Source organism: Colwellia asteriadis, assembly GCF_039523295.1.
GTDB lineage: Bacteria > Pseudomonadota > Gammaproteobacteria > Enterobacterales > Alteromonadaceae > Colwellia > Colwellia asteriadis.
Window position 1 is genome coordinate 524,757 of record NZ_BAAAFA010000001.1, and the last position, 217,295, is coordinate 742,051.

Annotated in this window: 183 protein-coding genes, 5 tRNA genes, 2 rRNA genes, 1 pseudogene and 1 riboswitch (1 of these 192 only partly in view); of the genes and pseudogenes, 62 read left to right on the forward strand and 129 right to left on the reverse strand. The window is 38.2% G+C overall.

What is annotated here, in order from left to right; genetic code table 11:
• Nucleotides 1-1,173, reverse strand: partial view of a methyl-accepting chemotaxis protein gene (locus ABD005_RS02175; protein ID WP_343814464.1) — the 5' portion only. The gene continues 687 nt to the left of window position 1, outside the view; only the first 1,173 of its 1,860 coding nucleotides appear in the window; the start codon lies at nucleotides 1,171-1,173; its stop codon lies beyond the left edge, outside the window.
• Between the two features lie 283 nt (nucleotides 1,174-1,456).
• Complete coding sequence (locus tag ABD005_RS02180) at nucleotides 1,457-3,457, reverse strand: putative bifunctional diguanylate cyclase/phosphodiesterase (RefSeq protein ID WP_343814467.1); 2,001 nt, start codon at nucleotides 3,455-3,457, stop codon at nucleotides 1,457-1,459.
• Nucleotides 3,458-3,641: 184 nt separating this feature from the next.
• Between ABD005_RS02180 and rraA the strand changes: the two genes are divergently transcribed.
• Complete coding sequence (gene rraA / locus ABD005_RS02185) at nucleotides 3,642-4,127, forward strand: ribonuclease E activity regulator RraA (RefSeq protein WP_215980199.1); 486 nt, start codon at nucleotides 3,642-3,644, stop codon at nucleotides 4,125-4,127.
• Nucleotides 4,128-4,171: 44 nt separating this feature from the next.
• On the opposite strand, the gene ABD005_RS02190 is transcribed toward rraA, so the two are convergent.
• From ABD005_RS02190 to ABD005_RS02200, 3 genes are all read right to left on the reverse strand, one after another.
• Entirely contained in the window at nucleotides 4,172-5,746 is a 1,575-nt protein-coding gene (locus ABD005_RS02190) for an EAL domain-containing protein (protein ID WP_343814470.1), read from the reverse strand.
• Nucleotides 5,747-5,910: 164 nt separating this feature from the next.
• On the reverse strand, nucleotides 5,911-6,438 hold the full coding sequence (locus ABD005_RS02195; RefSeq protein ID WP_215980197.1) for a hypothetical protein: 528 nt from the start codon (nucleotides 6,436-6,438) through the stop codon (nucleotides 5,911-5,913).
• Between the two features lie 19 nt (nucleotides 6,439-6,457).
• On the reverse strand, nucleotides 6,458-8,194 hold the full coding sequence (locus ABD005_RS02200) for a tetratricopeptide repeat protein (RefSeq protein WP_343814474.1): 1,737 nt from the start codon (nucleotides 8,192-8,194) through the stop codon (nucleotides 6,458-6,460).
• A 296-nt stretch (nucleotides 8,195-8,490) separates the two neighbouring features.
• A riboswitch (cyclic di-GMP riboswitch) is annotated at nucleotides 8,491-8,573 on the forward strand.
• A gap of 251 nt (nucleotides 8,574-8,824) precedes the next feature.
• Between ABD005_RS02200 and ABD005_RS02205 the strand changes: the two genes are divergently transcribed.
• The gene (locus tag ABD005_RS02205) at nucleotides 8,825-9,802 is read left to right on the forward strand and encodes a GGDEF domain-containing protein (protein WP_343814477.1); all 978 of its coding nucleotides are present in this window, start codon (nucleotides 8,825-8,827) and stop codon (nucleotides 9,800-9,802) included.
• Nucleotides 9,803-9,846: 44 nt separating this feature from the next.
• On the opposite strand, the gene orn is transcribed toward ABD005_RS02205, so the two are convergent.
• Nucleotides 9,847-10,392, reverse strand: coding sequence for an oligoribonuclease (gene orn / locus ABD005_RS02210; RefSeq protein ID WP_343814480.1), 546 nt, complete (start codon nucleotides 10,390-10,392; stop codon nucleotides 9,847-9,849).
• 99 nt (nucleotides 10,393-10,491) lie between these two features.
• On the opposite strand from orn, the gene rsgA reads away from it, so the two are divergent.
• From rsgA to ABD005_RS02235, 5 genes are all read left to right on the forward strand, one after another.
• Entirely contained in the window at nucleotides 10,492-11,550 is a 1,059-nt protein-coding gene (rsgA, locus tag ABD005_RS02215; RefSeq protein WP_343814483.1) for a small ribosomal subunit biogenesis GTPase RsgA, read from the forward strand.
• Between the two features lie 30 nt (nucleotides 11,551-11,580).
• Nucleotides 11,581-12,453 carry an archaetidylserine decarboxylase gene (gene asd, locus ABD005_RS02220; RefSeq protein ID WP_215980333.1) on the forward strand — a complete coding sequence of 291 codons (873 nt, stop codon included), beginning with the start codon at nucleotides 11,581-11,583 and terminating at the stop codon, nucleotides 12,451-12,453.
• 188 nt (nucleotides 12,454-12,641) lie between these two features.
• Nucleotides 12,642-13,022: a BlaI/MecI/CopY family transcriptional regulator gene (locus ABD005_RS02225; RefSeq protein ID WP_215980192.1), complete on the forward strand. Its 381-nt coding sequence runs from the start codon at nucleotides 12,642-12,644 to the stop codon at nucleotides 13,020-13,022.
• A 9-nt stretch (nucleotides 13,023-13,031) separates the two neighbouring features.
• Nucleotides 13,032-15,143, forward strand: a complete 2,112-nt coding sequence (locus ABD005_RS02230; protein ID WP_343814487.1) for a M56 family metallopeptidase — start codon at nucleotides 13,032-13,034, stop codon at nucleotides 15,141-15,143.
• A 132-nt stretch (nucleotides 15,144-15,275) separates the two neighbouring features.
• On the forward strand, nucleotides 15,276-16,280 hold the full coding sequence (locus tag ABD005_RS02235; protein WP_343814490.1) for an alpha/beta fold hydrolase: 1,005 nt from the start codon (nucleotides 15,276-15,278) through the stop codon (nucleotides 16,278-16,280).
• On the opposite strand, the gene ABD005_RS02240 is transcribed toward ABD005_RS02235, so the two are convergent.
• Nucleotides 16,277-17,182: a cation diffusion facilitator family transporter gene (locus tag ABD005_RS02240; protein WP_343814493.1), complete on the reverse strand. Its 906-nt coding sequence runs from the start codon at nucleotides 17,180-17,182 to the stop codon at nucleotides 16,277-16,279. The genes ABD005_RS02235 and ABD005_RS02240 overlap by 4 nt on opposite strands.
• Nucleotides 17,183-17,271: 89 nt before the next feature.
• Here ABD005_RS02240 and trmL point away from each other — a divergent pair, with 89 nt between their 5' ends.
• On the forward strand, nucleotides 17,272-17,736 hold the full coding sequence (trmL, locus tag ABD005_RS02245) for a tRNA (uridine(34)/cytosine(34)/5-carboxymethylaminomethyluridine(34)-2'-O)-methyltransferase TrmL (RefSeq protein WP_343814495.1): 465 nt from the start codon (nucleotides 17,272-17,274) through the stop codon (nucleotides 17,734-17,736).
• 228 nt (nucleotides 17,737-17,964) lie between these two features.
• On the opposite strand, the gene gpsA is transcribed toward trmL, so the two are convergent.
• The 4 genes from gpsA to ABD005_RS02265 form a co-directional block, all read right to left on the reverse strand.
• Nucleotides 17,965-18,969 (reverse strand): NAD(P)H-dependent glycerol-3-phosphate dehydrogenase, encoded by a 1,005-nt coding sequence (gene gpsA / locus ABD005_RS02250; protein ID WP_343814497.1) that lies wholly within the window; start codon nucleotides 18,967-18,969, stop codon nucleotides 17,965-17,967.
• Between the two features lie 42 nt (nucleotides 18,970-19,011).
• On the reverse strand, nucleotides 19,012-19,506 hold the full coding sequence (gene secB / locus ABD005_RS02255; protein ID WP_343814500.1) for a protein-export chaperone SecB: 495 nt from the start codon (nucleotides 19,504-19,506) through the stop codon (nucleotides 19,012-19,014).
• 106 nt (nucleotides 19,507-19,612) lie between these two features.
• A complete protein-coding gene (gene grxC / locus ABD005_RS02260) occupies nucleotides 19,613-19,873 on the reverse strand; it encodes a glutaredoxin 3 (RefSeq protein ID WP_343814503.1) in 261 nt (86 codons plus the stop codon).
• A gap of 75 nt (nucleotides 19,874-19,948) precedes the next feature.
• Nucleotides 19,949-20,377, reverse strand: a complete 429-nt coding sequence (locus ABD005_RS02265; protein WP_343814506.1) for a rhodanese-like domain-containing protein — start codon at nucleotides 20,375-20,377, stop codon at nucleotides 19,949-19,951.
• Between the two features lie 208 nt (nucleotides 20,378-20,585).
• Between ABD005_RS02265 and gpmI the strand changes: the two genes are divergently transcribed.
• From gpmI to ABD005_RS02280, 3 genes are all read left to right on the forward strand, one after another.
• Nucleotides 20,586-22,139, forward strand: coding sequence for a 2,3-bisphosphoglycerate-independent phosphoglycerate mutase (gene gpmI, locus ABD005_RS02270; RefSeq protein ID WP_343814509.1), 1,554 nt, complete (start codon nucleotides 20,586-20,588; stop codon nucleotides 22,137-22,139).
• Nucleotides 22,140-22,278: 139 nt separating this feature from the next.
• Nucleotides 22,279-23,379, forward strand: coding sequence for a murein hydrolase activator EnvC family protein (locus tag ABD005_RS02275; RefSeq protein ID WP_343814512.1), 1,101 nt, complete (start codon nucleotides 22,279-22,281; stop codon nucleotides 23,377-23,379).
• A 139-nt stretch (nucleotides 23,380-23,518) separates the two neighbouring features.
• Nucleotides 23,519-24,283, forward strand: coding sequence for a divergent polysaccharide deacetylase family protein (locus ABD005_RS02280; protein WP_343814515.1), 765 nt, complete (start codon nucleotides 23,519-23,521; stop codon nucleotides 24,281-24,283).
• A 38-nt stretch (nucleotides 24,284-24,321) separates the two neighbouring features.
• On the opposite strand, the gene ABD005_RS02285 is transcribed toward ABD005_RS02280, so the two are convergent.
• Nucleotides 24,322-25,095 (reverse strand): S1 family peptidase, encoded by a 774-nt coding sequence (locus tag ABD005_RS02285; protein WP_343814518.1) that lies wholly within the window; start codon nucleotides 25,093-25,095, stop codon nucleotides 24,322-24,324.
• Nucleotides 25,096-25,254: 159 nt separating this feature from the next.
• Here ABD005_RS02285 and ABD005_RS02290 point away from each other — a divergent pair, with 159 nt between their 5' ends.
• From ABD005_RS02290 to ABD005_RS02315, 6 genes are all read left to right on the forward strand, one after another.
• Nucleotides 25,255-26,073 (forward strand): patatin-like phospholipase family protein, encoded by an 819-nt coding sequence (locus ABD005_RS02290; RefSeq protein WP_215980181.1) that lies wholly within the window; start codon nucleotides 25,255-25,257, stop codon nucleotides 26,071-26,073.
• A gap of 110 nt (nucleotides 26,074-26,183) precedes the next feature.
• On the forward strand, nucleotides 26,184-28,187 hold the full coding sequence (locus tag ABD005_RS02295; protein ID WP_215980180.1) for a tetratricopeptide repeat-containing sensor histidine kinase: 2,004 nt from the start codon (nucleotides 26,184-26,186) through the stop codon (nucleotides 28,185-28,187).
• 158 nt (nucleotides 28,188-28,345) lie between these two features.
• The gene (locus ABD005_RS02300) at nucleotides 28,346-29,989 is read left to right on the forward strand and encodes an acyl-CoA ligase (AMP-forming), exosortase A system-associated (RefSeq protein WP_343814522.1); all 1,644 of its coding nucleotides are present in this window, start codon (nucleotides 28,346-28,348) and stop codon (nucleotides 29,987-29,989) included.
• Between the two features lie 35 nt (nucleotides 29,990-30,024).
• Nucleotides 30,025-31,284 carry a pyridoxal-dependent decarboxylase, exosortase A system-associated gene (locus ABD005_RS02305; RefSeq protein ID WP_343814524.1) on the forward strand — a complete coding sequence of 420 codons (1,260 nt, stop codon included), beginning with the start codon at nucleotides 30,025-30,027 and terminating at the stop codon, nucleotides 31,282-31,284.
• A gap of 174 nt (nucleotides 31,285-31,458) precedes the next feature.
• The gene (locus ABD005_RS02310; RefSeq protein WP_215980177.1) at nucleotides 31,459-32,286 is read left to right on the forward strand and encodes a PEP-CTERM/exosortase system-associated acyltransferase; all 828 of its coding nucleotides are present in this window, start codon (nucleotides 31,459-31,461) and stop codon (nucleotides 32,284-32,286) included.
• A gap of 22 nt (nucleotides 32,287-32,308) precedes the next feature.
• Nucleotides 32,309-33,982, forward strand: coding sequence for an FAD-binding protein (locus ABD005_RS02315; protein WP_343814527.1), 1,674 nt, complete (start codon nucleotides 32,309-32,311; stop codon nucleotides 33,980-33,982).
• A gap of 324 nt (nucleotides 33,983-34,306) precedes the next feature.
• Here ABD005_RS02315 and murA read toward each other — a convergent pair whose 3' ends face one another.
• The 7 genes from murA to mlaF all read right to left on the reverse strand — a co-directional run bounded on the left by murA (nucleotide 34,307) and on the right by mlaF (nucleotide 39,216).
• On the reverse strand, nucleotides 34,307-35,572 hold the full coding sequence (gene murA, locus ABD005_RS02320) for a UDP-N-acetylglucosamine 1-carboxyvinyltransferase (protein ID WP_215980175.1): 1,266 nt from the start codon (nucleotides 35,570-35,572) through the stop codon (nucleotides 34,307-34,309).
• Between the two features lie 58 nt (nucleotides 35,573-35,630).
• On the reverse strand, nucleotides 35,631-35,897 hold the full coding sequence (locus ABD005_RS02325; protein ID WP_215980174.1) for a BolA family protein: 267 nt from the start codon (nucleotides 35,895-35,897) through the stop codon (nucleotides 35,631-35,633).
• A gap of 25 nt (nucleotides 35,898-35,922) precedes the next feature.
• Complete coding sequence (locus ABD005_RS02330) at nucleotides 35,923-36,228, reverse strand: STAS domain-containing protein (protein ID WP_343814532.1); 306 nt, start codon at nucleotides 36,226-36,228, stop codon at nucleotides 35,923-35,925.
• A gap of 3 nt (nucleotides 36,229-36,231) precedes the next feature.
• Nucleotides 36,232-36,999, reverse strand: coding sequence for an MlaC/ttg2D family ABC transporter substrate-binding protein (locus tag ABD005_RS02335; protein WP_343814535.1), 768 nt, complete (start codon nucleotides 36,997-36,999; stop codon nucleotides 36,232-36,234).
• Complete coding sequence (gene mlaD / locus ABD005_RS02340; protein ID WP_215980171.1) at nucleotides 36,992-37,465, reverse strand: outer membrane lipid asymmetry maintenance protein MlaD; 474 nt, start codon at nucleotides 37,463-37,465, stop codon at nucleotides 36,992-36,994. Before mlaD ends, ABD005_RS02335 begins: the two co-directional genes overlap by 8 nt.
• Nucleotides 37,466-37,606: 141 nt before the next feature.
• Entirely contained in the window at nucleotides 37,607-38,386 is a 780-nt protein-coding gene (gene mlaE, locus ABD005_RS02345; RefSeq protein ID WP_215980170.1) for a lipid asymmetry maintenance ABC transporter permease subunit MlaE, read from the reverse strand.
• Nucleotides 38,383-39,216: a phospholipid ABC transporter ATP-binding protein MlaF gene (gene mlaF / locus ABD005_RS02350; RefSeq protein ID WP_343814541.1), complete on the reverse strand. Its 834-nt coding sequence runs from the start codon at nucleotides 39,214-39,216 to the stop codon at nucleotides 38,383-38,385. Before mlaF ends, mlaE begins: the two co-directional genes overlap by 4 nt.
• A gap of 334 nt (nucleotides 39,217-39,550) precedes the next feature.
• On the opposite strand from mlaF, the gene ABD005_RS02355 reads away from it, so the two are divergent.
• The 12 genes from ABD005_RS02355 (at nucleotide 39,551) to mgtE (ending at nucleotide 49,260) form a co-directional block, all read left to right on the forward strand.
• Nucleotides 39,551-40,522 carry a calcium/sodium antiporter gene (locus ABD005_RS02355; protein WP_343814544.1) on the forward strand — a complete coding sequence of 324 codons (972 nt, stop codon included), beginning with the start codon at nucleotides 39,551-39,553 and terminating at the stop codon, nucleotides 40,520-40,522.
• 74 nt (nucleotides 40,523-40,596) lie between these two features.
• Nucleotides 40,597-41,562: a KpsF/GutQ family sugar-phosphate isomerase gene (locus tag ABD005_RS02360; protein WP_343814547.1), complete on the forward strand. Its 966-nt coding sequence runs from the start codon at nucleotides 40,597-40,599 to the stop codon at nucleotides 41,560-41,562.
• Nucleotides 41,563-42,108 (forward strand): 3-deoxy-manno-octulosonate-8-phosphatase KdsC, encoded by a 546-nt coding sequence (kdsC, locus tag ABD005_RS02365; RefSeq protein ID WP_215980166.1) that lies wholly within the window; start codon nucleotides 41,563-41,565, stop codon nucleotides 42,106-42,108.
• Nucleotides 42,105-42,671, forward strand: a complete 567-nt coding sequence (gene lptC, locus ABD005_RS02370; protein ID WP_215980165.1) for an LPS export ABC transporter periplasmic protein LptC — start codon at nucleotides 42,105-42,107, stop codon at nucleotides 42,669-42,671. Before kdsC ends, lptC begins: the two co-directional genes overlap by 4 nt.
• Nucleotides 42,664-43,314 carry a lipopolysaccharide transport periplasmic protein LptA gene (gene lptA / locus ABD005_RS02375; RefSeq protein ID WP_343814552.1) on the forward strand — a complete coding sequence of 217 codons (651 nt, stop codon included), beginning with the start codon at nucleotides 42,664-42,666 and terminating at the stop codon, nucleotides 43,312-43,314. Before lptC ends, lptA begins: the two co-directional genes overlap by 8 nt.
• Nucleotides 43,301-44,035 carry an LPS export ABC transporter ATP-binding protein gene (lptB, locus tag ABD005_RS02380; RefSeq protein ID WP_425544876.1) on the forward strand — a complete coding sequence of 245 codons (735 nt, stop codon included), beginning with the start codon at nucleotides 43,301-43,303 and terminating at the stop codon, nucleotides 44,033-44,035. The genes lptA and lptB overlap by 14 nt, the downstream gene beginning before the upstream one ends.
• Before the next feature lie 96 nt (nucleotides 44,036-44,131).
• Nucleotides 44,132-45,646, forward strand: coding sequence for an RNA polymerase factor sigma-54 (locus ABD005_RS02385; protein WP_215980162.1), 1,515 nt, complete (start codon nucleotides 44,132-44,134; stop codon nucleotides 45,644-45,646).
• Nucleotides 45,647-45,671: 25 nt separating this feature from the next.
• Nucleotides 45,672-45,959 carry a ribosome hibernation promoting factor gene (gene hpf, locus ABD005_RS02390; protein ID WP_215980161.1) on the forward strand — a complete coding sequence of 96 codons (288 nt, stop codon included), beginning with the start codon at nucleotides 45,672-45,674 and terminating at the stop codon, nucleotides 45,957-45,959.
• A gap of 88 nt (nucleotides 45,960-46,047) precedes the next feature.
• Nucleotides 46,048-46,500 (forward strand): PTS IIA-like nitrogen regulatory protein PtsN, encoded by a 453-nt coding sequence (gene ptsN / locus ABD005_RS02395; RefSeq protein WP_215980160.1) that lies wholly within the window; start codon nucleotides 46,048-46,050, stop codon nucleotides 46,498-46,500.
• A gap of 29 nt (nucleotides 46,501-46,529) precedes the next feature.
• Nucleotides 46,530-47,384 carry an RNase adapter RapZ gene (gene rapZ / locus ABD005_RS02400; RefSeq protein WP_215980159.1) on the forward strand — a complete coding sequence of 285 codons (855 nt, stop codon included), beginning with the start codon at nucleotides 46,530-46,532 and terminating at the stop codon, nucleotides 47,382-47,384.
• A gap of 67 nt (nucleotides 47,385-47,451) precedes the next feature.
• Nucleotides 47,452-47,727: an HPr family phosphocarrier protein gene (locus ABD005_RS02405; RefSeq protein ID WP_215980158.1), complete on the forward strand. Its 276-nt coding sequence runs from the start codon at nucleotides 47,452-47,454 to the stop codon at nucleotides 47,725-47,727.
• 174 nt (nucleotides 47,728-47,901) lie between these two features.
• Nucleotides 47,902-49,260, forward strand: a complete 1,359-nt coding sequence (mgtE, locus tag ABD005_RS02410) for a magnesium transporter (RefSeq protein ID WP_343814560.1) — start codon at nucleotides 47,902-47,904, stop codon at nucleotides 49,258-49,260.
• Nucleotides 49,261-49,577: 317 nt separating this feature from the next.
• Here the strand turns inward: mgtE and pmbA are convergent, their stop codons facing one another.
• On the reverse strand, nucleotides 49,578-50,939 hold the full coding sequence (gene pmbA, locus ABD005_RS02415; RefSeq protein WP_215979496.1) for a metalloprotease PmbA: 1,362 nt from the start codon (nucleotides 50,937-50,939) through the stop codon (nucleotides 49,578-49,580).
• Nucleotides 50,940-51,083: 144 nt separating this feature from the next.
• On the opposite strand from pmbA, the gene yjgA reads away from it, so the two are divergent.
• Nucleotides 51,084-51,596 carry a ribosome biogenesis factor YjgA gene (yjgA, locus tag ABD005_RS02420; RefSeq protein ID WP_215979497.1) on the forward strand — a complete coding sequence of 171 codons (513 nt, stop codon included), beginning with the start codon at nucleotides 51,084-51,086 and terminating at the stop codon, nucleotides 51,594-51,596.
• Nucleotides 51,597-51,655: 59 nt separating this feature from the next.
• Nucleotides 51,656-54,676: a M6 family metalloprotease domain-containing protein gene (locus tag ABD005_RS02425; RefSeq protein ID WP_343814563.1), complete on the forward strand. Its 3,021-nt coding sequence runs from the start codon at nucleotides 51,656-51,658 to the stop codon at nucleotides 54,674-54,676.
• A gap of 174 nt (nucleotides 54,677-54,850) precedes the next feature.
• Here ABD005_RS02425 and tldD read toward each other — a convergent pair whose 3' ends face one another.
• The 25 genes from tldD to ABD005_RS02550 form a co-directional block, all read right to left on the reverse strand.
• Nucleotides 54,851-56,290: a metalloprotease TldD gene (gene tldD / locus ABD005_RS02430; protein WP_215979499.1), complete on the reverse strand. Its 1,440-nt coding sequence runs from the start codon at nucleotides 56,288-56,290 to the stop codon at nucleotides 54,851-54,853.
• A gap of 329 nt (nucleotides 56,291-56,619) precedes the next feature.
• Entirely contained in the window at nucleotides 56,620-57,507 is an 888-nt protein-coding gene (locus ABD005_RS02435) for a carbon-nitrogen hydrolase family protein (protein ID WP_343814565.1), read from the reverse strand.
• Nucleotides 57,500-61,564, reverse strand: a complete 4,065-nt coding sequence (locus ABD005_RS02440) for a YhdP family protein (protein ID WP_343814567.1) — start codon at nucleotides 61,562-61,564, stop codon at nucleotides 57,500-57,502. The genes ABD005_RS02435 and ABD005_RS02440 overlap by 8 nt, the downstream gene beginning before the upstream one ends.
• Before the next feature lie 77 nt (nucleotides 61,565-61,641).
• Nucleotides 61,642-63,099 carry a ribonuclease G gene (rng, locus tag ABD005_RS02445; protein ID WP_215978411.1) on the reverse strand — a complete coding sequence of 486 codons (1,458 nt, stop codon included), beginning with the start codon at nucleotides 63,097-63,099 and terminating at the stop codon, nucleotides 61,642-61,644.
• A gap of 142 nt (nucleotides 63,100-63,241) precedes the next feature.
• Complete coding sequence (locus ABD005_RS02450; RefSeq protein ID WP_343814570.1) at nucleotides 63,242-63,844, reverse strand: Maf family protein; 603 nt, start codon at nucleotides 63,842-63,844, stop codon at nucleotides 63,242-63,244.
• A 29-nt stretch (nucleotides 63,845-63,873) separates the two neighbouring features.
• Complete coding sequence (gene mreD / locus ABD005_RS02455) at nucleotides 63,874-64,353, reverse strand: rod shape-determining protein MreD (RefSeq protein WP_343814572.1); 480 nt, start codon at nucleotides 64,351-64,353, stop codon at nucleotides 63,874-63,876.
• Entirely contained in the window at nucleotides 64,353-65,225 is an 873-nt protein-coding gene (mreC, locus tag ABD005_RS02460; protein ID WP_215978408.1) for a rod shape-determining protein MreC, read from the reverse strand. The genes mreD and mreC overlap by 1 nt, the downstream gene beginning before the upstream one ends.
• A 41-nt stretch (nucleotides 65,226-65,266) precedes the next feature.
• Nucleotides 65,267-66,310 carry a rod shape-determining protein gene (locus ABD005_RS02465; RefSeq protein WP_215978407.1) on the reverse strand — a complete coding sequence of 348 codons (1,044 nt, stop codon included), beginning with the start codon at nucleotides 66,308-66,310 and terminating at the stop codon, nucleotides 65,267-65,269.
• 244 nt (nucleotides 66,311-66,554) lie between these two features.
• Nucleotides 66,555-70,811 (reverse strand): DUF6701 domain-containing protein, encoded by a 4,257-nt coding sequence (locus ABD005_RS02470; RefSeq protein ID WP_343814576.1) that lies wholly within the window; start codon nucleotides 70,809-70,811, stop codon nucleotides 66,555-66,557.
• Nucleotides 70,812-71,300 carry a pilus assembly PilX family protein gene (locus ABD005_RS02475; protein WP_343814578.1) on the reverse strand — a complete coding sequence of 163 codons (489 nt, stop codon included), beginning with the start codon at nucleotides 71,298-71,300 and terminating at the stop codon, nucleotides 70,812-70,814. It abuts the gene before it with no gap.
• Between the two features lie 31 nt (nucleotides 71,301-71,331).
• A complete protein-coding gene (locus ABD005_RS02480) occupies nucleotides 71,332-72,216 on the reverse strand; it encodes a PilW family protein (protein WP_343814580.1) in 885 nt (294 codons plus the stop codon).
• Entirely contained in the window at nucleotides 72,216-72,791 is a 576-nt protein-coding gene (locus ABD005_RS02485) for a prepilin-type N-terminal cleavage/methylation domain-containing protein (protein ID WP_343814582.1), read from the reverse strand. Before ABD005_RS02485 ends, ABD005_RS02480 begins: the two co-directional genes overlap by 1 nt.
• Nucleotides 72,781-73,278, reverse strand: coding sequence for a type II secretion system protein (locus ABD005_RS02490; protein WP_343814584.1), 498 nt, complete (start codon nucleotides 73,276-73,278; stop codon nucleotides 72,781-72,783). The genes ABD005_RS02485 and ABD005_RS02490 overlap by 11 nt, the downstream gene beginning before the upstream one ends.
• 61 nt (nucleotides 73,279-73,339) lie before the next feature.
• Nucleotides 73,340-73,840, reverse strand: coding sequence for a type II secretion system protein (locus ABD005_RS02495; protein ID WP_215978401.1), 501 nt, complete (start codon nucleotides 73,838-73,840; stop codon nucleotides 73,340-73,342).
• Between the two features lie 133 nt (nucleotides 73,841-73,973).
• Nucleotides 73,974-74,585: a type II secretion system protein gene (locus ABD005_RS02500; RefSeq protein ID WP_252738717.1), complete on the reverse strand. Its 612-nt coding sequence runs from the start codon at nucleotides 74,583-74,585 to the stop codon at nucleotides 73,974-73,976.
• A gap of 215 nt (nucleotides 74,586-74,800) precedes the next feature.
• The gene (locus tag ABD005_RS02505) at nucleotides 74,801-75,331 is read right to left on the reverse strand and encodes a hypothetical protein (protein WP_343814589.1); all 531 of its coding nucleotides are present in this window, start codon (nucleotides 75,329-75,331) and stop codon (nucleotides 74,801-74,803) included.
• Nucleotides 75,332-75,391: 60 nt separating this feature from the next.
• Nucleotides 75,392-76,636 (reverse strand): type II secretion system F family protein, encoded by a 1,245-nt coding sequence (locus tag ABD005_RS02510; protein ID WP_343814591.1) that lies wholly within the window; start codon nucleotides 76,634-76,636, stop codon nucleotides 75,392-75,394.
• Between the two features lie 29 nt (nucleotides 76,637-76,665).
• Nucleotides 76,666-78,381, reverse strand: a complete 1,716-nt coding sequence (locus tag ABD005_RS02515) for a GspE/PulE family protein (RefSeq protein WP_215978397.1) — start codon at nucleotides 78,379-78,381, stop codon at nucleotides 76,666-76,668.
• A 4-nt stretch (nucleotides 78,382-78,385) separates the two neighbouring features.
• Nucleotides 78,386-79,510, reverse strand: a complete 1,125-nt coding sequence (locus ABD005_RS02520) for a tetratricopeptide repeat protein (protein ID WP_343814594.1) — start codon at nucleotides 79,508-79,510, stop codon at nucleotides 78,386-78,388.
• Entirely contained in the window at nucleotides 79,507-80,427 is a 921-nt protein-coding gene (locus tag ABD005_RS02525; RefSeq protein WP_343814596.1) for an ExeA family protein, read from the reverse strand. Before ABD005_RS02525 ends, ABD005_RS02520 begins: the two co-directional genes overlap by 4 nt.
• Before the next feature lie 109 nt (nucleotides 80,428-80,536).
• Nucleotides 80,537-82,255 carry a pilus (MSHA type) biogenesis protein MshL gene (gene mshL, locus ABD005_RS02530; protein ID WP_343814598.1) on the reverse strand — a complete coding sequence of 573 codons (1,719 nt, stop codon included), beginning with the start codon at nucleotides 82,253-82,255 and terminating at the stop codon, nucleotides 80,537-80,539.
• 52 nt (nucleotides 82,256-82,307) lie between these two features.
• Nucleotides 82,308-82,619, reverse strand: a complete 312-nt coding sequence (locus tag ABD005_RS02535) for a hypothetical protein (protein ID WP_343814600.1) — start codon at nucleotides 82,617-82,619, stop codon at nucleotides 82,308-82,310.
• The gene (locus ABD005_RS02540; protein WP_343814602.1) at nucleotides 82,612-83,343 is read right to left on the reverse strand and encodes a hypothetical protein; all 732 of its coding nucleotides are present in this window, start codon (nucleotides 83,341-83,343) and stop codon (nucleotides 82,612-82,614) included. Before ABD005_RS02540 ends, ABD005_RS02535 begins: the two co-directional genes overlap by 8 nt.
• Nucleotides 83,343-83,945, reverse strand: coding sequence for a PilN domain-containing protein (locus ABD005_RS02545; protein ID WP_215978391.1), 603 nt, complete (start codon nucleotides 83,943-83,945; stop codon nucleotides 83,343-83,345). The genes ABD005_RS02540 and ABD005_RS02545 overlap by 1 nt, the downstream gene beginning before the upstream one ends.
• A complete protein-coding gene (locus ABD005_RS02550) occupies nucleotides 83,945-84,961 on the reverse strand; it encodes a hypothetical protein (RefSeq protein ID WP_343814605.1) in 1,017 nt (338 codons plus the stop codon). Before ABD005_RS02550 ends, ABD005_RS02545 begins: the two co-directional genes overlap by 1 nt.
• Nucleotides 84,962-85,109: 148 nt before the next feature.
• Between ABD005_RS02550 and ABD005_RS02555 the strand changes: the two genes are divergently transcribed.
• On the forward strand, nucleotides 85,110-86,072 hold the full coding sequence (locus ABD005_RS02555) for a 1-aminocyclopropane-1-carboxylate deaminase/D-cysteine desulfhydrase (protein ID WP_343814607.1): 963 nt from the start codon (nucleotides 85,110-85,112) through the stop codon (nucleotides 86,070-86,072).
• A 21-nt stretch (nucleotides 86,073-86,093) separates the two neighbouring features.
• Here ABD005_RS02555 and ABD005_RS02560 read toward each other — a convergent pair whose 3' ends face one another.
• The 12 genes from ABD005_RS02560 to gspC form a co-directional block, all read right to left on the reverse strand.
• Entirely contained in the window at nucleotides 86,094-86,852 is a 759-nt protein-coding gene (locus ABD005_RS02560) for a type II secretion system protein N (RefSeq protein ID WP_343814609.1), read from the reverse strand.
• 88 nt (nucleotides 86,853-86,940) lie between these two features.
• Nucleotides 86,941-87,411 carry a type II secretion system protein GspM gene (gene gspM, locus ABD005_RS02565; RefSeq protein WP_215978387.1) on the reverse strand — a complete coding sequence of 157 codons (471 nt, stop codon included), beginning with the start codon at nucleotides 87,409-87,411 and terminating at the stop codon, nucleotides 86,941-86,943.
• 90 nt (nucleotides 87,412-87,501) lie between these two features.
• The gene (gene gspL, locus ABD005_RS02570) at nucleotides 87,502-88,782 is read right to left on the reverse strand and encodes a type II secretion system protein GspL (protein ID WP_343814611.1); all 1,281 of its coding nucleotides are present in this window, start codon (nucleotides 88,780-88,782) and stop codon (nucleotides 87,502-87,504) included.
• Entirely contained in the window at nucleotides 88,782-89,828 is a 1,047-nt protein-coding gene (gene gspK, locus ABD005_RS02575; protein ID WP_343814613.1) for a type II secretion system minor pseudopilin GspK, read from the reverse strand. Before gspK ends, gspL begins: the two co-directional genes overlap by 1 nt.
• A complete protein-coding gene (gspJ, locus tag ABD005_RS02580; RefSeq protein ID WP_343814615.1) occupies nucleotides 89,825-90,517 on the reverse strand; it encodes a type II secretion system minor pseudopilin GspJ in 693 nt (230 codons plus the stop codon). Before gspJ ends, gspK begins: the two co-directional genes overlap by 4 nt.
• A complete protein-coding gene (gene gspI / locus ABD005_RS02585) occupies nucleotides 90,518-90,910 on the reverse strand; it encodes a type II secretion system minor pseudopilin GspI (RefSeq protein ID WP_215978384.1) in 393 nt (130 codons plus the stop codon).
• Nucleotides 90,903-91,532 (reverse strand): type II secretion system minor pseudopilin GspH, encoded by a 630-nt coding sequence (gene gspH / locus ABD005_RS02590; RefSeq protein WP_343814618.1) that lies wholly within the window; start codon nucleotides 91,530-91,532, stop codon nucleotides 90,903-90,905. The genes gspI and gspH overlap by 8 nt, the downstream gene beginning before the upstream one ends.
• Nucleotides 91,533-91,574: 42 nt before the next feature.
• Nucleotides 91,575-92,006, reverse strand: a complete 432-nt coding sequence (gene gspG, locus ABD005_RS02595) for a type II secretion system major pseudopilin GspG (protein WP_215978383.1) — start codon at nucleotides 92,004-92,006, stop codon at nucleotides 91,575-91,577.
• 89 nt (nucleotides 92,007-92,095) lie between these two features.
• Nucleotides 92,096-93,328 carry a type II secretion system inner membrane protein GspF gene (gene gspF / locus ABD005_RS02600; RefSeq protein WP_343814621.1) on the reverse strand — a complete coding sequence of 411 codons (1,233 nt, stop codon included), beginning with the start codon at nucleotides 93,326-93,328 and terminating at the stop codon, nucleotides 92,096-92,098.
• Nucleotides 93,329-93,343: 15 nt separating this feature from the next.
• A complete protein-coding gene (gene gspE, locus ABD005_RS02605; protein ID WP_425544877.1) occupies nucleotides 93,344-94,972 on the reverse strand; it encodes a type II secretion system ATPase GspE in 1,629 nt (542 codons plus the stop codon).
• Nucleotides 94,972-97,071, reverse strand: coding sequence for a type II secretion system secretin GspD (gene gspD, locus ABD005_RS02610; protein WP_343814623.1), 2,100 nt, complete (start codon nucleotides 97,069-97,071; stop codon nucleotides 94,972-94,974). The genes gspE and gspD overlap by 1 nt, the downstream gene beginning before the upstream one ends.
• A 90-nt stretch (nucleotides 97,072-97,161) precedes the next feature.
• On the reverse strand, nucleotides 97,162-98,085 hold the full coding sequence (gspC, locus tag ABD005_RS02615) for a type II secretion system protein GspC (RefSeq protein WP_215978380.1): 924 nt from the start codon (nucleotides 98,083-98,085) through the stop codon (nucleotides 97,162-97,164).
• 314 nt (nucleotides 98,086-98,399) lie between these two features.
• On the opposite strand from gspC, the gene ABD005_RS02620 reads away from it, so the two are divergent.
• The 4 genes from ABD005_RS02620 to ABD005_RS02635 all read left to right on the forward strand — a co-directional run bounded on the left by ABD005_RS02620 (nucleotide 98,400) and on the right by ABD005_RS02635 (nucleotide 103,831).
• Nucleotides 98,400-98,810, forward strand: a complete 411-nt coding sequence (locus ABD005_RS02620) for a S4 domain-containing protein (RefSeq protein WP_343814626.1) — start codon at nucleotides 98,400-98,402, stop codon at nucleotides 98,808-98,810.
• 4 nt (nucleotides 98,811-98,814) lie between these two features.
• Complete coding sequence (gene hslO / locus ABD005_RS02625; RefSeq protein WP_215978378.1) at nucleotides 98,815-99,681, forward strand: Hsp33 family molecular chaperone HslO; 867 nt, start codon at nucleotides 98,815-98,817, stop codon at nucleotides 99,679-99,681.
• 350 nt (nucleotides 99,682-100,031) lie between these two features.
• On the forward strand, nucleotides 100,032-101,642 hold the full coding sequence (gene pckA, locus ABD005_RS02630) for a phosphoenolpyruvate carboxykinase (ATP) (RefSeq protein WP_215978377.1): 1,611 nt from the start codon (nucleotides 100,032-100,034) through the stop codon (nucleotides 101,640-101,642).
• Nucleotides 101,643-101,866: 224 nt separating this feature from the next.
• Entirely contained in the window at nucleotides 101,867-103,831 is a 1,965-nt protein-coding gene (locus ABD005_RS02635) for an alpha/beta hydrolase family protein (protein WP_343814629.1), read from the forward strand.
• 164 nt (nucleotides 103,832-103,995) lie between these two features.
• Here ABD005_RS02635 and envZ read toward each other — a convergent pair whose 3' ends face one another.
• The 3 genes from envZ to ABD005_RS02650 form a co-directional block, all read right to left on the reverse strand.
• On the reverse strand, nucleotides 103,996-105,309 hold the full coding sequence (envZ, locus tag ABD005_RS02640) for a two-component system sensor histidine kinase EnvZ (RefSeq protein WP_343814632.1): 1,314 nt from the start codon (nucleotides 105,307-105,309) through the stop codon (nucleotides 103,996-103,998).
• Between the two features lie 80 nt (nucleotides 105,310-105,389).
• Nucleotides 105,390-106,112 (reverse strand): osmolarity response regulator transcription factor OmpR, encoded by a 723-nt coding sequence (gene ompR, locus ABD005_RS02645; protein WP_215978374.1) that lies wholly within the window; start codon nucleotides 106,110-106,112, stop codon nucleotides 105,390-105,392.
• A gap of 213 nt (nucleotides 106,113-106,325) precedes the next feature.
• Entirely contained in the window at nucleotides 106,326-106,826 is a 501-nt protein-coding gene (locus ABD005_RS02650; protein WP_215978373.1) for a hypothetical protein, read from the reverse strand.
• A 101-nt stretch (nucleotides 106,827-106,927) separates the two neighbouring features.
• Here ABD005_RS02650 and ABD005_RS02655 point away from each other — a divergent pair, with 101 nt between their 5' ends.
• A complete protein-coding gene (locus ABD005_RS02655; RefSeq protein ID WP_215978372.1) occupies nucleotides 106,928-107,404 on the forward strand; it encodes a TlpA disulfide reductase family protein in 477 nt (158 codons plus the stop codon).
• Between the two features lie 79 nt (nucleotides 107,405-107,483).
• Here the strand turns inward: ABD005_RS02655 and ABD005_RS02660 are convergent, their stop codons facing one another.
• The 4 genes from ABD005_RS02660 to ABD005_RS02675 form a co-directional block, all read right to left on the reverse strand.
• A complete protein-coding gene (locus ABD005_RS02660; protein WP_215978371.1) occupies nucleotides 107,484-108,359 on the reverse strand; it encodes an ROK family protein in 876 nt (291 codons plus the stop codon).
• 321 nt (nucleotides 108,360-108,680) lie between these two features.
• On the reverse strand, nucleotides 108,681-111,383 hold the full coding sequence (locus ABD005_RS02665; protein WP_343814641.1) for a family 20 glycosylhydrolase: 2,703 nt from the start codon (nucleotides 111,381-111,383) through the stop codon (nucleotides 108,681-108,683).
• 31 nt (nucleotides 111,384-111,414) lie between these two features.
• Nucleotides 111,415-112,692, reverse strand: coding sequence for an MFS transporter (locus tag ABD005_RS02670; RefSeq protein WP_343814643.1), 1,278 nt, complete (start codon nucleotides 112,690-112,692; stop codon nucleotides 111,415-111,417).
• A gap of 365 nt (nucleotides 112,693-113,057) precedes the next feature.
• Nucleotides 113,058-113,894, reverse strand: coding sequence for a mechanosensitive ion channel family protein (locus ABD005_RS02675; protein WP_215978368.1), 837 nt, complete (start codon nucleotides 113,892-113,894; stop codon nucleotides 113,058-113,060).
• A 151-nt stretch (nucleotides 113,895-114,045) separates the two neighbouring features.
• Here ABD005_RS02675 and ABD005_RS02680 point away from each other — a divergent pair, with 151 nt between their 5' ends.
• On the forward strand, nucleotides 114,046-116,514 hold the full coding sequence (locus ABD005_RS02680) for a DUF748 domain-containing protein (protein WP_343814647.1): 2,469 nt from the start codon (nucleotides 114,046-114,048) through the stop codon (nucleotides 116,512-116,514).
• On the opposite strand, the pseudogene ABD005_RS02685 reads toward ABD005_RS02680, so the two are convergent.
• Nucleotides 116,511-116,690, reverse strand: a pseudogene (locus ABD005_RS02685) (hypothetical protein); the annotation flags it as partial. The gene ABD005_RS02680 and the pseudogene ABD005_RS02685 sit on opposite strands and share 4 nt — an antisense overlap.
• 70 nt (nucleotides 116,691-116,760) lie before the next feature.
• Between ABD005_RS02685 and ABD005_RS02690 the strand changes: the two are divergent.
• The 4 genes from ABD005_RS02690 (at nucleotide 116,761) to ABD005_RS02705 (ending at nucleotide 120,919) form a co-directional block, all read left to right on the forward strand.
• Nucleotides 116,761-117,426, forward strand: coding sequence for a potassium channel family protein (locus tag ABD005_RS02690; protein WP_343814867.1), 666 nt, complete (start codon nucleotides 116,761-116,763; stop codon nucleotides 117,424-117,426).
• Between the two features lie 61 nt (nucleotides 117,427-117,487).
• On the forward strand, nucleotides 117,488-118,597 hold the full coding sequence (locus tag ABD005_RS02695) for an AI-2E family transporter (protein WP_343814649.1): 1,110 nt from the start codon (nucleotides 117,488-117,490) through the stop codon (nucleotides 118,595-118,597).
• 26 nt (nucleotides 118,598-118,623) lie between these two features.
• A complete protein-coding gene (locus tag ABD005_RS02700) occupies nucleotides 118,624-119,757 on the forward strand; it encodes an HlyD family secretion protein (RefSeq protein WP_343814652.1) in 1,134 nt (377 codons plus the stop codon).
• A gap of 49 nt (nucleotides 119,758-119,806) precedes the next feature.
• Nucleotides 119,807-120,919 (forward strand): DUF2955 domain-containing protein, encoded by a 1,113-nt coding sequence (locus ABD005_RS02705; protein ID WP_343814654.1) that lies wholly within the window; start codon nucleotides 119,807-119,809, stop codon nucleotides 120,917-120,919.
• 114 nt (nucleotides 120,920-121,033) lie between these two features.
• Here ABD005_RS02705 and ABD005_RS02710 read toward each other — a convergent pair whose 3' ends face one another.
• Genes ABD005_RS02710 through ABD005_RS02725 form a run of 4 tightly spaced genes read right to left on the reverse strand, consistent with a single transcriptional unit; the run spans nucleotide 121,034 to nucleotide 126,489 of the window.
• Nucleotides 121,034-123,055 (reverse strand): glycoside hydrolase family 3 protein, encoded by a 2,022-nt coding sequence (locus ABD005_RS02710; RefSeq protein ID WP_343814657.1) that lies wholly within the window; start codon nucleotides 123,053-123,055, stop codon nucleotides 121,034-121,036.
• A gap of 9 nt (nucleotides 123,056-123,064) precedes the next feature.
• A complete protein-coding gene (elbB, locus tag ABD005_RS02715; protein WP_343814660.1) occupies nucleotides 123,065-123,715 on the reverse strand; it encodes an isoprenoid biosynthesis glyoxalase ElbB in 651 nt (216 codons plus the stop codon).
• 24 nt (nucleotides 123,716-123,739) lie between these two features.
• Nucleotides 123,740-124,972, reverse strand: coding sequence for a multidrug effflux MFS transporter (locus tag ABD005_RS02720; protein WP_343814663.1), 1,233 nt, complete (start codon nucleotides 124,970-124,972; stop codon nucleotides 123,740-123,742).
• Complete coding sequence (locus tag ABD005_RS02725; RefSeq protein WP_343814666.1) at nucleotides 124,969-126,489, reverse strand: aminotransferase-like domain-containing protein; 1,521 nt, start codon at nucleotides 126,487-126,489, stop codon at nucleotides 124,969-124,971. Before ABD005_RS02725 ends, ABD005_RS02720 begins: the two co-directional genes overlap by 4 nt.
• Before the next feature lie 120 nt (nucleotides 126,490-126,609).
• Between ABD005_RS02725 and ABD005_RS02730 the strand changes: the two genes are divergently transcribed.
• Nucleotides 126,610-127,566: a DMT family transporter gene (locus tag ABD005_RS02730; protein ID WP_343814670.1), complete on the forward strand. Its 957-nt coding sequence runs from the start codon at nucleotides 126,610-126,612 to the stop codon at nucleotides 127,564-127,566.
• A 53-nt stretch (nucleotides 127,567-127,619) separates the two neighbouring features.
• Here ABD005_RS02730 and ABD005_RS02735 read toward each other — a convergent pair whose 3' ends face one another.
• Nucleotides 127,620-130,106, reverse strand: a complete 2,487-nt coding sequence (locus tag ABD005_RS02735) for a zinc-dependent metalloprotease (RefSeq protein ID WP_343814673.1) — start codon at nucleotides 130,104-130,106, stop codon at nucleotides 127,620-127,622.
• 246 nt (nucleotides 130,107-130,352) lie between these two features.
• Between ABD005_RS02735 and ABD005_RS02740 the strand changes: the two genes are divergently transcribed.
• Nucleotides 130,353-131,321 (forward strand): class 1 fructose-bisphosphatase, encoded by a 969-nt coding sequence (locus ABD005_RS02740; protein WP_343814676.1) that lies wholly within the window; start codon nucleotides 130,353-130,355, stop codon nucleotides 131,319-131,321.
• 97 nt (nucleotides 131,322-131,418) lie between these two features.
• Here the strand turns inward: ABD005_RS02740 and ABD005_RS02745 are convergent, their stop codons facing one another.
• From ABD005_RS02745 to ABD005_RS02760, 4 genes are read right to left on the reverse strand one after another with little or no spacing between them, the layout of a single operon-like run.
• A complete protein-coding gene (locus ABD005_RS02745; protein ID WP_343814679.1) occupies nucleotides 131,419-133,821 on the reverse strand; it encodes an ABC transporter permease in 2,403 nt (800 codons plus the stop codon).
• 2 nt (nucleotides 133,822-133,823) lie between these two features.
• Nucleotides 133,824-134,558: an ABC transporter ATP-binding protein gene (locus ABD005_RS02750; RefSeq protein ID WP_343814682.1), complete on the reverse strand. Its 735-nt coding sequence runs from the start codon at nucleotides 134,556-134,558 to the stop codon at nucleotides 133,824-133,826.
• 1 nt (nucleotide 134,559) lies between these two features.
• Entirely contained in the window at nucleotides 134,560-135,345 is a 786-nt protein-coding gene (locus tag ABD005_RS02755; RefSeq protein WP_343814685.1) for an efflux RND transporter periplasmic adaptor subunit, read from the reverse strand.
• Between the two features lie 6 nt (nucleotides 135,346-135,351).
• The gene (locus ABD005_RS02760; RefSeq protein WP_343814688.1) at nucleotides 135,352-135,786 is read right to left on the reverse strand and encodes an efflux RND transporter periplasmic adaptor subunit; all 435 of its coding nucleotides are present in this window, start codon (nucleotides 135,784-135,786) and stop codon (nucleotides 135,352-135,354) included.
• Between the two features lie 249 nt (nucleotides 135,787-136,035).
• Here ABD005_RS02760 and ABD005_RS02765 point away from each other — a divergent pair, with 249 nt between their 5' ends.
• Nucleotides 136,036-136,590: a winged helix-turn-helix domain-containing protein gene (locus ABD005_RS02765; RefSeq protein WP_343814691.1), complete on the forward strand. Its 555-nt coding sequence runs from the start codon at nucleotides 136,036-136,038 to the stop codon at nucleotides 136,588-136,590.
• A gap of 143 nt (nucleotides 136,591-136,733) precedes the next feature.
• A complete protein-coding gene (locus tag ABD005_RS02770; RefSeq protein ID WP_343814694.1) occupies nucleotides 136,734-137,654 on the forward strand; it encodes a manganese-dependent inorganic pyrophosphatase in 921 nt (306 codons plus the stop codon).
• Nucleotides 137,655-137,734: 80 nt separating this feature from the next.
• Here the strand turns inward: ABD005_RS02770 and ABD005_RS02775 are convergent, their stop codons facing one another.
• From ABD005_RS02775 to ABD005_RS02785, 3 genes are all read right to left on the reverse strand, one after another.
• Nucleotides 137,735-137,944 carry a DUF3565 domain-containing protein gene (locus tag ABD005_RS02775; RefSeq protein WP_215978346.1) on the reverse strand — a complete coding sequence of 70 codons (210 nt, stop codon included), beginning with the start codon at nucleotides 137,942-137,944 and terminating at the stop codon, nucleotides 137,735-137,737.
• 14 nt (nucleotides 137,945-137,958) lie between these two features.
• Nucleotides 137,959-139,482 carry an FG-GAP repeat domain-containing protein gene (locus tag ABD005_RS02780; RefSeq protein WP_343814699.1) on the reverse strand — a complete coding sequence of 508 codons (1,524 nt, stop codon included), beginning with the start codon at nucleotides 139,480-139,482 and terminating at the stop codon, nucleotides 137,959-137,961.
• Nucleotides 139,483-139,617: 135 nt separating this feature from the next.
• Entirely contained in the window at nucleotides 139,618-143,088 is a 3,471-nt protein-coding gene (locus tag ABD005_RS02785) for a hybrid sensor histidine kinase/response regulator (RefSeq protein ID WP_343814702.1), read from the reverse strand.
• Nucleotides 143,089-143,256: 168 nt separating this feature from the next.
• Between ABD005_RS02785 and ABD005_RS02790 the strand changes: the two genes are divergently transcribed.
• The 5 genes from ABD005_RS02790 (at nucleotide 143,257) to ABD005_RS02810 (ending at nucleotide 147,863) form a co-directional block, all read left to right on the forward strand.
• Nucleotides 143,257-145,449 (forward strand): TonB-dependent receptor, encoded by a 2,193-nt coding sequence (locus ABD005_RS02790; RefSeq protein WP_343814705.1) that lies wholly within the window; start codon nucleotides 143,257-143,259, stop codon nucleotides 145,447-145,449.
• Nucleotides 145,450-145,538: 89 nt separating this feature from the next.
• The gene (locus ABD005_RS02795) at nucleotides 145,539-145,805 is read left to right on the forward strand and encodes a hypothetical protein (protein ID WP_343814708.1); all 267 of its coding nucleotides are present in this window, start codon (nucleotides 145,539-145,541) and stop codon (nucleotides 145,803-145,805) included.
• Nucleotides 145,805-146,572, forward strand: a complete 768-nt coding sequence (pnuC, locus tag ABD005_RS02800; protein ID WP_343814711.1) for a nicotinamide riboside transporter PnuC — start codon at nucleotides 145,805-145,807, stop codon at nucleotides 146,570-146,572. The genes ABD005_RS02795 and pnuC overlap by 1 nt, the downstream gene beginning before the upstream one ends.
• On the forward strand, nucleotides 146,553-147,509 hold the full coding sequence (locus ABD005_RS02805) for a phosphotransferase (RefSeq protein ID WP_343814714.1): 957 nt from the start codon (nucleotides 146,553-146,555) through the stop codon (nucleotides 147,507-147,509). The genes pnuC and ABD005_RS02805 overlap by 20 nt, the downstream gene beginning before the upstream one ends.
• A gap of 123 nt (nucleotides 147,510-147,632) precedes the next feature.
• Nucleotides 147,633-147,863 (forward strand): glutaredoxin family protein, encoded by a 231-nt coding sequence (locus ABD005_RS02810; RefSeq protein WP_343814717.1) that lies wholly within the window; start codon nucleotides 147,633-147,635, stop codon nucleotides 147,861-147,863.
• A 55-nt stretch (nucleotides 147,864-147,918) separates the two neighbouring features.
• Here the strand turns inward: ABD005_RS02810 and ABD005_RS02815 are convergent, their stop codons facing one another.
• From ABD005_RS02815 to ABD005_RS02830, 4 genes are all read right to left on the reverse strand, one after another.
• On the reverse strand, nucleotides 147,919-148,446 hold the full coding sequence (locus ABD005_RS02815; protein ID WP_343814720.1) for a hypothetical protein: 528 nt from the start codon (nucleotides 148,444-148,446) through the stop codon (nucleotides 147,919-147,921).
• A 167-nt stretch (nucleotides 148,447-148,613) separates the two neighbouring features.
• Nucleotides 148,614-149,054, reverse strand: a complete 441-nt coding sequence (locus tag ABD005_RS02820) for a hypothetical protein (protein WP_343814723.1) — start codon at nucleotides 149,052-149,054, stop codon at nucleotides 148,614-148,616.
• 177 nt (nucleotides 149,055-149,231) lie between these two features.
• Entirely contained in the window at nucleotides 149,232-150,968 is a 1,737-nt protein-coding gene (locus tag ABD005_RS02825) for a sodium:solute symporter family protein (RefSeq protein ID WP_215978779.1), read from the reverse strand.
• 3 nt (nucleotides 150,969-150,971) lie between these two features.
• Entirely contained in the window at nucleotides 150,972-151,223 is a 252-nt protein-coding gene (locus ABD005_RS02830; protein ID WP_215978778.1) for a DUF4212 domain-containing protein, read from the reverse strand.
• Between the two features lie 510 nt (nucleotides 151,224-151,733).
• On the opposite strand from ABD005_RS02830, the gene ABD005_RS02835 reads away from it, so the two are divergent.
• On the forward strand, nucleotides 151,734-153,587 hold the full coding sequence (locus tag ABD005_RS02835; protein WP_343814728.1) for a putative nucleotidyltransferase substrate binding domain-containing protein: 1,854 nt from the start codon (nucleotides 151,734-151,736) through the stop codon (nucleotides 153,585-153,587).
• 39 nt (nucleotides 153,588-153,626) lie between these two features.
• A complete protein-coding gene (locus tag ABD005_RS02840) occupies nucleotides 153,627-154,328 on the forward strand; it encodes an exonuclease domain-containing protein (protein WP_343814731.1) in 702 nt (233 codons plus the stop codon).
• A 313-nt stretch (nucleotides 154,329-154,641) separates the two neighbouring features.
• Here ABD005_RS02840 and fadA read toward each other — a convergent pair whose 3' ends face one another.
• The 3 genes from fadA to ABD005_RS02855 form a co-directional block, all read right to left on the reverse strand.
• Complete coding sequence (fadA, locus tag ABD005_RS02845) at nucleotides 154,642-155,805, reverse strand: acetyl-CoA C-acyltransferase FadA (RefSeq protein ID WP_215978775.1); 1,164 nt, start codon at nucleotides 155,803-155,805, stop codon at nucleotides 154,642-154,644.
• Between the two features lie 16 nt (nucleotides 155,806-155,821).
• Entirely contained in the window at nucleotides 155,822-158,005 is a 2,184-nt protein-coding gene (fadB, locus tag ABD005_RS02850; protein WP_343814734.1) for a fatty acid oxidation complex subunit alpha FadB, read from the reverse strand.
• 325 nt (nucleotides 158,006-158,330) lie between these two features.
• The gene (locus tag ABD005_RS02855; protein ID WP_343814737.1) at nucleotides 158,331-160,553 is read right to left on the reverse strand and encodes a bifunctional diguanylate cyclase/phosphodiesterase; all 2,223 of its coding nucleotides are present in this window, start codon (nucleotides 160,551-160,553) and stop codon (nucleotides 158,331-158,333) included.
• Nucleotides 160,554-160,789: 236 nt separating this feature from the next.
• Here ABD005_RS02855 and ABD005_RS02860 point away from each other — a divergent pair, with 236 nt between their 5' ends.
• The gene (locus ABD005_RS02860) at nucleotides 160,790-161,683 is read left to right on the forward strand and encodes a TIGR03899 family protein (RefSeq protein WP_343814740.1); all 894 of its coding nucleotides are present in this window, start codon (nucleotides 160,790-160,792) and stop codon (nucleotides 161,681-161,683) included.
• Nucleotides 161,684-161,723: 40 nt separating this feature from the next.
• On the opposite strand, the gene ABD005_RS02865 is transcribed toward ABD005_RS02860, so the two are convergent.
• Genes ABD005_RS02865 through ABD005_RS02875 form a run of 3 tightly spaced genes read right to left on the reverse strand, consistent with a single transcriptional unit; the run spans nucleotide 161,724 to nucleotide 166,034 of the window.
• Complete coding sequence (locus ABD005_RS02865) at nucleotides 161,724-162,479, reverse strand: phosphoadenylyl-sulfate reductase (RefSeq protein ID WP_215978771.1); 756 nt, start codon at nucleotides 162,477-162,479, stop codon at nucleotides 161,724-161,726.
• Complete coding sequence (gene cysI / locus ABD005_RS02870) at nucleotides 162,472-164,205, reverse strand: assimilatory sulfite reductase (NADPH) hemoprotein subunit (RefSeq protein WP_343814744.1); 1,734 nt, start codon at nucleotides 164,203-164,205, stop codon at nucleotides 162,472-162,474. The genes ABD005_RS02865 and cysI overlap by 8 nt, the downstream gene beginning before the upstream one ends.
• The gene (locus tag ABD005_RS02875; protein WP_343814747.1) at nucleotides 164,205-166,034 is read right to left on the reverse strand and encodes an assimilatory sulfite reductase (NADPH) flavoprotein subunit; all 1,830 of its coding nucleotides are present in this window, start codon (nucleotides 166,032-166,034) and stop codon (nucleotides 164,205-164,207) included. The genes cysI and ABD005_RS02875 overlap by 1 nt, the downstream gene beginning before the upstream one ends.
• 111 nt (nucleotides 166,035-166,145) lie before the next feature.
• On the opposite strand from ABD005_RS02875, the gene ABD005_RS02880 reads away from it, so the two are divergent.
• Nucleotides 166,146-166,868, forward strand: coding sequence for a lytic transglycosylase domain-containing protein (locus tag ABD005_RS02880; RefSeq protein WP_343814750.1), 723 nt, complete (start codon nucleotides 166,146-166,148; stop codon nucleotides 166,866-166,868).
• 66 nt (nucleotides 166,869-166,934) lie between these two features.
• Here the strand turns inward: ABD005_RS02880 and ABD005_RS02885 are convergent, their stop codons facing one another.
• The 3 genes from ABD005_RS02885 to ABD005_RS02895 are packed head-to-tail and all read right to left on the reverse strand — an operon-like array spanning nucleotide 166,935 to nucleotide 169,174.
• Entirely contained in the window at nucleotides 166,935-167,690 is a 756-nt protein-coding gene (locus ABD005_RS02885; protein ID WP_215978767.1) for a TIGR04219 family outer membrane beta-barrel protein, read from the reverse strand.
• 4 nt (nucleotides 167,691-167,694) lie between these two features.
• Nucleotides 167,695-168,690 (reverse strand): DUF2333 family protein, encoded by a 996-nt coding sequence (locus ABD005_RS02890; RefSeq protein WP_343814753.1) that lies wholly within the window; start codon nucleotides 168,688-168,690, stop codon nucleotides 167,695-167,697.
• 31 nt (nucleotides 168,691-168,721) lie between these two features.
• Nucleotides 168,722-169,174 carry a copper chaperone PCu(A)C gene (locus tag ABD005_RS02895; RefSeq protein ID WP_343814756.1) on the reverse strand — a complete coding sequence of 151 codons (453 nt, stop codon included), beginning with the start codon at nucleotides 169,172-169,174 and terminating at the stop codon, nucleotides 168,722-168,724.
• A gap of 85 nt (nucleotides 169,175-169,259) precedes the next feature.
• On the opposite strand from ABD005_RS02895, the gene ABD005_RS02900 reads away from it, so the two are divergent.
• Nucleotides 169,260-169,997, forward strand: coding sequence for an enoyl-CoA hydratase-related protein (locus ABD005_RS02900; RefSeq protein WP_343814759.1), 738 nt, complete (start codon nucleotides 169,260-169,262; stop codon nucleotides 169,995-169,997).
• Nucleotides 169,998-170,009: 12 nt separating this feature from the next.
• Here the strand turns inward: ABD005_RS02900 and ABD005_RS02905 are convergent, their stop codons facing one another.
• From ABD005_RS02905 to ABD005_RS02940, 8 genes are all read right to left on the reverse strand, one after another.
• Nucleotides 170,010-170,351, reverse strand: coding sequence for a hypothetical protein (locus ABD005_RS02905; protein WP_215978763.1), 342 nt, complete (start codon nucleotides 170,349-170,351; stop codon nucleotides 170,010-170,012).
• 82 nt (nucleotides 170,352-170,433) lie between these two features.
• Nucleotides 170,434-170,664, reverse strand: coding sequence for a PspC domain-containing protein (locus ABD005_RS02910; protein WP_343814764.1), 231 nt, complete (start codon nucleotides 170,662-170,664; stop codon nucleotides 170,434-170,436).
• 113 nt (nucleotides 170,665-170,777) lie between these two features.
• Nucleotides 170,778-171,440 (reverse strand): phage shock protein PspA, encoded by a 663-nt coding sequence (pspA, locus tag ABD005_RS02915; RefSeq protein ID WP_343814767.1) that lies wholly within the window; start codon nucleotides 171,438-171,440, stop codon nucleotides 170,778-170,780.
• 276 nt (nucleotides 171,441-171,716) lie between these two features.
• Nucleotides 171,717-172,076: a hypothetical protein gene (locus ABD005_RS02920; RefSeq protein ID WP_215978760.1), complete on the reverse strand. Its 360-nt coding sequence runs from the start codon at nucleotides 172,074-172,076 to the stop codon at nucleotides 171,717-171,719.
• Nucleotides 172,077-173,142: 1,066 nt separating this feature from the next.
• Nucleotides 173,143-174,138, reverse strand: coding sequence for a tRNA dihydrouridine(20/20a) synthase DusA (gene dusA / locus ABD005_RS02925; protein ID WP_343814769.1), 996 nt, complete (start codon nucleotides 174,136-174,138; stop codon nucleotides 173,143-173,145).
• A 439-nt stretch (nucleotides 174,139-174,577) separates the two neighbouring features.
• Nucleotides 174,578-175,690, reverse strand: a complete 1,113-nt coding sequence (locus tag ABD005_RS02930) for a hypothetical protein (protein WP_343814772.1) — start codon at nucleotides 175,688-175,690, stop codon at nucleotides 174,578-174,580.
• A gap of 301 nt (nucleotides 175,691-175,991) precedes the next feature.
• On the reverse strand, nucleotides 175,992-177,362 hold the full coding sequence (locus tag ABD005_RS02935) for a hypothetical protein (protein ID WP_343814775.1): 1,371 nt from the start codon (nucleotides 177,360-177,362) through the stop codon (nucleotides 175,992-175,994).
• A 102-nt stretch (nucleotides 177,363-177,464) separates the two neighbouring features.
• The gene (locus ABD005_RS02940; protein ID WP_343814778.1) at nucleotides 177,465-178,541 is read right to left on the reverse strand and encodes an acyltransferase family protein; all 1,077 of its coding nucleotides are present in this window, start codon (nucleotides 178,539-178,541) and stop codon (nucleotides 177,465-177,467) included.
• A 224-nt stretch (nucleotides 178,542-178,765) separates the two neighbouring features.
• Here ABD005_RS02940 and zur point away from each other — a divergent pair, with 224 nt between their 5' ends.
• Both zur and ABD005_RS02950 read left to right on the forward strand, forming a co-directional pair.
• Nucleotides 178,766-179,212, forward strand: coding sequence for a zinc uptake transcriptional repressor Zur (zur, locus tag ABD005_RS02945; protein ID WP_215978752.1), 447 nt, complete (start codon nucleotides 178,766-178,768; stop codon nucleotides 179,210-179,212).
• Nucleotides 179,213-179,548: 336 nt separating this feature from the next.
• The gene (locus ABD005_RS02950; protein ID WP_215978751.1) at nucleotides 179,549-180,013 is read left to right on the forward strand and encodes a chemotaxis protein CheX; all 465 of its coding nucleotides are present in this window, start codon (nucleotides 179,549-179,551) and stop codon (nucleotides 180,011-180,013) included.
• Between the two features lie 125 nt (nucleotides 180,014-180,138).
• Here ABD005_RS02950 and ABD005_RS02955 read toward each other — a convergent pair whose 3' ends face one another.
• The 5 genes from ABD005_RS02955 to ABD005_RS02975 all read right to left on the reverse strand — a co-directional run bounded on the left by ABD005_RS02955 (nucleotide 180,139) and on the right by ABD005_RS02975 (nucleotide 185,276).
• Nucleotides 180,139-180,774, reverse strand: a complete 636-nt coding sequence (locus ABD005_RS02955; RefSeq protein WP_343814782.1) for a flavin prenyltransferase UbiX — start codon at nucleotides 180,772-180,774, stop codon at nucleotides 180,139-180,141.
• A gap of 74 nt (nucleotides 180,775-180,848) precedes the next feature.
• A complete protein-coding gene (def, locus tag ABD005_RS02960; RefSeq protein WP_343814785.1) occupies nucleotides 180,849-181,349 on the reverse strand; it encodes a peptide deformylase in 501 nt (166 codons plus the stop codon).
• A 52-nt stretch (nucleotides 181,350-181,401) separates the two neighbouring features.
• Complete coding sequence (gene mpl, locus ABD005_RS02965; RefSeq protein ID WP_343814787.1) at nucleotides 181,402-182,802, reverse strand: UDP-N-acetylmuramate:L-alanyl-gamma-D-glutamyl-meso-diaminopimelate ligase; 1,401 nt, start codon at nucleotides 182,800-182,802, stop codon at nucleotides 181,402-181,404.
• A gap of 201 nt (nucleotides 182,803-183,003) precedes the next feature.
• A complete protein-coding gene (locus ABD005_RS02970; protein WP_343814789.1) occupies nucleotides 183,004-184,068 on the reverse strand; it encodes a DUF481 domain-containing protein in 1,065 nt (354 codons plus the stop codon).
• A gap of 83 nt (nucleotides 184,069-184,151) precedes the next feature.
• Entirely contained in the window at nucleotides 184,152-185,276 is a 1,125-nt protein-coding gene (locus tag ABD005_RS02975; protein WP_343814791.1) for a DUF481 domain-containing protein, read from the reverse strand.
• Between the two features lie 471 nt (nucleotides 185,277-185,747).
• Here ABD005_RS02975 and glnA point away from each other — a divergent pair, with 471 nt between their 5' ends.
• The 4 genes from glnA (at nucleotide 185,748) to glnG (ending at nucleotide 190,565) form a co-directional block, all read left to right on the forward strand.
• Nucleotides 185,748-187,154 carry a glutamate--ammonia ligase gene (gene glnA, locus ABD005_RS02980; protein ID WP_215978745.1) on the forward strand — a complete coding sequence of 469 codons (1,407 nt, stop codon included), beginning with the start codon at nucleotides 185,748-185,750 and terminating at the stop codon, nucleotides 187,152-187,154.
• Between the two features lie 185 nt (nucleotides 187,155-187,339).
• Nucleotides 187,340-187,861: a DUF4124 domain-containing protein gene (locus ABD005_RS02985; RefSeq protein WP_343814794.1), complete on the forward strand. Its 522-nt coding sequence runs from the start codon at nucleotides 187,340-187,342 to the stop codon at nucleotides 187,859-187,861.
• Nucleotides 187,862-188,046: 185 nt separating this feature from the next.
• Nucleotides 188,047-189,156 (forward strand): nitrogen regulation protein NR(II), encoded by a 1,110-nt coding sequence (glnL, locus tag ABD005_RS02990; RefSeq protein ID WP_215978743.1) that lies wholly within the window; start codon nucleotides 188,047-188,049, stop codon nucleotides 189,154-189,156.
• A gap of 2 nt (nucleotides 189,157-189,158) precedes the next feature.
• Complete coding sequence (gene glnG, locus ABD005_RS02995) at nucleotides 189,159-190,565, forward strand: nitrogen regulation protein NR(I) (RefSeq protein ID WP_343814798.1); 1,407 nt, start codon at nucleotides 189,159-189,161, stop codon at nucleotides 190,563-190,565.
• Between the two features lie 34 nt (nucleotides 190,566-190,599).
• Here the strand turns inward: glnG and ABD005_RS03000 are convergent, their stop codons facing one another.
• The 26 genes from ABD005_RS03000 to ABD005_RS03125 form a co-directional block, all read right to left on the reverse strand.
• Nucleotides 190,600-190,989 (reverse strand): MerC domain-containing protein, encoded by a 390-nt coding sequence (locus tag ABD005_RS03000; protein ID WP_215978741.1) that lies wholly within the window; start codon nucleotides 190,987-190,989, stop codon nucleotides 190,600-190,602.
• Nucleotides 190,990-191,097: 108 nt separating this feature from the next.
• Nucleotides 191,098-192,087, reverse strand: a complete 990-nt coding sequence (gene epmA / locus ABD005_RS03005) for an elongation factor P--(R)-beta-lysine ligase (RefSeq protein WP_343814802.1) — start codon at nucleotides 192,085-192,087, stop codon at nucleotides 191,098-191,100.
• A 164-nt stretch (nucleotides 192,088-192,251) separates the two neighbouring features.
• Nucleotides 192,252-193,436, reverse strand: coding sequence for an elongation factor Tu (gene tuf, locus ABD005_RS03010; protein WP_343814806.1), 1,185 nt, complete (start codon nucleotides 193,434-193,436; stop codon nucleotides 192,252-192,254).
• A gap of 100 nt (nucleotides 193,437-193,536) precedes the next feature.
• Nucleotides 193,537-195,636: an elongation factor G gene (gene fusA, locus ABD005_RS03015; RefSeq protein ID WP_215980496.1), complete on the reverse strand. Its 2,100-nt coding sequence runs from the start codon at nucleotides 195,634-195,636 to the stop codon at nucleotides 193,537-193,539.
• A gap of 212 nt (nucleotides 195,637-195,848) precedes the next feature.
• Nucleotides 195,849-196,322: a 30S ribosomal protein S7 gene (gene rpsG, locus ABD005_RS03020; RefSeq protein ID WP_215980495.1), complete on the reverse strand. Its 474-nt coding sequence runs from the start codon at nucleotides 196,320-196,322 to the stop codon at nucleotides 195,849-195,851.
• A gap of 115 nt (nucleotides 196,323-196,437) precedes the next feature.
• The gene (gene rpsL, locus ABD005_RS03025) at nucleotides 196,438-196,812 is read right to left on the reverse strand and encodes a 30S ribosomal protein S12 (protein WP_011045492.1); all 375 of its coding nucleotides are present in this window, start codon (nucleotides 196,810-196,812) and stop codon (nucleotides 196,438-196,440) included.
• A 220-nt stretch (nucleotides 196,813-197,032) separates the two neighbouring features.
• Nucleotides 197,033-201,262, reverse strand: a complete 4,230-nt coding sequence (gene rpoC, locus ABD005_RS03030; RefSeq protein ID WP_343814815.1) for a DNA-directed RNA polymerase subunit beta' — start codon at nucleotides 201,260-201,262, stop codon at nucleotides 197,033-197,035.
• 101 nt (nucleotides 201,263-201,363) lie between these two features.
• The gene (gene rpoB, locus ABD005_RS03035) at nucleotides 201,364-205,392 is read right to left on the reverse strand and encodes a DNA-directed RNA polymerase subunit beta (RefSeq protein WP_215980493.1); all 4,029 of its coding nucleotides are present in this window, start codon (nucleotides 205,390-205,392) and stop codon (nucleotides 201,364-201,366) included.
• 240 nt (nucleotides 205,393-205,632) lie between these two features.
• Entirely contained in the window at nucleotides 205,633-206,001 is a 369-nt protein-coding gene (gene rplL / locus ABD005_RS03040) for a 50S ribosomal protein L7/L12 (RefSeq protein WP_215980492.1), read from the reverse strand.
• 151 nt (nucleotides 206,002-206,152) lie between these two features.
• Nucleotides 206,153-206,647 carry a 50S ribosomal protein L10 gene (rplJ, locus tag ABD005_RS03045; RefSeq protein WP_215980491.1) on the reverse strand — a complete coding sequence of 165 codons (495 nt, stop codon included), beginning with the start codon at nucleotides 206,645-206,647 and terminating at the stop codon, nucleotides 206,153-206,155.
• A gap of 304 nt (nucleotides 206,648-206,951) precedes the next feature.
• The gene (rplA, locus tag ABD005_RS03050; protein ID WP_215980490.1) at nucleotides 206,952-207,650 is read right to left on the reverse strand and encodes a 50S ribosomal protein L1; all 699 of its coding nucleotides are present in this window, start codon (nucleotides 207,648-207,650) and stop codon (nucleotides 206,952-206,954) included.
• Nucleotides 207,651-207,653: 3 nt separating this feature from the next.
• On the reverse strand, nucleotides 207,654-208,082 hold the full coding sequence (gene rplK / locus ABD005_RS03055) for a 50S ribosomal protein L11 (protein ID WP_215980489.1): 429 nt from the start codon (nucleotides 208,080-208,082) through the stop codon (nucleotides 207,654-207,656).
• Nucleotides 208,083-208,269: 187 nt separating this feature from the next.
• Entirely contained in the window at nucleotides 208,270-209,139 is an 870-nt protein-coding gene (locus ABD005_RS03060; RefSeq protein WP_215980488.1) for an AraC family transcriptional regulator, read from the reverse strand.
• A gap of 675 nt (nucleotides 209,140-209,814) precedes the next feature.
• Nucleotides 209,815-210,417: a transcription termination/antitermination protein NusG gene (gene nusG / locus ABD005_RS03065; protein WP_215980487.1), complete on the reverse strand. Its 603-nt coding sequence runs from the start codon at nucleotides 210,415-210,417 to the stop codon at nucleotides 209,815-209,817.
• Nucleotides 210,418-210,419: 2 nt separating this feature from the next.
• On the reverse strand, nucleotides 210,420-210,800 hold the full coding sequence (gene secE, locus ABD005_RS03070; protein ID WP_215980486.1) for a preprotein translocase subunit SecE: 381 nt from the start codon (nucleotides 210,798-210,800) through the stop codon (nucleotides 210,420-210,422).
• A gap of 86 nt (nucleotides 210,801-210,886) precedes the next feature.
• A tRNA-Trp gene (locus ABD005_RS03075) sits at nucleotides 210,887-210,963 on the reverse strand.
• 303 nt (nucleotides 210,964-211,266) lie between these two features.
• A complete protein-coding gene (gene tuf, locus ABD005_RS03080; protein WP_343814806.1) occupies nucleotides 211,267-212,451 on the reverse strand; it encodes an elongation factor Tu in 1,185 nt (394 codons plus the stop codon).
• A gap of 84 nt (nucleotides 212,452-212,535) precedes the next feature.
• Nucleotides 212,536-212,611 (reverse strand) — tRNA-Thr (locus ABD005_RS03085).
• A 16-nt stretch (nucleotides 212,612-212,627) separates the two neighbouring features.
• Nucleotides 212,628-212,702: transfer RNA gene (locus ABD005_RS03090), tRNA-Gly, on the reverse strand.
• Nucleotides 212,703-212,768: 66 nt separating this feature from the next.
• Nucleotides 212,769-212,853 (reverse strand) — tRNA-Tyr (locus ABD005_RS03095).
• Between the two features lie 60 nt (nucleotides 212,854-212,913).
• A tRNA-Thr gene (locus ABD005_RS03100) sits at nucleotides 212,914-212,989 on the reverse strand.
• 157 nt (nucleotides 212,990-213,146) lie between these two features.
• Entirely contained in the window at nucleotides 213,147-213,890 is a 744-nt protein-coding gene (locus ABD005_RS03105; protein WP_343814823.1) for a type III pantothenate kinase, read from the reverse strand.
• Nucleotides 213,887-214,909, reverse strand: coding sequence for a bifunctional biotin--[acetyl-CoA-carboxylase] ligase/biotin operon repressor BirA (birA, locus tag ABD005_RS03110; protein WP_343814826.1), 1,023 nt, complete (start codon nucleotides 214,907-214,909; stop codon nucleotides 213,887-213,889). The genes ABD005_RS03105 and birA overlap by 4 nt, the downstream gene beginning before the upstream one ends.
• The gene (gene murB, locus ABD005_RS03115; RefSeq protein WP_343814829.1) at nucleotides 214,902-215,960 is read right to left on the reverse strand and encodes a UDP-N-acetylmuramate dehydrogenase; all 1,059 of its coding nucleotides are present in this window, start codon (nucleotides 215,958-215,960) and stop codon (nucleotides 214,902-214,904) included. The genes birA and murB overlap by 8 nt, the downstream gene beginning before the upstream one ends.
• Before the next feature lie 952 nt (nucleotides 215,961-216,912).
• Nucleotides 216,913-217,027: ribosomal RNA gene (gene rrf, locus ABD005_RS03120) — 5S ribosomal RNA — on the reverse strand.
• A 161-nt stretch (nucleotides 217,028-217,188) separates the two neighbouring features.
• A 23S ribosomal RNA gene (locus ABD005_RS03125) occupies nucleotides 217,189-217,295 on the reverse strand; the annotation flags it as partial.

Consider the following 217,295-nt stretch of genomic DNA (forward strand, 5'->3'; position numbering starts at 1 on the left):
GTCAACCGTAGCAACCATTTCAGTGACCGCAGTTGCCACTAAATCAGTTTGTTGCATTTGGGTTTCAACGCCCGAGTTGGCATTAAAAATATTATTCGTTAAGCTATCTGTTGCCGCATTTAAGGTAGTAACTGACTCATTAACTTGCAGAATAAGTGTTCTAAAGCTATTAAGCATTTGATTAAATACCGTCGCCATATCCGATAGCTCGTCATTACCTCTAACGTCTACTTCAATACCTAGGTTATTCGTTTTGGCAATATCGCTCATCGTATGCTGTAGCGTACTAATGCGCTCTAAAATACTTTTCCCTACTAACCAAGCAAAAACTAACGCTATAACTAATACAACTAAAAATAGGCTGTAAGCTAATAAGTTAATAAATTTAACGTCATCAGCAACAATTTCATCGCTCTTTTTCATTAACGCTGGCAATGTTGCATTGACTTGATTGACACTTTCGGTCATTTCAGCCAAAAGCCCCATTTCTTTATGATAACCGAGGTTTTTTTGTAATTCAGCTAAATCGCCAAAAGCATTTTTATAGTTTGTTAATAGGGTATTAAGTTGTTGCTTTTTGCCTGATGAAAAGTCACTCTGTTGAATATTGCTAGCTAAAACAGCTACATTATTATTTAACCTACCAACATATTTTTCATCAAGGCGTAACATAAAGTCTTTTTCATTACGTCTAAGCTGCAACATGCCACTTAACAATAAATTATTATCATCACCAAGCAATGATTCAATATTGTGTACTGCCGCTCTAAGTTTGCCATACAAACCGTCCTTGGGATCTAAGCCTATGCGCTTTTGCATTTCAACTACTTCTTCAAATGCTGCATCATACTCATCCAACTCTTTACGCAATGTTTTAATTTCAGGCAGTACTAGGCCTATTGAAGTGAAGTCACCATCAAGTTTAGCAACTTCTGTATTTAGCCTCTCAATACGTTTGGTAAATAATTCCGCATAAGCAACATCTTTATGATTAATAAAGTCATTACCATTAGCTCTAAGCTCGAGTACTGAGGCACTGACTCTACCAATATCTTCGGCAATAGTAATGTCTTTTTGTAAGCCATTACTGGCGTAAGTTAATAACAGCAACATGAGCGTTAACGCAAAAACCAAAATAACGGAGTTTGCGATAAGTTTATGTTTAATAAGCATATAGTGACAACCTTAGTGTACAGATGAGTGTAATATTCCTAATAAAAAGAACAACTAATTACCATGTTCCTTGTGTATTAGCTTTTTATTTTTACGTTTAAATAGGGGTTTACAAATCTAGCTAAGCTTAAGCTGTGAAGCGTAACTATATATGTTCCAATAGTTATTATAGCCCTATATCGACCAGCGCCACTTTTTTATGAGTTTTTTTTATAATTAAGTTAATTTAATAGATTAAGAGAAAGGTAATATAGAGGCGTCAATGTAAAGTCACTATAAACGACTATTTCTTAGTTAAATGTCGAACTAATTCCGCCTCAGAAATAGGCTTGCTAATAAAATAGCCTTGTACTGCATCACAACCTAAGTTACGTAATATATTAAGTTGCTCAATAGCTTCTACACCTTCAGCTAAAACCCGCTTCCCTAGACCATGTGAAAGATCGACCATTGATTTTACAATAGTCAAGTCAGAATCATTAGTTGCAACCTCTGCAATAAAACTGCGATCTATTTTAATTTTATCGATAGGTAGTTTTCTTAAATAAGCCAGCGAAGAATAACCGGTACCAAAGTCATCTATAGAAACCTTAATACCCATACTTTGCAGTTTCACTATACTATTCATTGCTCTCTCAATATCAGTCATAACAACATTCTCTGTTATTTCTAATTCGATGTACTTAGAGGGGATTTTATGTTCTTCGAGTAGCTTTTGAATATTAGCCACTAATTGCACATCTTGAAACTCAACAGCGGTTATATTAATAGCAATGGCGACGCGACGCTTACAAAGATCGAACAAGCGAGCACTTATTTGGCAGGCTTTAGTTAAAATATAATTATCAAACTCGTTATGCATGCCTAATGCTTCAATATCATCAAGAAAGTCTGCTGGCATTAAAAATCCTCGCTCAGGGTGTTGCCAACGAACCAAAGCTTCAACGCCTTCAAGTTTATTCGTAAACAAGTTAAGTTGCGGCTGAAAGTGCAGTACAAACTCGTCATTTTTTAAAGCAGAAAGTAAAGCAGCTTTCATTAACAATAAGCGACGACCTTGGGCCTGCATGCCGCCCTCAAAACCGACGGTAGTTATGTCATTAGTTTCTGCATGATGTAAAGCTAAATTAGCTTTTTGCAATAAATCTTCAGCATTAACAGCATCAATTGGATAACAACAATACCCGATGCTTGTTTGAATATTGACTTTATTTTGTTCAAAGCGGTAGGAGCGCTCAATAAGTTCATGAATATGCTGAGCAGCTCTATCAATATGTGATTGCTGCTCAAACTCAATCACAAACATAAATGAATCACCACTCAAGCGACCAACAGCAACGGGCAAAAATACGCTTGAATTTAAACGTGCAGCAATCTCGCCTAGAATATAATCTCCGACTTTCAAACCATAAGTATCATTAATAAATTTAAATTGCTTAATATCAATTAAGAAAACCGCAAGCTTATTATTTTTTTTATGCTCGCTAGCAAAACTACTTATTTTTTCGGATAACTTAGCCATGACTTGTGTTCGGTTTAATGCCCCGGTAAGTGAGTCATGCTCACCTAGGTATTGTGCCCGATTAATTGCATTTAATGCTGATAATCGTTCAGCACCTTGCATCCAAACTAATAAAGTAAAGCCAAGAATGCTCTCTGCAGCAACATTAAAGAAAACTAAAAACGCTTCAAAAGTGGGAAACCATAGATCTGTTAATGCAACAATAGAAATAAAGGAGTAAAACAAATACCGAAAACCGACAATAAAGAAAAACCACATTAAAATTCTATTCGACAAATGGCTATTTTTATCAAATAAAAGTAATGTCGCTAAAGCGAAAAATATGCAACCGAAAATAAAACTAGGCAGACTTACTGTTAAATAAAAATGATTGAAAGAGTCCGTATGCTCTACTGTTACCAATAACACACTAAAAGCAAAAATAAACACAATAAAGCTGCAGGTTTGTTTAAAAGACAGTACTTTTTTATTTTTGGCGCTTAACACACCTAACGTTAAATAAAATAAGAAACCAAACAGTAAACTTAAATGTAAGGTTTCAATAATAACTAACCCTACATCAACCTCTAGGGTATGAGGTATATGCAGAACAATAGCCTTCAAGAAGTATGTTGCTGTAAGTGATACTAAACTTATTAGCCAGTAACCCACATATTGACGTTTAAATGTACGGTAATACATAAAAAACACGAACGATAAAATAGAGAATACAACAGCTTGTGTTGTAAATAGAAAGGTTCGTTCGGTGAGGTGTTCAATCATAAATAACCTAGCGTTATAAAACGACATTTATATAAATACAAAAAACATTTGATAAAACGGTCTTTATTAAAGAGTGTTTCACCTTTGAATTCAAGTAACCTCCTGCCTATATAATGTGTTTCCTTTTCACTATAAATAGATATACTGGTAACTAATTTATAGTGTTACTTTAAAGGGATAAATTATGTATTACAACACTTCTGAGCTTTGCGACTTTTATGGTGACTTGGTAGATGTAATTGACCCTATTTTCTGTAACTACGGGGGAAAAAGCTCTTTTGGTGGTCAAGTGGTCACCATAAAATGTTTCGAAAGTACCGGTATTGTTAAACAGTTAACAAATATAGATGGTACTGGAAAAGTGCTTGTCATTGATGGTGGCGGATCGACTAGACGCGCTCTTATAGATGCAAGTATTGCGCAGTGCGCTGCACATAATCATTGGCAAGGTATTATTTGCTATGGCAGTGTTCGCGATGTAGACACGATAGAGCTTATAGATATAGGTATCCAAGCTATCGCTGCGATTCCTGTTGGTGCTAATGAAGATGAAATAGGCGAAACCGATGTAGCAATCAATTTTGCAGGTGTGACTGTTTTACCTGACGATTATATTTATGCTGACAATACTGGCATTGTACTATCGCCAGACCCTCTAGATATTAAGTAAGTTAACCGTAGTAACTGCTCCTTAGTTACTACTTTCAATATTACCTAGTGATTTTTATACCATTTTTCCAGCCAAAGCTCTACTTCATCTAATGCAATGCCGGGACTAATAATGTTTCCTTGAACATACTTCCCACCCATTGTAGAGAATGCATCGGCTGCATCTCGCTTATCAATATCAGTACCAATTAACGGTAGCTTCATTGTACGTGTAAGTGTTATTAATGCATGAGTAATTGCTTTATCTACTCTGTTTTCACTATCATTTGTTAATTGCTGACAGTTAATTTTAATTTGATGAATAGCCATTTTTCGAATATAACGCAAAGCTTGATAGCTACCTGAAAAGTCGGTAATAGCAATAGTAATATCAAGAGACTTTAATTGATTGATAATACTTCTAGCGCGGTCAATATCTTCAAGTAGTACATTCTCATTCAGTTCAACAATTAAGTAGCGCCCTGAAATATTATAATGCTTAATTTGTAGTTCAATATAATCGACCAAGTCAGGTTGAAATAAACAGTTACTAGGGAGGCTAATTGATATTGGCTGCTTATGATTATTTTTTTGCAAAACAGCTAAAGTCAAAAACGCATACTTCAACATTTGCTTAGCAAGTATATACATTTCACCGCTATGCTTCGCCAGCAAGGTAAAATCTTCAAGTTCAAGTGGCGTAGTGGATTGTAACTCATACCAATGCACTCGTAACTGAAAGCCTAATATACTGTTATCATCAATATTCACTTGTGGCTGAATATACCAATGAAGCTTTTCATCAAGAACATCGCTTCTCAATTGTTCCATACGTGCCAACTGATGCTGTGTATGACGTAGTTTTTCGTTATTAAAGTATCGAATATTTTGCTGAGAGCTTGAAGCATCTAACAACGCATCTCCAGCATGTGCAACGACCTCATGAGCGGTATTACCGTTTTTTTGATGTAGTGCAACCCCAAAAGCAAGTTCAAAGTTTAATGAAAAGCTTTTAAAACTCATAGCCTCAGGAACACTCTTAGTTAACTGAACACAAATCTCATTAATAACGCTCTTATCATCATATTTATTACCAGCTAAATTAATCACCACTAAAAAGTTTAAGCCTTGTAAACGAGCAATACGTACAGGCTCTCCGACACTTGAAAAGCTCAACAACGCTTCATTATTAGCGACGCTCAACTGTAGGCAGTACGCTAACTGCAGTAATAACAAGTCAGAATTATGATGACCTAATAACGTATTAGCTTGTTCAAAATTTATAGGTTTCAGCACAATGGCAGCTAGCGGTTTATTCTTATTTTGAGTTATCGCTTGTTCGAAAACTTGTAAAGCAGACTGCGCGGTAGGTAAATTAGTTACCGTATCCAATGAAGATATCTCTGTCGTTTTTTTTGTGATTATTTCCGTTTTACTACCACCCTTAACTGAGTTAAATAGCTTTAAGCTTAGCCACCAACAAATATAACTACTAAAAAGTAGTACACTTAAATAAACGAAAATAGAAGTCGGCGTTAATGACAAGCCATCACGGTATAACTGTACAAATAAAAATGACAGCCCTGATGTCACGACAATAATGGACAATAAAAAGACTACTCTAATGTTAAAACGACTCATATTTAACAACTACCTATAAACCAGCTTATGAGGGGAGTATCATAAGCGTACTAAATATACAGCGAAGCTATACTCCTAAACTATACCTTTAAGCTATACCTCTAAATTATTCAGGGCAAGCATATTTATCTATTTTTTTATAGCTTAAACAAGCAACCAAAATTCTACTTGGTAATAGCAGCCCCTTTAGCCGTAATTAACGCTTTATCGGCATTAGTTAATAATAAATTAACTAAGTGAAGGTAACCGTTTAAATTGTCACTTGACCAAAAACGTTTAAGTGAGGTGTCACTGGTTACCATCCATGCGATAAACTGTTTAAAAGCATAAGGGTCATGACTATCAAAACATTTTTGGCTGATTTTTTTTAGTCGACCTTTACCTTTTAAGCAGTCCCTAAAAATAATGCTGTAGTTATTAATCAATGGACTAATCAAGTCCAGGTGCTTTATCAGATCTTTATCATCATATTGCTCCGCTTGTGCCTTCATAGTAAGTAACCTAGCCTTAATAAACTCTTCATAGCGCGATGCAATAACCGCCATTGAGTCTTGCATCGCTTTGCTTTCTTTACGAGTTTGACTGTTCTCTCTTTGCTGAGTAATTAATAAACGTTGCAGTTTTTCGGAACGTATCGAGAAAAAAATACTGACGCCAATAAAAATTGCAGTGATGATTAATATAAAAAACATTAAAATACCTTAGGTTATTCTACGATTGTGATTTTGCTTTAGCTGTATCAGTTAATTTTGCAAGGAAACTAAAAGGGTCTATATCCTTAAAAGTAGGTGAATCAAGTTTGAATTTTATCATTAACGAGAAATCGCCCAAGCTACCAAAAAATAATGAGTTTAAGGCTTCAACTAACTTTTCAGCTTTACCAGAGACATCTAACTCACTTTGATGCTCAAACAATAAAAGGTACTCACCTTCATTCAATACACCAGCAAATTCAAATTCGGCTAATTGTTCTTGAATAATACTAACCATGATCCCCTTAACTTCAGCAACTTGCTTTTTATTAAATGTGAAAACTAACTCTTGCCAATTTTCAATGGAGATATAACACACTGAAAGCGGATACTGAAATTTTCTCGCTTTTTGATAGGCCTCTTGATAATACAACTTAGTTTTTTGTGCGTTAGTAATAATACGGTATTCATCTAACTCTTCATAAGCTTTTTCGGCCTTATTCGCGCGCAACCTGAAATAGTAAATTAACGCGCCAAAGGCAAATAACATAAGCAAGCTTAATAGTATAAGAATAATCGTATGTTGCTTATGATACTTGCGCTGAAATGAGGTAATCATTTCACTATTTCCCGCAAGCTTAATCGCTAACTTCTTTCCCTTACCAAGAGAGTCTTTCTTTAGAGCTTGCGTTAGCGTCTGATTGTAAAAATAGTGAGTGTACTTTGCTTCTTTTTTCTTATTCTCAAACTTAAACCACAAGAGCTGACTATGCTTTTGTGCTATCAAATAGGCTTGTTGATAATCACCTTGGTCAAAATACATTTCTGCTAGCATCCGGTAAAATCCAACATACTCTAAAGAAATATCTTCACCTTTTAATAAAGACAAAACATTTAGCAGTATATCGTAAGCTTTATCTTTCTCCTGTAGACTCATCTTGATACTAGCTAAAGCGACTAAGGTTTCAATGTATTCGGTAATAACATCGTTGTTTTTAAAGGTTTCTGCAGCTTGAGTAAATGCCCTATCGGCTTCTTCAAATTGTTGTAATTTAAAAAAACTTAAACCTACACCTTTATCAGCCAGTGCAACTCCTATAGACTTTTTCCTCTGTTGAGCATACTTTTTTGCTTCCCAAAAAGCACTGTAAGCATCATCAAAGCGTTGTAAATATAAATATGCATACCCAATATAAAGATAAGTTTGGTCAATATTTTCTTTTTTATTTAAATCAAAACGTAATTTAAGAACTTTTAATTGTATCGTTAATGCCGTTTGGTAATCGCCTAAATAATGATAAGCCGTAGCTAAAATAGTAAACAATTCAATATGCTCGATAGAGACACTTCTTTTATCAACGGTTTTATCGAGTAGCATTAAGTCAGCAAGTGCTTGCTCATATTGCCCTAACATAGCGAACGCAACACTACGATAACTCAACGCCAGCAGTTTATACTGCTCATGGGATTCACCTAGAGTAAGGGCTACTAAATCTTCTGCTATATTAAGTAATTGTTGGAATTGTTTTTTAGCCATATGCACATTAGCTAGCTTAAGTAATAGCGCAAGCCTAACTTTCTGATCTTCTAGATCTACATTTAATCCCGATTGCACATAAGTAAAAGCCTTATCTATCTCATTCTTGTTACTCGTTACAATAGCAAGTAGTAAATATAATTTAGCGAGAATATCACCAGAGTAATACTGAGAATAAGGAAGAATCTGTTGCGCTATTTTCTCTACCTTTTCATACATTATAGCTTCATGGTCGAGGTAATATAACTGCTCCACCTGAATTGTTAAGATCTCTATTTTTTTACTCGACAAACCTTTCAGGTTCGCCTCGTTTGCCCCACAGAAATATGGAGCTCCTAATAAAATAAACAGTAAAAAAATTCTATACATAATTTAAAATATAAAAACAATCAGTTACCTTAGCTTTCACATAAAAAAACTAAAATGTTACTTTATTTTTACTTTATTCCTTTTTGTTATCAATATTTTATATTTACATTCACTCATTTTTATCTATAATGAGCGTAAGCTTCAATGCTTAACAAGGGCAAACTTAGTGAAAGCTAAGGACGCAAAGTTACCGGTCTAATGGGAAACCTATGATAGCGGAACTGCAAAATTTAGATATAGTGGGGGCTTATCTTCATCTTTTAGTTCTCTATCAATTTCTTCCGTTAACTTTGCGTGCCCTCTCTCTTTCTTTAAAATATTAGCATTTAAATAAAATTACTATTAAATGGATTAACGTTATGTTACTAATCCCATTTGATTATCTCACTGTACCGTATAACTCCTCCGATAGAGATAATAATTAAGCTACTTAGCTTGCTTAATTTGTAATGATAAAAATGCATAGAAGTGAATAAATAAATGAAGTATCACGACTCTATTGAAACCGCCGACAAAATTATGCGCTTGGTGGTTGCTCAACTCAAAAAGTGGCAACTTGCGATTAACCCAATTAATTATGCTGTTGTTTATGAGTATTATAAAAAGTCCAATGCACAACTCACCGCTGCTATTGAAAAAGAGCTATTAGTAAATGAAAGTTTGAATGGTTTCTTTATGGAGAACCTCTATAAAGAAACAGTGCTTGAAAAAAGTGAATTCAGAGAAGAAATTCTTACAGACCTCAGTACGTTAATTAACGACTCTCATCATAATCAGCAAGAACTAACAAGCTCCTCTATAGCGTTAATACACACTCTCGAAAAAAACATTACACAACTTTCATCTTCAGAGCCAAATAACGTTAAAAATGCAATTAGCTCATTAACAACAGCGACTGAAGACTTCAAAGCACAAATACTACATTTATCAAAGCAGTTAGAATGCCACCAAGAAGACAGCCAAAGACTCTCCGCAGAGCTCACTCAAGCACGCCATCAAATTAACTTAGACAAGGTAACCGGTTTATTTAACAAAAAAGCAATTAGTAGCCATATATCTGCATGGCAACAACAGTATACGCCGTGCAATATCGCCGCCATTTCGATTAAGATAGAAGAGTTCAATAAGATAGAACGTGACTTTGGCGTACTATTTTCTGATGTAATACTCACCAAAATAGCGCATAAGATCGCAAGTTATATACACGACAGTGGGTTACCTGTGCGCTTTAATTACGATGAATTTATATTATTATTACCACAGGCTTCGCATCAAACAGCGACAGAAATCGGCACAAAAATAACCCAAAGTATACGAAAAATGCGCTTTGTCAGTATAAAGTCAGATATTAAATTACCACAAATTAATAGCCAATTTAGCGTTAATCATATGGAGGAAGGTGAGAATATTGACGACTTTTTAAAAAAGACAAAAATTGAATCAACCCTAGCAACCTAATTACCCCCTTTAATTTAGCGATAACTGATTGCTAGGCAATTAACCTACTCTTTAAAGAAAAATTCTCGATAAGTTTTTAATTCAGCAATAGATTCTTTAATATCATCTAACGCTAAATGAGCGCCTGTTTTAACAACTTTATCTAACACTTCAGGCTTCCAGCGTCTTGCTAGTTCTTTAATTGTGCTAACATCAATATTTCTGTAATGAAAAAACTCTTCAAAATCAGGCATGTACTTATGCGCAAAACGCCTATCTTGACCAATACTATTACCACACATTGGCGACTTACCTGCTGGCACCCACTTTTTGACAAAAGCTAACGTTTCTTGAGTTGCTTGAGCTAGGCTCACATCACTGTCTTTGCAACGTTGAGTTAATCCCGATTTGCCATGTTGCTCAATACACCAAGGATTCATGTTATCTAAAACACTATCAGTTTGATGAATAGCAAAAACAGGACCTTGCGCTAAAATATTTAACTGACTATCTGTAACGATGGTCGCTATTTCCAAAATTACGTCTTCTGCAGGCTCGAGTCCTGTCATTTCTAAATCAAGCCAAATTAAATTACTATCGCTACAGGTCATAAAGTTCCCTTAAAAAATGCACGAGCATTCATATATAATTGTTAGTATAATACGTCAGAAATACGTTGGATCAAATAAAAAATCATATGAATTACTCCCGTGGCTAAGGCCAAAAAACTGACTAAAGGTCAGCAAAGGCGCATCCGAGCCAATCATGATAAAAAATTACAGAGTAAAACGCCGTCTAAAAAAGATAAAGTTCAGTGGCAAGATGATGACTTAGGCGCCGCTCAATCAGGCGTTATTGTAAGCCGTTTTGGTCAACATGCTGATGTTGAGTGTACGCAAGGCAACATATATCGTTGTAACTTACGTCGTTCAATAACGTCTTTAGTTTGTGGTGATAAGGTTTTGTGGCGACTAGGGAAAGAAACCCAACATAGCATTACAGGGGTTATTGAAGCCGTTCATGAAAGAGGGTCGGTGTTAAGTCGCCCAGATGTTTACGATGGCGTAAAACCTATTGCGGCAAATATCAGTCAAATTCTAATTGTCTCTTCAGTGCTACCTGCATTTAATAGTGACATTATTGACCGCTATTTAGTCGCCGCCGAACAAACAGGGATAACTCCTGTTATTGTACTCAATAAAATAGACTTATTAGATAGTATTTCACAAGAAGAGCAGAACGCGATTACAGAGCAGTTAAATATTTATCGTGATATTGGCTATCAAATATTATTTGCGAGCAGCCAATCACGTGATGGAATTAGTGAGTTAAGAGAACAGCTAGCTGAGCATACTAGTATTTTTGTAGGTCAATCAGGCGTTGGTAAATCAACGCTAGTTAATGCACTCATGCCTAACCTTGGGGTGTTAACACAAGAAGTTTCTCAAAACTCAGGGTTAGGACAACACACAACTACTGTTGCCCGTTTATACCACTTTAGTGAAGGGGGTGATTTAATAGACTCCCCTGGTATTAGGGAGTTTGGTTTATGGCACTTAACTCCTGAACAGGTCTGTAATGGCTTTATTGAATTTGAACCTTATATTGGCTTATGTAAGTTTCGCGACTGTAAACATCAAGCCGATCCCGGTTGTGCCCTTATTGCAGCAAGTACCGAGCAAAAAATTTCCGATAAACGTCTAGCAAGCTTTCAACGAATTTTAGCTAGTTTAGATGAAAATAAATTAACCTCACGTTTTAATGATTAAGGAAACCCAGTGTCTTCAGAAAATAGTTTAATGGACAAAGTTAAAATCACCTTGCAATACCTTATGCCAAAGCACGCAATTTCTCGCCTAACGGGAAAGTTTGCCGCCGCAAAAATGGGTTGGCTCACCACCTTTGCTATAAGCAAGTTTATTAAGGCTTACGGTATTAATATGCAAGAAGCTAAACTGAAAAATGCCAGTGACTTTGCCAGCTTCAATGACTTTTTTACACGAGAGCTAGCCGACGGAGCTCGTACAATCGAAGCCGGTTCAAACTTATGTTACCCCGTTGATGGTGCCATTAGTCAACAAGGAGATATTGTTGACGGTCAACTGATTCAAGCAAAGGGCTTTAATTACAGTCTCACTTCTTTATTGGGTGGTGACGCTCGTACTTCAGCACCTTTTCAAGGAGGAAAATTCTCCTGTATTTATTTAGCCCCAAAAGATTACCACCGCATACATATGCCAATGGACGCAACATTACGTGAAATGATCTATGTTCCTGGTGAGTTGTTTTCAGTAAACCCACTAACAGCGAGAAATGTTCCTGATCTTTTTGCACGCAATGAACGTGTAGTAGCCATTTTCGATACTGAATTTGGTGAACTTGCTATGGTATTAGTTGGAGCAACTATAGTTGCTAGCATTGAAACAACATGGGCAGGTACTATCACCCCACCGGCAGGTAAAGATATTTTTAGGTGGCAATACCCTAAAAGTGGCATCAATACCATCAGCTTCAAAAAAGGGGATGAAATGGGTCGCTTCAAACTAGGCTCAACCGTTGTTTGTGCTTTTTCTCCTAATATGCTGGAAGAGTTTACACCTGAAGCGGGTCCTGGTACTACAACTCGCCTGGGTGAGCCTTACGCTATGTTGAAGTCTCTTGATACACAATAGACTAAGATTATAAAAAGGTTGCTCATTTAATCTACACAAGATACGATTAAGTTCGTATTTTGTGTTTTTTATGAAATATTTATTATATTTCGTAAAAATACCAAGAGAAAAGTACGTTTAAGAGTAAAACTATACAACATACACTTATAGCTATACGCCTGATATTAATTTAAATGAAGGAATACTAAATGGTCAATGCACGTCCTGCAGCAAAGCCAACAGAAGCAGAGTTAACATTATTAAATGTATTGTGGAAAATGGGTCCTGCAACGGTTAGACAAGTTCACGATGAAGTTAGTAACTACCAGAAAACAGGCTACACTACTGTATTAAAGATATTGCAAATTATGCATGAAAAAGCTTTAGTGATACGTGATGAAAGTAATCGTGCTCATGTATATGCTGCAGCTAATAGCGAAACACACACACAGTCCTCATTAATTAAAGACCTTATTAGTAAAGCATTTGGTGGCTCAACCTCTAAATTAGTCATGCGCGCTATTGATGACTCCACCAGCGCTAAAGAAATCAATGATATTCGTCAGCTTTTAGACTCTTTGGATAAATAAACGACTATTATGCTAGCGCCATTATTTAACACACCAATTTTATATAGCTTAGCGTTAACTTTGCTGCATTTTCTGTGGCAAGGGTTATTGATCGCGGCTATTGTAAAGTTTGTATTGTTATTTATTGATAAAAGCAGACCCCAAATACGCTATGTTTTATGTGCAGCGGCAATGCTAGCCAATTTATGTACAGCAATTATTACTTTTAATATTATATTGCCAACGAGTGACTTATTAAATAGTAGCACTCCCTCATTGGCATTAAACAACCTGACTGCCGATATAGAGTTAACTTCATCGTTATCAGGTTATCAAGAGTTACTGCCGTCATTATTAGCTTACGTGTTGCCATATCTGTCTTTGGCTTGGTTAGCTATCATACTTGTGCTAACGGTTAAATTGTTAATTGAAATACGTAATGTAAATCTATTGCCACAACACGCTAGTAAATTGCCAGAAAAACAATTACAGCGTCGATTTATCGAGTTAAGTCAGCAAGTTAAATTAACCAGAATACCTACATTGCTTATCTCTATGAAAGCCGAAGTTCCTATGGCTATTGGTATATTTAAACCTGTTGTACTGATTCCAGTCACTATGGTAACAGGGTTATCCCCTGCACAACTTGAAATGTTACTGTTACATGAGCTTGCTCATATTCGCAGACATGATTACTTAGTTAACTTTTTACAGACCATTATTGAACTGTTATTTTTCTTTCATCCTAGCGTTCACTGGCTCGCAAAAAATATGCGAAATGAGCGAGAGTATTGCAGTGATGATATTGCAGTCAAACATTGTGGCGACCCCATCGCTTATGCGCATACACTAACCGATACCGCAACACTATGCCTTCATCAACACACGATCCCTAATATGGCTATGGCGGCTTCTGGTGGTGATTTAAAAGAAAGGGTGGTACGTTTAGTTGATCATCACTGCGCCCCAAAAAATCATATTGGCAAATGGTTTGCAGCCATGACCCTACTATTATTTATTGCAATATTTTTTATACAGCAATTGTTTGCAAGTAATTATTCTCCACGTTGGGTTTATCACCTACCATGGCAAGCTCAACATTTAGCCTCTACAGAGAGCCCTTATATCGCAAGTCTTGAGAGTAGCTTAGACGACAGTATTATCACTACAGACTCTATAGCACAGCAATTATTACTAGGACCAGGTGATAGTGCACATCAAAAGCAAGAACAGAGCCCGAGTATTGAAACTAGCTTAACAATCTCTAGCACTAGTGTTGATAGTGTTGATAGTGTTGATAGTGTTGATAGTGTTGCAACGGATGTTATATCTACTAATGATATAGTAGGCACTGATTTAGTTGCAAATACACTATCTCGTAGTGATAAAACAATTAAAGTCTTCAATACCAACTTGGGTAATCAGAGTATAAGTACAGATAACTTATTAGCCACTAAGCAAAGTTTAGATCATGAATACGCTATTAATGATCTTGATTTAGCAGTAAATCTTTCTTCAATCAAGCAGTTACCAAAAGAATTAAAAGTGGAATTAAAAGCAGAAAAAGTAACTCAAATATTACCCCGACAAACATTGTTAGCTGAGTCTCAAGGAGAGACTACTTACCTTAACAACCAGCAGGAAAATAACACTCTTTTAGTAAAATCGGCTAAGCCTATTAAGACACAAAAGAATGAAGTAGCAAATAAAGTTGAGCGTATAAGCGAAAATATTAGCCTAGATAATATTATTTCAACCGAGCCTTATCAAAGTTATGAGCTAGCACTTACTCAAAGAGAAGAAAAACCTATAGAGCGTAAATTTAAACAATCAAGTACAGTACAGCACAGTATTAGTAGTGCCCAACGCAAATATGAAGCTAAGCAGCTCACTTCTGTAGATCCTGTTTATCCTAGCTTAGCTAAACGTAAAGGAATAGAAATAGAAGTAAAGGTACGCTTCACTATAGATCGCAATGGCGAAGTGAAAGACATTAATTTTTCACAACAAAGTCGTCTAAATTATTTTAAAAGTGCAATTCGTACCGCGATGAGACAATGGCGTTTCATGCCAGCAAAAGTAGATAATAAAGTAGTAGAAAGCCAAATGTCCAAGATATTCTCGTTCAGTTTACAAGGTTAACTTAACTGATTTATGCTCGCAGGTAAGACAAATAACCTAGTAAGGCTAACCTGTTACTTAGCTATATTTACGCTAATAAACACAGCTTTTGCTCGTAGTACATTAACAGAAATTAGCATTGGAAACAGTACGATGAACAATACCCGCAGCTTTTCCCAAGAATCATCACTTAAGCAAAAAATCACTAATGAAATTGCGGAATTCTGGCAGCAGGGCACATTTTCTTCTTTTAAAGGAGCGAAAAAAACTCGTATTAATTACGCTTATTTTGCTACTTCTCCTCAGCAAAAGTGCCTAATTATTGTTAACGGACGTAATGAAAGTTACTTAAAGTACCAAGAATTAAGTTATGATCTTACTCGGCAAGGGTTTCAAGTTTTTCTATTTGACCACCGTGGTCAAGGCTTATCAGAACGATTATTAAAATCAGAATATAAAGGTTATGTAGAGAGCTTTCAGGATTATGTCAATGATCTGAATGGCTTTATTGATAACGTGGTCACACCACACTGTCAAAGTAAGCCTTATTTATTAGCGCACTCTATGGGTGGTGCTATTGCAGCTCGTTTTATGCAAGACTATCCTGAAAAAATACAAGCCTCAGTTTTAAGTGCTCCTATGCTAGGGTTTAATACCGGAGCGGCGCCCAATGTTATTGCAAGAGGCTTAATAAAAGCACTTAACGGCTTCAACCGACTTGTTGATGATACACCTTGGTATTTAATAAGCCAGCAAGATTACCAAGTAGCAAAGTTTGCTGATAATGAGTTAACTCAGTCAAAAGTACGCTTTAAAATATTCACTGAACTGCAGGAAGAAAACCCAGAAATTCAATTAGGAGGGGTAACCTTGCAATGGTTAGTTGAGGGAATTAACGCGCAAAAAGCTATTTTTTCAAACATAACTGCGTTAACTACACCCACTATAGTATTACAAGCTGGTGAGGATACTGTTATAGATAACGCCTCGCAAGATTATTTTTGCCAAAAGCTGCATACAGTTCACCCGCAATCATGCCCTACAAGTAAGCCAGTATTAATCGAAGGTGCACGACATGAGCTTTTCTTCGAAAAAGATATCTATCGTAATGAAACATTAAACACGTTATTAGACTGGTTTGAGCTGCACTCTCATTAGATAACGCTATGGTTTACCGTTGAGCTAGGATCATGGTGAATAAAAACCTCACAAGGTGCTAAACGCTTACATATCTCTTTTTCAATTGCTTCACCAATACTATGTGCCTCTAATAATGATAACTCATCGGCTAACTCTAAATGAAACTGAATAAAACGTTGTACACCCGCTTGTCGAGTTCTTAAGTCATGTATACCCAAGGCTTTGTTATGAGAAGCAACAACTGCTTTGATTTGCGCTAATTCATCCTCACTTAATTCTGTATCCATTAATTGTTTAACACTTTGTAATACAATTTTTCCAGCGCCGACAAATAAGTATAAAGCAATAATAATCGTAAAAATACCATCAGCATACAGCCAGATCCCTTGACTTAAAATAATAGCTACTAAAACGCCAAAATTAAGTAATAGGTCTGATTGGTAGTGTAAAGCATCGCCACTAATAATAATGGACCCCGTTTTTTTTATCACAAAGCGCTGAAATATAACCAATGCTAACGTTAACGCTATCGAGATAATTGTCACCCAAATAGCGACTTCACCTTGCATAATAACTTGCGGATTAATAACACGAGAAATGCCACTAAAAACAAGCAAAATAGCAGATCCAAGTACAAATGCAGCTTGTACTAGTCCAGCTAAACTTTCAGCTTTACCGTGGCCAAAAGTATGCTCTTTATCGGCAGGTGCCAATGCAAAACGCAAAATAACAATATTCATTAATGATGCGAACAAGTCTAATAATGAATCAGTTGTTGAAGCAAGAATCGCAGTAGAGTCGGTAACTAGCCACGCGTATAACTTTATTAGTACTAATAATAAAGCAACACTAGTCGATACTATCGCAGCCATTCGTACCCATAGCGCATAATCATTATTCTTTTTTGTCTGATTGACCACAATTCCTCCCTGCTCTAAATAAACTATCGACTGTAACTCATAACTATTACTGGTTATAATAGCAAAAATTTATCAGAGCCATTATTGTTATGCTAGATGTAGTTCTTTTTCAACCACAAATCCCACCCAATACCGGTAATATTATTCGTCTCTGCGCAAACTCAGGCTTTAGACTACACCTAATTGAACCATTAGGTTTTGATTTAGACGATAAAAAGTTACGTCGAGCAGGTTTAGATTATCATGAATTTGCCGCAATACAGCGCCACGAAAGCTACGATGCATTTATTGAGAGTGAAAAGCCTCAACGTGTTTTAGCCATAACCACTAAAACTAACAATTACTATGGTGATGTGAAGTTCACTAAAGGAGATTACTTACTTTTTGGCTCTGAAACTAGTGGATTACCTGAAGAAGTTCGGTCTAAAATCCCTGATGAAGATAAGATACGCATCCCTATGCTTGAAGGGAGTCGCAGTATGAACTTGTCAAATGCTACCGCAGTGATTGTTTATGATGCATGGCGACAATTAGGCTTTCCTAATGCAGTCTAAATAACCTGAGCTTGGCTTAAGGGATTTAATAGCAAGTCTATTGCAAGTAAACCCAACGTGGTTAATGATGAATATAACCTCTTGAAATAATTTTATTATCCTGAGTTCTGGCTAATAGCCTATACCAAAGCGTATAACTTTTAATTAAAAAGCAGAAATAAAAAAAGCTAAATAGAACCATAATATATCGTCTTATTTAGCTTTTTTATAAGTTGTTTTTATAACGGACTATTCAAACTTCCTGTCTCTAGAAAGCAAGTTTGCGGCTGCGATTTTAGCATCACAACCTCGATAGAGTACTTCATAAACTTGTTCAACGATTGGCATTTCTACACCAACTCGTTGAGCAAGCATATAAACTTCTTTGGTATTGCGATAACCTTCAACAACCTGGCCAATTTCTGATATGGCTTGCTCAACTTCATCACCCTTACCTAGTGCTAAACCAAATCGACGGTTGCGGGATTGATTATCAGTACATGTTAAGACTAAATCACCTAAGCCAGCCATCCCCATAAACGTTGACGCTTGAGCATCTAAGGCTAATCCTAAACGGGTCATTTCAGCCAAACCACGGGTAATTAATGCAGTTCTTGCATTGGCACCAAAGCCGATACCATCAGCAATACCCGCTGCAATAGCAATAACATTTTTAACTGCACCACCAAGCTGCACACCAATAAAATCATTATTCGAATAAACTCGAAAACGTTTTTCACAATGCAACAAATCAGACAACTCTGCGACAAAAACATCATCAGTTGATGATAATGAAATTGCGGTGGGTAAGCCTGAGGCCATTTCTTTGGCGAAAGTAGGCCCAGATAAGACAGCGAGGGCAATATCCTGCCCTAAAATATCGCGAGCAACCGTGTGCAATAATGCTCCGGTATTTGGATCAAGTCCTTTAGTTGCCCAAGCAATACGGCTGTTACTATTTAACATTGGCGCTATTTGTTTAAGCATATCGCCAAAGGCATGACTCGGCACAACAACAAGAATGTTATTACTCGCCTGTACCGCTGATGTTAAATCAGCTTCAACCAATAAGCTTTCAGGAAAAGGGCAACCACCAAGATATTTAACATTCTCTCTGGCGTGACTCATCGCTACCGCATGTTCTCGATCGCGCCCCCACAATAGTGTTTTATGACCATTTCGAGCTAAACAAATAGCCAAAGCCGTACCATAAGAGCCAGCGCCGAGTACGGTTATATCTGCAGAAAGGGTCATTAATACTACCTAATTATCACTTGTGAAATAAATTAAAAACGATTAATGCGTTTCGCTACTTTCAGGTACTTGCGCCTGCGCTGCACGTTGCTGCATATATGAAGCAAATAAACTATCAAAATTAACCGGCGTTAAGTTAAATTGCGGGAAAGAACCACGATTAACCATACTCGCGATAGCTTCACGCGCATAAGGGAATAACGTTGCTGGACAGAATGCACCAACAGTATGTGCTAATTGTGCTTCAGGTAAATTACCAATAGTAAAGATACCTGCTTGCTGCACTTCAGCTAAGAAAGCTGTTTTTCCTTCAACAATCGCAGTGACGGTTACCGAAAGTATCACTTCATAAATACCTTCAGATAGTTGAGTTGAACGCGTATCTAAATCTAACTTGATCTCAGGCTTCCATTCTGCTTGAAAAATAGCTGGTGAATTAGGCGTTTCAAATGATATATCTTTGGTGTAAATACGCTGAATAGCAAATTCTGCTGTTGGTGTTTCTTCGTTTGATACTGCTTGGTTCTCGTCTGACATGATAATTCCTATTTTTTATATAATTTTTTGCTTGGCTCGCATAAGCCATAACAACTAAAAATTAAAAATAACAGTGAGCTAATGACTCACTGTTAGATAACATTTATTAAGGTGTAGTAAGTAGTGTATCGAGCTGCTGTTTAGCATCTAATGCGACTAAATCATCACAGCCTCCGATGTGTTTATCGCCAATAAAAATTTGTGGTACTGTATAGGCACCTTGACTTCGCTCAATCATTACGCTGCGTAATGAAGGGTTATCATCTATTTTTATTTCATTAAAACTAACTGACTTTTGTTTTAATAACGCAATAGCATGACTACAGTATGGGCAGTATGCTTTGGTATAAATCTCTACTTTCGCCATTGTTCTCACCTCAATTTTTTATAACAAGACTCTTAGTGCATATTGCAGCTATAGTAGAGTTTTATTTATTAGCTTTCATTTTTTGGTTAGTGGTAAGCCGGCGCTAGTCCATGAGTTCATGCCGCCTTTTAAAATACTAACGCGTTCAAAACCTGCCTTTGATAAATCATTAGCAACTTTAACAGCGCTTAATCCAGCACTACATATTACAATGATGGGCTTGTCTTTTTTATTTTCAAGGCTAGCGAAACCGTTTTTAGTAATTTTTTCATTAGATAAACTAACAGCATCAAGAATATGATTAGCTTTAAAGTCTTTATCTGTACGTATATCTAAAGCAATACCTTCTTCTCTGTTCATTAAAAATGTCAAATCTTGTGGGCTAATTTGCTTAATCGGTGACATTTTCATGCGAATAGTTGTCACAATAATCATCACAACAAGTGCAACCCAGATAGCACTTAACATGCCGTTATTGCCCGCAAAAGTAATTAATTCATCCATTGTTTAGTAACCATTATTATTAATAATTTTAATCGGCATATTATACCCAAGTCTTTTAGAAATGCGAGCTTAACCCTTTATTGAAAATTTAGTAACTCACTATGGAATATTTCTCCTGTAAATCCTTAGTGAATATCCCGAAATGACTGTGTACAATAGTTATTCAACAGACCCTAAAGTAATTCAGCATTCAGTGATAGGAAACAACATGGCACATAAAAAATCTATGGTTCTAATGATATTAGATGGTTGGGGATACAGAGAAGACTCAAGCTCTAACGCCATATTGAGCGCTAACACGCCAGTATTAGATAATTTAAAAGCTAATTATCCTAACATGCTGATAAACACTTCAGGTATGGCTGTTGGCTTGCCTGATGGACAAATGGGCAACTCTGAAGTTGGTCATGTTAATTTAGGTGCAGGTCGTACGGTTTACCAAGACTTTACTCGCATTACTAAATCAATTGCAGATGGGGAGTTTTCTCAAAACCCTACTCTATGCCAAGCAGTAGACTCGGCAGTAGCAAATGACAAAGCCGTCCACATATTCGGTTTATTATCACCTGGTGGTGTACACAGCCACGAAGATCATATTTTTGCGATGATAGAGCTTGCTCAACAACGTGGTGCAAGCAAAGTTTATTTGCACGCATTTTTAGACGGCAGAGATACTCCACCGCGCAGTGCCAAGTCCTCATTAGAAAAAGCACAACAAAAATTTGTAGAGCTGTTCCCTAATGGCAATGGACAAATCGCTTCAATTATTGGTCGATACTTTGCAATGGATAGAGACCAACGTTGGGATCGCGTTGAAGCTGCCTATAACTTGATGGTAAGCGGTGAAGGACTTCACCAATACGATAATGCTCTTACCGCATTAGCTGACGCTTACCAACGAGATGAAAATGATGAGTTTGTTGGTGCCAGTGCTATTACTCAGCCAAATGGAGAAACCGTGCAAATTAACGATGGTGATTCGCTAATTTTTATGAATTTCAGAGCTGACAGAGCGCGTCAATTTAGCCGTTGCTTTACCGAAGACAACTTTGACGGTTTTACCCGTAAAAAAATACCTAACATCGCTAATTTTGTCATGTTAACTCAATACTCTGCTGACATAGATGCCCCGAGTGCTTTCGAACCAGCCGCATTAAATAATGTTATGGGTGAATGGTTAGCTAAACATAATAAAACGCAATTACGTATTTCTGAAACTGAAAAATACGCTCACGTTACCTTTTTCTTTAGTGGTGGTAAAGAAGACACCTTTGATGGTGAAGAACGTATTTTAATCCCATCGCCTAACGTCGCCACCTATGACTTACAACCAGAAATGAACTCAACTTTGTTAACCGATAAACTAGTTGAAGCAATTCACAGTGGTAAGTATGACTTTATTGTTTGTAATTACCCGAATGGCGATATGGTCGGACATACAGGTAGTTTTGATGCAGCGGTTAAAGCTTGTGAAGCCGTAGACACTTGTATTGGTCGCGTTGTTGATGCCTTACAACAAACTGGTGGTGAGTGTTTAATCACTGCTGATCATGGTAATGCAGAACAAATGTTAGATGAAGTATCAGGTCAAGCTCACACTGCACACACTTGTGAACCTGTACCTTTAATTTACGTTGGCAGAAGTGCAGTTCCCGAAGCCACAGGCACACTTAGTGATATATCACCAAGCATTTTACACTTAATGGGCATAGAGCAGCCGGTAGAAATGACAGGGAGAGTATTAATGCCATTAACTAAGTGATATATTTGTTTTTTAACAATTAAATTACCTCATCTTAGTTATGGCACTATTGACTAGTCTGCAATTTATTAGCAAAAGACGTTTTATAAATCATTACTTATTACTAGGCTTAGCTTTAATTAGCCTGGTAATAAGTCACTTGTCTTACGCTAAAGGTGAGCAAAGTAACGATTATCAAGAAAGTCAGCAAAAGAACAAAGCCAAGCTCAGTGATATTCAACAAGCTATCGCCAAGCAAGAATCTAACATTTATGACACCAATAAGAAAAGATCCGCTTTAGAGTTGCAGCTAAAAAATGATGATTTAGCCATTGCCAGTACCGCAAAAAAAATTAATGATATTGAAACACAATTATCAACAACCCAAGAAAAAATCACTGAACTTGCTAAAGAGAAAAAGCAACTCACCCAAGATAAAATTCACCAAGAAAGTTTACTCGCACAACAACTCCGTTCAGCTTATACCACAGGGCAACACGACTACTTAAAGTTACTTTTAAACCAAGAGCAAAGTGAAAAGATACAGCGCACGATTAGTTATTATCAATATTTTAATAAAGCGCGTATCACTGAAATTGAGCAATTTGAAAGTACCATCATCGAGCTGCAAAAAGTCACGCACCAACATCAAGAAAAAATTGAGCAGTTACAAGTATTAAAAGACAAACAACTGACACAAAGTAAACAGTTAAAAGAGCGAAAAAGTCAGCGTAGCGATACCTTAAGCAAGCTCAGTAAATCACTATTATCAAGCCAACAGCAGCTAGCCAAACTTAAAATGGAGGAAAGTAATTTAAACCTTGCCTTACAAAAGCTAGCCAAACAAATTCAAGCTGAAGCCGATCTCGTTGGCTTAAGTAAGCTAAAAAACAAACTATCTTGGCCTGTTAAGGGAAGAATGCTGCATCGCTTTGGTAGCAATAAACAAGGCTATTTAAAATGGAAAGGCGTTTTATTATCTGCTCCTGTGGGTAGGCAAGTACAAACTATTCACAGCGGTACTATTTTATTTTCAGACTGGCTTAAAGGCTACGGGTTACTTACTGTTATTGACCATGGTGATGGCTATATGAGTCTTTATGCGCACAATCAAGCTTTACTTAAGTCTGTGGGTGATCGCGTAGAAACGGGTGAACCCATTGCCCTTGTAGGACAAAGTGGCGGGCAAGATCAAACAGGGTTATATTTTGAAATACGCCATCGTGGCGAAGCAGTAAACCCAAAACTTTGGTGTAAATAAGCGCCAATATATTCTAAGTAACCTAAACAAGTAAACCAAGCCAGTTATATTACATAACAACAAAATCAATATAATACGCTTCAATCGGCTATATTTTATTGTTACTCTATAACTATTATAAAAATAAGTATTCTAAGCCGTGATAAAAAAATTCTTAATTGCCCTATCGATTTCTTTTAGTATTATATATTGCCCGTTCTTATCTGCTGAAACAGTGAAAGTTGCCATAGTTATTGATGATATGGGTTATCGGTACACCGACGAAAAAGCACTCTCGTTACCCGGTAATGTAACTTATGCAATGCTCCCTCATACTACTTATGGTAAAAAGCTGGCAATAAAGGCAAATGAGCAAAAAAATGACGTTATTATCCATATTCCTATGGAAGCAAATAATAGAAAATATCTAGGGCCAGGGGCTATCACTAGCGCAATGAATGAACAAGCGGTTCACAAAAGCCTAACCGAGTCATTTAATGATATACCTTTTGCTATTGGTATTAATAACCATATGGGTAGTTACTTAACTAAACTTTATAAACCTATGACTTGGACGATGAGTTTTCTAAAAGAGCGAGATTTATTATTTTTAGACAGTAAAACCAGCCCTAGCTCTCAAGCAGTAAAAGCAGCTGTCGATATTGGTGTTCCTGTTAACTCGCGCCATGTATTTTTAGACAATGAATTAACCGACGAATATATTACTAAGCAATTTCAACATCTTATTCGTTACGCTAAAAAGCAAAAGTTTGCGATTGCGATTGCTCATCCTCACCCAGAGACAGTAAGCGCACTCACCAAACTCATTCCTACCTTAAAGCAGAATAATATTGAGTTGGTACCTTTATCAAGCTTATACCCTGCTAAAAAGCTCACCGGCTCTGAGCTAGTAGCAAGTGACTAATAATGTGTACACCGAGCAAAGCGTATTATACATTCACATTAAAGATTAATTTTTTGCTCACGTAAAATTTTTCGTAAATACTTCACAGGTATAGCATAAGTAATGCCACTAGGTTTACTGATCACCGCTTCTTTAGTCTCTTGTACAAACACTTTGTTTATAATGGCAACTACTTGACCTGTTTTCATATCGTACATCGCACTACCACTATTGCCGGGGTAAGCAGTAGCGTCTAACTGGTAAATTAAATAAGGGTTACGCATACTCTTGAGCATTTTCAAACTTAACTGCCCTGCTGATGGTGCAGGAATCACTGTGGGAGTTAAACTGGCAATAATACCGCGATGCGTTACCGGATATAAGCCTAATACTGCACCAATGGGAAACCCTGTAAAAGCAATATAGCTACCATCAGGATAAAACTCGTCAGCAGCGAGTGTCATTGCGGGTAATGGACTCCCTGATAGCTTTAACACCGCAAGATCATAAAGGCTGGAAGTAATTACAATTTCAGCTTTTCTAACGTTAGCTTCTTTACCAGAGCCAATAAATACTGCCATTTCTTGTCGTAAACTCTCATCTAGCATATCAGGCAGTACATGAGCATTAGTGACCACATAAGTACCATCGCCTATAACAAAGCCCGTTCCCCTTAAAATATTCTGTGGGCGACTGGTTGGTGTATGTATACCAATACCTACAACAGAAAGCTTATTTTTCGCGACAACATTAACAAAGTTATCATTTGCCTGACTGCTATAACTCACAATAAATAAACTTAAAAGAACAACAATACGATTAAAGAGTTTCATAATATTCCTTGAATACTCGTGTTAATAGAAAGTATTAATAATTTAGCCTACCTAGCTCAGAATAAATACACAATATCTTTCGCAAAAAACCAAACATTAGCCATACTTAATTGAATAAAATAAAAGACACCTATAGTCTCATACCGAATAGGAAGCTAAATGACTAAAGCGATAGTACCTATTTTTGCTGGCGGTGGTACACGCCTGCCTGCTCATTTAGGGGTATTAAAAGCACTAGAGTTACTTGATGTTCCTTTTAAGGATTTAGTTGGCGTATCAGGGGGGAGTATTATCTCCAGTTTTTATGCCGCTGGCATGCCAATTAATCAAATTAAAAACATTGCCTTAAAAACTAATTATCAGCAATTTAGAGAGTTCTCACTACTCAAGCTAATACGTCACGGCGGTTTAAGCTCTGGCGATGCCTTTGAGCGTTGGGTTGATAGTCACTTAGAAGGGAAAACCTTTTCTCAGTTAGAAAAAAAACTACACATAGTGGCAACGGATGTCACTAACGGTAAACCCGTTATTTTTAATGCCGATTTAACTCCTGACATGAAAGTATCAACGGCAGTACGCTTTTCCATGTCAATTCCCCTCGTGTTTAGTTTTAAACCTTTTGGTAAACGGATTATGGTCGATGGGAGTATTTTATCTGAAGATGCTTTGCATAGAGACTGGGATAACAAAGGTACCCCCGTTTTATGCTTTCGTTTACGTGGCGAGCACGAATACGATCATTTAAAGGTTAATGGTTTTTTCCCCATTTATAACTACGTAACATTATTAATTCGCACCTTTATGACAACAATTTCTCGTGAGTATATTAATGAAAGTTTTTGGCATAACACCATTGTTATTAATATTGGTGAACACTCTGCCGTTGACTTTAAAATGACCAAAGAACAAAAACATGAGCTTTATAAAATAGGATTTCAAACCGCTATGGAAATTATCCCCATTAAAATCGCACATTAAACTTACTGCCTATGTATTTTTTAAAAGATTATCGTTGTAATACGTCACGACACATAACGTACGTTTGTATATTTTTATTGTATTCCTTAGCAAGTGTACAGCAAACCGCTTTGAGCAATGAAGCGCCTCTTTATACAGATGAGTATTTAGCCTTAAAGAAAATATTAATATCAGACCCTAGCAAAGCATTAACTCAGGCTAACTATTTGCTTGAACAAAAAAACACCGTTCATCAAACTCTTAATTTATTAGAAATCAAAGTTTACTCTTATTTATATACTAATAAATATTCCGAGGCTTTTGCTGTTATAGAAGAAATAGCAAACGTCGTTAAAAATAATCCATCGCCATTAGCTCAATGGAAACTGCACTATATTCAAGGAACCAGTTACTGGCACACCGAGCAAGGTAATCAAGCCATTAAGCATTACGCAAAAGCTTATGACTTTATTAAACCCCATCAAAACTATACATACGAGCGCGCCAACACCGAAAATGCGCTTGGCTATATTTCTGTTAAGTTGGGCTTTTATAAAGAAGCTATCCCTTATTTAACTGATTCACTCAACTTTAATAAGAAACGCAATGATCCTATATATTTAGGCCAGGCCTATAACAATTTAGGGGAAGCTTATTTTGGCTTAGAACAATATGAGAAAGCAGCAGAATTACATCAACAAGCCTTAGCAATAAGACTTAAAAACAAGTTAACTTTCCACTCTTCCTACTCGTACCATAATTTAGGGCTTATTTACAAAGTAAAAAATGAGCCTGAAAAGGCTCAGCTGAGCTTACTTAAAGCGATAGAAATAAGAAAAGAGAACCATTTTATTAAAGGGCTACTCGCCAGCCAACTAGAGCTAGCGAAATTATATAATGAAACCGAGCAAGACAAAGCAAGTGAAGACTTATTATTAGATATTATTCTTATCGCCGAAAAAGAAAAAAAATACACAACCCTCGCAGAGGCTTATAAATTACAAACACAACGCTATGAGAAACGTAAACAATTTAAAGAAGCTTTTCATGCCTTGCACAACTACCAAAATATACTCGCCAAAATACAGCTGAATATTAATGATGCAGAGTTAACCAGCTACATCACAAAGCTAAGTACTGTAACCAAAAACTTAGATATTTTATCTTTAAATAAAGCCAACGAGATTAAACAGTTAAAAATAAATAATGTTGAGCAGCGTAGCACTCTTATTATTATTTTCGGCAGTATAATCGTTATTATTTTGAGCGTTTTTCTGGGGTTATTACATAGCCGACGTAAAAAAATACAAAATATAAACACAAACCTATCAATCACGTTAGAAAATCTACGCACTACGCAAGCAAAGTTAATTGAGTCTGAAAAAATGTCCGCATTAACCATTCTTGTTTCAGGTGTTGCACATAAAATAAACACGCCGCTAGGGAATAGCGTCACGGCAATTTCCCATATAGCATATATGACTAAAAACCTTTCTCTACAGGTTGAAGCTAACCAGATCACTAAAAACACGTTCACAGAGTTTATTACCACATTAGAGCAAAGCTGCAACTTAGCATTGAATAATATGAACACTGCTGCTGAGTTAGTCAGCCACTTTAAGCTGCTATCAACCCAACTCGCTGGAGACAAAAAAGAGAAGTTTAATATATTAACGCAATTACAAAGTCAGGGTGAGGCTATAGCAACTAACCTACTTACTCATCAAGATGAAGTAAATATACATGGCGATAATATAAGCATAGAAGGCTACCCTACCGCATTGCAGAAAGTGTTAGAGCATTTAATCAATAATTCACGAGAACATGGCCAACAAGAGGGGAAAAATCTTATTATTGATATTGCCGTAAAGCATAAAAACGCTCCGAAAGCGCACACTGAGCATTTAGAGATAACCTATCAAGATAATGGCAAGGGCATTGATAAGTATTTAATGGGTAAAGTATTCGATCCATTTTATACTACTCAAATGGGTGGTCATAATATCGGTTTAGGCTTAAGTGTGGTTTATAATTTAGTCGTTCAACTAATGCAAGGAACAATTAGCTGTGAAGAGTCTGACGCTGGCACTACCCTTTTTAAAATAACACTACCAATCACAATTACAGACGCCTAGTTCAACTTAACTGCAAACAATCACTGATGTCTGCTCAATAGCGTTGTTAAAATACCGCAGCCAAGGTATATTGCTTCATTATTATTAACTGATTAACCTCTTAATTGGGTTAATTAACGCATTGTTAATACGTAGTAAGAAATTTATCTGGACGTAAAATGACTACTCTCGTACACCAACTCATCAGTAATTCTGCAAAAAAAACACCTAATAGCATCGCATTACAACAAAAAGATCAGCAGCTTACTTATCAAGAATTAAACTCTCATATAAGCAGCGTGGCTAATGTTTATAAGTCGCTGAATGTAAAAGCAGGTGATCGTATCGGTATTTATTTAGCCAAAAATTTTTATAATGTCGAAGCGATGTTTGCTTGTAGTCAAGCTAATGCGGTCTTTGTGCCTATTAATCCAGTGTTAAAAGCCCCACAAGTTCAGCACATTATTAACGACTGTCAAATATCAGTGCTGGTTACAAATATTGCACGCTTCACAGCATTACAAGAGATACTCATTGCGCTAAAAAGTATTAAACACATTATTATTACCGACTTAAACGATAATAATATAAAAAAGGTTGATAGCATTGATGGAGTTAAAATTCATTGCTGGCGTAATTTAGCCCAACAGAATACCACTGATACGCACGAACTAACCACACAGGGGTTAACCTCAAATAACTCAACTATATTAGCCCCATCAGAGCAATTAGCCGCTATTTTATATAGCTCAGGTAGCACCGGTAAACCTAAAGGTATTATGCTTAGCCATAAAAATCTGATTTTGGGCGCTCAATCCGTAAGTAAATACTTAGAAAACACCGAAGAAGACAGACTGTTAGCTGTATTACCGCTAAGTTTTGACTATGGTTTAAACCAATTAACTACCATGTTTCTAGTGGGCGGGCGCTGTGTTTTGTTAGATTACTTGTTTGCTAATGACGTACTTAAAGCTGTCGCGAAGTATAAAATTACAGGTCTTGCAGGCGTGCCACCGTTATGGGCACAACTTATAAAGACTAAGTGGCATGAATACTCAACCCAATCATTAAGATATTTCACAAACTCTGGTGGGGTATTACCCGTAGTGGTTATTAAACAGCTACGATCATACCTACCTCAAGCTAAACCTTATTTAATGTATGGGTTAACAGAGGCTTTTCGCTCAACTTATTTATCACCCGATGAAATTGATAATAAAACTGGCTCTATGGGAAAAGCAATCCCTAATGCCGAAGTGTTAGTATTAAGGCCTGATGGTAGTGAATGTGAAGTTAATGAAGTTGGTGAATTAGTGCATATTGGCCCGTTAGTTAGTTTAGGTTATTGGCAAAATATTGAGGCAACTAAACAGCGCTTTAAAGCGACTCCCTCACTTGCCATTAATTGCGAAAAATCACCACTAGCGGTTTATTCCGGTGACTTCGTTAAACGTGATGCTGATGGTTTTTTATATTTTATTGCCCGCCAAGATGAAATGATAAAAACCTCTGGCTATCGTGTTAGTCCAAGTGAAGTAGAAGAAGTTATTTTACAACAAGCTAATATTAACGAGGTCGTTGTTTTAGGCATTCAAGACAAAGAATTAGGCCAAGCTATTATTGCTGTACTATCGCTCCTTGATAATAGTCCACTTGACGAAAATAAAGTAATTGAGCGCACATTACAGCAGCATTGTAGTTTATCATTAGCAAATTATATGGTGCCCAAGAAGTTCATAATACTCGATAGTTTACCTAAAAATGCTAATGGCAAGCTTGACCGTAATTTACTTAAACAACAGTATGACAATACTTCTCAGTAAGTTAATAACATCACAGAGCGTTATAGAGATAAACAATGATAAAAAATAGCGAAAAACTAACGGAAGCCAGAGCCATTCCTAAACAGTTCAAGCATGATAATAATAAACTACTACTTGGTGGCTTAAGTTTGACCAATATTGAATTATTACTCGGTAGTACTCCTTATTATGCTTATGACAAACAAATCATTACCGAAAAAGTAGCCTCGTTAAAAGCCGCTCTACCTAGCGATATAACCTTGCATTACGCGATAAAAGCCAATCCTTATCAACCGATTGTTAATTTACTTGCTCAACAAGTAAGTGGCTTTGATGTTGCATCTAAAAAGGAGATGTTACTAGCACTACAAACCGGTATGCCTGCAAACAACATTAGCTTTGCTGGCCCAGGAAAAACAATCGCAGACATTAGCGCAGCCATTATCGCAGGAGTTACCCTACACGTAGAATCACCCACGGAAATAAGTCGAGTAGCAAATACTGCGCAACAACTTTCACTAAGAGCAAATATAGCAATTAGGGTTAACCCTGAGTTTGAATTAAAGCACTCTGGTATGAAAATGTCTGGTGGTGCTAAACCTTTTGGTATTGATGAAGAAGCACTACCTGAATTAATTCCTCAATTACCTTTTGAGCATATCAACTTACGCGGCTTCCATATTTATTCAGGTTCACAAAACCTTAACGCTGACGCGATATTATCAACGCAACAACAAACATTATCCTTAGCAACGAAACTCATCACATTAGCACAACAATATAACCCGACAAAAATTGATTATATTAATATGGGGGGCGGCTTAGGTATTCCTTACTTTAAGAATGAAAAACCTTTAGATATAGAGTACCTTGGCAATCAACTTACAACGATACTCAAATCATTTAAATCGAAATTTGCCGATGTTGAGGTGATTCTCGAATTAGGTCGTTATCTAGTAGGTGATGCTGGTATTTATGTCACGAAAGTTATTGATAAAAAAGTATCTCGTGGCACAAGCTATTTAGTTTGTGATGGCGGCTTACATCATCATTTAGCTAATTCAGGTAATTTTGGTCAGGTTATTCGTAAGAATTACCCTGTTGCTATAGGTAACAAGCTTGCAGGAGATGAACGAGAACAAGTTTCGATTGTCGGCCCATTATGTACACCGTTAGATATTTTGGCAGATAAGGTCACCTTACCCACAGCAACAATTGATGATTATGTGGTGGTATTTCAATCGGGAGCCTATGGCGCATCAGCAAGCCCAAAAGACTTTCTAAGCCAACCTGAGCTTAAAGAGGTTCTGCTATAAGCTGCACTTCAGTCATTCAAGGAGTTAAAAATATATTAATTGAGGGTTATTCAAAGTATCGGACTATAATTATACCAATACGCTTTTAATGTGAACGCACATAGTGCAATATTCGAGCAGACCTTAGGTCAAATAATCGTTTGTCATTATTTACTTAAACAATATGGAAGACTAATGAACTGGAATAAACGTTTACTTAACACCCCAATTATTGGTGATATCACCAAAAAAATTGTTTCGATAAAAGCAAGCAGGGAAGCGCATAGCATTTCAGATCATTTTACTCAATTTTTACAACCTCACATAGCCGTTAATCAAACGTTAAAAGAAGAAGCATTTAAAATTAGACACAACGTTTACTGCGAAGAACTTGCATTTGAAGATATTAAGCCAGACGGCCAAGAAAAAGATGAGTTCGACGAACAGTCAATTTTCTCATTAATTAAGCACAAGCCAACAGACACTTTTACCAGCTGCGTTCGTTTAGTCACCTCACAAAAGCCGGGTCAATTACTACCTATTGAAAAATATTGTTTGCACTCTATAACCAATACCAACCTGAGCCCTGAGCGTTTTAACCGTAATGAAATCGCTGAAATATCACGGCTGGCGGTTAAGTCAGATTTCAGACGCCGTAAAGCCGATCACTATAAAGGCTCCGCAACTGGGGTTATCAGCGAAGTAAGCTATTCAGAAACAGAGTTACGTTGCTTCCCTTTTATCGCTATTGGTTTATATATGGCTGCCGCCACTATGGGGATGAACACAGGGATAAGGCACGTTTACGTGATGATGGAGCCAAGATTAGCAAGAAGCATGCGCTTTATTGGTATTGCTTTTGAACAACTAGGCCCTCCTGTTGACTATCATGGCTTACGCGCCCCTTATTATATTAATCCAGAGATATTTATGAAAAACTTGTCTCCTGGCTTTAAAAGCCTATACACAACCATAGAGAAAGATATAAAAAAACAGCTTAAGCAGTTAGAGCTACTTAAATAATCTAATAAGAAGATCATAGCAAATGAACACTGCATTATTAGCGCTAATCCAAGAAAAACTATCTATAGATTCAACATTGTCTGCCGACAGCACCGTTATTTCACAGTACCTTCAAGGAACCGAAGGGTTGGATAACTTCTCAGAAAAAAAACGACAAATGTTGGCAGTTATTATCATCAAAAAATCCTCTGAGATTAAAGTGCTACTTGATTTAGCAAACCATTACGCTAAAGATGAGGCTTTACGTTTCTCTCTATACCCAGTAAGCACTGGAAATAACTGGGGTTACGGCACATCTCAACCTGCCGGGAAAGGCGAAAATATAATAATACTTGATCTCAGTCAGCTAACTAGAATTATAGATTTTGATGCTGAACTTGGTTTAATTACACTTGAACCCGGCGTTACCCAACAACAGCTCAGTGACTACTTAATTTCGCTTGACGATAGTTACATGGTACCAGTAACAGGAGCTGGGCCAGACTGTTCAATACTGTCAAATGCATTAGAACGAGGTTATGGTATTACCCCTTATACTGACCATTTTAGTGCGGTCACCAGTATTCAAGGTTATTGGGCAAATGGCAGCCCTTTTCAATCTGCGGTCAATGAACTTGACCAATCTCAAGAGCAGTTTGTTGATAAAACATTTAAATGGGGTGTAGGCCCATATTTAGATGGCTTATTTACTCAGTCAAACTTAGGCGTAGTTAGTCAAATGACACTTCGTTTAGCGAAGAAAAAACCCGATTTCACTTCTTTTTTCATCCAGCTAAACGATGACAATCAACTTGAAGATGTTGTTCCTCTGATAAGGCAAGTACTGCAAGATTACGAAGGTATTGTCGGCTCAATTAATTTAATGGATAAGCGACGTATTTTGTCGATGTTTGCCACAAACCCAAATGGCGAAGATACACATAGTGTTATGCATCAAAAAGATATTCTCCGACTAGGCAAAGAATTACAAGCACCGTGCTGGACTATTGTCGGCACTATTTACGGCAGTAAAGCGGTGGTTAGTGCCGTAAAACGTGAGATAAACGCCCTCTTCAAAAACCTTCCTTGTAAACGTGTTTATTCAAATAGTTTGCTGATTACCTGTGCCAATAAAGTAATATCGGCATTACCTCAGTGGTTAATTGAAAAAGTCGCCCCTTTAAAGGTTATTAGTGAGCAACTAAACTCCTTCAACAAGGGGAAAGAGATCATGCTGGGTAAGCCAAATAAAGTCGCCTTAAAACTTGCTTATTGGCGACACCCACAGGCATCATCATTTGATAAAGCGGCATTATCGCCTAGCAAAGATGGTTGCGGACTGCTTTGGTACGCTCCTTTAATTACAATGAAAGCAGGAAAAATGCGTGAATTTGTTGATTTTATTCGTGATACTTGCCCTAAGTATAATATCGAGCCTTTTATAACATTTACTAATTTACGACATGATTGTGTTGATAGTACCATTCCAATAGTCTTTGACTTAAGCAACCCTCAAGCGGTTAGCGATGCACATAACTGCTTAAAAGACTTAGTAGAAAACGGCTTAAAAAAAGGCTTTGTGCCTTATCGTTTAAATATAGATCAACAGCAATGGTTGCTAAATAAAGAGACACCTTTTTGGCAAACCGTTAATGCTATCAAAGAAGCTCTTGATCCCAACCACATATTAAGTAAAGGGCGCTACAACCCTCGCTAGTTAACCTGAGCTCGGCTTAACAAATGTTTCTCTAGCAACTACTTTTCCTAACTTCTTCGTTAAATTTACTTGCAATAGGCTAGCTATTGACGCGAAATTTGCCTTGAATTAAGAAAAACTATCAAGCTAGAGACTCATAAAAGTAGTTTTTTCTTATATTTCAATTTGTTAAATATCTCTTAAACCGAGTTCAGGTTAGTTAACCTAAACTCAACTTTTTTGTTTTAAAAAGTATAAAAAAGCCCGATTAACGAGAGTTAATCGGGCGATAAATATTATTTTTTAACCTAAATTTAGCTAATAAACGTTAAGTATTATTTAAAGCTAACTTTCAACTTGAATACGGGTAATGTTTGCACCTAATGCTTGTAATTTATCTTCAATTCGTAAATAGCCACGATCGATATGATAAATTCTATCAACTTGTGTTGGCGTTTTAGCAACTAAGCCGGCAATAACTAAACTTGCAGAAGCGCGTAAATCAGTGGCCATAACTTGTGCGCCATTTAGGCTTTCAACGCCTTTAACAATCGCTGTATTACCTTCTAATGAAATATTGGCTCCCATACGCTGTAATTCAGGGGCATGCATAAAGCGATTTTCAAAAATGGTTTCTATAACTGTCGCCGTACCTTGAGCTAAAACGTTCATCGTCATAAACTGTGCTTGCATATCAGTAGGAAACGCTGGGTGCGGTGCTGTTCTAATATTCACAGCTTTAGCAGGTCCTGACATGATTAGTTCAATCCAGTCATCGCCCGTATTAATTGTAGCGCCAGCTTCTTGTAACTTACTTAATACCGCTTCTAATGCACTAGGGTCAGTATTTAAACATTTGATATGACCTTGCGTTACTGCCGCAGCAACTAAAAAAGTTCCTGTTTCAATACGATCAGGCATAACACGATAAGCACTGCCATTTAGCTCACTAACACCTTCAATTGTTAAGGTATCGGTACCTGCACCGGTAATTTTAGCGCCCATACTAATAAGACAGTTAGCTAAATCAACAATTTCAGGCTCACGTGCTGCATTTTCAATAATAGTAGTGCCTTCAGCTAACGCTGCAGCCATCATTAAGTTTTCAGTACCGGTAACACTAACCGTGTCCATAAAGATATTAGCACCATTTAAGCGCCCATCTTTTTTAGCGACAATATAGCCATTTTCAACATCAATATCGGCACCCATGGCTTTAAGACCTTGAATGTGCAAATCAACTGGTCTAGCGCCAATGGCACAACCACCCGGTAACGAAACTTCAGCATGTCCCATACGAGCGAGTAATGGACCAAGCACAAGAATTGAAGCACGCATCGTTTTAACTAAATCGTAAGGTGCACGACATAAATCAATAGTACTGGCGTCAATCGAAAGTTCATCGTCAGCTAACCACTGTGTTTTAGCGCCTAACTGCGTAAGCAGTTTAACCGTGGTTAAAATGTCATTTAACTGCGGAACATTACTAAAAACTATTGGTGTTTTTGACAATAATGCCGACATTAAAATAGGAAGAGCTGCGTTTTTTGCTCCCGAAATAACCACTTCACCTTGAAGAGGCGTACCACCAATAACTTTAAATGCTTCCAAAATAAATCACTACTTTCTTTTAAAACTAAAATTAAATCAACGAAGTAAACTCAACAGCTTATAAGCTATTAAACATTTTATCTCGTTGCCACTGCGCTTTGTTGTATGTTTTCACTGAAACAGCATGCACGCTACCGTCTTTAATTAACTCAGCTAAAGGCTTTAATACCGCTTGTTGGCGCTTAACTCGACTTAAGTCATCAAACATATCACTTACAGCGATAATACGACATTGCGAACCATCAAATTTTACTTGTATTTCATCAAGTTCGAGTGCTTCAGTTACACGTTGCTTAATTAGTACTTCTACTTCACTTATTTCCAAGCGAATTCTCCTACATTATTCTGTGTTATTCGCTTACGGTTACCGGCAATAGACCGTTAACGCCGCTTAACGCTATTAGTTTGTATAATTTTTCGGGGAAATGCATAAAGGTTATTTCACACGAGTGTGCGATGCTTTGTTCAAGCAAATAAAATAACCAAGCAAGACCTGCAGTATCAACTTTAGTGACGGCGCTTAAGTCTACCGTAACATGATCAAACGAAAAGCAGTTAGAATAATTGTTCTTGTTAATAAGAGCAAGGCTATGGCGACTTAATTCACCATTAATCGATAATACTTTATCTGCAATTGTTAAATTAACACTACTCACATGCTAACCTTTTTCATCATTAAAGCTATCAACCACAGCGTCTTTATCTGCGCCGTCTTTGAAGACAATGTTACGTTCACTTTTCTTTTTTAATAGCTCAGTAACGTAGGCTAACCCTTTTTGCCTAATAATACTGCCAAGCTCTGCTTGTTTAGAGTCGAGTAAGCTTACACCTTCTGCAATCATATCAAATGCTTGCCATGTATCGTCTTTAGTGTTTCTTCGCACTTTAAAAGAAACATCAATATCATCACGCCCGGGCATAATGACACGCGTATTAACAGCAATAATTTTATTATCTTTAAAGTCTCTCTCACGTTCAAAAATAACTTGCTGATTATCATAGAGTGTAAAAACTTGCGCGTAAGAAGTAATTAGGTACTCCTTAAAAACAGGGACAAATTCACTGCGCTCTTCTTTAGTGGTATTTCTTAAGTGCTGTCCTACTACTTTAAACGCTGAATATTGATAATTCACATAAGGCATCAACTCTTCACGAACAATATCTTTAAGAATATTAGGATTTTTTCTAATATTTTCTTGTTCATCAGCAAAGCGTTTAAAGGTAAGGCTTGCTACTTCTTCAATCATTTTGTAAGGATTTTTTTGATCAACAAGATTTGCACTAGCGCTTTGGCTTGTTGCTTCTTCTGCTTGCCCACCTATTGCAAACACTTGGCTACTATAACTTACTGATGTTAGTGCTATTGCACAAAGAATGCTCTTTAATGTCATTGCTTTACTCACTGTATTGCTTACCATGTTATTCATCACCACTTCCTTGGCTAAATAAAAATTGACCTATTAACTCTTCTAAAACTAATGCAGGTTTAGTGTCTTCAATAAAGTCACCTGGTTTTAATGTATCTAAAGACTCATCAACAAAGCCTGGCTGAATCCCTAAATATTGTTCACCTAATAACCCTGAAGTTAAAATAGCCACTGAAGTTGCTTCAGAAAAGTTATTATATTGCGTATAAATATCTAATGTAACGACGGGAGTATAATCATCATTCGCTAATGATATTTTGCTCACTCGCCCTACTACAACGCCACCAACCTTAATTGGTGAGCGTACTTTCAGACCACCAATATTATCAAACTTTGCTTGAAGTTGGTAAGTTTCCCCTCCTCCTGAAATACCCGTGTTAGCCACTTTCAGTGATAACATTAATAAGGCAAGAATCCCTAACGCTACAAATATTCCAACTAATAACTCTGTTTTTTTCGACACCATGTCTTCACCAACGCCTTAATTACCTATAAATGACAAATTAATAATAGTAGCCAACTGATATAAGGTAACGGGGGTTACATTACTGTAGCTATACTATTGAACTTAAACTAACCTATTTAACCTCTTTATTTTTAAAAGGGCTTACCTTGCAAACATTAACGCCGTTAAAATAAAGTCTAAACATAAAACTAATAAAGATGACTGCACAACCGTTGAGGTCGTTGCTCTGCTAATACCTTCTGATGTTGGTTCACAATCGTAGCCTTTATATACCGCTATCCAAGTAACCACGAAAGCAAAAACCACACTCTTAATCACACCATTAAGAATATCTTTTTGGAAATCGACCTGCCCTTGCATTACCGACCAAAAGGTACCGCCGTCAACACCTAACCAGTCAACACCAACTAAATGCGCCCCTAAAATACCAACCATAGAAAAAATGGCAGCAAGTAAAGGTAGTGCAATAAAGCCAGCCCAAAAACGTGGCGCTATAACACGTCTTAGCGGGTCAACCGCCATCATTTCTAAACTTGATAATTGCTCAGTAGCTTTCATTAGGCCAATTTCAGCCGTAAGTGCGGAGCCTGCTCTACCCGCAAATAAAAGCGCCGCAACCACAGGACCTAATTCACGTAATAAAGAAAGCGCGACCATAGGTCCCAAACTTGCTTCAGCACCATAGCCCACTAAAATGGTATAACCTTGTAACGCTAAGACCATGCCAATGAATGCCCCTGACACGATGATGATCAATAGTGACATTACACCAACACTGTGTAATTGCTGAATTAATAAGGGGGTTCCTTTCTTAAAGTTTGGCACATGCATTAACGCAGAAACCAATAGCATTACTGCTCGCCCTAAACCACTGATAACGCCCAGCGTATTTCGACCAAGTTGCTGTATTTGCGTTATCATTTAGCACCTCCAGCACTACTTGGTTTAATGAGTTCATCTTTATAATTTGGCGCGTCGTAATGAAACGGCACAGCTCCGTCAGCTTCACCACGAACAAATTGCTGCACTAAAGGAGAAGTTGCTTGGCGAATTTGCTCTGGCGTTCCATGACCAATAATTTTTTTATCCGCAATAATATAAATATAATCAGCGATACTCATCACTTCGGGTACGTCGTGCGAGACAACAACCGACGTTAGACCAAGCGCATCATTAAGAGAGCGAATTAAACGTACAATTACCCCCATTGAAATCGGGTCTTGGCCAGCAAAAGGTTCATCATATAAAATTAATTCAGGATCTAAAGCAATGGCGCGCGCTAAGGCAACCCTTCGAGCCATGCCACCTGAAAGTTCACTTGGCTGCAAGTGTTTGGCACCACGCAACCCTACGGCCTCTAGCTTCATTAAAACAATTTTTTCAATTAAGTATTCTGGTAAATTACAATGTTCGCGAATAGGGAAAGCAATATTATCGTAAACACTCATGTCGGTGAATAGCGCACCACTTTGAAATAACATACTCATACGTTTACGTACTTCGTAGAGATCATTACGTGATAATTTGGGAATATTATGTTCAGCAAAATAAATATTGCCTGAGTCAGGTTTTATTTGCCCGCCAATCAAACGTAGCAGTGTCGTTTTTCCGATACCACTAGGCCCCATAATGGCAGTAACTTTTCCAGTAGGGATAGACAAACTAATATTATCGTAAATAACACGTTCACCTCGTTTAAAGGTAAGGTTTTCGATTTGTACTAATTTTTCAGGCTGTTCAGAATTGGGCATTTAATTAACATCAATGTTGTTTAATTTATTCGCTATAAGCTGTGTTTTGTTAAAGACACGGGAACAGCAATAAAAATTCTTCAGAATATCCATTGATTTTACCTGAGCGGCGGCAATTGTTCATTAGAAAAAGTAAGCTAAAGGACAATTTAATGTAAGATTAGCGGCCTAAATTGTAAGAAAATGATCATTTATTACTTTTATTTTACATTAGCTAGCGAGTTAATTGCGTAAAACAGCAGCAATCTGCTTTTTTTTTTCTTCATCGGGCATTATTTGCTTTTGTTTTAGTTCACAACCAGCGACAATTTAACCTTACGAAAGTGGAGTTATCATGTTAGAACAAATTATTATTTTATTACTTGCCCTTGTTGCACTTGTTTGGAGTGCAGACAAATTTGTATTTGGCGCTTCTTCATTAGCGAGAAACTTGGGCGTTTCGCCTATGATTATCGGTTTAACCATTGTAGCTATGGGATCATCAGCACCTGAAATGATGGTAGCGGCAACAGCTTCTTTGCAAGGTAATGTTGATACCGCTATTGGTAACGCTATTGGCTCAAACATTACCAATATTGCATTAGTATTAGGGGTTACCGCGTTATTAAAACCATTAACGGTTTCATCTCAAACCGTTAAACGAGAAATTCCACTCATATTAGGCGTTACCGCGCTCGCTTATTATGTGCTTTATGATCAACACTTTAGTTTTATTGAAGGGGTCATTTTAGTTATTGGCTTTGCCATTTACATTCTTGCGCTACTGTTTATTACCCTACAAAAAACCAAAGATAAGCCCAGTGATGATCCTTTAATTTTAGAAGCAGAAAAAGATGTACCACCTGCTGCACCGCTAAAATCATCAATATTTTGGCTAGTTATCGGTATGGTAGTATTGCCATTAAGTGCAGGTTATTTAGTTGAATCCTCGGTATTTATTGCCAAAGAGTTTGGCATTAGCGATTTAGTTATCGGACTTACTATTATTGCTATTGGTACTAGCTTGCCTGAACTTGCTGCCTGCATTGCCAGTATCATTAAAAAAGAAGACGACTTAGCACTAGGAAATATTATTGGCTCCAATATTTTTAATATTTTAGCCGTATTACCAATTGCAGCACTCATTGCACCAGGAGACATCGACCCGTTAGCAACAACACGTGACGCGCCTTACATGCTTGGTGTAACTTTGTTACTCTTTATTTTATGTTTTAGCCGTAAGTTAGGTTACTTTAGAATAACCCGTGGTAAAGGGGCTTTATTATTAATCAGTTTCGCGGCTTATCAAGTGCTACTATTTAATTAAAAAGTATCGCTAACTGTACAAGCCACCTTAACAGAATCACTATTAACGGATCAGCAGGTATTAATCGAGCTAACATGCAAAATTTTAAACAATTAGCAAAAAATGTGATCAATATAGAACAGCAAGCGATTACTGAATTATTACAATACATTAATGATGATTTTGAACTTGCCTGCCAACTAATGTATCACTGTAAAGGTCGTGTTATTGTTATTGGTATGGGTAAGTCTGGGCATATTGGCGGGAAAATAGCAGCAACATTAGCCAGCACGGGCACTCCCGCTTTTTTTGTTCACCCAGGTGAAGCCAGCCATGGTGATTTAGGTATGATTACTAGCGACGACGTAGTGTTAACTATTTCAAATTCGGGTGAAACCGTTGAAGTACTCGCAATTATTCCCGTAATTAAACGTATTGGTGCCAAGCTTATTTCTATGACGGGTAATGCAGATTCAACTCTCGCTAAATTAGCCGACACTCATATTTGTATTAAAGTAAGTACCGAAGCATGCCCACTTGGCTTAGCGCCAACATCAAGTACCACAGCAACCTTAGTAATGGGCGACGCACTTGCCGTCGCTTTACTCAATGCCCGAGGATTTACCGCTGATGATTTTGCTTTATCACACCCTGGTGGCAGTTTAGGTAAGCGTTTATTACTCCGCCTTGAAGATATTATGCATCAAGAAGAACGTATTCCTGTGGTTGCCGATACTGCCTTTATTAAAGATGCACTGGTAGAAATGTCGCTCAAAGGTCTTGGTATGACCGCCGTTGTTAATAAAAATAATGTCCTAACAGGATTGTTTACCGACGGTGACTTACGCCGTATTCTTGATGAAGAAGTGAATATCCATCACGATACTATTGCTAGCGTTATGACCCAAAAACCTCGTACAGCTCATGCTGATATGTTAGCTGCGCAAGCGTTAAAGGTAATGGAAGATAATAAAATTAATGGTTTAATTGTCGTCAATGAATTAAATCAACCAATTGGTGCAATGAACATGCATGACTTATTAAAATCAGGAGTGCTGTAATTGAATACTCTATATGGCGAAGTTAACAGTCACACTCTAGCACAAGCTAAAAACATAAAACTATTAGTGTGCGATGTCGATGGAGTTTTTTCTGATGGCCGTATTTACTTAGGTAATGATGGTGAAGAACTAAAAGCTTTTCACACCAAAGACGGCTTAGGCATAAAGTCACTTGGTAGTTCTGGTGTAGCCGTAGCAATAATTACCGGCCGCAATTCAGCTATCGTAAAAAACCGTATGACGGCTTTAAATGTTAAACATATTATTCAAGGGCAAGAAGATAAATTACCCGCGTTAACCGCTCTTGCAACTGAACTTAATTTACCGTTAACGCAAATAGCTTACATTGGTGACGATGTACCTGATATTGCCTGTATTAACGCGGTAGGATTAGGCATAGCTGTACAAGACGCTCACCCTTTAACACTACAAGCTGCAAATTACATAACATTTACACGCGGTGGCTTTGGCGCAGTAAGAGAAGTATGTGATTTAATCATGCAAAGTCAAAACACCTTAACATGTGTTACGGGCGCTAGTGTATGAATAGGTTAAACAGCCTAGCCTTTTTTATTTTAGTATTAAGTGCCACTATATATGGCATTATCGTTTGGAAAGGAGAACTTGTTCAACCAGACGATATTATTGATAGTGAAGAAACACCTGACTTTATTGCCGAGGCTTTAAAAAGTAATATCTACACTGACTTAGGGAAATTATCTCATACCATTGAGGCAGATCGTATGGAGCATTATTCAAAGCAAGAATTAACACGCTTTGAGTTACCCAATTATACGTTATACCCTAAAAGTAGTAAGGCACCTTGGAAAGCGAGTGCAAAAGAAGCAATATTATATAAAAATAACCGAGTCGTGTTGAACCACCGTGTTCGCTTAAAATCAACCGAACAAGATAGTTTAATAGAAGAAGTTCATTGTAAGTATTTAGAGCTAGACTTAAATACAAATATTATTAGTTCAGATCAAACCGTTGTAATAATCGGTAAAGATTTTACCATGTATGGTTCTGGACTGATTATCGATTTAAACACTAAACAGATGACGCTAACTGAACATGTACGTACCCTTTATAAGAAAAATCATGAATAAAAAATTTAATACGCCACTTAGCTTATTACTTGGTAGCGCTTTGTTTTTCACAGCGTCACTTAACGTAGTTTATGCTGCCAAAAAAGACTTAAATCAAGAGATCACCGTTGACTCTAAAAAAACAGCTGCCGATTTAAAAAATAAAATAGCGAGTTACTTAGGTAGTGTAAGTATCAGACAAGGCTCTATTTTGATTTCTGCAGACTTAGTACAAGTTTTTAGTAACAAAGATGAAAACAGCGATGAAAAGTCTGATGTCTATTTAGCTAAAGGCTCTCCCGCTTTATTTCAGCAAGAGCTTGAAGATGGCAGCTTAATTAGCTTACAAGCCGATGAAATAAAATATCAACCAAGCTTAAATATAATTACTGTGGCAGGAAATGCCGTAGTAAAACAAGCAGGTAGCGAAGTTAGCGGCAGCAAAATTATTTATAATACATTAAGTGAGAAACTTGAAGCCGAAAGTAATAATAACGAAACAGTCACCACCATATTACAGCCAACCTTACTGAAAAAACAAAAAGCACTAAAAGATAAAGCTAAAAGCGACCTTGATAAAGAGCCAAAGACAGTCAGTGAGACTACTGAGCAAGCACCTGAAGAAGCGACTAAAGAAGAAGGTGACTCAAGTGTCGAAGGTTAATACATTAGTTGCTAGTGGACTTGCTAAGTCATACAAAGACCGACAAGTTGTTAAAGATGTTAGCTTAGCCGTCAGTACAGGGCAAATTGTTGGCTTACTTGGACCTAACGGAGCAGGAAAAACCACTTCTTTTTACATGATAGTAGGGCTTGTACCTAACGATGATGGGCAAATAATACTTAACGACCAAGACGTTACATTATCGCCTATGCATGAAAGAGCAAGACAAGGTATCGGTTACTTACCACAAGAGGCATCAATTTTTCGCAAGCTTTCAGTAACTGATAACATCATGGCTATTTTACAAATACGCAAAGAGTTAAACGAACAACAGCGCCTAGAAAAACTAGAGCACTTATTAGAAGAGTTCAATATTTGTCATATTCGCGATAACTTGGGCATGAGTTTATCTGGTGGTGAGCGTCGACGCGTAGAAATAGCACGAGCATTAGCCGCCGATCCACAATTTATTTTACTTGATGAGCCTTTTGCCGGTGTAGATCCGATTTCAGTTGGCGACATTAAAAAAATCATCATACACTTAAAGCAACGAGGAATTGGTGTATTAATAACTGATCATAACGTACGTGAAACGTTAGATGTGTGTGAACATGCTTATATTGTTAGTCATGGTGAAATTATCGCTCAAGGTGATGCGGATCAAATTCTTGCCAATCAAAAAGTAAGAGATGTATACCTTGGCGAACAATTCACGCTATAGTTATAGCATCAATCCGAATCGTAGAAAAACGTGTTCAATGGGTTATTGGTCACATCATAACCATTAAAAATAATAACAGGAAACCACATAACATCGATGCGCCCTACATTACAGCTCCGTATTGGACAACAGTTAACCATGACGCCACAATTGCAGCAAGCTATCAAGCTCCTGCAATTATCAACGTTAGAGTTACAACAAGAAATTCAAGAAGTGCTAGAGAGCAACCCATTATTAGAAATTGACGAAAGCAGCCAAAGCGATAGCAACGACGAAAAAAATAGTTTAGAAGATGCATTCTCTGCAAACTCTAATGATGCACAAAGTGATAATAACAGCAGTGATGGTAGTGAAGACCAACAGGCTAATATTGACGAAATAAGTACTAGTGAAGCGCTAGAGAAAAGTGATATTCCTGAAGAATTGAATATTGATACTACTTGGGAAGAAAGTTACAGCGCAGGCGTTTCTAATACAGGAGCTGTGAGCAGCGCAAGTGAAGATTACACTTACCAAGGAGAAACGACCGACTCAATTCAAGGTCATTTGTTATGGCAAATGGAATTAACCCCTTTTTCAGATACCGACCGCACTATTGCAACCGCCATTATTGAAGCGGTAGATGACGCTGGCTACTTAACGGTTTCCTCAGAAGATATTCTAGAAAGTGTTGGTATTGAAGACGTCGAATTAGATGAAGTTGAAGCAGTATTAAAACGCATCAATATGTTTGATCCTGTCGGCGTAGCAGCACGCTCAATACCTGAGTGTTTACTCATTCAATTAAACCAGTTTGATAAAAACACTCCTTATTTAGCTGAAAGTAAGAAAATTATTAGCGAGCATATTGATTTACTTGGCAATAGAGATTACCGCCAATTAATGCGCAAAACGAAATTAAAAGAAGATCAATTACGTGAAGTAATGCGCTTAATTCAGAGCTTAAACCCTCGACCAGGTGATGCGGTTATTACTGGCGATGATCAGTATGTTATTCCTGATGTTTCCGTTGAGAAAAAAAATGGTCGTTGGGTGGTTGAACTAAATTCAGATACCGCACCTAAGCTCAGCATAAATCAGCAATATGCTGCAATGAGCAAGAGTATGAAGTCCTCTACTGATGGGCAATTCATTCGTGCCAATTTACAAGATGCAAAATGGTTTATAAAAAGTTTAGAATCGCGCAATGATACTTTATTAAAAGTTTCGAACTGTATTGTACAACGCCAGCAAGGCTTTTTAGAGCATGGTCCAGAAGCTATGCGTCCAATGGTTCTGAACGATATTGCCGAAGCCGTTGAAATGCATGAGTCAACCATTTCACGTGTTACCACGCAAAAATACATGCACACCCCTCGTGGTATTTTTGAGCTTAAATACTTCTTTTCAAGCCATGTCAGTACTGAGAATGGTGGAGAGTGTTCTTCTACAGCAATAAGATCGCTAATCAAGAAACTTATTTTGGCAGAAACACCTGCTAAACCGTTGAGTGATAGTAAAATGGCTGACTTATTAGCCGAACAAGGTATTAACGTTGCAAGACGCACAATAGCTAAATATAGAGAGTCATTATCTATTCCTCCTTCAAATCAACGAAAAAGCTTACTTTAAGTAACTCATCAAAAGGATAACGCTTATGCAAATCAATCTTACCGGTCACCATGTCGACATTACTGATGCGCTTCGTGAGTATGTAAATACTAAGTTTACTAAGCTAGAGCGACATTTTGATCAAATAAATAACTCTCATGTTATCTTAACCGTTGAAAAGCTTGAACAAAAAGCAGAGGCAAACCTTCATATAAAAGGCGGTGAAGTATTCGCTTCGGCTATTAATACTGACATGTATGCCGCGATTGATACTTTAGTTGATAAGCTAGATAGGCAAATTCTTAAACACAAAGGTAAAGCAGCGCAACATTAATTCGACAAAAGTCGCGTAGCATAAAGCCTTAAATCACCTTAATATAAGAGCCCAATCTATGGGCTCTTCCACTTACTTTTAGCAATTTATGAAATTATCAGAGATTTTAACCCTCGACTGTACCTTATGTGCAATAAAAACCACCAGTAAAAAGCGAATTTTAGAAGAGATTTGCCAATTAGCCGCTAATAAGGTTACCGAGCTCGATCAAGACGAACTACTCGATAGTTTGCTTGATAGAGAAAAAATGGGTAGCACAGGTATCGGAAATGGCATAGCGATACCTCATGGTCGTTTGCCAAATAGCAGTAAAGCGGTGGCGGTACTAGTTACAACCGAAAACGCCATTGACTTTGATGCTATTGACAACCGCAGTGTCGATGTTTTTATCAGTCTATTTGTTCCTGAAGATAGCTGCCAAGAGCACCTTAATACGCTACAAAGTATTGCTAAATTATTTAGTGATAAAAAGGTCATAAAGAATGTCCGTAAGTGCACTAGCAACCAAGAACTGTTCGATGTTATTCAACAAGCAAGTTAAACGCTAATGAGTTGTGGGGAAAGCGTAAAATGAAATTAATTATCGTCAGTGGCCGCTCAGGATCAGGTAAATCGGTTGCGCTAAGAGTGCTTGAAGATTTAGGTTATTATTGCGTTGATAACATACCGGTAAACTTATTACCGGCCTTAACTCATACCGTAATTAACGATTATGAAACTGTTGCGGTTAGTTTAGATGTACGTAATTTACCGAAAGATCCACAAGATATTCCAGAAATAATCGCGTACTTACCCAAAGCGGTTGACGTAACCACTTTATTTCTTGATGCTGATGATAACGATTTAATTCGCCGCTTCAGTGAAACCCGTCGTCTTCACCCACTGATTAAAGAAAACTTAGCACTAGATCAAGCAATTACCTTAGAGAAAAAATTACTCGAACCAATTTCAGTGAGTGCTGATTTATACATTAATACCAGTCAATTATCTCCACACCAACTAGCTGACTTAGTAAGGGAGCGCATTTTAGGTAAGAAAACCGGTACTATGGTACTTGTTTTTCAATCCTTTGGCTTTAAACATGGCATCCCCGTTGATGCTGATTATGTATTTGATGCACGATTTTTGCCGAACCCTTTTTGGGAAAAAAATTTAAAAGAGCACACAGGTCAAAACCAAGAGGTGAAAGACTTTCTAGCAAGTCAGCCCATAGTCACTAAGTTTGTTTGGCAAATAAATAGCTTTATGATGACCTGGTTACCACACTTAGAGCGCAATAATCGTAGCTATGTCACCATAGCAATAGGTTGTACCGGTGGTAAACATCGTTCAGTGTATATTGCAGAATTATTAGCAAAAAACTTCCGCAAAGAGCGTGATGATGTACAAACTCATCACCGAGATATCGACGTAAAATCAACCTAAATAGGCCAGCTTTAGCTATGGTTAGCAAGAAATAGCGACATTAATCATTGAGTAATAAGGAAGATTTATGACCACTCACCAACAAACCGTCACTATTTGTAATAAACTAGGTTTACATGCAAGAGCCGCAACCAAACTCGCCCAATTAAGTCAAAAATTTAGTGCTGATATCACCTTAGAATTAAATCAGAAAGAAGCGAATGCAAACAGTATTATGGCGTTGATGTTACTCGCTGGCGGAAAAGGTAAGTCGGTTAATATAACCGCAACAGGTGATGATGCAGAGCTTGCTTTAGCAGAAATATGCCAGCTAATATCTGATAAATTTGACGAAGATGAATAAGCTAAGCCACAAATTTTATTGCATAATTTATAATAAATAATCACAGAATAGCTGATAAAAACACTACGTTACGATAAACTTAGTACAACTTCCAAGGAGACCTTCCCACAACTAAATATTCGCTTTAGTTAAAGCGATACCTTAAGACCGCTAGAACTAACGAGCAGGGCCGCTATGCCAGAGATATCAGAGCAAGATTACAGTCAAAAAAAATTACAGCAAGTTAATGAAGCATTAGGTAGCGGCATGTTTGTTTATGTTCGCAAACTTTTGCAACATATGCCCGCTTATGACCTCGCTCTGATATTAGAATCTTCAACCACTAAGAGCCGCCCTGTATTATGGCAACTTATCGACCCAGACTTTCACGGCGAGGTACTCGAAGAACTTAACGAAGAAGTACGAAAAGGTATTCTTAAAAGCATGCAGCCCGAAAAGCTTGCTGCTGTTGCCGAAGGCATGGACGTAGATGATCTTGCTGAAGTACTACGTACACTACCTGATGCTGTATTTAAGCAAGTTTTAAATTCGATGGACTCCCAAGATCGGAGTCGAGTTGAAGCAGCACTCTCATACGAAGAAGATACCGCTGGCGGTATTATGAATACCGATACAATCACCTTACGTCCTGATGTAAGCGTTGATGTAGTATTACGTTATTTACGCCTTAAAGGCGAGCTACCTGAGTCTACCGACTCCTTCTATGTTGTTAATCGAGATAATCGCTTTATTGGCGCAGTGTCTTTAGCGGCTCTTGTTACCGCTAAGGCTAATGTAATTATAAAAACCTTAATTAATGCCGAAATTGAAGCGGTACAAGCCGATATGCACGAGCAAGATGTTGCCCAATTATTTGAGCGACACGATTGGTTTTCAGCGCCGGTCATTGATGAAGAAGGGCATCTATTAGGTCGTATCACCATTGATGATGTGGTTGATATTATTCGTGAAAATGCCGAGCACTCAATGATGAGTATGGCAGGTTTAGATGATGAGGCCGACACCTTTGCGCCCGTTATTAAAAGTACTAAACAACGCTCATTATGGCTTGGCGTTAACCTGATTACTGCACTACTTGCGGTTGCAGTTACCAGCATGTTTGAAGGGGTTTTTCAACAACTCGCCATTTTAGCGGTACTGAATTCTTTGGTGCCAAGCATGGGTGGTGTTGCTGGTAACCAAACCCTAACACTTGTTATACGCGGTATGGCACTTGGTCATGTCGGTGGTAGTAACGCCAGAGCATTACTAAATAAAGAGGTTGCTATTGGCTTTTTAAATGGCATTATTTGGGCAGTGCTGATTGCCAGTGTAGTGGCGATTTGGAAACAAGATTTAATGCTAGGCGGCGTTATCGCCTTTGCGATGTTAATGAATATGACAGCGGCTGGTTTGGCTGGGGTTGCTATTCCGCTACTGTTAAAGCGGATGAATATAGATCCAGCCTTAGCGGGAAGTGTAATTATTACCACGGTTACCGATGTTGTTGGTATTTTTGCCTTTTTAGGGACTGCCACCTTGTTTTTAGTGTAAACAGCCGTAAGCATTAGCTACTGCTTTATCTTAACCAACCAGAGTTCGGCTTAACAAATGTTTCTCTAGCAGCTACTTTTCCTAGCTTCTTCGTCAAATTTACTTGCAATGGGCCAGCTATTGACGCGAAGTTTGCCTTGCTTATCATATAAAAAGAAGAAAAACTATCAATCCAGCGATTCAGAAAAGTAATTTTTGCTGATATTTCAACTTGTTAAATATCTATTAAACCGAGTTCAGATTAACTAAAAACGCCGATGATATGAGACTGTCATCGGCGTTTTACTATGTTTTTTCTCTATTATCAGTGTCTGGAGTTAATGACCTGCTATTTGCATTTCATCAATTAAAATAGAACCGGTTTTAATGCTGCCACGGTTATCCACATCAGAGCCAACAGCCACAATGCCTTTAAACATTTGCGCTAAATTACCCGCAATAGTGATCTCACTCACTGGATAAGCTATTTCACCATTTTCAACCCAAAACCCTGCCGCGCCACGTGAGTAATCACCATTAACGACGTTAACACCTTGGCCCATTAATTCAGTAACTAGTAAACCTGTGCCTAAGGTTTTAAGCATGGCATCGAAATCTCCTGAATGGCCTTGCGCTTCAACCAACCAATTATGAATACCACCAGCATGACCTGTAGTTTGCAAACCTAACTTACGGGCAGAGTAGCTCGTTAATAAATACGTTTGTAGTGCACCTTGCGTGATAATTTCTCTGTCGATAGTTGCAACACCTTCGCTATCAAAAGAGCTACTTGCCAAACCTTTGGCGATATGAGGACGCTCACTAATATTTAAAAACTTCGGGAAAACATCATCCCCTAAGGCATCCAGTAAAAATGACGATTTACGATATAAGTTACCGCCACTAATTGCGGAAATAAAATGTCCCCAAACAGTATTCGCAATATCAGCTCTAAATAATACGGGTACTTTAGCCGTTGCAATTTGTTGACCATTTAAACGTGAAAGCACTTCTTGTGAAGCCTCGATACCGATATTTTTCGCACTATTAAGTAATGAAAAATCGCGGTTTACGCTATAAGCATAGTCGCGTTGCATATCTTCACCGTCACTAGCAATAACAACACAACTTAAGCTATGACGTGTACTTTTATAGCCGACTAATTGGCCGTGACTATTACCATAAACCTTAAAGCCTGCAAAGCTATCTAAACTCGCGCCATCTGAATTAGTAATTCTTTTATCTACCGATAAAGCACTATGCTCACACTCTTTAGCGATTTCAATAGCTTCTTCAGTAGTTAGCGCTTTAGGATGATATAAATCTAAATCTTGTGGTGACATTGCTAATAATGATTTATCAGCTAAACCAGAGCAACTATCAACAGAAGTGTATTTGGCAATATTAACCGCTGCCTGTACCGTTTTAGTTAATGCCGCTTCTGATAAATCAGCCGTAGAAGCACTACCCTTTCTACCTTGCTGATAAACAGTAATACCTAAACCGCCATCATTGGTAAATTCAACATTTTCAACTTCACCCATACGCGTACTAACACTTAAGCCTTCTTGACGACTCATTGCCACTTCGGCGCCATCTGCACCTAACGATTCAGCTAACTCAAGTACTTTGGCAACTCTAAGCTTTACCTCGTGAAGTTTTTGGCTTAATTGATCATCAGATTTATTGGCTTTAGTCATATTAATATCTACTTTCTCTCGGCTTAATTTCAACTTTCGCTTAGTAATAACTAGCGTTATTCAACACTTAGTTACTGCTTTAGAATAATGAAAATTTAATGGTATAATAAGGGTAATTTATTATTAATTGTATTAAGCGTTATTATGCCCCAGTCAGTCAATGAGATCGATGAATTAGAAGAAGAATTAAAAAGTAAAACCGAAATAAAGCGTGAAATGCATAAATTGCAAGACTTTGCTCAAAGCTTAGTTGAAATGTCTAAGCACCAGCGCAGTCGGTTACCTTTAAGTGATGATTTAAAAGATGCCATGGTGCTTGCTGATAAAATCACTAACAAGCATGAAGCATTACGTCGTCATATTCGTCATATTGCCAAAATATTATTAGAAACAGATTTAGAGCCTATTCATCATGCTATTGAAGTGATGGCAAACAAACATCAACAAGAAACCGCTAAGTTTGTTTACTTAGAAACTCTTAGAGATGAGTTAATTGACAATGGCAACGACGCTGTAGAGCAAGCATTAACTGAGTTTTCCTCAATGGAACGACAAAAGTTAAAACAATTAGTACGTCATGCTGCCAAAGAAAAGAAAGCTGAGAAAATAGGCAAGCATTACAAAAATTTATTTGCTTACCTTAAAGAACATAGCTAAAAATTACAACGCTCCCAATGTTCTAAGGGAGTATAGACAGACTATAAGGAACCATGCTGTTGAACTTATCTCACACTATTAGAGCGATATTTATCGCTCTTTCACTTATTTCGTTTTCTGTATTCGCTTTACAGCCTCCGACTAAAGCGCAATTAGAACGCTATAAACAGCAAGGTACTTTACAAGAGAGAATTAGCAAAGCCAAAGGCTTTGCTAATGACCAAGTAAACCCTAATTTATTACAGTCAAAACACGCTAGCATTGGCCAAAGTAATACCAAGAATATAGGCGCTGCCACAAGTATTACTCCTTGGAAAAATGGTTTTGGTAGTAGCGGCACCCAGAAAACTTTTACGTTACTATTAGCTTTTTCAGATGCATTACCTCCTGAACATCAATCTGCTGATGTGATTTATAATCATATCTACGGCGATGGCGACCCTGATCGTTTTCCTAATGAGAGTTTAACAAACTTCTATTACCGTTCATCTTATGAACAACTTGAAATTACTGGTGAAGTACTCGATTGGTATATTACCCCTTACACTCGCGATGAAGTTACAGGTGAGGCCGATGTTATCAAAGAAGCCCTGCGTTATTATGAACAGCAAGGTGTCGACTTTAGCCAATATGATAATGATAACGATGGCATTATTGACTATTTTTCTGTTATTTGGACCGGTGAAGTTGGTGAGTGGGCAAGTCAATGGTGGGGTCATCAAACCAAAATTTACGATGACAGCTTTATTTTATCAGGCAAAACTCTAGCTACCTATTCATGGCAATGGCTAAGTCATAACAATGCTACTGATGACTTTGATCCTCAAGTATTAATTCACGAAACAGGTCATGCCTTAGGCTTACCTGATTATTACGATTACGACAGCTCAGTAGGGGCTCCTATCGAGTTTCCTGTCTCAGATATGATGCGTAATAACTTAGGTGATCATAATGCTTTTTCAAAATTTTTACTCGGTTGGATTGAGCCAACATTTATCGGCACAGGCCAACAGAGTATTAGCTTAAAACCGTCAAGCACAAGCAAAGATGCCTTAATGATAATGCCGGGGTTAACTGCAGAAAATGCCTTAAGTGAGTACTTTGTTGTTCAGCACCGTGATAAACAAGGCAACGATAAGCATATGTCTGGTGAAGGGCTACTTATTTGGCACGTTGATGCCAATATTAAATACAACAACTTTGAATTTGATAACAGCTACACTGCGCATAATTTAATTCGATTATTGTCTGCTGATGAATTTGACTATTACCAACCTGGCCATGAACTGACCTCTTTATCAACACCAAGCAGCCAAGGCTATAAAACAAGTAACTCAGCTGTAGAGATAACGGCTATTGAAAAAAGCGCTAACATCATTAATTTATCTGCCGCGATTGTTAATACGCCTTTGGTTAGTTTATCAGGCATAAAAAACTTAGAAGCATTAAGCGAAAACAATACCATTACTGCAAATATTGATTCTACTGAACCTATCACTAACGTAAAATTTTTCATTAATGGTCAATTAATCGAAGAAGACACACAAGCTCCTTATCAAATGGACTTTAGCAAAGCAGATATCAGCGTTAGTACTGTTGATATTCTCGTTGAAGCATATACAGCAACGGCAAAAGGCAGCGCGAGTATTTCAGCATTAAACCTTCAATATAATGAGGGATTAGTGGTGGTCAATTTAGCAACTGACACAAGCTTATCTTCAGTGTTAGAGCGCTTCACTATACCAACATTAAGCTTAAATGATATTCCCATGGTTTCACCAACTAATACACCAGCAATGTTTATTAGTGCTCACAATACTCAGCCATTATCAGATGAGCAATTTAGCCGCTTAACCAACTATGTGAACGCTGGTGGCCACCTCTATTTTGAAAATAGTGAATGGTTTTGGAACAGAGACTTACATAACCAGCAATGGCAAAATTTTGGTATTGAGGCGACCTGGCAGTTTTCACAAAATGTCGCCACAATATATGGCGCTGAAAATTCAATTGTTAGCGGCGTAACTATGTCAACTCCTGACAGCTATTTCATTTTCCATGAGCTGGTTCATAGCGATAATAACCCTACCAATAATAGTTTATGGTTTATTCAACGTGCTAATACTTTTGATATTAGTAATACAGTAACTAAAACCATTGCACAGGCTAATGTTATGGTGAGTACAGGCATGTTTGCTTGGCTACCTACGCACTTACAAGTTAAAGTAATGAGTCAGTATTTAGCCTATTTTGAAGTAGACAATAGCATTGAACCTGTTTCTATTACTATTGCTAATATTGACGGTAGTATTCAAACTGAGCGCCATACAGATATTACCTTTTCGATCGAACGATCATACGATAATGGCGAAGAGTCAGTTGTTAATTTAGATGTTGTGTCAGAAAATGCCGTAATTGGCCAAGATTACATAGCGCTAACACAAAACCAAGTTACGTTTTTAGCGGGCGAGTTAATAAAAAGTGTCACACTGACTATTCAAGATGACTTTTTAGCTGATGGCGACAAAGCGTTATATTTATCGATTTCAGGCCAAGATGTTATCAGCGAAGATACTGAAAAAACGAATGCCTACCTTTTCATTCAAGATAATGAATTTCGAGGTAAAGTACAGTTTAGTCAAAGCAACACCTCAATTAATGAAGACGATGGAACCTATGAATTTACCGTTGAGCGTATTGACGGTGTAGATGATGAAATAACCTTTAGCATAGCAACCCATGATGGCAGTGCTATTGAGGGACAGGATTACCACGGCATTAATGAAGAAATAATAATGCCAGCTAATTTTGCATCACACACCTTCGTGTTAACGCTTATCGACAACAGTATTTATGAAGCCAATAAAAACTTCACCATATCATTAACCAGTGAGCACTTAGTTGGCGAGGAACAAAACTTGGCGGTAACTATAGTGAATGACGACGATCAACCAATAGCAACAAAGCCAGCAAGCACTCAAAGCAGCTCCTCAGGTGGCTCAAGCAACATCGCCTACTTATTATTAATAATGCTCATCTATAGACAGCGCACATTATTGAAAACCTGGCTTCGCTGTTAATGCTACATTAACAATCAGGCAAATAAAAAGGGAAATAGTAACCACTATTTCCCTTTTCTCTATGTAAGGCGGGTTTAGGGGGCAATAGCAAGTTTATTGCACATAAATCCAACGCAGTTAGTAATAAAAATAATCACTTGGGATAAATTTATTATCCCGAGTTCAGCTTAAATATTACTGCGTACCACCAATAGTCATTTCATCAATTTTTAAACTAGGTTGACCAACGCCCACAGGAACGCTTTGACCATCTTTACCACAAATACCAACACCTGCGTCTAATTTTAAATCATTACCGACCATGCTGACTTTTTTCATTGCTTCAGGACCACTACCAATTAAGGTTGCCCCTTTTACTGGTGAGGTAATTTCACCATTTTCAATTAAATAAGCTTCAGAGCTAGTAAAGACAAATTTACCTGATGTAATATCCACCTGACCACCAGCGAAGTTTGGTGCGTAAATGCCTTTTTTAACCGACTTAATAATATCTGCTGGATCTGACTCACCTGCCAACATATACGTATTAGTCATACGTGGCATAGGTAAATGAGCATAAGACTCTCGACGACCATTACCCGTAGGTTTTACTCCCATGAGTGATGCGTTATGCTTATCTTGCATGTAACCTTTTAAAATGCCCTTCTCAATCAGCATATTATATTGCGCAGGCGTGCCTTCATCATCAATCGTTAATGAGCCTCGACGATTAGCTAAGGTGCCATCATCAACAATAGTACATAATTCAGAAGCAACCTGTTGACCTACTTTACCAGAAAAAGCAGATGACCCTTTACGGTTGAAGTCTCCTTCTAAACCATGCCCAACTGCTTCATGTAACAATACACCTGGCCAGCCAGCTCCTAGAACGACAGGAAAGCTGCCTGCTGGCGCATCAATGGCCACTAAATTAACTAATGCTTGGCGTACCGCTTCTTCAGCGTAAGCTAAATATCGAGCTTTGTTGTTTTCTACTTCAAAAAAATAACTGTAATCGGTTCTGGCACCACCGCCTGCACTAGCACGCTCGCGCTTACCATTAGCTTCTACCAATACGGAACAATTTAAACGTACTAACGGGCGAATATCGGTACCATAAGTACCGTCGGTTGCAACAACTAGTACCTCTTCATAAACCCCAGATAAGCTGGCGATAACTTGAGTTACTCGGCTATCAACTTGACGAGCATGGGCTTCTACTTCGTGCAATAAACTAATTTTTTGCTCTTGGGTTAAACTACCTAGCGGTTCGACTGATTGGTACATTTTTATTGGTGATTGGCGCGAAAAAGCTTTAACACTTGCTCCTTGGCCACTATCAGCAATGCCTTTTGCAGCATCAGCAGCTTTTTGCAAAGCCAGCGGAGAAATATCATCAGAGTAAGCAAAACCAGTTTTCTCACCCGAAATAGCTCGTACACCAACACCGCGCTCAATATTATAAGAGCCTTCTTTAACAATACCGTCTTCTAGCACCCAGGATTCATGCTGGCTTGATTGAAAATAAAAATCAGCAAAATCAACTTGTCGCCCCATCATGCTAGCTAAGGTATTGGTTAGTATTTCATCATCAATTTTACTATTAGCTAATAAGGCTTGTTCAACATTATTCATTAGGTATTAACTCGACTTGTATGCTTATTATGTATTTCACCTGAGCTCGGCTTAACAAATTTTTCTCTAGCTGCTACTTTTCCTAATTTCTTCGTTAAATTTACTTGCAATAGGCCAGCTATTGACGCGAAATTTGTCTTGCTTATCATATGAAAAGAAGAAAAGCTATTAAGCTAGAGATTCAGAAAAATAATTTTTGCTGATATTTCAATTTGTTAAATATCTATTAAACCGAGTTCAGGTTATTTAGGTAACTATCTTTATGCCTTTTTACGTGTTCTTTATCCGCTATAGACTTACTTTACAGTGTGTTTATTAGTTTGCACGCATCACTTTGATAAGGGCGACTTTAATGGCATGCGTTGACGAATATCAGCAAGGTGCGCTGGATCATATACTGCACTAATAAAGCCCTCTCCCTGCGCTAAGCAAGTAAGAATATCACCCCATGGACTAATAATCATTGAATGTCCCCATGTTTTTCTACCATTTTCATGAGTACCTTCTTGCCCTGCTGCAATAATATACATTTGATTTTCTATTGCCCTTGCTTGTAATAAGGTTTGCCAATGTGCTTCACCCGTGACTTGAGTAAAAGCACTCGGTACCGTAATCACGTTGGCACCTTGTTGACTTAATTTTTGAAATAACTGAGGAAAGCGCAAATCAAAACAAACCGTTAAACCAATATTTACTAAGGGAGTTTTAACAATACTAATATTACTATCGTTAATAGCTCCGGCTTGGGTATAACGCGACTCGCAATAGCTTTGCGTATTATCAGTTACTTCTACATCAAATAAATGAATTTTATCATATTGCCCAAGCTGTTCACCTAGTGGTGAGAAAACACAGCTACTGTTGGTAAACTTATCATTTTTAGAGCCCAATATTGGAATAGTGCCAGCCACCAAGTACACTTGAAATTGTTTAGCTAACTTTGCTAATTGCTGATGTAAATACTGATTATCGGCAGTTTTTTGCGCTAAATTGAGCTGTTCGCTATCTTTAGCGCCAAACAGTAAACAACATTCAGGCAGTACTACAATATGTTGGTGATTTTGTGAGTCAGAAGCTAATTGCTGCTCAGTTAACTGGCTCAGCTGCTTAGCAATACTTTGTAAGTTAATCTCAACATCAGTACACGATGATAACTGTATTGCCGAGAGTAATACTTGGCTATTGGGTTGATCTTGCATAGTAGAGGTATTAACCATTCAGTTTCTCAGTGCTAAGACTATTAGCCTCTTGCTGTTGTTTATTTTTCTGTAGCGATTTATCGTGAAGTGGTGATTTATACTGTTTTAAATGCGGTGCTTCATTATTTGGTAAGTTTATATTGTGCTGGTTTTCCAATTGCTGCTTATCATTTGGTGGAGTACTGTTACCTTGATAATCAGCGGTATCAACCATATCCGCTTTATCACCGCCAACACTGACATCTTTCATTTTACGATCAATCATTTTAAAGTCAGGCTCATTAACCGTTCCTGTTAATGCAAAATTAAACTCTGACACTACTTGCGACTTAATGACTTGGTCTATAGCAACCCCTGCCAAAAAGGTCACGGGGTTTAACGTTACAATCCACGCCATAACGGGCAAACTTGAACTCAAGTTCGGCTTATATGACATATTATAGTTTAGCTCGCCGTTAATTAAGTGAGTGTTTCCTGTCATTAACAGATTACCCGCAGTGCCATCCATTTGGGTATTATTGGTATATAACACGCCTTCTCTCACCTGATAGTCACCTTTAATGCTGCTATAAAACATACCGTCACTAAATATATCTCGAAAATCTAACGTCAGTTTTCTCACCAAAGATTGTAAACTTAACACAGAAAAAATACGGGCTTTGTCTGGTACATCGGCTAAATAGCCATCATCTAGTTTTGCCTGAAACTTACCATTAAGCTGTGCTAAGTCAAATTGATGAACCCCGCCTTGCCAATCTAAATTAAACTCCATTTTACCGCCGCTATCACGAATAATAGAGTCGTACCCCAACGCGCTTAGTTCGTGTTCAACACTATTTATAGCCATTTCACCTACAATAGTGGTTTGTGAAATATCGCTATTTTTAAGCCATGTTAAGGCGAAGTTTATATTGGCTTGCTCTCGTTTAGCAGTAAAATCAGGTATTTTCAGCACATCACCATCACGCTCAAGCGTAAAGTCAACTTTGCCTAAATTAAGCAACCCTATTTGACAACGATCACAGTGCAGCTTAATCGGCGGCATATTAGCAAAAACACCATCATCATAATGCTCATCGTCAAAAGAGTTTTCGATCGTTGCTAAGCTGCCAGCAACAGTAGCAATATCACTTAGGTTCTCATTCTTTGGCTGTTGGTTAAGGTGAATAAACTCAGCATTTACTTCAATACCTTGTTCAAGCCAATCAGGATAAAATTTCACTTGGCTGCGTGTTTCTTTGGCATTTAGCTGTAATAGCCACCAATCTTGTTTATCTAAGAGGTTAAAACTTACGTTATGTAATTTTTGTCCTAAAACATCAAGCTCTGCAACGGTACCTCTAATACGCTCAGGAGCTGATAGTAGGGGTTGGTAGTTTGCTGATGGGTCTCTTTTATTATCATTAATACTATTAAGAACATCACTAATAAAAGGTTGCCAGCTTGCAATATCGGCTTGATCTAACTTAGTGGTAATATGAAAGCCATCCATAGGTAACAACATAGTATCGTCACCTACCACTAGGTGTGCACGAGAAAAAGCGCTAGTGTCGTGATCTAGAACCCCAAAAAAGCTAAGTTGTTCATTATAATCGACTGCGATTTGTGACTTGTCTAATTGTCCACTCACCTGAGCAGTAAAGTTTTTGGTAGTGGTCAGATTTTTATGGTAAGGGGCAGGTAAATCAAGCGCCGTGTTAGTCAAATCTGATTTCAGATTGAAGTCATATGAAAAGCCCCCTTGATTGTGCTGATGGAGCGATAACTTCCCCTGCCAGTCTATATCACCACTTAGATATTTCGTGAGTGATTCAGGTATATGCTGTTGCCATGCTTTGGGTTGCCAGTGTGCCGACAGCATGATATCAGTATCATAATAATCAGGCTTATTTGCACCTGTCACCGCAATATTCAGCGGTAGATCTTGCCATGTTAATGATAATGCTTCGGTATTAATTTTATCGTTAACAAAAGTTAACTGGCCAACAATATTGTGCAGTGATATTTCTGGTGCGGCGAGCTTCATACTATTATTTGAAAAGTTAATTAAGCCACTTGCAACAACGTCATCCAGTGCATTTAACGGTAACATTAACTCAAACTGTCCTGAAATATCACCACTAACTCCAAGATAGCTTAAGGCACTACCAACACTATCTTTTAAGGGGCTCTGCGTAATTAGCTGGTTAACATGCTTTGCGGCAACTGAACTAATAGGTGCATCTACCGTAAGCACTTGCTTGTGGGCTAAATCATTAATGCCAACTTTAACGCCTTCTACATCAAGCCCACTTAGGCTTCCTTCTCTTCCTGTAATTAACATAGCATTATTAGTGAAATTTAAATTGGCGGCAAAGTTAGTTATTGCTGGCCATTGCTCGGCAAATTTAAAAGTACTATTTGTTAACTCGGCATCAACGACAAAAATTCCGCTACCGTCTGTGTATGGAAAACTTTTTAAAGGCCCATTAAGTAAAACTTGTGCCTGTGTTAACTGCCCAGCAATAATAGCGTTATTCAAGTAACTAACGAGATCCTCGCTCATGATTGATAATGGTAAGTACTTACCTACCATACCGGCATCACCATCACTAACATTAGCTAATAAAGCCATAGTGACACCCTCATTTTGAGGAGCGGTAACACGCACTTGTGCTGAAAGATTAATCGCACTAGAAACAAAGTCCAATTGATTAACCTGTAATGACCAACCTACATCACTAAAGTCGATATTAGCCTGTGCCGTTAACGTTTTATAAGGGAAAGGAGCAACAAAATGCTCCGCAAAATCTAAAGAACCTTGCTCTGCTAATAGGTTTACTGTCAAATAATTATCAACAAAACTTAAATCACCTGAAACATTATCAAGCCCTGGAATACCTTGACTAAAATGATTAGAGACGCCAGAAAAATCGCTATAAAGCGAAAGCCCTCCTTGGGAGTACTTTATAAAAACATCGTCTAAACTACCGACTAAAGCTAACTTCTCTAATAAGGCATGTTGATTTTTATCTTGTAAAAATAAGGGAGGTAAATGACTAAATAGCGCTAAATCAATACTTGAAAGGTGTGCACTAAAACTATCTCCTTGTTTCGCGAGGTTTATTTTTATCTCTTGCGTTACCTCGTCATTGATATGCATAACAAGCGGTGTGCTGAATAAGTCGAAATGATCTTTTGTTGAGCCTCTACTCAATAATAGCTGCCCTTTTTCAAAGGTCAGAGTTTTATCGCCTGTTTCAAGCAACCAACTGATAGTGCTATCGCCTAACTCAACCTGTAAACTGTTTAACGTACTACGTTCTACGTTAAGCCAAGCAGAAAAGTTAATATCTGTTGCTGCTTTTTCACCTTCTAATGCTAATACTTTGTTTAACCATGGCGTAATATCAATATGATTCGCTTGTAAATACAGCGGCCCCGTTAAATTATTAATATTATCACCTTGCAAGTTAACCTTTACTTGTAAGTTATTACTACTTAAGCCATTAACTACCACCGTACCTTCAGCCTGGTGACGATCATCTTCATTTGACCAATTAAGTTTATTAATATGAAAATGGCGGTCTTTTTTATCGTCTCGAACAATAATTTGACTATTACGTAAAGAGAATTGGTTAATACGATTTAGAAAAAGGTTCGCTATGATTTCAAAATTATGATTACTTGCATCAGCAGAAGAGCTTTCTTGCAACAATTTCTGGTCAAAAACAGCATGAGCACCCGACAATACTAAATTATCGGAAATGAGTCGCCCTGTAGTAACCGAACGCCAAAAATCAATTTGCACAGCTAACTCTGTAATTTTAAATTGTGCTTGCTCACTATCAAGTACAATTACATCGCCAACTAATAAGGTAGGGCCTACTCCTTGCCAAGTCATTGCTAACGAACCGATCGTTAGCTTAGTTTGGTTTTGATTGTTAATATAATTTTGAAAGTCCTCTTTGTAATGAGGGACATAGGGAAGGAATAAACGAAAAGCACTGATCAACACAGCCACTAATACCACCAAAACGGCAACGGCTTTATAAAGTCGGTTTAACCAACGGTTGGATGTGCGAGCAATACTCATGAAACGGTGTACTTTCCTCTAATTTTTTCTGTATTGTGGATAATCACAACATCTAATAGCATTATAACCTCATATCGCTACATCATCACGACATCAAATTGTTCTTGATTATACATGGTTTCTGCTTTTACTGTGATTTGCTTACCAATAAATACTTCGACTTCACCTAAATTATGACATTCATCGTTAGCTAAAAATTCACAAACAGCATTTGATGCATAAACAATAAACTTATCTGCATCGTGAGCACGGTTTACCCGTACAATTTCACGCAATATTTCAAAGCAAACCGTTTCAACCGTTTTTAAATTACCGCGTCCTGTACAAACGGGACACTCACCACAAAGTATATGCTCTAAACTTTCGCGAGTGCGTTTACGGGTCATTTCTACTAACCCTAATGAAGAAAAGCCATGAATACTATATTTGACATTATCTTTGCTCATAGCCATGTCTAGGCTGTGTAGTACTCGTCGTTTATGATCTTCATCGTGCATATCAATAAAATCGACAATAATAATGCCGCCTAAATTTCTCAGTCGCAATTGACGCGCAATCGCTTGTGTTGCTTCAACATTGGTACTAAAAATAGTGTCTTCTAAATTGCGGTGCCCAACAAAAGCCCCAGTATTAATATCAATAGTGGTCATGGCTTCGGTTTGATCAATGATTAAATAACCACCTGATTTTAATTCTATTTTTCTATGTAAAGCACGTTGAATTTCTCGCTCAACAGAAAACAAATCAAAGATAGGGCGTTCGCCTGGGTAGTATTCTAATAGCGGTGTTAACTCTGGAACGAATTCTTTAGTAAAGACGACAAGTTGATCAAAAGTAAGTTTAGAATCAATACGAATACGTTCTAACTCAATACCAACAAAGTCTCTTAAGACGCGTAGCGATAATGACAAGTCTTGATATAAAGGCAACTTCATTTGCTTACGTTTTTTACGTTCAAGTACCTTTTGCCATACACGACGAAGAAACTCGGCATCGTGTTTTAATTCCAATTCACCTGCCCCTTCACCAGCAGTACGTACAATAAACCCTTGTTTATCATCACAATAAGGACTAACAACCGACTTTAAACGCTTACGTTCATTCGCATCTTCAATGCGTTGAGAAATACCTGCATGACTAGCATTTGGCATTAACACTAAATAACGGGAGGCAATAGTAATATCTGTTGTTAAACGTGCGCCTTTAGTACCCAGAGGATCTTTCACCACTTGTACCATAAGTTGCTGGCCTTCATGAACAAGCGCCCTAATATCAGGCACTTGATCAGTCTCTTCATTTAAAATCAGCTTGGAGTTAATATCGGAAGCATGTAAAAATGCAGCTTTATCAAGGTTAATATCAACAAAAGCGGCTTGCATACCTGGTAAAACACGAATGACTTTACCTAAATAAATATTACCAACAATCCCTCGTTTGGCTTCTCGTTCTATATGAACTTCCTGCAAAGAGCCATTTTCAATAAGCGCTACGCGAGTTTCACTCGGGGTGATATTAATTAATAATTCTGCGCTCATGAATATCCTTTATTGCTCGTTGAAGGTAATGAGATTATCTGTAAACTTAAACTGCACTTGCTTTATAGGTATACGTTATCATTGCTTTAAATCTATATTAACTATACCAGTTATCGAGCAAGCTTTACCTAATAACCTGTAGCTAGTTTTGTTGTATTGCTGAAGGTAACCCCATTGTTTTTAATAATTCAGCAGTTTCGTACAAAGGCAAACCAACCACTGCTGAATAACTTCCGGTCATTGAAGTAACAAACTGCCCTCCAATACCTTGAATTGCATAGCTTCCCGCTTTATCTTGTGGCTCACCTGTATGCCAATAAGCCGTCATCTCGGCAACACTTAGTACTTTGAACTGTACGTCGGTTGTTACTAATTTCGTTACAATTTTATCCGCAGTAACAACGGCAATAGCCGTTAATACTTGATGTTTTTTACCTGACAACAAAGATAATGTATAAATACAGTCAGCTAAATCAGCAGGCTTACCAAGAATTGCATTATTGATAACCACACAAGTATCTGAGCCTAAAACCAGACTTTGTGCTTGCGTAAATGATGACAACGTTGAGAAGACAGCTTTCGCTTTTTCAGTAGCTAGCCTCACTACATAGTCAGCTGCTTGTTCAGATTGTTGTACCGATTCATCAATATCACTTATCTGTATTGCAAATTGATAGCCTAGCTGCGCTAACAGTTGCTGTCGCCTTGGTGACTGTGACGCTAAAACAAGCTTTTTATCTGTCATAATTTCTAATCTATTAAACTAATGTTCTACTATTTAATCTTAAAGTGGCGACGTACTCGGCGTAATAATAAAAATACCCAAGGCCATAAAATAATACTGGTAATAACGGGGTATAAGTAACTCGGCAAAAACACCGCATCACTTAAAAAGCGCTGTAACCAAAAAACAATTAAGTGATAAAGAGCCGCCAATACACCAATAATTAAAGCCTGTTGCCACACTGAAAAGTTTCGAATTTTTTGAAAGTTAACCACAACAATATACATAGTTAATGCCATGGCTGCCGCGTGAATTCCTAATGTAGACCCTAGCAATACATCAAGTAAGAACCCCATCAACCATGCGGTAATAATGTTAATTTTACTCGGTAACGCTAAACACCAATAAACTAAAACAATCAAAACCCAATCAGGACGAAAAGCATCGAATGCTAGTGGCATTGGCATAATGCTAGCCATCAATGCGACCAACAAACTAAAAATAATAATAATGCCGTTATGAGAAAACATTAAGACTTATCACCTGTTACATTAGATTTTTTTGGTGCAAAAATACTGGTAGCTTTATCTTCCGATAGTAATAGTAAGTAACGTAAGCGATCTATTTTCGCTACAGGTTCACTATAAATTGTCGCAAACTCGCCTGATTCATCCGCTTTCACATAAATAACTTTAGCAACAGGGTAACCTTCAGGGTACTTTCCTCCTAAACCTGAAGTTACCAGTAAATCGCCTACTTGAATGTCAGCACTATGAGGTACAAAATTATGAACAAGTCGGTCTATTCTGCCACTACCTGAAGCGGTCAACCGGATACCATTACGCTGAACTCGAATAGGTACAGCAACGGTAAGATCTGTAATTAAAATAACGCGTGAACTGTGTGCGCCAACTAATAAAACCTGCCCAACAATGCCTTCTTCATCAAGTACTGGTTGCCCTTCATAGACACCATCCTCAGCACCTCGGTTAATCACAACTTGGTGGCTATATGGGTCACTATCTACAGATAAAATTGTAGCAACCATTCTTTTTATTTCGCTGCGAATAGGAGAAGACAACAATAAACGTAGGCGCTCGTTCTCTTGCTTAATAATAGCGAGTTGCTTTTTCTGCTCGCTAAAAAGCAATTCTTTTTCTTGATACGCTTGGTTTTCAGCCATCAATTGTTGGCGAGTGACTAAGTTATCTGCTGCCCATGTAATCATTTGTTTAGGTGCGTTAGCCATAAACTGCAGTGGACTAACTAACGACTGCAAATAACCACGTACCGTATCAAAACTCGCCATTTTATGATCAAAAAATATCAAGGCAATAGAACAACAAAGCACCAAGACAAGTCGGTGCTGAGGAGAGGGTCCATGTTTAAAAATTGGATTCATAGAATAAAATTAATAGCTAAGCAATACATCTATTATCAGTATTACTCATACGAGAATAAGTCGCCGCCGTGCATATCAATCATTTCAAGGGCTTTACCACCGCCACGTGCTACACAAGTCAATGGGTCTTCAGCAACAACTACTGGAATACCGGTTTCTTCCATTAATAAACGATCAAGATCTTTTAATAATGCGCCACCACCTGTTAACACCATGCCTCGTTCAGAAATATCTGACGCTAATTCTGGTGGTGACTGCTCTAATGCCACCATAATAGCGCTAACAATGCCTGATAATGGCTCTTGTAAAGCTTCAAGAATTTCATTGCTGTTAAGAGTGAAACTACGAGGAACACCTTCTGCAAGGTTGCGACCACGCACTTCTATTTCAATTAACTCTTCACCTGGATAAGCAGAGCCAATTTCATGCTTAATTCTTTCAGCCGTAGCTTCACCAATCAGGCTACCAAAGTTACGACGAACGTAATTGATAATAGCTTCATCAAATTTATCGCCGCCAATACGTACCGACGATGAATAAACCACACCATTTAATGAAATAATACCAACTTCGGTAGTACCACCACCGATATCAACAACCATAGAGCCAGTAGCTTCTGATACAGGCATACCTGCACCAATTGCAGCCGCCATTGGCTCATCAATTAAATACACTTCACGAGCACCAGCGCCTAAGGCTGATTCACGAATAGCTCGACGCTCAACCTGCGTTGAACCACAAGGAACACAAACTAAAACACGTGGACTAGGACGTAAAAAGTTATTACTGTGCACTTGTTTAATGAAATGCTGTAACATTTTTTCAGTGACAAAAAAATTAGCAATAACACCATCTTTCATCGGACGAATTGCTTCGATATTGCCAGGCGTTCTACCTAACATCTGCTTTGCTGCAGTACCGACTGCTGCAACACTTTTTGACCCACCGGAGCGGTCTTGTCGAATAGCAACAACTGAAGGTTCGTTTAAAACAATACCTTGATCTTTAACATAAATAAGGGTGTTAGCGGTTCCTAAATCGATAGAAAGATCGTTAGAAAACATACCGCGCAATTTTTTAAACATAGCGTTCAAATGTCCTATAAAAAATGGAGAGTTAATTTGACCGAAAAATTATTCTTATACAGATCAGTCAATCATACCTTAGTCTTACGATAATGTGTTGCTTTTTTACAGAAAAATAGCTAAGAAACATCACTTTTTTTAAAACATATTAACGAACCAAAATCACTGATGATTTGTCAAAAGTTAACGCGCCTAAATACAAATTTAGGCTACAGTAACAAAGCGAGAGAAGAGTATATTGCTTTTAGCGTTCAACTTCTCGCTGATAAATAATACGATCATTACCACGAAAAACACCAAAGGTAGCAACAGCAGTAGGGTTATTGGTAAACAAACCGTCATCATCCCAGTCATATTGCAACCAAGGCGCAATAGAATACTCCACTCCAACCTTGCCTTGCAAAATGCCATTACCAGTAGGCGCCGTTAAATAAATATCGCGCGTTGACCCCTCAACAAAGCTACCACTGCCGCCCTCAGCACTCGTTTTATTTTTATTTAAAGTTATCGTGTTTAAGTCAATTTTGCTGCTATCCCAAACAGTACACTCATCGTCAGAGTTGACAACATAGTTACCTGTTGTTGCCAAATATTGTAGATGTAATGGTTGTGGCAGGTTTGAAGTTTCAGGGCCAAAACTATTTTCAAGTATTGCACGACCAAAACGTACTTCTTTTCCTGCTGGGTTGAAGGTAATGACAGTATCAGCGTTTAAAATAGGCCCTAATGCATCAGGATCGCCATCGGCATCATTTGCACTAATAAGATCGGCATCAATTATCGACGCTAAACTTAAATTTATATCCGATGTGAACGGTGGTATCTCTGAATTTTTTTCATGTAAGTAGACAAAATGATCATTAACACTGTAGCGGTAAGTTAATGTTCCTAGTGGCGCTACTTGCTCAATTAACTCACCATTACTATAAGTAGCTACTAAGCGCACTTTATTAGTAGTATCAACACCATATCGTGATGCATCACTAATAGGAAAATCAACCTTAGTATTCGTCCCGCTCCCATCATCAACTTGATAACGATTTATACCCGAAAGTGGTAATCTCATAAAGTCACCACGATAATTTTTTGTAGTACTACAAACGCCTGCTGGGCATAGCGAGGATTTAGCGGTTATTGACAATTGTGGCTGCGTTAAATATTGTAATGTACCTTTAGCTGTAGCTGTTAAATCACTCATTTGCCCGCTATAAACGAATGGCATATCGGGGTCAACGCCTGTACAAATAGAAGCAAGAATGCCGTCATTCACAATACTTAACTCAAAATGATCAGGGGTAAACCTTCCAACATTTACTACCTGTCCTTGAATATTGCCGTCTGAACAGACATTACCGCCATTATCACAGGCATCTAAATAATTACCACTGCTTAAATTAGCCAACAGTTCAATGATGCCGACTTCACTATACGTATAAGAATTATCAACCGTGCTCCCACTAAAACTATTGCTTGTTTCGGTGGATAAATATCCTGGCGCTGCACCAGCATCATTAGGTAGTAATAAGTTATGCGTAACGTCCAATGCAGGAGCTACAAAGTGTCCTGCTACGCTATTACCATTTACTGCAGTAAAATTATCAGGAACACCATCAGCATTGTCATCCTGACCATTTTGCCATTGCACCGCAGTGGCAGTCATCGTAAATGCCTCGCCAGCTTTTTTAAAAGCGCTCTCACTAGCATTTTGCGCAAAGGCGTTAGCACTATTGCTGTCGTTATTAAAGTCTAAAGCAAAAGCAAAAGGACGCACTACATAAGCATTAGAGCTGCCTTTAAAGTCCAATATTTTTTTATTACCTGCATCATCTTCTACTTCAACAAATTTTTGCGCATTCAGGATTAACTTACCTGCATCGGGGTATTGTATGGAGAAATACGCTTTAGAGTCTGCGCCAAAACGTAAACGTCGCTCTGTTACTAACTGAGTAACATCATAACTCTTGTTTGAGTTGTTTAATGTAATAGCATTTTTACAGTCACTACTGTCACCATGACAGCTATAAGAAAGGTTAACATCAACATTGCTATTTTCAGGAAATGCCGCAACACAGCTCGCAGCATTATCACTTGTTTTTACCGCCTGTAAGTATAATGACCTCGCTTTAAAACCTTCATTAGAGGGTTTACCTGATAACTGTATTGGGATCACAGGGTAAGTATTAACTGTATTACCAAAAATAAAACCGCTATCACTAAAGGCAACATTACATGGCGTTGTTGCACTACCTTTACATTGATAAGCTTGATCTAAACTTAACGCCGCATTGCCAATCGATGTGTAAGCATAACTAATATTAGTACTACCACCCGAAACGGTTAAACTACGATTACTTACGCCATTAACCAATAATTCAACATTGAAATTGTCAGTATTTAGAGTACTACATGCTGAGTCTGCGCAGGCTTTAATGATGATATTATCTGCTTGGCAAGTTAACCCTTGCGCATCAATGGTATCAATTTGAAAATGATCAAAGGTAGGGCAGCCAAAACTTTCATTCATATCGGCTGTAATTTCACTTTGGGCTAAAACAAAGTTGTAAATACGAACTTCGTCAAACTTGCCATTAGCCGAATAATTTGATGCAAGAGCTCCATTATTGTTACCACTATAAGTCGATGAGTTATCACCAAAGATAACATTACCTAAATCTTTAATAGCACCTGAAGTATTTCTATTTGCATTGATACGTAGAGTGCCATCAACATATAACTCAAATTGGTTGGTATTAAAATTCCAAGTAGCCGTTATGTAGTACCAAGTATTACTACTTCTTGGTGATATCATTGGCTCCTCAATAAAAAAGTCACCGTCAACATCATCCTCAAACGAGAAGCGCAACAAGCCGTTCTTCATAATATTTAAGGCGAAATATTTGTTACCAACTCCCAAGCCAAGGTTTAATGAGGCGTCAAATAGTGTCCTTTCGCCACCATTATAGCCTCCTTGATCCCAATGAGTATTACCATTAAACCAAAAACTAATAGTCCCCATGTTACCTACATCATCAACTAAATTAACATTAGATGAAAAGGCATTATTAGTTTGTGAGCTTGTATTAGTACCATTACTATCAAATCCTCGACAATATTTACCTTGAGCAACCGATTGCCCACCTATATTGCTAGCGTGATTATCGTTACCGCTGGTATCATCAATTTGACTATTAAAGTTATTTTGTTCAAATTGATATAAACCCACCAATAAAGGGCAGCTAACAGGAGTACGAATACTGCCATCATAGTTAAATTGACTTGCTTGAAAGTTATATATTTCGTCGACATTGCTCGCACTTAACGGGCCATCAAAAACCATGAACTCATCTAAAGGTGCTCTAAAGCCTTGAGCATTATTAGTGTTTACTGCGTCGTATGATGTACCTATATACTTAAGCGTGCCGGTTACAGAGCGGTTAATGGTGTCCACTAAAACACCGTCAATATAAAGCTGAGTTTGACCAGCGTTGTATACCAAAGTTAAGTGGTGCCATGAATTATCTAAACTGGCAAAAGAATAACTACCATTAGTCGCTCCCGACAAATTATAAACTCCCCAACGCCAACTATTATTGCGGTCTAAATACAATAAATCACCACCACCACTCATAGAGCCTAAAATGTAATAACGGCTACCAGAAGTTATTGTTGGCTTTTTAAACCAAACTGAAACAGAATAGTTTGTCGGTAAGGGGACGGCTGTTTCTATATAGTGCCTTTGATTTGATAGGTTTACCGCACTTTGAATTTGCCCTGTACTTTCACGCTCAACCCCATTAAAAGTTCTACCCGAAAAGTTCCCTGTACTATCAATTATTTCACCGACAGCGCCAGTATAACTACACTCATCAAAGTGGTAATCAAGTATTGGCTCAGGCGTTATTACAGGAGTATTGTCGCACATACCGTTAAAGTCAGCGTTATTAATAACATATTCATCGTAATTAATCGTGACTCTTGCATTAGTTGAAATACTTCCCTCTGCAGCCACCGCACCATTAATTTCAATACCACCGGGGCTATTACTATCGTGAGGGTCATCAGGATTTCCTGATAGACTAATTGCGCCTCTAGCATAAATAATGGCGTTAATTTTAGTGTCGTTACCACTAATAGACATACTACCATTAGCAATAATAATTAAATCTTCAGGGTTCCCATCAACATTTATTTGGGCATTGACCCAATTAACCCCGTTAGCAATATAGAGTCTTGCTGTAGTTTCACTGGCAGGTGATGATGATACAAATATTTCTTGTTGCGCAGCATTACTTTGATACTGCCCATCACCCAAATTTAACGTTTGAGGATTAGCAAGAAACCCATCGGCACCACTAAAGTGAGGGACATTGATGAATACCTTATCGGGGGGCAATAAACCATGGGGCATTGGTGAACTCGGAAATATATCGAGGCACTCAGCTGCATAAAGCCAAGGCGCAGAAAACACCATGAGAAAGATAAAGCTTACAATACGAAGCATTTATAAACTCCTCGCTTCAACTTGAATAGTGCGGCTACTTAGTACTACATCTTTAGTATCACTGGTTATAGCACCGCTACCACATTCACCTGTACTGGTTAAACGATAATACTTAATGAGTGTATCTGGGTCACTAAAGTACAATTGGCAAGTTGCGACAGCTTTGCAGTGATACAAGCCAGGTATATCTATACCTGTTTCAGGTAAGTTATATGTTTTATCTACTGGGCAATTATCAATAATCATTACCGCAGGGTCAGGGTTCAATGGAAATAGTTTTTGTAAATGCGCTTGCATACCTGAGTTTGCCGCCATCAATGCTCGACTGCCAATAACTTCTTGAGCAATTGTTTCACTACTACTTGATAAAACGCGCATCAAAGCAACTCCTAATAAGGTTAAAACAATAATAATAAATAATGCCAAAATTAACGCACTCCCTTGTGAGCGTTGCTTTTGTCTACTTAGTAAAATTACTTGTTTAACCACGAATAAACTCCATTAGTACTAGCACTTCAATTTACGGAATATTATTAATATGAATCGCATGATCAAAAATAACGGTTTCTGTATCACGGGTAAAATTGAGTTTTATTTGCACTACCGCATTACGTTGTAATGAAGCTGGTAACACTGTAAATGGTAGGTTATTTTTATTAAAAAAAACATTTTGTGCCATTAAACTGTAGCTACCATTTAGGATATTACTATTTGGTGGTAACTCTTGATTATGGTTGAAATTGTAACTTGAATAGCGATTGAGTACGCCATGTTCTACACAATAACTTACTGGCTCATTAAAAATAAATGCCCTACTTGTTGGCGAATATTCCGCAAAATTAACATTACCCGCAGTTAAATTAATAACAGGATCAAGATAACTAGCAATTGCAAAAACCTTACTGATATTATCATTATGGTTTTGATAAACATCTTCGGGCGAAAGTGGATAAACGATAACTCGGTCGCCACAACTATTACAGACATAATTGGCATTTTTTAAGGTTAAAAAAGGAATAACCGTTAAGTTATTGACTGGGGCATCTGGTATAACCGCTAGCTTTGTATAAACGGTACTAGCAACAATAGGTACAAATTCAAGACATTGCTTAGTAGGATTTGTCGAGTTATCAACAGCAACTCTAATACTGTTAGGTACCGCATTACGAATCTCTCGATTTAAACGCTCAATAGCAAAACGGGCGCTTGAAGTCAGCTCATCGCGTTCAGTAACATTCACATAGGTTTGGGTACTTAGAGTAATAAAACCGCCAATACCAACTGACATAACCCCTAAGATAATAATAACGATAATCAGCTCCATTAAAGTGAAGCCGTTATTTTTGTGCTTAATATGATTGCGGTTAGCTTTTACGCGCGCTTTAGCTACATTAAACATCGCCATTAAAAGTTTGCCTTATGGGTAGCAAATTTTATTTCTGTACCTAACGGAGTAGTAACAGTGACAACAATACGCTTAGCTAAAGTATGCGCTAAGCCTAAGTCTTCGCCAGCATAGCTAACCTCTACACTGATAATAAAACTGCTGTAACTATTATCGAGTGCAACCCCTTGCACATCCCTCTTTTCGTTATAACCATTGTAGTCATCAACATCATTATAAGTACTACTATCGTTCGCGGTTTCACCTGCTGCTGCTTCAAAACCTAAATCGGCCTCATCGGTGCAGGAGTTAGTACCGTCATCTGGCTCACCACAGCGAATACGTCCACCCGCCATATCTGATTTGTGATCAAAAGCTCGGCTACTAATATCATTTAACATGCTTTGCCCTAATTCTGCGGCTTTAACTTGCAAAATATTATCCGCGCTTTTCTCTTCGGTTGGCACAATTAATGATGAAACTATCGCCAATGCAATAGATAACACAACAATGCCAATAATAATTTCAACTAAAGTAAAACCACGCTGTTTAGCTAAGTTTACTGAAGAGGTAGATAATGAAGATTTAAAGCCCATGAATATAACCTTCAGCTTCAATTTTAATGTCTAGGCTTTCAACAGCACTTGTAACCGTAATAGTGCAGCCACCATTACAATTACTAGTGGGATAGCTAGGGCGACCTAACCAATCAAAACGAACAATAACGGAAGAATTACCGCCAATTGAAAAGGTAATATTATTACCTGATTCAACAATATGACCAGTTAAGTCAGGTTGCCAGCTAGCCCGCATAATATTTTGCTTTGTACAATCGGTTCTATCATCAACCCCGTAACGTTGCGCTTCAATAATAAGTTGATGGCAATAATGACTATTTGAATCAGTTTGCTGCATAGCACGCTGTTGAGTTAAGCGCAGCGCCGAAATTAATTGTGCGCGATGGGTATGTGCTTGATAGCTGTTAGAGCCATCAAATTTAGGCAATATATTAATAGCCAAAATCGCCACTATAATAATAACGGTGACTAATTCTATGGTAGTAAAGCCTAGATTATTTCTCATAAATTGATTTTTTTAGACAAAAAAGGAGAGCTTAGCTCTCCTTTTTTAATAATAATAAAGACTAACAACCAGTAAACACCGTTATGGTTGGTTTGGCACCAACAGCAGTTGCTTCAATATACTGAACAGAACATGCATCACCAGCTGCTGGGCTAGCTGGCTCTTTGCCGTTAGCATATACTGCATAAATTGCTGTAGCTCCATCACCCTCTGTACCTATTTGTGCAACAGTAAAGTCATTAGTTGTATCAATATCTAACATATTTCCCCAATCCGTACTATCGTTTGTTGGATACCCATAACTTATCGCCACATCATTTGTTGAGTCTACAGAAACTTCCTTACCATCTGAGAATGGTGCATCTTGATCGCCAGCAATTAAAGACTTAGAGTGAACGAGTGTTGATGCACTTTGCATTGACGCTTTAATAGCCTTTAGTGTTGCTTCATGTGCATCAGCATTAAGATTAATAAACTTAGGTGCTGCGGTAACCGCTAAAATACCTAAAATAACAATAACGACCACTAATTCGATTAAAGTAAAGCCTTGTTGCTTTTTCATTATGTATACCTACTACTTATATAAAAGTTAAAATTAAAAACGAGTTGATATTCCATTCACTTTATATTGCTAAGAGTTTTAGGCGATAGCGCCAATAAAACCCGTAGCAATTCATCCCTTATGACACGACTAACTATTCAATTAATACCAAGACAGAACTGTTTGCTGGTTGGTAAGTGAAACTATTACCTACAACAAGATTTGCAGGGTCTACATATAAACCATTAGCATCTCTATTTAAGGTATCTTTTAAATAGTAATGACACAATGAAGTAGAACTACTACCCGACTTACTGGCAAAGTAATTAATACCGTCGCCAGTAGCACTATTCAAAGTCGTTAAGCTAGAGGTAATTGTTGGTGGTTGCTGTAAAATATTTTCCCAAATTTCAATACAATTTTCTACGCCAAAACCACCACCTAAACCGCCACCGTCAGTTAAACCAACGACATAGCCAGGTCTTATTTGTGGAGTTGTTGTTGTATTTTCTAAAGTTAAAATTAACTGAGTACCGTCATACGACACTGTATTATTGGTTCCTGTTTGTGGGCGACCTTCTGCTTCCCATTGTGAACGTACTAACGAAACACCTGTAGCGAAGCCACCCGCCATACCTTCAATATTAGCTTGTTGTGCCTGTTCAGTTAGATCAATAAACTTGGGAATAGCAGTTACAGCTAACAAGCCTAAAATAACCACCACAATCACTAATTCAATTAAGGTAAAACCTTTTTGTTTACTCATTTCTTTAGGTAAACCCTTTGAATAAATATGCATACTTACCTCACAAACACTCAAAAATTACAGTAAACAGCTATAAATCAGTAGCCTATCTACCATGTCTTATAAACTATTGTAGCAACAATTTATAATAAAATTCATTCATTTAATTGTATATTTGTAGTGCATATTACAAATTAAATCAACTTATTAGCAATTAATTAGTTGTTAACACCAAATTAATTATCATTACCGTACACCTGAGTCACCTGACCCGTCGCACTGTAGTATTCAAAATAATCGCCTGTTGATAAAATATATCGGCATTGATGATAATTACTCAATCGCTCATTGTGTATTTCTATTGCTGCTACAGAAAACTTCATTAATGACATTGGCATACTCATCGCTAACTGCCAAATATGTTCACATGCCGTAACATTATGCTTAACTAGGCTGCTTCTTTCGGTATCAAGCCAGCCTTTTTCGTTTACACTTACGCGCACAACACTTGCTGCTTTATCTTGCTTAGCAACACCTGACAAACTCACAACAGGCGGCCGGTTATCCATTTGCCATTGAGCATGTACAACAACCACAGTATTTTTAAAGTTTTGCGCTAGGGTTTTAAAGCCCGCTTTGGTGATATTTTCTTCTTGAGAAAAATAATAGCCAATAAATAATTTCATTAAAAAGCCCAATAGAATAATCACCAGAATAAACTCTGCAACTGACTTTTCTCTTTTTTCTGAGCTTTTAGATGTTTGCATAATAGTATGCTTGCACTTAGTTAACGTTAATGGAACATTAAAATATATATGTTAGAGCTATTACTTACCTTGCATTGCTGACGCCATATCCCACATTGGTGTGAATATCCCCAATGCTAACACCAACACCATCACAGCAACGATAACTAACAATAGCGGCTCAATTCGGGCGGTTAAGGTGCTTAAGTCGTAATCAACTTCACGTTCATAATAATCGCCAACCTCTTTAAGTAGGTCGTCCACACGCCCAGTTTCTTCGCCTACTGCCACCATTTGTAAAACAAGCGGTGTAAATAAAGTACTGGCAATGGCTGAGCGTAAAAGACTTTCACCGCTTTCAATGGCGACACGCATCGCAATAATTTTTTCTTGCATATAGCTATTATCAACAGCATCAGCGACTAAATTCAAGCCGGTAGTCATTGGCACCCCTGCCTTTAATACGATACCAAAGCTATGAGAAAAGCGTGCTAAAACAGAGCGCTCAATTATACTGCCAATAATAGGTAGTTTAACTTTTCGTTTATCCCAGTGAAAACGCCCTACAGGTGTTTTTAAATAGCGTTTAACACCAAAAAAAGTAACAACTAACACCAGCAGCATATAAGGCCAATAATTAAGAAATAGATTAGAGCTGGCAATAAGAAAACGAGTTGCTAATGGAAGATCTGCACCAAGCTTGGCAAACATGTTAGCAAAAGTGGGGATTACAAAAATATTTAAAATAACAATAGCAGCAGAGAGAGCAATAACAACCATAGACGGGTAACGTAACGCGGTTTTAATACGTTTTCGGGTTTGTTGTTCGCGCTCTAAATAATTAGTAAGCTTTAAAAAAGACTCATCAAGTTGCCCAGTGTTTTCACCAACGTGTATTAAAGAGACAAAAAGAGAGTTGAAAATATTAGGGTGCTGATTAAATGCAGATGATAAGGCATAGCCCCCTTCAAGTTGCTTGGTAATTTCAGTTAACGCTTTTTTTAAACTCACTGAAGTACTCGACTCTGCCATGCCCTTAATTGCTCGTAAAATCGGCACACCTGAGCGCATTAAAGCATACATTTGTCGACAAAAAATAATGAGTTCATCAAGAGAAACTTTATTAAAGCCAAGTAACTCCATAACATCTTGATTGCCCGAACTCTGGTTGGTGCTATCCGTTTTTTTATTAGCAGCAACTATAGCAATTGGTGTAATACTTTGGCGAAACAGCAACTCAGCAACGCTGGTAGAGTCTGCCGCATCAATAGTTCCTGAAACTTGACTACCTGCACTGTTACGACCTGTATAGTTAAATGTTGCCATTATAAATAGACCTTAGCTGCTGCTTTTCATTAGGCGTTAATATCAACGGTTTCAACTAAGCGTAGCACTTCTTCGACAGTAGTTATTCCTTGCAGCGCATAATCAAATGCTGCGTGTGCTAACGGCTTAAACGTAGGATTAGCTTTTGCTAATTGACTAAAAGCGTCGCTATCATCACGTTTTAATGCCGACATCATCGCCTCATTCATTTCAAGTAGCTCAAAAACACCAATACGCCCTTTATAACCGGTATATTGGCAAGACTGACAACCTTTACCATGAAAGTACTCGGCTTGATTTGCTTTGTCACCCGCTAAATGGGTTAACCATAATAGCTCTTGTGCATCGGGTTGGTAGCTTTCGCTACATGAATCACATACTCTGCGCACTAATCGCTGCGCAATAACCGCTCTTAATGAACTGCCAACTAAAAAGCCAGCAGCTCCCATGTCAATTAAGCGTAAGGCACTAGTAATAGCATCGTTAGTATGCAATGTTGATAGCACTAAGTGACCCGTTAATGCGCCACGTAAACCTATTTCAACCGTTTCTTGGTCACGCATTTCACCCACCATCATAATATCGGGATCTTGGCGAAGCGCGGTACGTAAAACGCTTGAAAAAGTTAAGTTTATTTTAGGGTTAACTTGTACTTGATTGACTCGTGATAGACGATACTCAACAGGGTCTTCTACGGTAATAATTTTTTTACTAGCCTGATTAAGCTCACTTAATGCCGCATAAAGTGTGGTGGTTTTACCGCTACCGGTTGGTCCGGTTACCAACACCATACCATGAGGGCGTGATATTTGATGACGAATTCGCTTAATTAAATCGGCTGGCATACCCGTTTGCTCAAAGGATAATAAACCTGCTGACTGGTCAAGCAAACGCATAACCACCGACTCACCATATTGCACTGGCATAGTAGACATACGCACATCAATACTATGACCTGAGATTTGAATATTAAAGCGACCATCTTGCGGTATACGCTTTTCAGAAATATCTAATCCTGCCATTAGCTTTAAACGCAGTACCATCGCTGAGGCTATTTTATTTTCTTTTAAAATACTCTCTTGTAAAACACCATCAATACGTTGGCGAATACGCAATTGCTTTTCGTCTGGCTCTATATGAATATCTGAAGCGCGCATTTGCACGGCATCTTCAAATACTGACTGCAATAGTTTACCAACTGTTGCATCACCGGTTTCATCAACAAAGCTACTTGAAACATCAAACGTCGATGATTGCTCATATTCTTCTTCAAGCTGACTGGCAAAAGATTCGATATCGGCTGTACGGCGATATAAACCATCAAAGGCTGAGAATAACTGCGACTCCATCACTACAGCTAACTCAATACTTTTCGGTGCCAACATACGTTCAAGCTGATCTAAGCCACTTAAATCGGCTGGGTCACTCATACCTAGTAAAACCGAGTCACCTCGATCTTCAATAATTAACGCGCGTAAACGCCGAGCGTGCACTTCAGGTAATAGAGCTGCAACACTACTAGGAATTTTTCTTTGGCTTATATCTAAAAAAGGTACTTCAAGCTGCTGCGCCAAAAACTGTAATAGTTGGCGTTCGGATAAATGCTGCAACTCAATTAAGGTATCACCGAGTTTTCGACCTGTGCTTTTTTGACTATTAAGCGCTTCCATTAGCTGCTCATCAGAAATGATATTTTCATGAACTAATAAGTCGCCTAAGCGCATTTTTAATTTAGGGGCAGCCATGTATTTATTCTCCTAAAGCTACAATGCGTTGCTGCGCAAAGCTTGCCGAATCTGTTGATAGTTCACCGCGCTGTAGTGCTAATTTATATTGCGCTATCGCTAAATCAAATTGACTATTTTGGTCGTAAACAATAGCTAAACCTAAATACCAACGGGCACTATTAGGTTGCATTTTAAGTAATAATTTATAAGCGTTAATTGCTGCCTCATATTGAGCTACTTGCTGTGCGGTATTAGCTAAAAGTATTTGATAGTCTTGCTGCTCTAGTTTTCTTAGCGGTATTAATGCTTGATACGCTAAAGAGACTTTATTCTGTTTGAGTAGTATTTGTGCCTGTAGCATACGTAAACCACTATTATTCGGGCTTATCGCTATACCTTGCGCCAATAAATTTATCGCTTCTTGCCACGCTTGACGACCAAACCATAACGCAGCAAGTTTTTTTCGCGCTAGCACTTGTGTGGCATCAATAATCAAAATATCTTCAAATAATTGCTCAGCCTTAGCTATTTCATTACGGTTAATCGCAGCTTCTGCTTGTGTTAACTTTTGTTGTACCAACTCAGCAGAAGTAAAATGCCGACTCGACACTAACATTTTTGCTTTATTAGCCGGTTGAGTTATTACTGGCTTATCGACTTTAGGTTTAGGCTCTATTGCTTTGACTCTGTGAGGAGGTATTACGGGTTGCTCAGTAGCTGCGACGTCCTCAACACTAGTTTGCTCTTGCTTACTAGGCAATGCTCTTTGGGTTATACTTTCGTTGCTCAGTGTACTTTCATCTGTACTACTCACCATGGCTTTTTCGGCGCTGTTTTTTTCGGCGCTGGTATCTTCAATTTTTTTAATATGAGCAACCTGAACTTCATTTACGGTTTCAGGTGCCGTAACAGCAAGTAATTTGGCGGTATGATTTTCAATATTTTCAGCTTTTAAGGCGTTATTCTCGCTCACTAAAAACCAAACGTATAAACCTACAGCATTACAAAGCAAGATGACGGCTAAAGTAATAGCGATAAGTTTTACCGAAGAGCGCGGCGCAGACGTCATTACTGGGCTAGCATTAGGTGCTCCTGGCTCTGGCGATCTGTCTTGTAAATCTTTTAACATTTGATTGATAACACTCACAGCTTCATATCCCATCCGTAATAACTAAAACCAGCCACAAGTAATACACTCACACATAATATAAAACTTAAAATCATACTAAAGCGAAAGAAGTGGGACGATGAGCGGTTAATAGATTCAGTGTCTTTGATAGCAACTTTTAGCTGTTGAACACTCATTTGATAGTGCCCTTGCCCATAACTTAGCATCAACATTTTATGACATAAAATATTTACCAATCTTGGAATTCCTTGACTTGCCTTAGTAATTTTTTTACATAGACTTTTCGAAAATAACGAAGCACCTTTATATCCTGCAACTTGCATTCTATGTTGAATATAATGATTAACTTCGGCTTCATTCATCGCCCGTAATGTATAAGAAAATGTAATTCGTTGATGTAATTGGCGAAAATTATTTTCATTCAACCGAGTATCTAACTCGGGCTGAGCAAATAACACCACTTGTAATAATTTACGAGTTTCTGTTTCTAAGTTAGTAAATAACCTTAATGCTTCTAAGCTTTCATCAGGTAAGGCTTGAGCTTCGTCGAGAATAAGTACAACGGAACGACCTTGACCATGCAACTCCAGTAAACGACTTTGAATCCGTTGAGTTAACAGTTGAGTGTTCATACGCTGTGCTTGTTTTACACCTAGCTCTAACGCAACGGCTCGTCTTAATTCATCAGGATTTAAATAAGGGTTAGGAATATAAGCTGTAACAAAATGCTCGGGAATTTCATTTAAGAGCTTACGACATAGCAGGGTTTTTCCTGTACCTACTTCACCAATAACTTTAATGAACCCTTCGCCAGTTTTAAGTGCCGTCATTAACACAGCTAATGCTTCGTTATGCGGAGTAACACCAAGAAAAAAGTTGGTATTTGGTGTTAGCGTAAAAGGTAATTCGCTTAAACCAAAATGATAAAGGTACATAGTTATCTCTGTTTATTACGCTATTTTCACGATGATTACTTAAAAAGTTAAGAGAGCTAAGCTTAAATGTGACTAAGTTAGCTCTAGTGAATTAATGCAGCGTTATAAATTAATTACACGCTTGTTGGTCACCTTGGCAACTTTCTTTATTTTCTGGATACCACTTTTTCAGTAAGTCACGGGCATCTTGTAATTGCGTTTTCCAGGTATCTTGGCCAACAACCATTGGCTTAAGTAATATAATTAACTCTCGTTTTTGGCTAGTAACGCTCTTACTTTTAAAGAGTTCCCCTAAGTATGGAATGTCGCCTAACAATGGCGTTTTTGATTCGTTATCAATAGTATAGGTTTCAATTAAACCACCTATAACCACAATTTCACCTGACTTCGCTTTAATAATAGTGTCTGACTCACGAACACTACTTAACGCTAATGGCAGCACTAATAGTTCGTTACCGAGTTTAATCGATTTATTTTGTTCGTCTGTTAGCGTCACTGACGGGTGAACATGTAAAATCACCCCACCATCTTTATCTATTTGCGGGGTAACGTCTAAAGCTATGCCAGAAAAGAAAGGCGTCAATGTCACCTCTGGGGTTGTTGTGGTTGCCGTTCCAGTGGTAGTAGTGCTTGAAATTTCAGTGACAAAATATTCATCTTCACCCACTTTAATAACCGCTTTTTGGTTATTAGTAGCGGTAATTCTAGGACTAGATAACACCTGAACATTACCTTGGGTTTGCAATAGGTCAATCACACCACTAAAATCTGGTCCCGAAAAGCTTAATGACGTACTTCCACCTATTTTTGATGATATAGAGTTGCCCGCTATTTGACCCGCCGTATTGAAGGTAAAGTTGGTATTACCTAGACTACCTAATACTTCATCCCAGCGAACTCCTTGTTGGTAATCATCATTCAAAGTTACTTCCATGATTTTTGCTTCAATAATAACTTGGCGATGCAGATGCGCTTCCGTATCGTGAATAAATTTCTTCACGGCATTAATTTCTGATGGCAAACCACTAACAGTTACTAAACCCGCTAATGGTGAAACAATCACTGAACGACCATTTTCAGTACCAACAAAGCTAGTTAACGTATCTTTTAGCTCTTGCCAAAAATCAGATTCATTTTCGGTATAAATGTTAATGCCACTCGTTGCATTTTGGTTATTCTGATTGTTATTGTTGTTATTACTGCCATTATTTCCGTTACTGTTATTATTGCCATTATTATTGTTGTTATTCCCGCTATTAGGATCGTTTTCTGAAACCCCTCCAGAATTGATACTGGTGCTAGAAGTGCCATAGCGTTTTAAAAATAAATAATTTAAAGCAATAGTTTCGGTGCGAATACCGGCAGGGTAAACCTGAATAATACTTTCTCTTTTAACTATTTCAAATCCGTAAATTTCTTGAACAACATCCAAAACCTCACTTAAAGTAACATCTGTTAAGTTAAGTGATATTTGCCCGACAACATCAGGGTGAATAGCAACGCTATAATTTGAACCTTCAACAATAGCGCCAAAAAAGTCTTTCGCGGCAACATCACTGGCCGACACTTGCAATCTTTTTTCAGATAACAAACTATCTTTAGCTTGTTGCATGCTTTGTTGCATTAACTCTTGTTGTACTGAGTTAGGAACAGACTCCAACGGTTTAGGCGCGTGTAAAGTCGCGGTTTCATTAATCGCTTGATCAAGGTTATTTTTGAATTCACTTGGTTCTTTTGGCACACTTTGACAACCAACCAAGGTTAATAACAAGCTTGAGAGCACTGTACTTAAAGTAGATTTTTTTATAAAAGTTGCTGTTTTTGTCATTATTAACTTGTCACTTTTTTAAAAGCATTAAACCTAAAAGATAGATCAAAATCTACCTTAACACTTTGTTTTTAAAAATATAAAGTTTTATATTTTCGTCATCACTATGTAAAACGACATTATCATCATTAATTTGTGCTACTTGATACTGTCCTAACGCGGCTCCCTGCTTAATTACTTTTCCATTAATAATTGCCATAGCCACATTATCACGGTGAATAATGGACTGTAATACCAGTTTATTTTCAGTAATAGTAGACGCCGATTCACTGGCAAACGGTTTTGTTGGATCGCTGGTTGCGTGAGCCACCTCAAAAAAATTGAGCGATATTAACAAACAAAGCAATAATAAACGTTTATACACCCACAAACTCCTTTTTAGAGCCTAAGCTATATATTTCTATCGATAGTTCATTTAACGGATAGTCTTTTACTTTAAAGTCAAACTCTTGCCAAAAAAACTTCCACGAAAGTTGCTCTAGCTGATGTAAATATTGTTGTAGTGCAAAGTAATCTCCCGCCAACTTTATTTTTATGCCATGTCGATATAAATTTAAACCAATGTTTTGAGGGGCTTTATTATCAATTTTCTCATCGCCATTACTCACGGTTGAAGTTAACTGAGCAGTGGATGACTTATCATTTTGTTCGCTAACAACAGTTAGTAGTGGCTCCGCTCCTATTAACTCAAAAGACAATAACTCAACCCCTTTAGCAACGTTAAGTAGGTCAAGTAAGGCGTAGCGCATTTGTATTGGGTTAATAAGTTCTGACGTAAGCGCGAGTAGCTGTTCATCAATTTTTGCCAATTTATGCTCAAATGCTGATATTTTTTCACGCACAAGGCGATTAGGATCTTGCTTTAAAGCTTCTTTATACTCATTAATAGATAAAACCAAAGTGCGGTTATTTATTTCTAACTGTTTTATTTCATTAGTAAATACATTATTAGAAACCATTTTATTATCGATGAAGAAGTGAAATATTACCAAAGTAATCACAACCAACCCCGTTAACATTATCAATATTTGCTCGCGAGGAGTAATTTCTAAATACTTTCGACTATATTCTTGCCATTGTTTTTTCATTATTCACCTGCTGCAATTGCGCTAGAGCTAACAATAAACGTTGTCATATTTTCATCATTTTTTGCAAGTCTAAAATGAACAAAGTCTTTACCCGATAATAAGGTAGATTTTTCAAAGCCTGACAACCAAGCAGGTACTGTTTCTGGTTTTTTAGCGATACCAGCAAAGCTCATATCATCATTACTAATAGTAATATGCTGCAAACGAATATCACGATGATGCAATTCGGCTAGTTCAGTCATAGCCATAGAAAAACCACTAACAAATATTTGCTTAGTATCGGTAAGCTTAGTTAGCAATGTATCTTTATGTTGTAATAATAATTTAACGGTTGTTAACTTTTCTTCTAATAAAGGATCCGCTTTACGGTTTACTAATCGTTGCTCTAAGTCTTCCATGACTTTAGTTTGGTGTTTTTTTTCTAACGCTAAAGCACCATGTTTTTCACTTAGGGCAGCGTACTGTACATTGACGATAATTGCCCAAAGCAGCATAAATAGTAAACTTACCCCCCATAAAGCAATCACTCGCGGTAACGTCAATAACACTTGTTCAGGTAGTAGCTCAGTTTGCAGTAAATTTACGCTATATTTACCCGCCATTACACACCACCTTCTAGCTTGTGAGCCTGTGGTTCAGATATTGTTGCTTTTTCAAGTTCGACAGCTGCCGTATTATCAACGATACTTCTAAATGCAGCACCTAATGCCGCCGCATACTCTCTCTGTTCATGATAAGGCTTAGGTAAAGCTAATAAGGTTACAGGCACATTAGTGTTTTCGGCTAGTTTACGAGCAAAGAAGGCTTCTAATTTTATCGGGACTAAAACTTTTAACTCTTTAATAGGAGCCTGCTTTAATTGTCGCTCAAAATAATCCGTTGAACGTTGTATTTCTAAACTCAGATTATCAATAATATGACCTGCTAACTCTTCTTCTGTGTTATTAGCAAGCTGTGCAAACCCGCGTAGTCGACGATGAAAAAATAACTGCCCTTGTTTAACAATCAGTATCAGAATTTCCTCATGCGGCTGCTGACAAACTAATAAACACGCATCATTTTGTTTGGCGACTAAATTAGCAAACGCAAATTCTGGCGTAGTAATGCTAATTAAGCTCATATCACCATCGTTTATAGTTGCGACTAATTTTTTAAGTTCAGGTACAGCAGCACAAACAACATTAATTTTTTCTACGCCGCCTGAAAGCACAGGTCCATCAAAGTAATCAAGCACCATATTTTCTGGCGAAACAGAAACAAGATCTTTAATTTGCCACTTTAGTGCAGCGCAAATTTCACTGTCGGGAACGCTAGGTTTATCTACTTGTACGATTTGTGTTTGGCTAGCATTTAACACCAAATGAGCTTGCCCAGCTAAATTATGTTTATTATCAAGTTGTTCAATAGCCAGAATAAAGTCTGAATTAGCAACCTTACCTTCATCAAATAAAACAGTATTATTCTGTTCAGGCGTTTGCGCCTCGCTTTGGCTTTGGCTTTGGTTTTGGCTTTGAGGTATTGAACACAGTGAAATCACCTGTTGTTGCAAGGCAATACCAATAACCTGAGCAGGTTGTTTTTTGGAGAATAATTTACTTATATGTGTTAATAATGACATTTATCTGTTTTATACCAATTCTATTAAATTTGAGCTGAAACAGCTAAAATTAGCATTAATCCATTATCCTTAATTACCCATAAGGTGCAAGTGATTTCCTATTTTTCCTTGTTAACAAGCAAGTTACATCAACACAAGCATAGTCACCATGAAGCTAAAGAACAACTTTTCAGCACTAGAAAAAATTAATCACCCACTGTTCACTCAACATAAAGTGCAAGTAGAAATTAAACGTGATGACTTACTTCACCCAATTATCTCAGGAAACAAATGGCGCAAACTAAAATACAACTTAGAACACCTAAAAAAACAAGGTTATAGTGGCGCTTTAACTTTTGGTGGTAGTTACTCAAATCATATTCATGCTTTTGCCTTTGCATGCTACCAATTAGGCTTGCCTTGTTTGGGCATTATTCGAGGCGAAGCACAATATGAAAATAACTACACCTTAAGCTGGGCAAAACATTGGGGCATGCAATGTCACTTTGTTGATAGAAAAACTTACCGCCGCCGTTTCGATGATGATTTTTTATTAGAATTAAGCCAACAGTATCCTAATTTTTTTATCATTCCAGAAGGGGGTAGTAATAAATTAGCCGTTGAGGGCGTAAGTGAGATAATAGCCGAGCTAGCACAACAAACACAGTTTGATACTCTTTTAACACCTGTTGGTAGTGGTGGCACTTTAGCAGGGCTTATCGATGGCGATAGCCAACTGTTTGAAACTAAAAGTCAGCATAAGTTATTAGGTATTGCGGTTTTAAAACAAGCAGAATATTTAAGTAATGAAATAAAGGCACTGTTGAGTGAACAAGGAAAAACACACCAAAACTGGCAGTTAATGACGCAATTTCATCGCGGTGGTTATGGCAAATTTAGCCCTGAAGATCTTACCCGTATCATTCGCTTTAATGAACAAAGCCAATTAACCTTTGAACCGGTATATTCAGGTAAAATGTTGCTAGCGTTACTTGACTTACTTGAACAAGGTTACTTCAAGGCGAATGAACGTATAGTATTATTGCACACTGGCGGCTTACAAGGTTTAGGGGGCATGATAGAGCAACAACGCTTGCGCGCGAATGATTGGCCTAAATTACCGCTCCCTTAACGCTCACCGAATGATCACTTGCTAAAATTGTAAACGATAGCGACCTTGTGCATCCGCCCTACCCAAAAAAGGTAACGCCGACTTTAATTGTTCAGGAAATTTAGCCCCAGGTTTTAAGTGCCCTTGCCCTGTCGCGGCAATTTTGCCACGCTGCGCGCTTACTAAGGCAGTAAAGCTTAACCCTAAATCATTATTAGGTGACACTGTCGCCGCTAACTTTCCTTGTTCACAACTTAAGTCTGCCGCAAACTGGCCTAACTTGATATTTTGTTTCATGGCAATAACACCGGCTCGTATCCAATTCACATTGCCCTGCGCTTGCTGGCACTCATAAGTACTTAAAGAGATAGTTATTGAAGATAGCTGTAATTCAGCATCGCCTTTTGCAGTAACAGGTAATGGCAACTTTAGTTGCTGAGCAATATCATTAGCTTTAACATATAAAGTAACATCAGAGAGTTCAAGCGTACTTTGTGATATTGCTAACGTCAGTTCACCTTGTGGTCCAGGTAAAATATCATTACCAAAGTGGATATTTACCTTGGGTGTTAAGGTAAATAAAGACCAAAAGCTGAGCTTTGTGTTGATTTTTTGAATATGATTTTGATTAACCACCACTTGCGCTATTTCACCTTGCCACACAGTACCCGAAACACCCTGCACATTAATATGATTAGGCAATTTAACGCTGTTAATAACAAATGCTAACGGTAATGTCGCAATAATAAAAACTAGATAACTCATCAAAAAAAACGCCCCAAGGGCAAACCACTTTTTCATTAACACTCTCAATTATTATGCTTAAATTCTAAAGCTTATTGTATATATTGTAATAACATTGCGATGAACAATACCATTAGCACTGTGATTAATGCCTACTTAACTGCAACCGTCTTACTTTCACTTCACCTGAGCGATCAGCACGCGCTAAGTCGATTGACTCTACGTGTATTTTTTCATTATTCACTAAATGTTCTAACCAAAACAGCAGTTGGGTAAAAGGAACGCTATCTAACCATACTTGAATATCATCACCTTGAGGTTGAACACGCGTTATGGTTAATTGATATGAATTAGCGCTACGGTTAACAATGCCTGACAAACTGCCCTGACTTTGACTTGAGCCGCCTACACCTTGTGCACGTTTATAACGTTGTGTATTTTCATTAACCCAAGTCAACAATGCCTGTTGCCTTACCAGCTTTTTATCCGCATTAATTAAGTTGCTATTAAGCGGCTGCCAAATCGCACTGTAAAATATGAAAATAGTAATCACTGCTGCCATTGCTGCGATCAACGCCTGCTCACGACTATTTAGCTGCTGCCACCATGCTTTCATTATGATGTTTCCTTTACGCTTATTTCACTTTGCGCGAAGCAAAGTACCAAACAACTCTTATTGATGTGAGCTATGTTTATTGAAGTCATACTAGCCTTTGCTCCGAATAATAAATGAGCCAGAGACCACGTCACCTTGAGCATTTTGCGCACCAAGCTTTACTGATAAGTTTTGTTGCTCAAGCGCATTTTTAAATTGCTCAAATGCTTGGTAGCTATTTGCGTTTACTTGTAAGCGTAGCTCTTGGCGTTTACCATCAAACTTAACCGTATCAGGCTTTAAGGAAGGTACGCTATTAAACGCTGGCTGTACTTTCACAAATAACGCTAAAAAACCTTCACCATTATTAGCTGCACCTAACTGCGCTAGTTTCTGATTTAATTGCGACTTTATAGTAGAGAGACGAACACGCTTAGTATTAGGGAAAGCCTGTTTATAGGTGTTGATAATCTCTTCTTCTACTGCCACTTGTTGTGCGTTAATTTGCCATAATTGCACGCCCTTAAACCCTAAGTTGAGTAATAAGGCAAACATTGCAACACCCGCTACCCACAGCCATTGTTTAGCATCACCACTGCGCGCATCTTTTACTTTGTATTGCCCTTGCAATAAATTAAATTTAGTTTTGTGAAAATTGCGTGCCAATAATGCCAACGGTAACTCTTCAGGCATTGGGCTTAACCTTAAGTCATCACTGGTTGGCAAAGGTGAATAATTTTCAATAATCACTTCATCTGAATCATCATTGTCACCTGAAGATTCCTCACCACCTTCGCTTTGCTTAAGCGTACTAAATGCTTGGCATTGCAATTGCCACGTAGCTAAGTCAGCGGTGAAGCCTTGCCAAGCACTTTGTCGAACAATAACTTGTTCATGTTGATTGTTACCTAAGGTTATGGCCGACCAGTTATTTTCAACCAGCGGCATTGCCAGTACTTCAGGTAAAAAAGCGCGGCTTTCAATATTGGCTTCAGCCAACCAAGTTAGCCATAGCGCCATTTGCTTGTGGCTTACCACCGCTGTAAAACAGTTATGCCCTGCCACGTCATTGACTTGCTCGTGATAAGCAAAAAATAACTGCTCAACATCTTGCGCAAGTGCATCTTCAAGCATATAAGGCGCAGCTAAACGCATCGCACGAGTTGATTTAGCCGGTACGGTTAGAGCTTTAAGTAGTACATCACAGCTGGGTACAATAATATTTACTGTGCGCTGCTGAGCTTTTTCAGTTAATTGGCTTAATTGCTCGGCATTTGCCAATTCACCACTGGCAATTATTTCAGGCTCATTATGCGTTGCATTAGCTAAGATCAACCAATGAATCGTGTTATGCGCTTGACTACCAAGGCGTATAAATAAAGTTTCTGCCACTAGTTACGTCCTATTGTACGACTAATAATTTGAATTTTTTGATCGCTTTTTACTTGCATGATAGAGGTTAAATAGAAAAAACTATCACTAAAGTCTGCATGACCCTTTAATGAAAAGTATTCACTATCAATAGTAAATTGTGATTTTTGCCAATCTTCCAGCGCTATTTTACTAAACTCTGGCAAGCTATAAAGATCTTCAATTTTTTCAAAGCCTTTTTCATCTCGTGCAGATAATATTTGTTGTGCTTCATCTAGCGTTGAACCGAGCAATGCTTGTAATAATTCTGCTTTTTCAACATCTAAGGTATTAATATTAATTTTATGTGTGCTGCTTTGCGGCAAAACACAAACATACGGTTTTAGCGCTAAAATAGCAGGCACCGTAAAATGCTCAATTAAACGTAATTCGTTGACACTCGCTAAGTAATTATTCGCCGCTAAGTATGAAAATTCTCGACTGGCATAGTCATCATCTTCTGCACCGTAATCACTGATAAAGCCATCATCGTCAAGCCAATCACTTAATGAATCAGCCATGGCTTCGGCTTCATAACTACTTACCCCATCAATAGCTAATGCCACCAATAACTTTTCTAAAGCAATACGCGCAGGTAATTTATCATTAGGCGTTTTAGCCGCTGGCGAAGCTGAATCTACCGATTGCTGCTTACGTAATGCGTTTAAGTTTAAACAACTTTGTAAATCAGTAATTTCACCGGCAATATTACCAAAAGCTACAGGGTAACTAGTTGCACCTGCCGCCCAGGGTTGCTTTAAGTTAGTTACGCTTTCATCACCTTTAAACGAAGCGATGAGAATACGTTTAGCAAACTCTTCGGCTCCCATCGCATACCAATATGCCTGCTGGTTAAAGCTAGCATTAACACTACGCTGCATTTGCATTTGCAAGCGCGTTGTCATTTGTGAAGCAATAATGGCAGCAAGCGCTACAATCAACATAACCGTAATTAAAGCAACACCTTGTTGTGAATAAGCCGACTTAGCAGTGGCTTTTATAGTCTTACTAGGCGCTAACTTATTCACGGGTTGCCCCCTGCATCAGTACTTTGGGCTTCACCTGCAACTAAGAATTGTCGACGAATCAAACCAAAATCACTGGTTTCAATTTCAATGGCTATCGCTAAAGGTAAATTATTACCTGACCATTTATTCTGCCATTTTTTACCATCGTAAAATTCAAAAGCGACACTTTCAACTAATGCAATCAAAGGTCTTATTTTCGGAGCTTCACCAACCACTGCATCAACAAAGTTATAATGCAAACGCTCTAGAGTATTATCAACTAGTCGATAAGCAACACTTTGAAGGTCACTACGCGGCAACAATAACCCTGGGTTAGTCCAACCATGACGTACAAAAGCAATAGCTTGTTCATTCGCTAAAAAGTTATCGTCACTACTAAGTAAAAAACTATTACCTGGTGCTTCACCTTCAATACGCATAGTACGCTTGGCTATTTGTAAAAAGTCGCGTTCTATCAATAAAAAAGCGCGTTGTAACTCATTTTGTCGCTCACTACGCACTTTTGAATTAGCATCGCCTTTTAGTACGGTATCAAAAATAGTAAAGCCAGCAAGACTTACCACCGAGAAAATAGCAATGGCGATAATCAACTCAAGCAGTGTGAACCCTTTATTATCCGCTTTATTAAGCACAGCACTGTGATGAGTAGCGCTTTGATTAACAGACAAACGTCCTAAAAAAATATTCATTTAAGGCGCATCCTGTGCAATGTAAGTCATAACACTACTTAGCGCTGACTCATCATCAACATCAAGACGTACTTCCATGACAATAGCGCGCATTTCGTTATTGTCGGTTTTAATCACTTTTTGCAACCAAAACCATTTACGCCCCGCCATTTCAACCTCACCTTTGAGGTTGTTTTTAGGTGGCCAAGCAGTACTTAAGTGTGCGCTTACCAACTGGTTTGACGCCACCCAACCAGCAAACATTTTTTCTTCAAGGTAAGCAACATGACGGGCGTTATTATCAGCAACACCAACTAATGCCACACCTGCAATAGCAAAAACAGCCATAGCCAACATTACTTCAATTAAAGTAAACCCACGTTTAAAGCGTGTCTTTAAGAGCAGTTTATTCATCAAGAATCGGCCCTTGCGTAGTTAGCGGTACGCTATATATTCCTGTAACTTTATACGCAAAATCAAGAACATTACCATCGGCCATCACTTGTGGAGATTGCTCGCCAAAACGAAAAGTAACACTAAAAGGGGTAATATCTCCGCCAGAAAGAATATAAATTTGCGGAATAATTTGTTGCTCTTGCTCTTCTTTTGATAGCAGCGTGAACTCATCTTCTGCTTTTTCTTTAAAGGTGTCTGCGTTAAACAATAACGGCTCATCTATTGGCAAGTCGTCAAGAGCGACTTTAAGTTCGACCCCTTCAGGTAACTCAACATTACTAAGCCAGTTCTGCTCAGGAATTTCAGCCCAACGCGTGCCGTCATAACCTAAAAATTGATAACTATTTTTTTTGATCACTACGCCCAACTCAATGTTGTTAAGCATTGAATAGTCACTTGCTACTTCAAAAATAGCTTTAAAGCGATCACTTGACTCTTTTAATAAGTCTTCAGGACGATTACCGGCAAAAGTAAATTGCACTAGCGTAGCCACAACACCAATAATGGCTACGACTACCATAACTTCAATTAAGGTAAAGCCTTTTGCGACAATAGCTCTGCGTTGTAGTTTACCCATCATATTTATTATCTGTTGCCGTGCATTTAACCTAATTGCTACAGGTTACTGAAAGTCGCCTAAATTCCAGTTACCAATATCGTCTTCTGTGCCTGCTTCACCGTCTGGTCCTGCAGAGAAAACATCCATTTTTCCATTTTCGCCGGGATTAAGTAATACATACTCATTACCCCAAGGATCTTTAGGTAAACGTTTAATGTAACCGTCTTCAGGAAAACGACGTGGCTCAGGTTCAACATCACTGCGCTCAACAAGCGCCTCTAAACCTTGATCTGTTGTTGGGTAATCGTAATTATCCATTTTATAAAGACTTAATGAAGTCTCAAGCGCTGTAATATCTGAAACAGCTTTTTGCATATTAGCGCGCTCTTGGCTACCCATTAAATTTGGCACAACCATACTCGCTAAAATACCTAAAATCACGATGACCACCATAACTTCTAATAAGGTAAAACCTTGGTTTTTTTGCTTATTCATAAATTTCCTTACTCGTTAATTACTATTTTTGAAAAATTTAATTGTTATTGAAAAACAGTGTGACTACACAATATTCTGTTAGTTAATAGTTAACCGCCAACTAAGCTATTTAATTGTAAAATTGGCTGCAAAATGGCCATAACAATAAACAGTACGACACCCGCCATTCCTACCATAAGGGCAGGTTCAAATGCTTTAAGCGATATCGCCACTAACGCTTCAAATTCTCGATCTTGGTTATCCGCTGCACGCCCAAGCATATGCTCTAACTGACCACTTTTTTCACCGCTGGATATCATATGTAACATCATCGGCGGGAATAACTTGGTTTGATCTAACGATACACGCAAGCTTGCCCCTTCGCGAACCTTATCTGTAGCCGAACTAACCTGCTGTTTAATATGTAAGTTATCTAAAACCTGCCCTGATATACGCATACTCTCTAATAGCGGCACTGCACTTGCGGTTAATATACTTAACGTGCGGGCAAAACGTGCAGTATTAATACCGCGAGCTACTTTTCCAACCCCAGGAATAATTAATAAACGTCGATGAAATGCCAATTCAAAGGCTGGTTTCTTCATTAATTGTGAAAACAGCAGCATTAACGCAGCAATAATTACGACAATAACCAAACCGTAATTTTGTAAAAACTCACTACTGGCAATTAAAAATTGTGTGGTACCTGGTAAGCTCTCACCCATATGCTCAAATTGGCCAATAATTTTAGGGACAACGGCAGTTAATAAAATAGCAATAACGCCAATGGCAACCACGGTCATAATAATGGGGTAAACTAACGCTTGGATCAGCTGAGAGCGCATTTGCTGGCGTTTTTCGGTGTAATCGGCAAGGCGATTAAGTACTTTATCTAAATGACCTGACTTTTCACCTGCCGCAACCATAGCGCGATATAAACGATTAAATATTTTAGGGTATTCACCCATACTTTCAGCTAGACCGTAGCCCTCGGTAACTTTAGTACGAACTCCCATAATCATACTTTTGATACGATTTTTTTCACATTGCTCCGCGACCGCAATCAATGACTCTTCTAATGGCAAACCTGACTCAACTAAAGTCGCTAACTGGCGTGTTATTAACGCTAATTCACTGGCCGAGACCTTACCGCCACCACTGCCTGAAAACAGTGTTGACTGTTCGTTTTGTTTTTTGTGCTTAGCTAAAGTGGCATTAACTTCAATTGGCATAAGCCCTTGCTCACGTAATAAATTACGCGCTTGCCTTGGCGTATCGCTTTCAACAACGCCTTTTTTAGTTTTGCCTCGGCTATCAACCGCTTGGTATTCAAATGCTGCCATGATTGGTGTTTTCGGTTAATCTTCTCGAGTAACGCGTAAAACCTCCTCTAAGGTTGTTTGCCCTAAAAGCACTTTATCAAAACCATCTCGTCGAATACTCGCTGCAGAGGTACGCACATATTTCTCAATGGTTTGTTCACCGTGACCATTATGAATAAGCTCACGCACATGTTCGTCTACCGGTAATAATTCATGAATACCCATACGACCGCGATAACCTTTGAAGTTACATTTTTCACAACCTGTCGCGCGATAAATAACAGCGTTGCTATCAGTATCAAGGGCTAATAAGTGTCGCTCTTCTTCATCAGGAGAATGGCTTTGCTTACAATGTGGGCATAATGTTCTTACTAAACGCTGTGCTAAGACCCCTAATAAACTTGACGATAACAAGAAAGGCTCAACCCCCATATCTTCCATACGAGTAATTGCGCCTGCTGCGGTATTAGTATGCAAAGTAGATAACACTAAATGCCCGGTTAAACTCGCTTGTACCGCTATTTGCGCTGTTTCTAAATCTCGAATTTCACCAACCATAACTACATCAGGGTCTTGTCGCAAAATAGCGCGTAAGCCGCGAGCAAAAGTCATATCAACTTTAGTATTTACTTGCGTTTGCCCAATACCTTCAATGGCAAACTCTATTGGGTCTTCAACAGTTAAAATATTACGCTCTTTAGCGTCAATTTGCGTTAAGCCAGCATATAAGGTGGTACTTTTACCTGAGCCAGTAGGGCCAGTTACAAGGATAATGCCATGAGGCTTTTCAATGAGATTAGAGAAATTAACGCGATTAATATCGGTCATGCCTAAATCTTTAAGATCAAGGCGGGCGGCATTTTTGTCCAATAAACGCAATACTACACGCTCGCCATGCCCTGTTGGCATGGTAGATACACGCACATCAACCGCACGACCACCAATGCGCAATGAAATACGACCATCTTGTGGAATACGCTTCTCTGCGATATCGAGCTTAGCCATAACCTTGATACGAGAAACCAGTAATGAGGCTAATTTACGGTTAGGCTTTAACACCTCACGTAAAACGCCATCTACTCGAAAGCGTATTTGCAGTGCGTTTTCAAAGGTTTCAATATGAATATCAGAGGCACTTTCTTTAATCGCTTCGCTCAACATAGCGTTAATTAATTTAATAATTGGCGCATCATCTTCATTTTCGAGTAAATCTTCACTTTCAACCATTTCATCAGCAAGCGAGTACAAGTCAACCTCGTTGCCAATATCTTCCATCATTTGCTGTGCTTCTGAAGAGTCGCGTTGATAGGTTTGTGTTAATAGCAACTCAAAAGCATTCGCCGATAAAATATTAAAGCTAAAAGCTGCTTTAACGATACGACGTACTTCTAAAATAATATCGAAATCAACATTCTCTAAGCAGTGCAGTACGTACTTTTCTGCGCGAGGCTCGCTATTTTCATCCAACTCGTTAGCGGTTAACAATACGCTATGGCGCTTAGCAAAAGCAAAGGGCAGCAACCAAGTTCCCATTGGCGCATCATCATCACTTACTTGCTCACGTAGCTCTACTTTGACATCACCCTGCTCAAATACAGCGGCTAACTCATCATCAGCTAATACGCTGTCACTATTGTCAGAAGGAGTATTTACGTTATCTGTCATTATTCTTGCGCGTCCTTGGTTGACAGTTTTTCACTAAGCTCACGCGCTTGCTTTTCAGCTGCGGCTTTTTTAGCTTCAATATCGTCTTGGTATTCTTTAAATGACGGCGGTAATGTCAGCTCGTCTTGCCACTGAGGTAAAATAGGCATATTTTCATCACTCATCAGCGATAAGCCTTCTTCGTGTTTACGAATTTGATCCGCACGAATGTAGTTATATTTGTTTTCACTGATATCACGCATTAACGCAGCATCACGCACTATAGTGGCACGTAAAAACACCATTAAGTTACGCTTACGGGTACTATTACTGGTTGACTTAAATAAGTGACCAATAATTGGGATATCACCCAACAACGGTACTTTTTGTACGCTTTCTTGCACATCTTCATCAATTAAACCACCCAATATAACCGTGTCGCCATTATCGGCCATAACCGTGGTTTTTATTTCACGTTTGTTAATTGAAATATCAACGCCAGTAGTACCACTAACTGATGAAACTTCTTGTTCAATAATTAGTTGGACTGCATTACCTTCATTGACTTGTGGGGTAACACGCAATTTAATACCCACTTCTTGACGGTCTACGGTTTGGAAAGGGTTAGCATTATTGTCACCCGTTGCAGAGCCAGTAATAATGGGTACTTCTTGACCAACAATAAAGTAAGCTTCTTCGTTATCTAAGGTGGTAATACTTGGTGTCGCGAGAATATTTGAATTGGTATCGGCACTCACTGCTTGTACAATAGCGCCCCAATCGTTTTTCATAATACCAAACATCATACCGCTTACTGTACCTAAGGTTTTCGCGAGTAATGAGTAATCGCCGTTGGTACTTGGGTTATTTGATTGCGTAACAGTGCCATCAGAGTTAGTTACTGTTGTTTGGCTTGCGGCTTGCCCTTCTGCCGCTTTTACGCCTGCTGCAAGTGATGAAATACTCGCCGGACCATTAGTAAACTGAGTAAAACCGCCTTGCTCGTTGTACCATTGCACTCCTAAGCTAACACCGTCACTTTCAAAAACTTCAACAATAATCGCTTCAACAAGTACTTGAGCACGACGCACATCAAGCTGTCGAATAACCGCTTCAAGTGAACGTAACATATCTGGCTGGGCAGTAATAACTAAGGCATTAGTCGACTCATGCGCATCAATACTTACTTCACGCTTTGACGAGCTACGTGCTTTAGGTTGACCTGCACTTTCTTCTGAGGCGATAGACTCACTAACACCTTCAAGCACTTTTACTAAGTCTTCTGCTTTGGAATATTTTAAATAATAAACACGAGTATTACCGCTAGTTTCTAGCTCATTATCAAGACGTTTAACGAGGTTAGCCACACGTTCTCGCGCTTTAATTTCGCCGCTAACAATAACGCTATTAGAGCGATCATCAGCAACAATAGTTGGAATAAGAAAGGTAGGCTGTCCTGCTTTACCGGTAGCGGTTTTATTCATCGCTTCAATAATACGTACCATTTCACCAGCAGAGGCGTATTTCAATTTAATAATTTGTACTGCCTGATCACCTGCTCGGTCAACTCGCTCTATAATATTGACCAAACGATTAACGGTTGAAGCCGTACCAGTCAACATAATGACATTAGCAGGGTCGTAATTAACCACGTTACCGCCACCAGCTTGGTCTGATAATTGACGTAACAAAGGAACTAATTCACGTACAGTAACATTTTTAACTTCAACAACACGGGTAACCATTTCATCGCCAATAATGCTGCTTTTGCTACCGACAACCGGAATAGCAGCAGTTTTAGCATCTTTATTACGGATAATTTTTATGATGCCGTTATCCATAGTTACCGCTGAAAAACCATAAACTTCAAGCACGTTTAGAAAAAATTGATAATATTGATCTTCTGATAATAAGTCGTAACTGCGTACATTAACTTTACCGCGAACTTGCGGGTCAACAATCATCGTTTTCTTTAAGTTTTTACCTACAATATTCACAAACTCAGTAATTTCAGTGTCTTTAAAATTAGGTGAATACTGTGTTGCACTTACCTGACCTACATAGCATAAACCACTAAAAGCAATGGCTGTGCTTAATATCAGTAAAAAACGTTTAATCATTATGTTATCTCTATATTCTTCTGGTGTTGTGCTAATCAAAAATTTGATAATTAAGTACTAAGGACATTGGTACCGATTGAGTACTTACGTCTAGTTAAGGCTAAAAATAATTTCTACTGTGTTACCGTTACGATCAATTAAAAGCGAGATATCAGTCGCTTCTTTCATTTCGGCTAATGCCTGCATTGCTTCATCTGGCGCCGTTAAATCATAACCATTCATTTGCAGGGCAACATCGCCAGACTTCAAACCTGCCTGTTGAAAAAACTCTGGGCTTTTACCAGCACGTAATGAGTAGCCAATAATTTCACCTTCTTTCATCACTGGCTGTATATTTAAATAATCAGAAATACTACTCGGGTCTTGTGATATTTCATCGCGCAACTCTTGCGCGGTGGCAATTAAGTTAGCGTTACTGCGATTATCAACCACACTATTTTCAGCGGTAATATCATCGCGGCGACTAATAGTGCGCGCCGGCTCTTTATAGTCAAAGCCGTCAAGCATGAGTGTTTCTAGTTTACCTGCGTGTTTTATTAAAACGCGATCCATCAATACTTGCGCTAAACTCGCCCGTGTTCCTTTAATTAGCTCATCAATTCCGTAAGTTTCTTGCTTACCTTGATACTGTATAATAGCTGCGGCATTTTCAGGGTTATCACTAGCAACAAGGCCAGAGAGAGTTAAGTTCAAACGTGTTTGAGGTGCGTCTTGTACTGCGACAACTTCAACTTTTTCTTCCGTTTTATTATATTGCCCAAACAAATGAAGCTGTTGTAGTGGTGATAAGTCAAAATCTTGCTCTGAAGCTTGCCCCTTAAAAGAAGTTTTAGGCGGAACAGTAACACTACTACTGGTTGTATTGGGTAATGAAAACCAGGTAATTTGAGCACTTAAATAAGCAATATAGGTGACTAAAATAAGTAGACATATTTGCGCTACCTTGCGCTGTGTCTTTGTTGCTTTTAAAAAAGTAAAGACGGTGAAGGCTGTTATGTTAGTTGGAAATTGCATACTACTCTTAATCAAAAGGTGACGTTTACGTGTAACTTAAAATGTGACTTCTTTATGAGGTCAAATGTAATTTATTCTCTTTAACTCACTGATGATACTTGACTCTATAACAAGCTACAAGCAATGCAACAACAAGACAAGGCATAACTTAACAAAGATGTAACAATTAAACTATTATTTAGAGAAAGCCAGCATAGTCTATAGCGAAATAATGACACTTATGTTAATTTGCGCACAAATTTCCAGCGCTTGATCAAAGTAATTATTCATCGCGGTATGCGTCTTAAAATGTGTACTCACAAACAGATAAATCCATGACTAATTTAAAGACAACAGACAAAGAGAACAGTTCCACACGTTTAGATAAGTGGCTATGGGCAGCGCGATTTTATCGCACCCGCGCTATTGCTAAACAAATGATTGATGGCGGCAAGGTATTTTATAATGGTCAACGCACTAAATCAGGCAAAGCAGTTAGTATTGGCGATACCATAAAAGTACGACAAGGCTTCGAAGAAAAAGAAGTTACCGTTATCGCCCTTGCTGATAAACGCAAAGATGCTGGTTTTGCACAAACCTTATACGAAGAAAGCACAAACAGCTTAGCGACACGTGAAAAAAATGCCTTAGCACGTAAGCAAGGGATTTTATTAAGCCCTGCTAGCGACACTAAACCAGACAAAAAGCAACGCCGTAAACTACGAGAATTTAAAGAAAGGATATAACACCATGAGCAACTTTAATGTTTTAAACCGCTACCTCTTTACTGATGCCCATGCCCGTGGTGAGTTAGTACAATTAAGCAGTAGCTATCAAAGTATCATTAAAAACCATAATTACCCTGAGGGGGTGCAACGTTTATTAGGTGAACTACTTGCCGCTACTTGCCTTTTAACCGCAACCTTAAAATTTGAAGGGGATATAACCGTACAGTTACAAGGTAATGGTCCTGTAGGTTATATGTCGGTATCTGGCGATAATAATCAACAAATGCGCGGTATTGCCAAACTCACTCAGACCACTGATGGTTCAACACTGCACGAGTTAATCGGCAAAGGTACCATGGTGATAACCATTAGACCTAAGCAAGGTGAAGCATACCAAGGCGTTGTTGCTTTAGAAGCTGATAACTTAGCCGACTGTTTAGCACATTACTTTGAGGTATCTGAGCAAATAGATACAAAAGTATGGCTATTTAGTGATAGTAAACAAGTCGCTGGCGCCTTAGTGCAATTATTACCTGACGGTGATGGTAGTATTGAAAATAAAGCACAGCAACAAACAGATTTTGAGCATTTGTCGCAGTTAACAAATACCATCAAACAAGAAGAGATCTTCAACTTAGAAGCCGAAGCGCTACTATATCGTTTGTATCACCAAGAGAAAGTCAGTCTTTTTGAACCTCAACAAGTCAGCTATTTATGTGGTTGTTCAGAAGAAAAATGTTTATCTGCCATCGCGCAAATTGAGCCAAGTGAAATTAAGGCTATTTTAGCTGAGCAAGGTAAAATTTCGATGACTTGTGATTATTGTGTCACGACTTATGACTTTGATGAAACTAGCCTAGAAAGTTTCATTTCGAAAGTTAAGCATTAAAAAACATAGTAATTGCCTTTATATTTAGTGTTCTCTTAGCAATTTTTTTGCTCTGGGCAAGGTAAAGGCAATTATTAAAAATAAAAAATCATTAATATCGACTACAATAAATACCCATAAATTACATTAACTTAACAAAAACACACTCCTTTAAAGCTCTTCTCTTTATCACTATTCATGATATTTATAGTGAAAACTTTCAATTTAAACTAACTTTTACTTTCGTTTTGTTTCCTATTCCCCTAAAATACCCACTAAAGAGCCAGTGAAAACTTTCACAAGCACTTTCAAAAACCATTCAGTACCATAACCCAAAAGTAAAATTTGTCATACTTAGGAGTGAATTCGATATGACCGCCCAAGAAAACTCAATTGATTTGTCGCAATACGGCATTAACGATGTATCTGAAGTTGTTTATAACCCATCGTATGAGTTACTTTTTAGTGAAGAAACTAAAGCGAGCCTTGACGGCTTTGATAAGGGCGTAGTCACAGAACTAGGCGCTGTAAATGTCGATACTGGCATATTTACTGGCCGTTCACCTAAAGATAAATACATTGTGCGTGATGACGTAACTCGCGATACAGTTTGGTGGTCTGATCAAGGTAAAAATGACAATAAAGCAATGACTCCAGAAACTTGGGATCATTTAAAAGGTTTAGTAACCACACAGCTTTCAGGTCAACGCTTATTTGTTGTTGATACTTTTTGTGGTGCTGATGAAGCAACACGTTTAAAAGTACGTTTCATTACACAAGTGGCGTGGCAAGCGCACTTTGTAAAAAATATGTTCATTCGCCCTTCGGATGAAGAATTGAAAACATACGAACCTGATTTCGTGGTAATGAATGGTGCGAAAACAGTTAACGATAAGTGGCAAGAACAAGGGTTAAACTCTGAAAACTTTGTAGCATTTAACTTAACTGAAAAAATTCAATTAATTGGTGGTACTTGGTACGGCGGTGAGATGAAAAAAGGTATGTTCTCAATGATGAACTACTACCTACCACTGCAAGGTATCGCTTCAATGCACTGTAGCGCTAACGTTGGAGAAGATGGTGATACCGCTATTTTCTTCGGCTTATCTGGTACGGGTAAAACTACCCTGTCAACCGATCCTAAACGTCAACTAATTGGTGATGATGAACACGGTTGGGATGATAACGGTATATTCAACTTTGAAGGTGGCTGTTACGCAAAAACAATCAACTTAAGCAAAGAAAATGAACCAGATATTTACAATGCTATTCGTCGTGACGCATTATTAGAAAATGTAACGGTTGATGCTGATGGCAAAATAGATTTTGACGATAACTCAAAAACTGAAAATACCCGTGTGTCTTACCCTATTCATCATATTGATAATATTGTTAAGCCAGTTTCTCGTGCAGGACATGCTAAAAAAGTTATCTTTTTAACCGCTGATGCTTTTGGTGTTTTACCACCCGTAGCAAAATTAACGCCGGAGCAAACTGAATACTACTTTTTATCTGGTTTCACTGCAAAATTAGCAGGTACAGAGCGTGGTATTACAGAGCCAACCCCAACTTTCTCATCTTGTTTTGGTGCAGCTTTCTTAAGCTTACACCCAACACAATATGCTGAAGTATTACAAAAGCGTATGCAAGCCGTTGGTGCTGAAGCTTATTTAGTTAACACCGGTTGGAATGGCTCAGGTAAACGTATTTCTATTAAAGCAACACGCGCTATTATCGACTCTATTTTAGACGGTTCAATTGATGAAGCAGAAACCACAATTATCCCAATGTTTAACTTAGAAGTTCCAAACAGTGTTGCTGGTGTTGAAGGTGATATTTTAGACCCTCGTAATACTTATGAAGACAGTAACGAATGGCATAACAAAGCAGTCGATTTAGCAAACCGTTTTGTTAAAAACTTCAATAAGTTTACAGATACAGACAATGGTAAATCATTAGTTGCAGCAGGACCGCAGCTGTAATTAGTTGTATGAAACTGCGGTAAGTTTCATGAGCAAAAGTAAGCCACTAACCGTTATAGTTAGTGGCTTTTTTATACCACAAACTCACTCTAAGCGGTAAGCTGAACTTTATCATTATACTTCAATCACATACTCACACGCCTTATCTGAAATCCAAATAAAGTAAGCTTGACTGCCCTTGATAATTGCCTTAGGTTAACGCCATAAATTATAAGGACATAAATATGATCACCTCAATGAAGTTTGTTTTTACACTTATTATCTTAGCTGTTTGCACTAGCGCTTACGCTAAACCAGCAGAAAACCACAAACCACTGCCTTTAGAAGTGTATAGTGCCCTCCCTCACAAAAGTATGTTAGCTGTATCCCCTAACGGGAAAATGATTGCTTATAGAATGACTGACGATAAACAAGATCTCTTTGTTATTGTTGATACCGTAAAACAAAAACTTATCGGCGGTTTAAATATCGCAGAAATTCAGCCTGAGCAAGTTTACTTTATTAATAATGAACAGTTATTGTTTGTAGTATCTAAACACCGAAGGCTTTACGGTTACCAAGGAAAGTATAATGTTAACACTGCTCTTATTTATACCATTGCCAATGAAAAGCTAAGCCCTTTATTACGCCCAGGTGATGGTATTGCCACTGGCCAAACAGATTTGGGCAATGTCATTGGTATTTCTACTGATGGTAACTGGGCTTACATGCCTGCTTTCACTGGTAAAACTGGTGCTGTACTTAGATATGATTTAATGGCGGTAAACTTACAAAACCCCGGTAGAAAGCCCAGAACGCATATTAGAGGCACCGAGGACACCATAGATTACTTTATGAAGCCAAATACTGACCAAGTACTGGCACGTGAGCGTTTTAATAATGACGATGATCTGCATACCATTGAGGTACGCAAAGATGATAAGTGGCAGGTAGTCTTTCAAGAAAGTACTGAATACACTAAAAGACGCTTTACTGGAGTAACCGCTGACGGCAAATCTTTAGTCATGTTAGAAAATAGTACAACCCAAGGTAGCGCGTATTATTTACTTTCATTAACTACTGGCAAATTCTCTAAGCCACTTTTTCTTAAAGAAGGTACTGAAATCGCAGCAACTTTAAGCGATATTAATAGAGTAGTGGCTGGTGTCCGATATGCTGGATTCAAGCCAAGCTATGCCTTTTTTGATGAGAACATCCAGAAAAAACTACAACTAATACAGCAAGAGCTCCCTAATAGCTCTATTTATATTAGTGATTACACTCGCGACTGGAAAAAGGTTATTTTTCATGTTGAAGGTGACGGCCTGGTCGGCGACTATCTTTATTTAGAAAACGGGCAACTGGGACATGTTGGCTCTATTCGCCCAGATATCAGCTGGCAAGCTGTCAATAATGTTGTTGAATTTTCATTTAAAGCACGCGATGGCTTAGTCATTCCAACCTTGCTTACCATTCCAAATAGTGCGGTTAATAGTACCGAAAAGTTACCGGCAATTATTTTACCTCATGGAGGACCTGAGTCTTATGACACTAGTGATTTTGATTGGCTTAGTCAATACTTTGCTAGTCGTGGTTATTTAGTAATACAGCCACAATTTAGAGGCTCTAAAGGCTTTGGCGCTGAATTTACCTTAAAAGGCAGAGGTGAGTGGGGTAAAAAAATGCAGGATGATTTGACTGATGCGGTTAATCAATTAATTACCATGGGAGAGATTGATGCCAATAAAGTTTGTATCGTTGGCTCAAGTTACGGTGGTTATGCCGCACTAGCTGGTGCGGCTTTTACTCCAGAGGTCTATCAATGTGCAATTGCTATCAATGGGGTAAGTGATATTGATTTTATGATGAAAAATGACCGAGATACTTATGGCAAAGAACACTCTGTTATTGCTTACTGGGACGATGTATTACGTACTAAAACCTTACCCGATGATTACTTCGAAACGATTTCACCCATTAACTTTGTTGATAACATTAAGGTACCAGTTTTATTAATTGCGAGTGAGCTTGACAAAGTAGTCAGCCCTAAGCAGTCTTCAAGAATGTATAGTGCTTTAGAAGATGAAGATAAGAATGTCACTTACGTGGAACTTGAAAATGAAGGGCACAATTTGCTTAAAGCGCAAAGCAGATTAAAAATACTTCAAGCCATTGACCAATTTATTGGTCAGCACAATCCAGCGAATTAAAACTATTGCTGATAATAAAAAGCCATCATTGAAGATAGTGATGGCTTTTTCAATAAATAAACTTAGCTAACCTGAACTCAATTTAAGAGTTATTTAACAAATTGAATAGCAACAAAATTATTTTCTGAATCGCTAGGGGCTTATTTAAGCTTTAAAGGTGATCTTTAAAGGTGATCTTTAAAGGTATTCTTTAGAGGTAATAGTATTTTAGCTTGCAAGCCGCCAGTTTCCTTATTAGATAACGATATTTTACCACCATGAGTGTCAATAATACGCTTGATAATTGCTAAACCTAAGCCGCTACCTTCAGTGCCTCTTGCAGTATCACCTTGAGTAAAAGGTTGAAATAAACGCTCAATATCCGCTTCAGGTATGCCAACACCATTGTCGCTCACAATGATTTGTGCATAGCCTTTTTCTTTCGCAACACCTGTGTAAACTTCAATATCACCTTGGGTATAACGCAGCGCATTTTGCACTAAATTTGCAATAGCACGTTTTACGGCAACATGTTTAAGGGGTAGTTGTGGACATTCTCCATCATGAAAAGCAATGTTTCTATCTGGCGGCGTTTCTACGTTTAGCACTTCGGCGACTAACACATTAAGATCGCCAAGCTCAGCTTTGTCTTTAGAGTCGTGACGCAAATAGTCTATAAACTGATCGATAATATTATTCATATCATCAATATCCTGCTCTATCCCCTCTTTCAAAAAGGCATCTTGTTCTTGCATCATTTCACTTGCTAAACGAATACGAGTCAGTGGTGTTCGCAGGTCATGAGAGATGCCCGCCATGAGTAAGTTTCGATCTTGCTCTAACTGCTTAATACCTTTTGACATATGATTAAAGGCTTGTGTTACCGCAATTATTTCAGAGGTTCCACGCTCCGCTAAAGGCTCAGGGAAATCACCACGTCCAACATCTTCAGCAGCATTTTGTAATGATTTTAGAGGCCTATTCAGCTGGCGAACAAAAACCCAACCACCAATTACACTCAACAGCCCAATAATAACCAAAAATATAATTAACGGTGAGTAGTTACTTTTTTCGGTGCCTAATAAAGGAATTTTAACCCATAATTGTGGTGCCTGTGGCGCACGAATCCAAAAAAGGTGTTCATCTTCTATTGATACTCTCACTTCGGTAGGGCCGCCGAGTAAGGCAGACATTTGCTCAGAACGATAAGGGTAATAAGCAGAAGTGGCTAAACCAAGCTGCAATGCATCTTGCTCATAATAAACGCCAATACCAGTTTCATTATGAAATGCTTCAGCCATTTTAGGGCTCAACTCTGCATCTTCAATATCAATAAATACAACACGTACTTGTTTGGCTAATAATTGATTGATTTGTTGTTGGTGTGGTTCAAAAACATAAGCAGCAAAGGCACCATAAAAAACCAGCTGATTAATAAAAAGAAGCACACCGATTAATAAAACGGTTTGCCCAAAAGCACTACGAGGTAATATTTTCATTGCAACTCAATTCAAGCGAACATATGTAAAAGCCTACGCCGTGAATGAATAAAAATATTCACGGCGTTAGCGATTACTTATTACGCAGTAAGGCCGTCAGGCACAAAGACATAACCTAAGCCCCATACTGTTTGTAAATAGCGAGGTTTAGCGGGATCGTCTTCTAACATACGACGCAAGCGAGAAACTTGTACGTCGATACTACGCTCAAGGGCTGAATAATCTCGACCACGCGCTAAGTTCATTAATTTATCCCGAGAAAGTGGCTCTCTTGGGTGAGTAACCAGCGCTTTTAATACCGCAAATTCTCCACTGGTGAGCGGCATATTCACGTCATCTTTTTGCATTTCTCGTGTTGCTAAATTAAGTTCATAGCCACCAAAGCTAATAATATTTTCTTCTTGGGAAGGAGCGCCTGGCGCCTCTTGAACACGACGACGCAATACCGCCTTAATACGTGCTAGTAATTCTCGCGGGTTAAATGGCTTAGGCATATAATCATCAGCGCCTAACTCTAAACCAATAATACGGTCTACTTCATCCCCTTTAGCAGTAAGCATTACAATAGGAATGTTATTCGAGTTTTGACGTAAGCGGCGACAAATTGATAAGCCATCTTCTCCTGGTAACATTAAATCTAACACTAATAAATGAAAGTTTTCTCGTTCAAGTAAGCGATCCATTTGTTCTGAGTTAGCAGCACTACGCACCGTAAACCCTTGTTCAACTAGGTACCGCTCGAGTAAAGAGCGTAAACGCATATCATCATCGACAACGAGAATTTTAGGTGTTTCTTGGATCATGTTTTACTCACTTTACTTATGATGAAAATCGCTTAAAGCCACACTGTTTAAAAATAGTGAACGCTTAATAAACGCTAAAAAATTAATGTTACTATAAGTGAAATTGCTAACAAAGAGAAAGTCGCAAAAGTAAATCCTAGCCGCCATTTGTTACAATTTATGAATTAAATATGAAAAACAGCCAATATTACTCAACACTTAACATAGCTACGGTTATTTGAGGTAGTGAATAGCTTGCTCAGTTACACATTGCGTGAAGCTTTTTTTGCGCTCAGCATGAGACAAGTTGTTAATTGCTTTTCTAACAAACTGCATTTTTTGTTGGCGTTCTTCATCGGGTAAATGAGAAAGCTGCTCATGAAAACAACCCAGTAAGCCAAAATTCAAGGCGGTGTCCGACTGCATCGTATCTTCTTGTAAACAAAGAATGAGTTTTTCAGCTAAGGTATCTCGGTCAAGCTTAGTAACTAGGTCACTCAAGCTATAGTCGGCACTATCAACTTTGCGCTCTTTATTACACATGAAAAATATATCAGCTACGGCAACAACCGGAATGATTTCTCGGTGCTGCTCTTTGAACCTGTCTTTTAACCAAGCATTATGCGCCGCTTCACTTTGCTGACTGCCTATTGCTGCCGGACTGCTCGCTGATGCAAAAGCTGATAATGACGAGAGTACCAATAGCAAGATCAACATTAATGAAAGTATATTCATAGTAGGATTTCTCCCTAATTCTTTTAATTTAATAAGGGTATTGTGCATTAAGCATAAAGCTAAGTATAGTTAACTTATGTTGGAAAAATGTTAGAAACTCTATGATTAATCGAAATATTTATATATTGCTAGCGATAACTTTCGGCTTACTTGTTTTTTGTCAGAACGCAAGAAGCGAAACCGTTGAAAATAAACTAGAAGCGCTAATGTTAACGCACCAAGGTAAAGTCATTTATTTAGATTTTTGGGCATCATGGTGTGTTCCTTGTAGAAAATCTTTCCCTTGGTTAAATGAGATGGAAGAAAAATATAGTTCACAAGGATTTATGGTGATAAGTGTTAATCTTGATAACGAAAAGTCTTTTGCTGAAAAATTTTTACAGGAAGTACCCGCTAAATTCACTATTATTTATGACCCCAAAAGTAGCTTAGTCAAACCTTTTGCAATCAAAGGTATGCCAAGCAGCTTTTTATTTGACCGACAAGGTAATAAAATCAGCTCACATGTTGGTTTTAATCAGCAAAAACAAAAGCAATTTGAACTTGAAATAACTAACGCACTTAAGCAAGTACGCTAATTAACCTGCGCTCAACTTAACAAATATAAACAACTAATATAAATAATGGCGCTTTAATTATTTATATTAGTTGTGCTCGTTAAACCGCTTCTAACAACAGCGCCGTTGTAATGCTATCCATATATAAATGCGCTGCGCCAATTAATGCACTATCTTCTTGTGTGCTTTGTATTATGATTAAATTATCAATAACACTTTTGTATTGAAATCCAGCCAAGTTACGCCATAACGGTTCAATGAATAAATCAAATGATTTAGCAACAGAGCCGCCTAAAACAATAACTTGTGGATCAACAAGCAGTAATAAATGGCTAATCGCTGTTGCGAGATGTCGACCAAATTCATCAAAAGCAAGTAGTGCTTGTGTATCGCCTTGGCGTGCTTTTTCTGCCAATACACTGCCACACTCTTGATAATGGGTTTTGAAGAAGTTACCAGAGCAATACTCATCGAATGTACCATCAAGGTAGGGAATACCACCCACTTCCCCAGCACAGCCGTTATGGCCTTCATAAAGTTTGTTTTGCAAAACTATACCCGAGCCCAGACCTGTCCCTAAACACAGTCCAATCATGTCCTCAACACCACTTGACACTTTAAGTAAGTGCTCGCCCTTAACAAAACAGTTAACATCATTGTTAACATAGACGGGTAAATGAGTAAGAGCCTCTAAATCACTCTTTAATGTTACAGTGGTCCACGACTTAATGTTTACGGCATCAAATACTATGCCTTGCTTCACATCGACTATGCTAGGCACACCGATAGCAATGGCATAGGTGTCTTCAACCTTAATTTCATCAATACAGGTTTTAATAAATGCTATTGAGTCTGGCAAGTTCATTTGTGCATCAAATGGCTTATAAATTTTGCGTTCAATAACGCCATTTCGATAAAGACCCAAGTTAATTTTTGTGCCGCCAAGATCAATTGCGACGATAGAAAGTTGCTTCATAAAAAACCATAAATTTATTTATACGTACAGTAAGTTACTGATATGCATAAGAGGCAGAACAATAAGTATAGTGCGCTATTCTGCCGTAAATTCAATTCTATACGCATATTTATCTATCACATTAAAGTACTATTCTATCGGGGTTGACACCTTAAAATAGTACAAAAGAACAAATTTTGATTGTGATATTTACCTGAGTAGATACAGGTTTAGAAAAGTAATAAAAAAGGCATTAAGCTATAACTCAGTTTAGCTTAATGCCTTTAACTTAATAGGCGTGAAAATCACAATAAAATATATTGTAATAAACAGACTTAATGACTACTCAACAACCGGTAAAATACGACCCGCACGTTTTGAGTCACGAGTACGTGCGCGCACTTCTACATTGCCATCAACTTCAACTGGCGCTTGATATATTTGCCACGCGGCGCCGTTAACTCGGTACTCAATCGGCAAACCTTTAATCGCGGTATTTGCAATTAACTTACCATTTTCGATAACTGCTCCAACCGTAGGAACACGATAAAAAACATTATCTAGCTCAAGTTTAGGTAACTCTTTTTCACCTAAAGCCGCTGAGAAAGCCAACCATTGTTCATCTCGCTGTTGCTTTAATTGCTCGGTGAAAACACCTGAGGTAGGACTAAAACTTTGCCCTTGGTAGTTATAAGGCACTTGCCAACTTGCTTGATGCCATGCTCGCTCCGCTAAAGAGAATAAACGCGGGTAAAGCATATATTCTGCCTGCTCTCGGCTTCGCATAGTTTCACCCCAAATCTGCCCTTGTATTCCTTTTACGGTAAAGTTTTTAGGTAAAGGTTGGTGAGTTATCTTACCTTGTTCATCGTGCTGTACTTCATCATTAACACTAAAGGTTTTACCTAAAGTATCACGGCGAAACTCAGCATGAATAGGTAAGTTGTCAGGCATAAAGTTAAATATTGTTCTTGCTGTCACACGTCTAGAAGCCCATTTATAGCCTCGTTCTTTAGGATCAATTTGATATGGAAAATCAAAATACAGTACATCGGGTGTTGATAAAACAATGTTCCAGTTTCTATGCGCTTGCTCACTTACTTGCTTATGAGCTCCCCACGGTAGCGCATCCCAAATATATGAGTACACACCACTTGGCATTTTATCTACTTGGGTTTCTTTTAAACCGTCGTTCCAACCACCAACAGCAATACCTTTGGCTACAACCATATTCGAGACACGTTCAATGAAATGCGCACCTAAATGCTTGCTGTCATTAAATTCATTACTGTCATCGGCAATTAACGCTTTACATACTGGTGAGTCAACCCACGCACCTGCGGTTTCATCTGCGCCAATATGATAAAGCGCTAGTGGATGACCTGCCTGCTGATGCATTAATTTTAAGTCTTCAAGTACGCGATCAACAAAGGTGTACGTTGACTCCATACAAATATTTAAAGTGTTATCGTTATAGTTTTGAATTGAGCTATAAACCGTTTTGTCATCAAAGTCTGTTAACAAGTAACGCAAAGCTTCAGCTTCGTTTTCTTGTTTCATGTAATGATGGTAGCGTGCTTCCATTGCTTTAATGGCTGCACGAGAGTGCCCTGGCATATCAAGTGAAGGAATCACTTGAATGTGATGTTTGGTGGCCAGCTGCAAAATTTCTTGGTAATCAGCCACACTATAGTAACCATCACGCTCAGTAGCACCAGCACCACCTAATTGTGGCTGTAAACAGTTATTATCAGATAAATCTAAACAACGTTTAGCCCCAACTTGCGTTAATTCAGGCAAGCTTGGCATTTCTAAACGCCAGCCTTCATCTTCAGCTAAATGCAAATGTAGCTTATTCATTTTATAAGCTGCCATTTGCCTTATTAACGAAAAAATAAACTCTTTTGATTGAAAGTTTCGCGCTACATCAATGTGCTGGCCGCGATATTCGTAATGCGGTTGATCATCAATAACCACTAAAGGAATATCAGTACTACCTAAAGTCACTAAACTCGCTAAACTTTGTAGAGCATAAAAAGCTCCTGTGGCATCTTGCGCTGCGATAGCAATACTGTTTTCACTAACACGCAATTGATAATGCCCAGCTTGCCAGTCTGCTGGTTTTTCAGCATTTAAGCTGATATTAACCGGAACGGTATTATTACTCTCTGAACTTTCGTTGATCCCTAATAGAGCTAAACGCTCAAGTGCCGCCGATAGCTCAGGATAAGTGATTTCTCCCACTAAGTTCAATTTAATGCCGTTAGCCAATGACAAACGCGCTGACTCATCAATAACCTGCATTGATTTAGGTGTAGGGATAATAGCAAAATCAAGCGCTTTTTTATCAGCTGGTGCTAATTCAGGCTCATTTTGATAAAGCCAAGCGGCTGACGCATATTGGTTAATATCATCAGGTGCAGACTTAATTTGTTTCACAGTATCACTAAAAGGCACTACGTAAGGCTGTACCTCTAAACCAGTCTCTTTATCAATTAACGTTTTAGTACTTTCAACAACCGCTGGTGCTAAACCATTAGCTGAAAGCCAGTAATTAGGCATTAATTCCGACTCAGTAATTAAGGTACTTTTAACCCATAGTTTTATTTTTTGGGTTTCTCCGGCACTAAAGCCCGCGAAGCTATCTTTTGGCGAAATAACATGAATATCACCATTTAAATGCACCAACTCAAAATCACTACCTTCACTAGCATATACAGGATATACCTGTGAATAGTTAAGCTGCCATGGTGTATCAATCGTTAAGTTGTTAGTTGTACCCTCTGGCACACTCAATAATATTTCAGCACCATAGCAAGTGTCTAAAGGCTTACCTTCAAAATCAGGACAGTCAGTTTCGATATTACTTAAAAAATTATATTTAACCACTAGCTTATTAGCTAATTCATTGAGCTGTTGCTGCGGACTCATAGCCACAGGTTTTTCAACAGTGCTAGTATTAGGGTTTTGTGAAGGTTCTTTTTCACAGGCGCTTAACAATACTGTGGTTAATGTTAACGCTAATAGTGTCTTTTTATTATTCATATACGGTACTACATTAAGTGAATGAAAACGGTTAACTATTGGCAACCGATGCTGAGGCTTTAGTCTCTTTTTTAAATAAATTAATGGTTTTATTGTTAACTAATGGCTTAGCCCAAAAGCCAATAGCAAAAATATACGCAATTGTGAGGTAAACTACCACCATACCAACACGTAAGTCACCACTAAAATCCGCAAGTAAACCAACCAGTGGTGATGCTAAACCGCCACCAACAATACCTGTACATAATATACCGGCAAAAGAGCCGTGATGCTCCGCTAATGAATTTAGCGCTAATGAGAAGATAACTGACCACATAATAGATAAAAAGAAACCGACTAATGGGAAAGCAATAAGCGCAACATTGGCACTGCCAAATAAGGCGCAAGTTAATGAAATTGCCGCGCCCGCTGAAAATAATTTTAATACCAAGCGACTATCCAGCACTTTTAATAAAGCTAATCCTAAAAAACAGCCTAAAGTTAGCATTAGCCAAAAATCACTGACGGTACTTGCTCCTACGGTCAGTGGATCTAAACCATGATATCGCTCTAAAAATAATGAAATTGCATTAGCTACCCCTTGCTCTGTTCCCACATAGGCAGCAATACCAATAAAAAATAAGATAACCGTTTTATTTTGAAATAACTCAAGATAAACCGCCAACGCGCCAACCGACTCTGCTTCATTGCGCTCAACTCGAGGCAATTTAATTAAAAAGATCAACACTAGCATTACCACTGAAACGAGGGCAAATAACCAATACATAGAGAGCCAAGTCATATTGCTAGGAACAATGTCACTTAAAAGTGCCATCACACCGGTACTGTTTGACTCGCTCATACCTTTGACTAAGCCTGAATAAACTAAAGGACTAACCGTTGCTGCAGCACCAAAAAGTAGCTGCGCTAATACTGAATAAAAAGCAAAATTTTCTTTACCTGCACTAACACGTAATAACGGATTAATTGCCACTTGCAACATCGCCATACCCGTACCAATACAAAATAGTGATGCCATTGCCATTAAAAAACTTGGCACTAAAGCAAACAGTAATGAACCAATAGCAGACAATACAAAAGCACTGACTAATACGGGTTTTTCACTATATTTATCAACTAAAAGCCCCGCAGGAATTGACATAATGCCGTAAGCGGCAAAAAATGAAAAAGGTAAAAACCCCGCAAGCGCTAAGCTAATATCAAAATCTTTTACTAACGCAGGGAATATTGGCCCCATAATGTTGGTAATAAAAGAAATCGCAAAGAATGTCACTAGTACTAAAATGACAGCAACGGTATTGGTTTTCATATAAGCCTCTGATTATTATATTTATTAGCATATCGAACAACTGAAGTTCTAATGTGAATCACCAAAACACTATCAAGTAAATAATGTTGCATACATTATTAAAGTCATAGGGAGCTTGTCTACATTATAAAGCCAGTTTGATTTTTCCTCACTCTGCTCTATTCTGCCTTTAAAAAAAAGCTATTGGTGCACTTTTCAATCATCTTATGGTACTTTTCTATCACTTATAGTTCCGGCAAAAATAACCACCATATTCAAAAATCTCGTTATTTCACTTTATTTTAGCCAATAAAAAAGCCTATTTTATTGGCTAAAATAGGCTTTAAAATGTGATATAAAATGATTTATATCATAGCTATCAACGATTAAGCACTCGGTGCTTGATGAAGATGAACATCTCTTTGAGGGAATGGAATTGAAATACCTTCTTTATCGAAAGCAAGTTTAACATTTTCCATAAAGTCGAAATAAATGCCCCAGTAATCAGCAGCATTTGCCCAAGGGCGAACGAATAAATTAATGGAGCTATCACCATGTTCACCAACCCAAATATCATTTGAGTGATCTTTTAAAATACGATCGTCAGCGTCAATCATCGCTTTTAATAGTGCTTTTGCTTTAGCAATATCATCGTCATAACCAATGCTAAATACCATATCAACACGACGAGTACCGTTAACATTAATGTTAGTTACACAGCCATTAGATAATAAAGCATTTGGAATGATAATACGTTGGTTATCAAAGGTTTTTAAAATGGTATTGAAGATTTGAATTTCTTCAACTGAGCCAACATGGCCTTGTGCTTTAATCGCATCACCGTTTTTAAATGGACGGAATAATAAAATTAAAACGCCACCAGCAAAGTTAGCTAAGCTACCTTGCAGTGCTAAACCAATCGCTAAACCAGCAGCACCTAAAATCGCAATAAGTGAAGCCGTTTCAATACCTATCATTGAAGCAAAAACGATAATTTGTATTGCTTTTAATAAAGTACGTAAAATACTTAATAAAAACTGGTGTAATGTCGCTTCTACTTGTTTTTTCTTTAACGCTAACTCAACTAAGCTCACTAACTTGTTGATAATAATGTTGCCAACAATATAGACAACAATAGCCATTAAAAGCTGTACGCCGTATTGCACTGCCATTTCACTTAATGTAGCGGCATAACCTTCTACTTGCTCGATGCTAATATCCATTGATAATGGTATCCTTAACTTTTTAAATTAACGTTAGTAATCAACCTAACGACCAAGTTACAATTGTATGCTTTTTGTTAAAATGTGTAAATATATTTACCACCTTAAGCCATACTCTACCGCCCCGACCAATCAAGGAACTATTGTTAAAATGGCCAGCGTACGTTCAGTGTTAACTCACACTATATTCAAAGTAATTTTATCGTTATATCTCTCTCTTTATTTTCTCATTTGGGCGATATCATCCCCCGTTACTAAACACTATCTTGAACCTGTTTTGCATGAATACGGCTTGGCGCTTTCACAAGACAGTAGTATCCGCTATAACCCGTTTATGACTGAGCTGCATATCAGCGACTTCACACTAACTACCCAAGCATCTCAAGAAAAGGTATTTTCTATTGGCTCACTCACCCTACAATTACGTTTGTGGGAAGTACTATTTGATGATGTACTCATTGAAGAATTCACCCTAAATGACAGCTATATTAAGATTGTTCATAATCAAGGGAAATTAACAATAGCCGGCGTGGAATTACCCGAAAGTAAACCAGCAACAGACCCTAATCCCCCTGTTGAGCCTGTTGAAACCTCAGAGCCAACAGCACCGCTACCTTATCAAATCATTTTACCCGAATTTTTAATTTCTCAATTTCATCTAGATATTATTAATAACGATATTCCTCATGAAATTACCATTAACGACTTTGCCTTACGTGATGTAAAAGCCACTGAAAAACATCAACAAGGGCAACTATTTATCAACGCATTGTTAGATACAACTGCCTTACAGTTAAAAGTTGATGCAAACCTTGATAATGCCCTTGGTGATATAAACAGTGAAATTACTCTGGATAATTACCCGATTGAACGACTACTACGTTATGCACCACAACTTAACGAATTAAGTGGCGTGCTTTCATTAAACGCTAAGCAAAAACTTACTTTACAAGCGTCAGGGATCGCTTTACATATCGAGCAAGCAAATATTGCTAATAATAATTTAATCGTTGTTTTACCAGAGCAAAGAGTATCATTAGATAATGTTCAGCATTCAATTACTGATTTAATGTTAACAATCAATAATGGTGAAATAGCGCAATTAGACGGCACGGGGTCTATCGCATTTAATCACTTTACGGTACGCAAAACCGCTGACACCGTTAAACATCAGCAAGTATTCAGCGCCGAGAAGCTTGCAATTGATAATATTATTTATCATCGTGAAGAACACCCAAGTATAAAAATAGCCGATATTATTTTCGATAACTTAGTTTTTTCAACGACTAATGAAACTAGTGAGCTTGTTAACAACGAAAAATTACCGCCAATTGTTAAGCTAAAACAATTAGTAATTGATGACATCAATCTTAATGAACGACGATTATCAATTGACACTATCACCCTCGATAGCTTGCTAAGCCATGTCATTATCAATAAAGAAAAAGAGCTAATAAACCTCGTTAATTTAGCCAGTAGCGAGCAAGTTGATGAAGTAGCGCACGCAATTGAAGCGCCTAACGAAAATACTCTTGAAGAAGAAACCATTGCGACACCTTCGCCTGAAGAAAAAGCACAACCTAATTTTATCTTTAGCCTAAATAAATTTCAGCTCGTTAATACCAATGAAATATTCTTTATTGATCATAGTGTTGATCCTCATTACAACTCTGATTTTTTTATTGATACCTTAACTCTTGAGCACTTAAGTAACGATCAAGAGAAACAATCTCAGCCAAGCCCTTTTGTTTTTAAAGGCCGTAATAATAAATATACCAACTTCAACTTAACGGGCTTTATTCAACCCTTTGCTACAACACCAATCTATAAAATTGCAGGTGACTTTAAGGAGCTATCTTTACCAACTATCTCGTCTTACTTAAAAGACTCAACAGGTTTAGAAGTTAAAACAGGACAATTAAATATCAACCTGGATGTGCTATTAACTGGCGATATACTTGAAGGCGATACCACATTGTTATTACAAGGCTTAGAAACAGCTATTGTTGATGACGATGAAGTTGACAGTATATTGGCTCAAGGTGCATTGCCGCTTAATATTGCGATGGGTATGTTAAAAGATGGTGACGGTAATGTAGAGCTTGGCTTACCATTAAGTGGCTCAACCGACGACCCTAAATTTGGTGTTAGTAGTATCGTGACCTTAATTACGCAAAAAGCGATTATAAGTGCCACCCAAGATTACTTAGTAAAAACCTTTGTGCCGTATGCAAATATAGTATCGCTAGCCATGACTGCTGGAGAATTTGCCTTAAAGCTACGCTTTGACGACTTACCTTATAGTGCAACGCAAATAGCACCCGGTGAAGAGCAGCAAGTGTATTTAACACAATTTATTGAGTTAATGCAGAAGAAAAAAAGCACTCGTGTCAATCTATGTGCAGTAACAACACCAGCTGACATTGGCTTACCTAACGGTGAAAAAGTTACTGACAAAGGCAATAAAAAGCGTTTAACCGCATTAGGTAATGAAAGAGCCAGCGCATTAAAAGATTACCTTATCGAACAAGGTAATATTGAGTCTGCACGTTTATTACTATGCACACCAAAAATTGACAGTTCAGCTGAAGCGCTACCAAGAATTGCTATTTCAGTTTAAACGCCAGCAAAGGCTGACAGGAATAAGCGAGGGGCTGTTGATCTTTCGAGATTATTTTTGCAGCTTTTTGTTGGGTATTTATACAAGGCAGAGCCTTTGTAATTTAGCGTTACTTAAAAAGGCGATAACGCGGTAAAAATGACTAATAAACGCTGCCTGAAGGGTTCGGCTAAAAGTTAACCGTGAAAGAGCAACAGCTCCTAGTAAATCCAATTAAATAAAAAGAGTGATATTGTTGTGAAAAAAATGACCCGAGAAGATAACTTTATTTATCTTACATGTGCCTTAGTATTGCTATTACTGGGGACTGCGTTAGCACAGCAATTTTTTACTGACTACATACAACGTTTAGTACAATCTGCCACCATAGTTACCTTGCTGGTAGCTGTGTGGGGAGTAGATTCTCAGGACTATGTCTTAAGAAGAACTTTTATTTTTCCGCTGGCCATACTCATTTTTTCATTTATTGGCGCTTGGCTTGATAATTCAGGTTTTGATAAACTTTATTTAATTTTATTACTCAATTTTTTTATTTCAAGTGCCTTACGAACGGCTAAGCAGGTATTATTTACTGGCGATATTGATGGCAATAAAATTTTAGGGGCTATTTGTTTATATGTATTAATGGGACTTATTTGGGCCGTATTATTTACCTTACTTCAACTCACGTTCCCTAATGCCTTTAATAGTGTAACGAATACCGACCAATGGTTTGTATTATTCCCTAACTTTATCTACTTCTCTTTTGTTACTATAACCACATTAGGTTTTGGCGACATTTCACCCACCTTACCTTTAGCAAAGTTTTTAGTGTATATGGAAGCAATTGTAGGGCAGTTTTATTTGGCGATCTTAGTGGCAAGTTTAGTAGGCTCTCATGCATCAACGCTTAAGAAAAAACGCAGTAATTAACCAATTGTAATATTATGCAAATACCATTTAGGCAACTAACAACAATAATTTAAGGACAACCATGGATACTTCATCACAACTCGACAAAGCAAGACGCTTTAATCGCCAAGCAATTGATATTACGATTAAACTGAGTGCTATCGCATTTATTGTTATTTGGTGTTTTAACATCATCCAACCGTTTATTATGGTGGTACTGTGGGGAGCGATTTTAGCCGTCGCACTTTACCCTTTACATCAGAAAATCACTAAATTATGTAAAGGTAGTAAAAAGTTTGCTTCCATTGCCATTGCCGTTGTTGGTATTACCTTAATTGCCGCACCATCTGTCCACTTATCATCGTCGGCTTTTGACTCAGCACAACACATTTATACTGGAATAGAAGAAGGTACCTTACAAATTCCAGCGGCTAATGAAAAAGTGAAAAGCTGGCCTTTGGTTGGTGAAAAAATTTATAACTCTTGGCAAGGTGCCTCACAAGATTTAGAAAAAGTTGCCGAACAATATGCGCCTCAAATCAAGCACTTTTCGGGTAGTTTACTTTCTGTTGCCGCAAGCATTGGCGGCGGGGTTTTACAGTTTATTGTCTCATTAATTATTGCAGCTGTATTTATGGCTAAATCGGCTTCAATGCACCATGGTATTAGTTTGCTAATGCGCCGTTTAATGAATGAAAATGGCGATAGAACAATAACAACAACCATTGCGACTATTCGCAGCGTCTCTACCGGTGTTTTAGGTGTCGCAGTGATTCAGTCATTACTATCAGGTATTGGTTTATTAATCGCAGATATACCCGGTGCAGGTTTATGGGCCATTGCGGTACTTATTTTAGCGATTGCACAACTTCCCCCTATTATAATTTTAGGCCCTATAGCCGCCTATTACTTCTCAGTTGCCGATACCACTCCCGCAGTTATCTTTTTAGTGTTTAGTATTATCGTCAGTATGAGTGATGCTTTTTTAAAGCCATTATTTTTAGGTCGTGGGATGAATATTCCTATGTTAGTTATTCTCTTAGGTGCCATTGGCGGAATGTTACTATCAGGTATTATCGGTTTATTCGTTGGCGCTATCGTATTAGCATTAGGTTATGAATTACTACAAGATTGGCTAAACCACCAAGCCCCTCTCGTTGAAGATAACGATAATAACAGCGTTGAAAAGTAGCCCATTAAGTATTAAAAGAGCACCTTATGTCTGATACCAACACCAATACAAATGATACTGTGGCAAGCCAAAAAACCACGGAAAACATAAACCCGAAAAAAGCTGATTTCACTCAAAAGTTCACCAAAATAATACTGATATTATCTTTGCTGTACTTTGTTTGGTATATCGTCAGTGATCGTTTTGTTCCTCATACCAGTGAAGCAAGAATTCGCTCATTTGTTATCCCTATTGTGCCAGAGGTTGCAGGCAGAATAAGTAAAATTTATATTGCCGGTGATAGACCTGTTACACAAGGGGAGTTGTTGTTTGAAATTGAAGATCAAGACTACATCTTTGCCGTAGAACAAGCACAAGGTAACTTAGAGTTAGCTGGACAAGATGTTGGCGCAAATACTGCTGCCGTAGCCGCTGCAAAAGCCAATTTAGAAAAAGCTAAGGCTGACTTAATTGCCAAAGAAGCTAATGCTAATCGTATTTTTGAAGTTGAAGCAAAAGGCGTGGTATCTAAAGCTCAAGGCGATCAAGCCCGTGGTGTTTTAGCGGCAGCGCAACAAAGTGTACTCAACACCCAAGCATCTTACGAGCAAGCACAAGAGCATTTAGGACAACAAGGGCAGAAAAACGCCAAAATTCAAAATGCCTTAGCAGCCCTTTCACAAAGTAAGTTAGATCTGGCCCGAACCAAAGTACGCGCACCTAGTGATGGTGTTATCTCTTATGCAAAAATCAATGTTGGTCACTATGCAGCCGTTGGCAGTAAAGTAATGACCTTTATTGATAGCGACTACTTTTGGATAGAAGCTTCGTATCGAGAAAATAACTTAGGCCATATTACCAAGGGCGATGCTGTAGATATTGTTTTAGACTCTTCCCCTGGCGATATCTTTACTGGTGAAGTAGTCAGCGTAGGTTATGGGGTTAGCTTTGATAAAAGTGTGCCTGGTGAACTACCAACGCCACAAAAATCAACGGGCTGGATGCGCAGTGCACAACGCTTTACTGTAATAATTAAATTTGACGCTAACACGGTTGATAAAAACTTATTGCGCGAAGGCGGTCAAGCTGATGTTATGACATATACTGGTGACAACTTCATTTTAAATGGCTTGGCGAAAGTGTCGATATGGATCACCAGTAAACTCGCTTACTTATATTAATTTCAATATAACTTTTGAGCTTAATATTCGCTAGGGAATAAGCATTATAATGACCTTTATCACGCAAAAAATAGCTAATTTTAGCCCAACAGAAACCAGTAGTCTGCGCCTCATTGTTGGCGTAGTACTGGCTGTTGCTATCGCCTTCGGTTTTAATTGGCATTTTGCTTTTATTACCCCAGTTTTTGTCGCTAAATTTTTAAGTAACAAAAAACCTAAATTGCCACTTAAAAAGCTCGTATCTATTTTTTTAATTTTAACCGCAGCAATAGTGCTAGGTGGGGTACTAACGCGATTTTTAACGCCTTTTCCAGCAGTGTTTATCTTAATTATTACCCTGTTAATTTTTTGGATTTCTTATTGGAATAACTCAGGTGGTAATGAAGTAATTGTTACTATGCTATTGGTGGGCTTAACAGCCATTCCAGTGCTGGGCATTATTGATCAACGTTTAGCTGAGTTATTTACTTTTGGCTTTCTATTTTCTTGTTTTGTGTCGTTAGTACTTGTAATGGTAATGCACGAATTAATCCCAGATAAACAGCTTAATGAACATGAGCAGTTACCGGTACCAGCTAATAACGCCCCAGTTGATCTTGATGCTGAAGGTTTGCCTTTACCAAACAAAGCAGTACGCGTAAAACTGGCTTTACTCAGTACTGTAATGATCATGCCAGTAGTCATTTACTTCCTTAGCTTTCAAAGTACTGCGCTGCTGGTGTTAATATTTATTTCGTTAATGGCGCAGAAGCCTGATTTAGTCGCGGGTATTAAAGGTAGTAAGGCGTTGCTAGTAGGAAATATTATGGGAGGACTAATTGCCATTGCTCTGTATAACGTATTAAAGGTGGCACCAACTTTTAGCTTTTTACTGTTGTTATTTGCACTAATAGTAGGCTATTTGGCAAAGCATATTTTTTCAGAAAAGCGCACTGCACCTTTATATGCAATGGCCTTAGGAACTACCATTATCCTTATATCGAGCGCCAGTGCTGGGGCTTCAGATGCCGATGAAAAGTTTTATGTTCGTATTATGCAAATAGCTTTCGCCTGTAGCTATATTGTTTTTGCGACAGTATTGGCAAACCCGCTTTTGCAAAAACTCAGCGCGCCAACGGCCACTAGAACAATTGAGCCTGATAAACCCACAATAAAAGCTTAATCTATACAGTTAAAAAAACTGACGATAAATACCCGTCGACTTGCAGCTCTGGTGATCTTATTTCAAGCACTTACTGTAAGTCGATTTAGCTATACGATAATCTGTACCTAAAAACTATAAAGAGACAGGTAAAACACCTTGAGCTTGCTGCTCAGTAAAAATAACCTGCATACTGGCATTAATACCTGGGCTAATAAAACCCGTCCCTTGAGCATAAATTCTATCATCAAAGTTGAGTAACACTGCATCAACTAATTTACTGTAGCTTGCTAATAAAAATGGCGAGCCTTTGGCAATAAGTATACTGGGTACCTTTTGCGCTTGTGTATATTTAAGCTGCTGTTTTAGTAGCTTTTCATAAGTGCGCTTTTGCTGGTTAGCTTGCTTTGTTCCGTAAGAAGCAATGGCATCATCCATCCCCCCCAAATCCACTAAACTCGCCATTTTCACATCTAAGGTCGCAATCACCACATCCGCTTGAGCCAATAACTTGTTATTGTGCTGTTCGTTGCTGGTATCGGTATCTGCAATAAAATGACTAATGTGTTCAATGATAATATTATCTTGTTGGCTAATTTGAGCTAAGCCCTGTTGTAATGCCGCTAGCTCTTGCGCATTCGCGGCAATTAAATGCACCGTGTTGATAGTGTTATTTGCAAGCAATGTTGAACTCAGCGGTAATAACTTGTTATTTTTAAACAATGTTACCGCAGCATTTGCTAAGCTTTGTTCAATCGCCAAATGCGCATCAGTAGCAATTATTTTTTGTGCCTGCGCAATTTTATCCGCCAATGATAATGGCGATAATTGAATATATTGTGCTTTGTAATGATTTAAGCGCGCTAACGATTGCTCAATATCCGCCAGTGATAAATCCCCTTGCGCAATACGCTGAGTAACTTCACTCGCAACTTTTTTAATGAATAGCTTAAATTGATAAATATCATCAGGCGTTCTTACTTTAAAAGGCATTACCGCTAAATCAGCGCCAGCAATAAAAGTTTCAACAACCGCTTCTACAGGGGTAAAAAAGTGCGTAACGCCAGCCATATCTAAAGCGTCGGTGGCAATAATGCCGTCAAAGCCCATTTTATTACGCAACAAGCCGCTAAGTATTTTCTTCGACATTGTGGCAGGACGAATCAATTGTTCGCCTGATTGGCTGGTAAAAGTTGAGCTATCTAAAGCAGGGTACTGAATATGCGCGGTCATAATCATGGCTGGTTTAGCGTGCTTTATTGCCCAACTAAATGGCGCTAAGTCAACTTGCTCAATGGTTGCCAAGTTATGATCAACACGCGGTAAACCTAAATGACTATCAACATGAGTATCGCCATGCCCAGGAAAATGCTTTAACGTGCCCATAATACCTTGCTGCTGAATAGCATTTAAGGCAACTAAACCTAATTCAGAGACTTTTTGAGGGTCTTCACCAAATGATCGGGTGTTGATTACCGGATTATCGGCATTAGTATTTACATCAACAACAGGCGCATAGTTATTATTAATTCCTAACGCTTTAAGCTCTTTAGCAATAGTGCTATTAACTTGCTCAGCAAAGTGCGAGCCGTGTTTAGGATAGCTTGCACCAATGGCCATATTGCCTGAAAAGCCAGTCATTTTAGCAAAACGCGCAACCCGACCGCCCTCTTGGTCAACCGAAATAATTAACGGCTGTGCTAATGACGACTTTAGCGCCGCTTTTTGTATAGCATCAGTTAACGTCACTATTTGTGCGGTTTCCACAACATTTTCAGCAAATAAAACAATGCCACCAATGTTGGTATCGCTTATCAATTGGCTTAACTCTACAGGTAGTTCTGTCAACGCTTGTCGGCAATGCAGTGATGTTTTAACACTCGGTTTGCCATCAATATCCGCACAAAAGTAACGTATATCAAGAGACATTTTTTGTGCGATTTTTTGCTCTAGCACTGAAAAAACTATTGGGTTTGTTGAGCTCTCAGCATTAGCATTTTCGCTAACTTTTGTGGTCATAAGGTGGTTTCTGTTATCAGTTGCATTAATTTGGTAAGCGCTCATAGGCAGTAATAAAGTAATAACTAACAGTTGCTTAAAGCGACTTTTCTTTATTACTGGCAAAGGCAATGTTGGTTTTTTTCTAAAGAACAACATTACAATACCTTAGGTGAGCGCCAGTACACTTTTAACAAGCTTAGTAATACCGTTGTTCGCTTCATTAATATTACTCGCTAACATGTAGGCAGGAGTAGTAACTATTTTATTTTTAAAATCGATAACAACATTATCAACATCACAATTTACATGCGTTAAGCCTTTGGCAGTGATCAGTGCTGCTGTCGCGTTGTCTGTGCCAATAGTTCCCTTAACACCTTCAGGGTAAATCAATGGTAATAATGCCGGTGCAATACACATATAACCGCTTGGTTTTTCTGCTTTAGCAAATGCTTTAGCCGCATTTAGCACTTGCTCACTTACCTTGTAGTTATCGCTATCAATAGCAAAGTTAGATAAATTTTTTGCCGCGCCAAAACCACCCGGTACAATCAAGGCATCAAAGTCTTGCTCACGTAATTCAATAATATCTTCAACATCACCACGGCACAAACGCGACGATTCAACCAGTACATTACGTGTTTCTTCACTAACTTCGCCATTAACATGATTAATAACATGGTGTTGATCAATGTTTGGGGCAAAACAACGATAGCTCGCGCCTTGTTGTGTTAGCGCTAAAAAGGTCAGCACTGCTTCATGAATTTCACTGCCGTCATAAACACCACAGCCACTTAAAATAATTGCTACTTTTTTCATGCTAAATCCTTGTTCTTTCTCTTACTAATACTTTTTAAAATGAATAATTGCCTGACAACTTAATACCACCATAATGGCAGCAAACATTAAGTAAGCAAAGGGTAAAGCGCTACCGTCATAAAAATACGCCAAAATAGGGCCTGCTAGTGAGCCCGCACCCCAGCGCAATGTACCAATAACCGCGGTAGCAGTACCTGACTGCTGTGGAAATTGTGCCAAAATTAGTGCATCGCTATTTACCGCAATCATCGAAATACTGGCCATTAGCGGCAATAAACTGGCAACAGTGTACCCTAATGACAATTCATTATAATTAAAAAAAACTAAGGCGCTAACCGACACACACGCCAACATTAACCCCGAGCGTAACATCACCTTAGAGCCATGGCGTGTCACCAAACGTGTATTGGTAAAGTGAGCCGACATTAAGCCACAAACATTTAAGGCAAAGAGCACACTAAACCAAGTTTCACTCACGTTAAAAACTTTTAAATAAACATAAGGAATTGCAGTGATATAACCAAAAAAGGCGAGCGATACCATCATCGACGTTATGATATAAAAACGCGCATTCACGTTACTAAAAACGATTTGATAACGCTCAATAAAAGTAAAGTCTTGTGCTGACTTTACCTGCTCGCCTGAGTTAGAAAGCTTAGCTGTTTGATCACTGCTATTGGCACTTGCTCGGTTTACCTCAGGTAAAGCGTATATCACCAGTATTAACACCACCAAACTATAGGCGCTTAGTACATAAAAAATCAGCTGCCAGTTATGGGCTAATAGCAACACACTACCAATACTAGGCGCTAACATTGGCGCAACCATCATGATCATACTGACATAGGACAAACCTTTAGCAGTATCTTTACCATAGTATTCTCGAATAGTGCCAGGTACGACGACCGTTGCCGCACTACTAATAAACGCCTGAAAAAATCTAATCGATAAAAACTGTTCAATATTCATGGCAAAAGGCAATAATACATTGGCAATAAAAAAGCCGCTTAAACCTAAAATAACCAGTTTTCGCCTTGAGTATTTATCAGCCATCGGCCCAAATAAAATCAAACCCAGAGAGTAGCCAAGTAAATAAATACTTAGGCTGTTTTGTACCATGGGCATTGAGGTATTTAAATCACTCGCAATGGCGAGCATTGCGGGTAAATACATATCAATAGCCAGCGGAGACACAGCAATAATAGCGGCTAATAATGGCAGCAAAAATTTTAATGAAATACTGGGATGCTTGTTCATAAGTTTCCTGTTTTCTTGACTGGCTTTTGCGAGGCTAACTTCTGTTTTTCAGCGAACAACTTTTCTTGTAATTGTTTAGCAGAATTTTCATGCACTAAGCGCCCTAGCGTTTTTATCGCCTGTTCAATACTTTCATCCCAATGAACACCAAAACTAATCCGCATAAAGTTGGCATATTTACCTGACGGAGAAAAAACCGCACCAGGTGCAAAACTAACTCCTTGGTCGAGGGCCTCTTGAAAAAAATCACTGGTATTTACATGAGACTGACAGCGTATCCACAACACACTACCGCCTTGTGGCTTAGAAATGCAGACCTCCTCAGGGAAATACTTAGCCACCAAAGCACGCATGCGCTCACAATTGTAAATTAAGGTTTTACGCAGTACACATAAATGGCGATCGTAATCACCGCTGAGTAAATATTCATTTAAAGTCCATTGTTGCAACATAGGTGTCGAGCAAGACTGCGCTCGCTTAATGCGTTTTGCTTGTTCTTCAAATTTTCCCGGAATCAGCCAACCAATACGATAACCTGGCGCCGCTGTTTTTGAAAAAGAGGAACACGTCATCACTAAGCCTTTTTCAGAATATAACTGTGCAGGTTTAGGCTTATTGGGCGTGAAATATAGTTCGCTATAAACATCGTCTTCAATTAACGGAATATTGTGCTGCTCAAGCAAGCTAACCATAGCTTGGCGTTGACTGTCTGTTTTCATAGAGCCAAGTGGGTTATTAATCGCAGTGGAAAATAAACACGCACTAATATTATGTTTTTTAATCGCCTGCGCGAGCTTGTCAACACAAGCACCATCTTCGGTGCAGGTATAAATCTCTAGCGCTTTCATTCCTAAAGTTTCAATTAATTCAATAATACCGAAAAAACAGGGAGACTCTATCGCAATAACATCGCCACGTTTTGCTACACACTGTAAAGCAATAGATAGCGCTTCTTGAGCGCCATTAGTAATAACAATATCAGCTGGATTAGTTTCAACACCTTGTTCTTGATAGCGAAATGCAAGTTGCATTCTAAGTTTAGCGTCACCCGTGACTGGCCCATAACTTACGGCTTTTTCGGCGACTTTACTCAATACTGAACGCATTAGTCGTGCTAATGCTTTATCTGGTGGGTGTGCTTGAATAGGGTTTGAAATGCCTAATGCTACGGTTTCAGGCAAGTGAACGGCAGCATGAACTTGCTCAATTAAACTACGGCACTTAACTTCACTGGGCTTTCCTTGTCGCCATGTGGCAGGACGAGGTTTTAACGTTCTCGCCTGCTCGGCTTGCAAGTAATAACCTGACTGTGGACGAGCACAAATACGCCCTTGTCGCTCTAACTCAACATACGCCTGCTTTACTGTTGGAATACTGATTTCAAACTGTCGACTTAATTTTCGTAAACTGGGCAGTTTATCGCCAGCGACTAACCCACCAATTTTTTGTTGGTGCTCAATAAAGTCAATCACTTGTTGGTACAAGTAAGCAGAAGAGTTTTTGTCGAGTAAGCGCATTTTTTCGCCTTAAACTGTATAGGTTTCATTTTCATATTTCTGTATATGTTATTACAGCAGATAATGATTACAATGTCATTCTCTTTCAGGTAAGCACAATTTTTTAGGTTGATAAAACTAATGAGCAATAGTTTTTTATACGTCGTAACAGTTTTAATTTGGGGATCGACATGGATCGCCATTAATTATCAATTAGGTGACGTAGCCCCTGAGGTTTCAATTTTTTATCGTTTCGCGTTAAGTGCGGTGATCATGTTTGCATTTTGCTACCTTAAGAAAATGCCATTGCGCTTTGCTCCTAAATTACACTTTCAGCTATTCGCGTTCGGTTTAGCCCTGTTTGGCTGTAACTATTATTTATTATATAACGCGCAAGGTTATATTAATTCAGCCCTCACCTGTATCGCCTTTTCGTTAATCATGTTTGCCAATATTATTAATGCTAAATGGTGGTTTAAAACTCATATTTCGAGCCAAGTTTATTACGGTGGTGCGCTAGGATTGATTGGCATTATCACGCTATTTTGGCCGCAAATAAATACCGTTGAGTTAAGCCAAACCACCTTAACTGGCTTAGCTTTTTGTATTGCGGGGGTGTTGTTTGCCTCAACGGGCAACATGCTTTCAATGAAAAACCAAAAAATGAATATGCCAGTATTACCTGCAACCGCTTGGGGTATGTTGTATGGCAGTATTTTTATGTTTGTTATGGCGCTGATCAGTGGCAAAGAGTTTAACTTCGCTTATACAGTAGAGTACATAAGCTCGTTACTTTACTTATCGTTGTTTGGCTCGGTTATCGCGTTTGGTTGCTACTTAACCTTACTTGACCGTATTGGTGCCCATAAAGCTTCGTATTCAACGATTATGTTTCCTGCCGTGGCGGTAATTATTTCGACCTTTGTTGAAGGTTTTATTTGGGATGGTTATACCGTTATTGGCTTATTGTTAATGTTATTAGGTAATTTAGTCGTATTGTCAAAAACCAAAGCGAAAAAGCAAATACAGACTGAAACGATCGTAACGCAAAGCATTGTTACTCAAACGCCTGCGGTAACAACCGCGCAAAAAGCATAAGCGATCGCTTATGCTTTATCACAATCATTAATTAACAGTAGCGCTTTCTTAAGTTAACCACCAATAGGAGAGCCCGGCGGCATGGTAATTTCACTCGCTGGCGTTGCAGCTTTATTGCGCTCTAAGCTAAAATCAATTTGTTGTTCTAGTAAAATAAATTGCGTTGCGAGAGCCTTATAACGACGGCTATCGTTATTATCATCTAACCACTCTTCAAGCGATTTTAAACTAGCATAAACCTCGCTACGTACTTCAGTGACTACATCTGCTTGATGCCATAGCGTTAATAGTTGCTCAACAACTTGTTGGTTAATACGTTGTTGAACTAATAACTCCAAACCTGTTGCAGGTTGCTTTTTAATGGTGTTATTCACTACCTGATTAATAAGCTCTTTGACTGAAAAAATAGCTTCTGCGCTTTTATCACGACGACTTTCTGCCTGAAAACGCATCGCTTGTTGTTGCAAACGTGCTAAACGTTGAGGATTTAAAAGTAGTGCTAAGGTATGTTTTGCACTGGCTTGAGCGGCACTGACAGGATCAAAAGTTAATCCCGTTTGCGAAGCAAAACTTTCTCGATTGCGAGCATAACCATAAGCTTTAGGTGGAATAAGGCTAATTATAGCTTCAGGCAAAGTTAAAAAATCAGCATCTAATGTTGATAATAATGCGCTCAGTGCTTGTTGCTGGATAGCTGCTGAAACCGCTTTCACATCATAATTTGCTGGCTCTGCCACTTTTACTTCGTAACTATAATTAACACCGGCAATTAATTTAGCAGCCGCTTCAACTTGATAACGATGAAAGTTATAAATAGGCACCAACGCCTGCTCTAACTCCGACAATGGTGTATTTAACGCAATAGAGTTTAAACCAAAGTTCGTTAACGCTTTATTACGTACCGCCATTACTCGTGTTAACTCTTGGGCAGCATTAGTGCCGTTATCCCATAAATGCCCCGTATTGTGCGCACCAGATTTGGGGCGCGCATCGGGATCTGAGGCGTACAATAAGCCTTGCGCTTTCGTTTGTGCAACTAACGCAGCAAGCTGGTCGGCTTCATTTTGACCATTCTTAGCAGGAAAATCACCATAACCGTAAGCAATGACGTATTTATCCCAAGCCCCTAAATCTTCTTTATAGGCTTGCGATAAATCAATTTCGCCGTGCTCGTCTAAAGTTATAAATGGGTGTGGGTAATCCATAACCGAAGCCCGATTATTTACGCTAGCAGCAAAGTTGTGGGCAATCCCTAAAGTGTGACCCACTTCATGTGCTGATAATTGTCGAATTCGCGCAAGCGCCATCGCTTTCATCGCATCGGTATTAGTTTCTTGTGCACTTTTATTATCAGTAAACGGAGACGTTAAACCCAAGGCAATTAAATAATCTTGTCGTACGCGCAAAGAGCCCAACGTAACATGACCTTTAATGATTTCACCTGTGCGTGGATCAATAACCGACGCGCCATAAGACCAACCACGAGTAGCTCTATGTACCCACTGAATAACGTTGTAACGCACATCCATAGGATCAGCGTCGGCAGGTAGCATTTTTATTTGAAAGGCATCTTTATAACCAATATCGTGAAACGCTTGTTGCCACCACATGCCGCCTTCAATAAGCGCAGTACTCACGGGCTCAGGAACGCCTGCATCAAGATAATAAACAATAGGCTCAACCGCTTCACTCAGCTTTGCTTGTGGATCTTTTTTCGCTAAACGGTGACGAGGAATCAGTCGCTTAATTAAAGGTTCATCAATAGCACTGGCATAATCTGCATAAGCAATTGACCAAAAGCCGCTAAAAGGGTGAAACACTCGGGTTTGATAATTTTCGTCTGGTAGCTTTATTAACGAGTGATGTAAGTTTACCGTCACTGCAGTTGCATCTGGAGTGACCGACTTTAAATACTTGCCTGCCCCCGTACCTTTAAAGGTTACCGTAGCCTCTAATTCAGTATTATTAGGGAAAGCTTTGCTAAATTTTCGGTATAAACCGCTACGACTGGCATCTATTTTAAAGCTACCTTGTTTACGCTTTTTCAAAGTACTCGCGATATTGTGAATATCTGACAGTAAAAAAGGCGTGTAATCAATTAAGACTTTACTAGTCCCTGACTTATCATTACTTGTTGCAGCAACACTAAAACCCCAAATAATCGAGCTGGCAAACGCTTCATCAATAGCTTGTTGCTCTAACGGATTACTCGAGTCTGCACGATAATATGGGTTAAGCTGTCTTAAAAAAACTTTATTGCCTACTCGCTCAAACTGCACCAAGCGCGTATCGCCTAATTGACCACGATCTAAACCAATATCATTAGAGCCAATGCCATGAGGTAAGCTTGATTGAAATAAAAATTCTTGTTCAAACTGCTCTATTTGCAAATACACTTTACCTTCATCAACATCATGATAAAAAGAAAAGTAGCCCTGTTGTAGCGTTTTACCCTTAACAAAATCTTTAAAATCAACCTTGGCATTGGCAGAAAGCACTAAACAAGTAAATAACAAAAATACACGACAAACAAATTTCATTTAAATTCCTTCAATGCAAAAGGTAGCAAAACTATACGCTACACTAAACATGACACTATTAATTAAAAATACCGATTAAATAAGCTAGGGGGCTACTAAAAGAGCACCTAAGCTTGTTATAATTAGCCATGAAAGCACCTGTGAATTATTTCACAAAAACTTTCAGCAATTAAACTTATGTCTGCCGTTATGTTTGGCAAACTTTATAAAAGTAAATAACTCACTTTAAAGCAATTAGGTAACCCAATGCAACGACTAGCCCCAGCTTTACGCCAAGATAATGTTCCACTGGATTTAATATCATTAATTAAAACCATTTTAGCCGCGACTAAAGAGATCTCATTTCGTGTTAGCCAAGCACACTTAGGTGGCTTAATGGGTTCAACCTTAGATGAAAACATTCAAGGTGAAATTCAAAAAAAACTAGATGTAGTTGCCAACGAACTATTTAAAGATATTTTATTAGAGTCTGGCTTTGTTAAAGCCATTTCATCAGAAGAAGAAGATGATGCGGTAGCGGGCAATGAAGAAGGCAAGTTTATTGTTTCATTTGACCCACTTGATGGTAGCTCTAACATTGATATAAATTCACTTATCGGCACTATTTTTTCAATTCATGAAGCGCCTGCGGGTATTGAAGCCGGTGATAATGATATGTTCAAACTATCAGGCAACAAGCAAGTTTGTGCTGGCTACGTACTTTATGGCCCGTCAACCATGTTAGTTATGACCACAGGTAGCGGCACTCATTTTTATGTACTAGACCGCACTCATGGCGGCTATTTATTAGTAGAGCGCAATGTTCAGGTGCCTGCCGATACGCAAGAATTTGCTATTAACATGTCAAACCAACGCTTTTGGCAAGCGCCTATGCAAAACTACATTAATGACTTACTTGCGGGCGACACAGGTCCTCGTGGTAAAAACTTTAATATGCGCTGGATTGCCGCTATGGTTGGTGATATACACCGCGTATTATGCCGCGGCGGCCTTTTTACTTACCCTGCCGATAGCAAAAATCCTGAGCAACCCCATAAATTACGTTTAATGTATGAAGCAAACCCTATGGCATTCTTACTTGAACAAGCGGGTGGTTTGGCCATGACTAGTACCGGCCGTATTATGGATATTGAACCCGATAGCATTCATCAACGCGTTGAAGTGATCATGGGCTCTAAAAACGAAGTTGAAAAATGTTTGAGTTACTATCAGTAACCACTTCATTAAGTAGCATTTAAAAAGCAAAAAGCCTTACAACTGTAAGGCTTTTTTAATGTCTCCAATCTGCTAGTTTTTTAATAGTGAGCGATATTTATTCACTACGTAAAGCGCTAATAGGGTCGTTTGACAACACTTTTGATATAGGTATAAAGCTGACCAATAAAGATAACATCGCAAAACCTAGAGTGAGTGTGGCAACAATAAACCAATCTGGTGTAAATGACACGCTAGGTAGTGTTCTGCTATAGCCTAGCAGCATAAAGCTTAACGAGAAAGCAAACAGTAGGCTCATTAATACCGGTTGCATTAACTCCAGTAAGCTGTCCTTTAATAAGCGAGAGTTATCTGCCCCCATTGCTAGCTTAACCCCTAGGTCATAACGTCGAACTTGCACCATGTAATTGACAATACCATTAATACCAACACATACCATCAATAACGACACAACAGCCAAAACAATCGCAACCCACGCCGCGCTTAAGTGCTTTTGTCTTACTTGGGAAAATTTATACGCTAAGGTATCAGCACTCAAAATATCTAATCGACTATCTATTTTTGTCACTAGCGCTCTTATTCCATCAACAGTAAAGTTATTATTATCTGCTGTTACTAGGTATGAATAATTACGCTCACCGTTATATTTAGCGGGTATATAAGCCTTTATATATTCAAGAGAGTCATTACCAGGGAAAGAAATATTACTTGCCACCCCTTTTACCGTATAAAACTTTTTATTATCAAAACTAATTTTTTGCCCAATAATACCTTTAGTATCATCCGAGATTTTATCAGCTAAACGCTGGTTAATAATTACTGGGTAGTTTTCTAATTCATCGTCTCCTGCAACAAAGCCGTTACCGATAATATCGAGCCCAAGCGAATCTAAGTAGCCTTTTGATATTCTTGGTCTCAATGCACTACCAAGGTAGTTTCCCTGTTCATTATAAACCAGATCATGGTTATGATTTAATGGAAATAATGACTCAGAAATAGCCTGTACATTAGTAACACTTTGCAACTTACTTAACTGTATTAGAAATGATTTATGATGGTTTATTCGTTCTGGGTTATCTTTAATTTGCGAGTAATCGATAACAACAGACCATTTATTCTCCGTTGTAATGCCATTACTTCGTAAAGCCTCAGAAAGAGTAAGCAACACTACATGACAGGTAGCCATCAAAACCAAAAATGAAAATGTGACTTGCAAACCAATCAATAAATGGCTGGTACCGGCACTCATTTGCTTACCAACACCTTTACCACTACTTTGTAAACTAGCCATTAAGTTCTTTTCATTAACCACCTTAAGTTCAAGTGCTGAATACAACAGTGCTATCAAAAAGGTTAACAACAAGGCAAATAGCACTGTATTGAGACTCAAACTTAAGCTATCTAAACGAGCAATAGCATTAGACGCCAATATTTGCACAATAGAAAAGCTAGCCCCTGTAAGGAGTAAAGCAATTAGTACCGCTAAGCCAATAACCACAAGGTTATGTTTAAGTGACTCTACAAATAGCTGTTTATTACTTGCGCCAAAAGCAAAGCTGATCGCAACACTTTTAATTTTAGCCACCGCCCTTGCTAGTTGCATACTAGACAAATTAATGAGTGCTATCGCCATTAGCAGTAAAACACCTACCGACAGCATTAAAATAATAAGCGTACTATCACCTTGAATCGCTTGACGAAACTCTATAATAGATGCCGTTGGAATGTAGTCTTTTAGCAACTCTGGTGTATGTAATTCAGCACCTTTTAAGGCAAGTTCATTTAACGATGTGGCTATTCCCTTTGGGTTAGCGCCTTCTTTAAGTCTGACCGCTGCCTTGAAGTTTCCCATGTAACAATTAATACAGCCCTTAACATCAAAAACTTCATCCATATCCAGTGGGATCCACACAGAATCATTAATGTTTTGATAATAAGGTAATACTAAATTGTCTGGTGCTATACCAATAACGGTGAAACGACGTTGATTAAGTTGTATTTTTTTACCAATAATATCTTGGTCACCTTGGTAGTGTGTTTGCCACGTACGGTAGCCCAACACAACTGAAGGCTGTTTATTGCCAACTGCTTCATTTTGATTAAATAAACGCCCTAAAACTGGCTTTACACCAAGGACTTCAAATAAGTTATCAGACCCTAATAATACTTTAATTGTCGGTCTTTCATGTATGTCATATAACTTATAATCGGTCCATTCATGATAGACAGCAAATTCACTAAAAATATCATTATTTGCTTTAATATAATTGGTAACATGAATATTGGTGACCCCTGAGAACTCACTCTGCTCTGTTTTCAAGCCACCTTGTAAAACATACAAGTTTTCTGCACTATTGTATGGTAGAGGCGCAAAAAAAACTAAATCGACCAAACTGAAAACAGTTAACACCATAGATAGTGTTATAGCCAGCGTGAATACGGTTGTTAAATAATATTGCTTCGCCCTTTTGAAGGTGCGTATTGCTAATTGCATAACCATTATTAGTCAACCTCTACCGATGTATGAAGGTTTTGACTTCCTTCACTAGCACTCTTAACACCGTCACTAACAATCATGCCATCACTTAACTGTATATTACGGTGTGCCATACCTGCATATCGCGGATCATGTGTTACTAAAACTATCGTTGTCCCTTGTTGGTTCAATGCTTGTAACAATTCCATTACTGCATCACCATTTTTAGAATCTAGATTACCAGTAGGCTCATCGACAAGCATAATTCCTGAATCTCCCGCCAATGCTCTAGCAATAGATACACGCTGCTGCTGCCCCCCTGATAGTTGGTTAGGGAATAAATCACCTTTATCAGCCAAACCTACTTTCTGTAAACACGCTTTTGCACGTGCTTGACGTACTTCAAAACTGTCACCGCGGTACTTTAAAGGCAATGCGATATTTTCGAGTACTGTTAGTTCATCAATTAAATTAAATGACTGAAAAACAAAACCAATACGGTCTCCGCGAATTTGGGCTCGTTGACTACTATTCATATTAGCAACTTGAATACCATCCACTAAATACTCGCCACTATCAGGAGTATCTAAAATTCCCATAATATTAAGTAAGGTAGACTTTCCACAACCTGAAGGGCCTGAGATAGAAACAAACTCCCCCTCATAAATTGAAAAATCAACGCCTTTTAAAACCTGCACCTCTTGCGCACCTGAGTTAAATGACTTCGTTAAATTGGTAACTTTTAATACTTGATTCTTCATGTTAACTGCCTAATTTTACTTGTTGAGTTTCAGGGTCAATATCAAGTTGTGAACTGATAATTTTATCACCTGCTTTTAATCCTGAAAGCACCTGAATCAGTTGTCCAGACACCTTACCAAATGTCACTTCTACACGGGTGGCGATATCATCTTCAGTTAGTTTAAATAAACGCGCACTGCTATGCTCGCTAATACCTGTAGGAGTTTTAATGTAATGAACACCTTTTTGTACTTGCGCTAAAATAGTTGCATCAACTAATTGCATCGGTTTTACCCCGACATAAACCCCTTCATTAAGTTGAATATCAACTTGAACGGCACCTTCATTAATAACAGGGTCGACACGTACCACATAACCTAAAATCTGCCCGTTAACCGTATTAATTTTAGCCTTCATGCCTGCGGCAACTATATGCGCTTGCATTTGCGGCACCTTAATTTCAGCAATCAGCGGCGATAAGCTACCAATAAGTGCCAACTCTGTGCCAGCAGAAACACTCTGCCCTAAATGAAGTGAACTACGCTGAATAACCCCTTTCATACCAGCTTTAACAGAAAGTTGCTCAACCATTTGCTTCGCTACTTCAAACTCTTCTTGTGCCTGATTAATCAAATCGTCCTGAATAAGTAATGCCTCGCGGTGTACATCAGCAATTTTGGCTAATTTATGCTTTTCTAATTGCACCTGTTTATTAAGCTGTTTTGCATGAAGTTCATTACGCTTGGCATGAATGCCCGAAATAATCCCTGATTTTGCTAAGGTTCGCTCAGCGTCAACTTGTAACATAGCTATTTATTCTTGTGCTTCAAGCTCAGACAACGTTGACTCGTTATTTAGCACTTCTCTTTGTTGATGCAATAAGGTTTGTCGTTTTTGAGTTTTACTGTTTTGCAGCTTAGCCAAGGCTTGTCGTAAGTCAGCTTCAAGGCTTGGATTTTTCAAGGTCATAATAATGGTGTCTTCATTCACAATAGCACCTGGTTTAAGTTTTATTTCATCAACCAAAGCATTACTTGTCGCTGTTAATAAACGCTTGTTTAACGATTGTAACGTGCCATAACCTTCGACTTTTATTGAAAAGTCACCTGACTCTACTTGGGTAATAGTTACTGAGTTCTTGTCAATATAAGGCATAGTATTTGAGTAACCTAAATACCATCCTGTTAATAACATCAATACACATATAACGATTAAACTTCGATAGATAATTTTTATCTTATTTTTCATGTTTACTACTTTTAAGTGGTATCTTTATCAGCGATAAAGGATTTACGAATAACTGCTGTGGAAGGTAAAGGTTATCTCTATTGATAACAACAAATCAGCCTGAACTTATTGAATACTTTAACGTAACCAAAGCGTAACCTTCTTTATTATCAAAAGGTTAACAATAAAAGACAATAGGGTTCTCAATGGTTTACAGTTTAGCAACATGTTAAGCTATATAGAGATAAATGTGTAGAAAGAGAGTATGAAGTGATAAATATTGGCAGTTACGTTCTTGACCAAGAAGAAATGACATTAAGCCGGGATGGCAATAGTGTAAAACTCGAACCTAAAGTATTGGCTGTTTTAATGTACTTTTATCAGAATGAAAACCGCTATATTTCGATGGCTGAATTGCACGAAAAGGTTTGGCATGATCGCTGCGTTTCAGATGCAGCAGTTCGTCGAGTTATAGGCAAATTGCGCTTGTTATTTAATGATGATCATAAGGCACCTAATTACATTCAATCATTACCTCGACGCGGTTATAAATTAATTTGTAAAACATCTTATGTAGTTAGTAATAACCTTAACGATACTGCTATCAAAAAAACAGTCAATGCCTCTATACCTCACCAAAAAATCGACAGCCGCACAGAAAACAATAGTAGGCATAATTACATTAAAACCTCCCCGTCTCGTACAACTTGGCTCGAAAAAACATTCTCCTGGGGCAATAAAACCTTAATCACCTTACTTGTAACTATACTTGGTTTATTATTTATTGGACCATTGGCTTACCGTATTAGTACATTAGTTTCTTAAGTCGCTTGCTAACCTCTGCATATTAACAACAATTTACACAAGAATTGTCACGCTTAGAAACTTGTATAAATTCCAGACTAAAGTCCATACCCAAACAAAACATAGTTTGCTAGAATAGCGCCAAATTAAAGGAGAGCACTTTTATGCCAAATTATGTTGTGGGTCATAAGATCCCTGATTCAGATTCAATCTGTTCAGCTATCGCGTTATCATATTTAAAAACCACTTTAGGTGAGGAAACGCTTCCTGCACGTTTAGGTGAGTTAACCCCTGAAACACTGTTTATTCTTGATAAGTTTGGTTTTGAGCAACCTATGCTTAAAACCAGCTATGCCGGCGACGGTGTTTATATTGTTGATCACAGCGATATTGAGCTCGCCCCTGATGACATCGATGAAGCAACCATTTTAGGTATTATTGATCACCATAAACTAGGTGATTTAACGACCTCTACTCCACTTGAAATTTGGGTGCGCCCTGTAGGTTGTACTAACACTATCATTAAAATGATGTATGACTTTCACGATGTGGAAATTCCTAAAAACATCGCTGGTGCTATGATGTGTGCTATTTTAAGCGACACGGTAATTTTCAAATCACCAACCTGTACTACCGCTGACATTAAGTGTGTTGAAGCCTTAGCTGAAATTGCTGGCATTGAAGATTACAAAGAACTTGGCATGGACATGTTTAAAGTTAAATCTGCTGTTGAAGGTACGCCAGTACGTGATTTAGTAAAGCGTGACTTTAAAGATTTCAACATGAACGGTAATAAAGTTGGCATTGGTCAATTAGAAGTTATCGACTTAAGTGTTTTCGACGATATTAAAGACGAGCTAGCTGCCGATATTGCCGCATTAAAAGCAGAAGGCGGTCGTCATAGCGTATTTTTATTATTAACTGACATCATGAAAGAAGGCTCTGAACTTTTAGTAGTTAGTGATGATGAAACCATTGCTGAACAGGCTTTTGACGTTAAATTAAACAACGGCAGAGCTTGGTTAGACGGCGTACTTAGCCGTAAAAAGCAAGTTGTGCCACCACTACAAGACGTATTTTTATAAGTCTATGTATCAGCCATAAAATTTTGAGTTAAGCGTAATTCAAAACCAAGCCAATGCTCACGCATTGGCTTTTTTATTGGTTACTCGTCAAAATCTCTTATCGCCCCTTGGTCGCACTTTTTACACGACAACTCATAACCTAACATCGCTTCTCGACCCGCTAAGGTCACTACCCAAGGCCTATTAATAAACGGCGGCTTGTGCCTAACATGTTGAAAGTGTCCACAGGCTAGTCGGGCTACCCAGTCACATTCTTCATCTTGGTGATAATCAATTATTTTTTGCTGCATGTGCCGATGTTACTTTATTGCGCAAGTAGTATTTTAAACTTGCTTTTGCTGTCTTTGCCGTCTAAGTTGGAAAAGTTCATTAGCAAATCTTCTTTACCATCATTATTTAGGTCGGTAACACTCACCAAATTACCGTCTTTAGGTAATAATGTTTCAAAAGAACGACTACGTTTTGCAAAGGATTTTTTACCTGCTTGGCCACGATAAATCAGTAATTCATCGTCATCCTCCGACAAAATAAGTTCTTTAAGACCATCGCCAGTAATATCAGCTAATTGAACAATCGCACTACCGCTTTGCCCAGAGGTTAAGCTAAAATTCAACTCTACTTCTTTGCTAATATTAGGTTTTTCTTCATAGTTATCACTGGCATTCATTTTAAAAATATAAACATCTTGATCAATACTACCTGCCACTAAAGCACCGATAATTTGTGATAAGCCAATATCAAAACCCGATAAGAGTACTTCAAGCTTTTTGTCGTTATCAATATCAATAAACTGTAGCCCTGTTAAAGTGCCCTCAGCACGAATAACACTATTAGCGCTCGTAGAAAAAATTAATTCGTCTTGCTGCTTTTTACCTAAATAAATTTCATAATCGTTAACGCGATCAAGTACCCCTGAGGCTTTAGTGTATCGTACGACCATATCAGTAATACCATCAGCATTAACATCACGTAATTCGTCTAACTTTCGGTAAACTAAGTTACTTTGATCAAGCTGTTCACCACTGTCATCTTTTTTGGTCCACCATTCATAACCACTGATGGTGTCATTAACATTAATAATGGTTGGCAAGAGCGAGAACTGGCCATTATTAAGCTGCGTATAAATAAAAATTTCACCGTCGCCAACTTGAGCGATATCTGTTTTTTTATCAAAATTGACATCACTAAAATAGAGCTTTATTGGCGAATAGTTAGCTCCCATACCGTTAATCGTTACTCGTGGTTTAATGGATAACGACTGTTTAGTAAATTGATTGTCAGCTGCACCTAGCAGTAACAGTGTTTCTTTAAAGTCAGTTACAATGATGTCTTCAAATTCATCATCATTTAAGTCTTGAACAAAGTTGCCGCGCTGTATAAATTCAGCCTCACTTTGTAAATAAATAGAGCTGTATTGTGTTAGCGGTAAAAATTGTCCAGCTTGATAACGATACAAGGCATTAGCTGAAGTAAAATAAAGGTTTTGCTGCTTTTTCCCCGCTAAGGTTTGTTGGGTTTCACTTAAATCAAAATGGTGAAATTTCTTAGGAAGAATGGCCTTTTCTTTCACTTCGTATTGTTTACTTACGCCATTGTAAGCATAAATCATCAACCAACGATTTTTATGTTCATCTATTGAAAAGGTTACTAACTCTTTCCCTTCACTAATTAATAAATCTGCTGCAATAACACTTTGAATTAAAGGGTAAGGTGTAGCTATGGTCATTTCATTGAAATGGTCGTCTTTGTCTGCTGCTTGCACAGTAAAAGCGGTGATGATGGCTAAACTAGCTAAAGTAAAAAATTTACGGTAATGAAATAACGGCATGAACTCTCTTTCCTTTGATAATAATGCTGCCCTAATACTGACAGAAAAACAGTAACATAGTTCAAAAAAATCGTTACTAAAGCACTTTTAACTCCCGCTGAAATCACGCACTTTGAATGGTTACGGGTATAAACCCTAACTATACCCCACATAATCTGCTTGTAGTTTTTTCGCTAACATTGCACTCATCATAGCGCGCAGCGCTGCAGGTTTTACTAACTTTCGCATATAACCCACTTCATAACTTTTTGCTTTATCTTCAATACCTTCTTCGGTTGTCGCAGTAATAAGAATAGCCGGTAACGAATGGTGACATTGGCTGCGCATATCTTTAATTAGCGTTAGGCCATCGTCTTGTTGACCCGTTAACTTGCCTTCACTAAAACCTAATTGATAGTCGACCAGTAAAATATCTATTTCATTCATGTGATTAGCAAATTCTTGCAAGGCACTTTCACGAGAATCCGCAGCAAGAATATTACATTGCCACGCAGACAATAGTTCAACCATGCCGCTTAATACATCGGGATCATTATCAATACAAAGTACCGTAATATCTTTCAGCGCCACATTAAATATCGGGTTATTAACCGGTATAGGATTAATCACAGCTTGAGCTTGCTCAACATACACTGAAAACTTACATCCCTGCTGAGCTTTAGAGCGTAAGCTTAACGAGTGCCCCATTAAAAACGCTAAACTTTGTGTAATATTAAGCCCTAAACCTAAGCCACGACCTGATTGGTTATTCGCGCTATTTAATTGAGTAAATTGCTCAAAGACTACCCCTTGTTTATCAATAGGAATACCCGGTCCATTGTCGAGCACCTGAATAACCACTTGTTCGTTAAAAACACGTGCGCCCAATAATACTTTACCTGGGCTCGCATAACGAAAAGCATTACCCACTAAGTTTTGAATAATACGCCTAAGCAAGTGGCGGTCAGATTTAATCCAGGCCTGAGTTGGTACTAAACGAAACTCAACTGATTGCTCAATAGCCAGCGCTGAAAATTCTTGCGCTAATTCGTCAAAAAGCTCATTTAACGGGAACGCTTTCATTTGCGGTTTAATATTCCCGCTTTCTAAACGGGCTATTTCAGCTAAATCGGCCAGTAAGTCATTCGCAGCCTTTAATGAGCGGTCAATATTACTCACTTGTCGTTGTTGTTCGCTCGTTAAACTACTTTGCTCACCAAGTGCTGAAGTGAATAACCGAGCTGCTTCAAGTGGCTGCATTAAATCATGACTACAGGCTTTTAAATATTGGCTTTTCTTTAAATGAGCTTGTTCTGCTTTTTCATGGGCTTTTGCCAGTGCTTCATTGGTTTTTGCTAGTGTTAAAGTACGCTCGTAAACTCGTGTTTCTAAATCTAAATTGGCCTCTTTTAACACCTGTTCGGCTTGACGGTAGGCGGTAATATCTGAAAAAAGCATAACAAAACCACCACCAGGTAACGGGTTACCTTCAATTCGAATGGTTAAACCATTGGCTTGCTGTCTTTCAGAGCTGTGCGGACTGCCTTTACGTAAAAAGTCTAAGCGTCTGTTTACTTGCGACTCAATATCACCAGAGCCACATAAACCTCGTTGAATGTTATGACGAATCAGTGCTGATACAGGGCTACCGACATAAATAAGCTCGGCGGGGTAATCAAATAAGTCGAGGTATTTTTTATTCCATGCTACTAAGCATAGTTTTTCATCTACTATCGAAATGCCCTCACTAGCGTTTTCAATCGCACTTTGCAGTAAATTTTGCGAAAAAACCTGACGTTGGCTTGAGGCTTCTTCCACTAAAACAGCTAATTCATCTAAAGCGATATCTCGACCATCTAGAGCCGATGACAATACTAACCGCGCAGATGATGACCCCATAACAGTCGCCAAGGTACTTTCCGTATGTTGCAGTAGCAACTGGTTATAGGTGACATTACCAAGTTGCTTTTTATCGTGAGATGATAAAAACAAACTAAAGTTAATTTTGGCTTTTTCTACCCCAACAAAACGCGAGGCTAGCAACTCTAGTTCTTTCACATCTAACTGACGTTTTTTTTCTACTTTTAATAAATGTGGTGATTTCCATTCTAAAAATAGTGAAGCTTGCACACGCTCTTGCACACTTTGTCGACTAATTTGTGATAGTGACCACATCACAATAATATTTGCTCCTAAACTAAATAAGGTAGCGGTTGTTTTGGCAGGAAAAAGACCTTCGGCAAACGGCAAACCATACAGTCCAAACTGCGGTAAAAAGTTTAGCGTTAACCATAAGATGAAACCAACTAAAATACCGCCATACACACCAACAAGAGTGGCTCGTCGCCAATAAAACGCTGCAATTAATGCCGGAGTAAGTTGGGCAAATGCACCAAAAGCAACTTCACCTAACGAAGACAGTGTATCTGGAGAGGCCATAATAAATACGCTATAGCCGAGTAAAATTACCAGTAACGCTAAAAATTTACGTATATTTAATAAGCGTTTTCTAAACTGGTCATAATCTGTTTGCGCCACTTTTTGACGACGATACAATAAAGGAAAAACAATTTCGTTACTGAGCATAGTGCTTAACGCAATAGAAGAAATAATCACCATAGAACTCGCCGCCGATACCGCACCTAAAAAGGCAAATAAGGTCAACCACATTTGATCGCCAACACCCGGTAAAAACAGCACGTAAGTATCTGACGGAACAGTATCACCCAACAGCATTTGCCCAGCTAAACCTAGCGGTGCGGCAAAAAAGGCAAAAACTAATAAATACAGCGGAAAAACTCTGCGGCTCAACCAAGTATCTTTCTGATCTTTTAGCTCAACAATCATCACTTGGAACTGACGCGGTAATGATAAAAATGCCGCCATCACAATAATCAGCATGGCAAACATTGAGGTAACATTATCAACCGTGAATTGCTGATCGAGCAAAGCGCTGGCATTAGCGTCTTGCCATAGGGCTGTTGGAGAATCAAATAAAACAAAACAAACAAAAATACCTACCGCTAAAAACGCAATTAACTTAACCAAAGATTCAAAAGCAATGGCAAGCATTACCCCAGGATGGCGCTCTGTTACATCAATATGTCTAATACCAAAAAGTACCGTAAATACCGCCAGCATTAAACTCACCACTAAGCCAATGTGCCAGCTACTTAAGCTTTGCTCTATTTGCAGTTGTTGAAACGAGTAAACCATGGCTTTAAGTTGCAGAGCGATATAAGGCATAGTGCCAACTAAAGCCACTAAGGTAACTAGTATGGCTAGATTATGTGACTTACCAAAACGCGCAGCTAGTAAGTCGGCAATAGAGGTTAAATGCAGTTTTAAACTGACCCGAATGATGCGCTGTATAAACGGCCACGCAAAAACAAACAGTAAAATAGGACCTAAATAAATAGGGATATGAGAGAGTAAATTAGTTGAGGCTTGCCCGGTAGTGCCTAAAAAACTCCAAGAAGTACAATAAACACCAAGGGTTAGCGCATAAAGGATGCTTTGGCTTTTTTTAGCTAATTGATGACGGTATTTATCTCCCAAAAAAGCAATTAAAAACAATAAGCCGATATAAGCCAAGCTTAACAACACCAATTGCCAATTAGGAAACATAATTACTCGCTAAATAAATAATAAAAATACGCTATGAATATACCTAAGCTATTTAACAATAAAAAGATTATCTGATTATTATTTGTTAGAATAATAACTCTATTCGGGCTAGCCTTGAAAAATTATTAGCCTGTTTTAATACTATTTTGATACAACTAATGAGTTTTTATGACTTTTACCCGTTCAATTACCGCGTTAGCCGTTGCCACTAGCTTATATAGTGCTTTTACTTTCAATGCCTTAGCTAATGATACGTTAGCACAAAAAGATGACATTGAAACCATTACCGTTAAGAGTGACTTTCGCCAGCAAAGTTTACAAAAAACACCTACCTCTTTATCAATATTAACTGATACTGATATTAAGCAGCGTAACGCTCAGCATTTAGAAGAGTTAATTGCTGTAACGCCCAACGTTAATTTTGCCAGTGGCTCACAGCGTGCGCGTTACTATCAAATTCGCGGCATTGGCGAGCGTAGTCAATTTCAAGAGCCCATTAACCCTTCGGTTGGCGTAATTATTGATGAAGTCGATTTTACCGGTATCGGTAGCGTTGCTTCATTATTTGATGTTAGCCAAGCAGAAGTGTTTCGTGGTCCACAAGGAACCCGATTTGGTGCTAATGCCTTAGCTGGTATAATAAACATCACCACCAATGCGCCTACTGAAGACTTTGAAGGTAGCATGCAATTTGATGTGGGCAACTATAATAGCTACGGCTTAGGCGTTGCATTATCAGGGCCTGCTAGTGATGCTGTAAACTACCGTTTAGCCGTTAATAAATATGACAGCGATGGCTTTATTGAAAATACTCACCTTAATGTTAAAGATACAAATAATCGTGACGAATTTACCGCCCGCGCTAAACTAGCGATTGAAGCAAGTAATGACTTAACCATTGACTTAAGTGCATTTCACTTTGATTTTGATAATGGCTACGATGTATTTTCGTTAGACAACAACCGCAACACCCTTTCTGACGAACCAGGCTTTGACACCCAAAAAACCTCGGCGTTAGCAGCTAAATTCACCTATCAAGGTTTAGACACAGTCACTTTGGTCGGACTTATTAGCAGTGCAAATTCAGATTTAGCTTACGGCTACGATGAAGATTGGGCGTATGCCGGTATTTCAGACCCAGCGATTAATCCTGATATTAACCCCGACTTTGCCTACTGGGAGTTTAGCTCTACCGACCATTACTTCCGTGAAAAATCGGTTACGACCGCTGAATTACGTGTATTATCTAATAAGGGAGAAGAAATTTTTAATGGCAGTACTAGCTGGGTTGCTGGTGTTTTCTATAAGCAAGATAATGAAGATTTATCCCGTCAATATACGAGAAATGATAACAATAGCAAAAACTTTGATTTCACCTCAACCAATGAGCGTACCAATCTTGCTATCTATACTCAATTAGATACAAAACTAAGCAAACGTTGGACGCTAGTTTCTGGCTTACGCATTGAAAACTATCATGCTGATTATGGTAATTCAGATCAGTTTGATGACAACATTAACGATACTATGATTGGTGGTAAGTTAGTCCTTAGCCACCAAAGTACAGAAGATAGTCTTTGGTATGGCTCTATTAACCGTGGTTATAAAGCTGGTGGACATAATACTGATGGCTCTTTGCCTGAAGACCTACGCAGCTTTGACCCCGAATATTTAATGAACTATGAGCTTGGCTATAAAGTCACATTATTAGACAACAATGCTTACGTACGTACTGCACTTTTCTATATGGATCGTGAAGATATGCAGGTAAATAGCTCAAGAGTTACCAAGGAAGGCAACGGCACTTCGTTTGTTAGTTATTTAGGTAATGCCACTTCAGGTAGTAACTACGGCGCTGAAATCGAATCAGCTTGGACTATCAATAACTCTGTTAATGTTTATGGCTCACTAGGGTTACTTGAAACAGAATTTAATGAATTCACTGATGCAAACCAAAATTCACTTACCGGTGCTGAACAGTCACATGCACCTAGCTATCAATTTAATGTAGGTATTAACTATCAACCTACAGATGAGTGGTTATTTAATTTATCTGTTGATGGTAAAGATGAATTTTACTTCTCTGACACGCGCTATTTTGATTATGGCTATGACGGTAGCTTCGCAACCATTCCAGAAGAAGATATCAAATCTGAATCAGTGGTCTTACTCAATGCATCTGTTTCTTATATCCAGGATAACTGGCAAATTAAACTTTGGGGTCGTAACCTAACAGATGAAGAGTACGCAAACCGTGGTTTTTACTTTGATAATGATTCGCGTGACGGCTACACACCGAAAGCGCATACTCAGTTATCTGAGCCACTAGTATTTGGTGCAACGTTAAATTACCAATTTTAAACTTATCACTGGTTACTGATAGTGACCAATTTATTATGATGAACTCAGGGGAGTGTTTTCTCCCCTTAAAAAATTTTATAAGGTTAGTTATGAAAATATCAATCGAACTGAGTTTATACCCGTTAGCAGAAGAGCAGTATAAAACTGAAATCTGGGCGTTTATTAAACGGTTGCGTTTAGTTGAAGGGTTGAAAGTCGTCACTAATGGCATGAGTACGCAAGTTTTTGGTGATTACGACTTAGCGGTGAGCAATGTGATGGCTGAAATTAAGCATGTTCACCAAACAACAGGAGCTGCTGTGTTCGTCTGTAAGTTTATCAACGGCGATCGCTCGCATGTTGAAGCTGAAAGCTAATGTCTGAGTTACTCTCCCCCCCTACTACAAGCGTCAGTTCCGATTTTATTCACTCGATAATACCAGCAACAACAGACGCACTATTTAGCATTACAGGGCTTGAATGGCTTGCAATGCTGTTATCACTTGCCTATGTCTTACTGGCAGCAAGAGGTTCCCTCTGGTGCTGGCCGGCAGCCTTTATTAGCACTGCGTTATATACGTATATTTTCTATGAGTTTTTATTACTCATGGATAGCGCGCTAAATGCTTATTATTTAGTGATGGCTGTTTACGGTTTTTGGGTGTGGCGAGGCAATAACACAAAAAATAGTAAACTAGCCGTTGATAATGAAACGCTTCACGCAATAAAAAACCACTCGAAAAGCGAAGTTGAAGCTGAAGCTGAATCCAGCTTTACCGTTGTTTCATGGCAACTCAACTGGCACGTAAAAGCCTGCGCTATCTTAGCTTTAATTTCTGCAGGTTGGGGGTACATCATGGCAAATTATACTCCAGCTGATTTCCCATATTTAGATACCTTTACCACCGTTTATGCGGTATTCGCCACCTATTTAATCGCTCAAAAAGTACTAGAGAATTGGATTTACTGGATTGTCATTGATGTCATTTCAATTTACCTCTATCTGCAAAAAGCGTTATACCCAACGGCATTGCTATTTATTATTTTTACTGGTGTCGCTTTTTACGGTTATGCAAAATGGCGTAAATTATTCATAAATAAAAACGAGCAGCCTTTGAGTAATAATGATGGCTCATTTGCTTAAAAGTCTACAAGCGCTACCCTGCTTTACTCACATTAGTAAAGTTACTGACGTAAAGGGTGGCTATAGTAATCAATGCTTTCAAGTAACAACTAACGATCATGATTTTTTTGCTAAAAAAGTATCTAGTGAGTTATTGACTACTGAGGTCTATTTAAGCAAGGTTTTGGCTAAAGAGGGCTTAGCTCCTGCTATTATTTATCATGATCAACAGTGGGTTATCAGTGAGTTTATACAAGGTGATAACTTAACTGATTCCCATTTATCGCTACTTGATAAAATAGCGATAAGTATTGAGTTAATGGTGAAGTTTCATGGCTTACTTTCACATAACTTATCTCAAGCAAATGTTCCAACAGCTAGCCATACTGCGACTACTAAAAAAGCTATAAATAGCATACCCCCATTAAGTATTCCCAAGCATATTGAGCAATTACTAATTGCTGAGATTAGCCCGGACTTACGCGCAACTTTTCAAAAAATATCCGATCAGTTAGATTTATTAATTACGCCCGCTAGCCAAGGTTTTCAACAAGTTTATTGTCATAGTGATATTAATTTTAGCAATGTATTGCTTGACGCCAACCAGCGCTCGTGGCTCATTGATTTTGAGTATGCCTGTAAAGCGCCTGCTGAGTTTGATATTGCCATGTTAATTGCTATAAACAACCTACCATTGTCACTGCTAGAGCAGGTGATTTTTCAGTATCAGCAAAAAGCCAAACAACAAGGCTTTAATAAATTAAACAAAGACTTGTGCAATCGCTTTTTACTGCTCAGCTATTTTATTAATGGTTTGTGGTACTACAACAAAGCACTGCAAGCCCCATGCGCAACCAAAGAAACATTTACTAACCTTGCCAAAGCTCAATGGCAGCTATATAACCAGCTAAATGACACTTTAGCGTTAGCAACCCTAGCAGTCCCATTAACTTTATGAGATTAACGGCCTTAAATGACTAGCGTTCCACTTTATTTAAAAAGATCGAATCTATAATTCCGCTTTGTATTTTTTTGATAGTTCCGTAAAATAGCTATTTTAGCAGTTCTGTAAAGGTTAACGATGAAACGCATTGTTTTATATATTTCAGATAAATGTCCCCATTGCCGTGAAGCGCAAAAATATTTAGATAATAACGGCATAAAGTACCGACTTACCAATGCGAGAATGCAACGTGGCAGAAAAGAGCTTGACGCTATAGGCGCTCGTTCTGTACCAGCACTTAAAATTGGTAATGAAGTAATGATTGGCTGGGATCTAAAGCTGTTCAAGAAACTCTATGATGCAAATTAAGAAGTAAAATTTACAGTAAATATTTTTATAGATATTTTTTAGCGGCAACTTATTCTTAGCCTTCAGTATTCTCTGCTATCAACAAACTGAACGTTTTTACATCACAATAATTAAAACCATCACAACCTTTGATAATAAGTTTCAAACTTGCTAGGTCGGCATCCTTAAAAGGTTTACTACCTAGAAAATCACTCCCACTAAAACAAGATAACGTATTGTCATTAATTTCACATTGAACTTCAGCCACTGCATTAGGGCAAAGTGAAAAAGAGTCGCTACCACATTTAAGATCTACTATCTTATTATTGTCAGAATATGCTGCACCGTTAGCCGATAAATATAAATCTATTTTATACGATGCTGAGGTTGGGGATACCCACTGAACTTCAAAGCGAGCACCTTCTGTAACGGTAACCTGCTCTTCATCATAATAGTCTTTCCCATCAAATCTAACATTGTGAAAAATAAAACCTTCTGTGCCAGATATGGGATCATTAAGGTTGGTCTCATCATCACTACTACTACTTCCACCGCCACAAGCATTTAACATTAATAAACTAATGATTAATAAAATATACTTCATAAAAGAGCCCTATGATAAAATTAACAGTATAAAGATAAACTTGAGCAGCAATATATACCCAACAAAATGGATATACTAAACCCTTTTCAATAATGACTGTTAAGACGAAAAAACAAGTAGTTGGCTACAATTAAAACACTTATTGATGCAATGTACAAAATAACAAATTACTGTACTGTTTGAGTATAAAACTCTGAGATATATTGGCCGCCTTTAATATTAGCAATAAAACGCAGTTTATAACTTTCGCCTCTGTTGCTTATTAGTTCTCCTAATGGCGTACTGCTATACCAGTAATACGGGCTTTTCTTCATGCCTAACGGGTACGGTGTCATTTTATCACTTTTATCAACCAAAAAAAGCGTTGCTGTGTCTAGAGGAAAAGTTGAATTCACTTCAATAACACCGTCTTTATCAGCAAAGCTTACTTGAAATTCACCTGATGAAAGTATGCAACTTTGATTAATAACATCACAATGCCCCTCTGGAGATAGTTGAACTATTTTCTCATCATTAGCCTTTGCCTCTTCATAAAAATCAGCACCAATAAAACCAAAAATGGCGAGGAAAGGGGCAACCATAAAAGCAAGTTTTGTATGTTTATTCATAAGGCTATCTTCTTAATACGTAATGGAGTTAATCGTCGATTTGTCATCAGTGTGATAAATCACTCAAGTGACATAACTTGACTTAGTGCGTAGAGTTTAACAGAAAAGGCTAGGCGACTTTTTAAATATACTGTCGACTAGCCTTTTTATTTTTTACTTAGAGGTTACATGAGCTCTCTAGTGATCGTGTGCTGCGCTCACTTCACCTGGAACACGCATGTTATCTACCATATCTTGAATATGAGCTGGTGCTGGACCTGTCACTTTAAGTACGATAAATGCTACTGCAAAGTTAACCAATGCGCCAACTGCACCAAATGCATTAGGTGAAATACCGAAGAACCAATCTGGACCCATATCACCTAAGAATGAAGTACCTGGGATAAACATAATGCCTTTATGTTGGAATACGTAAAGCATAGTTACACCGATACCTGAACACATACCCCAAACGGCTGCTGTACCACTCATTTTCTTAGAGAAAATACCCATCATTAATGCCGGGAAGATACTTGATGCGGCTAAACCAAAGGCTAAGGCAACTGTACCGGCGGCAAATCCAGGCGGATTTAGCCCTAAGTAGCCTGAGATAATAATCGCGATTGTCATTACAATTCGACCGGCTAGCAACTCGTTTTTCTCTGACATGTCAGGGGTTAGTACACCTTTCATTAAATCGTGCGAAATAGAGGACGATATTGCCAACAATAAACCAGCGGCTGTTGACAATGCGGCCGCTAAGCCACCCGCTGCTACGAGAGCAATAACCCAGTTTGGTAAGTTAGCAATTGCAGGGTTAGCTAGTACCATAATATCACGGTCAACTTTCACCATTTCATTAGTTGTAGCATCTGCAGTGTACTGAATTTTACCATCGCCATTTTTATCTTCAAACTGTAATAAACCTGTTTGTTCCCAGTCTTTAAACCACTGTGGACGCTCAGAATACTCAAGATTTTGACCGGCTACAGGTTCAATCGTATTCATTAGGTTTAAACGTGCCATAGCACCAACTGCTGGAGCAACAGTATATAAAAGACCAATAAATACTAAAGCATAACCTGCAGAAGAACGTGCAGCTTGCACTGAAGGAACAGTAAAGAAGCGCATAATTACATGAGGAAGACCCGCTGTACCAATCATCAATGACATAGTATAAGCAAACATGTTTAACGTGCCGCCTAAATTATCTGTCGTGTATTCTTTAAAACCTAAATCAGTTACTACCATATCTAACTTATCAAGCAAGTAAACACCGCTGCCATCAGCTAATGTGCTACCTAAACCTAATTGTGGAATAGGGTTACCAGTAAGTTGTAATGAAATAAATACCGCTGGGATTGTATAAGCAAAAATCATAACAACGTATTGAGCGATTTGCGTATAAGTAATACCTTTCATGCCACCAAGTACTGCATATACCCAAACAACGAACATACCAATATATAAACCAAGCGCGTATTCAACTTCTAAGAAGCGAGAGAATGCAACACCTACGCCTTTCATTTGACCAATGATGTACGTTAATGACGCAATAATTAAACAAGCAACTGCAACAATACGAGCTGTTTTAGAGTAGTAACGGTCAGATATAAATTCAGGTACTGTAAACTTGCCGTGCTTACGCATGTATGGCGCTAACAGCATGGCTAATAATACATAACCACCGGTCCAGCCCATTAAGAATACTGAACCACCGTAACCTAAGAAAGCAATCAAACCTGCCATTGAAATGAATGACGCGGCACTCATCCAGTCAGCGCCAATCGCCATACCGTTTTGTAGTGGTGTAACGCCACCGCCCGCTACGTAGAAGTCACTAGTTGAGCCTGCTCGAGCCCACCAAGCAATAGCAAAATATAAGGCGAACGTGCCAAATACTGCAATATATGTATATAGTTTTAACTCATCCATCTTTTAGTCCTCTGCGTGATATTTTTTATCAAGCTTGTTCATTTTGGCACCGTACCAAAAAATCAAACCTAAAAATGAATAAATAGATCCTTGCTGTGCAAACCAAAAACCAAGTTTGTACCCACCTAGACGAAATTCATTTAATGGCTCAACAAGCAACAAACCTAAACCAAATGAAACTGCGAACCAGATTGCAAGACAGATAAAGATCAAGCGCAGATTTTCCTGCCAATATGCTTCTTTATTTTCTTCCACAATAGTCTCCTAGCGACGTAGCGTTATTATTAGCGTTTTATATTTTTATTTCGCTTTTTTACGCTTAACTTAAAGTTGTAATAATTTTTTAGTGAAAGTATCGCTATAGATTACTGTCACTAATACCTAAATAATTGATCCATATTTTATCGTAAATATAAGTCATCGTTTTAAGTAACAGTGGCAAAAATCCATACTCAACTTTTACTGTTAATTAATCTAACAAGCTTTTTTTTTACGGGGTATTAGCCTTTAGTCTAGTTCGTTAAAAAACAGCAGTTTACCGAAAAAAAATAGAGTAAAAGTTCTATTTATTATCAGTCTCTGTAGTATTATAAAAAATGATAAATAGCATAAGTTAACGTTAGATTTTTCTTGAAATAAAAACAGTGAATCAAACGTCTCACACTTTAGTCTAGGTTTAGGTAATAACACTTGTTTATATGCGCGCAAGGTCATAAATTACCACTAACATCTAAAACAGCTCACTCGCAAGCTAGGTTGGACATCATGGACACTGAACTTTCAGAAATTAGCGCTTTCATTCAAAGCATTCCTCCCTTTGATAGCTTGCCTAAACAAGTATTGGCGCACTTAGTACGCGAGTTAAATATTAACTATGTACGTAAGGGTGACTTTTTACCCCCGAAAGGCATTAATGAACCTAGACTCTATATCCTCAGAAAAGGGGCCGTTAGTTGCTTATCTAGTAATGGTGAATTAATTAACCGCTTGGGTGAAAGTGATTTATGTGATGCTTTTTATCATGCAGAAAAAAACACTAACGTTGATGCACAACAAGTACAAACCGATGAAGACTGTTTAATTTATAGTGTCAATGTTGAAGTACTCACAGCCATTGGTGAACGCTTCCCTAGTATTAGCGATTTTTTCAGCCAAAACTCCGCTCAGCGCTTAAAAACTCAAATGACTAAGGTAAATGAAGAAGCAATTTTATCTTCAACCTTAATGAATACCTCAGTAAGTAATTTTTACCATAGCCCCGTTGCTAGTATTTGTGCGAGTAAGAGCATTCAAGAAACCGCTATTCAAATGAATGAGCAAGGTTACTCATGCTTAGTTGTTGTCAAAGATGGCATACCTGCAGGTATAGTGACTGATAAAGATATTCGCCGACGCTGTGTTGCTAAAGGGCTTGCCATTAGTGAGCCTATCAGTGCAATTATGACTGAGAATATGAGCACGATAGATATTAAAAACAATGCCTACGATGCACTAATGACGATGACAGCTAAACATATTCATCATTTACCCGTTACAAAACAAGGTAACTTAGTGGGAATGGTGACGGTCACTGATTTAATTAATAATGAAGGTCATAATGCGATTAACCTATCAAGCATAATTCATAAAGCCAATAGCATTGATGAGCTTAAACAAATCAGTTTATTACTCCCTAAGCTACAAATTCGTCTAGCCAAACTAGGCAGTAGTGCAGATCATGTCGGAAAAAGTGTTAGTGCCATTACTATGGCATTTACCAAACGCCTCATTGAAATGGCTGAAAGTAAATATGGCTCAGCACCAGTACCTTATGCATGGCTTGCTGCAGGTTCGCAAGCAAGGCAAGAGCAACTCGCGCATTCAGACCAAGATAATGCCATTATTATTTGCAACAGTATGAAACCATACGACGATGCTTGGTTTGAGCAACTAGCACATTTTGTCTGTGATGGTTTAGCCGAATGTGGCTTTATTTATTGCCCTGGTGATATTATGGCGACCAATCCTAAATGGCGTCAACCACAACAAGTTTGGCATAAATATTTTTCCGCCTGGGTTGATACTCCGAGTCCAAAAGCTCTATTAAACAGTAGCGTTTTTTTTGATTTAGAAACCATTTACGGTGATACCTCTTTATTACGTAGTGTACGTAAAAAGCTACTGACAAAAACCCAAAAAAATACCCTATTTATTGCTCATCTTTCTAAAAATGCATTAGCACTACGACCACCACTTGGCTTTTTCCGTGACTTTGTTTTAAAGCAAAGTGGTAAACACCGAGCAACCTTAGACTTAAAACACAACGGCATTGCCCCCGTCGTTGATTTAGCGAGAATTTATGCATTAGCAGAAGGAATTAGCGCGGTAAATACAATAGAACGAATTCAACAAGCAGCAGGAACCCCCTCTTTAACCAAAGCCTCCGCTGAAAATTTAATTGATGCTTACGAGTTTTTAGGGATGTTGCGCGTTGCACACCAAGCCAAAGCACTAGCAAAAGGCGAAAGTGCAGATAACTATTTATCGCCTAAAGAAATATCGAAACTTGAACGCCAACATTTAAAAGACGCATTCAAGGTGATTAAAACATTACAAGATGCACGTCAGTCAAATTACTAATGATAGTACTTACCTCACCTTTTTTAATGAGCAAGCATAATGGTTAATAACCCACTAACCTCTTGGTTACTTGGCTACGAAGCGAGCCGAAAACGGCTATTAAAAAAAGCCCCAAAAGGCGCTCTACGTGATTTTTTATCAGTACCATTACCTGATTTAAATACTCCAATTAATCAGTTACCAATACTTGCTGTTGATTTTGAAACCACCGGCTTAAATGCCAAAGAAGATAAACTGCTTAGTGTTGGCTTTATTGAAATAACGCAACAACAAATGGCATTAAAAAGCTGTTTCCATCAAATAATCAGAACTAAACGGCAACTAGAAGAAAGTAACGTTATTATTCATCATATTACTGATAGCCAAAAAGATAAGGGATTAAACAGGAAAATAGTAGTTGAGACCTTGCTAAAGGCATTAGCAGGTAAAGTAATGTTAGTTCACTTTGCCCGTATTGAAATACAATTTCTCACGCAAGTGTGTTTAAAGTATTACGGTATGGCCCCGATATTTCCCGTCATTGATACCTTAGCGATTGCTAAACGGCAGCTTGATAAACGCGATGTTGCTTATGACCCATCTGAGCTTAGATTGAGTAACTTACGCCATAAATATCAACTACCTGAGCATCAAGCTCATAATGCCCTTAGTGATGCTATTGCCACAGCGGAGTTATTTATGGCGCAAATGAGCGAACGCAACAGCGATGACAGCCTGCGTTTAAAAGATATTATTTTATAAAAACTTCACTCGTGAAAAACAAACACTAAAAAATAATTACCGCAAATAAAAATGCCGTATTCAAAGTGCTTTGAATACGGCATTAATCTATTTAACCTGAACTCGGTTTAAGAGATATTTAACAAATTGAAATATCAGCAAAAATTACTTTTCTGAATCGCTAGCTTGATAGTTTTTCTTAATTCAAGGCAAATTTCGCGTCAATAGCTAGCCTATTGCAAGTAAATTTAACGAAGAAGTTAGGAAAAGTAGCTGCTAGAGAAACATTTGTTAAGCCGAGCTCAGGTTATTTATTTTCGCTAACGAGTTATCTTTAAACTCGCTCAAATACGGTCGCGATACCTTGCCCTAGTCCAATACACATAGTTGCTAGACCTAGGTTAACATCTTGCCCTTCCATAAGATTAATTAACGTACCTGAAATACGAGAGCCAGAACAACCCAGCGGATGCCCAAGTGCAATCGCACCACCATTTAAGTTAATACTATCATCAAGTTTATCTTCCACTTTTAATGCGCGAACACAAGATAGTGCCTGCGCTGCAAATGCTTCATTAAACTCAAATAAATCAATATCGCTAATACTTAAACCGGCGCGCTGTAATGCTTTATTAGTTGCTGGGACAGGGCCATAACCCATAGTTGCAGGATCACAACCCGCAACCGCCATGCTCTTTATTTTCACACGTGCGGTTAACCCTAATGCTTTTGCCTTTTCAGCTGACATTACTAGCATTGCTGAGGCACCATCAGATAAAGCTGATGATGTACCTGCCGTTACCGTACCATTAACGGGATCAAACACTGGGCGTAAAGCGGCTAAACCTTCCGCCGTTGTTTCAGGGCGAACCACTTCATCATGTTCAACTAAGGTTAATGCACCTTCTTCATCATGCCCTTGGGTTGCTACAATTTCATTATCCCAACGACCTGCTAACATCGCCTGGTGCGCTTTTTGATGAGAACGAGCGCCAAAGGCGTCTTGCATTTCACGGCTAATGCCATGTTGTTTACCTAGTAACTCAGCGGTAAGTCCCATACTGCCTGAAGCTCTAGCAATATGCTTACTCAACGCTGGGGCAAAGTCGACATCATACATCATAGGTACATGCCCCATGTGTTCAACGCCACCAATTAAGTAAACATCACCTAAGCCTGCCATAATACCCGTAGTAGCATCATGAAGTGCTTGCATTGATGAGCCACATAAACGGTTAACCGTAACCCCCGCTACTGATTTTGGTAAACCAGCAAGTAACGAAGCATTTCTAGCAATATTAAAGCCTTGTTCTTTAGTTTGCTTAACACAGCCCCAAATGACATCCTCAATATCAGCAGGATTCAAAGACGGGTTGCGCTTTAGTAATTGTTCAATAAGATGTGCTGAAAGCTGCTCAGCACGAACATTACGAAATACACCAGCTTTTGAACGTCCCATAGGAGTTCTTATACAGTCAACGATGACAACTTCTTTCATGTTATTCTCCTACAGGTTATTTAGCGTTATGTGCCGAAGCGGTTTTCACGTCGCTATTAAAATAAGACTTGCCTGACGCGGCCATTTCACGAAGCCCGTCAGTTACTTGGTATATTTCACCTAAATGAGCGTATTTATCGGCGGCATTAATAAAGTTATTTAACCCTAATGTTTCAAGGTAACGAATAGCGCCACCTCTAAATGGAGGGAAACCAATACCGTAAATCAAGCCCATATCAGCCTCTGCTGCACTATCAACAACGCCTTCTTCTAAGCAGCGCACCACTTCATTCACCATAGGGATCATTAAGCGTTCAATAATTTGTTCCGCATTAAGTGTGTTATTAGTTGCGGGCTCTGCAAACAGCGCATAAGCTTCAGGTGCTGCAACTTTAGTAGCTTTGCCACGCTTATCCGTACCATGATTATAAAAACCTTGGCTATTTTTTTGTCCCAAACGATTATTTTCAAACAATACACTAACTGGGTCGTTCTCAATTTTCTGCATACGTTGTGGAAACCCTGCCGACATCACACCAGTACAATGATCAGCGGTATCAATACCTACTACATCGAGTAAGTAAGCAGGCCCCATTGGCCAACCGAATTCTTTCTCCATAACTTTATCTATTTTTGCAAAATCAACGCCCTCAAGCACTAATTGACTAAAGCCAGCAAAATAAGGGAAAAGTACACGATTGACATAAAACCCAGGGCAATCGTTAACAACAATTGGCGATTTACCCATTTTCGCAGCATAAGCAACTACCGAAGCAATAGTGGCGTCTGAGGTTTGTTTACCACGAATAATTTCCACAAGTGGCATACGATTAACGGGGTTAAAGAAGTGCATGCCACAGAATTTTTCTGGGCGTTTAACACTTTGTGCTAATAAATCGATAGAAATAGTCGAGGTATTCGAGGTTAAAATAGCCTCATCACTCAGGTAACTTTCCACCTCAGCTAACACTGCTGCTTTGACTTTCGGGTTTTCAACAACCGCTTCAACCACAACATCAACATCCTTTACTGCATCATAACTCAAGGTTGCGGTGATATTGGTTAACACGCCAGCCATTTTTGTCGCTGACATTCTTCCGCGTTCAACCTGTTTCGTTAAAATATTAGAGGCAGTAGCTAGCCCTAAAGTTAACGCCTTATCGTTAATATCTTTCATGACAATCGGCGTACCTTTATAAGCCGATTGATAGGCAATCCCGCCCCCCATAATGCCGGCACCAAGCACTGCAGCCTTATTAACCGGTTTATCAACAAGTTTAGCTGCTTTTTTGGCTTTACCTTTAACCACTTGGTCAGCCATAAACAAACCAATTTGCGCTGTTGCTGAATCAGTTTTAGCTAGTTTAGCAAAACCTTGGTTTTCTAATGCCATTGCCTCAGCGCGACCTGAATTAGCCGCAGCTTCAACGGTATTGACCATAACCATTGGCGACGGGTAATGCTTACCCGCTTTAGCAGCGATCATGCCTTTGCAAGTACTAAACGTCATTAACTGCTCAAGCTTACTGAGTTTAAGCGGTTCAAGCTTACATTGACGCTTAGCTCGCCAATCTAATTTACCATCAATGGCTTGTTTCAATATTTTTAATGCTGCGCTACGCAAGCTTTCAGGAGCAACCGCACTATCGAGTAAGCCGACGTTTAATGCTTCTTCGGCTTTATAACTTTTACCCGTAGACATCCACTCAATGGCGTTATCGGCACCAATAATGCGTGGTAATCTAACCGTGCCGCCAAAGCCTGGCATAATGCCTAGCTTAACTTCAGGTAAGCCAATATTAATATTGCTATCACCAACACGATAATCACAAGCGAGAGTCATTTCACAACCACCACCTAATGCGACGCCATTAATGGCAGCAACCGTTGGCATATCAAGATCTTCAAAGGCATCAAAAACATCAGAGGCTTTTTTGATCCAAGGAACTAAGGTTGCTTCGTCACGCTTAAAAATATCCAGAAATTCTGTAATATCAGCGCCGACTAAGAAAGTCGATTTTGCTGATGTTACGATGACACCTTTTGCCTCATCACACGCACGAATTGCAGCAATTACCGCAATAAATTCAGCAAATGTTGCTTGATCAAACTTATTAACAGACCCTTGTGCATCGAAACTAAATTCAACAATACCATCTGTTAATAGTTGAGCGCTAAGGCTATTGCCTTGGTATAACATAGCTATTCTCCTCATTGAAACTTACTTAAATATAAATCACTGACCAAGCACTAATACGTTATGTAGACGTTTAAATATCATAGTTACTTTTACTGATTTTGCTTTGAATATTGGTCACTATTTTTGCAATTCTTATTTGTTGCTTTGATAGTAGTTACTTGAGTGTGCCTTGAAAAAAATAGAAAAGCAACTTTTTAAAACGGTTGTTTTAATTATTTGTTTGACTTTAATTTTCAGATAAATAAAAAGGCATAACATTTTGATAAATAGCAAAATGTTATGCCCTAAATATATAAATAGCGGGGGAATAAATGCTTAAGAGTAGTTAACGATTGTCATGTAAGAACTTAACAAACTCATCCTCAGGCATAGGTTTAGCATAATAAAAGCCTTGTACTTCATCACAGCCTAATTTAATTAAATGATCTTGCTGTTCAATTTCTTCAATACCTTCAGCAATCACTTTTAGGTTCATTTTCTGCCCTAAGTTGATAATTGTTTCGGCAATAACTGACTGACCTTCCTTGTTGATATCAGTAACAAAACTACGATCAACTTTTAGGCGATTTAATGGTAACTTTTGCAAGTAGCTTAATGATGAAAACCCTGTTCCAAAATCATCTAATGCAATACTAACACCTTCTTCTTTTAATCGAGCCAAAGCATCAATAACAATTTGAGGGTCGTCCATTAAAATATTTTCAGTGATCTCTAGCTCTAATCGACTTGGTTTAATATTTTGAGATCTAATCGTATTGATTGTTGTATCAACAAAGTCACCGCGCCTAAACTGAGGAATAGAGACATTGACCGAAATACTAATATGATTGAAATCATCTTCTAGTCGCTTTAATTGCTGACAAGCTTCGGTAACTACCCAGTCTCCAATTTCAATAATTAGGCCTGAATATTCAGCTAATGGAATAAATACACCAGGAGGAATAAATGTACCATCAGCAGTACGCCAACGTAGTAAGGCTTCTGCACCAATGACTTTTTTAGTCGCTAATGAGAATTGAGGTTGATACCACAGCTCCAAACAATTATTAGCAAAGTCGGTACGTAACTGCCTGATAACATTCAAGCGACCAAGCATTTGCTCTTCCATTTCAGGATTATAATAGGCGAAATGTTCTAAACGATTTTTCTTCGCTAAATTTAGTGCAATGTTGATTTGATTAAGTACTTGTACCCCAGTACTTTTAGCGTGCTCCTGAGTACATAAACCAAAACAAGCACTGATAGGAAGGTTTTGCTCCCCTGCCGCAAAAGGCTGGTCAAATAGAGCCATTAAATTCTCTGGCGTTAGGTGCTCTGCAGGACCAATGATACCGAAAACGTCAGCACCAACACGGGAGAATTTACAGCCAGCCCCCATTTTTTGCATACGCTGACCAACAGCATAAAGCAACTGATTACCGACCTCTTGCCCTAAAGCATCATTAATATCACTAAAGTGATTAATATCAATAAGGGCTGCTACTTCATTTTTATACGAATGTAAGGAGAACTCATCAAGTAAACGCAGAAAATCAAGGCGATTAGGTAAGTTAGTTAACCAATCTTTATATGCCGCATTACTTAACTTTTGAAATAAATGAACATTTTCATAGCCAACTGATGCACCAGTTAAAAATACATTAAGTAGCTGTGTTTGAATATCGGTTAGTGGCCGCGTCAACCTAACATGAATCACTGCGCGGTAATCACCTTTCACTAAGTATAGGTTTAAGGTGTTAGGCGAATATTGATGCTGCTGCTGCATAAAACAACTTTTAACTTCTTTATTAGCCTCTTCATCATCTAACACTTCTAACTTTTGATTAATAAGTTCGTTTGAGTAACCAACTTGCGCGAGAATATAAAAACTTAAATCGTCAACATTTTCGAGAATACCTTGCCCTCTCGCACAAAACACGGCAGCAGCATCATTACCAATTAAGTCTTGTAGCTGTGCAACAACACCTTGACTATAACTACTAAGAGAGTGTTGTGATGATAATTCAGAAGCGCCTGAAAGGATTTTTTCTAAACCTAGTCGGTTTTCGTTAACGGTAGCAATTTGTTGATATGAGCGAATTGCGGCAAAAACAGTTGTGACTAACTTACGTCTCGTTAATTCTGTTTTCGTTTTATAGTCATTAATATCATATTCTTTAATAACGCTTTCTTCTGGCGCATATCCCGGCTGTCCGGTCCTAAGTACAATACGAATATCTTGACGGTGTAAATTTTCACGAATGTGTTTAACAACATTTAAGCCTGCGTCATCAGTTTCCATAACGACATCAAGTAATACTAAAACAATATTAGGGTTTTCTTCGATGAGTTGACATGCATCCTTACCAGAGTAAGCATGTAAATATTCAAGACGGCAACCTAAAACAACTAAGTCGGATAATGCAAGTTGAGTAACTGAATGAATTTCAGGATCGTCATCAACAATTAGCACTTGCCATGTTTCATCGCTACCTTGAGCTAAAACCTCATCTTCATCACTGTCATCAATGAATAAAAAGTCATCGTTAGTATTTTCTGATGCCTGCATACTGCCCTCAAATAACTAGTGTATCCTCGAAAATTAGTATTTCTCAGTAACATAACTAGCTAAGTATTAATTTTATTCTTTTAAACAAGTTTAGCTTAACTATAAACTAATACTACTTTTTTACACCATTAAACAAGATAATAAAAGCCACTTTGACAATATTCAATAAAACCATAGAATAAATCATAATCAAACGCTTAAATCGCTCACAAAGTAATCAGTAAGGTAATCTAAAAATGGAAACAGAAAAAAAAACGGTCATTGTGACCAAAGAAGATTCACCTACCGATGTTATAGAAGCGCCCACAACCCCAAACTCAAATGGTAAAAATAGCGAAACGAGTGCTTCACAACGCTTAACAAAACTCGCAAAGCACTTTGTGATTGACGGTACTTTACAGCCGCTTGAAAAACAAATGCCTATCGAAGATAGAACCTCTAAACGCAATCGCTTAGAGCATTTGCGCAAACAAAAAAATATTGAAGCGATTGTTGAGAAATCACTAGCATATTGTGCAAATAGTGATGTTAAACACAAAGCTGATAACGATTGGTTTAGCCGATATATTACTCTTGCGGAAGAAGTTAGCAACCCAACCATGCAAGATTTATGGGCAAAGATTTTAGCCGGAGAGTTAACTAAACCCGGTTCTTTCTCGTATAAAGCACTAAAAGTTTTTCGTGATATGAGTATTTATGACGCTAAGTTGTTAGCAAAAGCCAGCGCTTTAGCCATTAAAGATCAAAGTAAAAGAAACATCCGTTTAATTTCAGGCTGTTATCAAAAGCCTGGTTTACTGAATTTTTTTTCTAGTCATAGGCTACAACATGTTAATTTAAGCCATTATGGCCTGAATCATGCCGACTTATTGGCGCTCGCTGAGAATCATTTACTCTATACACAAGAAAGTGAATCAAATGCTATGGCCCAAAACGAAGCTATTATCTTTACTTACAATGGCTTGCCTTTAAAAATTAGTGCAAAAAAAGCCAATGTGGTGCTACAGTTTTATAAATTAACGCCTTTAGGCGCAGAGTTAGCACATTTAATTTCGGATAAACCGAATGAAGAGTTTTTTGATTATTTGAAGAAGCAACTCAGTCACCACTTTAACGTAAGTAGTGACTAAGTTGTTTAAAAGAAGCTTACAGAGCCGTTTGAGTCGCGAGTTAAATGCCGTCGCCGTCAGTATGTAAACCACACTCTCGCTGACCGCCACCAAAGCGTGTATCGCTTTCTTCCATACCTAAGGTGAGTGGTCTGGTACTATGGACATCGCCCACTGAAACATAACCTTCATCCCATAATGGATGGTACGGTAAATTATGTTTAGTTAAATACTCATGCACATCTTTATTAGACCAATCAATAATCGGGTGTACTTTAAAGCGGCCACGTAAAATGCTCACCACTGATAAACCTTCACGATGAGATGACTGCTGACGTCGAACCCCCGAAAACCAAGTACCAGCATTAAGCTCTGATAAACCACGCTCAAGCGGTTCAACTTTATTACGGCGATTATAAGCTTTTAATGATTCTTCATCTTTTGCCCACTCTTCACCGTATTTTGCTAGCTGCCAAGCTGCGCTTTCTTCAGCGCTATACACCTTTAAGTTTAGCTTTAAGCGTTCGGTTAGCTCTTCAATAAAGCGGTACGTTTCAGGGAATAAATGTCCAGTATCCGTAAGTAATACCGGAATATTATTATCTACTTGCGTCAACATATGCAACATAACTGCTGACTGAATACCGAAACTTGATGATAGTACAAATTGGCTCGGCAAATTTTCCATTGCCCATTCAACACGGGCAATAGACGACTGCTGCTCAAGTTGCTCATTCCATTGCGCTAACCACGGTTTAGGTAATGACGCTGGAAAGCGGTTATTAATAACCGCTGAGCTAGTGATTGCACTAGGCATGATGAAAGTCCCTAACACTAATTTTCACTTCATCAACAATACCAGCACGAATAACGAAATCACCAAAAGCTTCATTATTATTACGTTCAGCTGACCAACGCGCACTTAAAGCATCAATTTCGGTTAAGACACCTGCTTCATCAACATTTTCTTTATAAAGATTAGGAACACGGGTACCGCCTAAGTCACTCCCTAAATACATATTGTATTTACCAGGACCTTTACCCACTAAACCTATTTCAGCAAGCATGGCGCGACCACAACCATTTGGACAGCCAGTAACACGTAAAATAATGCTTTCGCCTGCTAAATCATTTTTAGCCAAAATGGCTTCAACATCATCAACTAAGGTTGGTAAATAACGCTCTGCTTCAGCCATAGCTAATGGACATGTAGGAAATGCTACACATGCCATAGAACTTTTACGCTGGTTGGAAACACTATCGTTTATCAAGCCATGTTCACGTGCTAATTTTTCAATAGAAGCTTTATCGGCTTCGGCAACACCAGCCACAATTAAGTTTTGGTTAGCGGTTAAACGGAAATCACCTTGGTGAATTTTAGCGATTTCAGCAACACCTGTTTTCAAGCTCTTACCGGCAAAATCAAGTAAACGACCATTTTCAATAAATAGTGTTAAGTGATGCTTACCATCAATACCTGCAACCCAGCCAAAGCTATCGCCACGGTGAGTAAACTCATACGGGCGTGATTCACTAAATTCAACACCAGCACGACGTTCAACTTCCGCTTTAAAAGTATCTGCGCCAACACGATCTAAGGTGTATTTCGTTTTAGCATTTTTACGGTTAACTCGGTTACCCCAGTCGCGCTGCGTAGTAACTACCGCTTCAGCGACAGCTAAAGTGTGCTCTAATGCAATAAAACCAAAATCGTCGGCAGTACGCGGGTAAGTACCGCTATCGCCATGTGTCATTGCTAAACCACCGCCAACAAGTACGTTAAAACCAATTAACTTACCGTTATCGCTAATGGCAACAAAGCTTAAATCATTAGCGTGCACATCAATATCGTTTTGTGGTGGAATAACAACGGTAGTTTTAAACTTACGAGGTAAGTAAGTACTACCTAAAATAGGCTCAACTACCTCAGTTGTTTCAACACGTTCTTCATCTAACCAAATTTCAGCGTAAGCACGTGTTTTTGGTAATAAGTGCTCACTTAATTTAACCGCCCATTCATACGCTTCTTGATGTAACTCTGATTCAACAGGATTAGAAGTACATAGTACGTTACGGTTAACATCACCAGCTGTCGCAATAGAGTCTAAACCTATGCTATTAAGCGTTTGGTGCATCAACTTAATATTTGGCTTTAATACACCATGAAATTGAAACGTTTGACGCGTTGTTAAACGAATACTACCGTATGAGGTGTAATCATCTGCAAACTTATCAATCGCTAACCATTGTGTTGGTGTGATAATACCGCCTGGTAAACGTGCACGTAACATTACGTTATGTAACGGCTCAAGTTTTTGTTTTTGACGTTCAGCACGAATATCACGGTCATCTTGTTGATACATACCGTGAGTACGAATTAGTTGAAAGTTATCAGCGGTAAAGCCGCCAGTAATGCGATCTTGTAGATCTTCAACAATAGTACCGCGTAAAAAGTCACTTTCTGCTTTTAAGCGTTCGTTATCGGCTAATTTACCTTCAACGATAAGCACTGGATTTTCATTTTTTTCGATATCGTTGCTCATTAGTAAACATCCTTCTGGTAACGCTTATTGCTGCGTAGTGATTTCAAGTAATCTTCTGCTTGCTCGATAGTTAATTTACCGTGCTCGCTAATAATTTCGACTAAAGCTTGGTGTACATCTTTAGCCATACGGTTTGCGTCACCACAAATATATAAATGAGCACCGCGTTCAAGCCACGCAAATACGTCACTTGCTTGCTCTTTTAGACGATCTTGTACGTAGATTTTTTGCGCTTGATCACGAGAAAAAGCTACATCCATACGCGTTAACAGGCCTGATTTTAAATAGTTCTGCCATTCAACTTGATACAAGAAATCTTGAGTAAAAGTTTGATCGCCAAAGAACATCCAGTTATCACCTGAAGCTTCAACAGCTTCACGTTGTTGCATAAACGCTCTAAATGGCGCAACACCGGTACCTGGGCCAATCATAATCACTGGTGTGTCATTGTTTTCAGGTAAACGGAAGTTATCATTGTGTTCAACAAACACACGTACTTTTTGACCTTCTTCAAGGCGGTTTGCTAAGAAACCTGAAGCACCACCAATACGCTCTTTACCATTAGCTTCGTAAGCAACTACACCAACAGTTAAATGCACTTCTTCTTCAACTTCAGCCTGTGCTGAAGCAATAGAATATAAACGCGGGGTAATTTTACGTAAGTTATCAACAAAAGTTTGTGGCTCTACTGCCGCTTTAGCTAAAGCAACCACTTCAACAATTTGATGATTACCCGCAAATTCACGTGCGGTATTTTTGTCGCTTGCTACTTCAAGTAATACTTTGTCGTTACTTAATGCTGCCCAAAACTCAATAAATGCAGGCGCTGTTTGGGTAATTTCTAAATGATTAATTAACGCTTCTTTTAAAGAGATCTCTTGTGTTTCGCCATTAATCTTAAGGCTAACTTTTTCATCACCCGTGGCGTTTAACTCGGCAACTAACTCATTAACAAGGGCTTCATCGTTTTCAAACCAAACACCTAACGCATCACCTACTTGATAAGTTAAGCCTGATTCACCTAAGTCTATTTCAATATGACGAACATCTTTGGCTGAATCACGACCGGTAATTTTTTGGCTTACTGAAAATTCAGCGGCTAATGGGTTCTGCTTAGTATAAATACTTTCAGCGCCAGCGGTCGCTAAAGCAACAACAGGAGCAAGGCTAACCGCAGTTTGCGTTAACTCATCTTTTAAGCTGGTAACTGTGCTTGAAATCCAAGCTTCACAATCAGTTTCATAGTCAACATCACAGTCTAAACGAGGCGCAACTTGTGTTGCTCCTAACGCCTTTAAACGCTCATCAAAGTCTTTACCTGTTTGACAGAAAAACTCATAGCTACTATCGCCTAATGCCAATACGCTATAACTTAAATTAGGTAATTTAGGCGCTTTTTTACCTAATAAGAATTCATGAAACTCAATGGCATCATCTGGCGGCTCGCCTTCACCATTAGTACTAGCAACAATAAGTACGTGGCTTTCTGTTTTAAGGCTTTTCGCTTTATAGTCAGCAATATTTTTTAAGTTAACCGTAATGCCTGCTGCCACTGCGCTTTGCTCAAGCTGCTTAGCAACACCTTTAGCATTACCTGTTTGTGAAGCAAATAAAATAGTCAGAGTTTTTGCTGCCGCCGCTTCTGCTGCTGGAGCAATTTGTGCATTTTGACCTTGCTCACTCTTAGCCGCTAAGTAGCCACTTGCCCAAGCAAGTTGCAATGAAGAATAACTTTGCGTGGCTTGTTGTAATAATGCTAATTGATTAGCATCTAAGGCACTGCTATTGTTTGTTGTGTTTTGATTTGTAGAACGCTGCTCTGGCAACATAACGATTTTCACCCATGACAATTGATGGTGCAAGAATAGACAAATTCGAAGCAAAGCAGAAGGAATAGATAGCAATTTTTTATTCCAAAATGGAATAAAGATATTTTTTTAATGACTAACCCAATAAAAAATAACACATTGGATAGAAATAAAGCAGATCACACCGTGACAAACTATCACCGAACCTTTACTCAACGTTGCTTGAGCCTTAGAGTACTTATTTACCTGTGTTGCACCTACAGTGCAACATCGCTAGCTTTAGCCGCTGAAAAAACGGCTATATACACCTATAAGTCAGCAGAGGGAGTGACTTCTTTTTCTGATATTGCGCCCATCAATACGCATTATGAAACCTATCGTGTTGACTGCTATGCATGCGAAGTAAATTCGCTCATAAATTGGCATCGCGCCAAGCTTTATTTAACCGAACATCAAGAAAAAATTAATAGTGCAGCTCAAGTAAACAGAATAGATCCCGCTTTTGTCCGTGCTATTATTCATGCGGAATCACATTTCAACGAAAAGGCAATTTCAAAGCAAGGCGCGCAAGGGTTAATGCAGTTAATGCCACGTACGGCACAGTCATTAGGGGTTACTAAGCCGCTAGACCCTGAACAAAATATTTATGGTGGTACACGCCATTTAGCACGCTTACTTAAAAAATATCGAGGTAGTCATAGCTTAGCTGCTGCCGCTTATAATGCTGGTGAGAGTGCAGTGAAAAAATATGCAGGCATCCCGCCTTTTCCAGAAACGCAAGTCTATGTAAAACGGGTAAATATATTATTAAAACGCTATATAAAGTCTGCTCCAATACAACTAACAAAAAATTAAATAGCGTATAAAAAAGGCGGTATTATCACGATAATACCGCCTTTTTCATTTTATGGTGGTTATATTTTAAAAGTGCACAATAGCACCGGCAAAAAAGCCATCAAACGTTAGGTCACTATAAAAATCATCTAAATCATTTAGTTCAAGCTTAACCGTGCGGTAGCCAAAGGTTAAATCAACATCAACCGCTAAGTTGTCTATTAATTCATAACTAATGCCTGCTTGTGCATCATAAACGGTTTGGTCGTCATAGGTGATGAAGTTCGCTTCAGCAAAAAAGTTAAACCCTGTAAATGGCAAACCAATAACCGTTGAAAGGTAAGCCATAGGAATATAACCGGATGCTGATAAGTCACTTGTATATAAAGTCGCAGGCTCTGCCACTTTAATATAGGTATCAAGATCACGGGCAGTTAAACCAAAGTCAAAAACTAATAAGTCATTATCAAATAATTCATAGTAAAGCGTATAATCAATATAGCTTGCTTCTAAAGTGGTATCTAAAGTTGCATTAGAACTATAAGTTTGACCATTAAAATTAAAGCTTTTAGCTACCTGAGTACCACCAATTGTATCTAATGTGGTACTTGATATTTTTGCATTAGGAATTAAAGGAATTGGGTGCTCAAAAGCAACAAAAAAGCTTCCTTGCACTTCGTCATTAAAATCAAATGCTGATTGGTTATTACTACCATCACCAAAACTACCACTTGCTTTACTTGCCCAAGCTTGACCACCAATATACAAACCTAATAAGGTATCGGCCTGTGCACTAGTAGACATCATGGCCGCAAGCCCTAATGCTAAAACTGTTTTTTTCATTAACTTATCCTTTACTTAATAATTCATTTAAATCAATCAAGGCTGCATTAGCGCGTGAAATGTAATTCGCCATCACCAATGAATGGTTAGCTAGCATGCCAAAACCATCACCGTTTAATACCATAGGGCTCCATAGGGTTTCTTGGCTTGCTTCTAATTCACGAATAATTTGCTGTAAGCTAATACGCGCATTTTTATTTGCTAAAACACTATCAAAGTCTATTTCAATCGCTTTTAATAATTGCAGTAACGCCCAAGATGCACCACGCGCTTCATAAAACACATCATCAATTAACCACCAACTAGTTTTAATTTGTTGCTGCAAATCACCTTGGCTTGATTGCTGCGCTTGTTTATCGCCAGCTAAGTCTGTATTAACTTGTTCACGACCAACACTAGCGCTTAAGCGGTGCGAGTAACTACCTAGACGTTTTTGTACTTCTTCTATATAAGCACGTAAATTATCTGCACGTGCATAAAATTGAGCTTTGTCGTTTGAGTTAGCGCTCACTAAAGCGGCGCGATAAGCATAAAGGTGACTAATTGCCTTGCGATACTCTGATTCAGCACTCGGCATCGCCCAGTTTTTATGATTAATATTGAAACGAGGTTGTGCTTCTTTAAGGTGAGTATTAACCAACGATTGAGATTGTGAGCGACTAAAATCTTTGCGCATCACTAGCGCCATATCTCGCACCATCTCTAACACACCAAACTCCCACGCAGGGATATTATCTAAAAATACTGAAGGAGGTAGTGCGTCATTTGATAAATAACCACCAGGCTTGTCTAATAAAGTTTCAGCCACTTTAATCAACGTTGTTGTGGTGGTATAACCAACTACAGGTGCAACATTTTCAGTTTTTGCCGCCTGTATAACCTCTTGCTTAATATCTAAAAAATCTGGCTCAAAGCTCCAGTAAACACCAACACCATAAAAAAACACACAGACAACGAACCCTATAACGGTTATTGACTTTGTGGATAAATTGATTTTCATAATCCTCTCCTAGGATAATGCTGAACAACAGTTACTTAAGTGCTTTAACAGGCAGTTGAATAGTTAACTGTTGATCGTTGGAAAAATGTAAGGTGATATCGACTTTGGTTTCAGGCGTTAGTTGTTCCGTTAAATCAAATATCATTAAATGTAAGCCATGTGGTTTCAACACTATGCTGCTATTTGCATTTATGTCAATTTGCACTATTTGTCGCATGCGCATCATACCATCATCCATGCTATGTTGATGCAACTCAATACGTGGCGAAATTTTACTGCTGACCCCAACTAAAGTCACTTTATTTTCGCTGTTATTCGCCAATGTCATATAAGCTGAAGAAATGGCAGTACCGGGAATACTTGCTCGTACATAGCCATCAGTGACGTTAATTGCGTCTATTTCTGCGGCGCTACACTTAAACCCGCTCAATAACAATAAAACTATTGCAACAGTAACGCTCATAAATCCGTTAATTTTTTTCATTTTACTATACATCCTTCTTAACAAGCACTAAGGTTTATAATCACATCTTTATGATAACAATGCATTGTAACTAAGCTAGGTGCAAATGAATAATTTAATACTAACAACAGAAAAAAATAAAATTTTCACTATCATCCTTAATAGAAGTGATAAAAAAAATGCTCTCAGTAGCGCTATGTATCATGAATTGTGTCAACACTTTGAGTACGTAAACAATAATAATAACATTCATTGTTTAGTGATACGCGGTGATGAAAACTGTTTTTGCGCTGGCAATGATTTACACGATTTTTTACAATGCTCTCCTGATGATGAACTGGTTGCTTTAGAATTTGTCAAAGTACTCGCTAATTTCACCAAACCTTTAATTGCAGGTGTCGCGGGTGTCGCTGTAGGCATTGGCACCACCTTACTATTACATTGCGACATGGTTATTGCTGCCGACAATGCGCACTTTAAACTTCCCTTTACTCAGCTCGGTTTATGTCCAGAAGCTGGCTCTAGTTTATTACTCACTCGTCTTGTGGGTCAAAATCGTGCATTTGAATTAATGGTGCTGGGCAAAAGCTTTAATGCTGAAAAAGCCTATCAATATGGTTTAGTAAATGAAGTTTGCCAAGCTAATGAACTTATTCAAATAACAGAAGCGACTGCATTGAATATTGCTCAATTACCAAATGATGCGGTGATGACCAGCCGTCGTTTAATTAAACAAGCAACACAATCTGTTGTTAATGACGTCATCAACGATGAAGGTACAGAGTTTGCTCGTTTAATAAATACGCCTGCGTGTAAAACTATTTTAGGTAAATTTTTCCGCTAATGATCAAACAGGTTAGCTATATTGTTCGGGTTGTTTTTCTTTACTGACCAGCCAAATCAGTAACGCGATTAATAATATTGGCCAAAAAATACCAATGGTAACCATCGCGAGAGTACCTACAACCATCACCGCAATAAAAATAAAACTACCAAAAACGCTTAATACAATAGCCAGCCCAACTAAAACAAGTGCCAGCATAACTAATGCAGAAACGCTAATAGCTTGTATGGGCTCAACAAACTCACCATCCATTGTGATATTTACGTCAGCGAATTGTAAAAAACCGGTACCAAACACATAAGTTAAAAATAATGTTGCCACAATAGCCAACAATAAAGATTTTCCAAAACTCATACGATTCTCCTTAACTTATTGATTTAATGGCTAGTAACTAGAACTCGCCTATTAGATGAAGCTTAGTCGCCGTTTATCGACACTAATATGAGCGACTTGACGGTAGTAATACACTTGCAACGATATAAGCTACGCCCGTTGGAACAGGAAAAACAATCAATGATGCTATTGCTGCAATACGTACTCCAAGGCGTGGTAAATCATAATGCTTTGCAATACCTGCACATAGCCCCGTGAGTTTTTTATACTGTTGATCTTTTGATAAACTCTTATGAACATCTTTTGCTCTTGAATATTCTCTATCGTAATTCATAATTTGCCTCTTATTGCTCTGCTACTACTACAATTGTTTAGTGCCACTTCAATACCAACTACCGTGATTCAAGTGGCAAAACTTCTCACATGTTTAACCGGTAAATATAACGGTTACGCATTTACCGTTTGCTGTTTCATTGCTGCTAACTCTTGCTCGACCGCATCGTTTTGCGCTAACTCATCGATTTGTGCCGAAAGCCCTTTTGACTCAGTTAAGTCATACGCTTCTACTTCTGCTTCAAGGCGATCAATTTTTTGCTGATAGCGCTCAAAACGACCGATTGCTTCATCAATATTATGTACCGCTGCTTTTTCACGAACTTTTAATCTAACCACTGCAGATTCTTCTCTGCGTAATATTGCTTCTTGGCGACGTTTTGCCTCATTAAGCTTATCTTGCAAACGCATAGCGTCGTCTTGTACTGCGGCTAAATATTCATCCAACTGGGTATTAGCTTCATGTAAATGCTCTAACTCGGCTTGTTGCTTATGCTTTTGTGTTAAAGCCGACTTAGCCAAATCTTCTCGGTTTTTTGCTAATGCCAGTTCGGCTTTTTCATGCCAATGATCAACACTGTTTTGAGTAGACTTTATTTGTCGAGCCAGTGTTTTCTGCTCAGCAATGTTTTTAGCCGCGGTGGTTCGTACTTCAATTAACGTTTCTTCCATTTCGGTAATGATCATGCGAATCATTTTTTCTGGGTGTTCGGCTTTATCTAACATACTGTTGATATTTGCATTAACGATATCGGTAAAACGACTGAATAATCCCATAACTTTCTCCTAACTTTATTAATATTTGTGTGCTGTTATTGTTGTGAATGAGTAACTAACCTGAGCTCGGCTTAACAAATGTTTCTCTAGCAGCTACTTTGTCCTAACTTCTTCGTTAAATTTACTGGCAATAGGCCAGCTATTGACGCTAAATTTGCCTTGCTTATCATATGAAAAGAAGAAAAACTATTAAGCTAGCGATTCAGACAAGTAACTTTTGTTGATATTTCAATTTGTTAAATATCTCTTAAACCGCGTTCAGGTTAACCATTAAACTTATTTTTCGATGTTGGCTGCTTTTGCTAATAACTTAGCTTTTTCTTGTTGCTTATCCGTGTTCACCATTTCGTTTGATGGTAATGACGAAATACTTGTATGTTTAAGTAAGCTATTCGCTAATGTTTGTATTTCTGAGTCTATTGTTTTTTGTAGCTGCACATTTAGCTCGTTCATTATTTGCTTCCCTTGCGTAACCACAAAATCACTCACTGCGGCCTCAACTGATGACGTTTGTGTTGCACTTGCATTAACGCTAAATAATGCACCCGCAACTATCGCCATAACCAACGCTGTTTTTTTCATGCCTTTACTACGGTTAATGCCTGTGTCTTTTTGTAAAGTTAATGTGTTCATCATAAAATCCTTCTTGCTCAGTTTTTAAAATATAATCAACAGCTGAGAATAAATTAATGCAATTTTTAGCTGTTCGCGTTTTCGTTGTTACTAACATTACAAGTGTTGTGCCAAAGCTAATTTATTCTTTAATCGATTGATTTATAACAATTAAAAATAACAACAATGAAAAAACAACAATAGCGACATATTATGTCAAACTATTTTTTGGTAAATATAACCACATAAATTAGTCAAATTAACCACTTTTGTTTTTCCCTAAACAGTCAGATTTAATGACTTCGATCTCGATATAAAAGTAAGTAAGATCTTCTAGCAATGAACAACAATTAGCATCAATCCCCTAGAGAGAGTTAAACGTTATTTTGGGAGGGAGCTATAGAGTTATTAATACAAAAGGTACTAATACTGAATAAACTCAACTGAATTGAACCTAAATTGAGCAGAGCAAAAAAGTGAGTGAGCTTAAAAGCCACACACCTAATTAAGAGGTGTTTGAAGGTTGGTGAATTAAAGACTTACGGTAAAAAGTGTATTATGAACAGTGTTCATAAACGACACTCATGTAAATATGTATGATCACATACAGAGCTTGCTTGACAGCATTTAGAAATAACCAGTGAGTCTGCATTGAAAAGAATTAAATCGCGTACCTCATCAAAAAGTCAAAAGTACTTATTACTGTTTATAGCTTATCAGCAATATGCTTTTCTAATACGCGTACAACAAACGACATCATAACTAAACATAGTGGTGGCGCCATCATTAATGTGAATAACGTTGATGTATCTAACATAGAATTTCCTTTTATTTACCAATCTATTTGTTACTAAGTTGCAACAACTGTTACAAAGGTTGTGCCATTTAAAATATTTTTTATAATAGATTGATTATTAAGGAGTTATTTTATTGCTTATTAGTGTAATAAAAACAACCGCTTTCATTGGCAACAAAAAAAACCAGTTATTTGTGTAAAACACTAATAACTGGTTAACTTTCACATTAATTTACAACGCTATTTCTCGATATTGATAATACGATCCCACAAATGGGAATTTACGCTGAGAAACTATAGATCTGGGTTGAGTGCCACCACTTTTGCGTAAGCATCTGTAAGTATTTTACCATCTGCTCCATCTTTGCCTGCACATTCACTAAGGTGACGACGAAAGTGCCTTGCGCCCGCTAAGCCATTACATAAACCTAACATATGACGTAAAACATGCCATGCACGCCCGCCCTCACTAACCGTATAATTAATATAATCGACCATAGTATTCATCACCTGCTCACGGGTAAGAATACTATTGCTTTCGCCATAAATATCATTGTCTGCCGTTGCTAGCATATAAGGCGAGTTATATATTTCACGCCCAATCATTACACCGTCGACGTGTGCTAAGTGCTGATTGGCTTCTGCAAAAGATTTAATACCACCATTAATTGAAATAGCAATATTACTGAAATCCTGCTTTATTTGATAAACACGAGAGTAATCAAGTGGTGGTACGTCGCGATTTTGTTTTGGACTTAAGCCACTTAACCACGCTTTACGTGCATGAATAATAAAATGCTCACAACCTGCCTGCGCCACTTGTTCAACAAAGGTGTGTAAGAATTCATAACTGTCTAAATCGTCAATACCAATGCGTGATTTTACCGTTACTGGTACATTAGTTGCTGCTTGCATTTCATTAACACATTCAGCAACTAGTGCTGGCTCTGCCATTAGACAGGCACCAAAGCGGCCATTTTGAACTCTGTCTGACGGGCAACCCACATTAATGTTCACTTCGTCATAACCATATTGTTCGGCAATTTTTGCGCACTCAACCATAGCTTTTACATCACTGCCGCCGAGTTGAAGCACTAACGGATGCTCAGCCTCGTTATAGGCAAGATAATCACCTTTACCATGCAAAATAGCGCCTGTGGTAACCATTTCAGTGTAAAGCACCGTATGTTTAGACATAACACGATAAAAGTATCGACAATGACGGTCAGTCCAATCGAGCATAGGCGCAATGCTAAGCCTATGATTTACGAGGGTTTTATTGGTTATCATTAAGGCGGTCTTTGTATGAAAAACGATATTATAGAAAATTTTAAGGGCTACAGTAAGGCCAAATAAATATTGGTACACCATTAGAGCACTATTTTTTAGTAGGACTGAATGATAATTATGATTAGCAATTATACGGTTTATTAACCGCAAATAGTATAGCTCTTACAGTACTGCCTATAAAGTTTAGGCACAAAAAAAGCTCCGTAAAGGAGCCTTTTTCGTTATTCGAAAACACTTAAGGGCCTACAACTTCACTCTCAAAACTAACAATCGAAATATTAATAGCATTCATAACTTTCTCCCAAGAAATTATCGATAACGAAATCTGATTACTAAACCAGAGTCTTTATATTATAGTAAATGACGCCAAGGTCAACAAGTACTGGTAAATATATTTACACTCACTGTCAACAAAAATCACCAATACTAGTAATTATACTTACTCTTCTTTCTGAAACTGTTCTTTAGAAAAAAGTACTGAAACTTTTTCACCTGGCTCCACTTCGCCTGTTGTAAATTTATGTATATCACCAACTTTCAAAGTAACTAAACGTTCTTTTTTATCATCAACATTTATACGAAATAACTCTTTAATTCTATCAGCAAATGTTCTATTAATAGGTTTGATCAGCTTTAAATATAAGTCCATTTTCGTGTCGTTTTTTATTTCATAATTTTGTTCAATTGTATATCGAACATTACTTGAATTAAACGGTTTTGATAAATCTTGCCACATTAAGCTATGTGTTAAATAGGTAGCTGTTTCGTAAGGTGCTAACTGCAACTGAAGCGATTGATCAAACTCTCTATTTTCATCACTACTTCTGATAGCCACAGCGTGCGGTAGTACTTTGCTTTTATTATCTTTGCCATTTCTATGTTTAATCACCTGCATTTTTAACACCTTAATAATGTAGTCGCTATCAAATTCAAACTCATCAGGTTTTACTTTATATCGAAGCTCATCAGAAAAAGGGTGGTTATGATGAATATTTTTAATATCGCAATCAGTCTGTACTGACAAATGTATAAATTGTTCACAATCAGACAATTTATCAATAGTTAACACCCTATGAACATTAGGGCTAATACAAGCAAGGAAAGATATTTTCTTTTGTAAATATAATCCTATATCTGAACTCATATCTATTTCAGGAAAGAGATTTTGTATTTTACGCTTATAATCATCTTCTTTCGGATCTCTTAGACTGCGCAATGCAAAAACAGAAGATATTAAGATTAAAAATACTAAACTATCTAGAGTTGAAGACGCTACAGATTTCCAAAAATTAATAGACTCTGTATTTAATCTCCCAGGGAAAGCGGCATCGAAAACTGTTGAATCTATAAATATTTCATTTGCTCTAATTAATACAAACATAAACCAAATGAAATATAAAAGTAGCGCTACGATTAATAAAAAACCACTAAACCTTTTAGCTTTATTTGAAAAAAAACGACCAACTGCTTCAAGCTTTCTTTCAAACAAATAATATACAACAAAGAGCACAATTATCGTAACTAAACTATACCCTAATACATCCCAAACCATTTTTATTACCTATACAAAAGCTGCTAACAACCATCTTATTAAATGCTTCATCCAACAACAATTAGAGGAGGATAAAGCCAGTTAAGCTTAATCTATTATAATTAATTTTTAAAAAACAGAAATAAGAGTACACCACAATACTCTACAGATCATATGTTTATTAAATATCCGTCCAATCGAGCATTGGGGCAATGGATAACTTGTGAGAGATCATAACGTTAAATATAAAACCTAAACAAAGTAAATGATGGGGTATGAAAAAGCTCTTTGTCACAAGTAATACTGTTAAACGAATACCTGGTTATAAATCTTTCACTTCGCCCATAGCTTCAATATTAACGATTTCAGAGCGATTAAGGGTGATTTTAAAACGCTGTAACTTTTCACCTTCTTTAGTGAGGTGATGAAGTATTAAGTTTATTTGATAGCGCCGCTCAACCGCTTGACCCGATATTTTCTGCCCTTCTAATGAATACAAGCGCCCTGCTCCTTTTTTTAAAAAACGAACAAAGGGCGTTAAATTGAAAGTTATTCTTTGCTGTATTTCGTCATAACCCGGCAGGAATTCTTTGGCTAACACTTTATTATCGCAACGAAAATGAATTAGCCTTGCCGCTTGCTTATTTTGTTGCCGACGCTGTTGCAATAATTCGTTAACCGCTTTAGGCAAGTCTTTGCTTTTAATATATTCCAACCACAATATTTTACTTAAAATACGCTTTTTACTAACGCTATGAGTAAAAAGGTGTTGCCATTTAGGCCGGCCTTTTTGTATTTTTCGCCAAATCAGGTTCGTTAAATCTTCTTTAAAGGTTTCTCGCAAACCATAAATAACACCAAGAAAAGCAATTAAGGCGATGGTGACTTCGGTATAGTTTGAGCGGGCATTTAAAACCAATAACATAACAAATGCCATAATAACAGCCGTAACAACGCCGCGTACTAAACGCTTTAAATTAACGTTTAAGTAGCGAGTTTGCTTTTTAAAAACAACACCGTACTCAATAAGTCGCTGTAGTAATCGCATTTTATTGGTGATGCGATTTGGATCATCTAACGTAACTTGTGAGTTATATTGATTTTCAACGCGGTAATTATTTTCATCTCGACAAAAAGAAAGTAAAAAGTCGCGTTCAACGGTAAAATCACTACTTTTAGGCCCTTTATTTAAGAGCTTTAAAAAGGACTGTTCGATATGCCAACTTAGGTAATTATCAGCGTTTTCAAAGAACGATTTTAATTTGTTGTCTGGCGGAGTATAACGTCTGAGTTTTTTGGTCAGTGAGGTAATTTGTTCAGCTAACTCTAACGCTGCAGGATAAAACTCTTCAGCGTCTTTAAGCTTAAGAGTTTGCTTGATATCGGCATCAAGCGCTATTTTAATTTGATATGAATATAAGTTAAGGTTTAAGCGGTAATCGCTTTGCTCACCCTTAGTTTGACTGATAAAACGGCTGCGTACTAAAGGTAGGTGTAGTTCATCAGCGTAATAAGCACTGTAACATTTTATATTACTGTAAAAGTAATCTTCTTCATTGAGCGTGCTTGGATTAATGCCCATTTCAACGGGTAAAGAGAAGTATAAGTCAATGCGTTGATGCTCTTGAGGCAGCATCTGGTAGCTTAAACTGAAAGATAAATTTTCATCTTGGTTTAGGGTAATTTTTTTCACTCGTATAAATAACTCCTTTAATTAATGCTCCATAAGCTATTTAACTATAACAAATAAATTGGATAACTCCCTTTTATATTTAGTAAAAGGGAGTTATTTACTTTAGATTTTTATGAAAATTTTACGTTGATATAGTTTCAATGATACATACCAAAATACGGCCACATGGCTGAATGCAAAAATAAATGAAGCAAGCTTAGCATCAAATACATTAGCAAGTTGTTGATATAACCACGCATACATGTTGCTATCGCCGATATTAATATGGAAATAAACAATCACTACAACAAACGACAGTACATATACAAACAGTGGGTTTGTTCCGTAAACTAATAATGGCTCAGCAAGTTTTTGCTGTTTCATAATGTCGATTAACCAAATAAAGGCCGCTAACAATAAGCACGCAAAACCTGTGGTGTAAATAACATAAGAAGAGGTCCACAATGATTTGTTAATTGGTAAAATCAAGCTCCAAAGCGCTCCAAAACCAACAGCTAAACCACCAATAAGTGTTAACTTAATAACACTAGATTTTTTATCTTTAATACTGGTTAAATAACGTGTTAATTCAAAGCCCAGTAACATATTAACCACGGCAGGTATTGTGCTTAATAGGCCTTCAGGGTCAAAAGAAACCCCACGCATAGTGTACATTTGATTAGCACCTAAAATAGCTAAATCAACCTGACGAATAATATTGCCTTCAAGGGTATAAGCACCATCGCCAGCCATTAATAATAATGCCCAGTAACCTAATAGAATAAGTGCTGATGAAATTAATATTCCACGACGATTTAACAGTAGCACCATTGAAGCTGCAATAGCATAAGCAATACCAATACGCTGAAGAACGCCCATCACTCTTAAGTTTTCAAAATCAATAGTGAAGGTAAATACGTTAAGCATAAAACCAATGAAAAACATGATAAAACCACGTTTTATAATTCTTTTAAATTGCTCAGGGCTTGCTTTATAGTCAATTTTCTTAAAAGAAAAAAACATAGCAGAGCCAATAATAAATAAGAAAAAAGGAAATACGAAATCGGTTGGTGTAGCACCATGCCAGTCGGCATGTAACAGTGGCGCATAGACGTGCGACCAGCTTCCAGGCGTATTCACTAAAATCATTAAAGCGATGGTTATACCTCGAAAGGCATCAAGGGCAAGATAACGAGTCATGCATTCTTCCTACAAGTGAGTAACAATAAAGACAGCGCTGTCTTTATACTAAAGTACAGTTAGTATTGTAAAGTACCCCCTACAAAATGGCGAATGCTTTATTTAACGACACTATTTACTTAAGCAAACAACCTTAATAAACGGCTCTTAAATTAAGTTAACTCATTATAAAGGCTATGTTACACTGCTTTAAACTGTAAATTTATAAACGATAATTAAGTACTATGACGGCACAATCATTACTAATTCAAGCACAACAGGTTTGTCAAAAGAAAGGCGCTCGCTTTACCAAAGTAAGAGAGCAAGTTTTCCTTTTGTTGGCTAACCATGAAGGCGCTGTAGGTGCCTACGACCTATTAGCTGAGCTGAAAGAGCTTGACCCTGCAGCAAAGCCAGCAACTATTTATCGTGCGTTAGATTTTTTATGTAAACAAGGCTTTGTTCATAAAATAGAATCAATTAACGCTTTTGTTATGTGTCATCATTTTGGTGAGTGTAACCATCCCGTACAATTACTAATTTGTGATGAGTGTGGGCATGTTGAAGAAATTCAATCAAACAATTTTGATCTAGCATTACGCGCGATGGCAGATACTAATGGGTTTACTATTACCCATCAAATAGTAGAAGCCCATGGTAGTTGTAAAAATTGCCAAGTTAAGCCTCAATAGTTAACAATTAACTGACTTAGCTAAAACCGTCGTTATTATGACGAATTATGCTTTATCGTAATATTTTCGCTAATTTAGTGGTAAAAAATTACATACTCGCCGATACTTACCCAAGAGAAGTTAAACGAGTGAATTCTCTCAGTAAATATTACAACGGCGAAAGTATTTAATGATAATCATACATAGATATGTTTTAGGTTATTTATATTACTCACACTGCCAATGATTCACGTTTAAAGTGTTAACTATTAAGCTATTTGATTTACATTTATAAAATAACCATGCAAAATCAAATAATAATTAAAACTAAACAGCTAATAAGGCTTGGAAAGCTTCATGAATGTAGAGTTTATAAATCCATTTTTATCTTCAATGCTAAATGTAATGTCAACAATGGCGCAAATGGAGTTAACTCCAGAAAAACCTAAGCTTAAAAAGAATGAAGTAGCTATGGGTGACGTATCTGGATTAATTGGCATGGTCAGTCCACAAGCGAAAGGCTCCTTATCAATTACATTTGATACCCCTTTAGCCTTAGCAACCATGAAAGGCATGGTTGGCGAAGCTCCTGATGAAGTAAATGAAGAGATAACCGATTTAGTCGGCGAAATTACCAATATGGTAACTGGTGGCGCTAAGCGTATGCTCAGTGAAAAGGGTATAGAGTTTGATATGGCAACCCCTATTGTTGTTTCAGGTAATAAGCATATGATTCATCATAAAGCGAAAGGGCCTATTGTTATCATCCCTTTAAAGTCGGAGTTTGGTAAAGCGTATATAGAATTTAGCTTCGACGAGTAATTTTTAACCTCTTAGTAAATAAGCTTTTAACAGATAAATTCTTAAGTACCTTTCGATAATCACGAATAAAAAAGGCATTACAGTGTAATGCCTTTTTTGCTATCAAATACAGTTCAAATAATTACCTACCGATAACCCCACCTTGGCATAATGGTTTGCGGTATCTCGAGATGATCGAGTATCCGACCTACCATAAAGTCAGTTAAATCATTTATAGACTCAGCTTTATGATAAAAACCAGGCGAGGCAGGCATGATTGTCACGTTTTGCTGCGATAGACTAAGCATATTTTGTAAATGCAATGTTGAAAATGGTGTTTCCCTTACCACTAAAATTAACTGACCACGCTCTTTAATAACCACATCGGCAGCACGTTCAATTAAATTATCACTCATACCGTGACTAATAGCGGCAACGGTACCAGTAGAGCACGGACAAACCACCATTTTTTTGGGTGCTGCTGAACCCGAAGCTACAGGCGAAAACCACTGTTCTTTACCAAAAACGGTAATTTGCCCTACTTTCGCTTGATATTTTTCAGTTAAAAACGCACTTGCTTTCTCCGGCGATGACGGTATTTTTACGCCTACCTCCGTATCAAGCACAATACGTCCAGCGCTAGAGCACAGTACATAAAGTCGGTAATTAGCCGCGACTAAGCATTCAAGTAGGCGTAAGGCGTAGCCCGCACCAGAAGCCCCCGTAATAGCTAAGGTAATTGTGCCATTAAAGGTTTGTTCATCTGCTATTAAGTTACTCATGGTTTATTCAACTCGTTACCTGACTAGTCATTACGCTAATTAATCACTTAGTGTGTTATAAAAAATATCGGTTTTTATGACGCTTTAATAGTTTTTTTTACTTTCTTCAACGCCATTTGTTTTTTAAGTGGTGATAAGTAATCAATAAACAAAGTGCCTTGTAAGTGATCTATTTCATGTTGCATCACAATGGCAAGAAACTCATCACTAGTTACTGTTATTTCTTTAGCGTCTCGGTCTAACGCGCTTACTGTAACTTTGCTAAAGCGCTCAACGTCAGCATAATAACCCGGTACAGAAAGACAACCTTCTTGACCTTTTGCTTTTTCTTCGCCACTCACAATAACAGGGTTCACTAAGACCAACGGTTCATCTCGACCTTCTGAAATATCAATAACCACTACAGCCTCACTACGTCCTACTTGAGTTGCCGCTAAGCCAATACCGTCATCAGTATCGTACATGGTTTCTAATAAGTCATCGATAAGACCTTGAATAGCCGTTACATCACTTACAGGTTTGGCCTGTTGAATTAATCTTTCATCAGGGGCGGTTAATATTGTTAATACGGCCATGGTTTAAGCTCTCTTGTCTATCTGGTTAATCTGGTTAATCTGGTTAATCTGGTTAATCATTATGCTGCTGTAAACTAGTTATTAATTTTTCATGAATGCCTTCAAAGCCGCCATTACTCATAATAACAATAATATCGCCAGCCTGTGCTTCTTGGGTGATATTGTGAATTAATGCCATTAATGAATTTTCAACAAGACAAGGTGGCTGACATTGCGCAATTAAATCGGTTACTGGCCAGCTTAATGGCTCACCTTGATAAATATAAACATAATCGGCCTGCGCTAGTGACTTAGGTAAAGTGTCTTTGTGAATGCCTGATTTCATAGTGTTTGAGCGAGGCTCTAATACCGCTAAAATACGGCCTGATTTTTGACCTTGCTTGCTCTGACTCGCTAATTTAGCTTTAACGCCAGCTAAGGTACGCTCAATCGCGGTAGGGTGATGAGCAAAGTCATCATAAACAGCAATATCGTTAATAATACCGCGTAATTCGAAACGCCTTTTAGTGTTAACAAACTCAGCCAAAGCCTCAATGGCAATATGCGCTGGTACTCCTGCATGTCGAGCCGCAGCAATAGCCATTAAGCCGTTATCAATATTAAAGTCGCCCATTAAATTCCATAAGACGGTGCCTTGCACGACACCATTAAAAGACACTGTAAATTCACTGCCTTCTTCGGTGAGCTTGTTAGCTTGCCAGCCTGATTCAACATTGCTCATTTCTGTTGGTGTCCAGCAGCCCATAGCTAAAGTTTCCTCTATCGCGACATCATTTGCTGGCGATAATATCAAACCATTACTCGGAACCATGCGCATTAAATGATGGAACTGGCGTTGAATATCGCTTAAATCATTAAAGATATCTGCGTGATCAAACTCAAGGTTATTAATGACCAGCGTACGCGGTCGGTAATGTACAAATTTAGAGCGTTTATCAAAAAAAGCACTATCATATTCATCAGCTTCTATGACAAAGAAAGGAGCATTACCTAAGCGTGCAGAGCTAGTGAAATTTTGAGGTACGCCGCCAATTAAAAAGCCTGGCGCGAGTTGCGCATATTCTAAAATCCACGCCAGCATACTACTAGTGGTCGTTTTTCCATGGGTACCTGATACTGCTAATACCCAGCGATCTTTTAACACATTTTCTAATAACCATTGCGGACCTGAAATATAGGGAATATTACGATCAAGCATATATTCAACCATAGGGTTACCACGAGACATGGCATTGCCAACAATAACCAAATCAATATCATCAGAAAAGTTATCTGGGTGATAACCTGAGTTTAAATGAATACCAAGCTGCTCTAACTGAGTGCTCATTGGCGGATAAACGTTAGCATCAGAGCCACTTACCGTAAAACCCAGTTCCTTGGCAATAGCGGCAATTCCGCCCATAAATGTGCCGCAAATCCCTAAAATATGAAGATGTAATGTGCTGTTTGACATGGTGTAATTAAGCTTTATTGATTAATAGAAATGTTTGAGTTGTACGATTTATAAAATATACAGAGTAATAACAACCTAAAAGCTATCATACAGTGACTATAATACCTGAATTCACTAGCTGATTTAAGGCTTATTTAGGTTCAGTATATTAGACGTTGCACTGTGATAACAAAAATACGAGTTTAAATACTTAATTAACCTTTAGTAAAAATTGTAACCAATACTCATATAAAGTTGATAGTCATTAGGCTCTGGTTTTACAGAGTCAACACTTACAACGGGATGAGCGACACGGTCAAAATACAACATAATGTCAAGTTCAAAATCATCAGTGAACTCAAATTCAAAACCTGTTTTTAAATGGCTGTTCCGCTTTCCCGATTCTTCTTCAACGAACTGAATACTATAGTCAAAAATAAAGTCAGTGCGACTTGATACCGTATATTCGACTAAGGTGCTTAACGCTAGCACTGCACTTTTTTGATCGGCTTGCGCAGCGCTTTGCTCGTATGAGGTTATCTGAAAACTAGGACCTGCTGTAACATCCCACTGTAAGCGTTTATTATCAACAACATGGTAACCTATACTAGTACCTAAGCTATTTCGTGCTTGTATATTTTGCTGAAAATCACTCATATATTCATAGTCAAATAAGCGGAAAAATATTTGACTATTGTAAAACCAATCGAGCGAGCTAGTTACACGGCTAGCATCGATAATAGGCTGGTCGTTGGTATTAATGGTTTGTTTACTATAGTTATAGGTAGCTTCTGTTTTGAAGCGTGTGTAAGGAGTACTTCTTTGTGCCACAGCACTAAAAAGGTAATCTAGTTGATTGACGTTACCTGAGCTGATATCGAGGCCAAGACTAATCTCTACATCCCATAGTTCACGTCGACTATCTGCCGCAGATGTAATTGACATAAGTTCACTTAATGGAAATTTACGCTCGGTACCATTACTAATTAAAGTGACTTCATTACTATGAACAATTAAAAAGCCTTTAACCACTTCGCCATTAGCAAAACGAATATTTTGATCATAGCGACTACGTAGTTCGCTAACATCTTCCCAATCGAAAGTTTCTAAGCCAAACTCATCGCTATCGAACTCAAGCTCATCATCATACATAGAGATGATATCGCCTTTTAGCCATTCGTCAGACTTAAGCTTTAACCAGTCATGTTTCTGTAAAAAAACAGGTGTCGGTTTTTCCCATGCGGGTAATGTTTCTTTTTCTTGTGCTGATAAATTATCAATTGGCAAAAAACTGATAAAGAGTAGAAAGAATAATATAAATCGGTGCATAATGATTAAGTAAGGACTTTTAAAGTATCTACAGGTAAATTTTAAAAGTCATAACCTAAACTTACCACTAAACGATAGTCATTTTGCTCAGGTAGTACACCACCAGCATCCGCTTTCGGTTTTTGAGTTCTATCAACATAAAATGTTAAATCTAAGTCAAAATCATTAGTTAGATCAATTTCGATGCCTGTTTCTACATGGTGAATGTACTTACCAGAGTCTTCACTGACAATTTGTATGTCATAAGAAAAGTCATAATCGATATCACTAGTGATTTCATAACTAAAATCTGTGCCTAGAGTTAAGCCAAGTGAAGTGTCGCTTCGGCTCTCGCCAGCTTGCACTTCTTTAAAGTATGTTACCTGATAACTAGGACCCGCATTAATGTCCCATGAAATAGTACTACTATCAATTAAGTGATAACCCATAGCAATACCGTATCGTATACGGTAATCAATATTGAGAAACTCATCACTTAGTAATTCAAAATCAACAGCTCGAAAGTATACTTTAGGATCAAAAAACCAGTCATAAGTCGATGTAAGTCGATGACTATTTGCCGTTATATTGTCTACGTTAGTTTCTTTATCTTTATATTTACTATAGTTAGCGGTGTAATCAGTTTGAAACCGTCCGCTTGAACTGCGTCGCTGCACGCCAGCTTTAAAAGTGTAATCAAGCTGAACAGTATTACCGCGGCGTAAATTAAAACCTAAATTAGCGTAGCCATCCCATAGATCGCCCTCATTTTTGCTTGAACCAGCAATAGACAAAATATCGTTAAGCTTATAATGTTTAACCGTGCCGTTGCTCTCAATACTCACTTGTCCCTCTTTCATCATGAGGTAACCATCAACAATAGTGCCATCAACTAAGCGAATGCTTTGCCAGTGTTTGCTTCGTAGTTCACTAACATCTTCCCAATCAATGGTTTGTGAATCAAGCTTATCACTGTCAAACTCAAGCTCTTCATCATACATAGAGATGATATCGCCCTTTAACCATTCATTTGAAGTAAGCTTTACCCAATCAAATTTTGGTTTAGCATGACTTTTCACTTCTGCCGTAAGCTCTGTCTTTTTTATTTTTTGATCATTACTTAATACACAATCACTATAAAAAGTTGTTGTGATAAATATCAAAGACGTTAACGTTAATTTGTTCATAACACATTCCACATGACTAATATAAGAGTCGATTTATGTACATGGCACTCTGACTATTTTGCTTTGTAGAATATGCCATTATCGTCAACAATATTCTAGGGTAGTTCTCAATTCACTACAGTATTTCTGATATTTTTCATTACTTCGACATAGTTAACATGTTTACAAGTAAATAATTAGAGGAAATGATGTAAATTTATCTTATAGTGATATAGCCAACACAAAAAACGCACCAAAAAGACACGTAAACACACTACATTGCACCAAAAAGGCGCATAAAGTATAGATGGGAAATACTCATCCCCTATAAACAGGGGGTTTTAGTCTTGGCATGATTTTAGCTTTACCAAAAGCAATATCATAGATAGTGATGTAATGGCGTAAATAATACTTCATTAACAAACAATAAATTATCTATATAACAGTTAACTATATTTTTATACAAAACTAACCGCACTGGAGAAAGACAATATGTCACAAGCAGTTTTTGATTTAATTAAAGAATACGATGTAAAATTTGTTGATTTACGTTTCACTGATTCAAAAGGTAAAGAACAACACGTTTCTATTCCTCATCATCAAGTAAATGAAGATTTCTTTGAAGACGGAAAAATGTTTGATGGTTCATCAATTCAAGGTTGGAAAGGCATTGATGAGTCTGACATGGTGATGATGCCAGATGCAGACAGCGCAATTTTAGACCCATTTGCAGAAGCAGTAACATTAAACATTCGTTGTGATATTTTAGAGCCAAGCACAATGCAAGGTTACAGTCGCGACCCGCGTTCTGTAGCTAAACGCGCTGAAGAATATTTACGTAGCACAGGTATTGCTGACACAGTATTAATTGGTCCAGAGCCTGAATTCTTCTTATTTGATGATGTACGTTTTAGTACTGATATGAGCGGTTCTTTCTACAAAATTGATGACAAAGAAGCAGCTTGGAACTCAGGTACTGAGTACGAAGAAGGCAACATGGGTCACCGTCCAGGCGTTAAAGGCGGCTACTTCCCAACGTCACCAGTAGATTCATCACAAGATTTACGTTCAGCTATGTGTTTAGTAATGGAAGACATGGGCTTAGTTGTTGAAGCGCATCACCATGAAGTAGCAACAGCAGGTCAAAATGAAATCGCTTGTCGCTTTAACACTATGGTTAAAAAAGCTGATGAAGTTCAAATTTACAAGTATGTTGTACATAACGTAGCTCACGCTTACGGTAAAACAGCTACCTTTATGCCTAAGCCATTAGTTGGCGATAATGGTTCAGGTATGCATGTTCACCAATCTCTAGCAAAAGACGGTGTTAACTTATTCGCTGGTGATAAGTACGGCGGTTTATCTGAAATGGCGCTTTACTACATTGGTGGTATCATCAAGCATGCTAAAGCATTAAACGCATTTACTAACCCTTCAACTAACTCGTACAAACGTTTAGTACCTCATTTTGAAGCACCAGTAATGCTTGCATACTCTGCACGTAACCGTTCAGCGTCTATTCGTATTCCAATTGTTCCATCACCAAAAGCAATGCGTATCGAAGCTCGTTTCCCTGATCCAGCAGCTAACCCTTACTTAGCATTTACTGCTTTATTAATGGCTGGCCTTGACGGTATTAAAAACAAAATCCACCCTGGCGATGCTATGGATAAAGATTTATATGACTTACCAGCGGAAGAAGCAGCATCAATTCCTCAAGTAGCAACATCACTTGAAGATGCACTTCAAAGCTTAGAAGCAGATTATGAGTTCTTAACTGCTGGTGGCGTTATGGATAAAGACATGATTGATGCATACATTGCTATTAAGCGTGAAGAGTCACAATTAGTTAACATGACAACTCACCCATTAGAGTTTGAACTATACTACAGCGTATAATCGTTCAAATATTTAATGATAAAGCTCACTTCGGTGAGCTTTTTTTTTACCCAAATATTGTGGTAAAACCAGATAAATAAAGAAAATTTTTTTTGTATTAGTTTTAGTTATATACTTAAATTAAATGGCGTTGCTACTTTACGTCATCACAATCGAATTATTTTTAATGCACAAGGATCATATCATTGCTTACACTCAGGCTATTGCTACTTACATTATTAGTGTTTATTTTTGCAATACCTGCATATTCAGCGACGACTAAAATTTACGTATGGCGCAATGAGCAAGGAGCATTAGTATTTTCTGATACTCCACACCCTGGTGCCGAAGAGGTAAAGAAGACCCAATCTAACATTGTTAACTCCTCTGGTATTGAAACTAAAGAACTTGATATTAAGCCTGAAGTTATCACCGAAACTTACTCCCTTGTTATTAAGTCTCCACAAGACAATGCCACCATCCGCGATAATACGGGCTCACTCTATGTCAGTGGCGCAGTTATACCTAAATTCAAATTAGGCTACACAGTACAACTATATTTAGACAATAAACCACACCAAAAGCCACAAAAAACAGCCATATTCTCGTTGCAGAATGTCGACCGTGGCGAACATAAAATTAAAATGGAACTACTTGATGATAAGGGCAAGATTATTGCATCGTCTAAGCCAGTTACGTTTTATATGCACAGAGCTACTGTGAATTAATATCACTACTCGCGCTATTATTTAAAAAGTTACGACACAATCACTTGTAGATACAAGCCTATAGTCATCGTACCAAAAACTTTAAATTTAATTAAATAACGCTGCAAATAAAACCTTTCTTTAGTAAACTAACAAATGCACCATATTGGTGCGACATTAACTTAGCTCGATATGGAAGCTTAAGCATGTATAACCGTAGCGATATTCAAAAGCAAAAATTAATATACCAGCAAGCACTCGCCAGCCAGTTAATCACTGCTGTAATTATTTTAAATGACCAACTCCGTATCGTTTATGTTAACCCTGCTGCAGAGGCTTTATTAATTAAGAGTTTGTATCGACTTTATGGAACAACCACCGAATTAATTTTTGCCAATACCAGCATTAATGCCAAACGCTTACAACAATTACTAAATACTGGGCAAGAGTTTACAGATAGTGATGTAGTAATAACCTTAAATAAAAGTCACCGCTTTACTGCTGAACTAACTGCATCACCTGTTGAGTTTGAGAACTCCCCTCATGTCCTCCTTGAATTAAAACAAATAGACCATCAAAAACAGATCAGTTTAGAAGTATTCCAACAACAGCAATGGATTGCCGGTCGAGACTTAATAAAAGGTTTAGCCCATGAGATCAAAAACCCCTTAGGAGGCCTTAGAGGGGCAGCCCAATTATTAAGTAAAGAAATAGGCATTGAACAGCAAGAATACACCTCAATGATTATTGAGCAAGCTGATAGGCTTACCAACCTAGTTGACCGTCTTTTAGGGCCAAATCAACTACCTCAAATCCATGCTCAAAATATTCATAGTGTGTTAGAGAAAGTTTGCCAACTTGTAGACTACTCGCATGATACTTCGGTTAATTTAAAACGCGATTATGACCCTTCTATTCCTTTAGTTGAGTGTGATCATGAAAAACTACAGCAAGCATTATTAAATATAGTCAACAACGCTATTCAGGCTATAGATAAAGAAAATAGCATTACTCTAAAAACTCGTATAGCAAGTAACATCACCATTAACGGCAAGCGTGTAAAGCTAGCCGTTGAAATCAGTATTATTGATGATGGCCCAGGCATACCCAGTAAGATTCAAGATACTTTATTCTACCCTATGGTTTCGGGACGCTCTAATGGCACAGGTTTAGGGCTATCAATAGCACAAACACTAATTAACCAACATCACGGTAAACTTTCATGCCATAGCCAACCTGGCCATACTGAATTTATGATTGTATTACCACTAAAACAGCCCGCGTCGAAAGACATCAATACACGTGAAGAGAAATAACAATGATCACAGAGCAAGTATGGATAGTAGATGATGACAGTTCTATTCGATGGGTTTTAGAAAAATCCCTCGCTAATGCACATATTAGCTGTGCCTCTTTTCAGAATGCTAATGACTTACTCACTGCACTTGATCATGGTCAACCCGATATCATCATTTCTGATATTCGCATGCCTAATATAGACGGTATGGAGTTACTAAAAACAATCAGTGAAGAATATCAGCATATTCCCGTTATTATTATGACCGCGCACTCCGACCTTGATAGCGCAGTAAATGCTTATCAAGGAGGCGCATTTGAATACTTACCTAAGCCTTTTGATATTGATGATGCTATTAGTTTAACTCAGCGAGCATTAGCGCATGCTAAAGAACAGAGTGCAAAGAAAAGTCAACAAGACAATAACTCCCTTTCTACAGGGCTTATTGGTGAAGCGCCAGCAATGCAAGAGGTATTTAGAGCAATAGGCCGTCTATCACGTTCAAGTATTAGCGTTCTAATTAATGGTGAGTCTGGCACGGGTAAAGAATTAGTAGCACACGCTCTGCACTTACATAGTCCTCGCTCTAATGAGCCATTTATTCCTTTAAATATGGCTGCAATCCCTAAAGACTTAATCGAATCTGAGCTTTTTGGGCATGAAAAAGGCGCATTCACTGGTGCTAACGCTATTCGCCATGGCCGCTTTGAACAGGCTCATAACGGTACACTATTTCTAGATGAAATAGGCGATATGCCTTTAGATATTCAAACTCGATTACTCAGGGTGTTATCTGATGGTCAATTTTATCGTGTTGGTGGACATGTTCCGGTAAAAGTTGATGTCCGTATTATTGCTGCTACGCATCAAAACCTAGAGGAGCAGGTGAAAAATGGCGGCTTCCGTGATGATCTTTTTCATCGCCTCAATGTCATTCGAATACAATTACCAAGTTTAAGAGAACGCAAAGAAGATATTGCACAATTGACCCACCACTTTTTAAAGCATGCCGCAATTGAGCTAGATGTTGAAGTAAAAACTGTTAGCAAAAAAGCTGCTGAACATTTACAAAACTTTAGCTGGCCGGGTAATGTAAGGCAACTAGAAAATACTTGTCGATTTTTAACCGTCATGGCCAGCGGTCAAGAAATATTACTAGAAGATTTACCCAATGAATTAACTGAGAAGGCCGAAATAACAACTGAGCAGCAACATTCATGGCAAAGCGCACTACGTTGCTGGGTCGATAAAGAGTTAGCACAAGGGAAAACCGCCATAATAGAGCAAGCACAGTATGAATTTGAAAAAATAATGCTCGAACAGGCGCTTGCTTTTACCCAAGGACGTAAGCAAGAAGCCGCTAAAAAATTAGGCTGGGGTAGAAATACATTAACAAGAAAGCTGAAAGATTTTGAAGTAAGTGAATAGCTTTACTGAGGGAGAGTCAGCTTACAGCTTTCTTCTACTGTTCACTTGTTGTTGTACATTCATCGTCACATTGCTTGCAGTCATTGCACAACTTAATATTCAAAAAATGTGCAATAATGATAAGGCTAGCGCCAGAAAAAATAAAGTATGGCTCTAAGCTTTCTGAGAAGTCATGCTTCATCCAGTATATTGCGACACCAAGGTATAACAAATAAAACGGATATAATTTTTTGTGATAACGCTTAAAACCTGAAAATAAAGCAACTGTACCTAATGCAGCAGTCATTAATAAGAAAATATGTTCCCAAGTGTGATCAGCTAAAAAGCTCAAACCCATTAAGGGTAACACGGGTAATAAAACAGGCAAAAGAATGCAATGTAATGCACATAATGAGGTTGCTGTTATACCAATTCTATCTAACATTATTTTTCCAATATGAATAAATTATTCGCCACTTACGAACATTGATATAATATCACAGTTGATACACTATAACATTAGCTAAATATCAAACTAATGCAAATATTTTACCTACGCTCGGGAAATAGGAAAACTTAATACGTCGGCAATATCTTCAGCGCCTAAAGCAAGCATCACTAAACGGTCAACACCTAAAGCAACTCCCGCACAGTTAGGAAAGCCTTGTTCTAATGCCGCAATAAAGTTTTTATCTATGGGTTTCGTGTCTAATGCAAGTGTACTTCGCTTTAAGTTATCATGCTCAAATCGGCTTTGCTGCTGTTTAGCGTCAGTTAGCTCATTGAAACCATTCGCGAGCTCAACCCCTTTAAAATAACACTCAAAGCGCTCAGCAACTCTTGAGTCACCCGTAGATATCTTTGCCAATGAAGCCTGAGAACGTGGAAAATCATAAATAAAACATGGCGAAGTCAAACCAATCGTCGGCTCTATAATTTCACTAAAAATAAACTGCAATAATAGATCGTTATCGTCATCTTTTTGGCTATCTTCAATTAACCAATCACTTAACTTACCCTTTTTCTCTAGTAAAGAAAGTAAAGCTTGTTGAGTGGTATTAAGAGGGTCGATAGCTACCACTTTTTCAAAAATCGCTTGGTAACTAAAATATACTGGCTTGGCACAACCTAAAATATCAATCAGTAACGCTTCAACTTCCGCCATTAATTTGAAATGATCAAAGCCGACACGATACCATTCCAACATGGTAAATTCAGGGTTATGATGTCTCCCCATTTCTTCATGACGAAAAGCCTTAGCTATTTGATAAATGCAACCATAGCCTGAAGCAAGTAAGCGCTTCATATGAAATTCAGGTGAAGTTTGCAAATACAAGCACCTAGCCTGATCAGGTAAGCTATCCCCATCATAGTTATATTCGCAGCTTAAGGCATCTAAATACACATCTGTAACCGTCCCCTGTGAAAGTGCAGGTGTTTCAACCTCAGTAACATTACGCTCGCTAAAAAAGTTTCTGATCTGTTGTAATATTTCTGATCGTTTTTTAGCATTCTCCCAAGACAGGGTTGTTTGCCAACTCATAATACTCCCCTTTTTACACCCAAATGACTGTCGCTTTAAAATACCTGTATTCACAAGATCAAAAAAGGTCGCATAAGCGACCTTTTTACAAGTATTAATAAACTAATTGTTAGGTACAGTGTTAGTAAAGGACTAACAGCAGCCTAACGTAAATTAGTTATCAATTAGGCGATGATTGAAGAAACAACACCAGCACCAACAGTACGACCACCTTCACGGATTGCGAAGCGTAAACCTTCGTCCATCGCTACTGGGTTGATTAGCTCAACAACAAACTTCAAGTTGTCGCCTGGCATTACCATTTCTACACCTTCTGGAAGCTCTACTGAACCAGTAATATCCGTTGTACGGAAGTAGAACTGTGGACGGTAGCCTTTGAAGAATGGCGTATGACGACCACCTTCATCTTTAGAAAGTACGTATACTTCTGATTCAAACTTAGTATGTGGGTTGATTGAACCAGGTTGTGCTAATACTTGACCACGTTCTACGTCTTCACGCTTAAGACCACGTAAAAGTACACCACAGTTCTCGCCTGCACGACCTTCGTCAAGAAGCTTACGGAACATTTCAACACCTGTACAAGTTGATTTTTGTGTATCACGGATACCAACAACTTCTACTTCGTCACCAACTTTAACAATACCACGTTCAACACGACCTGTTACAACAGTACCACGGCCTGAGATTGAGAAAACGTCTTCGATAGGCATGATGAATGCACCGTCGATTGCACGCTCTGGCTCTGGAATGTAAGTATCTAAAGCGTTAGCTAATTCGATTACTTTTTCTTCCCACTTCGCTTCACCTTGAAGTGCGCCTAATGCTGAACCTTGAATTACTGGTAAGTCATCACCTGGGAATTCGTATTCAGAAAGAAGTTCACGAACTTCCATTTCTACTAATTCTAATAATTCTTCGTCGTCAACCATGTCACATTTGTTCATGAAAACGATGATGAAAGGAACACCAACTTGACGAGAAAGTAAGATGTGCTCACGTGTTTGTGGCATTGGACCATCTGTAGCAGCAACTACTAAGATAGCGCCATCCATTTGTGCAGCACCAGTGATCATGTTTTTGATGTAATCGGCGTGACCAGGACAATCTACGTGTGCGTAGTGACGTGTTTCTGTATCGTATTCGATGTGAGAAGTATTGATTGTAATACCACGCTCACGCTCTTCTGGAGCATTATCGATTTGTGCGAAATCACGAACTTCACCACCGTGAACTTTAGTTAATACCGCAGAGATAGCGGCTGTTAAAGTTGTTTTACCGTGATCGACGTGACCGATAGTACCAACGTTTACGTGTGGTTTATTACGTTCAAATTTTTCTTTAGCCATTTTTCAATTACCTTTAAGTTTAGTTTACTAATAAAGTAAAAGGCGCAGTCAAAACGACCTTGCCAGATATAAAAATTAAATATTCTTTTTTATAAAAACCCTAACGAGTTTCCATAATTTTTTGTGCTACTTGTTTTGAAGTTTCATTATATTGTTGAAACTCCATAGAGTAAGATGCGCGACCTTGCGTAGCACTACGCAAGTCAGTAGCATAGCCAAACATCTCGGCTAATGGCACTAATGCATTTACTATTTTCAAACCTGCTGGTCCTTCATCCATACCATCGATCATGCCGCGACGACGATTTAAATCGCCAACAACATCACCCATGTTAGCTTCAGGTGTAGTAACTTCAACTTTCATCATTGGCTCTAAAATAACAGGGTCTGCTTCAAGCACGCCCTTTCTAAAACCCATTGATGCGGCAACTTTAAATGCCATTTCGTTAGAGTCAACATCATGAAAAGAGCCATCATAAAGCGTTGCTTTAATGTCAAGTAATGGAAAACCAGCTAATACGCCGCTTTCCATTTGCTCTTTACAGCCCTTCTCAACCGCAGGAATATATTCTTTAGGTACTGCGCCACCAACAACTTCGTTGACGAACTCAAAACCAGCGCCTTCTTCACGAGGCTCTAACTTCAACCAAACATGACCATATTGCCCTTTACCGCCTGATTGACGTACAAATTTTCCTTCAACTTCAACTGTCTTACGAATAGTTTCTCGATAAGACACTTGAGGGTTACCTACATTACATTCCACGCTAAACTCACGTTTCATGCGTTCAACAAGAATATCTAAATGTAGTTCACCCATGCCAGAAATAATAGTCTGACCTGTTTCATCATCAGTTGTTACTCTAAATGATGGATCTTCCGCGGCAAGTTTGCCTAACGCTATAGCCATTTTTTCTTGGGCTGCTAATGTTCTAGGTTCAACTGCTACAGAGATTACTGGTTCAGGGAATTCCATACGTTCTAATGTAATTACATGACCTGCGTCACATAAAGTATCACCTGTGGTGACATCTTTCAAACCGATAGCAGCGGCAATATCACCAGCACGTACTTCTTTAATTTCTTGTCTGTCGTTAGCATGCATTTGAACGATACGTCCAAAGCGTTCTTTTTTGCCTTTAACCGGGTTATAAACACTATCACCCGTTTGTACTACTCCCGAATAAACGCGGAAGAAAGTTAAAGTCCCTACAAAAGGGTCTGTTGCAATTTTAAAGGCTAACGCAGCAAACGGCGCGTTATCATCAGCAGGTCGAGTACCTTCTGTTTCATCTTTATCGTCATTGATACCTGTGATTGCCGCAACTTCAGTTGGTGATGGTAAATATTCAATTACCGCATCAAGTACTGCTTGTACGCCTTTATTCTTAAAGGCGCTACCACAACTACATAAAATTATTTCATTCGCTAATGTACGAGCACGTAAGCCTACTTTAATCTCGGCTTCTGATAACTCACCTTCTTCAAGGTATTTTTCCATTAACTCATCATTGGCTTCTGCCGCTTCTGAAACTAAGTTCTCACGCCATTCTTCGGCAAGATCTTGCATATCAGCTGGAATATCTTCATAAGTAAAAGTCATCCCTTGATCACTTTCAGTCCAGTTGATCGCTTTCATTTTTACGAGGTCAACAACGCCTTCAAACTCATCTTCTGAGCCTATCGCTAAATGCATAGGAACTGCATTAGCACCTAAGCGAGTTTTTAACTGTTCAACTACCGATAAAAAGTTAGCACCTGTTCGGTCCATTTTATTAACAAAAACCATGCGAGGAACAGCGTATTTCTCCATTTGTCGCCAAACAGTTTCAGTTTGTGGCTGTACACCAGAGGAGCCACATAACACCAATACCGCGCCATCGAGTACACGTAAAGAACGTTCTACTTCAATAGTGAAATCAACGTGTCCTGGAGTATCAATAATATTGATGCGATGATCATCAAATTGACCTTCCATTCCTTTCCAAAAACAGGTTGTTGCAGCAGACGTAATAGTAATACCACGTTCTTGTTCTTGTTCCATCCAGTCCATGGTGGCTGCACCATCATGCACTTCACCAATTTTATGAGAAAGGCCTGTATAGAACAAAACGCGTTCTGTGGTTGTCGTTTTACCGGCATCTACGTGCGCACAAATACCGATATTACGATAGCGCTCTATAGGGGTGATACGAGCCAAATTGATATCCTCAATACTAAATTTAGTAATTATGTAGTTCTATTAAGTAAATATTCGTTAATACAATTATTTACTTAATAGAGCTGAGCTAATGTTTATTCATTAACCAGTTAAATAGCCAACACTATAAAAGAGTATGGCTAGCAAGAGTAACTCTTGCTAGCCATTTATTAGCTTTACAGCCAATAACACTTTCGTTCAATACTGCTATCTTACCAGCGGTAGTGAGCGAATGCTTTGTTAGCTTCAGCCATACGGTGAACGTCTTCACGTTTCTTAACCGCTGAACCTTTGCTGTCAGACGCATCTAACATTTCGTTAGCTAGGCGCTGAGCCATTGATTTTTCACCACGTTTACGAGCTGCATCAACTAACCAACGCATGGCTAGAGCATTACGACGAACTGGACGAACTTCAACTGGAACTTGATAAGTAGAACCACCAACACGACGAGATTTAACCTCAACTTGTGGACGGATGTTATCTAAAGCAATTTCGAAAAGCTCTAAGTGAGTTTTTTCGCTATTCTTTTCAGTTAAAATGTCTAATGCACCGTATACAATTTTTTCTGCAGTAGATTTCTTACCATCAACCATAAGGATGTTGATGAATTTTGCTAAAAGTTCGTTATGGAACTTAGGATCTGGCAATATTTTACGTTGCCCTACGACGCGTCTTCTTGGCATCTTAATTCTCCGTAGTATTCAGGATAAATCCAAAATATATAAATTTAAAAAATTTGTTAATTTGGCCTTACTTAACGTTTCGTGACTCTAACCTTAAGGGTAGAGAAAGGAAAACTTAAGATTTAGGTCGCTTAGCACCGTATTTAGAACGGCCTTGTCTTCTGTCGCTTACACCAGAACAATCTAGTGCGCCACGAACGGTGTGGTAACGTACACCTGGTAAATCTTTAACACGACCACCACGAATCAAGATAACACTATGCTCTTGTAAGTTGTGACCTTCACCACCGATGTAAGAAGTAACTTCAAAGCCGTTAGTTAAACGAACACGAGCAACTTTACGTAATGCTGAGTTAGGTTTTTTTGGTGTAGTAGTATACACACGAGTACAAACGCCACGACGTTGTGGACAGGCTTGTAACGCTGGAACGTTACTTTTAGTTACCTGTCTAACACGTGGTTTACGTACTAGTTGGTTAATAGTTGCCATTATAGCTCCTGATTAGTTGTTACCAAGGAAAGTAGCCTTGATAAATTTATTGCGTAAATCTCAAATCAATGGAAAAGAATTACGCGCTCATAAACGAAAAAATCCGCAAACCTTTTATTATGCACACGAAGCACAGAATATAAGGTCGCGGAATTCTATAGGTCAATGATTGAGCTGTCAAGTGTTTTACTACTCTACAGCTCAATATAAACGTATAGTGCTACAGGCTTACTTCGCCATCATCGGCAAGTAAATCTGCATTTAACGCATCGGTTAATGCTTTTTCAGCGTCATCAGCTGAAACGGTTGTATCTTCATGTGCATCAAAAGCAGCTTTTGCTTTTGCGCGTTCCTGATGATAAGCATAACCAGTACCTGCTGGAATTAAACGACCAACAATTACGTTTTCTTTCAAGCCACGTAAACCGTCTTTCTTACCTGCAACAGCAGCTTCAGTTAGTACACGTGTTGTCTCTTGGAAAGATGCCGCTGAAATAAATGATTCAGTTGCTAATGATGCTTTAGTAATACCCATCATTTGCATTTCATATTCAGCAGGTTGCTTGCCAGCAGCTTCAAGTTCACGGTTCGCAATGTTTACGCGCGCCACTTCAACTTGTTCGCCTTTAAGGAACTCAGAGTCACCTGCATCAAGAATTTCACACTTACGGATCATTTGACGTACGATAACTTCAATGTGCTTATCGTTAATCTTAACACCCTGTAAACGGTAAACTTCTTGTACTTCGTTAACAATGTAGTTAGCAACTGGAGCAACACCACGTAAACGTAAGATATCGTGTGGAGACTCAGGACCATCGGCAATAACTTCACCTTTGATAACTGGTTCACCTTCATAGATATTTAATTGACGTGTTTTCGGAATCATCTCTTCGTAAACTTCACCATTAGGTTGAGTGATCAATAAGCGCACTTTACCTTTAGTTTCTTTACCGAAAGCAACAACACCTGTTTTCTCTGCAAGAATTGCAGGAAGTTTAGGCTTACGCGCTTCAAATAAGTCAGCAACACGAGGAAGACCACCGGTAATATCACGAGTTTTTGAGCTTGCTTGTGGTATACGAGCAAGTGCATCACCAATGTTTACGTCTGCGCCATCTTCTAAGTTTACGATTGCGTTACCTGGTAAATAGTAAAGTGCTGGAATTTCAGTACCGGCAATCATTACTTCTTTACCTTTAGCATCAATCAACTTCAATGCTGGGCGCATTTCTTTACCCGTAGAGTTACGTTGAGCTGCATCGGTAATAACAATACTTGATAAACCTGTTAGTTCATCTGTTTGGCGAACCATAGTTACGCCATCAACTAAGTCAACGAATTGAACCTTACCTGCAACCTCAGTAATAATAGGGTGAGTATGTGGGTCCCAGTTAGCGATTGTATCGCCAGAAGTTACTGCTTCACCATCACTCTTAGAAAGTACAGAACCGTAAGGTACTTTATAACGTTCTTTCTCACGTCCCATTTCATCAATGATAGTTATTTCTGATGAACGTGAAGTAATAACAAGGTGCTTATCTGAGTTAGTTACAAATTTAGCATTTTGTAATTTCAAATGACCAGTATTTTTAACTTGTACGCTGTTTTCAGCAGTAGCACGCGATGCAGCACCACCGATATGGAACGTACGCATGGTTAACTGTGTACCTGGTTCACCAATTGATTGTGCCGCAACAACACCAATTGCTTCACCTTGGTTGATCATATGACCACGAGCCAAATCACGACCGTAACAATTAGCACAAATACCAAAGTCAGTTTTACAAGTAATGATTGAACGTACTTTAATTTGATCAACTGAGTTAGCTTCAATTACATCACAAAGTGTTTCGTCGATTAATGTATTACGGGCAAGTAAAACTTCTTCTGTACCTGGAATAAATACATCTTCAGCAACAACACGACCTAATACGCGTTCACGTAATGGTTCAACAACATCACCACCTTCAATTAATGGTGTCATTAATAAGCCATCGTGTGTACCACAGTCATGCTCAGTTACCACTAAATCTTGTGCAACGTCTACTAAACGACGAGTTAAGTAACCCGAGTTAGCTGTTTTAAGTGCCGTATCAGCAAGACCTTTACGCGCACCGTGAGTTGAGATGAAGTATTGTAATACGTTAAGACCTTCACGGAAGTTAGCCGTGATTGGGGTTTCGATGATTGAACCATCTGGTTTAGCCATCAAGCCACGCATACCAGCTAACTGACGAATCTGTGCAGCACTACCACGAGCACCCGAGTCGGCCATCATAAAGATAGAGTTGAAAGAGTCTTGCTCTTCCATTTCACCGTCACGGTTTAAAATTTGCTCTTTTGATAAGTTATCCATCATCGCTTTTGAAACTTTTTCGTTCGCTGATGACCAGATATCGATAACTTTGTTGTATTTCTCACCTGCAGTTACAAGACCTTGGTCAAACTGCGCTTGAATTTCAGCAACTTCTGCTTCTGAATCTTCAATGATCGTGTACTTAGCATCTGGGATAACCATATCGTCGATACCAACAGAACAACCTGCAATCATCGCGTAATGGAAACCAGTGTACATAATTTGGTCAGCAAAGATAACGGTAGCTTTTAAACCTAAGTTACGGTACGCATGGTTAATTAGCTTAGAAATAGGCTTTTTACCTAGCGGCTGATCGATTAAATCGTAAGGTAAGCCTTTAGGACATACTTGCCACATAATGGCACGACCAATAGTAGTATCACGTAACGTTGTTGTTGCTACTAATTCGCCATCTGCATTTTTAACATGCTCTGTAATACGAATCTTAACGCGAGCGTGAAGCTCAGCAACACCAGTACGGTAAGCTTTTTCTGCTTCTTTAGCATCTGTAAATACCATGCCTTCACCTAAACCATTAACACGGTCACGCGTTAAGTAGTAAAGACCTAATACAACATCTTGTGATGGTACTATGATTGGTTCACCGTTAGCTGGTGCAAGAACGTTGTTTGTTGACATCATCAACGTACGTGCTTCCATTTGTGCTTCGATTGTTAACGGTACATGTACCGCCATTTGGTCACCATCGAAATCGGCGTTGTATGCCGCACAAACTAATGGGTGAAGGTGAATTGCTTTACCTTCAATTAGTACAGGTTCAAATGCTTGGATACCCAATCTATGAAGTGTTGGTGCACGGTTAAGCATTACTGGATGTTCACGGATTACTTCATCAAGTACATCCCAAACTTCAGCGCCTTCACGCTCAACTAATTTTTTAGCTGCTTTAATAGTAGTCGCTAAACCACGCGCTTCTAATTTACCGTAAATAAATGGCTTGAATAACTCTAATGCCATTTTCTTAGGTAAACCACACTGGTGTAAACGCAATGTAGGACCAACGGTAATTACAGAACGACCTGAGTAATCTACACGCTTACCTAATAAGTTTTGACGGAAACGACCTTGTTTACCCTTGATCATATCAGCAAGAGATTTAAGAGGACGTTTGTTAGAACCGGTAATTGCACGACCGCGACGACCGTTATCTAAAAGTGCATCAACAGACTCTTGTAACATACGCTTTTCGTTACGTACGATAATGTCTGGAGCAACTAAGTCTAGAAGACGTTTTAAACGGTTGTTACGGTTGATTACACGACGGTATAAGTCGTTAAGATCTGAAGTCGCAAAGCGGCCACCATCTAACGGTACTAATGGACGTAAATCAGGCGGTAAAATTGGTAAAACATTCATAATCATCCACTCAGGCTTGTTACCTGAAGCAGCGAATGCTTCCATTAATTTTAAACGCTTAGTAATTTTTTTACGTTTAGTTTCACTACCAATTTCAGGTAACTCTTCACGCATTTGCGCTACTTCGCCGTCTAAATCAATTTGTTGTAGTAAAGCTAAAACGGCTTCAGCACCCATAAGGGCGTCAAATTCATCACCGTGCTCTTCTAACGCGTCAAGATATTCTTCTTCCGTTAAAATTTGGCTTTTTTCTAACGTAGTCATACCTGGCTCGGTAACAACGTACGATTCAAAATAAAGTACACGCTCGATATCACGTAATGTCATATCAAGTAATAAACCGATACGTGACGGTAACGATTTTAAGAACCAAATGTGAGCAACTGGGCTTGCTAATTCGATATGACCCATACGGTCACGACGAACTTTCGTTAAGGTAACTTCTACGCCACACTTCTCACAAATAACACCACGGTGCTTTAAGCGTTTGTATTTACCACAAAGACATTCGTAATCTTTAACTGGTCCAAAAATACGCGCACAGAATAAACCGTCACGCTCAGGCTTAAATGTTCTGTAGTTAATGGTTTCTGGCTTTTTAACTTCACCATATGACCATGAACGTACCAAGTCTGGCGACGCTAAGCCGATGCGAATACCATCGAACTCTTCGGTTTGATTTTGTTGCTTAAGAAACTTAAGTAAATCTTTCACACACTTCTCCTGTCGGAGTTAAACTTTGAAAAGAAGGCATTACTGCCTTCTTCGCTTACCAGTTTAATCCTATGATTAAACTGGCTAACTAATTACGGTAACTAGTCTTCAGATAGTTCGATGTTGATACCTAACGAACGGATTTCTTTCAACAATACGTTGAATGATTCAGGAATACCTGGCTCCATTCTATGGTCACCGTCAACTAAGTTTTTATACATCTTAGTACGACCGTTAACATCATCAGACTTAACTGTTAGCATTTCTTGTAACGTGTAAGCTGCGCCGTATGCTTCTAAGGCCCATACTTCCATTTCACCAAAACGCTGACCACCGAACTGAGCTTTACCACCAAGTGGTTGCTGAGTTACTAATGAGTAAGAACCAGTTGAACGAGCATGCATTTTGTCATCAACTAAATGGTTTAGTTTTAACATATACATATAACCAACAGTTACCGGACGCTCAAACTCACGACCAGTACGGCCATCAGTTAACACGAACTGGCCACTTTCTGGCATATCAGCAAGCTTGAATAACTCTTTAATTTCTTTCTCGGCTGCACCGTCAAATGCTGGAGTAGCAATTGGTAAACCTGCACGTAAGTTAGCTGCTAAGCGCATAACTTCATCATCAGAGAAACTAGCAACATCAACGTTTTGACGAGATTCACCTACATTGTAAACATCTTGAATGAAGTTACGTAGCTTGTGAATTTCTTGTTGTGCTTCTAGCATACGGTTAATCTTTTCACCAACACCACGACAGGCCATGCCTAAGTGAGTTTCTAAGATCTGACCAATGTTCATACGTGATGGAACACCTAATGGGTTCAATACGATATCAACTGGTACACCGTGCTCATCGTATGGCATATCTTCAACAGGTACTACGTTTGAAATAACACCTTTGTTACCATGACGACCAGCCATTTTATCACCTGGCTGAATACGACGTTTAACGGCTAAGTAAACTTTAACAATTTTTAATACGCCAGGTTGTAAGTCATCACCTTGAGTGATTTTACGACGCTTAATTTCAAATTTCTTGTCGAAGTCAGCTTTGATGTTATCCCACTGCTCAGCAATTTGCTCTAATTCAGCTTGCTGCGCTTCGTCGCTTAAGTTTTGAACTAACCACTTATCACGAGACATAGACGTTAAGTCAGATTCGTTTAAGCCTGCAGATAATAATAACTTCTTAGTACGGGCATAAATACCATCTTCGAAAATGCTTAATTCATCGCCAAGATCTTTCTTAACTTCTTTAAGTTGCATTTGTTCAATTTCTACAGCGCGAGCATCTTTTTCAACGCCGTCACGTGTGAAGATTTGAACATCAATGATAGTACCTTTTACTGAGTTAGGAACACGTAAAGAGCTATCTTTAACGTCTGCCGCTTTCTCACCAAAAATAGCACGTAATAGCTTTTCTTCTGGAGTAAGTTGTGTTTCACCTTTAGGAGTTACTTTACCAACTAAGATATCGCCACCATTTACTTCAGCACCAATGTAAACAACACCAGCTTCATCTAATTTAGATAATGCTGATTCGCCAACGTTTGGAATATCTGCAGTAATTTCTTCACTACCCAATTTAGTATCACGCGCAATACACGTTAATTCTTGGATGTGAATAGTAGTAAATCTGTCTTCAATGGCAACACGCTCAGATAACAACATTGAATCTTCAAAGTTGTAACCATTCCACGGCATGAACGCTATACGCATGTTTTGACCAAGCGCAAGCTCACCCATGTCAGTTGATGGACCATCAGCTAATACATCGCCACGTACTACTGGCTCACCTAAACGACACACTGGACGTTGGTTGATACATGTATTTTGGTTTGAACGTGTGTATTTAGTTAAGTTGTAAATATCAATACCTGCTTCACCAGCAAGCATTTCATTTTCATTAACTTTTACAACAATACGTGATGCATCTACGTAAGTAACAACACCACCACGTTTAGCAACCGCAGTAACACCTGAGTCTACCGCTACCACTTTTTCCATACCAGTACCAACTAAAGGCTTATCAACGATAAGTGTTGGAACCGCTTGACGTTGCATGTTCGAGCCCATTAAGGCACGGTTAGCATCATCGTGTTCTAAGAACGGAATAAGTGAAGCCGCTACCGAGATAATTTGCTGTGGAGATACGTCCATATATTGAACTTCAGCTGAAGATTTCAGCGTAAATTCATTTTTGAAACGACAGTTAACTAAATCTTGAATAAGTTTATTGTCATCATTACGTTCAGCATTTGCCTGAGCGATAACAAAGTTACCCTCTTCAATTGCTGATAAGTAATCAATATCGTCAGTAACTAAACCATCAACCACTTTACGGTAAGGTGTTTCTAAGAAACCGTAATCGTTAGTACGTGCGTAACAAGAAAGCGAGTTGATCAAACCAATGTTTGGACCCTCTGGCGTTTCGATTGGACAAACACGACCATAGTGAGTTGGATGTACGTCACGTACTTCGAAGCCTGCACGTTCACGCGTTAAACCACCTGGGCCTAATGCTGAGATACGACGTTTATGCGTAACTTCAGATAACGGGTTGTTTTGATCCATAAACTGTGACAATTGTGATGAGCCAAAAAACTCTTTCACTGCCGCAGAAATTGGTTTTGCGTTAATTAAATCTTGTGGCATGATTGCGTCTAAGTCACCAAGACTTAAACGTTCACGTACCGCACGCTCAACACGAACAAGACCAACACGGAATTGGTTTTCAGCCATTTCACCTACAGAGCGAATACGACGGTTACCTAAATGGTCAATATCATCTACTTCACCTTTACCGTCACGAATGTCGATTAAGGTTTTCATTACTGAGATAATGTCTTCTTTAGATAAAACACCAGAACCAACATCATCAGCATTACCAACACGACGGTTAAACTTCATACGACCAACGGTCGATAAGTCGTAGCGTTCAGCAGCAAAGAATAAGTTAGTAAATAATGCTTCAGCAGCATCTTTAGTTGGTGGCTCGCCTGGGCGCATCATACGGTAAATTTCAACTAAAGCTTCAAGCTTATTCGTTGAGCTATCTACACGGATAGTGTCTGACATGTATGAACCAACATCAAATTCGTTCATGTATAAAGTTGAAAGTACTTTATGGCCAGCTTGGCTTAATTCAGCTAATAATTCTAAGGTTAATTCAGCGTTCGCTTCTGCAATCACTTCACCTGTAGATTTGTCAATGTATGCTTGTGACAATACACGACCAACAATATAGTCTGCTGGTACTTCTAACTTATCAACATTAGCTTTTGATAATGAACGAATATGACGAGCAGTAATACGACGACCTTGTTCAACTAATACTTCACCTTTCTTAATTGAAATATCAAATGTTGCCGTTTCACCACGAAGACGCTCAGGGATTAAATCCATGATCAACTTATCACCTTTAATAGTGAAGTTAGTTGTGTCATAGAAAATATCTAAGATTTCTTCTGTTGAATATTCTAATGCACGTAAGATAATTGACGCAGGTAACTTACGACGTCTATCAATACGAACAAATAAGTTATCTTTTGGATCGAATTCAAAATCTAACCATGAACCACGGTAAGGAATAACGCGTGCGTTATATAAAACTTTACCCGATGAATGCGTTTTGCCTTTATCGTGATCAAAGAATACACCAGGAGAACGGTGTAACTGTGAAACGATAACACGCTCAGTACCATTAATTACAAAAGTACCGTTATCTGTCATCAACGGGATTTCGCCCATGTACACTTCTTGTTCTTTGATATCTTTTACAGTACCTGCCGGAGCTTCTTTATCGTATACCACTAAACGTAATTTTACGCGCAGCGGTGCAGAATAAGTTACACCACGTATTTGACATTCTTTCACGTCAAATAACGGTTCACCTAAACGATAGCTTACATATTGTAATTCTGAGCTACCTGAATAAGCTTTAATTGGGAAAATAGAACGAAAAGCAGCCTCTAGACCGGTTTCACCTGTTGCATCAATATCAATAAACTTGCGGAAAGAATCGAGTTGAATGGATAACAAGAATGGATATTCCATTACTTGTACACTTTTACCAAAGTCCTTTCTAATTCGCTTTTTCTCAAAGTATGAGTAAGCCATGGGGTTCCTCAGCTTGCTGGTTATGGCCAAATCTGTCTAGTGAGCAATGCCCACATAGACAGGTTATTTCGATAATGTTTACGTCTAAACATTACTAGGTAATTATGAATCATAATCACCTAACGCTAAATAATGCACTGTTTCGATTAAAAAAACATCAAATAATTTAGCGCAAAAAGGCCGGTGACGTTTAAATCACCAGCCATGCCTTTTCAGGCAAATAATCTGTTTAAAAACAGATTATTTGATCTCAACAGAAGCACCAGCTTCTTCAAGAGCTTTCTTAAGTTCTTCAGCTTCAGCTTTTTCAACACCTTCTTTAAGTGCTTTAGGAGCTGATTCAACTAAGTCTTTAGCTTCTTTTAAGCCAAGACCAGTCGCGCCGCGAACTGCTTTGATTACAGCAACTTTCTTATCGCCGAAACCAGTTAAGATTACGTCGAATTCAGTTTGCTCTTCAGCAGAACCACCAGCGTCACCGCCAGCAACAGCAACAGCAGCAGCAGCAGATACGCCGAACTTCTCTTCCATTGCTTCGATTAATTCAACTACATCCATTACTGACATGTCAGCAATAGCGTTTAGGATATCGTCTTTAGAAATAGACATTATATAATTTCCTGTTTTTTAAGAAACAGCTTAACTTTGTACTTATCTTTAAGTAGTAAAGCGCTGTTTGAATAACTATTAAATACAAAAAGCATTGCTAATATTAATATATATATTAGCGACAATAAATTTTCTATAAAAAGAAAAACTATTAAGCAGCTTCTTGTTCTTTCTGATCGCGAACTGCAGCAATCGTACGGCAAAGTTTGCCGGCAGATGCTTCTTTCATAACGCTCATTAAACGTGCAATCGCTTCGTCGTAAGTAGGTAGCTTAGCTAACATATTTACGTCTACTGCGTTACCTTCAAATGCAGCTGCTTTTAATTCAAAAGCTTCGTTAGTTTTAGCGAAGTCTGTGAATAAACGAGCAGCAGCACCTGGGTGTTCTTGAGAGAAAGCTACTAGAGAAGGACCTTTGAATACGTCAGTAACACATTCAAAATCAGTACCTTCTACTGCACGACGTGCTAATGTGTTACGGACAACCTTCATCCATACACCATTTTCACGTGCTTGCTTACGCAATACAGTAATAGCTTCAACTGTAACACCACGGGCATCCGCGATTACAACTGATTGAGCGCCTTTGGCAGCTTCTTGAACTTCAGCAACAATTGCTTTTTTGTCATCAAGATTGATAGCCATTGGCTTAACTCCTGGTTCACCGGAAAATCCGGTATTTACAATCCCTAACACCAACAAAGATGTTAGACCATTACGGCGAGGACCAGAAAATTTTAGGAAATATCTGGGTAATCACCATCTACGTAGGTAATATTAAGCAAAATAAATTTCGCGCCTACGGTCTTTGACGGGGGCTATGCTTAATTAACTCAACGTTAATTCAACACAACTCCTACCAAAATTTAAGGGGCGAAATTATAGGTTATAATTTCGCCCTTGTAAAGATTCAATATAGAACTTTACTCAAGAATATTAAAATTAATTATTAAGCTTGAGATAAGGTTGCTTGGTTAACTGCAACGCCAGCACCCATAGTAGTAGAAAGTGAAACTTTCTTAATATATTGACCTTTAGCATTTGCTGGTTTTGCTTTTTTAAGCGCTTCTAGCAAAGACTCTAAGTTTTGTTGTAACTGTGCAGCGTCGAAATCAGCCTTACCAATAGTAGTATGGATGATACCGTTCTTGTCGTTACGGTAACGGATCTGACCAGACTTAGCGTTTTTAACCGCGCCAGCTACGTCAGGAGTTACAGTACCAACTTTCGGGTTAGGCATTAAACCACGTGGGCCTAAAATTTGACCTAATTGACCAACAACACGCATTGCATCAGGAGAAGCAATAACAACGTCGAAGTTCATTTCGCCAGCTTTTACTTGCTCAGCTAGGTCTTCCATACCGATAACGTCAGCGCCAGCTTCTTTAGCTTTCTCTGCGTTTGCACCTTGTGTAAATACAGCAACACGTACTTCACGGCCAGTACCATTTGGTAATACTGTAGCGCCACGAACGTTTTGGTCTGATTTACGAGCGTCGATACCAAGATTTACAGCAACATCTACGCTTTCACGGAAGTTGGCAGTAGCAAATTCTTTTAATAAAGCAACAGCTTCACTGATATCGTATTCTTTAGTTGCGTCTACTTTTTCACGGATAAGACGAGCGCGTTTTGTTAATTTAGCCATTGATTAGTCCTCTACCACTAAACCTATTGAACGAGCAGAACCCGCAATAGTACGCACTGCAGCTTCTAGTGAACCAGCAGTCAAATCAGGTTCTTTCATCTTAACGATTTCTTCAAGTTGTGCTGTAGTTACAGTACCAACTTTTTCTGTGTTAGGACGGCCAGAACCACTCTTAACACCAGCTGCTTTTTTCAATAAGAAAGATGCAGGTGGAGTTTTAGTTTCGAAAGTAAACGAACGGTCACTGTATACAGTAATTACTACTGGAACCGGAGCGCCTTTTTCTAAAGAATCTGTTTTCGCGTTAAACGCTTTACAGAATTCCATGATATTAACACCGTGTTGACCTAAAGCAGGACCAACTGGTGGTGACGGGTTAGCTGCACCAGCAGCTACTTGTAGCTTGATTAAAGCTTGGACTTTCTTAGCCATTTTAAAACACCTTTAGTATGGGTAATTAGCGCTACTTGTTATAAAAATAACGTTGGCTTCCCTGTTTACAAAATTCATCTTTTATCTTGCATCTAAGCAGATAAAAAACAGATTAAGTGCTCGCTAAAAATAAGCGGCAGCGGATTATATATTAACCAGCTCACGAGTTTCAAGTTTTTTGTCATTTTTATAATGGCGAAGGGGCTTTTATACTATTACGGAATTCTTTAGGGGTGTTGCCTTTAATCATGCGAAAGCGTCGATTAAAATTAGAAATGTTATTAAAGCCACACTGATCACTAATCACTGAAATCAAAGCATTAGTATTAACTAAAAGCTTACAAGCTTTACCAATGCGTAGCTGGTTAATAAACTGGTTTAATGTTTGCTCTGTGCGTTGTTTAAAAAAACGATGGAAATGATTGGTACTCATATGCGCTAATCTAGCTAATTCATCAGCGCATAATGGCTCAGTATATCGTTGGTATATATAACTAATAACTTTATCGAGTTTATCAACAGAAATATCGGTTTTATCACCAAAGGTAAAAAAGCTACTCGAAAGAACGCGATAACTTTCATCTTTAACCATTAAATTTAATAGTTTTAATAATAAGATGTAACGCTCTATAGGCTCTGCACCTTCCATCGCTTCAAAGATAGCTAATGACTTTTTCGTAACTTCTTGACTAAACTCTAAGCCACGCATTGAGAGTTTCAGCATAGTAGACAGTAACTGTAACTCTGGGTTTTTACTCACTTGCTCATTGAGCCATTGGGCAGGTATTTGTGCTACATATACTATTAATGGTTTAGTTTCATCATATGACTTTACTTGCCAACTATGTGGTAGGTTAGGCCCAAGGAGTACTAAGTCAGCATCACTATAATGACTCATATGATCGCCAATATGTTTTGAACCTTGGCTATTGAGTGTTAAACAAATCTCGTATTCTGAATGATAATGCCAGTTAAATTCTATTTTGTTAAAAGAAAACTTTTCAAACCACCAAGAGCAGCCCTCTGAAGGTATCATTTTTCCACAGATCGCTTTCATTACTATTCCTTTAATACATTACATCTAATGCCATAATGAGTTTCATGTGACTAATAAAATATATCAAGAGAAGTTTGAATAGGCTAACGTTTGTTCATCTATTTTCTACTCTTTTCGACTCTCTTTATTTAAAATAAAAAAAAGCTGATACCTATAAAAGAATATCAGCTGTGAGTGAGGGAAAGTCGAGGTCCTCATAACCGTTTAAATTTAAAAGCCGATATAAACTTGTAAATTTAAACCGCACTTTATAAAGAAAATGCTCAACTATTGTGCTTGCTCACTTTATTTATTGCGACACTTTTCAATGCAATAGTAATATTTTTCTATCATTTTTAAATTCATCATCAAGTTCAAGTTAGCGCTTAGTCTATTTGTAATAGCATTAGCCATTTCTATTGTTGTAGTAGTAAATTTTTGAGGTAGCTAAAGAAGTAGTTAACGCCATAAGAAGTAACATATTATCAATGATATGAGTAAATGGCATTGTTCAGGTTTACCACCCTTAAAAAGCAAGAGCGAAAGACACTGTTATAGTATTACCCCTTATAGCATGCTTTGACTAAAAGGGAGAAAGCAAAAGGAGCTAACATCGCACAATACGAAATCCCCCTTCTAAAAACAAAAAACGCCTGCACAGGGCAAGCGTTTTGATAATCAATATATGAGTGTAGCTTAACTACTTTTCTCTACTTGACCAAATTCTAAATCTACTGGCGTTGAACGACCAAAGATAAGTACCGATACTTTAATGCGGTTCTTCTCATAGTCAAGTTCTTCAACCACACCATTAAAGTCAGCAAATGGTCCATCAATAACACGAACAACTTCACCTGGCTCAAACAATGTTTTAGGTTTAGGCTTATCAGTTTCTTCAAGACGCTGTAAAATTCTATCAGCCTCACGTTGTGAAATTGGTGCAGGACGATCACTCGTTCCGCCAATAAAACCAAGTACACGTGGTACACTTTTCACTAAATGCCACGCATCTACATCCATTTCCATTTGTACTAAAACATAACCTGGAAAGAATTTACGAGAGCTTTTACGCTTTTGACCCGCACGCATTTCTACAACTTCTTCAGTTGGTACAAGAATTTCACCAAACTTATCTTGTAAGCCTTGAATTTCAATATGCTCAAGTAAAGTCTTTTGCACACGACCTTCATAACCAGAAAACGCTTGCACTACATACCAGCGTAATTTAGGGTTTTGAGTTACTTGCTGTTCTTGCTCGCCATCTTCAGGCGTATTATCATTTAAGATTTCTTCAGTCATAACTAAACCTGCATACCAGTAACCAAACCAACTAACCAGAATAGAACAGAGTCTAATCCCCAAAGTAATAATGACATCAATAATGTTACAACTAACACTATGCCTGTCGTTTGTATTGCTTCTTGGCGAGTAGGCCAAATAACTTTACGTACTTCTGTCCGCGCTTCTTTAGCAAACTCAAAGCCTGAACGACCTTTCTGTGTTTGCATAGCAATTAGGCCTGCAACAGCTACCGCTACAACAACACCAAGTGCTCTAATAAATGGTGATTCACCACTATAAATGTAGTTTCCAGCTACTGCACCTGCTAAAAGTAAGATTATAACGCCCCACTTTAGCGTATCGAAAGAACTACCTACTTGCTCTTCTGTACTCGCATTCATATTTCTATTCCGTCATTATCAAAAATTTTGCAAAAAACAGTATTCTTTATAACACTGTGAAGCATGCATAAAGCATGTCTTTAATATGGCAGGGGTGGAGAGACTCGAACTCCCAACCATCGGTTTTGGAGACCGCTGTTCTACCAATTGGAACTACACCCCTACGATTACACAACAGGCACCTACCTGTTCACGCAATAATTACACTTATCGAATGAATCTTAGTTGTTTGGGATTAAGAGATACTCGAGAAGTGAGGCGCTATTATACTTAGCATAGCGGTATACTCAAGGACTATTTGCATAATTGCACTAGATAAGAAGCTGTTCGAGGTGAATAACGACGTTATTCTCCAGTAAGATCAAAAAAGGTCGCATAAGCGACCTTTTTCAAGTATTAATAAACTAATTATTAGGTACAGTGTTAGTAAAGGACTAACAGCCGCCTAACGTAAATTAGTTATCAATTAGGCGATGATTGAAGAAACAACACCAGCACCAACAGTACGACCACCTTCACGGATTGCGAAGCGTAAACCTTCGTCCATCGCTACTGGGTTGATTAGCTCAACAACAAACTTCAAGTTGTCGCCTGGCATTACCATTTCTACACCTTCTGGAAGCTCTACTGAACCAGTAATATCCGTTGTACGGAAGTAGAACTGTGGACGGTAGCCTTTGAAGAATGGAGTATGACGACCACCTTCATCTTTAGAAAGTACGTATACTTCTGATTCAAATTTAGTATGTGGGTTGATTGAACCAGGTTGTGCTAATACTTGACCACGTTCAACGTCTTCACGCTTAAGACCACGTAAAAGTACACCACAGTTCTCGCCTGCACGACCTTCGTCAAGAAGCTTACGGAACATTTCAACACCTGTACAAGTTGATTTTTGTGTATCACGGATACCAACAACTTCTACTTCGTCACCAACTTTAACAATACCACGTTCAACACGACCTGTTACAACAGTACCACGGCCTGAGATTGAGAAAACGTCTTCGATAGGCATGATGAATGCACCGTCGATTGCACGCTCTGGCTCTGGAATGTAAGTATCTAAAGCGTTAGCTAATTCGATTACTTTTTCTTCCCACTTCGCTTCACCTTGAAGTGCGCCTAATGCTGAACCTTGAATTACTGGTAAGTCATCACCTGGGAATTCGTATTCAGAAAGAAGTTCACGAACTTCCATTTCTACTAATTCTAATAATTCTTCGTCGTCAACCATGTCACATTTGTTCATGAAAACGATGATGAAAGGAACACCAACTTGACGAGAAAGTAAGATGTGCTCACGTGTTTGTGGCATTGGACCATCTGTAGCAGCAACTACTAAGATAGCGCCATCCATTTGTGCAGCACCAGTGATCATGTTTTTGATGTAATCGGCGTGACCAGGACAATCTACGTGTGCGTAGTGACGTGTTTCTGTATCGTATTCGATGTGAGAAGTATTGATTGTAATACCACGCTCACGCTCTTCTGGAGCATTATCGATTTGTGCGAAATCACGAACTTCACCACCGTGAACTTTAGTTAATACCGCAGAGATAGCGGCTGTTAAAGTTGTTTTACCGTGATCGACGTGACCGATAGTACCAACGTTTACGTGTGGTTTATTACGTTCAAATTTTTCTTTAGCCATTTCAAAATACCTCTGGGTATAAGTAATAAGTTTACTGTTATTTTTTACATTAAGGTGAGATATTGAATAGAGTAATCTAAGGAGTGGTGCTGATAGGCAGATTCGAACTGCCGACCTCACCCTTACCAAGGGTGCGCTCTACCAACTGAGCCATATCAGCATTAAATCACATAGATTGGAGCGGGTGGCGGGAATCGAACCCGCTTCATCAGCTTGGAAGGCTGAGGTAATAGCCAGTATACGACACCCGCTGACTCTATCAGATGATCTCTGATTTTAGATTTAGCTAAACTAAGATGAAGCGTAAATCAAAAATATGGTGGAGGGAGGTGGATTCGAACCACCGAAGGCTGAGCCGTCAGATTTACAGTCTGATCCCTTTGGCCACTCGGGAACCCCTCCACATAAAGCCTATACCTTTTAACAGGTACCTTAACAAATCATATTATTGTTAAGTATTAATGGTGCCGACTGCCGGAATCGAACTGGCGACCTACTGATTACAAGTCAGTTGCTCTACCAACTGAGCTAAGTCGGCACTACATTAAGTGGTGCGAATTCTAGAGTAATGTTTTCATGCTTGCAATAGCTAATTTAAAAATATTTAATGTTTTTTACTTATTATTACTCGTTTGATGTTTTTTTATGCAAGCAATAGCCTGAAAGCCCTTGGCAAGTGCAACCTACCACAATAGTTACGTAATATATTGCTGTAAACCATAAAATACTAATGCCTCTATATATACCATTTCCACATTAGTTAATGTAGTTAACGCTGGAGCATTACCACCAGTGATAATAATACGTTCAACAGCCCCTAGTTCTCGCTCGGCTTGTAAGATCGCTTGATTAATTAAACCTACTGTTGCAGCCCAACAGCAATTATTAACATTGTCGGTTGTATTTAACCCAAAAGATAACTCAATATCTCTTTTAGTCTCTGCCTTTATATGGGCAGTATTTTGCAGCAACGTATTATATAAAGTAGTTATACCCGCAAATATCCAACCACCACGATGTTGACCTGTATTATCAACCAGATCAAAAGTGGTGGCAGTACCAGCATCAATCACTAAGATATTTTGCTGTGCATAGCGCTGCTGGGCACCAATAATTGCTAGCCAGCGATCTACACCTAACTGTTCAGGTATCTGATAACCCGAAACAACACCGTTTTTACAACGTTCGCTTTTTACTTCGGTATAGCTGATATGGTGATCAATACAATACTCAGCTATGGGATCAACAATTTCACTATTGGCAACACTAGCAACAATTACTTGCGAGACTTGGTTATCAACGACGCAGAGGTTATTAATGAAACTATGGTTGAAATGCTGGTTCTCAATACTATGGATATTTTCAATATGCTGGGTATTAACATTATTTAATAAAGCATACTTTACTCTGCTATTACCAATATCGATGAGCAAAATCACTCTATGCCCCTTAAACTTACTTCGCCACCATAGATCGCTTTCACATACCCGTCAACGTCCAAAAGCAAAGCGCCTTGATTGTTTATGCCACGACAAATGCCATGCGTTGTCCGTTCACCAGTTAGTAGCTTCACTGGCTTATTTAAGTAAATATCGTATTTATGCCATTCATCTAGCATCCCAGATAATCCACTTTCTCTATGCTGTAATAAGCGCTCCCACAAACAGCTAATCAACTCAGCACATAAACCATCTCGATCAATCGTGATATTGGTATGAGATTTCAAGTCTGTCCATTGTTGGTCTATCGACTTTGCAGACTCCTCGGGCATATTCACGTTCAAACCAATACCTATAACACTATGGCTCGGTTCGAGCGCCTGTCCTTCTAAATCAATCAAAATACCAGCCAGCTTGACACCACTTAAATAAATGTCATTTGGCCATTTTAATTCAACTTGTATATCACAGTAATTCTTTACCGCATCACTAACAGCTAAAGCCGTTACTAGGCTCAAACCCATAGCTCCTGCTAGCCCTTGTTCTAAATACCAATACATAGATAAATAAATTTGGGAGCCAAAGGGAGATACCCACTGACGTCCGCGTCGCCCTCTTCCTGCACTTTGGTATTCAGCTAAACACACGCGACCTTGAGACATTCTTTCAGGTATCAAGCGCATTAAGTGATCGTTAGTTGAATCAATTAAACTATGTACTTCAAGCAAATGAGGGTTTACGGTATGAAGCAATTGTTCAGGAACTCTTAATAACCTTTCAATATTTTTTTCATCTAATAAAGTCAACGGTGTAGCGAGTTTATAGCCCTTACCTGTTACGCTGTATATATCTAAGCCCATAGCTAATAGGCTTTTAATATGCTTAGCAATAGCTGCTCTACTAATATTTAACTCTTGCGCTAAAACCTGACCAGAAATAAAACTACCGTTTGCTAATGACCTAACCAAATGAGCTTTAACTGAGTTACTCGAATTTCTTGGATGAGCCGTATTAATCATAATTAACGCCATTAATTACACTATCACCATTAAGTTTTTCAAAATGAACTTCTCCTTGTGCAGAGACCATACGCACTTCAGGTATTATTTTTACCGAAAACATTTCAAAAACCTGCTGCTGAACAAACTTAGCTAACGTTATAAGATCTTGCCCTGTACCATTTTCATAATTCACAAGCACTAAAGCTTGACGTTGATCAACACCAACCCCTTTAAATCGAAAACCTTTTAAGCCACTTTGTTCGATTAACCAACCTGCCGCCAACTTAACATTGCCTTTACTTTGCGGGTAATGGGGTATCTGTGGATATTTTGTCTGAATCTGTAAAAACTTTTCCTGACTAACAATAGGGTTTTTAAAGAAGCTACCTGCGTTGGGCAATTTTTTTGGATCTGGCAACTTAGACTGTCTTAATTCAATCACTTTGTTCATAACCACTTTGGCATCGACATTCACAGGTAGAACATCTAGACCGCTATAGTTTAAGTTTGCTTGCCATGCTTTAGGGAAAAGTAAAACAAGCTCTGTAATAAGTGCTCGGTTATGCAAACAATTTTTAAATATACTATCTCGATATGAGAATTTACATTCTTGTGCTGACAGTGCTTTAAGCTGCTTAGTGATCAAATCAAAATAACTAACCTCTAAACAAAAATCAGCAAATTCAACTCCATAAGCACCGATATTTTGCACCGGTGCAGCACCTACACTTCCGGGAATAAGTGCTAAGTTTTCAAGTCCATTGATTCCATGTTCGATACAAAAACTAACGAGATCATGCCAATTCTCCGCAGCCCCAACCGTTACCTTATAATGGCTCTTTGTTTCATTAACAGTGATCCCTTTAAAGGCAGGCTTAATAATAACAGGTGCTGCAGGTTCAACAAAAAGTGTATTACTCCCATCACCTAAAATATAAAAATCACCATAGCAGAGCTCAGGTAAGGCAAGTAACTCTTCAAGTGTCTCAACTAAATATAGTTGCGAACAAGATACTGCTATATTGAAACTATTACTATTCTGCAGAGAGTATGACTGGTTAAGACTCATGGACTATTAATATTCTGAAATATGAAAAGGGTATTGTACTTAAAAATTGTAATAACACCAATTTCAGTTCTAGGTATTATATAGTAGAGGATACGCTTATCTGTCGTTATTACTTCTAGAGTAAGTCAGTAATTTAGGTTCCTAAATATTAAAACCCATTACTTACGTAACGGGTTATATCTACAAATAATAAATTAGCAATTACCTTGCTGACACTGTTGATAAAAGTAATTATATATTGCTTCGCTAGTAGCGCATGCAGAACCGCCTCTGTTATCTGCACACAACTGTATACGCTGCGACTTTGCATAGCTATCACAATCGTAATAGCACGAACCAGCATAGGCTGAACTCATACCAAACATAAGTCCCACGCTTAGTACTACTGATTTTGATGATAATATTTTTACCATTATTTATATTCCTTTATTATTGAAGACTAACATCAATGTACTTATTTATAGAAGTAAATTTAGTCCTTACCTGATATTAAGTACTTAATTAGTACCTTATGTTAAATTGACGCTGTTTTATGACTTTAAACAACGTTTAAATAAATTAGCAGATTTATTTTGCATAAACAATAGCCACTTTAGTTACGCATTCAGTAATAATTTTAAGGTATAATTCACACGGCCATTTAAGCTAACGATTATGCTCGCGGTATATTCACGTTTCATTATCCTGCTACTGCGTTTTGCACATTCTTTAAAAACCACAAAGCAAAAAGCCCGGCTCTTTCGAATCGGGCTTCTCGTGAGCTTTCGCTCGAATAGAAGTTTAGCAATGTCCTACTCTCACATGGACTTATCTGCAACATAAGTCACACGACCATCGGTGCTACTGTCGTTCATTATCTTGCTACTGCGTTTTGCACATTCTTTAAAAGCCACAAAGCAAAAAGCCCGACTCTTTCGAATCGGGCTTCTCGTGAGCTTTCGCTCGAATAGAAGTTTAGCAATGTCCTACTCTCACATGGGAACTCCCACACTACCATCGGCGCTACTGCGTTTCACTTCTGAGTTCGGAATGGGATCAGGTGGTACCACAGTGCTATGGTCGCTAAACAAAAACTTTTTAATTACCCAACTTACGTCGGTAATTAGCAATCTTGGAAATTTGATATAACTAAGTAAATTCAAGTAATCACGAGTACGTGATGCTTACCTTTCGGTAAATAGTGTCAGTCTTCATACAACCTAAGTTATCAAAACCACTTGGGTGTTGTATGGTTAAGCCTCACGGGCAATTAGTATCAGTTAGCTCAATGCCTCGCAGCACTTACACACCTGACCTATCAACGTTGTAGTCTCCAACGACCCTTTAGGGAGCTCA

Coding starts and splice junctions, on each gene's coding strand:
- ABD005_RS02180 (WP_343814467.1), bottom strand. CDS start 3,457: ATGATTGAACACCTCACCGAACGAACCTTTCTATTTACAACACAAGCT.
- rraA (WP_215980199.1), top strand. CDS start 3,642: ATGTATTACAACACTTCTGAGCTTTGCGACTTTTATGGTGACTTGGTA.
- ABD005_RS02190 (WP_343814470.1), bottom strand. CDS start 5,746: ATGAGTCGTTTTAACATTAGAGTAGTCTTTTTATTGTCCATTATTGTC.
- ABD005_RS02195 (WP_215980197.1), bottom strand. CDS start 6,438: ATGTTTTTTATATTAATCATCACTGCAATTTTTATTGGCGTCAGTATT.
- ABD005_RS02200 (WP_343814474.1), bottom strand. CDS start 8,194: ATGTATGAAAAGGTAGAGAAAATAGCGCAACAGATTCTTCCTTATTCT.
- ABD005_RS02205 (WP_343814477.1), top strand. CDS start 8,825: ATGAAGTATCACGACTCTATTGAAACCGCCGACAAAATTATGCGCTTG.
- orn (WP_343814480.1), bottom strand. CDS start 10,392: ATGACCTGTAGCGATAGTAATTTAATTTGGCTTGATTTAGAAATGACA.
- asd (WP_215980333.1), top strand. CDS start 11,581: ATGGACAAAGTTAAAATCACCTTGCAATACCTTATGCCAAAGCACGCA.
- ABD005_RS02225 (WP_215980192.1), top strand. CDS start 12,642: ATGGTCAATGCACGTCCTGCAGCAAAGCCAACAGAAGCAGAGTTAACA.
- ABD005_RS02230 (WP_343814487.1), top strand. CDS start 13,032: ATGCTAGCGCCATTATTTAACACACCAATTTTATATAGCTTAGCGTTA.
- ABD005_RS02235 (WP_343814490.1), top strand. CDS start 15,276: ATGAACAATACCCGCAGCTTTTCCCAAGAATCATCACTTAAGCAAAAA.
- trmL (WP_343814495.1), top strand. CDS start 17,272: ATGCTAGATGTAGTTCTTTTTCAACCACAAATCCCACCCAATACCGGT.
- gpsA (WP_343814497.1), bottom strand. CDS start 18,969: ATGACCCTTTCTGCAGATATAACCGTACTCGGCGCTGGCTCTTATGGT.
- secB (WP_343814500.1), bottom strand. CDS start 19,506: ATGTCAGACGAGAACCAAGCAGTATCAAACGAAGAAACACCAACAGCA.
- grxC (WP_343814503.1), bottom strand. CDS start 19,873: ATGGCGAAAGTAGAGATTTATACCAAAGCATACTGCCCATACTGTAGT.
- ABD005_RS02265 (WP_343814506.1), bottom strand. CDS start 20,377: ATGGATGAATTAATTACTTTTGCGGGCAATAACGGCATGTTAAGTGCT.
- gpmI (WP_343814509.1), top strand. CDS start 20,586: ATGGCACATAAAAAATCTATGGTTCTAATGATATTAGATGGTTGGGGA.
- ABD005_RS02285 (WP_343814518.1), bottom strand. CDS start 25,095: ATGAAACTCTTTAATCGTATTGTTGTTCTTTTAAGTTTATTTATTGTG.
- ABD005_RS02290 (WP_215980181.1), top strand. CDS start 25,255: ATGACTAAAGCGATAGTACCTATTTTTGCTGGCGGTGGTACACGCCTG.
- ABD005_RS02300 (WP_343814522.1), top strand. CDS start 28,346: ATGACTACTCTCGTACACCAACTCATCAGTAATTCTGCAAAAAAAACA.
- ABD005_RS02305 (WP_343814524.1), top strand. CDS start 30,025: ATGATAAAAAATAGCGAAAAACTAACGGAAGCCAGAGCCATTCCTAAA.
- ABD005_RS02310 (WP_215980177.1), top strand. CDS start 31,459: ATGAACTGGAATAAACGTTTACTTAACACCCCAATTATTGGTGATATC.
- ABD005_RS02315 (WP_343814527.1), top strand. CDS start 32,309: ATGAACACTGCATTATTAGCGCTAATCCAAGAAAAACTATCTATAGAT.
- ABD005_RS02335 (WP_343814535.1), bottom strand. CDS start 36,999: ATGAATAACATGGTAAGCAATACAGTGAGTAAAGCAATGACATTAAAG.
- mlaD (WP_215980171.1), bottom strand. CDS start 37,465: ATGGTGTCGAAAAAAACAGAGTTATTAGTTGGAATATTTGTAGCGTTA.
- mlaE (WP_215980170.1), bottom strand. CDS start 38,386: ATGATAACGCAAATACAGCAACTTGGTCGAAATACGCTGGGCGTTATC.
- mlaF (WP_343814541.1), bottom strand. CDS start 39,216: ATGCCCAATTCTGAACAGCCTGAAAAATTAGTACAAATCGAAAACCTT.
- ABD005_RS02355 (WP_343814544.1), top strand. CDS start 39,551: ATGTTAGAACAAATTATTATTTTATTACTTGCCCTTGTTGCACTTGTT.
- ABD005_RS02360 (WP_343814547.1), top strand. CDS start 40,597: ATGCAAAATTTTAAACAATTAGCAAAAAATGTGATCAATATAGAACAG.
- lptC (WP_215980165.1), top strand. CDS start 42,105: ATGAATAGGTTAAACAGCCTAGCCTTTTTTATTTTAGTATTAAGTGCC.
- lptA (WP_343814552.1), top strand. CDS start 42,664: ATGAATAAAAAATTTAATACGCCACTTAGCTTATTACTTGGTAGCGCT.
- ABD005_RS02385 (WP_215980162.1), top strand. CDS start 44,132: ATGCGCCCTACATTACAGCTCCGTATTGGACAACAGTTAACCATGACG.
- hpf (WP_215980161.1), top strand. CDS start 45,672: ATGCAAATCAATCTTACCGGTCACCATGTCGACATTACTGATGCGCTT.
- ptsN (WP_215980160.1), top strand. CDS start 46,048: ATGAAATTATCAGAGATTTTAACCCTCGACTGTACCTTATGTGCAATA.
- rapZ (WP_215980159.1), top strand. CDS start 46,530: ATGAAATTAATTATCGTCAGTGGCCGCTCAGGATCAGGTAAATCGGTT.
- ABD005_RS02405 (WP_215980158.1), top strand. CDS start 47,452: ATGACCACTCACCAACAAACCGTCACTATTTGTAATAAACTAGGTTTA.
- mgtE (WP_343814560.1), top strand. CDS start 47,902: ATGCCAGAGATATCAGAGCAAGATTACAGTCAAAAAAAATTACAGCAA.
- pmbA (WP_215979496.1), bottom strand. CDS start 50,939: ATGACTAAAGCCAATAAATCTGATGATCAATTAAGCCAAAAACTTCAC.
- yjgA (WP_215979497.1), top strand. CDS start 51,084: ATGCCCCAGTCAGTCAATGAGATCGATGAATTAGAAGAAGAATTAAAA.
- tldD (WP_215979499.1), bottom strand. CDS start 56,290: ATGAATAATGTTGAACAAGCCTTATTAGCTAATAGTAAAATTGATGAT.
- ABD005_RS02435 (WP_343814565.1), bottom strand. CDS start 57,507: ATGGTTAATACCTCTACTATGCAAGATCAACCCAATAGCCAAGTATTA.
- ABD005_RS02440 (WP_343814567.1), bottom strand. CDS start 61,564: ATGAGTATTGCTCGCACATCCAACCGTTGGTTAAACCGACTTTATAAA.
- rng (WP_215978411.1), bottom strand. CDS start 63,099: ATGAGCGCAGAATTATTAATTAATATCACCCCGAGTGAAACTCGCGTA.
- ABD005_RS02450 (WP_343814570.1), bottom strand. CDS start 63,844: ATGACAGATAAAAAGCTTGTTTTAGCGTCACAGTCACCAAGGCGACAG.
- mreD (WP_343814572.1), bottom strand. CDS start 64,353: ATGTTTTCTCATAACGGCATTATTATTATTTTTAGTTTGTTGGTCGCA.
- mreC (WP_215978408.1), bottom strand. CDS start 65,225: ATGAATCCAATTTTTAAACATGGACCCTCTCCTCAGCACCGACTTGTC.
- ABD005_RS02465 (WP_215978407.1), bottom strand. CDS start 66,310: ATGTTTAAAAAATTGCGCGGTATGTTTTCTAACGATCTTTCTATCGAT.
- ABD005_RS02470 (WP_343814576.1), bottom strand. CDS start 70,811: ATGCTTCGTATTGTAAGCTTTATCTTTCTCATGGTGTTTTCTGCGCCT.
- ABD005_RS02480 (WP_343814580.1), bottom strand. CDS start 72,216: ATGGCGATGTTTAATGTAGCTAAAGCGCGCGTAAAAGCTAACCGCAAT.
- ABD005_RS02485 (WP_343814582.1), bottom strand. CDS start 72,791: ATGGGCTTTAAATCTTCATTATCTACCTCTTCAGTAAACTTAGCTAAA.
- ABD005_RS02490 (WP_343814584.1), bottom strand. CDS start 73,278: ATGAGAAATAATCTAGGCTTTACTACCATAGAATTAGTCACCGTTATT.
- ABD005_RS02495 (WP_215978401.1), bottom strand. CDS start 73,840: ATGAAAAAGCAACAAGGCTTTACTTTAATCGAATTAGTGGTCGTTATT.
- ABD005_RS02500 (WP_252738717.1), bottom strand. CDS start 74,585: ATGAGTAAACAAAAAGGTTTTACCTTAATTGAATTAGTGATTGTGGTG.
- ABD005_RS02505 (WP_343814589.1), bottom strand. CDS start 75,331: ATGCAAACATCTAAAAGCTCAGAAAAAAGAGAAAAGTCAGTTGCAGAG.
- ABD005_RS02510 (WP_343814591.1), bottom strand. CDS start 76,636: ATGGCAACATTTAACTATACAGGTCGTAACAGTGCAGGTAGTCAAGTT.
- ABD005_RS02515 (WP_215978397.1), bottom strand. CDS start 78,381: ATGGCTGCCCCTAAATTAAAAATGCGCTTAGGCGACTTATTAGTTCAT.
- ABD005_RS02525 (WP_343814596.1), bottom strand. CDS start 80,427: ATGTACCTTTATCATTTTGGTTTAAGCGAATTACCTTTTACGCTAACA.
- mshL (WP_343814598.1), bottom strand. CDS start 82,255: ATGACAAAAACAGCAACTTTTATAAAAAAATCTACTTTAAGTACAGTG.
- ABD005_RS02540 (WP_343814602.1), bottom strand. CDS start 83,343: ATGAAAAAACAATGGCAAGAATATAGTCGAAAGTATTTAGAAATTACT.
- ABD005_RS02545 (WP_215978391.1), bottom strand. CDS start 83,945: ATGGCGGGTAAATATAGCGTAAATTTACTGCAAACTGAGCTACTACCT.
- ABD005_RS02550 (WP_343814605.1), bottom strand. CDS start 84,961: ATGTCATTATTAACACATATAAGTAAATTATTCTCCAAAAAACAACCT.
- ABD005_RS02555 (WP_343814607.1), top strand. CDS start 85,110: ATGAAGCTAAAGAACAACTTTTCAGCACTAGAAAAAATTAATCACCCA.
- ABD005_RS02560 (WP_343814609.1), bottom strand. CDS start 86,852: ATGAAAAAGTGGTTTGCCCTTGGGGCGTTTTTTTTGATGAGTTATCTA.
- gspM (WP_215978387.1), bottom strand. CDS start 87,411: ATGAAAGCATGGTGGCAGCAGCTAAATAGTCGTGAGCAGGCGTTGATC.
- gspJ (WP_343814615.1), bottom strand. CDS start 90,517: ATGAATATTTTTTTAGGACGTTTGTCTGTTAATCAAAGCGCTACTCAT.
- gspI (WP_215978384.1), bottom strand. CDS start 90,910: ATGAATAAACTGCTCTTAAAGACACGCTTTAAACGTGGGTTTACTTTA.
- gspH (WP_343814618.1), bottom strand. CDS start 91,532: ATGATGGGTAAACTACAACGCAGAGCTATTGTCGCAAAAGGCTTTACC.
- gspG (WP_215978383.1), bottom strand. CDS start 92,006: ATGAATAAGCAAAAAAACCAAGGTTTTACCTTATTAGAAGTTATGGTG.
- gspF (WP_343814621.1), bottom strand. CDS start 93,328: ATGGCAGCATTTGAATACCAAGCGGTTGATAGCCGAGGCAAAACTAAA.
- gspE (WP_425544877.1), bottom strand. CDS start 94,972: ATGACAGATAACGTAAATACTCCTTCTGACAATAGTGACAGCGTATTA.
- gspD (WP_343814623.1), bottom strand. CDS start 97,071: ATGATTAAACGTTTTTTACTGATATTAAGCACAGCCATTGCTTTTAGT.
- gspC (WP_215978380.1), bottom strand. CDS start 98,085: ATGCAATTTCCAACTAACATAACAGCCTTCACCGTCTTTACTTTTTTA.
- ABD005_RS02620 (WP_343814626.1), top strand. CDS start 98,400: ATGACTAATTTAAAGACAACAGACAAAGAGAACAGTTCCACACGTTTA.
- hslO (WP_215978378.1), top strand. CDS start 98,815: ATGAGCAACTTTAATGTTTTAAACCGCTACCTCTTTACTGATGCCCAT.
- pckA (WP_215978377.1), top strand. CDS start 100,032: ATGACCGCCCAAGAAAACTCAATTGATTTGTCGCAATACGGCATTAAC.
- ABD005_RS02635 (WP_343814629.1), top strand. CDS start 101,867: ATGATCACCTCAATGAAGTTTGTTTTTACACTTATTATCTTAGCTGTT.
- envZ (WP_343814632.1), bottom strand. CDS start 105,309: ATGAAAATATTACCTCGTAGTGCTTTTGGGCAAACCGTTTTATTAATC.
- ompR (WP_215978374.1), bottom strand. CDS start 106,112: ATGATCCAAGAAACACCTAAAATTCTCGTTGTCGATGATGATATGCGT.
- ABD005_RS02650 (WP_215978373.1), bottom strand. CDS start 106,826: ATGAATATACTTTCATTAATGTTGATCTTGCTATTGGTACTCTCGTCA.
- ABD005_RS02655 (WP_215978372.1), top strand. CDS start 106,928: ATGATTAATCGAAATATTTATATATTGCTAGCGATAACTTTCGGCTTA.
- ABD005_RS02660 (WP_215978371.1), bottom strand. CDS start 108,359: ATGAAGCAACTTTCTATCGTCGCAATTGATCTTGGCGGCACAAAAATT.
- ABD005_RS02665 (WP_343814641.1), bottom strand. CDS start 111,383: ATGAATAATAAAAAGACACTATTAGCGTTAACATTAACCACAGTATTG.
- ABD005_RS02670 (WP_343814643.1), bottom strand. CDS start 112,692: ATGAAAACCAATACCGTTGCTGTCATTTTAGTACTAGTGACATTCTTT.
- ABD005_RS02675 (WP_215978368.1), bottom strand. CDS start 113,894: ATGGATATTAGCATCGAGCAAGTAGAAGGTTATGCCGCTACATTAAGT.
- ABD005_RS02680 (WP_343814647.1), top strand. CDS start 114,046: ATGGCCAGCGTACGTTCAGTGTTAACTCACACTATATTCAAAGTAATT.
- ABD005_RS02690 (WP_343814867.1), top strand. CDS start 116,761: ATGACCCGAGAAGATAACTTTATTTATCTTACATGTGCCTTAGTATTG.
- ABD005_RS02695 (WP_343814649.1), top strand. CDS start 117,488: ATGGATACTTCATCACAACTCGACAAAGCAAGACGCTTTAATCGCCAA.
- ABD005_RS02700 (WP_343814652.1), top strand. CDS start 118,624: ATGTCTGATACCAACACCAATACAAATGATACTGTGGCAAGCCAAAAA.
- ABD005_RS02705 (WP_343814654.1), top strand. CDS start 119,807: ATGACCTTTATCACGCAAAAAATAGCTAATTTTAGCCCAACAGAAACC.
- ABD005_RS02710 (WP_343814657.1), bottom strand. CDS start 123,055: ATGTTGTTCTTTAGAAAAAAACCAACATTGCCTTTGCCAGTAATAAAG.
- elbB (WP_343814660.1), bottom strand. CDS start 123,715: ATGAAAAAAGTAGCAATTATTTTAAGTGGCTGTGGTGTTTATGACGGC.
- ABD005_RS02720 (WP_343814663.1), bottom strand. CDS start 124,972: ATGAACAAGCATCCCAGTATTTCATTAAAATTTTTGCTGCCATTATTA.
- ABD005_RS02725 (WP_343814666.1), bottom strand. CDS start 126,489: ATGCGCTTACTCGACAAAAACTCTTCTGCTTACTTGTACCAACAAGTG.
- ABD005_RS02730 (WP_343814670.1), top strand. CDS start 126,610: ATGAGCAATAGTTTTTTATACGTCGTAACAGTTTTAATTTGGGGATCG.
- ABD005_RS02735 (WP_343814673.1), bottom strand. CDS start 130,106: ATGAAATTTGTTTGTCGTGTATTTTTGTTATTTACTTGTTTAGTGCTT.
- ABD005_RS02740 (WP_343814676.1), top strand. CDS start 130,353: ATGCAACGACTAGCCCCAGCTTTACGCCAAGATAATGTTCCACTGGAT.
- ABD005_RS02745 (WP_343814679.1), bottom strand. CDS start 133,821: ATGGTTATGCAATTAGCAATACGCACCTTCAAAAGGGCGAAGCAATAT.
- ABD005_RS02750 (WP_343814682.1), bottom strand. CDS start 134,558: ATGAAGAATCAAGTATTAAAAGTTACCAATTTAACGAAGTCATTTAAC.
- ABD005_RS02755 (WP_343814685.1), bottom strand. CDS start 135,345: ATGTTACAAGTTGACGCTGAGCGAACCTTAGCAAAATCAGGGATTATT.
- ABD005_RS02760 (WP_343814688.1), bottom strand. CDS start 135,786: ATGAAAAATAAGATAAAAATTATCTATCGAAGTTTAATCGTTATATGT.
- ABD005_RS02770 (WP_343814694.1), top strand. CDS start 136,734: ATGCCAAATTATGTTGTGGGTCATAAGATCCCTGATTCAGATTCAATC.
- ABD005_RS02775 (WP_215978346.1), bottom strand. CDS start 137,944: ATGCAGCAAAAAATAATTGATTATCACCAAGATGAAGAATGTGACTGG.
- ABD005_RS02780 (WP_343814699.1), bottom strand. CDS start 139,482: ATGCCGTTATTTCATTACCGTAAATTTTTTACTTTAGCTAGTTTAGCC.
- ABD005_RS02785 (WP_343814702.1), bottom strand. CDS start 143,088: ATGTTTCCTAATTGGCAATTGGTGTTGTTAAGCTTGGCTTATATCGGC.
- ABD005_RS02790 (WP_343814705.1), top strand. CDS start 143,257: ATGACTTTTACCCGTTCAATTACCGCGTTAGCCGTTGCCACTAGCTTA.
- ABD005_RS02795 (WP_343814708.1), top strand. CDS start 145,539: ATGAAAATATCAATCGAACTGAGTTTATACCCGTTAGCAGAAGAGCAG.
- pnuC (WP_343814711.1), top strand. CDS start 145,805: ATGTCTGAGTTACTCTCCCCCCCTACTACAAGCGTCAGTTCCGATTTT.
- ABD005_RS02805 (WP_343814714.1), top strand. CDS start 146,553: ATGATGGCTCATTTGCTTAAAAGTCTACAAGCGCTACCCTGCTTTACT.
- ABD005_RS02810 (WP_343814717.1), top strand. CDS start 147,633: ATGAAACGCATTGTTTTATATATTTCAGATAAATGTCCCCATTGCCGT.
- ABD005_RS02815 (WP_343814720.1), bottom strand. CDS start 148,446: ATGAAGTATATTTTATTAATCATTAGTTTATTAATGTTAAATGCTTGT.
- ABD005_RS02820 (WP_343814723.1), bottom strand. CDS start 149,054: ATGAATAAACATACAAAACTTGCTTTTATGGTTGCCCCTTTCCTCGCC.
- ABD005_RS02825 (WP_215978779.1), bottom strand. CDS start 150,968: ATGGATGAGTTAAAACTATATACATATATTGCAGTATTTGGCACGTTC.
- ABD005_RS02835 (WP_343814728.1), top strand. CDS start 151,734: ATGGACACTGAACTTTCAGAAATTAGCGCTTTCATTCAAAGCATTCCT.
- ABD005_RS02840 (WP_343814731.1), top strand. CDS start 153,627: ATGGTTAATAACCCACTAACCTCTTGGTTACTTGGCTACGAAGCGAGC.
- fadA (WP_215978775.1), bottom strand. CDS start 155,805: ATGAAAGAAGTTGTCATCGTTGACTGTATAAGAACTCCTATGGGACGT.
- fadB (WP_343814734.1), bottom strand. CDS start 158,005: ATGTTATACCAAGGCAATAGCCTTAGCGCTCAACTATTAACAGATGGT.
- ABD005_RS02855 (WP_343814737.1), bottom strand. CDS start 160,553: ATGCAGGCATCAGAAAATACTAACGATGACTTTTTATTCATTGATGAC.
- ABD005_RS02860 (WP_343814740.1), top strand. CDS start 160,790: ATGGAAACAGAAAAAAAAACGGTCATTGTGACCAAAGAAGATTCACCT.
- ABD005_RS02865 (WP_215978771.1), bottom strand. CDS start 162,479: ATGCCTAGTGCAATCACTAGCTCAGCGGTTATTAATAACCGCTTTCCA.
- cysI (WP_343814744.1), bottom strand. CDS start 164,205: ATGAGCAACGATATCGAAAAAAATGAAAATCCAGTGCTTATCGTTGAA.
- ABD005_RS02875 (WP_343814747.1), bottom strand. CDS start 166,034: ATGTTGCCAGAGCAGCGTTCTACAAATCAAAACACAACAAACAATAGC.
- ABD005_RS02880 (WP_343814750.1), top strand. CDS start 166,146: ATGACTAACCCAATAAAAAATAACACATTGGATAGAAATAAAGCAGAT.
- ABD005_RS02885 (WP_215978767.1), bottom strand. CDS start 167,690: ATGAAAAAAACAGTTTTAGCATTAGGGCTTGCGGCCATGATGTCTACT.
- ABD005_RS02890 (WP_343814753.1), bottom strand. CDS start 168,690: ATGAAAATCAATTTATCCACAAAGTCAATAACCGTTATAGGGTTCGTT.
- ABD005_RS02895 (WP_343814756.1), bottom strand. CDS start 169,174: ATGAAAAAAATTAACGGATTTATGAGCGTTACTGTTGCAATAGTTTTA.
- ABD005_RS02900 (WP_343814759.1), top strand. CDS start 169,260: ATGAATAATTTAATACTAACAACAGAAAAAAATAAAATTTTCACTATC.
- ABD005_RS02905 (WP_215978763.1), bottom strand. CDS start 170,351: ATGAGTTTTGGAAAATCTTTATTGTTGGCTATTGTGGCAACATTATTT.
- ABD005_RS02910 (WP_343814764.1), bottom strand. CDS start 170,664: ATGAATTACGATAGAGAATATTCAAGAGCAAAAGATGTTCATAAGAGT.
- pspA (WP_343814767.1), bottom strand. CDS start 171,440: ATGGGATTATTCAGTCGTTTTACCGATATCGTTAATGCAAATATCAAC.
- ABD005_RS02920 (WP_215978760.1), bottom strand. CDS start 172,076: ATGATGAACACATTAACTTTACAAAAAGACACAGGCATTAACCGTAGT.
- dusA (WP_343814769.1), bottom strand. CDS start 174,138: ATGATAACCAATAAAACCCTCGTAAATCATAGGCTTAGCATTGCGCCT.
- ABD005_RS02930 (WP_343814772.1), bottom strand. CDS start 175,690: ATGGTTTGGGATGTATTAGGGTATAGTTTAGTTACGATAATTGTGCTC.
- ABD005_RS02940 (WP_343814778.1), bottom strand. CDS start 178,541: ATGACTCGTTATCTTGCCCTTGATGCCTTTCGAGGTATAACCATCGCT.
- zur (WP_215978752.1), top strand. CDS start 178,766: ATGACGGCACAATCATTACTAATTCAAGCACAACAGGTTTGTCAAAAG.
- ABD005_RS02950 (WP_215978751.1), top strand. CDS start 179,549: ATGAATGTAGAGTTTATAAATCCATTTTTATCTTCAATGCTAAATGTA.
- ABD005_RS02955 (WP_343814782.1), bottom strand. CDS start 180,774: ATGAGTAACTTAATAGCAGATGAACAAACCTTTAATGGCACAATTACC.
- def (WP_343814785.1), bottom strand. CDS start 181,349: ATGGCCGTATTAACAATATTAACCGCCCCTGATGAAAGATTAATTCAA.
- mpl (WP_343814787.1), bottom strand. CDS start 182,802: ATGTCAAACAGCACATTACATCTTCATATTTTAGGGATTTGCGGCACA.
- ABD005_RS02975 (WP_343814791.1), bottom strand. CDS start 185,276: ATGAACAAATTAACGTTAACGTCTTTGATATTTATCACAACAACTTTT.
- glnA (WP_215978745.1), top strand. CDS start 185,748: ATGTCACAAGCAGTTTTTGATTTAATTAAAGAATACGATGTAAAATTT.
- glnL (WP_215978743.1), top strand. CDS start 188,047: ATGTATAACCGTAGCGATATTCAAAAGCAAAAATTAATATACCAGCAA.
- glnG (WP_343814798.1), top strand. CDS start 189,159: ATGATCACAGAGCAAGTATGGATAGTAGATGATGACAGTTCTATTCGA.
- ABD005_RS03000 (WP_215978741.1), bottom strand. CDS start 190,989: ATGTTAGATAGAATTGGTATAACAGCAACCTCATTATGTGCATTACAT.
- epmA (WP_343814802.1), bottom strand. CDS start 192,087: ATGAGTTGGCAAACAACCCTGTCTTGGGAGAATGCTAAAAAACGATCA.
- tuf (WP_343814806.1), bottom strand. CDS start 193,436: ATGGCTAAAGAAAAATTTGAACGTAATAAACCACACGTAAACGTTGGT.
- rpsG (WP_215980495.1), bottom strand. CDS start 196,322: ATGCCAAGAAGACGCGTCGTAGGGCAACGTAAAATATTGCCAGATCCT.
- rpsL (WP_011045492.1), bottom strand. CDS start 196,812: ATGGCAACTATTAACCAACTAGTACGTAAACCACGTGTTAGACAGGTA.
- rpoB (WP_215980493.1), bottom strand. CDS start 205,392: ATGGCTTACTCATACTTTGAGAAAAAGCGAATTAGAAAGGACTTTGGT.
- rplL (WP_215980492.1), bottom strand. CDS start 206,001: ATGTCTATTTCTAAAGACGATATCCTAAACGCTATTGCTGACATGTCA.
- rplJ (WP_215980491.1), bottom strand. CDS start 206,647: ATGGCTATCAATCTTGATGACAAAAAAGCAATTGTTGCTGAAGTTCAA.
- rplA (WP_215980490.1), bottom strand. CDS start 207,650: ATGGCTAAATTAACAAAACGCGCTCGTCTTATCCGTGAAAAAGTAGAC.
- rplK (WP_215980489.1), bottom strand. CDS start 208,082: ATGGCTAAGAAAGTCCAAGCTTTAATCAAGCTACAAGTAGCTGCTGGT.
- ABD005_RS03060 (WP_215980488.1), bottom strand. CDS start 209,139: ATGAAAGCGATCTGTGGAAAAATGATACCTTCAGAGGGCTGCTCTTGG.
- nusG (WP_215980487.1), bottom strand. CDS start 210,417: ATGACTGAAGAAATCTTAAATGATAATACGCCTGAAGATGGCGAGCAA.
- secE (WP_215980486.1), bottom strand. CDS start 210,800: ATGAATGCGAGTACAGAAGAGCAAGTAGGTAGTTCTTTCGATACGCTA.
- tuf (WP_343814806.1), bottom strand. CDS start 212,451: ATGGCTAAAGAAAAATTTGAACGTAATAAACCACACGTAAACGTTGGT.
- birA (WP_343814826.1), bottom strand. CDS start 214,909: ATGATTAATACGGCTCATCCAAGAAATTCGAGTAACTCAGTTAAAGCT.
- murB (WP_343814829.1), bottom strand. CDS start 215,960: ATGAGTCTTAACCAGTCATACTCTCTGCAGAATAGTAATAGTTTCAAT.